This window comes from Streptomyces sp. NPDC043996 (assembly GCF_056435225.1).
Genome location: NZ_JBWKEY010000010.1, coordinates 162,517 through 389,728, shown reverse-complemented (window position 1 = coordinate 389,728; position 227,212 = coordinate 162,517). Strand labels below are relative to the sequence as shown.

Below are 227,212 nucleotides of genomic sequence, written 5' to 3'. Positions count from 1 at the left end.
CTCTCCTCGTGCCTTCCCATCCTGGCGCAGTCTCCGTTCTTCTTCGCGCTGTACCACGTGCTCAACAGCATCGCGTCGAACGACACCATCGGTGTGATCAATGGCCGCCTCCTGGAGAGCGCGCAGAAGGCCCACATCTTCGGCGCCCCCCTGGCCGCGAAGTTCACGGACAGCTCGTCGAAGGTCGAGGGGCTCGGCTCCTCCCTGACCGACGTCCGCGTGGTCACGGCGATCATGATCATCCTGATGTCCGCGTCGCAGTTCTTCACGCAGCGCCAGCTGATGACGAAGAACGTCGACACCACGGTGAAGACCCCGTTCATGCAGCAGCAGAAGCTGCTGATGTACGTCTTCCCGATCATGTTCGCCGTCTTCGGCATCAACTTCCCCGTCGGTGTCCTCGTCTACTGGCTGACCACCAACGTGTGGACCATGGGCCAGCAGATGTACGTGATCCGCCAGAACCCGACCCCGGGCTCCAAGGCCCAGGCCGCGTTCCTGGAGCGTCTGCACAAGCACGTCACGCACGCCCAGAAGGCCCGCAACCGCCGCGAGACCAACGTCATCAAGGCCATCGTCGCCAAGGGCCGCGACCGCAACGAGTACGAGCGCAAGTTCATCAACGGCCTCAACAAGGCCGGTCTCGCCGCGCAGGCCGATGGCTCCGTGATCGTCAGCGAGTCCGTGGCCACCACGACCGAGGACGGGACGCCCGCGAGCGCGCCCAAGCGGCAGCAGCCCAAGCGCCAGAGCAAGGCCAAGCGCCAGTCGGCTCCCACCAGTGGTGCCGCACGCACCGACGGCGGAGCCGCGGAGAAGGCCTCGCTGGAGAAGCCCTCGCTGGAGAAGTCCGAGGACAGCAAGCCCCAGGGCGCCGAGGCCGCCAAGAAGCAGGACGCCACCAAGGGCGGCCAGCCCGGCCAGGGCACCCGCAGCAAAGCCAAGTCCGGACAGCGCAAGGGCCAGCAGCGGCCCAAGCACCCGTCCAAGAAGTAAAAGGAGTCCATCCCGTGACGGACGGCACCACCACCTCCGCCCCGGCCGAGGCCGGCGACGCGCTCACCCGCCTCGAGCAGGAGGGTGAGATCGCGGCGGACTACCTCGAGGGTCTGCTGGACATCGCCGACCTCGACGGCGATATCGACATGGACGTCGAGGCCGACCGTGCCGCGGTCTCCATCATCAGCGACGCAGGCACCCGTGACCTGCAGAAGCTGGTCGGCCGCGACGGTGAGGTCCTTGAGGCCCTCCAGGAGCTGACCCGCCTCGCGGTCCACCGCGAGACCGGCGACCGCAGCCGCCTGATGCTGGACATCGCGGGCTACCGTGCCAAGAAGCGCGAGGAGCTGTCCGAGCTGGGCGCCAAGGCCGCGGCCGACGCCAAGAGCTCCGGCGAGCCGGTGAAGCTCAAGCCGATGACGCCCTTCGAGCGCAAGGTCGTGCACGACGCGGTCAAGGCGGCGGGCCTGCGCAGCGAGTCCGAGGGCGAGGAGCCGCAGCGCTTCGTCGTGGTGCTCCCCGCCTGATCTGTACGTCATGTTCCCGGCCCCGTCTGTTCGCAGACGGGGCCGGTCTTTGTCAGCCTGATAGTCAGCGAACCAGTGCGGTACGGAAGGACGGTCCCCGTGACGGAGGCAGCGGAGCTCCCCCCGGCGCCGGAGCAGGCGCGGACGGTTTTCGGTGAGCGGTTCCCGGACGCGGTCCGGTACGCGGAGCTGCTCGCCGAGGCGGGAGTGCGACGCGGCCTGATCGGCCCGCGCGAGGTTCCCCGGCTGTGGGAACGGCACCTGCTGAACTGCGCCGTGCTGTCCGAGGTGGTTCCCGAGGGCGTGACGGTGTGCGATGTCGGCTCCGGTGCCGGGCTGCCCGGCATCCCGCTCGCCCTCGTCCGTGAGGATCTCAAGATCACGCTTCTTGAGCCCCTGCTGCGGCGCACGAACTTCCTCACCGAGGTCGTCGAAATGCTGGGACTCGACCATGTGACGGTCGTGCGGGGCCGTGCCGAGGAGGTCCTCGGCAAGCTGCCGCCCGTCCACGTCGTGACCGCGCGCGCCGTCGCCCCGCTGGACCGGCTCGCCGGCTGGGGCGTTCCGCTGCTGCGTCCCTATGGCCAGATGCTGGCGCTCAAGGGCGATACGGCCGAGGAAGAGGTCAAGGCCGCGGGCGCGGCCTTGAGCAAGCTGGGCGCCGAGTCCATCTCCGTCGTGCAGGTGGGCGAGGGCGTGGTGGATCCGCTGTCCACCGTGGTCCGGGTCGAGGTCGGGGAGAGCCCGGGTGGTGTGCGCTTCGCTGCCAAGCGTGCCAAGGCCGCGCGGATCGGACGCTCCCGCCGCCGTCGCTGATCCGTCCTGACGACGACCCGTACTCCACAAAAGCTGTCAAACGTACCTAGACCGGGGTGTCGCACCAGCGGCACCCCGGTTGCCATGCATCGTGTTTCACGTGAAACGTCGCTCACTGCTGCATGGCATCATCAGTCGCGGCCGCGCTGCCGAACCTCGCGAGCGTCGGCCTCTTGGTTCCCTCGATACGGGAACGGAGTTGTCCACAGAGACGGATTCATCCACAGAAGACAGGGCCTCGCTGGTTCACGACCCCGAAAGCATGGGAGGCTCTGTTCATTGCGAGCCTGAAGTCGAGGAGAGTGAATCCTTGCGGTCCGACGCCAACATCGCGGGACCGATGACCGATCCGGTCCCCGGCCCCCGTACCGAGTCGGCGGGGGAGGATGTTTCACGTGAAACACCGAGCCCGATGGACGACACCCCCATCGGCCGTGCCGCCCAACTGGCGGTGGAGGCCCTGGGACGCGCGGGTGAGGGCCTGCCACGCCCCGACCAGACCCGAGTCATGGTGGTCGCCAACCAGAAGGGCGGAGTAGGCAAGACGACGACAACCGTCAACCTTGCCGCCTCGCTGGCTCTGCATGGTGCGCGTGTTCTGGTGATCGACCTGGACCCGCAGGGGAACGCCTCCACGGCCCTCGGCATCGATCACCACGCCGAAGTGCCGTCCATCTACGACGTGTTGGTGGAGAGCAAGCCTCTCGCTGAAGTCGTCCAGCCGGTTCCTGACGTCGAGGGTCTCTTCTGCGCCCCCGCCACGATCGATCTCGCCGGTGCGGAGATCGAGCTGGTGTCCCTGGTGGCCAGGGAAAGCCGGCTGCAGCGGGCGATCCAGGCCTATGAGCAGCCGTTGGACTACATCCTCATCGACTGCCCGCCGTCACTGGGCCTGTTGACGGTGAACGCCCTGGTGGCCGGCGCGGAAGTGCTGATCCCCATCCAGTGCGAGTACTACGCGCTGGAAGGCCTCGGTCAGCTCCTGCGCAATGTCGACCTGGTGCGGGGTCACCTCAATCCGCAGCTGCATGTGTCGACCATCCTGCTGACCATGTACGACGGCCGTACCCGGCTGGCCTCCCAGGTGGCGGACGAGGTGCGCAACCACTTCGGCGACGAGGTGCTGCGGACGAGCATCCCGCGCTCGGTGCGCATCTCGGAGGCCCCCAGCTACGGCCAGACCGTGCTGACTTACGATCCAGGCTCAAGCGGTGCCCTGTCGTATTTCGAGGCGGCGCGGGAGATCGCGCTGCGCGGAGTCGGCGTGCGCTACGACGTGCAGCACGCCCACACGGGCATCCAGAACGACCAGCAAAGCATGACGGAGGGGATCCAGTGAGCGAGCGACGGAGAGGGCTGGGCCGAGGCCTCGGCGCTCTGATCCCTGCGGCTCCCACAGAGAAGTCGGCCGCCCAGAGCACGGGTGGAGCCTCCACCTCCCCCACCGCGGTGCCCGTGCTGACCGGAGAGCGTGGCGTGGCGGCGGCCAAGGTGGCCTCACTGCCGCAGAGCTCCGTCGTGCAGGAGCTGGTGGCGAGGGAACCGGACGAGCCCGACAACGGCGTCACGGAGGAGCTGCGGAGCCCGGCCGGAGCGCACTTCGCCGAGCTGCCCCTCGACTCCATCACGCCCAACCCTCGGCAGCCGCGTGAGGTGTTCGATGAGGACGCCCTCGCGGAGCTGGTGACCTCCATCAAGGAAGTCGGGCTTCTCCAGCCGGTGGTCGTCCGGCAGCTGGGTCCCGCGCGCTATGAGCTCATCATGGGCGAGCGGCGCTGGCGTGCTTGCCGCGAGGCGGGCCTGGAGCGCATCCCGGCGATCGTCCGGGCCACGGACGACGACAAGCTCCTCCTGGACGCGCTCCTGGAGAACCTGCACCGTGCCCAGCTGAACCCGCTGGAAGAGGCCGCGGCCTACGACCAGCTCCTGAAGGACTTCAAATGCACGCATGACCAGCTGGCGGACCGGATCGGCCGGTCCCGTCCGCAGGTCTCCAACACGCTGCGGCTGCTGAAGCTGTCGGCGAAGGTGCAGAGCCGGGTCGCCGCCGGTGTGCTGTCCGCCGGGCACGCCCGGGCCCTGCTGTCCGTCGAGGACCCGGAGGAGCAGGACCGGCTCGCGTACCGGATCGTGGCCGAAGGACTCTCGGTGCGGTCGGTGGAGGAGATCGTGACCCTGATGGGGTCGCGGCCGCAGAACACGCCGAAGCCCAAGGGGCCGCGCGCCGGGGCCCGGGTGTCCCCGGCCCTCAGCCAGCTCGCCTCCCGGCTCTCCGACCGCTTCGAGACGCGCGTGCGCGTCGACCTGGGCCAGAAGAAGGGCAAGATCGTCGTCGACTTCGCCTCGCCGGAGGACCTGGAGCGCATCCTCGCCACCCTCGCGCCGGAAGAAGGCCCGGTCTTCAGGCGAGGGCTCGCGGAGGCAGCGGCCGAGGACGCCTCGGAGGAAGAGCAGGACTGAGCCTCTCGACGGTGCCCACGACCCATGTGAGGCACTGAGCGCCTGAAATCCATGAGAGCGGGCCGCGTCCGGAGTACGCCGGAACGCGGCCCGCTCTTTGCTTTCCTCCAGTATCGATGGCATCGCTTCGTGGATACGATGCGTTTGGGTATGGCGCATTCACCTGACGGCACCTCTTAGGGGAGGCGGGGGCCATGCGATCGGTGGGCCGCACCGGACTGGTGACCATGGGGCTTGGGCTGGGCGCGGTCGGTGGGTTCGTCGGCAGCCTGCTCAGGGAACGGAGCGCACTGACAGCTGCTCGTGATGGAGCGGGCGAAGGAAGTGAGGAACCGCCTTCATGGGGCGACGGCTCGTACCGCTCACGCTGGACAACCTTCCGGACCTTCCCCGGCGTTGCCGCGCATGTGTCTTTTGGGAGCTGGACCCGGTCAGCGGCCAGGCCGCGCTGAAGGCCGGTACCCCGGAGCTGGAGAAGGAGGCGTGGATCTCCGCCGTCCTGCTGGAGTGGGGATCATGCGGTCGCGTCGTCTACGTCGATGACGTGCCGGTGGGCTTTGTGCTCTACGCGCCTCCCGCCTATGTACCGCGTTCCACGGCCTTCCCCACGAGCCCGGTTTCCCCTGACGCCGTTCAGCTGATGACCGCGTGGATCATGCCGGGCTACCAAGGGCAGGGGCTTGGCCGCGTCATCGTTCAGACGGTCGCCAAGGATTTGTTGCGGCGGGGGTTCAAGGCCATCGAGGCGTTCGGTGACGCACGCTGGGAGAAGCCCGCCTGTGTGCTGCCAGCGGACCATCTGCTCGCGGTGGGCTTCAAGACGGTCCGCCCTCACCCCGCCTATCCGAGGCTCCGGCTCGAGCTGCGCACGACGCTGTCCTGGAAGGAAGACGTGGAGCTGGCGCTCGACCGGCTTCTGGGAGCGGTGCAGAAGGAGCCGGCACTCCGGCCGCTCTAGCCAGCAGTCAGGGCTGCGGGCCCGCCAGAACGAGCGAATGGGCCAACCCCACGGGGTTGGCCCATTCGTGTTTCACGTGAAACATCGCTCGCCGCCATGCGGCTCGCGGCGTCTTACTCGGCGATGAAGTCCGCCAGGTCCCGCTCGAGGGCGGCCTTCGGCTTGGCGCCGACGATGGTCTTGGCGACCTCACCGTTCTGGTACACGTTCAGCGTCGGGATCGACATGACGCCGTACTTGGCAGCCGTGCCCGGGTTCTCGTCGATGTTGAGCTTGACGATCTCGATCTTGTCGCCGTACTCCGCCGCGATCGCCTCGAGCGACGGGGCGATCTGACGGCACGGACCGCACCAGGCGGCCCAGAAGTCCACCAGTACGGGCTTGTCGCTCTTGAGGACGTCCTCGTCGAAGGAAGCGTCGGTCACGTTCTTCAGGTTGGCCACGACGGGCTCCTCACTTGATGGTGCGGGTGGGGCGAAGGGTTCAGACGGCAGCGGCGGCAGCGGTCTCGCTGTCCGCGAGGGCGGCGAGGAAGCGCTCGGCGTCCAGAGCGGCGGCACAGCCGGTGCCCGCCGCCGTGATCGCCTGGCGGTACGTGTGGTCGACGACGTCACCGGCGGCGAAGACACCCGTGAGGTTCGTCCGGGTCGACGGCGCTTCGACCTTCAGATAGCCCTCGCCGTCCAGCTCCAGCTGGCTCTTGAAGAGCTCGGTGCGCGGGTCGTGGCCGATCGCGATGAACAGGCCGGTCACCGGCAGCTCGGACGTCTCGCCCGTCTTCAGGTTGCGCAGCGTCAGGCCGGAGAGCTTCTGCTCGCCCTTGACCTCGGCGACCTCGCTGTCCCAGATGAACTTGATCTTCGGGTCGGCGAAGGCGCGCTCCTGCATCGCCTTGGAGGCGCGGAGGCTGTCGCGGCGGTGGACGATCGTCACCGACTTGGCGAAGCGGGAGAGGAAGGTGGCCTCCTCCATCGCCGTGTCACCGCCACCGATGACGGCGATGTCCTGGTCCTTGAAGAAGAACCCGTCGCACGTCGCGCACCAGGAGACACCACGGCCGGACAGCGCGTCCTCGTTCGGCAGGCCGAGCTTGCGGTGCTGGGAGCCGGTGGTCACGATGACCGCCTTGGCGCGGTGGACCGTGCCGGCCGTGTCCGTGACGGTCTTGATCTCGCCCGTGAGGTCGACGGAGACCACGTCGTCGGGCACGAGCTCGGCGCCGAAGCGCTCGGCCTGGGCTCGCATGTTGTCCATGAGCTCCGGACCCATGATGCCGTCCTGGAAGCCCGGGAAGTTCTCCACATCGGTGGTGTTCATCAGCGCACCACCCGCGGTGACGGCACCCTCGAACACCAAGGGCTTCAGCGACGCGCGCGCGGTGTAGAGCGCCGCCGTGTAGCCGGCGGGCCCGGAGCCGATGATGATCACGTTACGGACGTCGGTCACGGCTTGATTCCTCGTCTCTGGAGACTGCGTACTGCTGGCGGGTGCCTGTCTCAGGGCTCTCACCCCACCCAACGGATCCTACGGGGCGTGCATTCCCCAACGTGTCCGAGCACACGGAAGCCGCGAGCGCCGACGGTGGAAATCCGGGGCGGCGCTCGCTTCAGTCGCGTTCAGTTCCGTGCGAAGGACTCGGTGAGCAGCACCTTGCCGGTGGCGTTGGGCGACGCGGCCGCGCTCACACAGGCAGCATCGACGATATACGCGGAGACCTTCGTGCCGTCGGAGTCATGCGGGACGACGACGAGGTAGGAGTTCTTGCCGTCGTAGACGCCCTTCTCGGCGGCCAGCGGTGTGCGGCCGCCGAGGCCCCGCTCGACGCAGTCCGGCACCGAGACGAAGTCATCGCGCTTGGTGCCGCCCTGGTGCATGTCTCCGGGGCTGGACTTGGAGCTGATGCTGGGCCTGTCGGCGGGCGTCCTGCCGCCCCCTCCGATCGACTTCTCGCGGCTGAGGAGCTTGGTGACACGGTCCTCGAGCTTGCCCTTGGTGAAGGCGTGCGGGTCCTCCGAGCGGCCTGAGGCGGTCTCGTTCGAACCCGCCGAGTCGCTGTCCCAGGGCTGGACCAGCAGCACGCCGATCCCCAGGGCGGCCGCGGTGAAGACGGCACCGAGGACAGTGGTGCGGCGGCGCCGGTTCCGGGCACGGCCCCCGCGTCCGGGACCGGTGGCACCACGGGCGTGACCGGCGGGCCCCCGCACGTCACCTCCGTGCGGGGCGCCGTCTGAAGCGGCTGCGGCTGAGGGCAGCGGCTTGGCCGAGGAGAGGGGCGTGTCCGAAGCGGCGGTCGATGTTTCACGTGAAACATCGACGGGGGCTTCGGCGCTGGTTTCACGGTGGCCGGTGCTGTCCGACTGCTGACCTGACGGGCGACGCGTCTGCCGGATCGGCTCCTGGCCTGTCTCTCGGCTCTCTCGGTGCTCTCGGCCCGTCTCCCGCGCCTGCCCGTGGTGGAGGCTCCGGTCGTCGGTGGCGACGGTGGTGTCCAGGAGCGCTTCGGCCGCGAGGGCGGCGTCGATGCGCTCCGCGACGTCGGTGGGCATGCGCGACGGGCCGGGCAGCGTCCCGAGCATGCCGCGGATCTCTTCGAGCGAGGCGTAGACGTCGGTACACAAGGCGCAGTCGTCGAGGTGCTGACGCACATCGAGGGCGCGGGACGGGGCGAGCAGGCCTTCGGTGAGGTCGGAGATCTCGGCGACGTCCGGGTGCTCCATCGAGTCTGTCGTCGTGGTCACGCTCGCCCACCTCCGCCCTTCACTGCCGTCGAATCACTGGAGCCCGCGTCCGGAGCTCCCGTCTGCGGGGGGTCCGCTGCCGGTGGGACGGCTGTCCCCTGCGTACGGTTCCGTCCTGGCGGGTTCTTTCTGGTGCCTCCCCCGCCGCCCGGTGAGCCGCCCTCGCCCGGTGGCTCGGTCCGCAGATGCGTGAGGAGCGGCAGGAGGCGGGCTCTGCCCCGTGCGCAACGGCTCTTCACCGTGCCGGTGGGAACGTCGAGCACTTTGGCCGCCTCGGCCACGGGATATCCCTGCATGTCCACCAGAACGAGAGCGGCGCGCTGGTCCGGCGGCAGGGTGCGGAGGGCCTTCAGGAGCTCGCGGTGCAGATCGCCGCGCTCGGCGGGCGCCTCCGCCGACTCGTGGGGCTCCAGGAGCTGCTCCAGGCGCTCGGTGTCCTCGACAGGCGAGGTCTTCCGGGAGGCCGCCTTGCGCGCCCGGTCGAGGCAGGCGTTGACGGTGATGCGGTGCAGCCATGTCGTCACGGCCGCCTGGCCGCGGAAGGTGTGGGCCGCGCGGTAGGCGGAGACCAGGGCGTCCTGGACGGCGTCCGCCGCCTCCTCGCGGTCGCCCAGGGTGCGCAGTGCCACGGCCCACAGCCGGTCGCGATGGCGGCGGACGATCTCACCGAAGGCGTCCCTGTCGCCGTCGACGTGACGGGCGAGGAGATCCTGGTCGCTGAGGTCACCGAACTCGACGTCGTCCACCCTGGATCCCCTCCCCTCAGCCGTGTCCCGGCCGTGCCCGTCAGCCCGAGAACTTCACGTCCGTGATGGCCTGCTTGAATCCGGCACGGTAGTACCCGTCCTGGGCCGAGTGCGGCACGTGGGTCACCCAGAGCAGGACGTACCGCGCCTTGCCGGGCTTCTTCGCCTTGATCTTCAAGCTTTCGCCCGAGGTCGTGCCCGTGGCGAACTTCTTCATGGAGGCGGTGGAGCCACTCGTCGCCATGGAGTCCGCCGCGTACAACTCGATCGTGGTCTTCGCACCGGGGTAGCGCAGCTTTATCGACACCGCGGCGACGTCCTTGGCCGAGCCGAGGTCGTACATGATGCCGACGCCGGGCTTGTACGGGGCGAGCCGCGGGCCCTCGTTGTAGGTCTTGGACCGCCACAACGAGGACGTGTCCTTGTCGTAGGTGTTGTCGACGCTCTCCGGGTCCTGCGGGTTGCCGTCGGCGACGAACTCCTGAGCACCCTGGATGGTGATCGGCTGCAGGGGCTTGGGCCGGTTCTTGTCGCCCCCGTCCGTGGTCTTCGTCGTGCCCGAGTCACCGGACTTGCTGTCCATCAGGGCGTCCGCGAGCTGCCAGCTGCCGAGACCCAGCGCGGCGATGAGAAGCGCGGAGACGGCCCACTTCAGGGCCTTGCCGGTGCGGCTCTGCAGCGGGGGCGGCGGGGTCGGCACGGCCTGCGTGACGCCCGGGGAGGGCGCGGTGCGGCCGTAGTTGCCCTGCTGGTACGTGGTGCGCTGGTACTCGGGCGGCGCGGTGAAGGCGGGCTCCGGCGGGCGGATGCGGGGCATCTCACCGACGGCCTTCGCCAGATCGTCCGGAGTGGTGCAGGCGGGCTCCTGGCGGGAGGCCGTCGCGCCGTCGTTGGCGAGCGCGCGCATGGAGAGCTCGGACAGACCGCGGTGCACCCCGGCGCGGACCTGGTCCGGCGGGATGAGGCCGATGTCCTTGGGGAGTCCGGACAGACCGTGGGCGTCGTTGTCGTACGGCCAGCGCTGGGTCAGCGCCGCGTACAGCAGAGCGCCGATGGCCTCGGTGTCGGTGCGCTGAGGGGTTTCGGAGCTGATGCCGCGCAGCGCGGCGTTCACGGCGAGACCGCGGATGCGGTACTGGCCGGTGGAGGTGCGCAGCACCGCGCCCGGCGTCAGCCGCAGATGGGCGAGGCCTTCGCGGTGGGCCGCCGCCATGGCCTGGGAGACCTGGCTGACCAATTGATAGGCGTCGTGGGCCTCCAGCGGACCGGAGGCGAGCAGCGCGGTGAGCTCCGTGGCGTCCGGAAGCCATTCGTGCACGACGTACACGAGGTCGTTCTCCTCGACCGCGTCCAGGACCTGGACGAACCGAGGGTCGCCGAGCAGCGCCGCGGAGCGCGCGGCGGCGAGCACCGAGCGACCGCGGGGATGGTCCGCGGGCAGCACGTGCACGCCCACGGCTCGGCGCAGCTTCTCGTCCACCGCGCGCCAGCTGCTGAAACCGTCCAGACGGGTGACGCACTCCTCGAGGCGATAGCGTCTGGCGAGTTTGTGGCCGCTGTGCAGTTCTGGGGGCGTGGTCGCCCCGGGCGGACTCGAGGGCCCCTTCGCTTCCGCCGCGCTTTCGTCCGCCGTGTCCCGCTCCCGGCTCTGGGCCACCCCGTCGGCCGTGGACTGCTCCGCCTTCGCGGTCAGCGGCTCGTCACCGCTGTTGTCTGCCACGTCGACGGCAGCCGTGCTCCGTTCCGCCACCGTCGTTCCTGCCTCCCCATCCGTTGCGCTTCGTCAGACGCCAAAGCCAATTGTGCCCACAGTCCGCCGCTATGCACGACACGCGGTAGCCGACGATGGTTGTGCGGACTGCCGCGGTTCAGCGCCCCAGTCGCCCCCGAACGGTGCCGACCAGGGAGTTGAGCTCCTGGATGCGCATGCGCCGCGCGGCGAGGAAGAAGACGCCGAACAGGACGCCGCAGCCGACGACCAGCGCGGCCAGCGAGCCGAAGACGCCCTGCCCCAGAGCCTTGGTGATCGCGTACCCGGTCGCGGCGCCCAGAATCGCACCCGGTACCGAGGCGAGCGCGAGGCGGGCGTACGTACGGATCACGTTCGCGCCGTCCAGGTCGCCCCCCAGCCGCTTACGCAGTCGCTGCCAGGCGACACCCACCCCGATCGCGTAGGCGAGGCCGTAGGAGGCCGCCATGCCCGCGACGGCCCAGCGGGCGGGCAGCACCACGTAGCAGAGCGCGGAGGCCGCGGCGTTGAAGGCGGCCACGATGACCGTGTTGTAGAAGGGGGTGCGGGTGTCCTCGTACGCGTAGAAGGCGCGCAGGACCACGTACTGCACGGAGTACGGAATCAGGCCGAGGCCGAAGGCCATCAGCATGTAGCCCATGCGGGTGGCGCCGTTGACGCCGGACGAGCCGAACATCAGGGTGCACATCGGGATGCCGAGCGCGAGGAAGCTGAAGGCGACCGGGACGATCGCGACGGCGGTGGTGCGCAGCCCCTGGGAGATGTCGTCGCGCACCGCGCCGGTGTCGCCCTCGTGGGCCGAGCGCGACAGGCGCGGCAGCAGGGCCGCCATCAGCGACACGGTGATGATGGCCTGCGGGAGGCCCCAGATGAGCTGGGCGTTGGAGTAGGCGGAGAAGCCGGTGCCGTCCATGCCGGAGTGCTTGACCGCCGCGGTGCCCAGCTGGGTCACGACGATGGCGCCCGCCTGGTTGGCGAGGACGAAGAGCATCGTCCACTTGGCGAGCATGGCGGCCTTGCCGAGGCCCTGACCCTTCCAGTCGAAGCGAAGGCGCAGCTTGAAGCCGGTCTCGCGCAGGTAGGGGAACATCGCGAGCGACTGCACGACGAGTCCGAGCAGAACGCCCACGCCGAGCAGCCGCACGCCGTCGTCGGGGATCGACGTGACCCGCATGCCCGACTTCTCCGAGGTGCCGTACACCCACAGGAACATGCCGAGCGTCGCGATGATCACGATGTTGTTGAGGACCGGGGTCCACATCATCGCGCCGAACTTCCCGCGGGCGTTGAGGATCTGCCCCATCACCACGTGGACGCCCATGAAGAAGATCGAGGGCAGGAAGTAGCGGACGAAGGTGATGGCCACCTCGTTGGCGGCCGGGTCGCTGGCCACCGGCGTGGAGAGCAGGTGCACCAGGAGCGGCGCGGCGAACCAGCCGATCACGGTGAGCGTGCCGAGAGCCACCATGACGAGCGTCAGGAGCCGATTGGCGTACGCCTGGCCGCCGTCCGCGTCGTTCTTCTGGGCGCGCACGAGCTGCGGGACGAAGACGGAGTTGAGGCCGCCGCCGACGGTGAGGATGTAGATCATCGTCGGCAGCTGGTAGGCCACCTGGAAGGTGTCGCCGAGGAGGCCGATGCCGAGGGCCGAGACGATCATCGCGGAGCGCACGAAGCCGGTGAGGCGGGACACCATCGTGCCCGCGGCCATCACCGCGCTGGACTTCAGCAGACCGGACGCGCGGCCGCCGGACTTCGCCGCGGGCGGCGCCGGAGCGGGCTCGGGCTCCTGCGAGGGCGACGGCACGGAGGGGGGCGCGGCGGCCGGGCGCCGGATGTCGTACTGGGGCTCCTGGTGCTGGCCGCTCTGCTGGTTCGGGTCCTGGTAGTAGCCGCCCGCCTGCTGGTTCGCGTACGGCGCGTTCTGGTGGTTCACGTACGGGGTGCCGCTCTGCGGGGGGTACTGGGCCTCGGGCTGGTAGGAGTACGGCGCGCCGGTCTGCTGCGGGTCGACGTACGGCGCCGGGGCCTGCTGGTACGGGTACGCGGCGCCCTGGCCGTAGTAGCCGGCCTGCTGGTTCGGGTCCTGGTACCCGGCGCCGTGCTGCCCTTGGTAGCCGGCGGCCTGCGGGTCCTGGTACTGGCCTCCCTGTTGTCCCTGGTAGCCGCCCTGCTGCGGGGCCTGGGCGGGGTAGGCCCCGCCCTGGTAGGCCTGGCCGCGGGGGTCGCCCTGGTAGCCGTCACCGAGGTGGGGGTCCTGCTGGTGGGCTTCGGCGCGGGGGCCGGGGTAGCCGCTGCCCTGCTGGTCGCGGAAGAGGTGGGCGAAGGCGTCCGGCTGGTGCCGCTCTTCACCGGCCTGGGTGACGAGGTCGTCCACGCCGACGTACTGGGTCGTCCGGGGGTCGTCGCCGTAGGGCAGGTGCAGGGTCGCGCCGTCCGGCTCTGGGGGAGGCGTCTGGGCCCACACGCGGGGGTCGGGGGCGTGCGGGGGCGACGGCGGCTGCGCGTAGAGCTGCTGGGGGTCCTGGTACGTGCCGGGCGGGGGCGGGGGGTGCGCGGCACGGTCGTAGAGCGCCTCGGCGACCGGGTCCTGGGCGGAGAGGTCCTGGGCTCGGTAGGGGTCCTGGGCGTAGGCATCCTGAACGTAGGCGTCCGGTGCCTGCTGCGGCACCTGGCCGTCCTCATGAGGGCCCGGAGGACGGCCCCCGGCAGCGCCGGAGCCGCCAGTGCCCTGGCCGCGCTCACCGTCGTACGGCGCGTTCATGGTCTACCCCACCTCATGGTCCCCGGGCCCACCGGCCACGACATCGCTCAACGGTCCACTCTCTCACCCGTGTGCGACGGCTCGGTGCTTTCCGGAGCGGTGTCCGGCGTCGGGTCACTCGGCTGCTCGGGTTCACCGGCGCCGGGACCGGGCTCCGGGGCGGTGCCGGGCGTGGTGTCGGCGCCTCCGTCGGAGCCGTCGTCCGGGCCCGACTCGGCCTGCTGCCGGGCCGCCCGCTTGCGCTGGGTGTACATGCGGAACCCGGCGAGCACGAGCAGCAGGACGCCACCGGCGATGACCAGCATCACCGTGGGGGTGACCTCCGTGACGTTGACGTCGAACCGCACGGCCTGGCCGTAGGGCTGGTTGTCCTCGGTGAAGAGCTGGGCGTAGACCCGGACGGGGCCGTTGGCGTTCGCCGTGGTGGTGAACTTCACGGACTGGGTGTGACCGCCGCCCGTGATCTTGACCGGCTGCTCCTCGTACAGACCGTCGCCGATCTTCAGACGGGTGGGGTTCGTCGACGTGAGCCGGAGTTCGAGGTTGTCCACGCCCTGGACGAGGTTGTTCTGGACGGTCACGGGAATCGTCGCGCTGCGGCCGGAGAGCTTCGCCTCGGACTTCTGGATCAGCCGCACCTGGCCCATGAGGCTGGTCAGATATCCCTGCACGCCCTTGCGGAAGCCCTGGGCCGCGTCCGCACGGCCGCGCCACGACGTGGACATCTCGCGGTCCATGGCGCGCCCGAAGGGGGTGATCACCCGGTCCGGCTGGGAGAGGATCAGCTTGAAGCGGTCGAGCTTGTCCTGAGTGCCACGGACCTCCTCGAACGCCGACCGCGGCAGCTCCCGCTTGCGCAGTGACGCCGGGTACGCGGCGGCCGACGGCACCCGCGTGGTGGCGCCCGGGTCGGGCTTGGCCTTCGCGGCCGCCGACAGCTTCTGCGGCTGCGTCCAGCGCTCGTCGTCGAGGGCGGACAGGGCCTTGGCCATCGTCTGCGCCTGGCTCGCCGTGGGCATGCGCTGCGGGGCGACGACGACGCTGCGCTGCTTGCCCGGGTCCTGCATCGTGATCATCAGGCTCTGGGCGAGGAACTCCTGGACGGCGAGCGTGGAGCTCTCGGCCCCCGTCATGTCGCCCTGGAAGGCCGTGGAGAGCCGGGCGTCGGCGACCACGGCCGTGGTGCCGCCGCCGATGGGCCGGGCCGCGCTCGGCGTGTACAGCAGCCCGTTGGTCTCGCGGAGGCTGTCGCTGCGGGCGATCACCCGGTGGGCGCCCGCGGACGTGGCCACGTCGACGATGGCCGGGTCGATGGCGCCGTCGGCGGGCCAGGCGAAGTCGGACGTCGACTTGATGTGCAGGACCGAGTCCACCGTGTCGACGCCGACCTCGGTCGCGTCCTTGAGGTGGCCGAGCGAGCCGGAGACGGCCTTGCCGCTGTGGGCGAGGGAGGCGAGGTCGGGGTCGGCGAACGGGAGCGCGACGACCTCCTTGTCCTTCACCGTCTTCTCGAGCTCGTTGAGCCACTGCTTGGCGATCGCCTGGTTCTTGCCCGGCACCGTCGTGTCGTCGGGCCCCTCGACGTCGTAGTCGGACGTCATGGCCACGACCGAGGCCAGCAGGTCCGGGTCGATGACCCAGGTGACGTCGAGGTCGCCGCCGAGCGACACGAGCCGCTCCAGGCGGCCGCCCGGACGGATCTCCTTCGCCAGGTCCTCGTTCTCGAAGACCGGCGTCTGCTCTTCGTCGGAGTCGGTCCTCGCGGTGAGGTGCGTGGTGGAGATGAGCGGCCACAGGTACGTGGTCTTGGTCTTCGTCTCCGCGGCGCCGTCCTGCCACGGCAGGAACGTCCGCTCGATGCCGAGCACCTGCGGATAGGCCTGGGCCGCGGTCTGCCCCGTCAGCGTCACGCCAAGCTGGTAGACCCCGTCCACGCCGAGGTTGAGGGCGCTGACGGGCACGGAGATGCTGAAGTCCTGCGGGACGCCCGGGGTGAGCTTGGTGACCTTCTTGACGTACTTGCCGCCGACCTCGGTGCCGTCGGCCCCCGGCTGGAAGCCGGTGCGCTTGGCGGCGGCGTCGATCAGGCTGCGGCTGTTGAGGGCGGGCCCGATGCGCAGGCCCACCTGGGCCGCGGTCACCGTCTGCCTGCCCTCGTTCGTGACCGTGCCGGAGATCGTGACCGTGTCGCCGTCACGGGGCGCGCTGGGCGTGAGGGCGTCCAGTGAGACGTCGACCGTGCGGGAGCCCGTGGCATCGGCCTTCAGGCCCGTCTGAACGCCCTTGACGCTCTTGGCGCTCGCCCGTGCGGCCGTCCCGGCGGGTTTCCCGTCCGGTGCGGCGGCGTACGCGGCGGAGCCCGCGGGCAGCTGGAGCAGACCGGCCAGCAGGGGCGCCCCGGCCAGCAGTGCCGTTGTGCGCCGGAGCCACCGGCGGGCAGGTGAGGGGCTGGTCCCCGGGAAGTCTGCCGCCTCGGCCACGCGTTGCCCGTCCCTCGTCGTCGTCAGCTGTGTCGGTGGTTGTCGGTTGCTGCGTCCACGCATGGTAACGAGGTGCGCGGGGGCTAAGTGCCGCGGACTGCTCCACAAGATCGCGAGACCTGGCCGACGGGGGCGCAAGGGGCGAGGTGAGGGCCGCGAAGGGCTGTCGGGCGAGCCGTCGAAATCCGGGCGGCCCGTGGGCGCCGGGGCACGTACCCTTTTCTGTTGTGCCGAACGCCAACGAAGACAATCCCCGTGCCCTGAGTCAGGTGCAGCAGCGCGCCGTGAGCGAGCTGCTGCGTGTGTCCCCCGTCGCGGACGATCTCGCCCGCCGCTTCCAGGAGGCCGGGTTCTCGCTCGCCCTGGTCGGCGGGTCGGTCCGGGACGCGCTCCTCGGCAGGCTCGGCAATGACCTCGACTTCACGACGGACGCCCGCCCCGAGGACGTACTGAAGATCGTCCGGCCGTGGGCGGACGCCGTCTGGGAAGTGGGGATCGCCTTCGGCACCGTCGGCTGCCAGAAGGACGCCCGGGTGGACGGCGCCGAGCAGCGCTTCCAGATCGAGGTGACGACATATCGATCGGAGGCGTACGACAGGACCTCGCGCAAGCCCGAGGTGTCGTACGGCGACTCCATCGAGGAAGACCTCGTGCGCCGTGACTTCACCGTCAACGCGATGGCGGTGGCGCTCCCCGAGAAGGAGTTCATCGACCCCCACGGTGGGCTCGACGACCTGTCGGAGCGGGTCCTGCGTACGCCCGGCACCCCCGAGGAGTCCTTCTCGGACGACCCGCTGCGCATGATGCGGGCCGCGCGCTTCGCGGCGCAGCTGGACTTCGATGTGGCGCCGGACGTCGTCGCCGCGATGACGGCCATGGCCGACCGCATCGAGATCGTGTCCGCCGAGCGCGTCCGCGACGAGCTGAACAAGCTGATCGTGTCCGCCCACCCCCGCAAGGGCCTCGCGCTCCTCGTCGAGACCGGCCTCGCCGCCCATGTGCTGCCCGAGCTCCCGGCCCTGCGCCTGGAGCGCGATGAGCACCACCGGCACAAGGACGTCTACGACCACACCCTGATCGTTCTCGAGCAGGCGATGGCCCTGGAGGAGAACGGCCCGGACCTGACGCTGCGGCTCGCCGCACTGCTGCACGACATCGGCAAGCCCAGGACGCGCCGCTTCGAGCAGGACGGCCGGGTCTCCTTCCACCACCACGAGGTGGTGGGCGCCAAGATGACCAAGAAGCGGATGACGGCTCTGAAGTACTCCAACGAGCTCGTCAAGGACGTCTCACGGCTGGTGGAGCTGCACCTCCGGTTCCACGGTTACGGGACGGGCGAGTGGACCGACTCGGCGGTGCGCCGCTATGTGCGCGACGCGGGTCCGCTCCTCGACCGTCTGCACAAGCTGACCCGCTCCGACTGCACCACCCGCAACAAGCGCAAGGCCAACGCGCTCTCCCGGGCGTACGACGGTCTGGAGGAGCGCATCGCACGCCTGCAGGAGCAGGAGGAGCTGGACGCGATCCGTCCCGACCTGGACGGCAACGACATCATGGAGGTCCTGGGCGTGGGCCCCGGGCCGGTGATCGGCAAGGCCTATAAGTTCCTGCTGGAGCTGCGCCTGGAGAACGGCCCCATGGGGCGGGACGCGGCCGCCGCCGCACTCAAGGAGTGGTGGGCCGCGCAGAACGCGGAGAGCTGAGCGAGCGGGTGGGGTGATGTTTCACGTGAAACATCACCCCACCCGGGTAGGCCGAGGGGCCATGTTTCACGTGAAACATGGCCCCTCGGTGTGTGCTGACCTCAGGCGCGCGGAGTGCCGGTCATCAAGCGCGTGGCGCCCGCGTCATCAAGAGCCGGTCGGCACGTAGGGCTTCAGGCAGAGGGTGAAGTCATCGCCGCCGCCCGTCTCCCGGTACTCGGCGTACTTCCGGCGGTCGCAGCTCCCGCTGTCCTTCTTCTGCATGACCTTGTACTTGGCCTTCTTGTCACCGCAGTCCACGATCTTCAGCTCCGGGTTGGTGGAGTTGGTCGGGTTGCCGATGCTCATGCAGTCGCCGACCTCGGCGGCCGAGGCCTCGTCCTGCCCTGCCAGCACGGCACCGCCCGCGATGGCCGCGATCGCGACCACGGCCACGCCGATGAATATGAACTTCTTCTTGCTCTTGCGGGGCGCCACGGCGTCCGGGCCGCCCTGGTAGAAGGGGACGCCCTGCTGCGGAGCACCCGGGTGCTGCGGGTACGGAGGAGGCGTCTGGCCGTACGGGGCGCCCGCACCCTGAGGCTGGCCGTACGGGGCACCGCCCTGCGGCGGACCGGCAGGCGGCTGGCCCTGAGCGAACGGGTTCTGGCCCTGGGGCGGCGGAGTGGACACGGGGATCCCCCTAGAGGAAAGCGTGAGGCGGGAAAGGAGCGCGATGGCGCGAAACGACCCCCGTAAGTTATCGGGCTCCCACGCGCGCCATGCACCTCAGACGAGCTCTGTGGCACTGATGTGACACTTACTGCTTCCCAAACCTGGCCATAGCGATAGCAATTGCTGCATAAATCAGCGCCACTGAGGCAACCAGTGGGACCGATACGCCGTCCGGGGGCAGCATCAGCGCCGTCACGCCCGCCGCTCCGACAAAGGCGACATTGAACAGCACGTCGTACACGGAGAAGATCCGGCCGCGGAAGCCGTCGTCCACCGCTGACTGCACGACCGTGTCCGTGGCGATCTTGGCGCCTTGGGTGGTGAGTCCGAGGACGAAGGCGGCAGCGAGTATCGGACCCGGCGCGAAGGGCAGGCCAAGGGCGGGTTCGAGGACCGCGGCGGCGGCCGCGCAGGCGATCATCCAGCCGCGGGCGCCGAGCCTCCCCACCGCCCATGGCGTCACCACGGCGGCCACGAAGAATCCGGCGCCGGAGAACGCCACGGCGACCCCGAGGAGCGCGAGCCCGTCGTCCTGCGACGATGACCACGCGTACCGGCACAGCATCAGCACCATGACCGTCAGGGCGCCGAAGCAGAAGCGCATCAGCGTCATCGACAGCAGGGCGTACGCGGCCTGACGGCGCGCGGCGAGATGGCGTACGCCCGCGAGGAGACCGCGCGCGGTCCCCGCGAGCGCCACCCGCAGCTGCGGCTGCACCAACTCCTTCTCCGGGCCGAGAAGCTCGCGGGACATGCGCAGCGAGGCCAGTGCCGAGCACAGATAGAGGGCGGCACCGAGGAGGACGACGGCCGCGTCCGAGTCCGCGACGACGATGCGGACGACGAAGGCGAGCCCGCCGCCCGCGGTGGCCGCGAGCGTCCCTGCGGTCGGTGACAGGGCGTTGGCCATGACGAGCCGCTCGGCGTCGACGACGCGCGGCAGGGACGCCGAGAGGCCCGCGAGGACGAAGCGGTTGACGGCCGTGACGCACAGGGCGGAGGCGTAGAAGAGCCAGTCCGGCGCACCGCCGAGCATGAGCGCGGCCGTGACGGACGCGAGGACGGCCCGCAGCACGTTGCCGTACACGAGCACCTGACGGCGCGGCCAGCGGTCGAGCAGGACACCGGCGAACGGGCCGACGAGCGAGTACGGGAGCAGCAGGACCGCCATCGCGGAGGCGATCGCCGCGGGCGAGGTCTGCTTCTCCGGCGAGAAGACCACGTAGGTGGCGAGCGCGACCTGGTAGACGCCGTCCGCGCCCTGGGAGAGCAGCCGCACGGCGAGCAGCCGCCGGAAGTCCCGAAGGCGCAGCAGAACGCGCAGGTCACCGACGACAGCCATGGCGCACAGCCTCACATACGCGGAGGGTCCCCGGGCGGACGACCCGGGGACCCTCGGCAGGTCAGGTGTTCAGCGCGGTCAGCGCTCGACCTCGCCCTTGATGAACTTCTCGACGTTCGCGAAGGCCTCGTCGTCGAAGTACTGCACCGGCGGGGACTTCATGAAGTACGAGGACGCCGACAGGATCGGGCCGCCGATGCCGCGGTCCTTGGCGATCTTCGCGGCGCGCAGGGCGTCGATGATGACACCGGCCGAGTTCGGGGAGTCCCAGACCTCGAGCTTGTACTCCAGGTTCAGCGGGACATCGCCGAAGGCACGGCCCTCGAGGCGGACGTACGCCCACTTGCGGTCGTCGAGCCACGCGACGTAGTCGGACGGGCCGATGTGGACGTTCTTCTCGCCCAGCTCGCGGTCGGGGATCTGCGAGGTGACGGCCTGCGTCTTCGAGATCTTCTTGGACTCGAGGCGGTCGCGCTCCAACATGTTCTTGAAGTCCATGTTGCCGCCGACGTTCAGCTGCATGGTGCGCTCGAGACGGACACCGCGGTCCTCGAACAGCTTCGCCATGACGCGGTGCGTGATGGTGGCGCCGACCTGCGACTTGATGTCGTCACCGACGATCGGGACGCCCGCCTCGGTGAACTTGTCCGCCCACTCCTTGGTGCCGGCGATGAAGACCGGGAGGGCGTTGACGAAGGCGACCTTGGCGTCGATGGCGCACTGCGCGTAGAACTTCGCGGCGTCCTCGGAACCGACCGGCAGGTAGCAGACCAGGACGTCGACCTGCTTGTCCTTGAGGACCTGGACGACGTCGACCGGGGCCTCGGTGGACTCCTCGATGGTCTGGCGGTAGTACTTGCCCAGACCGTCGTGGGTGTGGCCGCGCTGGACCTGGACGCCGCTGTTCGGCACGTCGCAGATCTTGATGGTGTTGTTCTCGCTGGCACCGATGGCGTCCGCGAGGTCGAGGCCGACCTTCTTCGCGTCGACGTCGAAGGCGGCGACGAACTCGACGTCACCGACGTGGTAGTCGCCGAACTGGACGTGCATCAGGCCCGGGACCTTGCTGGCCGGGTCGGCGTCCTTGTAGTACTCGACGCCCTGGACCAGCGAGGCGGCGCAGTTGCCCACGCCGACGATGGCTACGCGAACCGAACCCATTCCGGTTGCTCCCTGTGTGATCTCGGTATTCCGGATGACGCCCCGCGGAGTGCGGGGCCTCACTTGGTGGTGTCGTCGGACGCATCCGGCGGCGGGGTGCTGCCCCGCCGCCGGGGCAGGACGCCCGACTCCCCAGCTGTGCTGTTCTGCTGAGCGGAGCCTTCGGGGGCGGACCGTTGCTGGTCGCGTCCCGCTCGCTCGCTCTCGATGAGCTCGTTCAGCCAGCGCACTTCGCGCTCCACGGACTCCATTCCATGGCGCTGCAGCTCAAGCGTGTAGTCGTCGAGGCGCTCCCGGGTGCGGGCCAGGGAGGCGCGCATCTTCTCGAGACGCTCCTCCAGGCGGCTGCGGCGCCCTTCGAGCACCCGCATCCGGACGTCTCGCGAGGTCTGCCCGAAGAAGGCGAAGCGGGCGGCGAAGTGCTCGTCCTCGTACGCGTCGGGGCCGGTCTGCGAGAGCAGTTCCTCGAAGTGTTCCTTACCTTCCGCCGTCAGCCGGTAGACGATCTTGGCGCGGCGCCCGGCCAGCGGGGCCGCCAGGGCTTCGGTGGTGGTGCCCGACTCCTCGATCAACCACCCGTTGGCCACCAGAGTCTTCAAGCACGGGTACAGCGACCCGTAGCTGAAGGCGCGGAACACGCCCAGTGATGTGTTGAGCCGTTTACGCAGCTCGTAGCCGTGCATCGGGGACTCGCGGAGCAGGCCGAGGACAGCGAACTCGAGGATGCCTGAGCGCCTGCTCATGGTCTCCTCCTGTCTGTCCGGTCTGCCGGTGACGGCCCTTTATGCCGAGCTGATGTATCGGCTCGATACATCACGACGATAGAACGACGTGCCTGCTGCGACAAGAGGGGGAACGGTGAACGGCGTCACATCACCGATTCGTAGGAAGTAACTTGCCTGTTTTGGGGTGAACTTCAGCGCTAAGAGGGTTTTGACGGTGCGTAGTCTGTGCGCCATGCATACCGCCGGGAACCGAGTGACGCGGGATGGCGTCGTCGGCCCCGGTGCCGTGCGGATGGGTGCCGGAACGGACGCATCCGTACATCGGGGGGACCGGAAACCAGCTGCCGTTTCCAGGCGCGGAACACCGCGCCTGCCCGAGGAGTAGTCGTTCGATGAGCGAGCACCGTCGCAAACCGCCGCAGGGCGGCGGACGCGCCGCGGCCAGGCGCGGCGCGTCCGCCGCGCCGTCGGGGCGCCGCGCCGCGCCGCGAGGAGCCAGTGAACCGCCGCCCTCGTCGCACGGGCCCGGGGCCCTTGAAGGCGAGGAGCGATCGTACGGGGGGCGGGCCGAGGCCAGGCGCGCCGCCCGCAACGGCTCCGTGGGCGGTGGGCGCCGCCGTGGCGCAGAGCCCTCGGGCCGAGGCCGCGGGCGGGGCTACGGCCCGGCCAAGAAGCGCTTCATCGACTATCCGCGCGCGGGCAAGAGCGGTCCGCGCCGCTGGATTCCGTCGTGGCGCCTGGTCACCGGATTGATCATCGGCTTCTTCGGCAGCCTGCTGGCGGTCGCGGGCATCGCGTACGCCTTGGTGGAGGTGCCGAAGGTCGCCGACACCGCCATCGCCCAGAACAACGTCTACTACTGGGCCGACGGCTCGCAGATGGTCGCGACCGGCGGTGAGACCAACCGCCAGATCATCAAGTACGAGGACATCCCCGAGGCGATGCGCAACGCCGTCATCTCGGCGGAGAACAAGACCTTCGACCAGGACAAGGGCGTCGACCCGATGGGCATCGCCCGCGCCATGGTCAACATGGCGAAGGGCGGTCAGACCCAGGGCGGCTCGACCATCACGCAGCAGTACGTGAAGAACGCCCGCCTGGACGACCAGTCGCAGACGTTCACCCGTAAGTTCAAAGAGCTCTTCATCTCCATAAAGGTCGGCCGGACCGTCAGCAAGGAAGAGATCATGGCGGGGTATCTCAACACCGCCTACTACGGCCGCAACGCCTACGGCATCCAGGCCGCCGCCCGTGCCTACTTCGGCAAGGACGCGGAGAAGCTGAACCCGAGCGAGTGCGCGCTGCTCGCGACGGTCCTGAAGGGCGCCACGTACTACGACCCCGCGGGCTACCCGGAGATCGACCCTGCGGCCTCCGCGGACGCCAACAGAGAGCGGGCCAAGAAGCGCTGGGCCTGGATCCTCGACGAAGAGGTCAAGGACGGCCGTATGGAGGCCGCCCAGCGCGACAAGTACACCAAGTTCCCGAAGCTGAAGAGCCCGCGCTCGAACGTCAAGCTGAGCGGTCAGATCGGCTATCTCGTCTCGCTCGCCAAGGCGTACGTCGTCAACAACACCGACATCACCAGCCAGCAACTGGAAAAGGGCGGCTTCGAGATCCACACGACCTTCGACAGGAAGAAGGTCAAGGAGCTCGAGAAGGCGGTCCAGAAGGTCCGCAAGGCCAAGATCAAGCCCGATGTGCGCCCGGACAAGGACAAGCACGTCCAGTTCGGCGGTGCCTCGGTGAATCCGAAGACCGGTGAGATCGAGGCCATCTACGGCGGTGAGGACGCGACCAAGCACTTCACCAACAACGCCGACACGACCGGCGCCCAGGTCGGCTCCACGTACAAGCCCTTCGTCCTGGCGGCCGCCTTCAAGAACGGCATCCGCGACAAGAACGGCATCGCGGAACAGGCGGACGGCCAGCGCACCATCATCAACCCGAAGAGCCTGTACAGCGGCAAGAACAAGCTCAAGATCAAGAACTACGACGGCACCGTCTGGCAGGACAAGGACGGCAAGGAATGGCTCCAGACCAACGACGGTGACCGGTCCTACAACGCGCCGTCCTACAAGATCGACCTGCGTGAGGCGATGCGGGAGTCGGTCAACTCCGCCTATGTGCAGCTCGGCATGGACGTCGGGCTCGACAAGGTGAAGGCCGCGGCCATAGACGCGGGCCTGCGGGACGACAGGTCCATGGCGGGCGCCACCTATCCGTCCTTCTCCCTCGGCACCTCCTCACCGAGCGCGATCCGCATGGCCGGCGCGTACGCCACGTTCGCGGCCAGCGGCAAGCAGCGCGAGCCGTACTCGGTGAAGGAGATCAAGCGGGAAGGCGAATCGGTCTACACGCACGACGGCGATACCAAGAGCGCCTTCAGCCCCGAGGTGGCCAACAACGTCACGGACGTCCTGAGGACCGTCGTCGAGAAGGGCACCGGTACCGCGGCGAAGCTGCCCGGTCGCCAGGTGGCGGGCAAGACCGGTACGACCGACGGCAACAAGTCCGCCTGGTTCGTCGGCTACACCCCGCAGCTGTCCACGGCGATCAGCATGTACCGGATGGACGACGACGAGAGCAACAAGAAGCGCGAGTTCCTCGAGATGTTCGGCACGGGTGGAGAGCAGAAGATCCACGGTGCCTCGTTCCCCGCGCAGATCTGGAAGGACTACATGGAGGAGGCGCTCAAGAACGAGCGCTCGATCCCCTTCCCGACGCCTGGGCCGATCGGAGAGATCGTCGGCCAGCCGGTGGCGCCTCCGCCGACGCAGACCGAGGAACCGGAGCCGAGCGAAACCCCGTCGCCCACGCCCACGGAGACCAAGTCCTCCGAACCCCCTCCGTCGGAGACCCCCGACCCCACCGGCTCCTGCAAGCCGGGGAAGCCGGGCTGCGAGGACGACGGAGGGAACGACAACGGCGGTGACGACAACGGCGGCGTGATCGGCGACCCGGGCGGCCAGACACCACCGCCTACGGGCGACGACGGCGGCAATGACAACGGCAGCGGCAATGGCAATGGCAATGGCAATGGGAACGGCCATAACGGCAACGACGGAGGGATCTTCGGCGGGCCGACCGGCGGCGACTGACGCCGGACGCTTCCGCGTGTGTTTCACGTGAAACCGTGTGTTTCACGTGAAACAAGGCCGCCGCACCGAGGAGGTGCGGCGGCCTTGTCGTTTCTCCGAAGGCTTCCCGCTGAGGGCCGCGCATCGCCCCGCCACGCTCCTCTTGGCCGATGGATCCTCTCGGGCGCCACTGACGCGTACGGGGGCCCTTCCGTCACGCCCGCCCGGAGTTCCGAGGCAGGTACGGCAGGATGAGCGGCATGCCCAGCGCAGAGAAGATGCCCCCCACACGCGCACATCCACCCCTGAGCGAGCAGCCGCGGCCCGTGCTTCCCACGGCCCGGGACGAGGTCGCCGCCGCCGGCAGCGAGCTGATCGGCGGGCCCATCGGCCGCCGTGCGCTCCTCACGGCGCACTGGTGGACTCCCGTGCGCGTCATCGCACTGGTCGCCATCGGAATGTTCGCGCTCGGCATGGTGCAGAAGGCACCGTGCTACAACGGCTCCTGGTTCGTCGGCGCGAGCTCGCAGTACACGCACGCGTGCTACTCCGACATCCCCCACCTCTACCAGGGCCGCGGTTTCGCCGATGGGCTCGTGCCCTACTTCGACAAGCTGCCCGGAGACATGGAGTACCTCGAGTACCCCGTGCTCACGGGACTGTTCATGGAGGTGGCCGCCTGGCTGACGCCGGGCAGCGGCAGCCTGCAGCACCAGGAGAAGTTCTACTGGATGGTCAACGCGGGGATGCTGATGGTCTGCACGGCCGTCATCGCCGTCTGCGTGGCGCGCATCCACCGGCGCCGCCCCTGGGACGCCCTGCTGGTCGCCCTGGCGCCCGCCTTCGCGCTGACGGCCACCATCAACTGGGACCTGTTCGCCGTCGCCCTCACCGCCGCCGCGATGCTGATGTGGTCACGGGGGCGCGTGGTCGCCTTCGGGATCCTGCTGGGCCTCGCCACGGCCGCCAAGCTCTATCCCGTCCTGCTGCTGGGGCCGCTGCTCGTGCTGTGCTGGCGGGCGGGCAAGTGGCGGGAGTTCTTGACCGCCGCCATCGGGACGGCGGGCGCCTGGCTGGCGGTGAACCTGCCGGTGATGGTGGGCGCGCCCGACGGCTGGGACAAGTTCTACAGCTTCAGCCGGGAGCGGGGCGTCGACTTCGGGTCGTTCTGGCTGATCCTCGCCCAGCGCATGGACGACCCGATGACCACGGACACCGTGAACAAACTGGCGATCGCGCTGATGCTGCTCGCCTGCCTCGGCATCGCCGCGCTCGGCTTCATGGCGCCCAGGCGCCCCCGCTTCGCGCAGCTGGCCTTCCTGATCGTGGCCGCGTTCATCCTCACCAACAAGGTCTACTCGCCGCAGTACGTGCTGTGGCTGGTTCCGCTCGCCGCGCTGGCCCGTCCGCGCTGGCGGGACTTCCTGATCTGGCAGGCGTGCGAGGTCGCGTACTTCCTCGGCATCTGGATGTACCTCGCGTACACGACGAGCGGAGACGCCCACAAGGGGCTGCCGACCGAGGGCTACCAAGTGGCCATCGCCATTCATCTGCTGGGGACGCTGTACCTGTGCGCCGTGGTCGTACGCGACATCGTCATGCCCGAGCGGGACGTGGTGCGGCGGAGCGGCGACGACGACCCCTCCGGCGGCGTCCTTGACGGGGCGCCGGACGTGTTCGTCCTCGGGCCCGCGGCGCAGCCATCGCGGTATCCCGAGGGGGACGATGGCGGGACGTATGTGAAGTGGGGGTCTACAGAAGACCGTTCGCCCTGAGCGAACAAGCCGAAGGGCCGGGCACGACATCCGTCGCGCCCGGCCCTTCGCCGTTGCGGCTGCGGGTCAGCGATCGACGATCCGGTCGAACTGCGTGGTCGTGTGCCGCAGATGGGCCACGAGCTCCTCGCCCACCGTCGGCTCCGGCGCGTCCGACGGCACGAACAGGAGCGACACCTGCATGTGCGGGGGCTCGGCGAACCAGCGCTGCTTGCTGCCCCAGACGAACGGGGACAGGTTGCGGTTGACGGTCGCGAGGCCCGCGCGGGCCACGCCCTTGGCGCGCGGCACCATGCCGTGCAGCGCCTTCGGCGCCTCCAGGCCGACGCCGTGCGAGGTGCCGCCCGCGACCACGACCAGCCAGCCGTCGGACGCGGCCTTCTGCTGGCGGTAGCCGAAACGGTCCCCCTTGGCGACGCGCGTCACGTCCAGGACCGCGCCCCGGTACTCGGTCGCGTGGTGGTCGCCCAGCCACAGGTGCGTGCCGATGCGCGCACGGAAGTGGGTCTGCGGGAACTGCTGTCGCAGGCGCACGAGTTCATCGGCCTTGAGATGGCTGACGAACATCGTGTGCAGCGGCAGCCCCGCCGTGCGCAGCCGGTCCATCCACCCGATGACCTCGTCGACGGCGTCCGAGCCGTCGGGCCGGTCGAGGGGCAGGTGGATCGCGAAGCCCTCGAGGCGCACGTCCTCGATCGCGGCGTGCAGGTGCGGCAGATCCTGCTCGCTGACGCCGTGGCGCTTCATGGAGGACATGACCTCGATGACGACGCGGGCCCCCACGAGCCCGTGCACGCCATCGAGCGACGACACGGAGCGGATCACGCGGTCGGGCAGCGGAACCGGCTCCTCGCCCCGGCGGAACGGGGTGAGGACGAGCAGGTCGCCGCCGAACCAGTCCTTGATCCGGGCGGCTTCGTAGGTCGTCCCGACGGCAAGGATGTCGGCGCCGAACCGCGTGGCCTCTTCGGCGAGGCGCTCGTGTCCGAAGCCGTAGCCGTTGCCCTTGCAGACCGGGACGATGCCTGGGAACTGGTCAAGCACGTGCTTCTGGTGTGCCCGCCAGCGCGCGGTGTCGACATAGAGCGTGAGCGCCATGGCTGGTCCCGGAACCTTTCTGGGGTCTGCGGTGTATCAGAGATATGAAGGGAATTGAGACAGGAGACTGCGCGGGATCAGCGACGCGACATGTAGATGTCGAGCGCCTTGTGCAGCAGCTTGTTCAGCGGGAAGTCCCACTCACCGACGTATTCGACGGCCTCGCCACCGGTGCCGACCTTGAACTGGATCAGGCCGAAGAGGTGGTCGGTCTCGTCCAGCGAGTCGGAGATTCCGCGCAGGTCGTAGACGGAAGCGCCCAAGGCGTAGGCGTCGCGCAGCATCCGCCACTGCATCGCGTTCGAGGGCCGGACCTCACGCCCGATGTTGTCGGACGCGCCGTAGGAGTACCAGACGTGTCCGCCCACGACGAGCATCGTCGCCGCCGAAAGGTTCACGCCGTTGTGCCGCGCGAAGTACAGCCGCATGCGGTTGGGGTCCTCGGAGTTGAGGGCCCGCCACTGCTGCTGGAAGTAGCTCAGCGGCCGCGGCCGGAACTTGTCGCGGATCGCCGTGATCTCGTACAGGCGCTGCCACTCGGGCAGGTCGTTGTAGCCGCCCTGGACGACCTCGACACCGGCCTTCTCGGCCTTCTTGATGTTGCGGCGCCACAGCTGGTTGAAGTTCTTGAGGACCTCGTCCAGCGAGCGGTTGGCCAGCGGCACCTGGAAGACATAGCGGGGCTGCACGTCGCCGAATCCGGCGCCGCCGTCCTCGCCCTGCTGCCAGCCCATGCGGCGCAGCTTGTCGGAGACCTCGAAGGCGCGCGGCTCGATGTGCGTGGCCTCGATGTCGCGCAGCCGCTTCACGTCGGGGTTCTGGATGCCCGACTTGATCGCGGGAGCGTCCCAGCGGCGGATGACGACGGGCGGGCCCATCTTCACCGAGAAGGCGCCCTGCTTCTTCAGATGCGCGAGCATCGGCTGCAGCCAGTCGTCCAGGTTCGGCGCGTACCAGTTGATGACCGGGCCCTCGGGCAGATACGCGAGATAGCGCTTCACCTTGGGCAGTTGGCGGTAGAGCACCAGGCCCACGCCCACCAATTGGTGGGTCCGCTCGTCGAACCAGCCGAGGCTCTCCGAACGCCATTCACTCTTCACGTCTGCCCATGCGGGGACCTGGCAATGGCTCGCCGACGGCAGGCTCTGGATGTACGCCAGATGTTGCTCTCGGCTGATGGTCCTCAGGGTCAGGCTCATTCGCGGCGCTCCTCGGGCTGGTGTGTCCCCATGGGTACAGGGGCTCCGGCTCTAGCGCCGAAGCCTACTGCGCCCTGCGAGCGCCCCGTCTGGGCGTATGGAACCTTCTCTCTGGTCCGTCTCCGACCAGGGGTGGTCCGGACCGGTCCGAAACCGGTCCGGAAGGTCAAATGGGGCGGCGCTCTGGTCTCCCACGGCCCCCGCCCATCACGGGAGGCCGCTGTCGGTCACCAGAGGCCGCCGGTGGTCACCAGAGGCCTCCGAAGAGGCCGCCGTGCGCCATGCCGAGGAAGAAGCCGACGGCGCACGCGCCGAGGCCGACGATCAGGAAGAAGCGCTCCCGCGTCGTGACCGAGATGAACTGCCCGTACGCGCCGGTGAAGATCCCCACCAGGCCGGTCCAGGAGCTGAGCAGATGGAGGTTGTGGAACATCGCGGACACGAAGGCGATCGCGCCGAGGATCAGCGTCACGCCCAGGAGCGTGTCCTGGAGCGGATGAGGCTTGCCGTCGGTGGCGAAGAGCGAGCCGGCGGTGTCGCGTCGCATTGTCTGTGCCATGGAGGCACCTCCCGCGGAGAGCAGCGCATCGTAGCGCCATACACACCCGATGTGTACAGATTCTGCCCGCCCGCCGTCGGATTTCAACCGGAAGCCTCTGTGCGGGTAGTCTGTACCGTCTGCACCGGTGTCTGCCTTGATCAGTCACTGCCCAGTCACTGACTGGTACAGCCGCATGACACGGCTCCCCTCGGACCTCCGATCGGGGCGCTCAATTGTCAGTGGTGGCCGATACCGTTGCTTACGCATCACGACCCTCCTGCCACGGAACGACCGTGGCCGCTGAGTCCAAAGGAGGTGGGTTCCACATGCGTCACTACGAGGTGATGGTCATCCTCGACCCCGATCTCGAGGAGCGAGCTGTCTCCCCGCTGATCGAGAACTTCCTCTCCGTCGTCCGTGAGGGCAACGGAAAGGTCGAGAAGGTCGACACCTGGGGCCGTCGTCGTCTCTCGTACGAGATCAAGAAGAAGCCCGAGGGCATCTACTCGGTCATCGACCTGCAGGCCGAGCCTGCGGTCGTCAAGGAGCTCGACCGCCAGATGAACCTGAACGAGTCGGTCCTCCGGACCAAGGTCCTCCGTCCCGAGACCCACTGAGCCCTGGCTCAGCTCCGTTGAGCCCTGAGGCTCAGCGGCACTCGGGATCCGAGTAGCAGTACCAGCAGCCAGCAGCAAACCCGCCGAGAGGTACCCCCAATGGCAGGCGAGACCGTCATCACGGTCGTCGGCAATCTTGTCGACGACCCCGAGCTGCGCTTCACCCCGTCCGGTGCGGCGGTCGCGAAGTTCCGCGTCGCGTCCACTCCCCGCACCTTCGACCGGCAGACCAATGAGTGGAAGGACGGCGAGAGCCTGTTCCTGACCTGCTCGGTCTGGCGTCAGGCGGCGGAGAACGTCGCTGAGTCGCTCCAGCGAGGCATGCGCGTCATCGTGCAGGGCCGGCTGAAGCAGCGGTCCTACGAGGACCGTGAGGGCATCAAGCGCACGGTCTACGAGCTGGACGTCGAGGAAGTCGGCGCCAGCCTGAAGAACGCCACGGCCAAGGTCACCAAGACCACCGGTCGCGGCGGCCAGGGTGGATACGGCGGCGGTGGCGGCGGCCAGCAGGGCGGCGGCTGGGGCGGTGGCTCCGGCGGCGGCCAGCAGCAGGGTGGCGGCGGTGCTCCCGCCGACGACCCCTGGGCGACCGGTGCGCCGGCCGCCGGTGGCGGCGGTCAGCAGCAGGGCGGCGGCGGTGGCGGCTGGGGTGGAAACTCCGGCGGCTCCGGCGGCGGCTACTCGGACGAGCCCCCCTTCTAGCCTCGGGCCGTAGGCCTCAGGGCGAGAAGGCGGGTCGTACCCACACTTCTTGATCACACAGGAGAAACACCATGGCGAAGCCGCCTGTGCGCAAGCCGAAGAAAAAGGTCTGCGCTTTCTGCAAGGACAAGGTCCAGTACGTGGACTACAAGGACACGAACATGCTGCGGAAGTTCATTTCCGACCGCGGCAAGATCCGTGCCCGCCGCGTGACCGGCAACTGCACGCAGCACCAGCGTGACGTCGCCACGGCCGTGAAGAACAGCCGTGAGATGGCGCTGCTGCCCTACACGTCCACCGCGCGATAAGGGAAGGGTGACCGAAACATGAAGATCATCCTGACCCACGAGGTCTCCGGCCTCGGTGCCGCTGGCGACGTCGTCGACGTCAAGGACGGCTACGCTCGCAACTACCTGATCCCGCGGAACTTCGCGATTCGCTGGACCAAGGGTGGCGAGAAGGACGTCGCGCAGATCCGTCGTGCGCGCAAGATCCACGAGATCGCGACCATCGAGCAGGCCAACGAGATCAAGGCCCAGCTCGAGGGCGTCAAGGTCCGTCTGGCCGTCCGCTCCGGCGACGCCGGTCGTCTCTTCGGTTCCGTCACCCCGGCCGACGTCGCTTCGGCGATCGAGGCTGCCGGTGGCCCGAAGGTCGACAAGCGCCGCGTCGAGCTGGGCGCGCCGATCAAGACGCTGGGCGCCCACGCGACGTCCGTGCGTCTGCACCCCGAGGTTGCCGCCAAGGTCAACGTCGAGGTCGTCGCTGCCTGAGCATTGCGCTCGCAGGACTGAGTGAAGGGGCCGCACCCATGGGGTGCGGTCCCTTCGCCGTGGAGGCGCGGTGTGGAGTTCGCCGTGGGGTGCGGTGGAGCTGACCGTTTCACGTGAAACGGCCGTTTCACGTGAAACATCGTGTTGGCTCCAGCTGGTGGCTGGTGGCTGGTGGCTGGTGGCTGGTGGCTGGTGGCCGGTGGCCGGTGGCCCGCGCTCGCGTCAGCGCGTCGCCCCTGTGACGATCCAGCGGCCCGACCGGGAGCGCAGCCACAGCGTGAGCATGCGCACGGTCATCATGAGCGTCATCGCGACCCACAGGGTGGTGAGTGCCCCACCGAGGGTGGGCACGAGCAGCGCGACAGGCGTGAACACCGCCAGGGTGATCAGCATCGCCCAGGCCAGATAGGGCCCGTCCCCCGCGCCCATGAGGACGCCGTCGAGGACGTAGACGATGCCGCAGATCGGCTGGGCCAGGGCTATCACCATCAGGGCGGGCAGCGCCGCGTCCTGGACGGCGCTGTCGCTGGTGAACAGCGGGACGAAGACGGGCCGGGCCACGATGACGAGCAGGCCGAGGACGACACCCGAGGCGAAGCCCCACTGCACCATGCGGCGGCAGGCGTCGCGCGCGCCTTCCGCGTCGTTCGCTCCCAGGTAGCGGCCGATGATGGCCTGCCCGGCGATCGCGATGGCGTCCAGGGCGAAGGACAGCAGGCTCCACAGGGACAGGACGATCTGGTGGGCGGCGATGTCGGCGTCGCCGAGGCGGGCGGCCACGGCGGTGGCGATGACGAGGATCGCCTTCAGCGACAGGGTGCGGGCCAGGAGCGGGACGCCGGCCTGTGCGCAGGCCCTGATCCCGGCCGCGTCCGGGCGTAGTGAGGCGCCGTGGCGCCGGGCGCCACGGACGACGACGGTCAGATAGACGGCGGCCATGCCGAACTGGGCGAGCACGGTGCCCCAGGCGGACCCGGCGATGCCGAGGCCCGCGCCGTAGACGAGGAGCACATTGAGCAAGCCGTTCGCGACGAAGCCCCCCACGGCCACGTACAGCGGTGTCTTGGTGTCCTGGAGGCCGCGCAGGACACCGGTGGCGGCGAGCACCACCAGCATCGCGGGGATGCCGAGGATGGAGATCCGCAGATAGGTGATCGCGTACGGTGCCGCCGAGTCGGAGGCGCCGAAGAGGTCCACGACCGCGGGCGCCGTGGGCAGAGCGACGGCGATGACGGCGGCGCCGAGGATCAGGGCGAGCCAGATGCCGTCCATGCCCTGCCGGATGGCGGCCTGGAGGTCTCCGGCGCCGACGCGTCGGGATACGGCGGCGGTGGTGGCGTAGGCGAGGAAGACGAAGACGCTGACGGCCGTGGTCAGGAGGGCCGAGGCGATGCCGAGACCGGCGAGCTGCGCGGTGCCGAGGTGGCCGACGATGGCGCTGTCGGCCATGACGAAGAGAGGCTCCGCCACGAGCGCGCCGAAGGCGGGGACGGCGAGTGCGACGATCTCTCGGTCGTGTCGTCGCCGGGCGGCCTTGGGCGCCGCGGGAGCCTGTGTCATGGGCACCAATCTAATCTTCCACAGGTAAGAGATGCAATTGACTTAGGACCCTTACTCGGGTCCGGGTTGGGCGTCGCGGCCGACCACGCGCGGGGAGATCTTGGGCCGACCGGGGAAGTTTTTCTTCTGCACAGCCGGTGGATGGGAAAGGTGCAGGTCAGAGCGGGTGCGGAAAGTGCCCTGAGGGCTTGTTCACAGGGCTGTCCACCGGGTCGTGCACAGGTTTCCCGGGGTTCTCCACAGCATCGGGCCCGTCATACACAGCGCCTGTGGATAACCAGATTGGCTGACGGTGCCCGCGGGCCTACCGTGGTGCGGCGCCCGCCTCGTGCTGTCCTCGCGGAAACCAGGCAAATCCGACGCGTCAGAACCGGAGCTGGGCCCCCTTATTTGTCAGTGTCGTGCCGTAGGAAAGAAGGGCACGGCGAGGTCCGCGCGGCGGACGGGAGGAGGCGGCCCGGTGAGCATTTCCGAGCCCTTGGACGACCCGTGGGCCGACAGTGGTCCGGAGGACCGTCTGCCCGTGTCCGGCCCGCGCCGCGACGGCGGCCGAGGCCGTGACGAGCAGCACGATCGCGGCTGGGACGGCGGCGGCCCCTCGTTCGAGCGCGTACCGCCTCAGGACCTGGACGCGGAGCAGTCCGTGCTCGGCGGCATGCTGCTGTCGAAGGACGCCATCGCGGACGTCGTCGAGGTGCTCAAGGGGCACGACTTCTACCGCCCGGCCCATGAGACGGTCTTCACCGCGATCCTCGACCTGTACGCCAAGGGCGAGCCCGCCGACCCCATCACGGTCGCCGCCGAGCTCACCAAGCGCGGTGAGATCACCAAGGTCGGCGGCCCCTCGTATCTGCACTCGCTGGTCCAGACGGTCCCGACGGCGGCGAACGCCGAGTACTACGCGGAGATCGTGCACGAGCGCGCGGTCCTGCGCCGCCTGGTCGAGGCGGGCACGCGCATCACGCAGATGGGATACGCGGCGGACGGCGACGTCGACGAGATCGTCAACAGTGCCCAGGCCGAGATCTACGCCGTCACCGAGCAGCGCACCAGCGAGGACTATCTGCCGCTCGCGGACATCATGGAGGGCGCGCTCGACGAGATCGAGGCGATCGGCTCCCGCAGCGGCGAGATGACGGGCGTGCCCACCGGCTTCACCGACTTCGACTCGTTGACGAACGGCCTGCACCCCGGCCAGATGATCGTCATCGCGGCCCGCCCCGCCATGGGTAAGTCCACCCTGGCCCTCGACTTCGCGCGCGCCGCCTCCATCAAGCACAACTTGCCCAGCGTCATCTTCTCCCTGGAAATGGGGCGCAACGAGATCGCGATGCGCCTGCTGTCCGCGGAGGCGCGCGTGGCGCTGCACCACATGCGCTCCGGCACGATGACGGACGAGGACTGGACCCGGCTCGCGCGCCGCATGCCCGAGGTCTCGGCGGCGCCGCTCTACATCGACGATTCCCCGAACCTGTCGATGATGGAGATCCGCGCGAAGTGCCGCCGCCTCAAGCAGCGCGCCGACATCAAGCTCGTGATCATCGACTATCTGCAGCTCATGCAGTCCGGTGGCTCGAAGCGCGCCGAGAGCCGCCAGCAGGAAGTCTCGGACATGTCGCGAAACCTGAAGCTGCTCGCCAAGGAGCTGGAGGTTCCGGTCATCGCGCTCTCGCAGCTGAACCGTGGCCCCGAGCAGCGCACCGACAAGAAGCCCCAGGTCTCCGACCTGCGTGAATCCGGCTCCATCGAGCAGGACGCCGACATGGTGATCCTGTTGCACCGCGAGGACGCCTACGAGAAGGAGTCACCGCGCGCGGGCGAGGCGGACATCATCGTGGGCAAGCACCGTAATGGCCCCACGGCGACGATCACGGTCGCCTTCCAGGGCCACTACTCGCGCTTCGTGGACATGGCGCAGACGTAACGCACAAGGCCGCGGGGTCTTGGATTCCGGGGCCCGTGAAGAAACTGATCATCTCCTGGGGAGTGGGGTCGTGGGCGACCGCGGCGGCGGCCGCGGCGCCGCGGGGGAACAGGTTCCGCTCGTACGCGATGAGGGCTGCCTCGACGTCGTCGGGGTGTGCGGCGAGGGCCTTTCCGAGTTCGGCGCCGTCCTGCATCGCCAGGCCCGCGCCTTCACCGTTGGGCGTCGCGAGGTGGGCGGCGTCGCCGAGCAGGGTCACTCCCGGCACTCGGTCCCAGCGGTGCCCGACCGGCAGCGCGTGGAGGGGGCGCAGGACCGGTGCGGTGTCGCCTTCGGTGATCAGGGCGGTGAGTTCCGGTGCCCAGCCGTCGTACTCCTCCGCGATCCGCGCGGTGGCCGCGGCGGCATCGGTGAAATCGACGGTGGCGAACCAGTCCTGCGGCTTGGCCAGTGTGATGTAGGAGTGGAGGGTTCCGCCCTGCTCCCGGTGCGCCACGAGCCACTTCCCGTTCCCGTCCGGGTCGAGTGCCACGAGTGTCCCGCCACCGACCGCCTTCGCGGTGGCCGGGTGCCGGGTGTCGGCGTCGGGCAGGCGGGTCTCGACGAAGGACCGGCCGACGTATGCGGGTGTGGCGGCGGAGAGCAGCGGGCGGACGCGTGACCACGCGCCGTCCGCGCCGATCAGCAGGCTCGTGACGGCGGTGGCGCCGCCCGCGAAGGTCACCTCGTGGCGGCCCCCGGAGAGGGCGCGGACGCCGGTGGCCTTGTGGCCCCATCGCACGGTGCCGTCAGGGAGTGCGTCGAGCAGGATCCGCCGTAGCTCGCCGCGCTGCACCTCGGGGCTTGTGCCGGTGCCGTCATCGGCCCTTTCGAACAGGACGGTTCCGTTCCGGTCGAGGAGCCGTATCGCTTGGCGGCCCTCCAGGACGAGGGCTTGGAACTCGTCCATCAGGTCGGCCGCCTTGAGGGCGAGTTGGCCGTTGCGCTCGTGGATGTCGAGCATCCCGCCCTGCGAGCGCGCCGCCGGGGAGGACTCCGCCTCGTAGACCGTGGCGGGGATGCCATGGAGGTGCAGGACGCGGGCCAGGACGAGGCCGCCGAGACCGGCGCCGATGATCGTGACAGGGGTGCGCATGGGGCTCCTTTGCGTGTCGTGCACCTGCGGGATGGCTGCGGCTGGGTCACTGGAAGGAAGGCGGCCTGCGGGGCGGTGCCACCGGTGCGGGGCAGCGGCTCAGACGACGATGATCCGGCGTCCTCGGGTGTGACCGGCCTGGCTGTCGATGTGCGCCGCCGCCGCGTCGGCGAGCGGGTACGACTTCTCGACCGGAATGTGGAGCTTGCCCCGCGCGATGAGGTCGGCGGCCTCGGCGAGGGCTCGCGGCACGTTCCCGGTCACGCCGGAGAACCGGGCGCCGAGGTCCGGCGCGCTGAGGTCGGCGATCGAGATCACCTTCCGCGGGTCGCCGGTCAGTTCGGCGAGTTCACGGATCACGCCAGATCCGGCCAGGTCGAGCGCCGCGTCGACAGGGCCGAGCCTTCGCACCCGCTCGACCCAGCCCTCGCCGTACGTCGTGGCCAGGGCGCCCAGGCCACGCAGATAGTCCTGGTTCGCGGCCCCGGCCGTGCCGATCACCGTGATGCCGCGGTCGCGGGCGATCTGGAGCGCCGCCGATCCGACACCCCCGGACGCGCCGCTGACCAGCAGCGTCTGCCCAGGCCGCACCCCGACCTCATGGAGGACGCGCAGCGCGGTCTCCACCACGGAGGGGTATCCGGCGGCCTCTTCGAACGTCAGGCTCTCGGGCTTATGGGCCCAGGCCGCAAGGACGGCGAACTCGGCGTACGTGTTCGAGCCGCGTCCGAATACGTGGTCTCCGGCTTCGACCCCTTCGACGCCCGCACCGACCTCGTCCACCACCCCGGCGGCGTCCTGCCCGACCCCGGCGGGCAGCTCGATCGGGCGGGCCTGCTGGAACTGGCCTTCGCGGATCCTCCAGTCGACGGGGTTCACACCCGCCACCCGCACGGCGATGCGTATCTGGCCGGGGCCCGCGTGGGGCTCCTCGGCGTCTTCGAGGTGGAGAACGTCCGGACCGCCGAACTCGGCGAAGCTCACTCTCTTCATGCCGCCGACCGTAGCACTAGCGGTTAGGGTTTTGAAACGGTTTTTGTTTTGAATCTGGTAGTGTCAGGCCATGACCGTGCCGACGACCGGACGCCGCGAACGCAAGAAGGCCGCGACCCGCCAGAAGATCGCCGACACCGCCCTGCGGCTCTTCCTGGACCGTGGGTACGACGCGGTGGGCATCCGTGACGTGGCCGCCGAGGCCGACGTGGCCGTCACCACGCTCTTCTCCCACTTCGCCTCGAAAGAGGCCCTGGTGTTCGAGCAGGACGACAACTTCGAGCAGCGCCTCACGCAGGCGGTCACCGGGCGCGCGCCGCATGAACCGCTCATCCCCGCACTGCGCCACGAGATCCGGGCCATGGTCCGGCACTGCACGGCCGAGGGCTCCGCCCCGATCTACCGCATGATCGACGAGTCACGCGCCCTGCGGGAGTACGAGGAGTCGATGCGGCTGCGCCACGCGGAGTCGCTGGCCACGGCCCTCGTCGCCGATCCCGACCTGCCGCAGAGCGCGACGGCCTGCCGGACGCTCGCGAGGTTCGTGATCGACGCCTATGCGCTGGCCCGTGAGGCGGCCGAACCGGAGGCCGCGGTGGACGAGATCTTCCAGATGATCGAGGCGGCCTGGGACGCCGCCTGACCTTCCGCGACCCTCACCCGCGAGGCCGGGCCCGCCCTGGCGGCAGGCCCGAGGACGTCAGCCCCTCCACGAAACCCGGCATCTGCTCTGACCAGGAAGGTTCAGGCGCTTGCCTTCGCGCCACGGGGCGCGAGCTTGACCAGGGCCGGGTGGCGCTGGGCGGACAGGGCACTACGGACGACGAACTCCTTGTAGAAGGCCGCGGTGCGCCCGGTGAGCACGCGCTCGACGGGGGTGTCGTCGTCGCGCACGAACTGGATGAGACCATCGCGGCGGCCCAGGCTCAGGCACTGGTTGACGTAGCGGAAGCGCAGCGGGCGCGGGGTGCGGCCCGCGAGACGGTCAGTGATCGCCTGGGCCACGTGCCCGGCGGCCGGCAGCCCGGTGGCGCAGGCCATGCGCAGCTCCTGCCCGTTCTGCCGACGGGCGGCGGCCGCGTCACCGATGGCGTACACATCCGGGTGCGACACCGAGCGCAGTGTCTCGTCGACGACCATGCGGCCCTGGTCGTCCACCGCGAACCCGGCCTCGCGGGCGATCTCCGGCACACGGAAACCCGTCGTCCACACCACCGTGTCCGCGGGGAGGAGCGCGCCATCGGCGAGCAGGACGCCGTCCGCGCGGACCTGCGTGACCCGGGCGCCGTCCCTTACCTCCACGCCCAGCCGGTCGAAGACGCGCCGCAGGTGCTGCCGCCCTCGCTCGGACAGCGCCGCGCCGAGCTCGCCCCCGCAGACCAGGCGTACCTTCACCTCAGGTCGCGTCTCGGCCAGTTCGGCCGCCGCCTCGATGCCGGTGAGTCCGCCGCCGACGACCGTGACGCTGCCGCCTTCGGACAGGCGTGCCCGCAGCCGCGCCGCGTCATCGGCGACCGCGAGCGTGTACGCGTGCTCCGCCACCCCCGGCACGGCGTCGCGGTCGGCGAAGCTGCCCAGGGCGTAGACCAGGGTGTCGTACGCGAGGGGCGCGCCGTCGGCGAGGACGACCTCGCGGCGGGTGGCGTCGACCGCGACGATCCGGTCGACCACCAACTCAACGGGCGCTCCCGCGAGCAGCTGGGCGATGGGCCGCTGCCGCACGACCTGACCCGCCGCGACCTGGTGCACACGGACCCGCTCGACGAACCGGTCACTCGCGTTGACCAGGATCACGCGGGTTCCGGGGCGCTTGGCGATCGACTTGGCCGCGACCACTCCCGCGTAGCCCGCTCCCAGAACCACGATGCGCGCTGCCATCACGCTCTCCTTCCGACGTCCCGACGCCGATGTGGCGTCACAAGGTCGACGGGATGAGGGCGCCGATCCGTGACATCTCCCGGCGAGACGTGGGCCACATGGCCGGGCGCGGGCGTCAGGCCGACTGCGCCGCGGCGAAGGCGAGCTTCGCCGGATTCACCAGGTTGCGCACGGCCGTCACGTTCCCGTCCTCGAACTCCAGATGCATCACGGCGATGAGCGCACCGCCGAGGTGCGCCACGACCGCCGGTTCGCCGTTGACGGTGCGGACGTCGAAGACCGCGCCGGCGACGCGTGGATGGGAGGCGACGCCGATCAGCAGGCGTGCGACCTTGTCCGCTCCGAAGACCGGGCGTCGTGCCGCGGACACCTTGCCACCGCCGTCCGACCAGACGACGACGTCCTTGGCCAGCAGCCGCTCAAGCCCCGCCACATCGCCGTCCGTCGCCGCGGTCAGGAACTGGCGCACCATCTCCGCGCGGTGCTCCGGGTCCGCGGTGAAGCGCTGCCGCGGCTGCCGCACATGGTCACGGGCGCGCCGGTACAACTGCCGCGCATGATCTTCCGAGACCTCCAGCACATCCGCTATGTCCGCGTGCGGATATCCGAAGGCCTCACGCAGGACGAAGGCCGCCCGCTCGGCGGGCGTCAGCCGTTCCAGGAGGACGAGCAGACCGATCGACACGGAGTCACGCTGCTCGACGGTATCCAGCGGACCCAACTGTCCCGTGTCGGTGAACACCGGTTCGGGCAGCCAGGGGCCGACATAGCTCTCGCGGCGGGCGCGCGCCGAGCTCAGCCGGTTGAGGCAGAGGTTGGTCACCACCTTGGAGAGCCAGGCCGACGGCGTGTCCACCGGCCCGCTGCCGGCCCAGCGCATATACGCGTCCTGCACGACGTCTTCGGCTTCGGCGGCTTGGCCCAGCATCCGATACGCCAGGCCGAACATCCGCGGGCGGTTCTTCTCGTACGTGGCCAGCTTGTCCATCGGCGCGGCTTCCCGATCTTGGTCATGGGGCAGAGGGACCACCCTCCCCGCCAGGGCATCCGGTGCGCAACAGGGGGTGTTTCACGTGAAACATCACAGGAGGCGCGGCGTGGTCGGTCAGGATGCCGTCGCGATGCGCCTTCGGGTGACGGGGCACCTCGTAAATGGACTCGACGCGGGGACTATGCCCCCTATGGACTGGCCCCATGACGAACGAAGATCTGCTTCCGGCGACCCGAAGGGCCCTGACCCATCGCATCGCCACCGCCCAGGCACAAGGGCGCGCCCCGTCGCTGACCGCCGCCGTCGTGCGCGGGGGCGAGCTGGTGTGGACCGGTGCGCGTACCTCGGTGGAGGGCCACGGACCGGACGAGAACGTGCAGTACCGCATCGGGTCCATCACCAAGACGTTCACCGCTGTCCTGGTGATGCGTCTGCGCGACGAGGGCCTTCTTGATCTGTCCGACCCGCTGGAGAAGCATCTGCCCGGCACCGGTGTCGGTGAGGTCACCATCGCCGATCTGCTGTCGCATCAGGGTGGCCTCGCGGCTGAGACCCCCGGTGAGTGGTGGGAGCGCAGCTCCGCGACCCTGCGGCCCGAGCTGAGTGACGTTCTGGGCGAGCAGCCCTTCAAGCACCCCGCCGGCCGCCGCTTCCATTACTCCAACCCCGGCTACACGGTGCTCGGTTCGCTGATCGAGGAGCTGCGCGGTGCCCCGTGGGAGGAAGTGCTGCGGCGTGAGGTCCTCGAACCCCTCGGTCTGCACCGGACGAGCGGGCAGCCCCAGGCTCCTCACGCAGGTGGTTGGGCCGTGCACCCGTGGGCCGACGTGATGATGCCCGAGCCGGTGGAGGACCTGGGGCTGATGGCTCCGGCCGGTCAGCTGTGGTCGACGACGGCCGACCTGGGGCGGTTCGCCGTCTTCCTGATGCACGGCGACGACCGTGTGCTGCGCGTGGAATCGGTCCGGGAGATGCGGACGCCCACAGCCATCGCCGGAGAACCCTCCGAGCAGGCGTACGGTCTCGGCGTCGGCATCGTGCGGTACGACGGCCGCACACTCGCCGGGCACGGGGGCTCGCTCCCCGGTTTCGTCGCCGCCCTGTGGACCTGCGAGGAGGACGACGTCGCCGCGGTGGTCCTGGCCAACTGCACGTCGGGGCTGCCCGTGATGGTGACGGCGGCCGAACTCGTAGGGATCGTGGCGGAGGCCGAGCCGCGCATCCCCGAGCCGTGGCGGCCCCTGCCGGAAGTCGACCAGTCCGTCCTGGAGTTGGCCGGGCCCTGGTACTGGGGGACGAGCCTCCAGGTGCTGCGCCTCGCGCCTGAGGGCGCCGTCCAGCTGGGCCCGGCGGCCGGTGGCGGGCGCGATTCGCTGTTCCGGCCGAACGGTGACGGGACGTGGACGGGGCTCGACGGGTACTACGCGGGGGAGCTGCTGCGGGCGGTTCGGCGTCCGGACGGGTCGGTGAGCCATCTCGACGTGGCGTCCTTCGTCTTCACACGTGAGCCGTATGACCCGAAGGCTCCGGTACCGGGTGGGGTGGACCCGGCGGGGTGGCGAGGGCTCGCCTAGGGCTTCAGAGCGACCAAGGGTGGCTGTTTCACGTGAAACAGCCACCCTTGGCGTGATGTGTGAAGGGAGTCATGCCCGCTTCCCGATTCCCCCGCTTCTGCCTTCCGTTCCGCACAGGGGGCTACATCCGCTTCAGAGCTGCAGCTTGAAGCCCACGTGTGAGGCCGTGAACCCCAAGCGCTCATAGAAGCGGTGGGCGTCGGTGCGGCTGACGTCCGAGGTCAGCTGCACCAACTGGCAGCCCTGACGCCGGGATTCGTCGACGGCCCACTCGATGAACCGGGTGCCGAGGCCGCTGCCCCGCTCCTCGGCGTGCACCCGCACTCCCTCGATGATCGACCGGGTGGCGCCCTTCCGGGAGAGGCCCGGGATGATCGTGAGCTGGAGCGTGCCTACGACGCGGCCCTCGCGCACGGCGACGACCAGGTGCTGGTTCGGGTCCTCGGCGAGCCGCTCGTACGCCGTGAGGTACGGGGTGAAGTCGTCCAGCGACTCGCGCTGGGCGCCCAGGGGATCGTCGGCCAGCATGGCCACGATCGCGGGGATGTCGTCGCTGATGGCGGGGCGTATCTCAAGATCTCCCATGGCCGCACCTTATGCGCACGCCGCCCGAGTGGTCAGCCCGGGCGGAGGCCTCCGCCGCCCGGGCCGTTGCCGCCGTCAGGCCGGTGTGCGTACCGTCTCGACCGCCCTGACCAGCGGGGCGAGCTCCGGGTTCTTCGCGGCCTCGTCGAGCGCCTCACGCAGGGCCGTGTCGTTCGTGGGCCGTGCCTCGGCGAGCAGCGTGGTGCCGCTTTCGCTGACGTTGGTGTAGATGCCGCGCCGGTCCGTCGGGCACAGATAGCGCGAGAGCAGGCCGCGTTCCTCGAGCCGGGTGACCAGGCGGGTGGTGGCGCTCTGGCTGAGGACGACGGCGTCGGCGACCTGCTTCATCTGCAGATGGCCACCCTCGCCGTCGTGCTGGCGGCTGAGGACGTCGAGAAGGCTGTACTCCCGCACGCTCAGGTCGTGCTTGGCCTGGAGTGCGCGCTCGACATGAGCCTCGATCTTGCCGTGGAGCAGGGAGAGCGCGCACCAGCCCTGGGCGAGCGCGGTGAGTGCGGGGTCGGTCGCTGTCATGCCTGTTCCTCCGTCTTCTGCGTCCCCGGAGCCGCTGCGTCCGTCTTCTGCGTCTCGGAGTCGCTGCGTCCAGGATAGTCGACTGCCGCAATATCCGGCGCTTGCAATTAACCCGCGTCTGCAACTATTGTGGACGCACGTTAAGCGCTCCTGCAACCGTCTGGAGGGTGGCTCCCATGCCTCTCGCGCTTCTAGCCCTCGCGATCGGGGCTTTCGGAATCGGCACCACAGAATTCGTGATCATGGGGCTTCTTCCCGAGGTCGCGGGTGACTTCGACGTCTCCATCCCCACCGCCGGGTTCCTCGTCACCGGCTATGCCCTGGGCGTCGTGCTCGGCGCCCCGCTGATGACCGCGCTCGGCACGCGCATCTCGCGCAAGCGGATGCTGATGCTGCTGATGGGCCTGTTCATCGCGGGCAATCTGCTCTCGGCCGTGGCCCCGGCCTTCGGCGTGATGCTGGCCGGGCGCGTCGTCGCCTCGCTCGCCCATGGCGCCTTCTTCGGCATCGGCTCGGTCGTCGCGGCCGAACTGGTCGCACCGGAGAAGAAGGCCGGGGCCATCGCCACCATGTTCTCGGGCCTGACCGTGGCCAACGTGGTCGGCGTACCGCTCGGCACCTTCGTCGGCCAGGCCATCGGCTGGCGGATCACCTTCGTCATCGTCGCCGCCCTGGGCGTCGTCGGCCTGATCGGTGTCGCCAAGCTCGTACCTGACCTGCCCAAGCCCGCAGGCGTGAGCCTGCGCCACGAGGTCGGCGCGTTCCGCAATGTGCAGGTGCTGCTCGCCATGGCGATGACCGTCCTCGGCTTCGGCGGCGTGTTCGCGGCCATCACCTACATCACGCCGATGATGACCGAGGTCGCCGGCTACTCGGAATCCGGTGTGACCTGGCTGCTCGTCCTGTTCGGCCTCGGCATGGTCGGCGGCAACCTGATCGGCGGCCGGTTCGCGGACCGCGCGCTGATGCCCATGCTGTACGTCTCGCTCGGCGCCCTGGCCCTGGTGCTCGGCCTCTTCACGCTCACCGCCCACAACAAGATCGCCGCGGCGGTGACCATCGTCCTCATCGGCGCCCTGGGCTTCGCGACCGTGCCGCCGCTGCAGAAGCGGGTCCTCGACCAGGCCTCCGGCGCACCCACGCTCGCCTCCGCCGTCAACATCGGCGCCTTCAACCTGGGCAACGCCCTGGCGGCCTGGCTCGGCGGGGTCGTCATCTCCACGGGGCTCGGCTACACCGCCCCCAACTGGGTCGGCGCCCTGCTCGCCGCCTCCGCTCTCGCCCTCGCGATCCTGTCGGCTGCCCTGGAGCGCTGGTCCGCCGCGCCCAGCAAGGTCGTCACGGGCCACACCCCGGTCGCCGAGAGGGTGACCGCCGCCCACCACTGACCCACCCGCCGCAGAGCATCACCCCGCCCCGCGGACCACCGGAGCCTGACTCCGGCCCTCCACCGATGACCGTTCCACCAAGGAGAACCCCCTCGTGAGCACCACCCCCGCTGCTGTCGCCCCGCTGACCACCGCCGATGCTGAAGCCCTCGTGAACGCGGCCCGCCGCGCCGCCGAAGCGGCCGGTGTCACCGTCAGCGTCACCGTCCTCGACGCCGGTGGCCACCTGCTCGCCTTCCGGCGCGACGACCGGGCCGTGCTGATCTCCGGCGAGACCAGCACCCGCAAGGCGTACACCGCGCTCCAGCTGAACGCCCCGACCGCCGACCTCGTCGATGCGGTGCAGCCCGGCGGCCTCTTCCACACGCTGCCCACGGCGCTCGACCGGCCGCTGCTGTTCATCGCGGGCGGCGTGCCCGTGCACCGCGACGGCCGCCTCATCGGGGCGATCGGCGTCGGCGGTGGCGCGCCGGAGCAGGACCACGGCTTCGCGACGGCGGCGGTGCAGGCGCTGGCCTAGGGCCCGCCAGGCTCCACTGAGCCTCTCCTCTCCGCAGCAGAAAGCCCGTTCGCACGCACCGCTTGGGTGTGTGAGAACGGGCTTTCGCGTGTCCGCGGCCCCGCTGGGCCTCAGCCCGCCGCCACCGTCAACGGAGCGAACCGGCGCGTCCAGTCTCCGGGCAGCTCCGAGACTCCGTACGTCATCACGGAGTTGAAGGCGACGGACTCCATGCCATTGGCCTTCACCCAGGTCAGCAGCGTTTCGTGGCGCACGTCGATGTCCGTGCGCAGCGGGCGGTCCGTGCGGGTCCCGAGCGAGGCGATGAGCGCCTTGGCCGTGTCCGTGTCCCGGGCGATCAACGGGCCGATGACATGGGTGTCCATGTTCGGCCAGGCGCCCGCGTAGCCGATGATCTCGCCGTCCGCCTCCGCCACCCGCAGCTGGTCCGTGAAGGCCGGGAGCCGAGTGATCATGTGGGTGCGGTCGAGGCCGAAGACCTCGGTGTCGAGCCGCACCAAGGTGGGGAGGTCCTCCGCCGTCGCCGCCCGCGTGGTGATGTCCGGCACCGGTGCCGAAGGGCTGAGATTGAAGTGCCCCTTGACCATTTCGGCGCGGCCGGTGTTCTTGAAGCCGAGCTGTTCGTAGAGCGGGCGGCCGTTCGGCGTCGCGTGGAGCGTGAGCGGGGTGGTGCCCGCGGTCTCGACGACATGACGCATCAGATGGCGGCCGATGCCCTTGCGGGCCTGCCGCTCGGCGACCAGCACCATGCCGATCGCCGAGAGCCCGGGGTTCTCGTACGGCCCGTAGTGCGTCACGACGCACGCGGCGATGAGACCGGGGCCGTCGGGGGCGTCGATGCCGTAGCCCTTTCCGGCCGCGAGGAGGAGTCCCCATTTGTGTTCCTCGCGGGGCCAGCCGCGGTCTTCGGACAGATCGGCGCAGGCGGTGAGGTCGCGGGGGGTGAGCCGGCGGATGGGCAGTGCGGAGAGGGAAGGTGTCGACACGCGGTCAGGCTGTCTGACGCACGACCTCGCCGTCCACCACTTTGTGGGGAGAAGCACTCTGCTTTTGGCCAAGCTGCCGGTGATCACGCTGATCTCGCTGGTGAGCGGTGCGCAGTCGTCGGCCGCGACGGGTCATGCCCCAGGGCTTGAGCACGGAGATGGCCGTCATGAAGAGGTAAGCACTCAGCGAGACGATGGGGCCCGCGATGAGGTCGGTCGAGCTTGCCAAGGGCTCTCCCGCCGACACCCTCTCAGCGGCCTCGCTGACCCCCGGACGCAGCGCGAAGGTCGACGCGGCCGTCGTCGCCAGGGTCAGCCAGAACTTCGTGTAGACCCAGCGATGGCGGGCGAGCCCCCAGGACGTCCCGAGGGAGAGCAGAAGGCCGCTCAGCAGCGTGAGGAACGCCAGCGGCAGGACGAGCCAGTCGGTGAAGACCTTCATCGCGCGGACGGAGGCTTCGACGGCCGGATCGGAGTCGGTGGTGATCGCCGCCGTGGCGAGTGCGAGGAGCCCAAGGGTGAGCCCGAGCCAGCCGGCGGAGGCGGCGACATGGACGACGAGGATGGCCCGACGAGCGGGGCGACGTAGTTTCACGTGAAACACCGTGCCGGGCGTGCTGGCCGACGGCGTCTGACAGCGGGAGTAACCGCGCGTACTAGCCTCGGCGTACATGGCACGCCTACACCTCTTCGACCTGGATGGAACGCTGCTGTACGGCACGGCGGCACCCGTGGAGATCTCCCGCCAACTGGGCCTGGACCGGGAAATAGCCGCGATCGAGCGAGATTTCATCGGGGGGCACATCGACTCGGCCGGGTATGGCCTACGGGTGCGTGAGCTGTGGGCAGAGCTCACGGACGCGCAGGTGGCGGCGGCCTTCGACGGGGCGCCCTGGCTATCCGGGATCCAGGACACCTGGGCCGAGATCCGGGCGAACGGTGACTACTGCGCCGTGGTCTCCCTCTCGCCCTCGTTCTTCGTGGAGCGTCTCCTCGGGTGGGGTGCGCACGCCGCGTTCGGCTCGCAGTTTCCCGCTGTTCCGTTCACCGAGCCCGTGAAACCCGAGGGCATCCTCAACGCCGCGGCCAAGGTGGAGATCGCGAACCGGCTCTGTGAAGAGTTGGGGGTGGCTCCGGCCGACTGCGTCGCCTATGGCGACTCGCTGTCCGATCTGGATCTGTTCACCGCGGTGCCCGTTTCGGTCGCGGTCAACGCGGACCCGCGCCTGGTGGAGCTGGCCACGCACACGTATGTCGGGCGAGATTTGCGAAAGGCGTACGAACTGGTGCGCACGCCGGTATAGGAAGCAATTGGCGGGCGCGGATCCGGTAATTCCGAGTGAGCGAAGGGCACTTGTGTGTGCGACGGCTGCCGGTATGGTCGACTCCGGCTGGAGCCGGGCGTGTTCCGGTGCGCGCCGAGTGCGCCGGGAAGTGCGCCCCAGGGGCGCACGCGCAGATCAACAAAGCTTAACGGGGTAAAGAGATCGAAAACCCCTTCTTTTCGCTATGGGCTCCGCACAATGGATATAGATGCGATGCTGCCGGTGAGGTGACTGCGGCCAATGTCACATTTGCTCCCTACTTGTCCGTAAGGCGTGGGGTGCCAGGGTTCAATGTGATCGACATGGGCAGCCGAGGCAGGGCGGGTACAGCGAGCATCTTCCGGTGAGGAAGTGCGCGGACCGACTGAGAGATGTTCGAGGCGAGGCACAGCATGGACGCTCCGACCACCACGTCGGCGGGCAACGGCACTTCCGGGGACAACGGCAGTGGTTGGTTCACGCCACGCAGGGCGCCACAGCGATCGTCCGACGCGGAGCCGTCTCAGCCGGAGGGCGTCGAGAGCACCGAGGGCCACGATGGCCGCGAGGGCCCGGCGGGTGCGAAGCCGGGTGCCGCGCCGGGAGCCGACAGCGGCGACCACCAGGCGCCGCCGGGGCGGCGAGTGTCCTCGATACGGCCCCTTGGTAGACCCTCCGCTGGGGCCATCGGAATGAGTGGGGCTGCGGGGGCTGTTGGGGCTACCGAGGCCCAGGCAGCCGAGGTTTCCCAGGGGGCTGTGGATGCCACTGAGTCCCAGGAGTTCCGGGAGGTTCAGGAACCCCGGACGGTCCAGGACCCCCGGGACGTCCAGGATCCCCAACAATCCCGAACGGTTCAGGACCCCCCGCAGCCCAGGGCCGCTTCCGAGGCAGGCACGGCCCGAATACCGCCCACCTCAAGCTCCTTGCCGAGCCCGAGCCCGGGCGTGAACCCAAGCCCCATCCCGGCCGCGAACCCGCAGGGCCCTCCGAGGCCAATCCCCAGCGCGCACCCGCACACGACCCCAAGGCCGGACCTGAGCCCAGCCGTGACACCCGCCGTCCCCGAGGCGGGCGCCGCAAGGGCCGGAGCCGCACTCTCCTTGAGGTCCAGGACCGAGCCCGCACCCGCAGCACCGGCGGTACCGGCAGCACCGGCGGTACCGGTGGCACCCGCAGCACCGGTGGCACCGGCCGTACTGGCGGCACCGACAGCCCCACCAGAAGACGCGAAACCGTCCCTCCCCAGCGCCCCGAAGCCGTCCCCGGACGCCTCCCCCGACGCTGTCCTTGTCCAGCGCACGATGGCCGAGATCGCTCCCGTAGCCGACAAGGTCACCTCGTACTTCTACGCGCTTCTCTTCACCCGCCACCCCGACCTGCGCGCGCTGTTCCCCGCGGCGATGGACACCCAGCGCGACCGGCTGCTCGCGGCGCTCCTCACGGCCGCGGAGCACATCGACGACACCGACGTCCTCGTCGACTATCTGCGCAACCTCGGCCGCGGGCACCGCAAGTACGGCACTCAGGCCGAGCACTACCCGGCCGTCGGCGAATGCCTGATCGGCGCGCTGAGCCGATACGCGAGCGCCGTCTGGGACGAGGAGACCGAGGCCGCCTGGGTCCGCGCGTACACCACGATCTCCCAGGTCATGATCGACGCGGCCGCCGAGGACGAACTGCGGGCGCCCGCCTGGTGGTACGCCGAAGTCGTCTCGCACGACCTGCGGACGCCCGATATCGCTGTCATCACGGTCCGCCCCGACCAGCCGTACCCGTTCCTCGCGGGGCAGTACACGAGCCTGGAAACGCCCTGGTGGCCGCGTATATGGCGGCACTACTCATTCGCTTCGGCGCCCCGCTCCGACGGGCTGCTCGCCTTCCACGTCAAGGCGATACCGGCCGGCTGGGTCTCCAACGCGCTGGTGCACCATGCCCGGCCCGGTGATGTGATCCGGCTCGGGGCTCCGGCCGGTTCCATGACCGTGGACCACAGCACGAACAGCGGGCTGCTCTGTCTCGGCGGCGGCACCGGCATCGCGCCCATCAAGGCACTGGTCGAAGACGTCGCCGAACACGGCAGGCGACGCCCAGTGGAGGTCTTCTACGGCGCCCGCACCAACCACGACCTGTACGACATCGACACCATGCTGCGGCTCCAGCAGACCCACCCGTGGCTTGAGGTCCGCCCGGTCGTCGACGACCGGGCCCAACTGCCGGACGCGGTCCGCGAGTACGGGCCGTGGAACGAGTACGACGCCTATCTGTCGGGCCCGCCCGGCATGATCCGCAGCGGTGTCGACGCACTGCGGGACGTGGGGATCCCGGCGGGCCGCATCCGGCACGACGCGGTGGAGGAACTGGTCGCGGCCGGCGACTGACCCACCCGCCGAAGGGCGGGCCGCTAGACCTCCGCCCCTCCGCGGAAAGGTTCATGCAGGCTGGAGCTGTCGTCGAGCGACGATGTCAGCCCAGGTCAGGCGCGTGCATCGCGCGTACGCCCTCGATGTTGCCGTCCAGGTAGTGCCGCAGCGACAGCGGTACGAGATGGACCGAGGCGATGCCCACGCGCGTGAAGGGAACGCGGACGATCTCGTACTCGCCGCTGGGTTCCTCCACCTCGGGACCGTGCCGCAGGGCCGTGTCCATGGACTCCAGACGGCAGACGAAGAAGTGCTGCACCTTCACCCCGGTGGCGCCGCCGTCCTCGCCGATGTGCTCGACCGTGTCCACGAAGCACGGCACCACATCGATGATCTTGGCGCCGAGTTCCTCGTGCACCTCACGGTGGAGCGCGTCGACCACCGTCGCGTCCTCCGCTTCCACCCCACCGCCCGGAGTCACCCAGTAGGGATCCACGCCGGGCTTGGTCCGCTTGATGAGGATCAGGTCGTCCCCGTCGAGGAGGACGGCACGTGCGGTGCGCTTGACCACGGGTCGGACGGTCATGGGAGAAATGTGGCCCGGACTGTTCCACGTGAAACATCGCGAACCAGCCGGGGACGGCTTCACGCCCAGTCGACCGCAGCACGCAGCAGCCACTCGTGCGCCCGCGCGATGTGCGGCATGGCGAGTGTGCCGGTGCGTACGACGAGGAAGTACGTGCGCAGCGGAGGGACCGCCGGTTCGAGCAGCGCCGCGATCTCGCCGCGCTCCAGGGCGGGCGCACACAGATAGCGCGGCAGGACGGCGAGCCCGGCGCCGGTGGCCACACAGGCAAGGACGGCCCGGAGGTCCGGCACGATCACGGCGCCCGCCGCGGCCGGGCGGGAGTCGAAGACGGCGGCCCAGTAGCGCGAGACCAGCGGCAGCGTCTCGTGGACCTCCACCACCGGCAGGTTCTCGACCGTGAGGGCGCCCTTGCGGCGCAGCTTGCCGGGGCCGATCCGGGAGGCCAAGGCCGGCGCCGCGACCAGCACGTGCTCCTCGTCGCACAGGGGTGTCGCGGTGAGCAGGGCACCTCGGGGGCGGGCGGTGGTGATGGCCAGATCATGGTGTCCGGCGGCGAGGCCCTCCAGGACCTCCTCGGCGTTGCCGAACGACGCCCGCAAGGCGAGGCTCTGGCCTTCGCCGCCGGTCAGCGCGGTCAGGGCAGGGAGAGCGCGTTCCGCCGTGAACTCCGGCGGCCCGGCAAGATGCAGGGTGCGGACCGACGCGTCCTCGTCGAGCCCGGCCTCGGCGATCTCCACGAGCGCGTCGAGGTGCGGGGCCGCCTTGTGGGCGAGTTCGTCGCCCATGGTCGTGGGCGTCACCCCACGGGCCTGGCGCAGGAAGAGCGGACGGCCCAGCTGGCGCTCCAGCGTGCGGATCTGGGAGGTCACCGCGGGCTGCGACAGGCCGAGCAGAGCGGCGGCGCGTGTGAAGGAGCCGGCCCGGTGCACGGTCACGAATGTGCGCAGCAGGGCCAGATCCATGTCGTCACCCTCTTCTCCGTGTCGGCCCCCGGCGCACCTCAACTATAAATTTGTCGATAGGTTGCTGTCGCTACTGTGATTGGACACTGACACAGAGTCAACTAGCCTTGTTCGCGCGGTTCTTCGCGCGCGGAACCGAGGACGGTCCGAGCCACGAGGGGGGAGGTTCGGACCGTCCGTTGTGCGTAGCCGCCCACGAGGCCGGGGAGGGGCCAGGCGGGCGGGAACCGCCCAGTGCGGCGGCGCGGAGGGGCTCAGTCCGCCGTCTCGTCCAGCGCGCGCAGCACATCCGCCACCAGATCCTCGACGTCCTCGGCCCCGGCCGAGAAGCGGATGAAGCCGTCCGGAACGGCGTCTCCACCCCATCTGCCGCGCCGCTCGGCCGTGGAGCGCACGCCGCCGAAGCTCGTCGCGTCGTCCACCAGCCGCAGCGCCTCGAGAAAGCGGTCCGCACGCGCGCGTGACGGCAGCTCGAACGACACCACGCACCCGAAGCGGCGCATCTGGCGCGCGGCGATCTCGTGCGACGGGTCGCCGGGCAGCCCCGGGTAGCGCAGGCCGGTCACGTCGGGGCGATCGCGCAGCGCCTCGGCGAGCGCCAGGGCGTTGGCGTTCTGCCGGTCGACGCGCAGCTGGAGCGTCGCGAGCGAACGATGGGCGAGCCAGGCTTCCATGGGGCCCGGAATGGCGCCGACGATCTTGCGCCAGCGCCGTACGGCGGCCGTGTGCTCGGCGTCGCGGCAGGCCACGTACCCCAGGAGGAGGTCGCCATGGCCGGTGAGCTGCTTGGTGCCGCTGGCCACGGAGAAGTCGGCGCCGAGGTCCAGGGGGCGCTGGCCGAGGGGGGTGGCCAGGGTGTTGTCGACGGCGACGAGGGCGCCACGCGCGTGTGCCGCGTCGGCGAGCCGGCGCACGTCGCAGACGTCGAGGCCGGGGTTCGACGGGGTCTCCAGCCACAGCAGGCGGGCGCCGTCGAGCACGTCGAACTGCGCGTCGTCGGCGGTGGGAGCGGTGCGCACCTCGATGCCGTACGCGGTGAGCTGGTCGCGGACCAGGGGCAGCGCCTGGTACCCGTCGTCCGGCAGTACGACGGCGTCGCCGGTGCGCAACTGGGAGAAGAGCACGGCCGAGATGGCGGCCATGCCGGAGGCGAAGACCAGCGTCTCCACGTCCGTGCCAGGCGATTCGAGCGCGCCGATGGCGTGCTCCAGATGGGTCCAGGTCGGGTTCTCGTCGCGTCCGTAGGCGTACGGCCCCGTGGGCTCGCCCGGCAGGTGGAAGTGCGCGGCGAAGACCGGGCCCGGAAGCGTCGGTTCGTGCTTCACGGGCTCGGGGAGTCCGGCCCGTACGGCACGGGTGCCGTCGCCGGTGGCCGCGGCCCGGGGAGCCGGGCCGCTCGTGTCGTCGTCTCCGGTGTGCGCCGGTATCCGTTCCGGTCGTGTCATGCCGCCCGCCCTTCCACCGCGTTCCGTACGGCGTCGAGCAGGCCCTCGCTCGCCGTTTCGACCATCTTCAGGCACTCCTCGAAGCCCTCCATGTCCCCGTAGTACGGATCGGGGACGTCCAGGTCGGAGTCAGGGCCCGCCGAGGGGTCGTACGAGCGCAGCAGGCGCACCTTGTCGGCGTCCCGCGGGGTGGGCGCCAGGCGGCGCAGCGTGCGCAGATGACCGCGGTCGAGCGCGATCACCAGGTCAAGGCGGTCGAACCAGTCGGCGTGGAACTGGCGGGCCGCGTGCGCGGTGTCGAAGCCCGCGGACGCGAGGGTGGCGACGGTCCGCGGGTCGGCGCCGTCTCCCTCGTGCCAGCCGTCGGTGCCCGCGCTGTCCACCAGGACGAGACCCTCGAGGCCCGCGTCACGCACCCGCGCGCGGAAGACCGACTCGGCCATGGGCGAACGGCAGATGTTGCCGGTGCACACGAAGCACACGGCGAACGGCGCGGCCGCGGGGCGGGAGGAGGAAACGGAAGACGACATCGGCTCGCATCAATCCTTGGGGCGGGGGTCTCGGGCGGGGCCTCGGGGCGGGAGACCTGGGGCGGTCCCGGGCCGGTCAGTCCTTGTGGTCGGGCAGCGCTACGTTCAGCGCCCAGGACACGACCGAAATGATCAGGCCACCGAGCACGGCGGTCCAGAAGCCCTCGACGTGGAAACTGACGTCCAGCTTGTCGGCGAGCCATGAGGTCAGCATCAGCATCAGGGCGTTGACCACCAGGGTGATCAGGCCGAGCGTCAGGACGAACAGGGGGAAGGTGAGGACCTGGACGATGGGCTTGACCAGGAAGTTCACCAGACCGAAGAGCATCGCGACGACGAGCAGCGTGAGGGTCTTCTTGCCCGTGCTGTCCCCGGTGAGCGTGATCTTGTCGAGCAGCCACACGGCGACGGCCAGGGCCACCGCGTTGGCGAGCGTCTTGACTACGAAATTCTTCATGTGTCTGATCGTGGCAGACAGAGGTCAACAGTGGTCGGTCCATGACCAGGGGCAAGGGGCGTACAGGAGCGATGAAGGCATTCCGACTGGACGAGCTGGAAGCGGAGCGCGCTGCCAACGACGGCGCCTATCTGCAATTTCTGCGAGAGCGGAACATGTCGGTCGGGCTCTACGCGCTGAACGCCGGGGAGACCGATCCACAGCAGCCGCACCGACAGGACGAGGTGTACATGGTCGTCAGTGGACGCGCCTCGATCACGGTCGGCATGGAGACGACGCCGGTCGCGCGCGGCAGCGTCGTGTACGTCCCGGCCGGAGTGCCGCACAAGTTCCACCACATCACCGAGGACCTGCGGGTTCTCGTCGTCTTCTCGCCACCGGAGCGGTGACGTGGGCCGGGCTTCGCGGGGCGGACGCGCGGCGTTTCCCCCGCGAGGTGTGGCCCGCTCGTGAGGCACAGGTCAGGGTGGTGCCCCCCGGGTTCCCTAGGGGTCGAATCAGGGGAGGGCAAGGGATCACGCGGCCCCGAACGGCCACTTTCCGCCCTAGCATCGAATGCATGACGTGAGAATTCTTCACGTGGCGGAGTCCGCGGTGGCGGAGGCCGTAGGAGCGGAGTCCGCAGCGGCGGAGATAGGGAAAGGCGAGGGAAATGAGTGAGATCTTCACGGGCATGCCCTGGTGGGTGAAGTGGGTCGCGGTGCCGGTCATCGCTCTCGTCGTCTTCGGCGGGCTGATAGCGAGCGTCGTCGGCTTCGTGTTCGGCCTGCTCTTCAAGTTGCTGCTCTTCGTGGCGCTGGTCGGCGGACTCATCTACGTCGTACGGAAGTTCATATCCGGCGCCACCGCGTCCCGCAGCGACTGGTGATGTCCTGCGGCGGTTCCCCCCGGAGAGCGCGCGGCGGTTCCCCCCGGAGGGGGAAGTTTCCCCAGGCGGCGCCCTAGAGCGGTGGCCAACGGTTAGAGTCCGAAAACCGACGCGGGCGATCCCCGCTGGTGGGCCCACTGCCCCCACCCGTGTGTCCCCGGCACGGGCGGACCCCCCATGTGCACCGGGAGTGACCCATGGCCACGGTTGACGTCTCACCCGCGGAAGCCCAGCCGACCGCCCCCACGCGGGCGGCGGACCCAGGCCAGAGGGCCTCACATCCGGACTCAGCTTCCGCCGCCACTGGCATCACCACGGGCGACACCGGAGCAACCGGCGTGGGGCCGACCCTGATTGGCTCCGTGCAGCGCGCGATGCGCCTGCTGGAAGCCGCCGCGTCGCACCGGTGCGGGGCACCCGCGAAGCAGCTGGCCCGTGAGTCCGGGCTCGCGCTTCCCACCGCCTATCACTTGCTGCGCACGCTGACCCACGAGGGCTATCTGCGCAGGGAGCACGGGGTGTTCGTGCTTGGCGAGGCGGCCGAGCGGCTGGGCGGCAGCGCGGCACAGCAGCACCGCCGCTCCAAGGTCGGCGAAGCCCTGGCGCAGTGGCGCGACGCCATCGGTGTTCCGGTGTACTTCGCCATCTACCACGAGGGCGAGATCGAGGTCGTGTCGATCGCCGACACCTCGGGCAATCCAGCCGTCGAGGAGTGGGCCGACTTCCGCGAGACGGGTCACGCCCACGCGATCGGGCAGTGCCTGCTGGCCCAACTCGACGACGCGACACGGCGGGAGCACCTCGACCGCCACCCGGTGCGCTCCCTCACTCCGAACACGGTGCGTGACGAACAGGCGTTGCTGCGCAGGCTGGACGCGCTGGGCCGGATGTCCCCGGTCGTGGAGCACCAGGAGTACGCGCTGGGTACGGTCTGCGCCGCGATCCCGATCACGGTGGGCACCACAGCGGCCACGATGGCCATCTCCGTTCCGCTGGACCAGGCGGACCGGCTGCTGCCCGCGGCACGCGTCTTGCAGAGCGAGGCCGGAAAGCTACTAAGGACACTCGCCTTCTCTATCAGCATCTGAAAACTCACTCCTTGTGATCTGGTATGCACGTTGAGCAAGATGACACGAGTGTCAGGGAGCTGGTTCCTGGCGATGGAAGGCTAGTGACGGGGTAGGCGGCGATGCGAGAGTCGGTCCACGCAGAGGTCATGATGAGCTTCCTCGTGTCGGAGGAGCTGTCCTTCCGCATCCCGGTGGAGCTGCGGTACGAGATGTGTGATCCCTACGCCGTGCGCCTGACCTTCCACTTGCCCGGTGACGCGCCAGTGACCTGGGCCTTTGGCCGGGAACTCCTGGTCGATGGGGTGGGCGGGGCCTGTGGCGAGGGAGACGTGCACATCGCGCCGACCGACGGCGGGCAGCTCGACGAGGCGCTCATCAGGCTGCAAGTGGGAGCCGACCAGGCGCTGTTCAGGGTGGGCATTCCACCGCTGCTCGCCTTCCTGGACCGGACGGACAAGCTGGTGCCGCTGGGGCAGGAGCGGGCGCTCGCCGACTTCGACACGCATCTGGACGAGGCCCTGAACCGGATCCTCGCGGAGGAGCAGAGCGCGGGCTGAACGCCCACGCACGCAACGGGAAAAACGACACAGCGGATCGAGACATTCCACGGCGGGGCGATCAGGCGGCGGGGCGATCGGGCGACGGGTGATCGGGCCGACGAGCCGCCGGGTGCCGTGGTGGCGGGCGCGCGCGATGCGGGCCGCGAGGGAGGGGGAAGTCAGGGCTTTCGGCGGCGGCCCGTGCCGCCGCGGCTGAGGCGAGGGCGGGGGGAGGGGGCACCGGGGTGCGGGGGCGTGGCGCCCGGGGAGCCCGGGATCCCGCCCGGACCGGCGGCTGGTCCCTCCGGAGCTGCCGAAGCCCCCGGCCCCACAGGGCCGGACCCCACCGGCCCCGGCCCTCCGGGGCCAGGGACGCCCTGGAGGGCGCCAAGGGCCGTCGCCGGGCCCTTGCGGTCGGCGGAGACGACCAGCGCGGCCAGCGCGGTGGTGACGGGCACGGAGGCGACGAGGCCGATCGAGCCGATCAGGGTGCGGACGATCTCCTCGGCGATCAGCTCGCTGTTGGCGACGGTGCCCACGCTGCTCTGGGCGATGGAGAAGAGCAGCAGAAGGGGGAGAGCGGCACCCGCGTAGGCGAGGACCAGGGTGTTCACGACGGAGGCGATGTGGTCGCGGCCGATGCGGATGCCCGCGCGGTACAGACCGCGCCAGCCCATCGTCGGGTTGGCCTGGTGCAGCTCCCAGACCGCGGAGGTCTGCGTGACGGTGACGTCGTCGAGCACGCCGAGCGAGCCGATGATGACGCCCGCGAGCAACAGACCGCTCATGTCGATGTCGGGATAGAGGCCGTGGATCAGACCGGTGTTGTCGTCCGTGTTGCCGCTCAGGGAGGCCCAGCCGATGAAGAGCGAGCCGAGCAGTCCGATCAGGAGGAGGGAGATCAGGGTGCCTAGTACCGCGACCGAGGTCCGCGCTGTCAGGCCGTGGCACATATAGAGCGCGATCAGCATGATCGCACTCGCCCCGACCACCGCGACGACCAGCGGGTTCGAGCCCTGCAGGATCGCGGGCAGGATGAAGAAGGTCAGGATCAGGAAGCTCACCGCGAGGGCGACCAGGGCCATCACACCGCGCAGCCGTCCCACCACGACGACGGCCAGGGCGAAGACGGCGGCCAGCAGCGCCATCGGGACCTTGCGGTTCACATCGGTGACCGAATACTGCAGGCCCTCGGGGGCCTTGGGCTCATAGGCGACCACCACGCCCTGGCCCTGGCGCAGTTGGCGGGGGGAGTCCGGCTGGACGATCTCGGTGAACGTGTGGCCCTTGTTCGGGCCGCTGGTGACCTTGACCGTCGCCTGCTTGCAGGTGCCCTCGGCACGGGACTGGGCGGACTGGCCCTCGGCGGTGGAGGTGTCGCCGTTGGGCGGGGTCTGGGAGCCGTTCACGTCCTTGCAGGGGAGCTCGCGCACTTTCGTCACGGTCGCCGACTGGGTCTGCCGGTCGAAGCCGACGCCCGTGCGCTCGTGGGCCGGGGTGCCGCCGGGCCACAGCACGATCAGGCCGACGACGACCGCGGTGGCGAAGGGGATCAGGACGGCGGCGATCACCTTGCGCAGGTGCTGGGAGACGGGTGCGGCCGGTCCATGGCTGTGGGAGTGCCCGTGCCCGTGCGGCGGCTCAGGGACGGGCGGGGGTGTGGGGGGCTCTGTGGTGGTCACGGCCCGATCATCGCAAGAACGGAGGGGGGCCTCTGTTCACCGCGCCCGATATGACGCTAGCGTGGAGGCACCTTTGCACACGCGGGAGCTCGGAGCACCGGGCTGAGAGGGCGCTGACCTCCGTACGAACGGGACATCTGACCGTACGGAAGCCGCTGCGTCGACCGCCGAACCTGTTACCGGGTAATGCCGGCGTAGGGAGTAGGTCTCATGACCACATCGGACACACGCACGCCTGCCTCCGACCAGGGCGAGAGCCCGAGCGGAGCCGGGAAGTCCATCGGCTGGCACAAGGCGTACATCGAGGGCACGCGCTCCGATCTGCGCGTGCCGGTCCGTCAGGTGCACCTCACCAACGGCAAGGCCGTGACCCTGTACGACACCTCGGGTCCGTACACGGACCCGGAGATCGACACCGACGTGCGCCGGGGGCTCACCCCGCTGCGGGAGAACTGGATCATCGCCCGCGGCGACACCGAGGAGTACGCGGGCCGACCGGTCCGCCCCGAGGACGACGGCATCAAGCACACCTCGCCGCGCGGCGGCCTGCGCAACCTCGACGCCGTCTTCCCCGGCCGCCCGCGCCAGCCGCGCCGCGCCCGCGCGGGCCAGACGGTCACGCAGCTCGCGTACGCGCGTCGCGGGGAGATCACACCGGAGATGGAGTACGTGGCCATCCGGGAGAGCCTGGCGCCCGAGGTCGTCCGCGACGAGATCGCGGCGGGCCGCGCGGTGCTCCCGGCCAATGTGAACCACCCGGAGATCGAGCCGATGATCATCGGTAAGCGGTTCCTGGTGAAGGTCAACGCCAACATCGGCAACTCCGCGGTGACCTCCTCCATCGAGGAGGAGGTGGACAAGATGACGTGGGCGACGCAGTGGGGTGCCGACACGGTCATGGACCTGTCCACCGGCCGGAACATCCACACGACCCGCGAGTGGGTCCTGCGCAACTCCCCCGTGCCCATCGGCACCGTGCCGCTCTACCAGGCCCTGGAGAAGGTCGACGGCAAGGCCGAGGAGCTGACCTGGGAGATCTACAAGGACACGGTCATCGAGCAGGCCGAGCAGGGCGTGGACTACATGACGGTGCACGCGGGCGTCCGCCTGCCGTACGTCCCGCTCACCGCGAACCGCAAGACCGGCATCGTCTCGCGCGGCGGCTCGATCATGGCAGCGTGGTGCCTCGCGCACCACAAGGAGAGCTTCCTGTACGAGCACTTCGAGGAGCTCTGCGAGATCCTCGCGGCGTACGACGTGACGTACTCCCTCGGTGACGGCCTGCGCCCGGGGTCCATCGCGGACGCCAACGACCGCGCGCAGTTCGCCGAGCTGGAGACCCTCGGCGAGCTGAACAAGATCGCCAAGGCGCACGACGTGCAGACCATGATCGAGGGCCCGGGCCATGTCCCGATGCACAAGATCAAGGAGAACATCGACCTTCAGCAGGAGATCTGCGAGGAGGCGCCGTTCTACACGCTCGGCCCGCTGACCACGGACATCGCGCCCGGGTACGACCACATCACCTCCGGCATCGGCGCCGCGATGATCGGCTGGTGGGGCACGGCGATGCTCTGCTACGTCACGCCCAAGGAGCACCTCGGCCTGCCGAACCGCGACGACGTGAAGACCGGCGTCATCACGTACAAGATCGCGGCCCACGCGGCGGACCTCGCCAAGGGGCACCCGGGCGCGCAGCAGTGGGACGACGCGCTGTCGGACGCGCGCTTCGAGTTCCGCTGGGAGGACCAGTTCAACCTGGCCCTCGACCCGGTCACGGCCCGGGAGTTCCACGACGAGACGCTGCCCGCGGAGCCCGCGAAGACGGCGCACTTCTGCTCGATGTGCGGGCCGAAATTCTGCTCGATGAAGATCTCTCAGGACATCCGCAGGGAGCACGGGGGTACGCAGGCGGAGATTGAGCGGGGCATGGAGGAGAAGTCGCAGGAATTCGCGGCGGCAGGGAATCGGGTGTATCTGCCGATCGCGGATTGATGTGGCGGCGGCCGTCGCCGGCGGGCCTGCCCGCGGTGCCCGAGGTGCCCGCGGGCAGGGCTGCGGTGCCGAGGGGCGGGTCGTGGGGCGGCCGTTGGTGTGGTGCGTGCGGGCAGCGTAGGGCCCTCTCCTCGCGTGGGTCGTGCGCCCGAGGCGGTGTCCGGCTCGCGGTGTGACCGGAGTGGCCCCGTCGCCGGGCGGCGACCGGGCCGCTCCCGTCGCCGGTCGGCGACCGGATGACGTGCTTCGGATCACTCGGGCTTGTGCTCGGGTCCTCCGTAGTCCGGACTGGAGAAGTCCGGGCTGGAGTAGCTCGGCCGGGTGCCGGTGGTGGAGCCGCCCTCGGGGCTGCTGAACCCCGGCTTGTGATAGCCGAGTTGCGGCATGCGCCCGGACGGGCCGGGCGACGGGGACCGGCCCGCGGACGCGGGGCCCGCCTTGGCGAGCGCCTCCCGCAGGAACGGCAGGATGCCGCGTTCCAGGAGTGCCTGGGCCCAGGCCTCCCTGGCTCGTTCCACTTCCGCGTTCCGCTCGTCGTGCGAGCCTGCCTGGAGGGAAGTGGAACCGTTGCGCAGGGCGGTCAGGAGCAGGCCGACCGCGGCGACCAGGATGGCGCCCGCCGTGAGCGCGCCGAACAGCCACCCCGCGGTGAGCAGGGTGTCCGCGAAGGCGGGCTCGGGGCTGAGCATCTTCAGGATGTACCCGACGAGCAGGAAGATCGCGGCGGCCGCGCCGGCGAGCAGCGGCGCGAGCACCGCGATCACGGCGACCGCCCCGGCCCCCGCGGTCTCGGTGACCTCGCCCATCGTGGCGAGTCCGACGCCGCTGGTTCCGGCCTCGGCCGGGGTGGAACTGGAACCGTTCCCTTCATGGATCGATGAGGAAGTGGAGGGTCCGGAGTCACGCAGATCCTCACGGGCCTTCACATACTGGCGGTATTCGGCCGCCGCGGCGGCCGTGATCAGTGCGGTGGCGTTGAGAGCCATCGTGCGCAGCTGCTCGGGGTTGAGTCGCTGGCCCACCGCGGCCAGCTCCGGGCGGTTCGGTGCGGTGCGCAGCGCCTCATCGAGGATCCGCGCGTATTCGGGGCGGTCCTCATTGAGCAGGTGTGGAGCGCTGTTCATGTGCATCCCCCGATGCTCCGTAGGGCTGGGGCTCGCATGGTCACGAGCCGTCGGGCAGAAACGGAGGGGAGCCTGCTACGGATAGAGCGATGGTAGAGCCGTGACGGCACGCGGTGACAGGGGCTTTCCAGAATTGGCCCGCTGGCCAGCGAGATCCTGTACTGACGTGCTTACTCGTGCCTTTGCCCCGAACACGCTCAGTTAGCCAGCGGGAGTTGGCAGACCAGTAGCTTTCCGGCCATGGTCACTCCGCCGTCCATGGCGATGGCGAGGCCGTCGGCGTAGATGTGCGGGCCCTCGATCACCGGGCGGCCGTCGTCGTCCGCGTCGTACTCGGAGCCGACCTCTCCCAGGAGGTACGGAATGGGGCTGTGGCCATGGACGATGCGGCTGCCGCCGTATACGTCGAGGAGTTCGCGCACGGCCTGGGAGCCGTTCTCGTCGCGGAAGGCGAAGCGCTTGGTGAACTTGCGGAAGAGGTCCCAGTATTCGTCCGCGTCGTTGCGCGTGAGGGCCTCGCGGATGGTGTCGTTGACTTCCTCGATGGAGTCGCCGTAGTCGAGGTACGCGGTGGTGTCGGAGTGCACGAGCAGGTGCCCGTCCTCCTCCTCGATGGCGTCCAGGCGGGCCATCCACTGCAGGTGATGGTCCTCCAGGCGCTCCATGTCGGTCTTCTGACCGCCGTTCAGGAGCCAGGCGGCCTGGAACGTGGCGGTGCCCGCGCCGGAGTTGACCGGGGTGTCGCCGAACTTCTTGGCGCCGATGAGCAGCAGTTCGTGGTTGCCCATGAGGGCCTTGCAGTAGCCGCCCGCGGCGGCGGCCTCGGCGGACAGGCGCATCACGAGGTCGATGACGCCGATGCCGTCGGGCCCGCGGTCGGTGAAGTCGCCGAGGAACCACAGCCGGGTGTTGCCCGCGCACCACTGGAGGTCGGCGTCGATGAGCCCTTCCGCCTGGAGGGCCGCGACCAGCTGGTCCAAGTAACCGTGTACGTCGCCGACGACGTACAGCGGACCGAGCTCCTCCGCGCCGGGCGCGGGCGGCGGCTCGGGCATCTCGCGCACCTCGACCTGGACGGTGTCCCCGCGGCGGCTGATGACCGGCAGGTCGCGCTCGGTGGGGGTGTAGCCCTCGGGGTCCGCGCCCGCGGAACCGGGATGCGGCGGCACGGTGCTCGCGGCGGGGGCGGGGTGACTGGAGTGAGCCGTGTGGGTCGATTGAGCCGATTGAGTCGTGTGGGTCGAGTGAGCTGTGTGGGCTGCCTGGACTGTCTGGGCTGCCTGGGCTGAGTGCGTGGCGTGTGGGGCGTGGGGCAGGCCGGGGTCGGCGGGGTGCGCCGGGGCGCTCGTGGGGCGGGCCTCGCCGGGGCCGACGGGCTGTCCCTGAGGGGCGGCGGTCGGGTGGCCCTGACCGAAGGCTCCGGGGTGCCCCTGAGCGGCGGCCTGGGAGGGCGCGGGGGTGCGCGGGTGCGCCAGGCCCCCGGGCAGCTGCTCGACGGAACGCGCCTGCGCGGGCACGGTCGTGGCGAGGCCGCCGCCGGACAGGGGGGCGGAGGCGCCTCCCTGCGCGGGGGCACCGGCGGAGAGGGCTCCCGCACCGCCTGGGGTGGCGTCCGGGCGCCGCGGCGACTCCGGGCGCCCTGTGGCGGACTCAGGGTGCCCCGCGGCGGGTTCCGCGTACCCGGAGGCGGGATCCGGGTACCGCGGGGTGGACTCTGGGCGCCCCGAGAGGGACTCCGAGCGCCCCGGAGCGGACTCGGGGTGGCGTCGGGCGGACTCCGGGTAGTGCGGAACGGATTCCGGGTGTCCGGGAGCGGCCGTGCCTCCAGGCGCGGCCGCGTGCGCCCGCTCCGCGCCCCGCGCGCGGTCGTCCGCCCCCTGCTCGGCGGGATGGTTGCCGGTCTCGCGGACGCCTTCGTAGACGTATGCGGGAACGCGGAAGTCGCGCAGCGTCGCCGTCCGCACCTCGGGTCCCTGACCGGCCCCCTGAGTCATCGACCCCTCCACCACCATTGCGCCGCATCTGCACCGTGATCGGACTGCCTGGTCGCAGCGGCCCGCGGTGTCGTCCGCCCATCATAGGAATGCGGCTGTCGCTGTGTGGTGCACCAGGGGTGGTGAATCGACGGGGAGCCCCAGTTCACCGTGGTTTTCGCCCGAATTGGCCCGAGGTTTCCCCACTGGTCACGCAGGTGGGGGCAGGTGGCGCCGGGCGTCAGCCGTGGCCGGGTGAGCGGGGTGGACTGACGGTCGTGCGCGGCGGACGTCGCTCGGACGAGGTGCGCACGATCAGTTCCGTCGGTATCACCTGCTCGACGGGCCGGCCGGTGTCCAGGCCCTCGATGGCGTCGATGAGCAGTTGGACGACGGCGGTGCCGATGCGGCGCGGCTTCAGGGAGAGCGTGGTGATGGGCGGTTCGGTGGTGGCGTACACGGTCGACTCGCTGCAGCAGACCAGCAGCAGGTCGTCCGGGACGCGCAGGCCGTAGCGGCGGGCCGCGGCCAGCAGGTCGGTGCCGTTCGGGTCGAACAGGCCGTAGACGGCGTCGGGCCGGTCGGGGCGGGCGAGCAGGCGGTCGGCGGCGACCGCGCCCGCGCACGGGTCGTGCGCGGGGTAGGACTCGTACACCGGGTCCTGTCCCACGCGCTCGCACCAGCGCAGATAGGCGGTGGTGGACAGATGGGTGTACGTATCCGTGGTGGTGCCGGTGAGCAGGCCGATGCGGCGGGCCCCGGCGGCGGCGAGGTGCTCCAGGATCTCCAGGACCGCGGCCTCGTGGTCGTTGTCGACCCAGGCCGTGACCGGAAGGGACCCGGCCGGGCGGCCGTCGGAGACCACCGGGAGGCCCTGGCGGACCAGCTCGCTGACCACCGGGTCGTGGTCGGAGGGGTCGACGACGACGGTGCCGTCGAGCGCCACGTTCGACCAGACGTCGACGGGGCTGCGGCGCGAGGTCGCGGGCAGGATGACGAGGGCGTAGCCACGGGCGAGCGCCGCGGAGGTGGCGGCTCTCGCCATCTCCGCGAAGTACGCGAACTCCGTGAAGGTGAAAGGTTCATCCCCGTACGTCGTCACGGTCAGGCCGATGAGTCCCGACTTGCCCGTACGGAGCGTCCGCGCGGCGGCCGACGGGCGGTATCCGAGCCGGTCCGCGACCTCGCGGACATGGCGTCGGGTGGCATCGGGTAGTCGTCCTTTGCCGTTGAGCGCGTCGGAGACGGTCGTGATGGAGACACCGGCTGCGGCGGCGACGTCTCTGATCCCGGCTCGGCTCTGCCGGTTGCCTCGGCGTGCGGTCTCCGCTCGGCTCACCTGGTGCTTCCCTGCTGCTGTCATGGCGAGCCGATAGTAGGGCTCATGGGGGTGGGTAGTGCGGGCGCATATTCACCCGTTGACAGGCACGATTCTGCATGGCGTTTGCCGGTCAATGACCTTCGAAAACAAGGGAGTTGGGCGCTCAGTCCGGCATCGCCCCCTTGTCGTCGCGTGGGGGCCTGCCAAATGAGCGAGGTATCGAAGAGGTCTCAACTCACCTTCACGGGGGACGCGCGCCACGGAGCGAGCCACCGGCGCGTGCGTCTGGGGGGAGCGCTCCCCCCTCGGACGCGCGCGGTGGGCGTGGCCGTGCCGCGGGTTTCGGTCCCGACGGGTCCCCCGCTTCATCGGCGCTTCGCGCCCCGTCCTCAAGCGCCGGACAGGCTGGCTCAGGCGCCGGACAGGCTGGTTCGAGCGCCGGACGGGCCGGTTCAAGCGCCGGACGGGCTGGTTCGTGGCGCCGCGCGTCGCCCTCGGGGCGTGGCGCGTGGGGATTGGGGCCGCCAGGCCATTCGCAGGGACGCCGAATCCTCATAAGGTGAGAATCATTGAAGGCTGCATGATCACGAGGAGGACCGCGGTGAGCGAGACGAGCCCCAGGCTGCGCGCCGAGCTGGAAGGCATTCCCACGTACAAGCCGGGCAAGCCCGCCGCGACCGAGGGCCCGCAGGCGTACAAGCTGTCCTCGAATGAGAACCCGTATCCGCCGCTGCCCGGCGTCCTCGAGACCGCGATGGAGGCCGTGCGGTCCTTCAACCGGTACCCGGACATGGCCTGTACGGGGCTGATGAGCGAGCTGGCGGACCGCTTCTCGGTGCCGGTGTCGCACGTCGCGACGGGCACCGGCTCCGTCGGTGTCGCCCAGCAGCTGCTCCAGGCCACCTCGGGGCCCGGGGACGAGGTGATCTACGCCTGGCGGTCCTTCGAGGCGTACCCGATCATCACGCAGATCAGCGGGGCCACGTCGGTGCGGGTGCCGCTGACCTCCGGGGAGGTGCACGACCTCGACGCCATGGCGGCGGCCATCACGGAGCGCACCCGTCTGATCTTCGTCTGCAACCCCAACAACCCGACGGGGACCGCCGTCCGCAGGGCCGAGCTCGAGCGCTTCCTCGACCGGGTGCCGAAGGACGTCCTGGTGGTGCTCGACGAGGCCTACCGCGAGTTCGTCAGGGACCAGGAGGTTCCCGACGGCATCGAGCTCTACCGCGACCGGCCGAACGTCTGTGTCCTGCGGACCTTCTCCAAGGCCTACGGCCTGGCGGGCCTGCGCGTCGGCTTCGCGATCGCGCACGAGCCGGTGGCGGCCGCGCTGCGCAAGACGGCGGTGCCCTTCGGGGTGAGCCAGCTCGCGCAGGACGCGGCGGTGGCCTCGCTGCGCGCGGAGGACGAGCTGCTCGGCCGCGTCGGCTCCCTGGTGGGCGAGCGCACCCGGGTCCTGGAGGGGCTGCGGGCCCAGGGCTGGACGGTGCCCGACACGCAGGCGAACTTCGTGTGGCTGCGTACGGGCGACCGGACCGCGGACTTCGCCGCCGTCTGCGAGCAGAGCGGGGTCACCGTGCGGCCGTTCCCGGGCGAGGGCGTCCGCGTCACGATCGGTGAGACCGAGGCCAACGACATCTTTCTGAAGACGGCGGAGGCCTTCCACAAGGAGCGCTAGCGCTCCGCAAGGGGCTCTGGCGCTCCACAAGCTCCAGAACCCCGCGCGGCGCTCTAGCGCCGCTGGCCGGAACTTGAGGTTCCGGCCCGTACCGCCTCGATCCACGGCGGCCCGCGTCCCCTCGCCGGGGGCGCGGGCCGCCGCTGTTTGGGGGCCGGGCGCCCGTGCGGTGCTGGGGCCCTACCCCGTTCCCCTGGGTAACGGGACCCCCCTTTCACGCCTCGACAGTGCGTACGACATAATGCTTGTGAATGTGAACGCGTTCACAAGCGTGTCCCACTTGCTCCGCAGTTGTCTATGACATAAGGGGCAAACTGCCGCTATGACGACGGCACGTAAGGAGAAGTCGACGTGGACCTGGCTCTAGCGCCGGAAACCCTGGCGCGATGGCAGTTCGGCATCACCACCGTCTACCACTTCCTCTTCGTCCCCCTGACGATCTCCCTGGCCGCCCTCACGGCGATCCTTGAGACGGCCTGGGTGCGGACGGGCAAGGAGCACTACCTCAGAGCCACCAAGTTCTGGGGCAAGCTGTTCCTGATCAACATCGCGATGGGCGTCGTCACCGGCATCGTGCAGGAGTTCCAGTTCGGCATGAACTGGTCCGACTACTCGCGATTCGTCGGAGACGTCTTCGGTGCGCCACTCGCCTTCGAAGCCCTGATCGCCTTCTTCTTCGAGTCGACCTTCATCGGCCTGTGGATCTTCGGCTGGGACAAGCTGCCGAAGAAGCTGCACTGCGCGACGATCTGGATGGTGTCGATCGGCACGGTCCTGTCGGCGTACTTCATCATCGCCGCGAACGCCTTTATGCAGCACCCGGTCGGCTACAAGATCACCGAGCGGGACGGCAAGAAGCGCGCCGAGCTGACCGACTTCGCCAAGGTGCTGTTCCAGGAGACGACGCTCGTCAACTTCTTCCACGTCATCGCGGCGACCATCCTGGTCGGCGGCGCCTTCATGACCGGCATCGCCATCTTCCACCTGCGCAAGAAGCGGCATGTGCGCACCATGCGCATGTCGCTGCGGCTCGGCCTGGTCACCGCGTTCGTCGGCACCCTGCTCACCGTGATCAGCGCCGACACCCTCGGCAAGGTCATGTACGAGCAGCAGCCGATGAAGATGTCGGCCGCCGAGGCCCTGTGGGAGTCGGAGAAGCCCGCGCCGTTCTCGCTGTTCGCGTACGGCGACGTCGCCAAGGGCCACAACGAGGTCGCCATAGAGATTCCCGGGGTCCTGTCCTTCCTCGCGAAGAACAACTTCAGCGCGGAGATCCCCGGCATCAACGACCTCAACAAGGAAGCCCAGGAGAAGTTCGGTCCCGGTGACTACCGGCCCAACATCCCCACCACGTACTGGTCCTACCGCTGGATGATCGGCTTCGGCGGCGTCTCGATGGCCCTGTGCACGGCCGGTCTCTGGCTCACGCGCCGGAAGGTGTGGCTCGCCCCGGAGCACCACACGGGCGCGGACGAGGTGCCGAAGCTGATGCTCACCAAGAACAGGGAGCTGAACCCGAGGCTCGGCGACTGGTGGTGGCGTCTTTCGCAGTGGACGCTGATCTTCCCCCTCATCGGCACCGCGTGGGGCTGGATCTTCACCGAGACGGGGCGCCAGCCCTGGGTCGTCTACGGAGTCCTGAAGACTGAGGACGCGGTCTCCCCCGGCGTCTCGCAGGGCGAGGTGCTCACCTCGCTGATCGTCTTCACGCTGCTCTACGCGATCCTCGCCGTGATCGAGGTCCGGCTGCTCCTCAAGTACGTCAGGAAGGGTCCGCCCGAGCTGACCGAGGCCGACCTCAACCCGCCCACCAAGATCGGTGGCCCGCCCGGCGGTGCCGGGGCGGACGCCGATGACGACGCCGACCGGCCCATGGCCTTCTCGTACTAAGGAGCTGGGCGCACATGGAACTGCACGACGTCTGGTTCGTCCTGATCGCCGTCCTGTGGATCGGCTACTTCTTCCTCGAAGGCTTCGACTTCGGGATCGGAGTCCTCACCAAGCTGCTCGCCCGTGACCGGGTCGAGAAGCGGGTGCTCATCAACACCATCGGCCCGGTCTGGGACGGCAACGAGGTGTGGCTGCTCTCGGCGGGCGGCGCGACCTTCGCCGCCTTCCCCGAGTGGTACGCGACGCTGTTCTCCGGGTTCTATCTCCCGCTGCTGATCATTCTGATCTGCCTGATCGTGCGCGGTGTCGCCTTCGAGTACCGGGCCAAGCGGCCCGAGGAGCGCTGGCAGACCAACTGGGAACACGCGATCTTCTGGAGCTCGCTGATCCCGGCGTTCCTGTGGGGCGTGGCCTTCGGCAACATCGTGCGCGGGGTCAAGATCGACGCGCAGAAGGAGTACGTGGGCAACTTCTGGGATCTGCTCAACCCGTACGCGCTCCTCGGCGGTCTGGTCACGCTGACCCTGTTCACCTTCCACGGCGCGGTGTTCGCCGCGCTCAAGACGGTCGGTGACATCCGGCTGCGGGCGCGGCGCCTTGCGCTCGTCCTCGGTCTGGTCACGGCGGTGCTCGCGCTCGGCTTCCTGGGCTGGACGCAGGCGGACAACGGCGACGGCGCGAGCCTGATCGCGCTGATCGTGGCCGTGGTGGCCCTCGTCGCCGCCCTCGGGGCGAATCAACTCGGACGCGAGGGATGGGCGTTCGCGCTGTCGGGCGTCACGATCGTCGCCGCCGTCGCGATGCTCTTCCTGACGCTCTTCCCGAACGTCATGCCGTCGTCGCTGAACGAGGACTGGAGCCTCACGGTCACCAACGCCTCGTCGACTCCCTACACCCTGAAGATCATGACTTGGTGCGCGGGCATCGCCACGCCCGTTGTGCTGCTCTACCAGTCGTGGACGTACTGGGTGTTCCGCAAGCGCATCGGTACGCAGCACATCGCGCCGGACGTTCCGTCCGACGCGGCGCACTGAGTCAACTCCCCCTACGCCCACGGTCCCTGGGAGGGTGTGTTTCACGTGAAACCAATCGACCCGCGCCTGCTCCGGTACGCCCGCGCCACGCGCTGGTTCCTGATCGCGGTGGTGGTGCTCGGCCTTGCCGGGGCGGGCCTGGTCGTGGCCCAGGCGATGCTCATCGCCGAGATCGTCGTGGGTTCCTTCCAACACGGGCTCTCGACCGGGGCGCTGAGCACGCCGATCCTGCTGCTCACGGCCGTCGCTGTGGGCCGTGCGACCGTCGCCTGGCTCACCGAGCTGGCCGCGCACCGGGCGAGCGCGGCGGTCAAGTCGGAGCTGCGCGGGCGGCTCGTGGAGCGTGCGGGCGCGCTCGGGCCGGGGTGGCAGATGGGGTCCCCCTCGTCCGAGCGGGGCCAGGAGTTCGCGGAGGGGCAGCGGACGGGTTCGCTGATCAATCTCGCGACCCGGGGCGTGGACGCGCTCGATGACTACTTCTCGCGCTATCTGCCGCAGTTGGGGCTCGCGGTGGTGGTCCCGGTGGCGGTGCTCGCGCGCGTCGTCACCGAGGACTGGGTGTCGGCGGCGATCATCACCGGCACGCTGCCCTTGATCCCGGTGTTCATGGCCCTGATCGGCTGGGCCACCCAGGCCAAGATGGACCGCCAGTGGCGGCTGCTTTCCCGGCTCTCGGGCCACTTCCTGGACGTGGTCGCGGGCCTGCCGACGCTCAAGGTGTTCGGCCGAGCCAAGGCGCAGGCCGAGGCGATCCGCAAGATCACCGATGAGTACCGGCAGGCGACGATGCGGACGCTGCGCATCGCCTTCCTGTCGTCGTTCGCCCTGGAGCTCCTCGCGACGATCTCCGTCGCGCTGGTCGCGGTCACCATCGGCATGCGGCTCGTCCACGGGGACATGGAGCTGTACGACGGTCTGGTCGTCCTGATCCTCGCGCCCGAGGCGTATCTGCCGCTGCGGCAGGTCGGGGCGCGGTACCACGCGGCGGCGGAGGGGCTCGCCGCCGCGGAGGAGATCTTCCGGGTCCTGGAGACACCCGTTCCCGCCGGGGGGAGCGGGGCGGTGCCCGCGGGCCCGCTGCGCGTGGAGAACCTGACCGTCCGCTACCCGGGCCGGGCGGTGGACGCCGTCAGCGGGGCCTCGTTCACGGTCGGGCGCGGGGAGACCGTGGCCCTGGTCGGGCCCAGCGGCTCCGGCAAGTCGACCCTGCTGAGCGCCCTGCTCGGCTTCGTCAAGCCCACCGCGGGGCGGGTGTGCGTCGGCGACGCGGAGCTGGCGGATGTGTCCCTGGAGCGGTGGCGGGAGCAGGTGGCGTGGGTGCCGCAGCGGCCGCACCTGTTCGCGGGGACCATCGCGGACAACGTCCGGCTCGCCCGGCCGGACGCGGACGACGCGGCGGTACGGGGCGCTCTGCGCGCGGCCGGGGCGCTGGAGTTCGTGGACGCTCTGCCGCTGGGGGCCCAGGCCGTGCTCGGGGAGGACGGGGCCGGGCTCTCCGCGGGGCAGCGGCAGCGGGTCGCGCTGGCGCGGGCGTTCCTCGCGGACCGGCCCGTGGTGCTCCTCGACGAGCCGACCGCGGCGCTGGACGGGGAGACCGAGGCGGGCATCGTGGACGCGGTGCGCCGCCTCGCGGTGGGGCGGACCGTGGTGCTCGTGGTGCACCGGCCCGCGCTGTTGGCTGTCGCCGACCGGGTGGTCCGGGTGGACGGCGTGCGGAACGGCGACCTGGGGGCTGAGGGTTGTGCCCGTGTGGTCCGTCCAGTGGGCGGATCGGCGGTTCAGGGTGAGGGGGATGAGAAGGCGGCTGGCGTTCCTGGTGACAGGGCGGCTGTCGTCCGTGCGGAAGGGGCGGCGTCCGGCCGTGATGGGCTGGCGCCGGGCGGCCTTGGCGAGGGCGCGAAGGCCACCGGAGGCGAGGGCCGGGCGGCTGGCCTCGGTGCGGGGGCGACGGCTCTTCACAGCGGGGCGGTGACGGTCGGCCGCCGGGGTGATGCGGCTGGTCGCGGGGGCGAAGCGGTCGTTCTCGGGAGCGAAGCGGTCGTTCTCGGGGGTGGGGCCGCTGTTCTCGGGGGTAGGGCCGCCGTTCTCGGCGATGGTGAGGCGGTCGGCCGTGGCGATGGTGTGGGGGCTGGCCGCGCTGGTGAGGGCGGCGGTGGGCGCGTCCGTGGGGGTGTGGGTGTTGGGGTGCCCCGTGAGGGTGTGGGTGTTGAGGTGCCCTGTGGGGGTGAGGGTGTTGGGGTGCCCCGTAGTGGTGCGGGTGTCGAGGCGTCCCTTGGTGGTGCGGTAGGCGGGGTGTCCCGTGTGGGTGCCGGAGCCGGGGCCCCCCGTGGTGGCGTGCTGGCCCGGGTGCGGGCGGTGGCTCGGGTACGGCGGGGGCGGCTCGCCCTGGCGCTGCTGCTCGGCAGCCTCGCCCTGGGCAGTGCCGTCGGGCTGATGGCCACCTCCGGGTGGCTGATCTCGCGGGCGTCGGAGCAGCCGCCCGTGATGCACCTGATGATCGCCGTCACGGCGACCCGCGCCTTCGGCATCGGGCGGGCCTGCTTCCGCTACACCGAGCGCCTCGTGTCGCACGACGCGGTCCTTCGGATGCTGGCCGACATGCGGGTGACCGTGTTCCGGCGCCTGGAGCGCCTCGCGCCCGCCGGGCTTCGCGGCACGCGCCGCGGCGACCTGCTGTCCCGGCTCGTCGCCGATGTGGACGCGCTCCAGGACTACTGGCTGCGCTGGCTGCTGCCCGTCGGCGCCGCGGCCTTCGTGAGCGCCGGAGCGGTCGGCTTCACCGCCTGGCTGCTCCCGGAAGCGGGCGCCGTCCTCGCCGTCGGCCTGCTGGCCGCCGGGGTCGGGGTGCCCCTGCTGAGCGGCGCCGTGGCCCGCCGCGCGGAGCGGAAGCTGGCCCCCGCGCGCGGAGCGCTGGCCACCCGGGTCGCCGATCTGCTCACGGGCACCGCCGAGCTGACGGTCGCGGGCGCGCTGCGGCGCCGTACCGCGCACGTCCGCGAGGCCGACGCCGAGCTGACCCGGATCGCGTCCCGGACGGCGAGCGCCACGGCCCTCGGCGACGGCCTGAGCGCGCTCGTCATGGGCCTCACCGTGGCTGCGGCGGCGCTCGCCGGGGTGCAGGGCGTGCAGGACGGGCGCCTGAGCGGAGTCGCGCTCGCCGTGGTCGTCCTGACGCCGCTCGCCGCGTTCGAGGCGGTGACGGGGCTGCCGCTGGCCGTGCAGTACCGCCAGCGGGTCAAGAAGAGCGCCGAGCGGGTCCACGAGGTCCTCGACACGCCCGACCCCCTCCCGGACCCCCTCCCCGACCCGGTCCCCGCGGCCTCGGCCTCGCCCGGACCGGAGGGGCCCAAGGCGCCCGCCGCCGCGCCGCACACGCCCTTCCCGCTGCGCCTCGACGGACTGAGCGCCCGCTACGAGGGCCAGGAGCGGAACGCCCTCACCGACGTGTCCCTGACCCTGGAACGCGGCCGCCGTGTCGCCGTCGTCGGCCCCTCGGGCTCCGGCAAGACCACGCTCGCGCACGTGCTGCTGCGGTTCCTGGGCACCTCCGGCGGTACGTACACGCTGGGCGGCACGGACGTCGCCACCGTCGACGCGGACGGCGTACGGCGCCTGGTGGGCCTGTGCGCGCAGGACGCGCACGTCTTCGACAGCTCCGTACGCGAGAACCTGCTGCTCGCCCGCAGGGGCGCGGACGACGACGAGCTGTACGGGGCGCTGGCGCGGGCCCGGCTCGACGGCTGGGCGCGCTCCCTGCCCGAGGGCCTGGACACGCTCGTCGGGGAGCACGGGGCCCGTCTGTCCGGGGGCCAGCGGCAGCGCCTCGCGCTGGCCCGCGCGCTGCTCGCCGACTTCCCCGTCCTCGTCCTCGACGAGCCCGCCGAACACCTCGACCTGCCGACCGCGGACGCCCTCACCGACGATCTGCTCACGGCCACCGAGGGCCGTACGACCCTGCTGATCACGCACCGTCTCGCCGGACTCGACAAAGTTGACGAGGTGGTCGTCCTGGAAGCCGGGCACGTGGTGCAGCGCGGCGCGTACGAGGACCTGGTGGCCGTCGAAGGGCCGCTGCGGCGGATGCGGGAGCGGGAGTCGGCGGCGGACCTGCTGACGAGCGCGGTGGGCTGACGCCGTGGGGCAGGTCCCGGTACCGGCACCCTTCGGGGTGCCGGTACCTCTGGGGCAGCCACTGCCCCCTGGAAGCTCATCGACGTACCCGCCGCCCCCGGTCTCCTCCTCTCGACTTTCCCCGTCAAATCGGACTAACTACGCTCAAGGCATGTCCGCCTCCCCGGCTCCCGCCGCGCCCCCGCCGCCCCCGGAGGCCGCATCGGGCACGGCAGGTACGGCAGGTACGGCAGGCACGGCGGGCACCGAGGGCGCGGGTACGGCGGAGCAGGCCGACGCCGCGCGGGCGGCCCGGAGCCTGCACGGGCTCTCCACCGAGCTGACCGCGCGCGTACCGCAGCTCCTGGAGGCGATGCGGTCCGTCGGCACCGGACTCGAACTGCACACCACGCTGGACCGCATCTGCGAGACGGCGGCCGAGCTGACGGGTGCCCGCTACGCGGCGATCGGCGTCGTCGCCGAGGACGGCGAAGGCCTCTCCGACTTCGTCTACCACGGCATCGACGAGACCACCGCCGAGCGCATCGGCCGCCTTCCGGACGGCCACCGGGGCCTGCTCGGCGCGCTCATCCACGAGCCCGGGACGCTGTGCCTCGCCGACCTGGCCACCGACCCGCGCTCCTGCGGCTTCCCCGCCCACCACCCGCCGATGCGCACCTTCCTGGGGGTGCCGATCCGCGTCCAGGGGGAGATCTTCGGGAACCTGTACCTCACGGAGAAGCGCGACGGGGCGGACGCCGCGGGGGCGGCGGGATTCAACGACTACGACGTGCACATGGTGCGGGTGCTCGCCACGGAGGCGGGCATCGCGATCGGCAACGCCCGCCTGTACGAGGCCGCCAAGCAGCGCGAGCGGTGGATCGACGGCTCCGTGGCGGTCACCACGGCGCTGCTCTCGGGCTCCGACGCCGAGGACGCCCTGGTCGTCGTCGCGGAGCAGGCGCGGCACCTGGCGGACTCGGCGGCGGGAATCGTGCTCCTTCCGGACGACGAGGGCGGCATGGAGATCGTCGCCGTGTCCGCGGCGGAGCCGTCCGGTGCGATGGGCGTCACCATCCCCCCGGAGAGCCGCATCATCGCGGACCTCCTGGACGGGCGGGCGGTGTTCATCGACGACGCGGCCACCGACCCGCGGATCATGACCGATCTCGCGCGCGGCTACGGCCCCGTGATGATGCTGCCCCTGCAGAGCGACGGCCGCGTCCTGGGGACCCTCGTCACGCCCCGCGCGCGGGGCGGGCGGCCGTTCACCGAGACCGAACGGACGCTCGCCACCCAGTTCGCCTCGCAGGCCGCGCTAGCGCTGATGATGGCCGAGGCGCAGCGCGACCGGGAGCGGCTCGCTGTCTACGAGGACCGCGATCGCATCGCCCGCGACCTGCACGACCTCGTCATCCAGCGGCTCTTCGCCACCGGGATGATGCTGGAGAGCGCGCAGCGCAGGTCCGTCGTGCCGGAGGTGCGGCAGGGCGTCGGCAAGGCCGTGGACGAGCTGGACGTGACGATCCAGGAGATCCGTACGGCGATCTTCGCGCTCCAGCAGGGGCCCGCGGAGGCGCCATCGGGGCTGCGGACGCGGGTCCTGCGCGAGATCAACATGGCGGCCGTGCCGCTCGGCTTCAAGCCCTCGCACCGCTTCCTCGGCCCCGTCGACACGGTCGTCGGGGAACTCGCGGGCAAGAACCTCATCGCGGCCCTGCGCGAGGCGCTGTCGAACGCGTTCCGGCACGCGGGCGCCGCCCGCATCGAGGTCGTCGTCGACGCCACGCTCGTCCTGCCCGACGGCCGTCCGGGCGTCCGTCTGACCGTCGCCGACGACGGCGTCGGCATCTCCGAGGGCGGCCGCCGCAGCGGCCTGAAGAACCTCAAGCGGCGGGCCGAGTCCCTCGGCGGCGACAGCTGGTACGGGCCGGGCCTCGGCGAGGACGGCGGCGGCACGACGGTGGTGTGGCAGGCGCCGCACTGAACCGGGGCCCGGAGGGTGTGCTGGACGGGGCCCGGCGTGCGCGGGGCCTGGGGGCCGCGCTGCGGCGTGCGCCCGGACGACCGGCCGCTGTTCGGCGGTACCCACGTGCGCCGTACGGGTCACCCGGTCCCCCGCGTGTACGAGTCCACGGGGCGGCGCGCGCGGGGGCGGGCAACGATCCGATGCATGCGCCCACGTCCACGCCGTCCGCTCGTCGCGCGCCCTTACCTCGTGCCGGTCCTGCTGTGCGCGCTCGTCGCCGCGGGCACCCCGGGGAGCGCGGCCGCCGAGGAGCCCGGAGGGACCGACGGGCCGGGCACCAGTGCCGAGGTGGCACGCCTCTACGAAGAGGCGTCACAGGCGACCGAGGCCTACGAAGCGGAGCGGCGCGCGGCCGGAGTCCAGCGCGCCCGCGTCACGGAACTCAACCGGCTGCTCGCCCAGGAGCGCTACCAGGTGGCCGCCCTGCACAAGGACCTCGGCCGGATGGCGAGCGCCCAGTACCGCGCCGGGGGCGGCCTGCCGCTCACCGCGCGGCTGCTCCTCGCGGACAACCCCGACGAACTGCTGCGCGGCAAGCGCGTCCTGGGGCAGGCGGACCTCGCCGTCACCAACGCCGTCGCCAAGACGCAGCGGGCCGCCGCCCGGCTCACCGCCGCCCAGCGGACAGCGCAGCGGGCGCGGGGCGTCCTGGACCGGCGCACCGCGCGCCTCGCGCGCCTGAAGCGGGACATCGCGGCGAAGCTGGAGTCGGCGCGGTGGACGCTCCAGGGCGAGGCCGACGCGTCCGTCGCGGCGGGCCGGTGCCGGGGCGCCGTCCGGCTCGCGCAGCCGGAACCGCCCGCCACGCGCGCGTGGATGACGCCCGTGGAGACGTACGAGCTGTCCGCGGGCTTCGACAGCGCGGGCGAGCGCTGGGCGCGGCGGCACACGGGCCAGGACTTCGCCGTCGACATCGGCGCGCCCGTGCGGGCGGTGGGCGAGGGGCGCGTGGAGCGGGTGGCGTGCGGCGGCGGCTTCGGCATCGAGGTCGTGGTGCGCCATCCGAACGGCTACTACACGCAGTACGCGCACCTGGCCGCCGTGACCGTCGACCAGGGGGAGCGGGTGCGCGCCGGGCAGTGGCTGGGGCAGGCGGGCACGACCGGCAACTCGACCGGCCCGCACCTGCACTTCGAGGTGCGTCTGACGCCGGACCTGGGCTCGGGCGTGGACCCGGCGAAGTGGCTCGCGGAGCACGGGGTGGCCCTCTGACCGCTCCGGCCCGAGCCCGGCGCCAGCTCCGGGGCGGGGTAGGCGCAGACTCCCGACGGGCTGTTCCGTACGGGCTGTTCCGTACGGCCTGTTCCGTACGGCCTGATCCGTGCGGGCTGATCCGTAAGGGAGTTGACCCTCGTACGCGCTAACTCCCGTACGTGGAAAGACGATTCTCCAAGATGCGTTCGATCACGACCGCGACGCCGTCGTCGTTGTTGGCGACCGTGCGGCCCGACGCGGCGGCGACTACGTCCGGGTGGGCGTTGCCCATCGCGTACGAGACTCCGGCCCAGGTGAGCATCTCCACGTCGTTCGGCATGTCGCCGAAGGCGACGACCTCTTCGGGGGAGATGCCGCGCTCGGCGCAGCACAGCGCGAGGGTGCCCGCCTTGGTGACGCCGGGGCCGCTGATCTCGAGGAGCGCCGTCGGGCTGGAGCGGGTGATCTCGGCGAGGCCGCCCGCGGCCGTGCGGGCGAGGGCCAGGAAGGCGTCCGGCGTCAGCGTCGGGTGGTGGGCCAGGAGCTTCAGGACGGGCCCGTCCTCGGCGGCGGCGTCCGGCGCGAGGAGCTTCTCGGCGGGCGCCACGCTGATCGCGGGGTCGAGGCGCAGGGGCGGGTACGCGGGCTCGTGGTGCACCCCGCCCGTGCGGTCGACGGCGAAGGACGTGCCGGGAGCGGCGGCGCGCAGCAGCCGGACGACGTCGAGGGCGCTCGCCGTGGGCAGCTCGCGCACCTTGGTGAAGCGGTGGTCGCCCGGTCCGCCGTGCAGGTCGACGACCGCCGCGCCGTTGGCGCAGATCGCCAGGCCGTGGCCGTGCACGTGGTCGGCGACCACGTCCATCCAGCGGGCCGGGCGCCCGGTCACGAAGAAGACCTCGATCCCGGCCGCCTCGGCGGCGGCGAGCGCCGCGACCGTGCGCTCGGAGACGGACTTGTCGTCACGCAGCAGCGTGCCGTCCAGGTCGGTGGCGATCAGCCGGGGCGGGAGGGGGGAAGCCGGGGGCCGGGCGGTAGCTGAGGTCACGTACGCGATTGTCCCGCATATGCGCGCACGGGTGTGTGGCGGGGCGCACATGTGAGTGGTCTTCGCCCCCGCACGCCCCGGTTGCACCGTGGGCCCCGGCGCACGAGCCCTCGCCGCGGGGCGGCCGTGGCGCTCCGGCCGCGCCGGGGCCGCCGCTCCGGCCGCGCGGGGCGCCGCTACAGCTGTGCCAAGGCCTCCGTCGCGATCCGTTCGAAGACCTTCTCGTCCGCCGCGAAGTCCGTGTCCGGCAGCGGCCAGTGGAGCACGATCTCGGTCACGCCGAGCGCGGCGTGCCGGCCCGCGAAGTCCACGAAGGCGTCGAAGGAGTCCAGCGGCCGGTCCGGGGTGAAGCCGGTGAGCAGGATCTTGTCCAGCTCGCCGGGGTCGCGGCCGACGTCGGTGCAGGCCTTGCCGAGGCGCTCGACCTGGCCGCGGATGGCGGCGAGGGACTCGTCCGGGGTGCCGGTCGCGGAGATCTTCGGGTCGCCGGTGGTCACCCAGGCCTGGCCGTGGCGGGCGGCGAGCCTGAGGCCGCGCGGCCCCGTCGCGGCCACCGCGAACGGCAGCCGGGGGCGCTGCACGCAGCCAGGGATGTTCCGCGCCTCGTAGGCGGCGTACCGCTCGCCCTCGTACGTCACCGAGTCCTCGGTGAGCAGCCGGTCGAGCAGCGGCAGGAACTCACCGAAGTGGTCCGCGCGTTCACGGGGTGTCCAGGGGGCTTCGTCGGCGCGGCGCAGGGTGGAGGCGTCGAAGCCGTCGCCGCCCGCGCCGATGCCGAGGGTGATCCGTCCGTTCGACACGTCGTCCAGCGTGATCAGCTCCTTGGCGAGCGTGACCGGGTGCCGGAAGTTGGGGGAGGTGACGAGCGTGCCGAGGCGGATCCGCTCGGTGGCCGCGGCGGCGGCGGTCAGCGTGGGCACCGCGCCGAACCAGGGGCCGTCGCGGAAGGTCCGCCACGACAGGTGGTCGTAGGTGTACGCGGTGTGGAAGCCCAGCTCCTCCGCGCGCTGCCAGCGCTCCCTGCCGCCTTCGTGCCAACGGCGGACGGGCAGGATCACGGTGCTCAGACGCAGACTCATGCCGCCGAGCCTACGGCGATCAGCCAGCGCCCGCCGGGCCAGGACCCGGTGCCTCCAAGGGCCCCGGAACACCCGTGGCCAGGCCCTTCGCCGCGCGCCCCGCGCTCAGCGGACCCTTCCGTTGAGCCAGGGCGTGAGCGAGATCATGCGGATGAGTTCCTTGTACGTGGTGTCGCCGGGCAGCGGCACGACGAGCCAGTAGCCCGGCGGGAAGCGCCGCCCCTTGACGTGCGCGAGGCCGTCCAGGAGGGAGCGCACGAACGGGGGCGCGTGGTCGCGCGGCACGTCGTGGAACTCCACGCCCTCGACGGTGATCAGCGCGTCGTCGTCGGGGTAGAGCCGCACGGACACCCGCGGCAGACCGCCGAACTCCACGAACGCCTCGTGCGGCAGCGAGCCGTCGGGGTCGGTGGTCACCTCGACGCCCGCGGCGGTGCGGCGCGAGGTCTGGTCGGCGCCTATGTCGTGGCTGACCTCGAAGGCGCGCGCGTGCTCCCGGGCGATCTCGCGCAGGGCGCCCACGGCGGCCTCGGTACTGGGCAGATGTTCCATACCCCGTGATCCTGCCTGGTCAGTGAGGTGCGGGAAAGCTCAGATAGCGCGGGGGCACGGCGGCGGTGAGCCAGACGCCGTTGGCGCTGACGTGGAAGACGTGGCCGTCGCCGTGCATCGCGCCCGCGTCGACGGACAGCACCACGGGGCGGCCCCTGCGGGCGCCCACCCGGGTGGCGGTCTCGCGGTCCGGCGAGAGGTGCACGGCGTGGCGGCTCATGGGGCGCAGGCCCTCGGCGCGGATCGCGGGGAGATGGCGGGCGACGGTGCCGTGGAAGAGGCGCGCGGGCGGGGCCGCCGGGGGTAGCTGGAGGTCGACGGCGACGGAGTGGCCCTGGCTGGCGCGGATCCGCTCGCCGTCGAGGGAGAAGCGCCGCTTGTCGTTCGTGGCCACCACGTGGTCCAGCTCGGCCCTGGTGAAGGCGAAGCCGTGGGCTGCGGCCGCCGCGATCAGCGTCTCGACGTCCACCCAGCCGCTGTCGTCGAGCGTGATCCCGATGCGCTCGGGCTGGTGGCGCAGGTGCTTGGAGAGGTATTTCGACACCTTTACGGTGCGCTGGCTGTCCGGGGCGGCTCCGGCTCCGGCCCCGGGCCCGGCCCCGGTGTCGGCCCCAGCCCTAGTCCCGGCGCCGGTGCCGGGAGAGACCGTTGCGGCCGCGGCTTCCGTTCCTTTGGGAGGTTGTCCTTTGGGAGGTTGTCGTTCTTTCATTTCTTCAGCGTCGCGGTCCACCGTTCTCCCCGCACTCGGTTTTTCGCCATGGGATTTTCATCGAGGAATACCGAGCCAGAGGTTTGATCCACAACCAAGTCGAGTTATCCACAGGTGACTTGGGAATTCTGTGGACAACTCTCAGGCGATAGGCGGCTTTTGAGTAACTGTGTCAGTTATGCCCTGACTTGCGGCAAGCGCGTCCAATGTTCTGCTGTGGAGCTCACGTTCAGTGGCCGCCGTGATGAACGCCGCCGCGTTCTCCCGGCCAACCAGCGCCTGGACCGCGCTCATTGTGTCGGCGGGAAGCGCCACGTACTGAAGCTCCTCACCCTGCCGGGGGGCCTCCTCGGCCGCGAGGTGACGGCGCAGATAGCGGGTGGCGAACAGCCGCATCGCCCGCGCCAGTTCCGCGTCGACCGACTTCTGCGCGAGTGGCCGCAGTCTGCGGATGAGAGAGGCCGCCTCGGCCGCGTCCGCCTCCGTCGGCGGATGGTGTCCCAGATAGCGCGCGAAGACGTGCTCGTTCGTGAACTCCAGGAAACGTGCGGCGATGTGCTCGACCTGTCCCCGCAACTCCCGCAAATGGCCCGCGATAGCCGACAGCGGAACTCCCGCCGCGTGCAACTCCGCCGCCACCGCCAGTTCCTGGGGACTCGGCACCAGGAACTCGTCGTCCTTTCCGGGCAGTGGCTCCAGCACGCCGAGCGCGACGGCGTCCTCGACCGCCGCGTCGTCCGTGGTGCCGCCGAACGCCGCCTCCAGCTCCGCGCGGGTGATCCGGTCGGCCTTCTCGTCCGTCCAGGGCCCGTCGACCTCGGCGACCAGGCCGAGCACGCCGCCGAGCCCGCGGCCCGCGTCCCAGGCCTCCAGGAGATCCTTGATGGACGCCAGGGTGTACCCCCGGTCGAGCAGGTCGGCGATCTGCCGCAGCCGCGCCAGATGCGCGTCGCCGTACACATTGGACCGCCCGCGCCGCTCGGGCCGGGGGAGCAGCCCGCGGTCCTGATAGGCCCGGATGGTCCGCACCGTGGCTCCGCTGTGGTGGGCGAGGTCCTCGATGCGGTACTCCGCGCGGTACTCGACCTGGGGTGCGCCCGGCGGTGCGGCGTGGGCTTCCGCCGGGCGCCGTCCCCCGGCTCCCTCGCTGTGCTGTGCGTCCAACGCTCCCCCGCTCTGTCCCGGTGGCACCGGCGGTGCTCCCCGCTAGGCGATGGCCGCCCGCCCGGCCGCCGCCACCGCGGCCCGCGCGGCGGGCGAGCGCGCCAGATACGCGACGGCACCGCGCAGCGAACCCTCCTGCGACGGATGGTACGACCGCCGCAGATAACGGGGCACGGCCGCGCCGATCTGACGCCAGGACGGAAGGAGTCCCTTGCGCACGGCCCTGTCGTGCGCGAGCAGCGAGTACCGCAGCCGCCCGGCGAGGCGGGGGTCGTGGCGGAGCAGATAGGCGGCGCCCCAGATCCACAGGTACAGCATCACGGGAGCCGTGACCGCCATGGCCGCGAGCCGCCGCGCGTACCGGGACGCGTTCGCGCCCCCGCAGTGCTCGTACATGTCGAAGGCGACCGCGCGGTGCTCGACCTCCTCCGCGCCGTGCCAGCGCAGCAGGTCCAGCATCACCTCGTCCGCCCCGGCCCGGTCCAGGCCCTCCGCGCCGAGCACCCAGTCGCCGAGCACCGCCGTGAACTGCTCGATGGCCGCGACGATCGCGAGCCGGAAGCGCAGCCACTCCTGCGTCGGCACCGGCGCGCCCAGCGGCGGCCGCTCCCCGAGGAGCCGCTCGAACAGGAAGTCCACGTAGGCCGTGAACCCGGCCGTGTCCAGGCGCTGCGCCGCCAGGTGGTCGAGCACGTGCGCGTGCTGCACGCTGTGCGTGGCCTCCTGCCCCATGAACCCCTTCACGTCCGCCCGCAGCACCGGGTCGGTGATCAGCGGCAGGGCCTCCTTGAAGACCTTCACGAACCACCGCTCACCGGCGGGAAGCAGCAGGTGCAGGACGTTGATGACATGGGTGGCCGTGGGCTCGCCCGGGATCCAGTGCAGCGGGGTGCCGTCCCAGTCGAACGAGACCCGGCGCGGCACGATCGCGTAGTGCGCGCCGGGCTCCCCACCCTGCCCGGGAGGCGGCGTGGCGTCCTTCTCCGTGCTCACAGCGGTGGCTCCCCTCGGGTCGCGGCGGTGGCCGCCGTGCTCACAGCGGTGGCTCCATCCGGGCTATCGCCCGCAGGGCCCTGGGCGTGAAGCGGGACATCAGGTGCGCGCCCCGCGCCTCCGGGGTGACCGGCACCACCGCCTGGTTGCGGACCACGGCGCGCAGCACGGCGTCGGCGACCTTCTCCGGCGGATAGTTGCGCAGTCCGTACAGCCTGGCCGACCTCTTCTGGCGGCGGCTCTCCTCCTCGGCGGAGACTCCGGCGAAGCGGGCGGTCGCTGTGATGTTGGTGTTCACGAAGCCGGGGCAGATCGCGGACACGCCGATCCCCTGGCCCGCGAGCTCCGCGCGCAGGCACTCGCTGAGCATCAGGACGGCGGCCTTCGACGTGCTGTACGCGGGCAGGGCCCGGGAGGGCTGATAGGCCGCCGCCGACGCGGTGTTGACGATGTGGCCGCCCTGGCCGCGCTCGGCCATCTGCTTGCCGAAGAGGCGGCAGCCGTGGATGACGCCCCACAAGTTGACGTCGAGGACCCGCTTCCAGTCCTCGGCGCTGGTGTCGAGGAAGGCGCCGGACAGGCCGATGCCCGCGTTGTTCACCAGGACGTCCACCACGCCGTACTCGGTGGCGACCTTCTCCGCGAGCTTCTCCATCGCCTGCTCGTCGCTGACGTCGACCGTCTCGGGCCAGGCCTCCGGGGCGCCGACGAGGCGGGCCATCTCGGCGGTGCGCGCCGCGCCCTCCGCGTCCCGGTCCACGGCCACCACCCGCGCGCCCGCCTCGGCGAACGCGAACGCCGTGGCCCGCCCGATGCCGCTGCCCGCGCCCGTGATCAGCACCAGCTGCCCCGAGAACCGCTCGGCGTACGCGCCGGGGCCCGCCGTGGCCGCCGCCACCGGCGGCGCGCCCTCCTCGTGGGTGAGGACGAACTGCGTGATCCACCTGGCCAGCTGGTCCGGGCGGGTGCGCGGCACCCAGTGCTTGGCGGGCAGCGTCCTGCGGGTCAGCTGCGGCGCCCACCGCTCCAGATCGTCGTAGAGCCGCTCGGACAGGAACGCGTCGCCCGACGGCGTGATGAGCTGGACCGGCACGTGCGCGTACGCGTCCGGGCGGGGGCGGCGCAGCCGGGGGCGGACGTTGTCGCGGTAGAGCCAGGCGCCGTGCGCGGCGTCCGACGGCAGGGACGCGGTGGGATAGCCGTCCGCGGGCACCTTCTCCAGGCGCTGCAGCAGCCGCGGCCAGCGCTTGCCGAGCGGGCCGCGCCAGGCGAGCTCGGGCAGCACCGGGGTGTGCAGCATGTACACGTACCAGGACTTGGCGCCCTGGCCGACGAGCTGGGCGGCCCGGCGCGGCGTCGGCCGGGTCATCCGCCTCCTGATCCAGTGCCCGAAGTGGTCCAGGGACGGACCCGACATCGACGTGAAGGACGCGATCCGCCCCTGCGTGCGCGGGACCGTCACGAACTCCCAGGCCTGCACCGAGCCCCAGTCGTGCCCCACCAGGTGCACCGGCCGGTCCGGGCTGACCGCGTCGGCGACCGCGAGGAAGTCGTCCGTCAGCTTCTCCAGCGTGAAGCCGCCGCGCAGCGGCCTGGGGGCCGTTGACCTGCCGTGGCCGCGCACGTCGTACAGGACCACGTGGAAGTGCTCCGCCAGGCGCGTGGCCACCTTGGACCACACCTCCTTGGAGTCCGGATAGCCGTGCACGAGCAGCACGGTGGGCCGGCCCTCCTCGCCGAGCTCGGCGACGCACAGCTCCACGCCTCCGGTGCGCACCCAGCGTTCGCGCGCGCCCTTCAGTTCCACGGTCGTCATGCGGCAGCCCTCTCAGAGCCTTCCTCGGATTCTTCGGACCAGCGCCGCACGTGCGGCAGGTCGTCGTCCAGCCAGAACGCGCTCTCCTCGGGGTCCGCGGAGTCGGTGACGACCAGGATCTCCTCGAACTTCGCGCCCGTGCCCCGGAATCCGAGGTGCGGCTCGACCGCCCACAGGCCCGGCTGCGGCGGGTGATCGGAGAACTTGTACGGCGACCACAGCGGTGACCAGCCGTCCCGGTGGCCGCGCAGGGCGTCGCTCGCGAGGCCCTTCAGCGACTGCGTGCCGAACCCGAACAGGTGCGCCGAGAAGGGCCGTTGCCTGACCCGGTCGACCTTGTGGGCGATCACGCCGAAGGGATAGGCGCGATGGCGGTTGGCATACCCCTGGCGGACCATCAGGTGGTCCACGTGCTCATAGATCTCGCGCAGCGGGCGGCGCTCGCGCACCTCGCGCAGGATCAGCTCGCGGTGCGCCTCCAGGTCGGCGAGCAGCTTGTCGTGCACCGGGTTGAGGCCGAGGCAGCCCGAGTAGCCGATGTCGGCCGTGTAGCCCTCGAACACCGGGGCCATGTCGAGAATGAAGGGCATCCCCGGCTCCAGCCTGCGGTGGGTGGGGAAGAACTGCAGCGGTATCCGGAAGTTCACGAACGCCGTGCGGTCGCCGAACCAGGCGAACGGCAGGTGGAACCAGTCCCGCACGCCCCGCTCCCGCAGCCACGTCCGCTGCATCCGCGCCGCCTCGCGCTCCGTGACGCCCGGCTTGAGCTGGGCGGCCACCGCCTCCGCGCACTCGTACGCGAGAGTCTGCACGCGGCGGAACCCCCGCAGCTCCGCGGAGAGTTCACCCTTCACTGCTGAGGTCATGCCACCCGTCCCGTCCGTCCCGTGTGCCGGTGCGCGCCCGCCCGGCGGGCCCCGCCCGCCGTGAGCGCCGCCGCGCCGCCGCCTCCGCGGCCGCCCTCGCGCCGCCGTCCCCGTACGCGCTCGTAACTTGACACTGATGAATGTGACAATGCTCGACGGCTGCGTCAATAGGTCTGCACGAGCCCAAGGGACAGGTCCGGGAGAACCCCGAGGGCTACGCCGGAAGAACCCGCAAGGGTCGACTTTCGGACGACCCTTACGGGCCCGTAATACTCCAGAGTGACGCCGGACAAGCCCCAGGACTGACGCCCCCGTGTGGTCTGCGCCACTAGCGTCGAACACGTGAATGTGATCGCGACCGAAAGCCTGAGCAAGCGGTTCCCGAGGGTGACCGCGCTTGACCGGCTGACCTTGGACATCGGGCCCGGTGTGACCGGACTCGTCGGAGCCAACGGCGCCGGCAAGTCAACGATGATCAAGATCATGCTGGGCCTGTCGCCCGCCACGGAGGGCCGCGCCACGGTGCTCGGTCTCGATGTGGCCACCAGCGGTGGCCAGATCCGTGAGCGCGTCGGCTACATGCCCGAGCACGACTGCCTGCCACCCGACGTCTCGGCCACCGAGTTCGTCGTCCACATGGCGCGCATGTCCGGCCTGCCGCCCGCCGCGGCCCGTGAGCGCACAGCGGACACCCTGCGCCACGTCGGCCTCTACGAGGAGCGCTACCGCCCCATGGGCGGCTACTCGACGGGCATGAAGCAGCGCGTGAAGCTCGCCCAGGCGCTGGTGCACGACCCGCAGCTGGTCTTCCTGGACGAGCCGACCAACGGCCTCGACCCCGTCGGCCGCGACGAGATGCTGGACCTGATCCGGCGCGTCCACACCGACTTCGGGATCTCGGTCCTGGTGACCTCGCACCTCCTGGGCGAACTGGAGCGCACCTGCGACCACGTCGTCGTCATCGACGGCGGCAAGCTCCTTCGCTCCAGCTCCACCACGGACTTCACCCAGACCACCACCACCCTGGCCATCGAGGTCACCGACAGCGACGAGCACCCGGACGGCACCGCCGCGCTGCGCGCCGCCCTGGACGCCCGCGGCGTGCCCACCCACGCCGACGGCGGCGGACTGCCCGGCGCCGGACACACGGTGCTGCTCGACGCCGCGGACGAGTCGGCGTACGACCTGGTCCGCGACACCGTCGCCGACCTCGGCCTCGGCCTGGTCCGGATGGAACAGCGCAGGCACCACATCGCGGAGGTCTTCCGCTCCCAGGACGAGCCGGCGGAGCAGGCCTCCGAGCGCGCCGCCGCCTGGGCGGCGACCGCGGCCGCCGCCCAGCAGGCAGGGAGCGGGCGCCCCCTGGCCGCGCGCAGCGGAGAGCTCAGGGAGGGCCGCCATGACCACTGACTCCACCCAGATCCACAACATCGGCTACCGGAACTACGACGGACCCCGCCTCGGCCGCGCCTACGCGACGCGCTCGCTGTACTCCCAGAGCCTGCGCGGCGCCTACGGCCTCGGCCGCTCGGCCAAGTCCAAGGTCCTGCCGATGATCCTCTTCGGGGTCATGTGCGCCCCCGCGCTGATCCTGGTCGCGGTCGCCGTCACCACCAAGGCCAACGACCTGCCCGTGGACTACACGCGCTACGCCGTGCTCCTCCAGGCCGTCATCGGCCTCTACTTGGCGGCCCAGGCCCCGCAGACCGTCTCCAGGGACCTGCGTTTCAAGACGGTGCCCCTGTACTTCTCCCGCCCCATCGAACGCGTCGACTACGTCCGCGCGAAGTTCGCGGCCATGGCATCGGCCCTGTTCATCCTCACCGCGGCGCCGCTGATCGTGCTCTACGTAGGAGCACTGTTGGCGAAGCTGGACTTCGCGGAGCAGACCAAGGGCTTCGCACAGGGGCTCGTCTCCGTCGCCCTCCTGTCGCTGCTGTTCTCCGGGATCGCCCTCGTCGTCTCCGCCGCCACGCCCCGCAGGGGCTTCGGCATCGCCGCCGTCATCGCCGTCCTGACCATCTCCTACGGAGCGGTGTCCACCGTCCAGGCCATCGCGCACGAACAGGGCGGCAACGAAACCGCCATCCAGTGGCTCGGACTGTTCTCGCCGATCACGCTCATCGACGGACTGCAGACCGCGTTCCTCGGAGCGACGTCCTCCTTCCCCGGCAAGGTCGCCCCCTCGACGGGCGTGGGCGCCGTCTACGTCCTCGTGGTCCTCGCGCTCGTCGCGGGCAGCTACGCCGCCCTCATGCGGCGCTACCGGAAGGCCGGCCTGTAATGAGCAGCATCACCATCGATCACGTCTCGCGCTGGTTCGGCAACGTGGTGGCCGTCAACGACGTCACGATGACCATCAACCCCGGCGTCACCGGCCTGCTCGGCCCCAACGGCGCGGGCAAGTCCACCCTCATCAGCATGATGGGCGGCTTCCTCGCCCCCTCCACCGGCACCGTCACCCTCGACGGCAGCCCCACCTGGCGCAACGAGGACAGCTACAAGCACCTCGGCATCGTGCCCGAGCGCGAGGGCATGTACGACTTCCTCACCGGCCGCGAATTCGTCGTCGCCAACGCCGAACTGCACGGCCTGGGCAAGAAGGCCGCCCAGAAGGCGCTCGCCACGGTCGAGATGGAGTACGCGCAGGACCGCAAGATCTCCACGTACTCCAAGGGCATGCGACAGCGCGTGAAGATGGCGTCCGCGCTCGTCCACGAGCCGTCCGTGCTGCTGCTCGACGAGCCCTTCAACGGCATGGACCCCCGTCAGCGCATGCAGCTCATGGAGCTGCTGCGCACGATGGGCGACGAGGGCCGCACCGTCCTGTTCTCGTCCCACATCCTCGAAGAGGTGGAACAACTCGCCTCGCACATCGAGGTGGTCGTCGCCGGGCGGCACGCCGCGAGCGGTGACTTCCGCAAGATCCGCCGCCTCATGACGGACCGGCCGCACCGCTACCTGGTGCGCTCCAGCGACGACCGCGCGCTCGCGGCCGCCCTGATCGCCGACCCGTCCACCGCGGGCATCGAAGTCGACCTCAAGGAAGGCGCGCTGCGCGTCCAGGCCGTCGACTTCGGCCGGTTCACCACCCTGCTGCCCCGCGTGGCACGCGCACACGACATCAGGCTGCTCACGGTCTCGCCCTCGGACGAGTCCCTCGAGTCGGTCTTCTCCTACCTCGTCGCGGCCTGAAGGGAGTCACCGTGTACGACCCCACTGTCGCCCGGCTCACCTACCGGGCCCTGCTCGGCCGCCGCCGGGCACTGATCCTCTTCGCCCTGCCCCTGCTCCTGATCGTGATCGCCGCCGCGGTCCGCGGCTTCAGCGGCGCGGACGACCAAGTGGCCTCCGACCTGCTCGGCGGCTTCGCCCTCGCGACGATGGTGCCGATCATCGGCGTCATCGCGGGCACCGGCGCCATCGGCCCCGAGATCGACGACGGCTCCGTGATGTACCTGCTGTCCAAGCCGATCAAGCGGCCCACGATCATCGTCACCAAGCTCACCGTCGCCATCGCCGTCACCATGGCGTTCTCCGCGGTGCCGACGTTCATCGCGGGCCTGATCCTCAACGGCAACAGCCAGCAGATCGCCGTCGCCTACACCATCGCCTCGCTGGTCTCCTCGATCGCGTACGCGGCGATCTTCCTGCTCCTGGGCACCGTCACCCGCCACGCCGTGGTGTTCGGGCTTGTCTACGCGCTCGTCTGGGAGGCCCTGTTCGGCTCCCTGGTCTCCGGGGCCCGCACGCTCAGCGTGCAGCAGTGGTCCCTTGCCGTGGCCCACAAGGCCACCGACGGCGGGGACCTGGTCACCTCCGACGTGGGCCTGCCCGTCGCGGTGATCCTGCTGGTCGTGGTCACGGCCGGGGCCACGTGGTACGCGGGCCAGAAGCTGCGGACGCTGACGGTCGCGGGAGACGAGTAACCCGCCAGCGGCCCCCTGAGGGCCCCGCAGGACTCTTGACGGCGCCTTCACCCTCCTGCCGGGACACTGGTGGGAGGGGATGCGGCAGCAGTGACCAGGAGGTGCCTCGATGGCATCGGACGAGGGACGGGACAACGGCCCCGGGAGCGAGCCTTGGGACGAGGTGGTCCTCGACGACGACTTCATACGGTCCGCCGAGGCCGCGGAGCCGTCCGCGCGGGCCCGCATGCTCACCGCCCGCTGGCGGGACCAGGCCCCCGAGCCGCAGCCATGGCGCTCCGACGAGCCGCCCGCGGGGTGGTTCTTCAGCCGGGCCCGCAAGCGTCGGCGCAAGCGGCGCTAGGCCGCGGGTAATTCGGTGGCGGGCGACCGCCCCGGCCCGGCACAGTAGAGGTGTCACCACGCGCCGGAAGCCACTCTTCCGGCGCTCTCCAACCGGGAGTGGAGCCGACGGTCCGTAAGGCCCGTCGCGCTTCCGGCAGGGCGGTCCGCGGCAGGCTCCGGAGTCATCACCCGCTCCGTACGAGCCCCGCCACGGGGGAGACCGCCCGGGGGCGGCCGCTTCGAGCGCGCGTCACCGCGCGGGCCGCCCCTCCCCTCCCGGCGGGGGCTCCGGAGCCGGAGGGCGGGCGTCAGGCCAGCAGGCGTTCCAGGACCACCGCGATGCCGTCGTCCTCGTTGGACGCCGTCACCTCGCTGGCCACCGCCTTGAGCTCCTCATGGGCGTTGGCCATGGCCACGCCGTGGGCGGACCAGGCGAACATCGGGATGTCGTTGGGCATGTCACCGAAGGCGATCGTGTCCGCGGCCTTCGCGCCCAGGCGGCGGGCCGCCAGCGAGAGACCCGTCGCCTTGGTCAGGCCGAGCGGCAGTATCTCCACGATGCCCTCGCCCGCCATGGTGACGCCGACGAGGTCGCCCGCGACGTCCCGCGCCACGGCCGCCAGCGCGTCATCGCCGAGGCCCGGATGCTGGACGTACAGCTTGTTCAGCGGCGCCGACCACAGGTCGGCGGGGTTCGCGAGCGGAATGACCGGGAGCGGCCCTTCCTGGACCGTGTACCCGGGCCCCACGAGGACCTCGCCGTCTATGCCGTCGCGGCTCGCGGCCAGCGCCAGCGGGCCGATCTCGGCCTCTATCTTCGCCAGGGCCAGGCCCGCGAGCTGGCGGTCGAGCGTCACGGACGTCAGCAGCCTGCGCTCGCCCGCGTGGTAGACCTGCGCGCCCTGGCCGCACACCGCGATGCCCTCGTAGCCGAGGTCCTCGAGGACATGGCGCGTCCAGGGCACGGACCGGCCGGTGACGATGATGTGGGCCGCGCCCGCGGCGGTCGCCGCGGTGAGCGCGTCACGGGTGCGCGCCGACACCGAGTCGTCGGGACGCAGCAGCGTGCCGTCGAGGTCGGTGGCGACGAGCTTGTACGGGAAGGCGGGGCCGGAGGGGCTCACTTGGCGGTGGGCTCCAGGATCTCGCGGCCGCCCAGGTACGGGCGCAGGACCTCGGGGACGCGCACGGAGCCGTCCGCCAGCTGGTGGTTCTCCAGGAGCGCCACGATGGTGCGCGGCACCGCGCACAGCGTGCCGTTCAGGGTGGCCAGCGGCTGGACGGTCTTCTTGCCGTCGCGCTCCTCGCGCATGCGCACCGAGAGGCGGCGGGCCTGGAAGCCGTCGCAGTTGGACGCGGAGGTCAGCTCGCGGTACTTGCCCTGGGTGGGGATCCACGCCTCGCAGTCGAACTTGCGCGAGGCCGAGGAGCCCAGGTCGGCGGTGGCCACGTCGATCACCTGGAAGGGCAGCTCGAGGCTGGTCAGCCACTGCTTCTCCCACTCCAGGAGCCGCTGGTGCTCGTTCTCGGCCTCCTCCGGGGCGACGTACGAGAACATCTCGACCTTGTCGAACTGGTGCACCCGGAAGATGCCGCGGGTGTCCTTGCCGTACGTGCCCGCCTCGCGGCGGAAGCAGGGCGAGAAGCCCGCGTACCGCAGGGGGAGCTTGTCGGCGTCGATGATCTCGTCCATGTGGTACGCCGCGAGCGGGACCTCGGAGGTGCCGACCAGGTAGAAGTCGTCCTTCTCCAGGTGGTACACGTTCTCGGCGGCCTGGCCGAGGAAGCCGGTGCCCTCCATGGCGCGCGGGCGGACCAGGGCGGGGGTCAGCATCGGAGTGAACCCGGCGGCCGTGGCCTGGGCGATGGCCGCGTTGACCAGCGCGAGCTCGAGGAGCGCGCCGACGCCCGTCAGGTAGTAGAAGCGCGAGCCGGAGACCTTCGCGGCGCGCTCGACGTCGATGGCGCCGAGCGCCTCGCCGAGCTCCAGGTGGTCCTTGGGCTCGAAGCCCTCGGCCGCGAAGTCGCGGATCGTGCCGTGCGTCTCCAGGACGGCGAAGTCCTCCTCGCCGCCGACCGGGACGTCCGGGTGCACGAGGTTGCCGAGCTGGAGGAGCAGGCGCTTGGCGTCCTCGTCGGCCTCGTCCTGTTCGGCGTTCGCGGCCTTGACCGCACCGGCCAGCTCGCCCGCCTTCTTCAGGAGCGCGGCCTTCTCGTCACCGGAGGCCTTGGGGATGAGCTTGCCGAGCGCCTTCTGCTCGGAGCGCAGCTCGTCGAAGCGGAGGCCGGACGACCTGCGCCGCTCGTCGGCGGAGAGGAGGGCGTCGACGAGGCCGACGTCCTCTCCACGGGCGCGCTGCGAAGCGCGAACACGGTCGGGGTCCTCACGGAGCAGGCGAAGGTCAATCACCCCTCCAGGCTACCGTCGCGCGCTTCCGGCCCACGACTTGATTTTCCCCTCGCTGGTGTTATGACCGATTTGCCGGAATGTTAATTTCCCGCGCCCCGTCCCGGGTTTCGCGGCGGCGTGGCGTGATCCATACGCGTCCGGCGCGGTATCCGCCCGCGTCCCGCGCGGTCCGGCGTGAGTCAATAAAACGGACGCCATTCCCCGAATCGGGGCAAGGGATGCTTGCCCCCTTGACCGGATCGCCTTGTGGGCAACGGGACTTGGGGAGCCGGTTGTCCACAGGAATGGGGGCATCCGGAAAGTTATCCACAGGCTGTGCGAAAGATCTGTGGATGTCGGATGGGGGCCCTCTGAATGCTTCCCCGCGTCGAAGGATTCCCTTCCCAAACCTGGTCAGGGCCAACTTTCGAGTGGAATTGGTTAACTCCAAAGTGTGGCCGCATGGAAAAAGGTGGACGGAGGGGTGACGAGAGTGGCTCTGGGCTGACTTGTGAGCTGGGTACCGATTTGTCGATGATGTCGCGTGACGTTGTCGACTTGTCCCCAGGTCGAGAAGGACACCTGTGGATAACTTCTGTGGACAGAATAAATCTGCAGGTAGGACCGCGGGTTCGGGCCCCTTCAGGGCATGCCGAAGGTCCCGGGAAGCCCCAGGAAGCCCAGGGAAGCTCAGGAAGCGCCCAGGAAGTCAGCGGGAAAACCCCGGTGGGAAGCGTTAAACGCTCAGAACCGGCCGTCCTGGCAGCGCGCCAGCCAGTCCGACGCCGCGATGAATTCCGCGTCGGTCGTGCCGCGCCGCAGCGTCGCCACGTCCTCGGGCGTCACCCCCGCGCGCGGATACGACCCCAGGAAGCGCACCTTCGGGCAGATCCGCTTCAGGCCCATCAGCGCCTCGCCCACGCGGCGGTCCGTGATGTGGCCCTCGGCGTCCACGCAGAAGCAGTAGTTGCCGATGCCCTGGCCCGTCGGCCGCGACTCGATCCGCATCAGGTTGACCCCGCGCACCGCGAACTCCTGGAGCAGTTCGAGCAGCGCGCCCGGGTGGTCATCGCCGAGCCAGATCACCAGCGAGGTCTTGTCCGCGCCCGTCGGCGCCGCGGGCCGGGCCGGGCGGCCCACCAGCACGAACCGCGTCGCGGCGTTCGCCGCGTCGTGGATGTCGGTCACCAGCGGTTCGAGGCCGTAGGTGGCCGCCGCGAACTCGCCCGCGAACGCGGCGTCGTACCGGCCCTCCTGCACCAGGCGCGCGCCGTCCGCGTTCGACGCCGCCGACTCCCACAGCGCCTCCGGCAGCTGCCCGGCGAGCCAGTTGCGCACCTGCGGCTGGGACACCGGGTGGCCCGTCACCGTCTTGATGTCCTTGAGCGCGGTGCCCGGACGCACCAGGAGCGCGAACGCGATCGGCAGGACGACCTCGCGGTAGATCATCAACGGCTCGCCCTTGGCGAGCTCGTCGACGGTGATCGTGACGCCGCCCTCCACCGAGTTCTCGATCGGCACGAGCGCCGCCGCCGCCTCGCCCGCGCGCACGGCGTCCAGGGCCGCGGGGACCGACACCATCGGCACCAGTTCCCTGGTCGCGGCCTCGGGCAGCGTGCGCAGGGCGGCTTCGGTGAAGGTGCCTTCGGGGCCGAGGTAGGTGTAGCGCGTGGCGGACATGAGGTCACCCTAGTGGGCCACGCTCACCCACGGCTCACCCTTCAAGGAGCGCCTGCCCCACATACCCGCCGGACTCCGCGCCGCCCGGCACCGCGTACACCCCGCTCGCCTCGTGCCGGATGAACTCCGACAGGGCGTCGCCCCGGTCGAGCTTGCGCTGCACCGGCACGAAGCCCCGCAGCGGGTCGGCCTGCCAGCAGACGAAGAGCAGCCCCGCGTCCGGGTCGCCCTTGGCGTCGAAGCCGTCGTGGTACGAGAAGGGCCGGCGCAGCATCGCCGCGCCGCCGTTCTGGTCGGGGCGGCTGATGCGGGCGTGGGCGTTGAGCGGGACGACGAGGTCGCCGCCCGCGGTCGTCTTCTCCAGCTTCATCTCGGTGGTCTCCGTGCCGCCCGTCAGGGGCGCACCGTCGGCCTTGCGGCGGCCGATGACGTCCTCCTGGGCCCGCGTGGAGAGCTTCTCCCAGTCGTCCAGGAGCATCCGGATGCGGCGGACGACGGCGTAGGAGCCGCCCGCCATCCAGGCGGGGTCGGCGTCGGCGGCCCGGTCGGGCACGAAGATCCGCTTGTTGAAGTCGTCGTCGGACGGCTTGGGGTTGTTCGTGCCGTCGATCTGCCCCATGAGGTTGCGGGCCGTCATCGGGCGTTCGGTGGCACCGGGCGAGCGGTTGAAGCCGTTCATCTGCCAGCGAAGTCGCGCCGCCGAACCCGTCTCCTTCTGGAGGGCGCGCAGCGCGTGGAAGGCGACGAGCGCGTCGTTGGCGCCGATCTGCACCCACAGGTCGCCGTTGCTGCGGGCCTTGTCGAGGCGGTCGGAGGAGAACTCCGGCAGCGGGTCGAGGGCGGCCGGGCGCTGCTTCTCCAGGCCCGTGCGGCGGAAGAAGCCGTGCCCGAAGCCGAAGGTGACGGTCAGCGAGGACGGGCCCGCGTCGCGCGCGATGTCGGTGTCGCGGTCCGCGCCGCCCACCGGCTCGCCCGCCATCAGCCGCCGTGCCGTCGCCGACCAGCGGCGCAGCAGGGCCGCCGCCTCCTTGCGCCCGGCGCCGGGGGCCAGGTCGAAGGCGACGAGGTGGCCGCTCGACTGCACCGGCGTGGTGATCCCGGGCTGATGTTTCCCGTGAAACATCACCTGGTCGGCGCCGAGCGACGTCAGGGCCGTGCCCGACTCGCCGGAGGAGCCGGAGGAGCCCGAGGGCGCCGCCGCGTATCCGGCGGTGGCGCCCGCCGCGCCGAGCGCGAGGCCGGTGGCACCGGCGGTGCCAAGCAGGCGCCGCCGCGAAATGGTGTGGTCCGCCATGGGGTTCAGCCGATCTGCACGTTCTTGGTGAGGGTGACCTGGTCGATGTCGGAGGTGCGGACGGTCACCGCGATCCTCCAGTCCCCTGCCATGGGGATCTGTACGCCGCTCGCGCTCCAGTGTCCGGTGGTGATGCGGTCCGGGGCGACCGGCAGGGGGCCGACGTCCTTGGCCTTGAGCGTGAAGGAGACCTTGATCTCGGGGAGGTCGAAGGCGCTGCCGTTGGGCCGGTTCGCGTAGACGTGCAGGTCGTTGCCGCCGGTGCGGCCCGGGTCGAGTTCGAGGCGGACGGTGCCCTTGCCGTCCTGGCCGCCGGTGTCGAAGGGCAGCTTGACCTTGAGGGGACCTGCGGCCCGCGGCGCGGACGCGGCGGCGTTCTTGGCCTCTTCCTCCGTGCGGCCCGGTTCGGTGCTGGTCAGGGCCGTGGTCACGGCGAGCAGGACGACGGCGATGCCGACCTCGGCGAGCACCGAGCGGCGAAGGCCTGAGCGCTGGGGGTCGGCGTCGCGGACGCGCTTCTCGCGGGCGGCGTCCACCGCGGCGCGCTGGCGGGCGAGCTGCGCGGCACGCTTGTCGTCGCCGGGCTTGCCGCTGGAGCCCGCCTTGCTACCGGGGTCCGCCTTGTTACCGGGGCCCGCCTTGCTCACGGCGCCCGCCTTGCCGCCGGTGCTCGCTCTGCCGCCGGTGCCCGCGGCGGTCTCGTCCGCGCCCTTCGTGCCCGCGTCCACCGCGGTCGACACCCCGGTCTTGGAGCTGTGCGCGACGGCGACGGGCTTCTTCTTCTTGGTGGAGGGCCGCGCCCGCTGCTCCACGACCGCCGCGGCCGCCGCCTCGGGGGCCATGCCGCCCGCCTCGGCGGCGATCCGCCCGGTCCAGCGCCGGGACACGGAGGCGACGCCGACGAGGACGACGACCAGACCGATCTTCACCAGGAGCAGCTGTCCGTAGCGCGTCTCGACGAGTGCGGTCCAGGAGCCGACCTGCCGCCACGACTGGTAGAGGCCGGTCGCGGCGAGGGCGACGACGCTGGCGAAGGCGACCCGGGAGAAGCGGCGCACGGCGCTCGCCTCGATGAGGGGCGCGCGGTACAGACACAGCAGCAGCGCCGCGACCCCACCGAGCCAGACGGCCACGGCGAGCAGGTGCAGCACGTCGACGGGCATCGCGATCCCGGCCTGGATGCCGGTCGAGGCGTGCTCGGCCAGCGCCCAGGTCGCGGCGATGCCGATGGCGACGACGCCGCCGCCGATGGCCAGGCCGAAGGCGAGGTCCCGCTTCTCCTTGGGGTCCTCGCGCTTGTCGTACGCGCCGAAGAGCACGGCGATGAAGAGCGCGGCGGCCGCGAGGAGCAGCAGCCGGGAGACGAGCGAGGCGCCGGTCTTGGTCTGGAGGACGTCGCCGAGTTTGGCCAGGTCGAAGGCGTCGCCGAGCTTGCCGGAGCCGGTGTAGGGGGCGCGCAGCAGGAGCATGGCGAGGGTGGCGCCGGTCAGGGCGAGCCAGCCGGAGACGACGAGGCGCTGCAGCGGCCGGGCGCCCGCGCCGCGCGGCCAGCAGCCGAGGACGAAGACGGCGCCGCCGACGACGAGGATGAACCCGCCGTAGGAGACGTAGCGCGCGGTGTCGTAGAGGGTGCCGGTGAGGCCGCCGCCGACGTTCTGGTCGGGCAGGGAGACCTTGGTGTCGGAGGGGGCGCCGATGGAGAAGGTGAAGGCTCCGGCGATGGGGTGGCTGTCGGCGGAGACGACCTGGTAGGCGACGGTGAAGGTGCCGTCGGGCAGGCCCGGCTTCAGCTTCACGCCGTAGGTGTTCGCGCCGAGGTCGGTGGTCTTGCCGGTGTCGGCGCGCTTGCCCGCGGGGTCGAGGACCCGTACCGAGCCGTCGGACATGGCGACCTTCTCGGAGAAGGTCAGGGACACCTGGTCGGGTGCCTTGGCGACCACCGCGCCCCGCTTGGGGTCGCTGCCGGTGAGCGCGGCGTGCGCGTCGGCGGGCGCCGCGGTGGCGAGAACGGTGCCGAGGACGGCGCCGCACAGGGCGGCGACGACGAGCAGCAGCCGTCCGAACCGGGCGAGGTCCGGCCCCGGGCGGGGAGCGGTGGTCCGCATCAACTCTTCAGTCCCCTCAGTGCGACGAGTGCGAGGCGTGCTGGCCGGCCTTGGAACCGTCGGCCGTGGCGTGCTGGTCGTGCTCGGCGTGCTTCTCCGGGTCCCCGACGGGGGTCTTCGCGCCGTCGGCGTGCGGCTTGGGGTTGTACGTCGCGGCCTTCACCGGCATCTCGACGGTGATCGGGTCCGACGTCTCGAAGCGGAGCGTGACCTTTACCTTCTCGCCCTGCTTCGGCTTGTGCTTCAGGCCCTCAAGCATGATGTGGTTGCCGCCGCGCGCGAAGACGAGCTCGCCGTTCGCGGGCACGTCGAACGACTTCTGCTCCTTCATCGTGCTGCCCTTGGTGGCGTGCAGCGTGACGCTGCCCGCGAGCGGGCTGGACGCCGAGACGAGCTTGTCGGCCGCGCCCTTGTTGGTGAGCGTGAAGAAGCCGCCCGCCATGTCGTCCATGGCGGGGACCGGGACGTAGGCGCCGCTGACCTTCAGCTCGGGCTTCTTGGCGTCGTCGTCGGAGCCGTTGTCGCCGCAGCCGGTCAGGGCCAGGCCCGCGGTCAGTGCTATGGCGCCGCCGGTGAGCAGACGGTGCCGAGTGGTGCGGTGGTTCACGGGTTCTGTCCCTTGATGAGCTTGGGGAGGTCCTGCGCGTACTCCGAGGAGCGGGTGTCCTGGCCGTTGTAGACGACGTATCCCGCGTCGGTCTTCGGCGAGAACGCGATGACCTGCGTGCCGTGCATCGACTCGATCTTGTTGTTCTTGAGCTTCTTGGACGGCTCGATGCTGATGCCGACGGTGCGGGCGCTGGCCTGGATGGTCGCGAAGTCACCCGTGAGGCCGATGAACTCCGGGTCCTGGGCCTTCAGCCACTTGCCGAGCTCCTTGGGGGTGTCCCGCTCGGGGTCGGTGGTGACGAAGACGACCTGGAGCTGGTCGAGCTCGGCCTTGGTGACCTTCTTCTCGCGCAGGAGGTCCTTCTTGGCGACGGCGATGTTGCTCATCGTCAGCGGGCAGACGTCGGGGCAGTTGGTGTAGCCGAAGTACAGCAGCACCGGCTTGCCCTTGGTCCGCTCGCGCAGGTCGTACTTCTTGCCGTGCGTGTCGGTGAGGACCATGTCCGGCTTCTTGGACGGCTTGTCGAGGACGGTCGCGGCCTTGTCCGAGCCGGCCTCCATGGAGACGTCGGCGACGGGCTTGGACTTCTTGTCGCCGTCACCGCCGCCGCAGGCGGTGAGGGTGAGTCCGGCGGCGGCGAGCAGCGCCGCGGCGGCGAGCGCCCGCGTCTTGGTGGTCGTGCCGGACGTGATGGTCTTGTGGCTCAACTTGCGCATACGAAAATGTCCCAGATGTGAGGGGGCCGGGACGCGCCGGGGCCGGGTTGCCCGTGGCGCGTCCCGAGGGCGGCCGAGGCGGATGCCTCAGCTGTCGGCGCGGCGGCGGCCGGCGATGACCCCGAAGGCCACGCCCGCGACGCCGACGACGATGCCGACGATGCCGAGGACACGGGCGGTGGTGTCGCTGCTGTCGCTGTCGCTGTCGGAGGAGGCGGACTCCTTCTTGGCGTCGGCCTTGCCGTCGTCACCGGCGGCCTTGTCGTCCTTGGCGGGCGAGGCGCCGTGGTGGTCGTCGGACGCGGCGGTCAGCGCGAGGGTGGGCGCCGGGTACTCCGGCTCGTCGCCGCCCTTCTGCTGCGGCTCGATCCAGCGGACGACTTCCTTGTTGTCGTACGTCTGCAGCGCCTTGAAGACGAGCTGGTCGGCGTCCTCGGGGAGCTGGCCGATGGACAGCGGGAACTTCTGGAAGTAGCCCGGCTCGACGCCCTTGCCGTCGGCGGTCCAGGTGACCTTGGAGACGGCCTCGTCGATCTTCTCGCCGTGGATCTCGATCGGCTTCTTGAGCTTGGTCTTGGTGACCTTCGCCTTCCAGCCCGGCACCGGCTGCGGCATCACGGAGGCGAGCGGGTGGTCGGCGGGGAAGGTGACCTCGAGCTTGGTCGTCGAGGCGTCGTCGCGCTCGTTGGGGACCTTGAAGTTGACGGTCGCGTAGCCGCCCTTGGCGGCCTGGCCCTCGGGGCTGACGCTGACGTGCGCGAAGGAGGGCACGGAGAGCAGCAGAACGGCGGAGGCGGCGACGCCACCCACAACGGAGACGCGAGTCAGGGACTTCATGGGGGAATGCTCCATTTTCGGCAGGTGAGTACGGCGGCCGGAGCCCTCGTGACGAGGAGTCCTCATGGTGAGGAGTCCTCGTGCTGAGGAGTCCTCGCGGGAGGGGGGTATGGGTACGGCCGGTGCGTACGGAGTGTTCGGAAAGGGGCACGGTGCGAGGGGCCTACGGCCACGCGCGCGTGCTGACGGGTACGGGCGCGCCGCGCACGGCACCCACCCCTTCCGAAGGCCGTACGGCGATCGCGTGCGGGACGCGGTGCGTACGGCGCCGGGGAGCGGTCCGTGTCAGACGGCGAGCGCGAGCGTGGCGGGCGGGCCGCGCCGGATGACCGTGTGCTGGAGGGCGGCCGCCTGGAGCTTCGGCGGCACCAGGGCGTGGGCGCCGCGCACCCGGCAGGGCTCCGGTCCCGTGGTGCCCGGGAGTCCCGCCCGCAGGGCGCGCACCAGGGTGAGGGCCGCGCGCAGCGAACGCACGAGCGCCCCTTCGGCGACCTCCTGGGCGCCCTGTGCGGAGAGCCGGACCAGCCGGGTGAGCGCCACGTCGCCGCGGCGCAGCAGCCAGCCCGCGGCCAGCGCGGCGAGCACGTGCGCCAGCAGCATGGGCAGCGACGGCAGCACCGACATCGCGGAGGCGGGGGACATCGCGGTGTCCATGGCCGCCCCGCCCGTGGTGTGGGCGTGCGCGGGGTGACCGCCGGACGGGTCGACCCCCGCGGTCTCGAGGATCTGCCGGGCCTGGACGGGGGTGATCGTCGCCCCGCCCGCCCCGCACACGATGCGGGCCGCGCGCTCGACGAGGGAGCCGCCGCCCGTGCCGCCCGCCGCCATCGCCGTGCCGTGCTGGCCGAGCCCGAACAGGGCGTGCAGCCCGAGCTGCCCGGCCGCGAGCGCCCCCGCGATGCCCGGCAGCGACCGCTCCCGTCCGGCGAGGGGCACGGCGAGGACGAACACCCCGAGGAAGCCGGCGCCGAGCGTCCACAGCGGGACGCTGGCGCACGAGGCGAGCACATGACCCCCGGCGGACAGCACGAGGCAGACCGCGGCGAACATCGCGGCCCGCAGCAGCCGCAGATCGGCTCCGGCGCGCGCCTGGCGCTCGTGGGGGGCAGTCATGGCCGGGCCATCATCGCACTGGCCCGCCCCGCTCGGTACGGCAGGTCCGCAAGCTCCCGTGCGTGCCGGAAGCACCTGGAGGAGCCTTAATCATCCGCTATCACCCATATGTGAGGCGAGCAAACAGAAGGAAGCGGTTGATGGGTAAAGGTCCGAAAAGTTCGCTAAGAGGCCGTTAAGTCCATAAAGGTCCTGGTGGGTGGGGATCCCGGTTTCCGAAGCGCGCGCCGGGGCGCCGCCGTTGGCACGTGTCCCGGTACACCGGACACTGTCCGGCCCGCGTCCGCCGTATGGGCGGCATCACGTCAACTGGGCGCTTATCTCCGGGCGCTCGCGGCAATACGTATCGGTATGTCGAGCCGCGGCCAGAGGGCTGGAGCATGCCAGGAGGCTGAAGCATGAGCATCTGGTGGTCCCTCCATTTGCGGCGCGAAGCCGCGAGCGTTCCGCTCGCCCGACGCCTGCTCATCGGCACGATGGAGACGGCCGGGGTCGATCCGGAGGTCTCCTACGACCTGTCGCTCGCGCTCACCGAGGCCTGCGCGAACGCGGTGGAGCACGGCGGTGAGGCGGGCCCCGCCGCGGGCGCCTACCGCGTCACCGCCTATCTGGACGGCGAGAAGTGCCGCATCGAGGTCGCCGACTCGGGCCCCGGTCTGCCGCCGGGCCGGACGTTCACGAGCGGCGCCGGTGCCCCGGGGGCGCGGGGCGCCAAGGGCCGCGGCGGCGCCGGCCGCACCCGCCGCACCCGCCGCCGCGCACAGGCCCAGGCGGCGCGCCGTCAGCCCCAGGCCCGCCCACAGGCCCCGGCCGCGGTGGCACCGCCGCCGGAGTCCGCCGAGAGCGGCCGCGGCCTGTGTCTGATCCGGGAGCTCGCCGACGACGTCCACTTCGGCAACAAGCCGGGCCGGGGCGGCGCGGTGATCAGCTTCGACAAGATCCTCAAGTGGCGCGAGGACGCGCCCCTGATGGTGTCCTGAGGTGAGGGTGTCCTGGGGTGAAGGCGCCCTGAGGGGAGGGTGTTCTGAGGCTGCCGTGTGCCGTCAGGGGGATCAGCCGCGCACCGCGGCCGCGTACACCTCCAGGGCCGGGCGGGGGGCGCGGCCGAGGAGCGCCCGCAGCTGGTTGTCCTCTATGGACGTGCCGTCGACGAAGCCGCCCGCTATCGCGGAGTAGGTGCTGAGCAGCATGGGGACCTGGAAGGGGAGGGCCTCGCCCGCCGATATCAGCGCCGCGCGGGTCGCCTCCAGGGTGTCCGGCTCGTACGAACCGTCTATGGCCTCCGCCAACTCGGCGCCGCCCAGGGCGTCTTCCCCGACGAGTTCATAGACGCGGCCCGCGTGCGCGGACGGGTCGGTGGCCACGCGGGCGGCGACCGCGGCCAGGTCCTCGCGCGCCACCGCGGCGAGGCGGCCGTCGCCGAGCGGCGCGGCTATCGTCCCGTCCGGGCCGGGCGCGGCGATCGCGGCGAGGAACTCCGCGTACAGGCCGTTGCGCAGGACCGTCCAGCGGAGCGAGGAGCGGCGCAGCCTGCGCTCGGTCCAGCGGTGGGCCAGGGCGTACGTCAGGTGGTCGCCGTCGCCGCTGAGGCTCGTATAGACGAGGTGGCCCACGCCCGCCTTCTCGGCGGCGGAGATCACGGCCTCGTGGCGGGTGATCACCACGTCGTCCTCGGCGGCGCCCGCCGAGATCACCAGGAGCGTGTCCACATCGGTGAAGTCCAGCGAGGCCGGATCGTCGAAGTCGACGCGGCGCTGGCCCGGGCCGGGGTCGCGGGTGCCCACGACGGCCTTGCCCGCGGCCGTGAGCTCCGCCAGCTCGGCGGTGATGAGCGTGCCGAGCGCGCCGGTCGCGCCAGTGATGAGCAGCATGGGAACGATCCCCCGTCATGAGCAGTTGGAATGGGTGTCCGATGGCTGTGGTGCCGCGCATCCGGTACGAGAACCATCGTGATCGACACCGGCTGATCAGGTAAGGAGGCACTTTGATGTCAGTGGGGCACACGGCTGTAACCACCCCCGGAACCACCCCCGGAACCACTTCTCGAACCACCCCCGGGCCCTCGTCGGCAGGCGCGCTCGACGGCCCCGTCATCAGCTGCGAGACCCCGCAGGACGAATGCGGCGTCAGGGACGTCCTGGACCGCCTGGGCGACAAGTGGTCGGTCTATGTGGTCGTCGAACTCGCCTCGGGAGTCCTGCGGTTCAAGGAGCTCCAGCGCCGCATCCACGGTGGCATCTCGCAGCGCATGCTCACCTTGACGGTGCGCCGCCTGGAGCGCGACGGGCTGGTCAAGCGCACGGTGTACCCGACGATCCCGCCGCAGGTCGAGTACGAACTGACGGAGATGGGCCACAGCATGACGCACCTCATCAAGGCGCTGGCCGACTGGTCGATAGACCACCGCCCGGCCATAGCGGCGGCGCGGGAGGCGTACGACGCGGAGCGGGACGCGCCTGGCTCGCGCTAGCCGACGCCCTGGGCGGGCGAGGGCGGCCCCAGGAGATGGGGCGCCCCAGCGGATGTGGCTGCCCAACTTGCCGATACGGCAACAACAGTTGTCGCCCCTGCGGGGCCGGTCGCAGTCTGGAGCCAGTCCAGAAGGCGCTCGAAACCGTCAGGAGGCCACACGGTGCCCCAGGAGAACACGTCGCTGAACAACCGCGTCCACCACGTCCGTTCCGGGGAGCTGGACGGCTACGCCGCGCTCAGCGGCGGCACGGTGGGCTCCCGGAACCTGTGGATGGGTCTCGTGGAGCACGAGCCGATGAGCTCGACCGACAACCACCACCACGGCGAGTCCGAGGCGGGCATCTACGTAGTCAGCGGTCACCCGGTGTTCGTCTTCCACGACGGCGAACGGGAAGTCAGAATCGAGGCGGGCCCCGGTGACTTCCTGCTCGTCCCGCCGTTCGTCCCGCACCGGGAGGAGCACCCCGATCCGGACGAGCCGGTGGTCGTCGTGATCGCGCGCACCACACAGGAACCCATCAAGGTCTCCGTGCCCGAGCTGTACCAACTCACCGAGGCGAAGGCGGAGTAGCCCGCCCGGCGGCCGGAGCGAAGGGGACGGCCCGCGCCGCCTCCTCCGCTCCGGCGCTGGCGGCGCACCTAGGCCCGGGCCGCGTCCGCCACCTTCGACAGCCGCGCGTACCGCGCGTCCGACAGCTCCACGTCGAGCGCCCGTACGTTCTCCTCCAGGTGGCCCACCGACGTCGTGCCCGGGATCGGCACGATCACCGGGGAGCGGCGCAGCAGCCAGGCCAGGGCCGTCTGCGCGGTCGTGGCGCCGAGCTCCGCCGCCACCTCGGCGACCTCGCCGCCCGCCCGGGCGTGGGCCCCCATGGCCACGGGGAAGAACGGCAGGAACGCGATGCCGTGCTCGGTGGCGTGGTCGACGACGGCCTCGTGCTGCCGGTCGGCGAGGTTGTACAGGTTCTGCACGCTGGCGATCGGCGTGATCGCGGTCGCCTCGCGCAGCTGCTCGACGCTCACCTCGGACAGACCGATGTGCCGCACCTTGCCCTCGTCACGCAGCTGCTTGAGGGCGCCGATCTGGTCGGCGAGCGGATAGGCGTCGTCGAGCCGGTGCAACTGGAGCAGATCGATCCGCTCGACGCGCAGGCGGCGCAGGCTGAGCTCGGTCTGCTGGCGCAGATAGGCGGGGTGCCCCAGCGGCACCCACTCGGTCGCCGACGGCCGCACCACGCCGACCTTGGTGGCGATCGCCACGTCGTCCGCGTACGGGTGCAGCGCCTCGGCGATCAGCTCCTCACCGCCGCCGAGCAGGTACGAGTCGGCCGTGTCGATCAGGTTCACGCCGAGCTCGACGGCCCTGCGCAGTACGGCGATCGCGGCCGCGCGGTCCGTCGGCGGCTTCCAGATGTGGCCCGCTCCCGGGTCGCCGTCGGCGGGGTCGGGCGCCGCCGCGAGCCGCATCGAGCCGTAGCCGATCCGGCGCACGGACAGATCGCCGCCGATCGCGAACGTGGTCTGTTCCCGCTGTCCCTGCTGTCCCTGCTGTTCCCGCTGTTTCCGCTGTTCCGTGGCGTTGGTCGTCATTCCCGGTTCCCCCTTGAGGCACACACTGTCGTGGTCGCGCTGAGTGGTGTCGGCGCCCCTTCGGGTACGTCGGCACTGATGCCCAACCCCACCGTCAGCGGCCGTATTTCAGCAGCTCAGCGACTCGGGAGGGTTGTCACGCGGCGTTCATGAAACGTCGTGTGCCCCCGGCGGCGCCCGGCACCGGGCCCGCTCACTCCGGCGGCAGCGCCCGGCACAGAGCCTCGACGGCCGCCGCGTACGCGTGCTCCGGAGGCGTCGCGTAGCCGACGACGAGGCCGTCGGGTGCCGTCATCGTCGCCTGGGGGTGCCGGTAGTCGGCCAGGCCCTCCAGGCCGACGCCGTGCCACACGGCGGCCTTCACCGCGGACGCCTCCGTGCCGGGCGGCAGCCGAAGCACCGCGTGCAGTCCGGCGGCGATGCCGGTGACGGTGATGTGCGGGGCGTGTTCGGCGAGCGCGGCGACGAGGTGGTCGCGGCGGCGCCGGTAGCGCTGACGCATCCGGCGGACGTGGCGGTCGTAGTGCCCGGACTCCAGGAGCTCGGCGAGCGTGAGCTGGTCGGGGACGCTCGCCCACGCCTCCCGCTCGCCCTTGGCGGCGACGACGGCGTCCACGAGGTGCTCGGGCAGGACCATCCAGCCGAGCCGCACGGCGGGGGACAGGCTCTTGCTCACCGAGCCTACGTAGATGACGCGTTCGGGATCGAGGTCCTGGAGGGCGCCCACGGGTTCGCGGTCGTAGCGGAACTCCCCGTCGTAGTCGTCCTCCACGATCAGCCCCCCGTGGGTACGGGCCCAGTCGACGACGGCGGCGCGGCGCGCCGGGCGCAGCGGGCCGCCGGTCGGGAACTGGTGCGCGGGCGTGAGCAGCACCGCCCGTACCGGAGTCTGCGCGTCCGTCAACTCCTCGATGCGGGCCCCGTGTTCGTCCAGGGACAGCGGTACCGTCCGCACCTTGGCCGTCTCCAGGAGTGAGCGGTGGAAGCCGAGGCCGTACGCCTCCACTCCTAGGGGCCCGCGCAGCACTCCGCCGCCACCCGTGCCGAACAGCAGCCGCAGCGCGTGCGCGAATCCCGAGCAGACCACGATCCTCTCCGGGTCGGTCCGCACCCCCCGGGAGCGCGCCAGATAGCCGGTGAGCGCGCGCCGCAGCTCGATCCGGCCGCGCGGGTCGCCGGGCCCGAACGCCTCGTTGGGCGCCGCGGTCAGGGCGCGGCGGGCGGCGGCGAGCCAGGCGGTCCGCGGGAAGGAACCGGCGTCCGGCTGGCCCTGGACCAAGTGGTGCGTGGGGGGCGCGGGCGTGCTGGGGGCGCGTTTGGGAACGCGTACACGCGGGGGTGGCGCCGCACGCTCGGCGACCCGCGTCCCCGAGCCCTGGCGCGCGGTCAGCCAGCCCTCGGCGACCAGTTCGGAGTACGCGTCGGCGACGGTGTTGCGGGCGAGCCCGAGGTCGGCGGCCAGCGAGCGGTACGGCGGCAGGCGGGTGCCAGGGGCGAGCCGTCCGGAGCGTACGGCCTCGCGCAGCGCGCGGATCAGGGCGGCACGGCGGCTGCCGCCGCCGGAGAGGTCCAGATGGAGGTCAGCGCCGATGCGCCGCGCCGAATTGACCCATGATTCAGCCATGGAAGTGCACCCTACCCAAGGTCTTTGTGGCTCGTAGATTCATGGTCATGACGAACAACACCGCAGTCGCGGCCGACAACACCGCAGTGACGACGACCGCCGCACTCACCGAGTCCGGCGCCGCAGTCGCCGAGTCCGCCACCGCACTCAGCGAGTCGGCCGTCCCCGCCCAGACCCCCCGTCTGGACTTCGCCCAGGTCGTCCCGAAGGTCTTCAAGGCCGTCATCGGCCTGGACGCCGCCGCCCGCGACGGCCTGGACCCGGCCCTGGTCGAGCTGATCCAGATCCGCGCCTCGCACCTCAACGGCTGCGCGTACTGCCTGCACATGCACACCAACGACGCGCGCAAGGCGGGCGAGAGCGAGGACCGGCTGCACATGGTGGCCGTCTGGCGCGAGGCCAGGAACTTCTTCACCGCCAAGGAGCAGGCGGCGCTCGCCCTGACCGACGCGGTAACCCGCCTCTCCGAGGCGGGGGTTCCCGACGCTGTCTACGTAGAGGCGGCATCCCACTTCGAAGAGGCCGAGCTGGCGCAGGTCCTTTCCCTGATTCTCGCGATCAACACGTGGAACCGGATCGCGCTGAGCACCGCGAAGGTGGCCGGCACCGATGAGCGCCAGGGCTGACCGCCCTGCGCCCCTGGGGCCCTGCGCTTCGGCGCCCTCTTCACCGGCCCTCGGCCTCGGCCTCTTCCTCAGACGCCGGACGGGCTGAGCGTCCGCTCCGCCCGCCGCGCCGCCGGGCCCATCGCGCACGACGCCGCCATGATCACCCCGCCGAGGAGCAGCCACCCCGGAGTCCCCCACTCCACGAGCAGCGCGGTGAGGACCAGCGGGCCGAGCGTGCGGGCCACGGTCACACCGGTGCCGAAGAAGCCCTGGTACTCGCCGATCCGCCCGGCGGGGGCCAAGTCGAAGCCGAGCTGCCAGGACCCGGCGGACTGGAGCATCTCGGCCGCGAGCAGCACCAGGGACCCGGCGACCAGGACCGCGGCGGCCGCCCACGGACCGGCGTCGAGGGCCGACAGGGCGAACACCGCGCACGTGACCAGCATCAGCACCCCGGACCTGCGCACCGCCCGCACCGCCGACGCGACGCCGGACACCGACCGGGCCGTGCGCACCTGGAGGGCCATGACGCCGAGGGTGTTCAGGACGAAGAGCGCCGAGACCAGCCAGGAAGGCGCCTGCGTCCGCTCGGTGAGCCACAGCGGAACGCCGAGGCTGAGCAGCGGCATCCGCAGCAGCAGCACGGCGTTGAGCAGCGTGACCACCGCGTACGGCCGGTCCCTGAGGACGGCGAGCCGCCCGCCCGCGACCGTCGCCGCCGACGCGACGGCGGGCAGCCGCCACAGCACCGCCGCGCACGCCACGAAGGCCACCGCGTCCAGCGCGAACACCGACAGATACGCGGCCCGCCCGCCGTGGTGCAGGGCCACCCCGCCGAGCGCCGCGCCCACGGCGAGCCCGGCGTTCAGCGTGGCCTGGAGGTGCGCGAGCGCCCCGGTCCGCGCCTCGCGCGCGACCAGCCCCGCGAGCAGCGCCTGCCGCGCGGCGGCGAGCCCCGACTGGGCGGTGGCGTACACGAGCGCGGCCAGGACGAACGGCACGAAGCCGCGGACGACGAGGAAGGACGCCACCGCGGCCGCCGTCGCGAGCGCCAGCAGCACGGCCGTCCCGCGCGGCCCGCGCCGGTCCGCGAACCGCCCCAGCGGCACGCCCACCACCGAGCCCACCGCCCAGGCCACCGTGAGCCCGAGCCCGATCCTCGCGGGGGCGAGCCCGACGACGTGCGTGAAGTACAGGGCGGACGTCACGTAGTACGCGCCGTCGCCCACGGAGTTGCTCAGCTGGGCGAGGGCGAGCAGCCGCAGGGGGCCGGGCGCGGGGAGGAGGCGGGGGGTCGTCATGTCCCGAACACTAGGGATGCAGTGGCACCCTCAAGTGGTCCACTTCTGGCCCCTATCCATGGGCCACTTCTGCTGAGGCCGTGCCCGAGGCCGTGCCCGAGGCCGTGCTCCGTGCCCGAGTCCAAGGCCGTGCCCAAGTCCGCGCACGAAAAACGCCGGACGGGCAGAATTCCGCCCGTCCGGCGTCCCGGCGAGAGCGCGCGGCGCGTTGAACGGCGCCTGCGCCTGCGCCCGCGTCTGCGCCCGCGCCCGCCGTCAGCCCTTCAGCTCGGCCATCCAGAGCTCGACCTCACCCGACCGCCGGGGCAGCGCGGCGCTGAGGTTCCGGTTGCCGTCCTCGGTGACGAGGATGTCGTCCTCGATGCGCACGCCGATGCCCCGGTACTCCGCGGGCACCGACAGGTCGTCCGCCTGGAAGTACAGACCCGGCTCGACGGTCAGGCACATGCCCGGCTCCAGGGTGCCGTCCACGTACGTCTCGGTGCGCGCGGCCGCGCAGTCGTGGACGTCCATGCCGAGCATGTGACCGGTGCCGTGCAGCGTCCAGCGACGCTGGAGCCCGAGCTCGAGGACCCGCTCAACGGGGCCCTCGACCAGGCCCCACTCGACCAGCTTCTCGGCGAGCACGCGCTGCGCGGCGTCGTGGAAGTCGCGGAACTTCGCCCCCGGCCGCACGGCCGCGATGCCGGCCTCCTGGGCCTCGTACACCGCGTCGTAGATCTTCTTCTGCAGCTCGGAGAACCGGCCGTTGATGGGCAGCGTGCGGGTGACGTCCGCCGTGTAGTACGTGTGCGTCTCCACGCCCGCGTCCAGCAGGAGCAGCTCGCCGGAGCGGACCGGACCGTCGTTGCGCACCCAGTGCAGGGTGGTGGCGTGCGGGCCCGCGGCGCAGATGGAGCCGTAGCCGATGTCGTTGCCCTCGACGCGGGCGCGCAGGAAGAACGTGCCCTCGATGTAGCGCTCGCTGGTGGCCTCGGCCTTGTCGAGGACCTTCACGACGTCCTCGAAGCCGCGCACGGTGGAGTCCACGGCCTTCTGCAGCTCGCCGACCTCGAACTCGTCCTTGACAAGGCGGGCCTCGGAGAGGAAGACCCGCAGCTCCTCGTCGCGCTCGGCGGTGACCTTGTCGGTCAGGGCCGCCTCGATCCCGGCGTCGTACCCGCGCACGACGCGGACCGGGCCGCTGGCCTCGCGCAGCGCGCCGACGAGCTCGCGCACGTCGGACGCGGGGATTCCGTACAGCTTCTCGGCCTCGGTCAGCGAGTTCCGGCGGCCGACCCACAGCTCGCCCTGGCCGTCGAGCCAGAACTCGCCGTTCTCGCGGTCGGAGCGCGGAAGGAGGTAGATCGTCGCCCGGTGGCCGCCCGCGGCGGGTTCCATGACGAGGACGCCGTCCTCGGTCTGGTTGCCGGTGAGGTACGCGTACTCGACGGACGAGCGGAAGGCGTACTCCGTGTCGTTCGAGCGGGTCTTCAGGTTGCCCGCGGGGATCACCAGGCGCTCGCCCGGGAAGCGCGCGGACAGCGCGGCACGGCGGGCGGCGGTGTGCCCGGCCTGGGCGATCGGCTCCAGGTCACGCAGCTCGGTGTCGGCCCAGCCGGACTTCATGTTCTCGGCGAGCTCGTCGGACACGCCCGGGTACAGGCCGTTCTTCCGCTGCTTGATCGGCTCTTCCGCGGTCTCCTCAGGGCCCGCCGCGGCAGCGGCCCGATCAGACTCAGCCGGGTTGAGAGCGTCCGACACGGCGCGCCTCCTCTGTCTGTGTACGACAACGAACCCTCCTCATCGTACGGCCGCCCCGAAGGGGTTCCAGAGGCAGAAGGCCCCTTACACAGCGCAGCCGGAGGGTCACGTCGCACGGCGCGTCCGCGAGCGCGGCGCCGTGCGGCCACGCGGCGGCTACTCGAACCGCGCCGCCAGCAGCACCACGTCCTCCTCGCTGTCCGCGGTGGCGAGCCCGTCCGGCAGCATCGTGCGCAGCACGTGGTCGGCGAGCGCGTCCGGGTCGTCGCGGGTGGCCTTCGGCACGCCGGCCGCCGCCGCGTGCAGCCGCGCGAACGCCCGGTCCATGGGGTCGCCGGTGCGGTGCAGCAGCCCGTCGGTGTACAGCAGCAGCGTCTCCCCGGGCTCCGGGCGGATCTCCACGCTCGGCGCCTCCCAGCAGGCGAGCATGCCGAGCGGCGCCGACAGGGAGGTCTCCACGAACTCCGTGCGCCGCTCGCCGACGAGCAGCGGCGGGCTGTGCCCCGCCCCCGCGAGGACGATCTTGCGCAGGGCGGGTTCGCAGTACGCGAACAGCGCCGTCGCCGACCGGGCGGGCTCCGTCAGGCGCAGCAGCAGCTCCAGGTCGGACAGGACGGCGACGGGATCCTCGCCCTCCATCACCGCGTACGCCCGCAAGGAGGCCCGCAGCCGCCCCATCGCGGCGACCGCGCTCGGCCCGGACCCGGTGACGGAGCCCACCGCGAGGCCGAGGGCCGCGTCCGGCAGCGGCAGCGCGTCGTGCCAGTCGCCGCCGCCGCGCGCTCCGGCGTGGTGGCGCGCGGCGAGGCGCACGCCCGACACGCGCGGCAGCCGCGGGGGCAGCAGCTCCTCGCGCAGGGTCACCGCGGTGGCGCGGGCGCGCACCAGCTCCACCAGGCGGGCCAGGTGCTCGGCGGCGTAGCGGACGTAGAGGCCGATCAGGTGCCGCTGGCGCGGGGCCGGTTCGGCGGGCTCGTCGTACAGCCAGACCGCCGCGCCGATCCCGCCCGCCGTCTCGGTGGCCAGCGGCAGCGCGTAGCTCGCCGCGTAGCCGAGGCGGACGGCGACCTCGCGGTGGCGCGGGTCGAGGGCGTCGTCGGCGAAGAGGTCCGGCTGCACGATCTCGGTGAGCGGCGGCGGCGCGGCGTCGGGGGCGGGCCCGGGGGGCGCGCTCGCGTCGAGGAGGCGCCCGTGGGCGGTGGCGGCGCGCGGCACCGTCTCCAGGTGGCCGAGGTCGGCGCGGGCGAGGCCGAGGCCGACGGTCGTGTCGGGGCCGAGGCCGTCCGCGGGCTCCACCACGACCAGGCCGCGGCGGGCGCCGACCAGGGCGGCGCCCGCGCGCAGCAGCTCGTCGAGGGCGTCGTCGAGGGTGGCGGTGCGCGCCAGGCGCTCGGTGAGTTCGTGCAGCGTGGTGAGGTCGGAGACCCAGCCCGCGAGGCGGTCCTGGATCAGCGCGGCCGGGGCGTTTGGGGCGGGCGGGACGGCCGCTGTGGGCGGGGCAGTGTGCGCCGGAGGGGGAACAGTGGAATCGATTCCGGCCACTTTCGGCGGGTGCGGGGCGTTCATGGCTGACCGCTTTCCGGCCAGTGCGTATTGCTCAATAGCATCGCAAACCCCCTGTCATTCTGCGCCGCTAGCAATGTCTCCACATCTACACGGAGTGGAGAGGGGATGTCCAGCATTGTCCTGCTGGGATTCCTGGTGTCCAGTGCGCTGCGTGAGAATTCTGTGAACTGTGAGTGATCTTGAAAACTTGTCCGAAAACTGTTGCGGTGAAGGGCATATTGCGGTCGACTGACATTGTTCGAAGGAGCGTCACAGCGGTCGTGATGGGTACGGATCCAGTGGTGGCTCGGATGGCCAGGGGCAGTTGTACGACGCCCGGAACCTGCCGCCGGACCCGGACGTCTTAACCCACGGCGGCCGCGCCCCATCCTCCCGTGGCACCGGGGGCAAGAAATGCGCGGGACGGCAAACGCCAGGCGCCGCCACCCCACGCCACGTTAACGCTCGGCCCATAGGGGATCCCCATGCCGCAGGCTGGGGGTGTGACGCGCCAGCTTGTACGCACCTGTACGCACCTTGTACGCGCACCTCGTACACAGCGATAGAGATCCACACATGGTGTGATGTGGCCCGAAGTGTCCCTCTGCGTGTAACGGAAAGGAACGAGCGCTCATGCGCGAGATCCTCGGAAGGCGACGCAGGCTCCTGTCCTGGCGAATCGGTAGGAAGTCTGACCAGAGCCCCTCTCTGATCGGTGCGGCCCAGACCTTCGCGACGGAATGGCGCTGGCCCGTGCTGCCCGGCGTCGGCATCGACGGACAGAGCAGGCACGCACGCGACGGGCTCGCCGGAGCCGACGGCCGGCAGAGTGACACACGCGATGGCCGTGATGGCCGCGATGGCCGAGACGGCAAGGACAGCGGAAAGCGCGGCAGGCGAGGCGCGGGCAAGAAGCGAGGACCGCGCGCGGCGAATCGTGAAACCGCAGGTGACAGGGGTGGCCGGGGCGATCGGGGCGACCGTCTGGACGAGCCCGGGGTTTCCGCCAGGATCGGCGGCGCCGTGCGCTGCGCCTGCCCCGACCCGGAGTGTGTGGTTCCGGGCGCCCACCCCCTCGACCCGGGCCTGCTCGCCGCCACCACGGACGCGCGCATGGTGCGCTGGTGGTGGACCAACCGGCCCGGCGCACCCGTGCTCCTGGCCACCGGCGGACGCGCCCCGTGCGCCGTGAGCCTCCCCGCGGCCGCCGGCGCGCGCGCCCTCGTCGCGCTCGAATCCGCGGGCATCCGCCTCGGCCCCGTCGTGGCGTCGTCGGCCCGCCTGTTCATCCTCGTAGCGCCCTACTCCATGGAGCAATTGGGCGAACTGCTGTACGCGAAGGACCACGTGCCCGGCTCGCTGCGGTTCCACGGAGAGGGCGGGTATCTCCCCCTGCCGCCCTCCGAGACGGGCCAGGGCCAGGTCCGCTGGGAGCGGGCCCCGCTGCCCGGCTCGGCGGCCCCCTGGGTGCCGGACGTCGAGGCCGTCGTCGACGCGGTGGTCGACGCGCTCACTCATACGGGTGTGAGCGCGCCCGAGTTCTAAGGGAATTGGGCGCGCGGCGCGGGCCGGGGCACGCGGGGTCGTTATCTTCGGCGCATGCACCCGCGCCCGGCCGTGAACCCCCGCCTGCTCGCGCTCCTGGGCGTCGTGGCCGTCGCCGCCCTGCTCCCGCTCGCCGGGGCGGCGGCCGGGCCCGTACTGGACGACGCCAAGGCGCCCTCGCACCCGGAGCCCGCGGCCGCGGAGCACCCGGGGGCGGACCGGGCCGAGGGGGAGCGTCCGGAAGCGGACGGTGCCGCGCCGGGGGCCGGGGCCCGTGGGGCCACGGAGGGTGATGTGACCGCGTCCCGGCCGCGGGACACGGCGGTCGGCACCGGACCCTCGCCGCTCCTTGAGACCACCGCCCGGTGCGGCCCCGAACTCACCTCGTCCGATGGCATCGAGGCCCAGACCTGTGTCCTGGCCCAGGGCGGGGACACCTGGGCGCGCACCTACTACCGCAACGCCACCGGCGAGGCCGTGAAGGCCGTACTGAGCGTCATGGGACCCAAGGGGCGCACGGTGCAGATGCACTGCGAGGTGAGCGCCGGGGACGAGCCGGGGGCGTGCGATACGCCCAAGGGGCGCACGGCGGGACCAGCGGCGCACTACATGGCGGTCGCGGAGTTCGCGAGTGAGAGCGGCGACGCCCTGCTGCTGCGGTCGGGCAGCAACTCCGGTGGACCCCAAGGCAGTTGAGCACGCGACTTTTTCCGGGCATGGAAACGCCCGGTTGCTGGCGACGGGGGATGCACCAGCAACCGGGCTACCTGAACGGTAACAAGAGATCGGCGCTTGGCAAATTCGATCTCAGTTATCCAGACAGGGATTTACCTGTGTCCATGGGGAGTTGTGACGGGAGTCACGCATTCCGATCCGACTGACCGGTGGGTCAGGGAGACAGAGGTGGGGCGCCTGCACACCGTCCGACCGGCGGCTCCGGGCGCTCGCACGGTGAAGAGCGCGTGACATCACGACGGCGAAAGGCCGCCCGCCGCCACCCGGCACCACCAGCCTGTTCGAAATCCGGTCCGGGACGTCAGCTGAATGTCGTCCGTGAGTTCGGAAAAACGGGGGCGTGCGCGGCGGTTTCACGCGCTGGGCGGAGCGCGGGGCGCGTTTCGTGCCCGGCGGCCGTGGCATCCGGCGGGAGGCCTGGTGCCAGGTCCGGCGCGAGATCCGGCGGGAGGTCTGGCGCGAGGTCTGGAGGGGAGGGGTCCGGAAGGGGCCGGAGGGGAGTGGAGGGGGGAGGGGGGAGGGGGGAGGGGGGCGGCGCGCTGGCGGTGGAAACGGCTCCGCGCGGGGCCCGAGGGGGCTCCCGCGCGGAACGGCCACATCGCTGGGCGCTAGCTGAGCGTCACCTGGCGGTTGGTGAGGCCGCCGCGGGCGCGCCGCTCCTCCGGGGTGAGCGGATCCGTCGTCGCGAGGGCCGCGGCGAGCCGCTCGGCGAACTCCGCCGCGGGCTTCTCCACGTCCTCGGCCCCCGTGCCGCTCGGCAGGTCCCACACCGGCACGGTCAGACCGTGCGCCCGGAACGAGCCGACCAGGCGCGTACCCTCACCGAGGCTGGACGCACCAGCGGCGTGCAGCCGGGCGAGCGCGTCGAGCAGCTGCTCTTCGGGGTGCGGCATGACCCAGCGCAGGTGGTTCTTCTCCGGCGTCTCGCACCAGTACGCGGAGTCCACGCCGGACAGCTTCACAGTGGGGATGGCGGCGGCGTTCGCGCGCTCCAGGGAGGCGGCGACCTCCGTCGACGCGTTCTCCGCGTCCGGCACCCAGAACTCGAAGCCCGTGTGCACGACCGGCTCGAAGGGGGCCTCGTCGGCCAGCAGGTCCTGCAGGCGCGGCCCCTCGGCGGGCGTCCGGCGGCCCTCGACGGGCTTGCCCGGCTCGGTGGTGAGGGCGCGGCCCAGCGTGTCGGCGAGGTCGCGGCTGATGTCGCCGGAGGAGGTGTCGTTCTGCAGGCCGAGGAGGACCGAGCCGTCCTCGCGGCGCAGCGCGGGCCAGGCCATCGGCAGGACGGTCGCGAGGGTCACCGAGGGCACGCCCTCGGGCAGCCCGTCCTTCAGGGTGAGCTCGACGGTCGCGGCGGGCACCAGCTCGCGCAGGGCCACCCAGTTGCCTTCGCCCGCCAGGCCCTCGAAGGGGCGGTGCACCAGCTCGGTGACCGCGTGGGCGGCGGCGCGTCCGTGACAGGCCTTGTAGCGGCGGCCCGAACCGCAGGGGCAGGGTTCCCGGGCGCCGACGACCGGGACCTCGTGGTCCTTGAGCTGCGACTGCTTGCCCTTGGTCTGCGGGCGCTTCTTGGCCATCTGGGTGTCTCCCGGTTACGGCTCGCTTGCGTACGGGCGCGAGCCTAGCCGTTCACCGGTGAACCGGGCCTATGCGTCGGCACCGGGGCCTGCGGCGGCGGCCGGAGCGCTCGGACGGGGGCACGGCCGGGGCGGTCTGCCGGAGTGCTCAGCCGGAGTGCACGGCTCGGGTGCTCAGCCGGAGTGCACGGCTCGGGTGCACGGCCGGAGTGCACGGCCGGACTGCACGGCTGAGGTGCTTGCTCGCTGGGCCGGAGCGCTCAGTCCACGTCGTCGAACGGGTCCGTGAAGCCGAGCTCGGCTATCGCGGAGGCCGACGGCGCGGCGACGCGCGTAGCGAAGTCCTCGTGGCGGTGACCCGCGTGCACGAGCGCCCACACGGTGACCTCGCCGCGGGCGTCGTCGCGCACTCCCCAGGAGTCCGCGAGGGCGGTGATGATGTTGAGCCCGCGGCCGCCGTGGGCGGTCACCGAGGGAGTGGCCGGAATCGGGCGGGTCGGGCCGCCACCGTCCGTCACCTCGACCGTGAGGCGCCCCGCCTTGTCGACGCGCCAGGCGGCGCGCACGTCTCCGTCGTCGCCGCCGTCGCCGTCCTTCATGCCCGTGCCCAGGGGTCTGCCGTGCCGGCAGGCATTGCTCAGCAATTCGGACAGGATCAGAACGGCGTCGTCGATGACGGACTCCGACACCCCGTTGACGCGAAGCTGATCGCGCATTCGGTGTCTGGCTTCCCCCACGCCCGCAGGACCATGGGGTACGGCCATGCTCGACGACGTGGGCACCTCCCGTGCCACCACAAACGCCACCCCCGAGACCTCCTTTGCCCCACGCCACGGTGTGAATGCCCCAATGGACTGGACCGGAAACCGGCCAACCCCGGGATGGTGACGCACTCGTCACGATCGAATACGGAGCGAACGCGCCGGTGCACTCCCCGTAACGGAAGTTAGCCGCGGCCCAGTTGGGACAGGACTTGCTTCGGGCGGTTGGTGATGATCGCGTCCACGCCGAGCCGGGCGCACAATTCCACGTCCCTGGGGTCGTTCACCGTCCACACGTGGACCTGGTGACCGGCCCGGTGGAGTTTGGCGACGTACTCCGGGTGGTTGCGTACGATCCGGATGCTCGGTCCCGCGACACGCACTCCCTGGGGCAGCCGTCCGTCGCGGTGGCGCGGCGAGACGAACTGCATCAGATAGACCGTCGGCAGGGTCGGCGATGCCGCCCGCACGCGGTGCAGCGACCGTGCCGAGAAGCTCATCACGCGCACCGGGGAGGGCCCTTCGGGGGGTGGCGCGTCCAGACCGAAGCGCTTCAGGAGGTGCAGCAGCCGCTCCTCCACCTGGCCCGCCCAGCGGGTGGGGTGCTTGGTCTCGATGGCGAGCTGCACCCGCCTACCGGAGGCGTTGTTTTCGGCCACGAGCTCTAGGAGCCGCTCCAGAGTGAGGACCGAGGTGTCCCCGGGGGCCGCGCCCACCTCCCAGTCGGGCCCCTCGGCGTACGGGCCGTCGTCGCCGTTCTTCCAGGAGCCGAAGTCGAGCGCGGCGAGGTCGGCGAGCTCCAGCGTGGAGACGGCGCCCCGGCCGTTGGAGGTGCGGTTGACGCGGCGGTCGTGGACGCAGACGAGGTGCCCGTCCGCGGTGAGCCGTACGTCGCATTCGAGAGCGTCGGCGCCGTCGTCGATGGCCTTCTTGTAGGCGGCCAGCGTGTGCTCCGGAGCGTCCTCGGAGGCTCCGCGGTGGGCGACGACCTGGATGAGGTGCTGTGGTGCGTGGGTCACCGCGTCATGGTGCCACCGTCGGGGGCGCGATGGTCGCGCCGGGCGCTGGGCCGCGGGGCGCGCGGCGGCCGGGCCGCGGGGCGCGCGGCGGTTCTCAGGCGAGGGGCGCGGAGTTTCTCAGCGTCCTCTCATTCTCCCTTCAGCTGTCTCTGTGACTCCTCTGTGAGCCTTCCGGTGAGCTTTCCGAACGCGGCGGTTTCGCCCACCGTGAACGCACAGGGTCGGCTTATGGTGGCCTGACAGCCCATGGGAAAAGCTGACTGGGACAACTGAATGGTTGACAGCGGTGGCGGTGGTCGACGGGGACGCCTTGGCGGCGGCCCCGGGACCGGAGGGACGGGCAGGCCCGGCCCAGCCGCGCGACGGCGGCCGACCTCCGGCCTCCGGCCGAGACCGACCCCGCCTGCGAACGACCTTCGCCTGCGAGCAACTCTCGCCTGCGAATGACCATCGCTTGCGGACGGCCTTCGCTTGCGGACGGCCTTCGCTCGCGAACGGCCTTCGCTCGCGAACGACCTTCGCATGAGACCGCCCCTTTGGCCGTGACCGAGTACGACAGCGTGGACCGAGGAGAAGAAAGCTGTGAGCACCGAGAACGAGGGCACTGCGGTTCCCCCGGCCCCGTCCGCACCTCCTGTGCCGGTGGACACTCCCGCTGCTCCCGCCCCCACCGCGTCGGCGCCGCCGGCACCGGAGGCGTCCGCTGCGCCCGACACCGCTCCTGAGTACGCTCCGCGGGACGCGGCGCCCGCACCGGAGCCCGCCCCGGCCCCGGCGGCCGAGGCCCCGCAGCCCCCCGCGCCGCAGGTCCCGGACCCGTACGCGCACACCACGGGCCAGCACGCGCCGCCCGCGCACGCGACGGCCGCGTACGCCACCGGGGCGCACACCCAGGCGCCCGCCCCCGCCCCCGCCCCCGCGGCGGCGAGTGGCGCCTGGCCGCCGCCTCCGCCGCCCGCCGTGCCGGCGTACTCGCAGAGCGGCGGCTCCGGCCACGGCTGGGGCTCCTCCTGGACTGCCGAGCAGCCGTCCGCGCCGAAGCCGGGCGGCGGCCGCCGCGGCGGCCTGGTCGCGGCCGTGCTCGCGGCGGCGCTCATCGCGGGCGGCGTCGGCGGCGGCCTCGGCTACTGGGCGGCGGACCGCAACGACGACAGCGGTACGGACTCCACCACGGTCGCCGCCTCAGACGCCCCAGCCGACCTCAAGCGGCAGCCCGGATCGGTCGCGGACATCGCGAACAAGGCGCTGCCGAGCGTCGTCACCCTGGAGGCCTCCAGCGGCAGCGGCGAGGGCGGCACGGGCACGGGCTTCGTGTACGACAAGGAAGGCCACATCCTCACCAACAACCACGTGGTGGCGTCGGCCGCCGAGGGCGGCAAGCTGTCGGCGACGTTCTCGAACGGCCAGAAGTACGAGGCCGAGGTGGTCGGCCGCGCCCAGGGGTACGACGTGGCGGTCATCAAGCTCAAGAACAAGCCGTCGAACCTGCGCCCGCTGCAGCTGGCCGACTCCGACAAGGTCGCCGTCGGCGACTCCACCATCGCGATCGGCGCCCCCTTCGGCCTGTCCAACACGGTCACCACGGGCATCGTCAGCGCCAAGAACCGCCCGGTGACGTCGAGCGACGGGGCCAGCAGCAAGAGCTCGTACATGAGCGCCCTGCAGACCGACGCCTCCATCAACCCGGGCAACTCCGGCGGCCCTCTCCTGGACGCGCGCGGCGCGGTCATCGGCATCAACTCCGCGATCAAGCCCGCTGACAGCGGCGGCGGCCTCGGTGGCGGCCAGTCCGGTTCCATCGGCCTGGGCTTCGCGATCCCGGTGAACCAGGCGAAGAACGTCGCGCAGCAGCTGATCAAGACCGGCGAGGCCACCTATCCCGTGATCGGCGCCTCGGTCTCCCTGGCCGACGGCTCGGACGGCGCCACGATCTCCGACCGCGGCGCGGCCGGATCGGGCCCGGCGGTCGAACGGAACGGCCCCGCGGACAAGGCGGGCCTGAAGTCCGGCGACGTGATCACGAAGCTGGACGACAACGTCATCGACAGCGGCCCCACCCTGATCGGCCAGATCTGGACCCACAAGCCGGGCGACACCGTGAAGATCACTTACGAGCGCGACGGCAAGGAGCACACCGTCGACGTGGTCCTGGGCGAACGCAAGGGCGACAGCTGACCCGCTACTCTTGACCCCGCGCCGATCCCACCGGCGCGGGGTGGGTTGCCCGAGCGGCCTAAGGGAACGGTCTTGAAAACCGTCGTGGCGCGAGTCACCGTGGGTTCAAATCCCACACCCACCGCGGCAGGTCGGCGCAGGCGCTGACCGACAGGGGCGCCCCCATTGAGGGGGCGCCCTTCTTCATGGCCCGGCATGGTGGCCCTCTTCTTGTCTCGGCCGCCCGGTGCGGGGCCCGTGCTGGTTCACGCGTGTCCCGTCAGGCGGGCCGCTGAGGCGATCGTGGAGCGGGCCTCGCGCGCGGTGAGGCCGACGCGCAGGGCGGCCTCGGTGAGGGGGCCGGTGAGGGCCTCGCCGAGGCCGTTCTCGTACGCGCGGCAAGCGGCCCAGAACAGGCGGGTGTTGCGCTGGCGCTCGTGGGCGGCGAGGACGAACTGTACGAGTCCTTGGCCCTGTTGGTCCGGTGGGGCTCCCGCGCGTGGGGCGGTGGTCCGGCGGGGGCGCGTAGGGGGCGCGAGCAGGTACAGGAGCGCCGGGGGGCACGCGGCCGGTGGCAGCCGCGCGGTGCCGGGCACCGTGCTGTACACGCCCCGGTCGGTGCGGGAGCCGGGGCCGACCAGATAGCCGCCCGCGCCCCGGATGTCGATGCCGGGGGCGAGGCGGCCCGCCGAGTTGGGCACGACCACATCCGGAGGGCCGGACAGCCAGATGTGGCGGCCGCCGCTGGGGGTGGTCACGACGACGGTCTCCGGGATGGTGAACAGGTGCCGCAGCGCCAGTTCGCGCAGCGCGGCGGGCGCGTCGGTGCCGGACTTGGTGTCCAGGTCGATGCCGATCAGGCGGTACGGCGGCAGCCCGCAGGCGATGCCGTACCCCGAGGCCCAGGGTGCGGCGGCGAACAGCTCGCGCACGCGCACGGGGTCGGTGGACGCGTCGTACACGCCGTGCCCCATGCGCCCGCACTCGCCGTGGCACGGCGTCGGACGGGGGTCGTCGTGGTGCGGCGAGCGCAGCGCCGGGAGCTTGGCGCGGGACAGCGGGATGACGGCCAGGCCCCGCTCGGCGGCGGACAGGGCGTGGGCCAGGGCGAGGGTGGCGGTGTGGCGGTCAGCCGCGTGACGTGCCCGCGCGCGGGGATGCGGGGCGTCGCCCGGGTGCCGGGGAACGCGGGGGTGGTCGCGGTTGTCGGGGTTCGTGTCGCGGTCTGCTCCATGGCGGTCGATGGGGGCCATGACTTCATTTTCGTACTGACGTTCGATGAAGGGAAGGGGGAGGGGACCTGGTGGTGGCCGAATGCGGGTAGTGCGGCCTTTTGCCGGGGTTTTGGCGGAACGCTTCAGCCCGTGCGGCATCTGGGATCGGCTGGGGCGTTGGTGCTGAGCTGGGGCTTCAGTGGCGTGAAGCAGGTTTATCGACTTGTCCTCACGCTTGCGGGGGAATCGAGCCTTCCGGGGTGGTTCGGAGGGGATTCGGTGGGCAACTCTGGTCTCGCGACGTCGTGCAGATACCAGGGCGGTCGGCCAACTGCCCCGGATAAAGCCGTACTTGAGATGCTCCGGCTGCCGCCGGTGAGCGTCTCCCGTTTCTGGAGGAAATAGACATGGCAAGCATCCGTACCGCCCGCGTTCTCGCCGCCGTCGCCGCCGTTCCGCTGGCCGCCGCCCTGTTCTCGGGTGTCGCGACCGCTGACAACGGCTCGTTCGCGGACAACGGATCCAACGCGGGCGTTGCGGTCGTCGACGGCAGTGGCGTCGGCGATGACAACAACGGCAACTCGTCGACCACGCAGCAGCAGGCGGTCGGCAACGGCGCCTCCAACCAGAGCAACACCGCCCAGGTGAACGGCTCCGCGTTCACGGAGATCGACCAGTCCAACGCCAACGTGGCGGTCAACTTCAGCGAACTGTGGTGAGCTCCGGCCTCGCCGGGGAGTGATCCTCGGAGGGCTGCTCAGTGGGGTGATGTGACGGCTGCGCGGCGGTACCTCGGGTACCGCCGCGCAGCTGTGTTCCGGGGGCGGGCGATGGCCAGGGTGTTCGGGGGTCGGCTGCTCTGGGGAGGGGGTGCCGCCCGGCTCCGCTGCCCTTGGCGCGAGCCGGGATCCGGGTCCTGTGCGTGGCTGGGCGGTCGGGATCCGCGTCCTGCATGCGGTCGGGCGGCTGGGATCCGCGTCCTGCGCGTGGCCGGGCGGTGGGGGGCTTGACACTCTCATTGAATCTGACGGACAGTCAGAAAATGTTCGGACGGCGGCGGCTGACGAGTGGAACCTGATCGGCGGCCGCGGTGTACCAAAAGTGTCAGGAGATCGCGGGACGGACGACAAGCGGCGGGCGGGGCTGGGGCGGATGAGCGGTCGAGCGCGAAGGGCGCAGGAAAGCACGGCGGCGACGGACGGAGAGGCACGGGGCGAAGCGGCGGCCACCGGCGGAGAGCGGGGCGCGAGCGGACCCGAGCGGGGGGCCTTAGGGCGGGCGGGGCCCGGCGATGATGGGAGAAGTGGGGGGTCCGGCGGGGAGCCCGATCGGTTGTACGCGCGCTTGAAGGCGTACGAGGGCCGGTCCGCGGCCGAGTCCGCCCACGGCAAGGACGCCGTCAACGAGCCGATGATCCGGCACTGGTGCGAGGCGATGGGCGACACCCATCCGGCGTACGAGGGACCGGACGCGATCGCCCCGCCGACGATGCTCCAGGCCTGGACCATGGGCGGCCTCACAGGCCACACGGGACGCTCAGGGGCGTACGACGACCTGCTCGCGCTTCTCGACGACGCGGGATGCACCTCGGTCGTCGCCACCGACTGCGAGCAGGAGTACGCCCGCCCACTGCGGCCGGGAGACACCGTCACCTTCGACGCGGTGATCGAATCGGTGTCGCCGCGCAAAACGACGAAACTCGGCACCGGGTACTTCGTGACGACCCGCATGGACATCCGCACGGCGGGCGAACTCGCGGGCACCCACCGCTTCCGGATCCTCAAATACCGCCCCGCGACACGGAAGCCCACGGCACAAGGCGAAGCGCCGCGACCCGACGGCACGCCCGGTCAGCAGAGCGGTCCGCCCAGGCGCCCACGGCCGGTCGTCAACAGGGACAACGCCGGATTCTGGGACGGCGTGGCGCGGCACCGGCTCCTCATCCAGCGCTGCGTCACCTGCACCACCCTCCGCTTCCCCTGGCTGCCGGGCTGCAACGCCTGCGGCTCCCCCGAGTGGGACACCATCGAGGCGAGCGGCGACGGCACGGTCTACTCGTACGTCGTCATGCACCACCCCCCGTTTCCCGCGTTCACCTCCCCGGCCGACGCCTCCGGAACGCCGGGGCCGTACGCGGTGGTGCTCGTCGAACTGACGGAAGGCGTCCGCGTCATCAGCAACGTCATCGGGGTGCCGCACCACGCGGTGCGGATCGGGATGCCGGTGCGGCTGGAGTTCCAGAGAGTGGACGAGGAACTGGAGCTGCCGCTGTTCCGGGTGACAGAGACGCCACCGGCCGGCCCGCCGCAAGCGGCCGCGGTACTGTCCGGCCGGGGGAGACAACGGGCGGCGGAACCGGTCAGCGGGCCCCCGGACGCGGTGTCCGTGCCGGAAGGAGTCGTGCGCTGATGGACCGCACCCCGATGAAGCCCGGCGCCGCCCTGCCGCCGCTCGAGATCCCGATCACCCGCACCCTGATCGTCGCGGGCGCCATCGCCTCGCGCGACTACCAGGACGTGCACCACGACGCGGAACTCGCCCGGCAGAAGGGCTCCCCCGACATCTTCATGAACATCCTCACCACCAACGGCCTGGTGGGGCGCTACATCACCGACCACTTCGGCCCCACCGCCCTCCTGCGCAAAGTGACCATCCGCCTCGGAGCGCCCAACTACCCGGGAGACACCATGGTGGTGACGGGCACGATCGAGCAGGTCGACCACGGCAGCGACAGCGAGACGGCGACGGTCAAGGTCACCGGGGCGAACAGCATCGGCACACACGTCACCGGCACCGTGACGGTCACCGTCCCGGCCGCCGAAGCGAGCAGCAGGGCGCCAGCGGGCCGACGCGCGCACGGCGATCCGGCGAACGCGGGAGGCGCGGCATGAGCGTACGGACGAGGGACCACCTCGGCGGGACAGCCGCGATCGCCGGAATCGGCGCCACGGAATTCTCCAAGGACTCCGGCCGCAGCGAACTGGCCCTGGCCGCGGAAGCCGTGCGCGCCGCCCTCGACGACGCGGGCCTCGCCCCCGCCGACGTCGACGGCCTGGTCACCTTCACCATGGACACCAGCCCGGAGATCACCGTCGCGCAGGCGGTCGGCCTCGGCGAGCTGTCCTTCTTCTCCCGCGTCCACTACGGCGGCGGCGCCGCCTGCGCCACCATCCAGCAGGCCGCACTCGCCGTCGCGAGCGGAATCGCCGAAGTCGTCGTCTGCTACCGCGCGTTCAACGAACGATCCGGCCGCCGCTTCGGCACCGGAGTGCGCCACCGCGAGCCGACCGCCGAAGGAGTCGCCCTCGGCTGGGGGCTGCCCTTCGGGCTGCTCACCCCCGCGTCCTGGGTGGCGATGGCCGCGCAACGCTATCTCCACACCCACGGCCTGACCCCGGAGGCCTTCGGCCACGTCGCGGTCACCGACCGGAAGTACGCCGCGACCAACCCAGCGGCCCACTTCCACGGAAAACCCATCACCCTGGAAGACCACGCCGCCTCACGATGGATCGTGGAACCTCTTCGGCTGCTCGACTGCTGCCAGGAAACCGACGGCGGCCAGGCCATCGTCGTGACCACCACCGAGCGCGCCCGCGACCTGGCGAAACCACCCGCCGTCATCACCGCGGCCGCACAAGGCGCGGGCCGGGCACAAGAACAAATGACCAGCTACTACCGCGACGACTTCACCGGACTCCCCGAAATGGGCGTTGTCGCCCGACAGTTGTGGCGCACCTCAGGGCTCACACCCCACGACATCGACGTCGGCATCCTCTACGACCACTTCACGCCGTTCGTCCTGATGCAACTGGAAGAGTTCGGCTTCTGCGCGCCGGGCGAAGCCTCCGAGTTCGTCGCCAAGGAGCGGCTGCCGCTGAACACCCACGGCGGTCAGCTCGGCGAGGCCTATCTGCACGGGATGAACGGCATAGCCGAAGCCGTCCGCCAGCTGCGGGGCACCGCCGTGAACCAGATACCAGGCGCCGCGCACGCCCTGGTCACCGCGGGCACCGGGGTCCCCACTTCGGGGCTGATCCTGACGGCGGACGGCTGAACGCGGCGCGTGTCCCTGGCCCCGCACACCACCGGGCCCCTTCACTCGCCGTATGCGCCACCAAAGGAAGATCATCGGCACCGCCCTCGCCCTGACCCTGGCCCTGTCGACACCAGCCCTGGATACCCCGGCAGCAAGCGAACCCCGGCACACGGACCGCGCCGCGGAGCCCACCGTCTTCCGTGGCCAGGGCTTCGACACCTGCCTCACACCGTCGTCCGACACCATGCGGCGCTGGCTCGACTCCCCCTACCGCGCGGTGGGCGTCTACTTCGGAGGCCGCGGCCGGGCCTGCGCCAGCCAGCCGAACCTGACCCGCGACTGGCTCCGCGAAGCCGACACCATGGGCTGGCGCGCCCTGCCGCTGTACGTCGGCTCACAAGCACCCTGCGTACGAGCGGCGAACAAACAACACGTCCGCATCGGAAGCGAACCCGGACCCCAAGGCACCCGCGAAGGACACGACGCGGTGCGCGCGGCGGCCGCCCTGGGCATCCAACCCGACAGCCCGCTCTACCTGGACATGGAGGCCTACCCCCACCAGAACGCACCCTGCGCCCGCGCCACGCTCACCTTCGTACAGGCATGGAACCGCGAAGTGCGCAGCCACGGCTACGTACCGGGCTTCTACAGCAGTGCCGACTCCGGCGTACAACACATGGAAGAAGCACGCCGCACAGGAGAGGAGGACCTGCCGTCCGTGATGTGGTTCGCACGCTGGAATTCCCGCCCTGACCTGGACGGCGAGCCATCGCTGGCATGGGACGCCTGGCAGCCGCAACGACGCATCCACCAGTACGCGGGCAACGTGAAAGAGCGATACGGCGGACGCACCCTGCAGATCGACCGCAACCTCGTACACGCACCCGTGGCACAACTGGGATGAGCGCCCACAGAGGGCGCACGGCAAGCGGTTTCGCACCCCTCAGGGTCCAACCCTCAGGAGGAGGCTCCCCCTCCTCCACCTTCAGGAGGTGGGGCTACCTCCCCTCGTACAACCTGAGGCGGACACCGCTTCGGGACCTGCGGCCGATCCGCTGATGTAGGGGTCGCTTCTAGCGTGGAGCCATGACCGCATCCATGGTGTCCGTGTGCACCAGCGCATCGAAGGCCGCGACGCGGAGCGCGGGACCTTCCGCCTACCCGTCGTTCGCCTCCTACGTCCGGGCCCGCCAGCCCGTGCTGCTGCGCACCGCGCGCTCGCTCACGGCGAACCCGAGCGATGCCGAGGACCTGCTGCAGACGGCGCTCACCAAGACGTATGTGGCCTGGGACCGAATCGAGGACCACCGGGCGCTCGACGGCTATGTGCGCCGGGCCCTGCTGAACACGCGCACCTCGCAGTGGCGCAAGCGCAAGGTCGACGAGTTCGCCTGCGACGAACTGCCCGAGCCCGAGACCGTACCGGCCGGCGACCCGGCCGAACAGCAAGCGCTCCACGACGCCATGTGGCGCGCCATCATGAAGCTGCCCGCACGGCAGCGCGCGATGGTCGTCCTGCGGTACTACGAAGACCTGAGCGAGGCCCAGACAGCTGAAGTGCTCGGTGTGTCCATCGGCACCGTCAAGAGCGCGGTCTCCCGCGCGCTCGGCAAACTCCGCGAGGACCCGGAGCTCACCCCGGTCCGCTGAACACCGGCCCCGACCGGGCCACGACACCGGGCAGCGCCCCTTACGCGCGCCCCGCTGACGGTCGCGGCACGGACGACAGCCGCCCACTTTTACCCTCCTGTGCTCCCGCGGGTAGTGACATACCGCCTGGTATGCGGCAAGAATCTGAGGCTACTGCCAGGTAGAGCGCCGGGAACGCCCGGACGCCTGCCGCCCGCCCACCGGGAGGACGCCGTGCTGAGCACGATGCAGGACGTACCGCTGACCGTGACCCGCATCCTGAACCACGGGACAACCGTGCACGGAAACTCACAGGTCACCACCTGGACCGGCGACGGCGCCCCGCAGCGCCGCACCTTCCGGGAAATCGGCGCCCGCACCGCCCAGCTCGCCCACGCCCTGCGCGACGACCTCGGCGTCCGCGACGACGACCGCGTCGCCACCTTCATGTGGAACAACAGCGACCACGTCGAGGCCTACTTCGCCGCCCCCAGCATGGGCGCCGTCCTCCACACCCTCAACCTGCGACTCCCCGCCGACCAGCTCACCTGGATCGTGGGCCACGCCGCGGACCGCGTCATCATCGTCAACGGCTCCCTGCTCGGCCTGCTCGCACCGCTCCTCGACCGCATGCCGACCGTCGAACACCTCGTCGTCTCCGGACCCGGCGACCACTCCCTCCTCGACGGCACCCGCGCCCGCGTCCACGACTACGAAGAGCTGATCGCGGGCAAACCCACCACCTACGACTGGCCCGAGCTCGACGAACGGCGCGCCGCCGCCATGTGCTACACCTCCGGCACCACCGGCGACCCCAAAGGCGTCGTCTACTCCCACCGCTCCATCTACCTGCACTCCATGCAGGTCAACATGAGCCAGTCCATGGGCCTCACCGACGCCGACACCAGCCTCGTCGTCGTGCCGCAGTTCCACGTCAACGCCTGGGGCCTGCCCCACGCCACCTTTATGACCGGCGTGAACATGCTGATGCCGGACCGCTTCCTGCAGCCCGCCCCGCTCGCCGAGATGATCGAGGCCGAGCGCCCCACCCACGCCGCGGCCGTCCCCACCATCTGGCAGGGCCTGCTCGCCGAACTCACCGCGAAGCCCCGCGACGTCAGCTGCCTCGGCCAGGTCACCATCGGCGGCTCGGCCTGCCCGCCCGCCCTGATGGAAGCCTTCGACCGCCTCGGCATGCGCGTCTGCCACGCCTGGGGCATGACGGAGACCTCCCCGCTCGGCACCGTCGCCCGGCCGCCCGCCCACGCGCTCGGCACCGACAAGGAGTTCGCCTACCGCATCACCCAGGGCCGCTTCCCGGCCGGAGTCGAGGGCCGCCTGGTCGGACCCGACGGCAGCCACCTCCCCTGGGACGGCAAGTCCACCGGCGAACTCGAAGTCCGCGGCCCCTGGATCGCGGGGTCCTACTACGGCGGCGTGGGCGGCGAAGACCTCAAGCCCGAGGACAAATTCAGCGCCGACGGCTGGCTGAAGACCGGCGACGTCGGCGTCATCACCGCCGACGGATTCCTGACCCTCACCGACCGCGCGAAAGACGTCATCAAGTCCGGCGGCGAATGGATCTCCTCCGTCGAGCTGGAGAACGCCCTCATGTCCCACCCGGCCGTCGCCGAGGCCGCGGTCGTCGCCGTACCCGACGACAAGTGGGGCGAACGCCCCCTGGCCACCGTCGTCCTCAAAGAGGACACCACCGCGGACTACACGGACCTCCGCGACTTCCTCGCCACCCGCGTCGCCAAATGGCAACTCCCCGAACGCTGGGCCTTCGTGGCCGCCGTGCCCAAGACGAGCGTCGGCAAGTTCGACAAGAAGGTGCTGCGGAGGCAGTACGCGGAGGGGGAGTTGGATGTGACGCGGGTCTGAGGTCTTGGTGGGCGGGGTGGGGGTGGGGCCCCTCCCCCCCTCCCCCACCCCCCCCACCCCACCCCTCCCTCCACCCCTCACCCCTCCCGCACAGCCACAGCAGCCCCCCACCCCAGTACCAGCCACGCCCCGGCCACCGCGCAGACGCCGGTCCAGCCCCAGTGGGTGAAGGCCGTGCCCGCGAGGGCCGAGGCCAGGGCGCCGCCGGTGAAGCCCGCCACTACGTAGGCCGTGTTGGCGACGGCCGGGGTGCGTGTCGTGGTCAGGGCCAGGGTCTGGTTGGCGACGTGGCTCGCCACCAGGGCCGCGTGGACGGCGACCGCGGCCGCGCACAGGGCCCAGAGCCGCTGACCGCCCAGCCAGAACAGGGGCACGGACACCGCTGCCAGGGCGTAGGCGGCCGAGACCACCTTGGCTGCGCCGAAGCGGTCGACGAGGCTGCCCGCGAGCGGTGCCACCACGCTCGCGGCGAGCCCGAAGAGCCCGAAGAGGCCGGCGGCCCCTGTGGTCATGCCGTACCCGTCGCCGCCGCCGTTGGTGAGCAGCAGCGCGAGGGACGTCCACAGGGCGCTCCACGCGCCGTACATCCCGGCCTGGCGTATGCAGGCGCGGCGTAGTTCCGCGGAGTTCCTGACGACGCGGGGTATCTGGGCGAGGCCCGCGAACAGTGGTCCGGTGCCGCGGCGGCCCTCCTTGGGCAGTACGGCCGCCGAGGTCAGGCCGAGTAGCGCCGTGAGCGCGGCGGCGCCGAGGAAGACCGCGCGCCAGCCGAAGGCCTGGCCCGCGAGGCCACCCAGGACCCGGGCGGCGACGACGCCCGCGAACAGCCCGGCTATGACGGCGGCGACGTGGCTGGCCCGCCGGTGCGCGGGTGCCCGTTCGGCGACGAGGGGCACGAGCAGTTGTGGGACGACGGTCGCCGCGGAGGCGATCAGGACGGCGGCGGCGAGCGCGGTGGTGCCGGTGGCCGCCGCGCCGAGCGCCAGTGCGGCGGTGGTCAGCAGGGAGAGCGCCGCGACGAGCCCCCGGCGGTTCACGCGGTCGCCGAGCGGGGCGAAGAACAGCAGCCCGGCGGCGTATCCGAACTGTGCGACTGAGGCGATCCAGGCGACGGCCGACGGTGTGGAGCCGAAGTCGCGGGCGATGAGGGGGAGCAGTGGTGCCGCGACGTAGATGTTCGCGGCCGTGACCGCTGTGCAGACGGCTATGAGGGTGAGGAACAGCCCTGGTGGGAGGCGGTCCGGTCTGGTGGTCGGAGCGGTGGTCGCCGTGGGGTTCGGGGTGGGGTTCGGGGTGGGGTTCGGGGTGGGCTCGGTCGTTGTGCGCGGCGCGGGGGAGGGGGAGCGGCCTGTCGTCGTACGCAGGTCTCGCGCGTTCGCCGTGGGCGGCGGTGGTGCTGAAGACATGGGGTGACAGGACTCCTTTGCAGGGCTCGCGGTGCTGGACGTACTCGAGGTGCTGGACATGTCGGATGTACTGGATGTGCCGGATATGCCAGATGTACTGGATGTATCGGATGTATCGGATGTGTCGGACGTGCTGGTCATGCGGGCCGTGGTCGTCGTGCTGCGCCGCGCCAGGCGGTAAGAGCCGCCCGGCGCGACAACCAACTGGTTGGTTGGAAAAAGTCTGCGCCCACATGCCGATCTCTGTCAAGCAACCAAATGGTTGGTTACCCGATCGGGGTCGCCTACCCTGTTTCCATGGCAGTGAGAGACCCCGAGGCGACCAGGGCCCGGATCTTCGACGCGGCTGTGGCGGAGTTCGCCCGCTTCGGCATCGCGGGCGCCCGCATCGACCGCATCGCGAGCGAGGCGAAGGCCAACAAGCAGCTCATCTACGCCTATTTCGGCAACAAGGCGGAGCTGTTCGCGCAGGTCCTCGAGAAGCGGATGCTGGATCTGGCGGTGAGTATTCCGGTCGACGCCGACGACATCGACGGCTGGATGGACCGGCTGATGGAGTACCACGCCACGCATCCCGAACTGCTGCGCCTGCTGTTCTGGGAGGGCATCGAGTACGGCGACGCGGAGGAGCTGCCGCACGAGTACGAGCGGCAGGCGCACTACGAGCGCAAGGTCGCCGCCTTCAAGGACGCGCAGGCCAGGGGCGTCATCACGGACGAGATCCCGGCCACCGACCTGCTGTTCATGCTCGTGGCGCTCGCCGGGTGGGCCACCGTGGTGCCGCAGATGCGGCGCGTGCTCGTCGGCGCCGGAGACGCGGACACCGAGCGGCTGCGCGCCTCGATCCGCGCGGCGGCCTGCCGTCTGACCAAGCCGAGCTGAGCGTCCGCCACCGGGCGGAGCCGCGGGGCGAGGCTGCGGCGGGGGCCGCGGGCGCGGACCCTCAGTTCGTGCCGATCTTCGCCAGCAGGTCCACGATCCGCGACTGCACCTCACCGCTCGTGGACCGCTCGGCCAGGAACAGCACGGTCTCGCCCGCGGCCAGCTTCGGCAGGTCGGTCTCGTCGACGGCGGCCGTGTAGACCACGAGCGGCGTGCGGTTCAACTGTCCGTTGGCCCGCAGCCAGTCGATGATCCCGGCGCGCCGACGGCGTACCTGGTGCAGGTCCATCACGACCAGGTTCGGCCGCGTCTGCGCCGCGAGCGTCACCGCGTCCGCGTCGCTCTCGGCCCGCGCGACCTGCATGCCGCGCCGCTCCAGCGTGGCGGTCAGGGCGAGCGCGATCTCCTCGTGCTCCTCGATGAGCAGGACACGGGGCGGGTGCTGCTCGCTGTCGCGCGGGGCGAGGGCCTTCAGGAGTACGGCCGGGTCGGCGCCGTACGCTGCCTCGCGCGAGGCCTGGCCAAGGCCCGCCGTGACGAGCACGGGCACCTCGGCGGCGACGGCGGCCTGGCGCAGCGACTGCAGTGCGGTACGCGTGATGGGGCCGGTCAGCGGGTCCACGAACAGGGCGGCCGGGAACGCGGCGATCTGCGCGTCGACCTCTTCGCGGGAGTGCACGATGACGGGCCGGTAGCCGCGGTCGCTCAGTGCCTGCTGCGTGGTGACGTCGGGCGCGGGCCAGACGAGCAGCCGACGCGGGTTGTCCAGCGGCTCGGGCGGCAGCTCGTCGTCCATGGGCTGCGGCTGGGGCCGGTTGGTCACCTCGACGGCGCCACCGGGGCCGTCCAGCGGCTCAGGGCCCTCGGCGGCGTTCTCGTCCGGGGCGCCGATCGCGTACGCGCGGCCGGTGCCTTCGGTGCCCGGCGACAGCCTGGGCTGCGGCTGGGGTTGGGCCTGCGGCTTGGTCTGGGGCGCCTGCGGGTGCGGCCGGGCCGTGCTCTCCTCGGCGCCGGGCTCGGGCGGCGTGCCCAGCTTGCGGCGGCGGCCGGAACCCCCGGGGGCGGCCTGCGCGGGCGCCTGCGAGGGCTGCGCCCCGGCCGGTGCGGACGGCTGGGGCTGGCGCCCGAACGGCACGCCCTGCCCCAGCGCTCGTACGCTGATCGCGCGCCCCTGCGTCGAGTTCGGGTCGATGGGCGCGGCCTCGGCGGGCAGCGGCTGCGCGGCACGCACGCGTGGATCACGTTCGGGCGGCAGGGCGGTCCCTGGGGCGGGCGCCTGGACACCCTGGGCGGGCGTCGCGCCTGCCTGCGGGGGTACGGCCTGCGGGGGCACGGCGGTGCCCGGTGTTCCACCGGAGGGAGTGCCCCCAGGAGGCGTGGTTCCCGCCGGGACGGTGCCTTCGGGCGGGGTGGTGCTGCCGGAGCCGATCGGTACGCCGCCCGCCGGGGTGCCCGGAACGGGCATGCCCTGCGGGGGAGTCGCGCCGGGCGCGGCCTCGGTCACCGGCGGAGCCTGCCGCGCGCGGCGGCGTCCCGTGGGTGCCTGACGCTGTGCGGGGGCGGGCAGCGCCCCGGGCTGCGCGGGGTGCGGCTGCGGTGGCGTGTGGTCCGCCGTGGGGTCCTGCGGGGCCACGGCGTGCTGCCCGGAGTCGTGCCCCAGGGGGAGCCCGCCCGGAACGGCCCCTGGTGCGGCGCCCGGCACGGCACTGGGCACACGGCCCTGCGGCGCGACGGGCCCGCCGCCGGGCCCACTGCTCTGTGCCTGACCCGGCACACCGGCCTGCCCCTGACCGGGCGCCCCGGGGTGCGCGATCGCGGCCGGAGCACCCGGCGCACCACCCCGCGCGGGCACACCGCCGCGCGCGGCTGCCTGGAGCCCGGCCTGCACCCCTGCGGGAACGCTCACCGAGGCACCGACCTGTGCGGGTGCACCCTGCTGCGGAACAGCGCCCTGCGGGGCTCCGGGGGGAACAGCGCCCTGAGCGGCTCCGGAGCGCATCACACCCACTGCCTGGGGCGCTTCCCCGGCGACCGGGCCCTGCGGCTGCTGAGGCTGCCCCGCGCGCGGGGCGACGGCCTGCCGGGCGTCCACCCGCGCGGTACCGGACGGGGCGCCGACGGGCTGCGTGCCCGCCTGCCGCGTCTCCGCCTGCTGCTCGCCGAGCTGCTCGGCGCCTTCTTGCGCCCCGCTGCCCGCGTCACGGTCCGCCTCGGCCGGAGGCAGCGCGAACACGCGCCCATTGGACGCCTCTTCCGCCGCGGCCCGCTCCCGGGCGGCGGCCAGCGCGCGCCGGGCCCGACGGCCGCCGGCACGCGGTGCGTCCGCGCCTTCGCCCGCACCGGCCCCGGAGCCATCAGGCGTCTCCGTAGAGCCGGTGGAGCCGGTAGCACCGGTCCCGGAAGGCAGCGCCAGCGCCTGGGACGCACCACGCCGGGCCCGGCGCCCCGTAGGCGCCAATTCGCCCTGCGGCGGCACTCCCTGCGTTCCCTGTGCTCCCTGCAATCCCTGTGACGGCACTCCCTGGGGAGGCACGGTCTGGCCGAGCGCGGCCGACCCGGCGGCGTGCTCGGCCGCCGTCACGACGGCACCCTCGGCCGGGCTCGGACGCCCACGGCGCCGCCCCGTGCCGGTCGTCCCCGTCGTCCCGGTCGACGTATCACCGGGTACGCCACCGGACATACCGGCTGCCGCGTCTCCAGGAGCGACCGGAGCGACCGGAGCGACCGGGGCAACCGGAGCGACCGGGGCAACCGGAGCGACCGGGGCAACCGGAGCGACCGGGGCAAGCGGAGAGGCTGAAGGGGCCGGAGCGGACGAAGGGGCTGAAGCGACCGGGGTGGCCTCCGGGGCGCCCTCGCCCGCGGCACGCCGCCTGCGGCGCCCGGTGCCGCCGTTGGTGTCCGTGTCGGCGGAACCGGCGCTACCGGTGTCCCCGACGGACGCGTCACCGGAAACACCGCTGTCCAGGAAGGAGTCCACCGAAGAGCGCCGCGCGCGCCGCCGCCCGCCTCCGGAGGATGCCGACGCCTGCTCGGGCACGACGGCACCAGCACCGCTACCAGCACCGCTACCAACACCACTGCCTGTACGGGAACGAGCGCCAGCTCCGGCACCGCGACCAGGCCCAGCACCTGTACCTGCGCCCGCACCCATACTCGTACCCGCAGCCCCCGAAGAACCCCCGGCACCCGGCCCGCCGACCGCGGCTGTCGCAGCCGCCCCGGGACCGTCCCCGGCCCCGTCGCCGATCGGCACCTCAAGTACGTACGCACTGCCGTTCATGCCCGGCACCTCGTGCGTCTGGAGCACGCCGCCGTGTGCCCGCACGATGCCGCGGACCACGGGCTCGTGGACCGGGTCTCCCCCGGCGTACGGCCCGCGCACCTCGATGCGGACGACCTCGCCGCGCTGGGCCGCCGCGACGACGATCGTCGAGTCGACGTACCCGCCCGCGGCCTCCGGGCCGCCCAGGGCCGTCGCTCCCGCGCGCGTGTTGCCGGTGGCGTCGATTCCGGCCACGTCGGCGATCAGGTGCGCGAGGGCCGTCCCGAGCCGACGGGCGTCTACGTAGACCTCGATCGGCGGCGCGTGCACGGCGAACTGGGCGCGGCCGGGCCCGATCAGCTCGACGGCGCCGTCGACGCCCGCCGCGACGACGGCGTCGAGCGGGACGGTCGCGCGGGACAACGCGTCGGCGCCCGCCTCCAGGCGCTGGAAGCCCAGGACGTTGTCGACGAGGGTCGTCATGCGCGCGTACCCGGCGGACAGGTGGTGCAGCACCTGGTTGGCCTCGGGCCACAGCTGGCCCGCGTCGTCGGAGGCGAGCGCGGCGAGTTCGGCGCGGAGCTCGTCGAGGGGGCCGCGCAGGGACCGGTCGAGGACGGCGATGAGCTGTTCGTGCCGGGCGGCGAGGGCGTTGTAGCGCTCCTGCTCGTGCTCGGCGAACGCCTCGTAGCGGTCCTTCTCGCGCTCCGCGAGCGCCGCGTACCGCTCCTGTTCGGCCGCGAGTTCCTCCTCGCGGCGCTCGGCGGCGGCCCGCAGCTCCTCGGCGTGCTGGGCGAGCGCCGCCTCGTGCTTCTCGGTGAGCGCGTCGTAGGGCCGCCGGTCGGTGAAGGTCATGACGGCGCCGACGAGCTGGTCGCCGTCGCGCACGGGGGCCGTGGTCAGGTCGACCGCGACCTTCTCGCCGCTCTTGGTCCACAGGACCTGGCCGCGCACGCGGTGCTTGCGGCCGGAGCGCAGCGTGTCCGCGAGCGGTGACTCGTCGTACGGGAACGGCTCGCCGTCGGCGCGCGAGTGGAGGACCAGCGGGTGCAGTTCCTGCCCGCCGAGGTCGCTCGCGCGGAAGCCGAGTATCTGGGCCGCGGCCGGGTTGACCAGCACGACGCGGCCGTCGGTGTCCGTGCCGACGACGCCCTCCGCGGCGGCCCGCAGGATCATCTCGGTCTGGCGCTGCGAACGCGCCAGTTCGGCCTCGGTGTTCAGCGTCCCCGACAGATCGCGGACGACGATCATCAGCATTTCGTCGCCGCTGTAGCCGTAGCTGCCGTGGGAGGGGCCGCCGTGGCCGTCGTAGGCGTGCCGGCCCTCCAGGTTGGAGCTGGTGACCTCGACGGGGAACTCGAAGCCGTCGGTGCGCCGGGCGATCATCCGCTTCGGCTTGGTACGTCCGCGTTCGTCCGTTGTTTCGGGGCGGCGCATCGAGCCGGGGATGAGCCGGGAGTCGAACTCCGGCAGCAGGTCGAGCAGTCCGCGCCCGACGAGCGCGGTGCCGGGCGCCTCGAAGGCCTCCAGCGCGATGGCGTTCGCGTTCACGACGGTGCCGTTGGTGTTGACCAGCACCAGCGCGTCCGGGAGCGCGTCGAGTATGGCTGCGAGGCGAGCAGCGCCTCGGGATGGCCTGCTGCTCACGACGACGCTTCCTCCCTGATTACCGCACCTTGCTGACCGCGCAGGCCATCTTGCCCCGCGGCCCGCGGCATGTCACGGGAGGGAGTCTACGGGGAGCGGTTGCGGGCGCGACGCCGGATGAGAGGGAGGTCGCACGCGGAACCTGTGAGTGCCACGGTCATCCCTGGTCACGGGACGGGCGCGTGGTGAGGTTCACCAGGGCCCTTCACAAGAAGGGCACCCGCGTGCGACACAACGGGCCTCTACGCGCGCGTGGATGACGTTACGCGCCGGGGGACGGGAGTACAGGAACCAGGGCGTTCCACCGCGAAACCTCACATCCGTTGGTGCGCTTGAAGGAGGCGTCAACGCGGTGCCCCTGCCACGTGCCCGTCACATGGGCGGTCTGCGGGCCGCCGTACACCTGGGTGCACATGGCGTCGCGCGCCACCGGGCGGAACGGGTCGGCTCCTTCGGCCTTGAGCTGGTCAAGGCGTTCGCACGCGTCACTGGGCGAAGGATGGCTGCCGCCCGCGGGACCACAGTCCAGTTCGTACGTGGTGTGCGTGCCGCCGCCTTCCTCGGTGACGGTGATGGACAGCTGGTCTCCGGTGGCCCGGTCCGCGGGGGCGGCCGCGTGCGCGGTGACGGGCATGGAGGCCAGGGCCGCGAGGGACGCGGCGGCGGTGAGGAAGAGGCGGCGCTCGGTGAGGGCTTTCACGGGATCTCCCCTAGGGGTGCGCGGTGGTGGCTCGCGCCCGCTCACAGGCAGGCGCCTACCGCCTTTAACGCCCCCGGCCGCGCTACGTTGCGGGCCCCTAAGCGCTTTGCCCTGGGGGGCGCGGGCCTAGTACCGTGGAAGCCGCGATTGGTGGCGTAGCCCCTGGCTGTGTCATCATCTGCACGCACACCCGCGCTCGCGTGGGTCGCGGTTGGAGGCGTCGCCTAGTCCGGTCTATGGCGCCGCACTGCTAATGCGGTTTGGGCCTTAAAGCCCATCGAGGGTTCAAATCCCTCCGCCTCCGCTCTCGCACCCGAAGCCCCGGTCACCACGACCGGGGCTTCGGCCGTTCTCTCCCCCGGCCCCCGGGGACTCTTCCCTCACCTCTTCCCTCGCCTCTTCCACTCCGTCGTCGGCTCTGTCCGCTTCCCCTGCCACAGGGGTTCGCACCGGCGGGTGACTTGTCGGAGGCTGCCCCCGGCCACCCCCAGCTCACCCGTATCGGCGTTTTCGCAGGTCAGGCAGGGTGAGGGGAATGGATTTCGCGCTACGGCGCAGGTCATGTAATGTTGTTCTCGCAACGCCGACCGGGGCGAAAAGCCCGGAAGGAAGAGCAACACAACAGAAGAAACAAGCACTCGTAGCTTAACGGATAGAGCATCTGACTACGGATCAGAAGGTTGCAGGTTCGAATCCTGCCGAGTGCACACAGTCGAAAGGCCCCGGGAGATCATCCCGGGGCCTTTCGCGTGGCCGGGGCGGCTTGTGGGCCGCCCCGGGTGCTCACACGGTCTTCACGATGCCGCCGTCGATGAGGTGGTCCGCGCCGGTGATGTTGCCCGCGGCGTCGGACAGCAGGAACGTGATCAGGGCCGCGACCTCGTCGGGTTCCGTGATGCGGCCCGAGGTGATGTTGAAGGTCTGCGGGAGCTGTTCCAGGAACGCGGCGTGCTCGGCGCCGTGTGCCGCGGCGACCTGCCCGCCGAAGCCGTTCGGGTCCTCCCAGATCGCCGTCCGCACGGGGCCCGGCGAGACGGTGTTCACGCGAACGCCCTGCGGGCCGAACTCCTCGGCGAGGACCTTGCCGAACGCGGTGAGCGCGGCCTTCGCGACGGCGTAGGCGACCGGGCCGAGGCCGGGCTGGCGGGCGCCGATCGAGGAGACGTTCACGATCGCGCCCCGCCGCTCCACCAGGCCCGGCAAGGCGGCGCGGCTGGCGCGGACCGCGCTGAACAGGTTGATGTCCAACGTGGTCTGCCAGTGCGCGTCGTCGGTGCTGAGGAAGCCGCCGACGTGGACGTCGTCACCCGCGCCGACGTTGTTGACGAGGAAGTCGACGCCGCCGAGTTCGGCGGTCGCGTACGCGATGAGCTCGGCCGGGCCCTGAGGGGTGCCGAGGTCCACGGAGTAGGGCAGCGCGCCGGAGTCCTTCAGCTCGGGGGAGACCGTGCGGGCGGCGCCGACCACGCGGACGCCCTCGGCGACGAGGGTGCGCACGGTGGCGAGGCCTATGCCGCGGCTGGCGCCCGTGACGACGGCGGTCTTTCCGGTGAGGCGGAGGTCCATGGGTGTTGTGTCCTTGTGTGGAGTGTGTGCGTTGGTTATGGGCTGTTGTGCGTGGCTTGTGTGGTGTTGTTTTTGACCTGGGGGTACAAAATTTGGGTAGGGGGAGGCCTGAGGGTGGGTGGAGTTTTTCGGGGTGGTGCGTGGGGTTAGAGGGAGTCCAGGAGCGCGCGGATCGTGCGGTGCATGGCGTCCGGGCCGTCGGCTACCCGTGCGGTCAGGCGTAGGCCGATCGCGGTGTTCATCAGGAGGCTGCCGAGGTCGGTGGCGTCTCGGTGCGGGGCGATCTCGCCCGCTCGCTTGCCCTCCTCGATCAGCGCCTGGAACGCGGCCTCGGTACGGGCGAACATGCCCCGGACCAGCTCGGTCGCCACGCGGTCCGCGGTCGCCAGCTCCGCCGCCGCGTTCACGGCCATGCAGCCGCGCCGGTCCGGGTCGGCGAGGTCCATGGCGACCAGGAGTTCCAGGGCGGAGCGCAGCCGCTCCTTGACCGGGCCCCCGCTCTCCAGTAGTTCGATCAAGGCGTGCGCCTGGGTGTCGCGGTAGCGGCGCAGGGCCCGCTCGAAGAGGGCGTGCTTGCTGCCGAAGGCGTTGTAGAGGCTGCCCTTGCCGATGCCGAGGGCGTCGACGAGGTCCTGCGGCGTCGTGCCCGCGTACCCCTTGCGCCAGAAGACCTCCATCGCCTGGTCCACGGCGGTCTCCGGATCGAACTGTCTCGGCCGTCCCATGCGGAGCAGCCTAGCAAGGTTTTGTACTTTGAGGTCAACAATCGCGTTGTCAGTGGCGTGGGTCATGCTCTTTCCATGACGTGGTGGTGCACGGGGGTGCGGTGGCACATCGAGCGGGGACCCGCCCTGGGCTGGTACGCGGACGGGCGCGGGGAGCGGGAGAGCGCGCTGGTCCGGGGTGCCGCGCTCGCCTTCCGGGCGCGGGGGGAGCGGCGGTGCGCCGGGGTGTGGCGCGGTGGGCGGCGGACACCGTGCCCGGTGGGCGCGGGCGTGCCGGGGCGGGCCACGCGCGCGCAGTGCGAGGAGTGCGCGCGGGTGGACCGGGCGCACTCGGTCGCGGCGGACACGTTCGCCGACGATCCGCGGCCGTATCACGTGTACGTGGCGTGGTTCGGCCCCGGCCTGCTGAAGGTGGGCATCACCGGGGTCGCGCGCGGCGGCACGCGGCTCCTCGAACAGGGGGCGGTGGCGTTCAGCTGGTTGGGGCGCGGCCCGCTGATGGCGGCGCGGCGGACCGAGGAGCTGCTGCGCACCGCGCTCGGAGTGCCGGACCGCATTCCGTACGCGCGCAAGCGGGCCCTGCGGGCGCGGCTGCCGGACGCGGCGGCGCGGGCGCGGGAGCTGGCGGAGCTGCACCGCAGGGCGGTCGGGCTCGGCGGCTGGCCCGAGTCGCTGGAGCGGCTGCCGTGCGCGGTCGTGGACCACGCGGAGGTGTTCGGCCTCGACGGGATGGCGGCGGCCGGGGGCGTGGTGAGCGAGCTCGTGGACGGCGGCGTGGTGGCGGGCACGTTGGTTGGGGTCGCCGGGGCTGATGTGTATCTGGCGGTGCGGGAGCGGGAGCGGGACAAGGAGGGGTGGGAGAGGTGTGAGGGGGCTGGTAGCGGGGGGCTGTTGGTGCTCGACGGTCGGTTGATGGGTGGGTGGCGGTTGGAGGCTGCCGGGGAGTTGGAGGCGGGTGGGGAATGGGGGGCGGGCGGGGCGTTGGGGGTGACGGTTCCGGTGGTGCCGGTGCGGGAGATACCTGCGGTGCAGGGCGGGTTGTTCTGACGCGGGCGTGCGGGCGTACGGGGCGGGCGCGGTGTGAGGCGGAGTGGGCCGGGCGTGCGGCGCGGGGGCGTGCCCGTTCGCTGACCGGAAGGTCAAAACTGGCTGCCCGTTCGGCAAGGAAGGGCGTTCGAGGTGGACGTGGAGTTGTGTCGCCGGTGACGGTGGGTGCCATGACTGATCACGAGACGCGTGGACCCGTCGGTCCTTTCGAACCGCCCTACTACTCCGTGGTGTTCACCTCTCGGCGCACGGACGGCGACGATGGCTCCGGCGCCGACGGCTATGAAGAGACCGCGCGGCGCATGGATGAACGGGTGGCGAAGGTTCCCGGGTTCCTCGGGGCGGACTCGGCGCGGACGCCGGGCGGACTCGGCATCACCGTCGCCTACTTCCGGGACCTGGAGGCGGTCCGGGCCTGGCGCGAGGACCCGGAGCACCGGGAGGCCAGGGCGCGGGGGCGCGCGGAGTGGTACGAGGACTATGTGGTGCATGTGGCCCAGGTTGAGCGGAGTTATGGCGGTGGTGGCGGCGGCCGTGGCGGTGGCGGTGGCCGTGGCCATGGCGTTGGAGGCGGGTGACGTGGTGGGTGAGGGGGCAGGGAGCACGGGGAGGAGGAGTCGGTGATGGTGGGTGGGGTTGGGAGTGAGGGGGCGTGTGTGGGAGGTGCGGAGGGGGTGAGTTGTGGGGTGGACGCTGCTGTGGGGGGTGCTGTGAAGATCGGGGCTGAGAGGGTTGCGGGGGGCGGTACCGAGGGTGCCGCCGAGGCCGCGGCTGAGGGTGCCGTGCAGGCATCCGCCGGGGGTGTCACTGAGGCCGCTGCCGAGGCTGGTGCCGGGGGCGTTGCGCAGGGTGCTGCCGGGCCTGCGGCTGAGGGTGCTGCGCAGGCCTCCGCCGGGGGTGCCGCCCAGGCCGCTTCCGGGCCCGCCGTCGGGGGCGTTGCGCAGGGCGCTGCCGGGCCCGCCGCCGAGGCTGCCGCCAAGACCACCGCCGAAGCCGCCGCCGTCGTCGCGTTCTGGCGGCGGCTCGGGCTGCCGGGGCTCATCGATGTGCACACGCACTTCATGCCGGAGCGCGTCCTGGCGAAAGTATGGGCGTACTTCGACTCGGCCGGGCCCCTGACGGGCATGGCGTGGCCCATCACGTACCGGCACGACGAGGAGCGGAGGCTCGCCGTGCTCCGGGAGTTCGGGGTGCGGGCCTTCACCTCGATGCTGTACCCGCACAAGGCGGGCATGGCCCGGTGGCTGAACGGATGGGCGGCGGACTTCGCCGCCCGCACGCCCGACTGTCTGCACACGGCGACGCTGTTCCCGGAGCCCGGGGTCGACCGCTATGTGCGGGAGGCGGTCGAGGCCGGGGCGCGGGTGTTCAAGGCGCATGTGCAGGTCGGCGCGTACGACCCGAACGACCCGCTGCTCGACCCCGCGTGGGGGCTGCTCGCCGAGGCCGGGATACCCGTGGTGACGCACTGCGGTTCGGGGCCCGCGCCCGGCAAGTACACCGGGCCCGAGCCGGTGGGGCGGCTGCTCGCGCGGCATCCGCGGCTGCGGCTCGTCGTCGCGCACATGGGGATGCCGGAGTACGTGGACTTCCTGGAACTGGCGGAGCGGTACGGGGAGGTGCGGCTGGACACGACGATGGCGTTCACGGACTTCAGTGAGCGGGGGGCGCCGTTTCCCCGGGGGGAGTTGGGGCGGGTGGTGGCGTTGGGGGATCGGGTGTTGCTCGGGACGGACTTTCCCAACATTCCGTATGGGTACGGGCATCAGTTGGAGGCGTTGGAGGGGTTGGGGCTGGGGGACGGGTGGTTGGCGGGGGTGTGTTACGGGAACGCCGCGCGGTTGTTCGGGCTGCCGTGAGGTGGGGCGGGGGTGGGGGTGGGGTGGGGGTGCGGATGAGGGGGCGGGGGCTCTCGCGAGGCGCCCCAGGCCCGCCCCTTCCCGAAACCGGGGCTGCCGCCCCGGGCCCCGCTCAACCGCATTGGCGCTTCGCGCCTCGTCCTCAAGCGCCGGACGGGCTGGAACTCCTCAAGCGCCGGACCGGCTGGATACTTTGGAGCGCCTTTCTCAGGGAATTCACAGGTGAGGGCAAGCCGCCTCTCACGCCCCGTGGTGACCCTTGGGGCATGACCACGACCTCGCCCCAGGGGCGTACCGAACTGCTCAGGGCGGACGGGAGTCCCGTTCGCGTGCTCGTCGTGGACGACGAGGTGTCGCTCACCGAGCTGCTGTCCATGGCGCTGCGCTACGAGGGCTGGGAGATCCGCAGCGCCGGGGACGGTGCCGGGGCCGTGCGGGCCGCGCGGAGTTTCAAGCCCGACGTCGTCGTGCTCGACATGATGCTGCCGGACATGGACGGGCTCTTCCTGCTGGGGCGGCTGCGGCGGGAGCTGCCGGACGTGCCGGTGCTGTTCCTGACGGCCAAGGACGCCGTCGAGGACCGGATCGCGGGGCTCACCGCGGGCGGAGACGACTACGTCACCAAGCCGTTCAGCCTGGAGGACGTCGTCGCCCGGCTGCGCGGCCTCATCCGGCGGACCGGGGCCGCCGGGCGCGGCGGCGAGTCCGTGCTCGCCGTCGGCGACCTGACCCTCGACGAGGACAGCCACGAGGTGACGCGCGGAGGGGAATCCATCCATCTGACCGCCACCGAGTTCGAGCTGCTGCGGTATCTGATGCGCAATCCGCGGCGCGTGCTCAGCAAGGCGCAGATCCTCGACCGCGTGTGGAGCTATGACTTCGGGGGGCAGGCCAACGTCGTCGAGCTCTACATCTCGTATCTGCGGCGGAAGATCGACGCCGGGCGGGAGCCGATGATCCACACCCGGCGCGGTGCGGGCTACCTCATCAAGCCCGCCGCCCTCGCGGCGTGAGGGGAGCGGCCGGTGAGATCGGCCCGGGGTTCCCCCGGTTCCGGCTCCGGCCCCGTTCCCTTCGTACACGCGGCCCGTTCTTTCCGCCGTCACGCTGATCGCCGTCACGCTGATCGCCGATCGCCGTCACCAAGCGGGCGGCCAGGCCGCGGCCCCCGCCGGCGCGCGAAACGCGGCGAGCCGCCAACTCGCCACCAGCGCGCCCGTGCTGGCCATCGGCGGCTTCAACGGCAGCGGCCCCCGTCGCGCGGATCACCACCTGGGCCGAGGCCACCTTCACGGAGGTGGCCGTCGACGGTGCCACGTTCTACGACCTCACTCAGCCACGGCGCTAAATGCTCTTGTACGCCGTATGGGGAATGTTCTACGGTGTACGGCGCACCAGCCTCGTACACCGTAGAACGAGGCCGTAGAGGCCGTAGAGGCCGTAGAGGCCGTAGGGACCGTAGAGGCCGTAGAGGTCATGGCGACCGCAGCGATCTCGGATCGCGGCCGCGGCACGGCGGTCCCGGAGAAGAGAGAGGGGCCCGCATGACGGCGACCACCGCCGAGAACCCCGAGGCGGCCGCCGCGCCCAGCGACCGCCACCCCCAGCGCTGGCTGATCCTCGGCGTCATCTGCCTCGCCCAGCTCACCGTCCTGCTCGACAACACCGTCCTGAGCGTCGCGATCCCGTCGCTCACCCGTGAACTCGACGCGTCGTCGTCCGACATCCAGTGGATGATCAACGCGTACTCGCTCGTCCAGTCAGGGCTGCTGCTCACCGCGGGCAGCTCGGCGGACCGCTACGGCCGCAAGAAGATGCTGACCGCGGGCCTCGTCCTGTTCGGCGCCGGCTCGCTCGTCGCGGGTCTGGCGCAGACGTCGACGCAGCTCATCGCGGCCCGCGCCGGGATGGGCGTGGGCGGCGCGCTCCTGATGACCACCACCCTCGCCGTCGTCGTGCAGATCTTCGACGACGCCGAGCGCGTGAAGGCGATCGGCCTGTGGGCGACCGTGAACTCGCTGGGATTCGCGGCCGGTCCGCTGCTCGGCGGCTTCATGCTGAACCACTTCTGGTGGGGCTCGATCTTCCTGATCAACATCCCGGTGGCGCTGCTCGGCGTCATCGCGGTGGTCCGGCTCGTCCCCGAGTCCAAGAACCCGCAGGGCGACCGCCCCGACCTGGTCGGCGCGGTGCTCTCCACGATCGGCATGGCCTCGGTCGTGTTCGCGATCATCTCCGGGCCCGAGCACGGCTGGACCTCGGCGCGGGTCCTGGTGGCGGCGGCGGTCGGCGCGGTCGTCCTCAGCGGCTTCGCGCTGTGGGAGCTGCGCATCCCGTACCCGATGCTGGACATGCACTTCTTCCGGAACAAGAGGTTCGTGGGCGCGGTGACCGGCTCGGTGCTCGTGGCCTTCGGCCTCGGCGGCTCGCTGTATCTGCTGACCCAGCACCTCCAGTTCGTCCTCGGCTACGAGCCGCTCGACGCGGGCCTGCGCACGGCGCCGCTCGCGGCGACCGTGGTCGTCCTGAACCTGGCGGGCGTCGGCGCGCGCGTGTACGCCAAGCTGGGCACGCCCGGCACGATCCTGACCGGCATGACCATGCTGGCGGGCGGGCTCGTCGTGATCGCCGTGTTCGGCGGCGAGGACTACACGGGCATGTGCGCCGGACTCGTGATCATGGGTGCGGGCATCTCGTTCGCCATGCCCGCGATGGCCAACGCGATCATGAGCGCCATACCGCCGGAGAAGGCGGGCGTGGGCGCGGGCGTCAACGGCACCCTCGCGGAGTTCGGCAACGGCCTCGGCGTCGCGGTCCTCGGCGCGGTCCTCAGCTCCCGGTTCTCCGCCCTGGTCGCGGTCTCCGCCGTCTCCTTCCCGGCGGCGATGGCGGCCGCGGACTCGGCGGGCGAGCGGGAGCGCATCGCGGACGCGTTCGCCTCCGGCCTGGAGACGAGCCAGCTGGTGGGCGCGGCGGCCGTGTTCGTCGGCGGCGCCCTGGCGGCGGCGCTGCTGTGGCGCGCCGAGCGGGCGGACCCGCCCGCGTCGGCGGCGCCCGCGGAGCAGCCCGTGGACAAGGCGTCCGCATAGCATCGAGGGCGGGCGGCACCAGCGCTCCAGCCGCCCGCCCGGACCGGACCGGACCGGACGAGATCAGTACCAGGAAGGTGCGCCATGGCGAAGGCAGCCGACCGCGCGGGGCGAGGGGCGCGCACGAGCGTCTGGCTCGAGGACACGGCGCCGCGCGGCACGGGCCGCAAGGGCGCCCAGCCCTCCGGCCTCGACCGCGACCGCATCACCGAGGCCACGGTCCGGCTCCTGGACGCGGAGGGGCTCGCCAGGTTCTCCATGCGCCGCCTCGCCGCGGAGCTCGACGTCACCGCGATGTCCGTGTACTGGTACGTGGACACCAAGGACGACCTCCTGGAGTTCGCCCTGGACGCGGTGTGCGCCGAGGTCGGCCTGCCCGACACCACCGACCCGTCCGCCTGGCGCGCCCAGCTGCGCGACCTCGCCACCGCCTACCGGGGGCTCCTGGTCCGCCACCCCTGGGTGTCCCCGCTGGTCGGCCGGTTCCTGAACATCGGCCCGAACTGGCTGGCGTACTCCCTCGCGGTGCAGCGGGCCGTGCGCAACAGCGGGCTCCCGCCGCACCGGTGCAACGGCGCGATCGCCGCCGTGTTCCAGTTCGTGTACGGCTACGGCACCATCGAGGGCCACTTCATGGCGCGGTGCGCGGAGGCGGGCATGACGATGGAGGAGTACTTCCAGCACGCGCTCGGCACCGTCCAGCAGGAGCTCCTCCACAGCAACGAGGCGGTCCGCGGCGCGAAGGACCTGATGGAGTCCCGCAGCGAGGACACGGTCGTGGAGATGTGGGAGCGGGACTTCGCGACCGCCCTGGACATCCAGATCGCGGGCATCGAGGCGCTGCTGTCCCGCCCCTGACCCGGGGCCGACGCACCGGGTCAGGGGCAGCGCGCTAGCTCTCCCCGGCGGCGTCGGCCGTGGCGGCGGGCTGCGGGGCGGCCGCGGTCCGCAGCGGGACCTCCTTGATGAACAGGGTGATCAGGAAGGCGAGGAACGCGATCGGCGCGGCGATCAGGAACACGTCGGCGATGCCGTGCCCGTAGGCGCTCTCCATGACCGTGCGGAACGGCTCGGGCAGCTTGTCCAGGTCGGGGATGCCGCCACCGGCGGTCCCGCCGTGGCCGAACGCGGCGCCCTGAGGACCGAGACCGGCGATCCCGTCCTTCACGTAGTCGGTGATGCGCGTGGACATCACGGCGCCGAGCGCGGAGACGCCCATGGCGCCGCCGAGGGACCGGAAGAAGGTGACGACGGAGCTCGCGGCGCCGATGTCCTCCGGGGCGACCTGGTTCTGCGTGCAGAGCACCAGGTTCTGCATCATCATGCCGATGCCGAGCCCCATGAGGGCCATGTAGACCGCGATGTGCCAGTACGGGGTGTCGTACCGCATGGTGCCGAGGAGCCCGAGCCCGGCGGTCAGGAGCACCCCGCCGCTGACGAGCCAGGCCTTCCACTTCCCGGTCTTGGTGATCAGCTGCCCCGAGACGGTGGACGAGACGAACAGGCCGCCGATCATCGGAATGGTCAGGACGCCGGACATGGTCGGCGACTCGCCGCGCGCCAGCTGGAAGTACTGGCTGAAGAACACGGTGCCCGCGAACATCGCGACACCCACGAACAGCGAGGCCAGCGAGGCCAGCGTGATGGTGCGGTTGCGGAAGAGCCGCAGCGGGATGATCGGCTCGCTGGCCCTGGACTCCACGAGCAGGAAGAGCAGCGCGAGGACGACGGCACCGCCGACCATCGTGTACGTCTGCCACGACAGCCACTCGTACTTCTTGCCGGAGCCGCTGCCCGCGAAGGTGATCCAGATCAGGAGCAGCGAGACGGCGGCCGAGATGAGCAGCGCGCCGCTCCAGTCGACCTTCACCTCGCGCTTGACGACCGGCAGCTTCAGGGTCTTCTGCAGCACGATCAGGGCGATCACGGCGAACGGCACGCCCACGTAGAAGCACCAGCGCCAGCCCAGCCAGGAGGTGTCGGTGATGACGCCGCCGAGCAGCGGGCCGCCGACGGTGGCGACGGCGAAGGTGGCGCCGAGGTAGCCGGAGTAGCGGCCGCGCTCGCGCGGGGCGATCATCGCGGCCATGACGATCTGCGCGAGCGCGGACAGACCGCCGACGCCGATGCCCTGCACGACACGGCAGGCGATCAGCATGCCCGCGTTCTGCGAGAGCCCGGCGACCACGGACCCCAGGACGTAGATGACGAGGGCGATCTGGACGAGGGCCTTCTTGCTGAACAGGTCGGACAGCTTGCCCCACAGGGGGGTGCTGGCCGTCATGGACAGCAGCGCGGCGGTGACGACCCACGTATAGGCGGACTGGCCGCCGCCGAGGTCACCGATGATCTCGGGCAGGGCGTTGGAGACGATCGTCGACGACAGGATCGCGACGAACATGCCGAGCAGGAGGCCGGAAAGGGCCTCCATGATCTGGCGGTGGGTCATCGGCGCACCGTCGTGCGGATGCCCCCCGCGCTCGGCGTGGCTGCCCCGCACACCGGACGGTGTGGATGTTGCCATGGGTTTCCTTTTCCTGTTCCTTACGCGGGTGTACGGGTGGGTGCCGCGCGCGGCGCGGCGGCCCTGCAGTCCCCGAAGCTGGCGCGGAGCCGGGCCATCAGTGCCGTCAGCTGTCCGACTTCGGCGTCGGACCAGTCGTCGAGCCGCTCGGCGAGCAGCTCGGTGGTGCGCTGCGAGAGCACCTCGAGCTGGCGCTCGCCGGCGGCGGTCAGACGCAGGACGCGCGTGCGCTTGTCGGCGGGGTCGGGGGACCGGTCGATCCAGCCGCGCTCCGCGACGTGCGCCACGTGGCGGCTGGTCACCGACATGTCGACGGCGAGGAGCTCGGCGAGCCTGCCCATCCGCATCTCGCCGTGACGGCTCAGCACGGTCAGGACGGCGGCCGAGCCCGCCGGGCAGTCGCTCGGCAGGATGCGGGCGAGGTCGCGCTTGACGGCGCCGATGGCGCTGAGCTGGCGGGCCAGCTCCTCGTACGGACGCTGCGCGGCCACGGCACCCTCTTTCTTTGCCGCTGAGGCTTTCGTTGCTTAGGGCAACGATAAAAGCAGTTGGTTGCCACAGGCAAACTAAATCGGGTCCTGCCCGCTAAAACCCTGGCAAAGCTCCGTACCCACCTGTGTAAAGCCGCCGGTCAGAAGGGGGTTGGGCGGACAGCCGGGGATTCGCTAGGGTCCTGCCCCATGGCACACAACCCCCAAGCTCCGCAGGGCCCCGGTCAGCACGACCCGGCGGGCTCCACGCAGATGTTCCGCGCGTTCGTCGACGAGACCCCGCAGGGCGGCGGCCGCGCCCGCCAGCAGGCGGCGCCCGCGGGCCCGCGCGTGGGCCTGATTCTCGGTGTGGTGGCGGCGATCGCGATCGTCGTCGCCGTGGCCTGGCTGGCCCTGAAGTAGCGACGCGCCCCCGGAGATTCCAGGGAAGTCCTCTCTCTAGGCCCCCTTCGCGGGGCCTATTCCCACTCCACGTCCACGTCGCGCGTCTCGATGTGCATCCCCCAGGGAACGCGCCACGCGTCGACGCAAATCGGCCAAGTCTTCTTGACGGTCTGCCCGCCCCTGACGGGTGCGGGCAGTTTCCTCGTCGACTCCACCGTCCCCCAGTCGACGCCGAGCGCCCCGATCACATGCGAGCCGAAGGCGATGGTCCCCGATCGCGCCGGGGCTCCGCCGGTGTTCCGCAGGGTCAGGGTGACGTCCTCGCACCAGCGGTGCGGGCCCGGGTCCCGGTCGACGCCGGTCACCTTCAGGGCGGCGGGCTTCGCCGGGGGTGACGGCGGGCCGGAGGGCTTGGGCGGGCGCGGCGGGCTTGGGGACGCGGGCGGTTCGGGGGAGCCGGGCGTCGCCCGAGGCGCCCCGGAAGAACCAGAAGAACCAGCTCCGGGTGAACTCTCCGCGCCGGAAGGCGACTTCGCGCCGCCGCCGTCAGGAGATCCGGGCGTGCCCGTGCGGCCGCGCTGGCGGGGCCCGCCCGACGGACCGCCCGCGGTCCCGTCCAGCGGGGCGAACTCCACCTCCCCGCTGGGAGCGACGGCCTTGCCGGGCCGCTCGCGCCCCGCGTCGGTGGCGACGTACCCCTCCCGCTCCCCAGGGCCCCCACAGGCCACGAGGAGCCCCAAGCCGCACACCGCTACCGAAACGCGCACCAGGCTCCGACGCATCGCGCAAGTGTGACTGACGTTCCGTCAATAAGGAACCCGCAGGCCGCCAATAAGGAACCCGCGCGCCGCCAATGAGAAACCCGCGGGCGCCGTGAGCAGCGACCCGCGGGCGGCGGCGTCCTAGTCGGAGATCAGGCCCTCGCGGAGCTGGGCCAGCGTGCGGGTCAGCAGCCGGGACACATGCATCTGGGAGATCCCGACCTCCTCGCCGATCTGCGACTGCGTCATGTTGGCGAAGAAGCGGAGCATGATGATCCGGCGCTCTCGGGGCGGCAGCTTCGCGAGCAGCGGCTTCAGCGACTCGCGGTACTCCACGCCCTCCAGGGCCGTGTCCTCGTAGCCGAGGCGGTCCGCGAGGGAGCCCTCGCCGCCGTCGTCCTCGGGGGCGGGGGAGTCGAGGGAGGATGCGGTGTACGCGTTGCCGACGGCGAGGCCGTCGACCACGTCCTCCTCGGAGACGCCGAGGGCGACCGCGAGCTCCGGCACCGTCGGCGAGCGGTCCAGGCGCTGGGCGAGGTCGTCGCTCGCCTTGGTGAGCGCGAGGCGCAGCTCCTGCAGCCGCCGGGGCACCCGCACCGACCAACTCGTGTCCCGGAAGAACCGCTTGATCTCGCCCACGACCGTCGGCATGGCGAACGTCGGGAACTCCACGCCCCGTTCGCAGTCGAAGCGGTCGATCGCCTTGATCAGGCCGATGGTGCCGACCTGGACGATGTCCTCCATCGGCTCGTTGCGGCTGCGGAAGCGGGCCGCCGCGTACCGCACGAGCGGGAGGTTCAGCTCGATCAGGGTGTCTCTGACGTAGGCGCGCTCGGGACTGTCCTGCGCGAGTGCGGCGAGCCGCAGGAAGAGGGAGCGGGACAGGGTCCGGGTGTCGATAACCTCCGGTGCCGCCGCCGTGGCGGCGTCGGAGCCGTGAAGCGCGTCGGGCGCGGACGCGCTCTCGCTGTCTTCGAGCGTGAGCGTGAGCACCTTCGAGCTGCCCTGGTCTGCGGACATGCCACCCCCTTGAGGTCGCGGACGGTCGCGGCCCGCGCTCCCCTCGAAGGAACGCAGCCTCCACCTGAATACCGGAGCCGGAGCTGCGGCAAACGCTGTTCCCGCAGAATGTCACATGTCGGCAACACGCTGTAGTGACTTGTCGACAACTGAGGGTGACGTCCGTGCAGGAAAGAGAGGGTCTCGGCCGACTTCACCCAACTGCCCGTCGGCAACGGCCAAAAGACCGCTCCACCCGATACGGTTACGCCTCGATCCGATTTGCGGATCGCAGTCGCGCGAAGCTCCGGGCCAGCAGTCTTGACACATGCATCTGGGAAACGCCCAATTCCGCACTGATCTGCGACTGCGTCAGATTGCTGTAGTACCGGAGCAGCAGGATCCGCTGCTCCCGCTCGGGCAGCTGCACCAGCAGATGCCGTACGAGGTCGCGGTGCTCGACGCCGTCCAGGGCGGGGTCCTCGTACCCGAGCCGGTCGAGCAGCCCCGGCAGGCCGTCGCCCTCCTGCGCGGCCTCCAGGGACGTCGCGTGGTACGAGCGCCCGGCCTCGATGCAGGCCAGGACCTCGTCCTCGCTGATCCGCAGCCGCTCGGCGATCTCGGCGGTGGTGGGGGAGCGCCCGAAGGACGTCGTCAGGTCCTCGGTGGCCCCGGTGACCTGCACCCACAGCTCGTGCAGCCGCCGGGGCACGTGCACGGTGCGCACGTTGTCGCGGAAGTACCGCTTGATCTCGCCCACGACGGTCGGCATGGCGAACGTCGGGAACTGCACCCCTCGGTCGGGGTCGAAGCGGTCGATGGCGTTGATGAGGCCGATGGTGCCGACCTGGACGACGTCCTCCATCGGCTCGCTGCGGCTGCGGAAGCGGGCCGCCGCGTAGCGCACGAGCGGGAGGTTCGCCTCGATGAGCGCCGCGCGCACGCGGGTGTGCTCCGGGGTGCCGGGGAGGCACTCCTTCAGCTGGGCGAACAGGACCTGCGTGAGCGCCCGCGTATCGGCGCCCCGGGTGCTCGTGGGCCCCTTCGCGGGCGGCGCTTCAGGCGCAGAACTGGCCGGCACGGTCAACGCCACCCCTTCTTCGACCCTCGACGAGCCCGGAACGGAACGGGCCCGGTCAGGTTCGGTCGACTCGGTCAACTCATCCGTCAAAAGCGGTCATAGCATCACAAGACATGTGCACTGTGTGCAAGCACCTGATCACTCCGTGTTGAGGGGGAAGTTGGGCGCGGGCAACGCGAAGCGGCCCCGCACCGTCGTGGTGCGGGGCCGCTCGGGGCGCCCGTGGCGGGCGTGGGGCTCAGAACTCGTAGTCGGCGATCACCCACGTGGCGAACTCGCGCCACAGGGCGACGCCCGCCTGGTGGGCGGGGTGCTCCAGGTACCGCTTCAGGGCGTCGCTGTCGGCGACGGCGGAGTTGATGGCGTAGTCGTACGCGATGGGCCGCTCGGAGATGTTCCAGGCGCACTCCCAGAAGCTCACGTCCGGGATGAGGCCGCCGAGCTCCTCGAAGGCCTTGACGCCCGCGACGACGCGCGGGTCGTCGCGCTGGACGCCGTCGTTCAGCTTGAACAGGACCAGATGGCGGATCACGCGTACTCCTAGTCGTCCTTGCCGCCGTTGGCGACCCACGTCATGAAGTCGCCGACGGCCTTGGCGGCGTTCGAGATGCCCTCGAAGCCCACTTGCACGTAGTCGGCGGCCTTGGCGGGGTCAGTGATGATCACGTACAGGACGAACACCACAAGGACGAAGAGTATGAGCTTCTTTGGGTCCTTCACGTTGCGCCCTCCCCGTACCCGCTCATCCCACGCCCCCGTCGCCCTCGTCCTCGCCGCTTTCGCCTGTTGCCGGGCGAGTCTAACGCGGTGCTAACTCACCTGGTTTTTAAGGACCAATGACCCCCGCCTGAGGGCCCTTCGCCCGAGGTCGCGCGGGCGGGCGCGGCGCAGGATGGACGTGAGCCCGCGGGATCTGGCAGGAATCCACGGGCCGGGACTGGCCTCCACTGCGGGGTCCGCGGCGCATGCTTCCCCCGGTGGCGGCGCGGACTTGAGAGCGCCGGTCCTCGTCGGGGGAGGCGGCTTGTCCCCCCGATGCCGCCTCCCCCGTCCCTTTCGGGACAAGCCCCGGCGCGCAGGGCGGCGCCGGGGCTTCTCCGTGTGTCCGGATACGAGGAACGCGCCCAGATACGAGGAACGCGCCCGGATACGACGAAGGGCCCCGTCCAGTGGACGGGGCCCTTCGTATCGAGAGCGGTAGCGGAGGGATTTGAACCCTCGGTGAGTTTCCCCACACTCGCTTTCGAGGCGAGCTCCTTCGGCCGCTCGGACACGCTACCGAGAGAGATCCTAGCCCAAGGTGGGCCGTGCGCTGAAATCCGTTGTCCGGACGGATCGCCTTCCGGTCCCGGAGAAGGCCTACCGGTCCCGGAAGAAGTCCGTGAGCAGCCGCGCGCAGGCGTCGGCGAGGACGCCCTCGACGACTTCGGGGCGGTGGTTGAGCCGCCGGTCGCGCACGAGGTCCCACTGCGATCCGGCGGCGCCCGCCTTCTCGTCGCGGACGCCGTACACGACCCGGTCCACGCGGGACTGCACCAGCGCGCCCGCGCACATCACGCACGGCTCCAGGGTGACGACGAGGGTGCAGCCGGGCAGCCGCCAGGAGCCGAGCGCGGCGGCGGCCCGGCGCAGGGCGAGGACCTCCGCGTGCGCGGTGGGGTCATCGGCCGCCTCGCGCTCGTTGTGGCCGCGGGCGAGCACGGTCTCGCCGTCCGGCGACAGGACAACGGCGCCGACGGGCACGTCGCCGCCCCGGACGGCCCGTTCGGCCTCGTCCAGGGCGAGCCGCATCGGCGCCCGCCAGCGGTCCCGTACCGGATCTGGGAGGTGTGTCACACGGCGAACCTAACCGACCGGAGCGGTGTGGTGCGGCGTGGTGATCACCGCACCGCTTCGAGGACCTCCGCGGCGCCCAGGACGTCGGCGATCTCGTTCAGGGCGTCGCCGCTCTCCAGGGCGAGCAGTTCCTTCTCCGATACGCCGAGGTCGCTCAGGATCTCCCGGTCTCCCAGCGGCCCGGCGGGCACGGCGTCGGTGCCGCCGTCCGCCGGGTCGCCGTCGTCGTCATCGTCGGCGGCGGCCTCGCCGTCCTCCGTGCCGTCGAGGTCGAGCGCGTCCAGGTCGTCCGCGCCGTCGTCCGGGTCGCGCCCCAGCATCTCGTCGGTCAGCAGGATCTCGCCGTAGGCGCTGCGGGCGGCGGCGGCCGCGTCCGAGACGAAGATGCGCGGGTCGTCCTCGCCGTCCACGCGGACGACGCCGAACCACGCGTCCTCCTGCTCGATGAAGACGAGCACTGTTTCGTCGTCGGCGCCGCCCGCGTCGGCGGCGGCCTCACGGGCCAGGTCGGTCAGATCCGACAGGGTCTCCACATCGTCGAGCTCCGTGTCGCTCGCTTCCCACCCGTCTTCGGTGCGCGCGAGCAGTGCGGCGAAGTACACCGTGACTCTCCCACTGTTCATAGGCGCCGGTTGGGGGTCCCCCCGGCGGACGTCGGGGGCGGGAGTGCTCTGGCTTGCCCCGCCCACTCGGAATCGTGGCAGAAACAACGGCTTCAGGAGAGGTCTTCCGGCCGCTGTGTCCGCGTCGCGTTGCGAATCACACGCCGCGCCGGTGCCCGCGGGCGCCCCGGCGGCTACCAGCGGAACGTGCGCATACGCATCGCCTGTCGCATTCTGGCCGCCCGTGCGCGGCGTGGTGTCACCCGGTCCCGCAGCTCGCGGGCCTCGGTCAGCTCGTGCAGGAACTGGGCGCGGCGCCGTCGGCGCTCGGCGTCGCTCTCGCGAGGTTCCCGGTCGGGCATCGGCCTCACCACCTCAGTTCGTACGACCACCTTCCCGCGCGAGGCCCGGTTGATGCCAGCCGACGCAGACAGCGCTTACCGGGCGGACGCCGCCCGGGGCACACGGGCGCGCGCACGGAGGGACCGAAGGGGCGCTTGGCCCGGTTACTGTTGAGCAATGCGGATCCACGTCGTCGACCACCCGCTGGTGGCGCACAAACTCACCACGCTGCGCGACAAGCGCACCGACTCCCCGACCTTCCGGCGCCTGGCCGACGAGCTGGTCACCCTGCTCGCCTACGAGGCCACCCGGGACGTGCGCACCGAGCAGGTCGACATCGACACCCCGGTGGTCCGGACGACCGGCGTGAAGCTGTCGTACCCGCGGCCCCTCGTGGTGCCGATCCTGCGGGCCGGTCTCGGCATGCTCGACGGCATGGTGCGCCTCCTTCCCACGGCCGAGGTCGGCTTCCTCGGCATGATCCGCAACGAGGAGACGCTGGAGGCGTCCACGTACGCGACGCGGATGCCGGAGGACCTCTCCGGCCGCCAGGTGTACGTCCTCGACCCGATGCTCGCCACCGGCGGCACGCTGGTCGCGGCGATCCAGGAGCTGATCAAGCGCGGCGCGGACGACGTGACGGCCGTGGTCCTTCTCGCGGCCCCCGAGGGCGTCGAGGTCATGGAGCGGGAGCTGGCGGGCACGCCGGTGACGGTCGTGACGGCGGCGGTGGACGAGCGGCTGAACGAATCCGGTTACATCGTGCCGGGCCTGGGCGACGCGGGCGACCGCATGTACGGGGCGGCGGAGTAGCGCCTTCGCAGCCGTGAGGCCGGGGCGTGCGCCCGGCTCAGCGGTCCCAGTAGTCCCAGCAGTCCCAGAGTGCTCAGCAGTTGTCGCCGTCGTTCGCCGACGGCTTGGAGGGCGCCGCGGACGTCCTGGCCAGAGCGGCCAGGGCGCTGTCGGCGTCCTTCTTCTTGGCCAGGTCCTTGAAGGCGGCGCCGAGGATCAGGTCGACCGCCCGGCCCGCGCGGCCGTCGGTGCGCTTCTCGGCGCCCGTGAGCTGGGTGGCGAGCACCGGCAGCGCGGTGTCGGCGGCGGACTTGGGGCCGAGCACTATCCCGGGGCCCTTGACCTTCTTGTCGTACGTCTTCGTGGCGTTGTCGACGTCGCCGACCTTGAAGCCGCGCCTCTTCAGCTCGGCCGCGGTGTCCTTGGCGAGGCCGTCGCGGGGCGTGGCGTTGAAGACGTTCACGGTGATCTGGCCGGGCTTCGGCAGCGGTGTGGCGCGGGGCGCGGCCTGTGGCCGCGGCGTCTTCTCGCAGCCCTTGTCACCGGCCGCGGCGGACGCCTCGTCCCCGCCGGTGAAGACGTCGACGAGCTGCAGGGTGCCCCAGCCGGCCAGGCCGAGCGCGGCGACGGCCGCGACGGCCGCGAGCACGATCCTGCGGCGGCCGCTCGGGCGGCGCATACGCGGATACTTGTCCCCCGTGATGCGGTACTTGCCGCCCATGCCGGGGGGAGTGAGCATGCTCATGGGCGCAGCGTAGTGCGGCCAGGGCGCGATGCCTACTAGATGATCATTGCCGGGTCCGCAGTCCAACCCGAAAGGGCCAATGCGGACTTGGGCCCGTCCGTGGGACCTCGCGCGCGCGTGGCCGGGGCCCGGCGCGTCAGCCCAGTTCGAGGACGCGGGCGTGCAGGACCTGGCGCTGCTGGAGCGCGGCGCGGACCGCGCGGTGCAGGCCGTCCTCCAGATACAGGTCGCCCTGCCACTTCACCACGTGCGCGAAGAGGTCGCCGTAGAACGTGGAGTCCTCGGCGAGGAGCGTCTCCAGGTCCAGTTGGCCCTTGGTCGTCACGAGCTGATCGAGGCGGACCGGGCGCGGCGCGACGTCCGCCCACTGCCGGGTGCTTTCCCGGCCGTGGTCGGGGTACGGCCGGCCGTTTCCGATGCGCTTGAAGATCACACGGAAAGCCTACCGGTCAAGGCTCTCCGGGCGCAGCCATGGAGACCGAGTGCGAGCCTGGGAAATGCCACCGCAAACCGTGGCGAAACGGGTACAGCCAAGCCGGGAGCAGGGGCCGAAGTGAGCGACAGCCAGCCGATGCCGTCCACGCCCGACGGCGGAAACCGCCCGAACGAGTCCTTGGGCGGGGTGTCTGTGGGGGCGGCGGAGGCCGCTGGGGCTCCTGTGACCGCTGGGGCGGCGGGGTCCGGGGGAGCTGTCCCGGCGTCCGGTGCTCCGCTGCCGGCTGAGGCCGCCGCCATCGCCGCCGGGTACGTCTTCGAGGGGCCCGCCCTGGAGCTGGGTGCCCTGCTCTGGGAGGGGCAGTGCCGTGCGGACGCGCCGGTGCGCGTTCCGCTGGCGGTGCTCAACCGGCACGGCCTCGTCGCCGGTGCCACCGGTACCGGCAAGACCAAGACGCTCCAGCTCGTCGCCGAGCAGCTGGCCGCCCAGGGCGTGCCCGTCTTCCTCGCCGACGTCAAGGGCGACGTCTCCGGCGTCTCCGCGCCCGGCGAGCCGGGCGACAAGGTCAGCGCGCGCGCCCGCGAGGTCGGCCAGGACTGGACGCCCCGGGGCTTTCCCTGCGAGTTCTACGCCCTCGGCGGCATCGGCACGGGCATCCCCGTCCGCGCGACGGTCACCAGCTTCGGCCCGCTGCTGCTCTCCAAGGTCCTCGAGCTCAACCAGACCCAGGAGCAGTCCCTCGGCCTGATCTTCCACTACGCCGACCAGAAGGGCCTCGAACTCGTCGACCTCAAGGACCTGCGGGCGGTGGTCACCTTCCTCACCTCCGACACGGGCAAGCCGGAGCTGAAGGCCATCGGCGGCCTGTCGACCGCCACCGCCGGGGTCATCCTGCGGGCGCTCACCGCGTTCGAGGCGCAGGGGATGGCGGACTTCTTCGGGGAGCCGGAGTTCGACACGAGCGAGTTCCTGCGCCTCGCGGGGCCCGGCCCCGAGGGCGGCGCCCAGGGCCTGGTGTCCGTCCTGGAGCTGCCCGGCGTCCAGGACAAGCCCGCGCTCTTCTCGACCTTCCTGATGTGGCTGCTCGCCGACCTCTACCACGACCTCCCCGAGGTCGGTGACCTGGACAGACCCAAGCTGGTCTTCTTCTTCGACGAGGCGCACCTGCTGTTCAACGGGGCGTCCAAGGCGTTCCTCGCGTCGATCACCCAGACCGTGCGGCTCATCCGCTCCAAGGGCATCGGCGTCTTCTTCGTCACCCAGACCCCGAAGGACGTGCCCGCCGACGTCCTCGCCCAGCTCGGCAACCGCGTCCAGCACGCGCTGCGCGCCTTCACTCCCGAGGACGAGAAGGCCCTGAAGGCCACGGTGCGGACGTTTCCCCGCTCGGCGTACGACCTGGCGGAGACCCTCACCGGCATGGGCACTGGCGAGGCCGTGGTCACCGTCCTCAGCGAGAAGGGCGCGCCGACCCCCGTGGCGGCCACGCGGCTGCGGGCGCCGCGGTCCCTGATGGGTCCTGTGGCGGCGGCCGACCTGGAGGGGGCGGTGCGACGGTCACCGCTGTACGCGCGGTACGCGGAGGCGGTGGACCGGGAGTCCGCCTATGAACGCCTGACGGCGGGTGCCGGGTCCGGGTCCGGGGCCGGTTCCGGTTCCGGTTCCGGTTCCGGTTCCGGGGAGGCTGCTTCCGCTCCGGCTCCGGTGCCCAAGGCTCCGGACAAGGCGTCGGAGAAGGAGTCAGTGGTCGAGCAGGTGATGGGGAGCGGGATGTTCAAGTCGCTGATGAGGTCGGTGGGGACGCAGTTGGGCCGGGAGATCTCGCGGTCGGTGTTCGGGACGTCTCGGAGGCGGAGGTAGGCGCCGCGGAGCGGCGCAGCGGGCTGGGGGTGCGGGTAGCTGCTGGGAGGTGGGCGGGTGGGTGGGAAAAAGTCGCCGCGGAGCGGCGCAGAGGGCGGGGTGCGGGCGGCTGCCGGGAAGTGGGCGGGTGGGTGGGAGAAAGTCGCCGCGGAGCGGCGCGGAGGCCGGGCTAGGGACGGCCGCGCTTCAGGGCCTTCTGCTCCTGCTTGTACGCCCGCACCCGCCGCAAGGCATCCGGCCCCGTGATATCCGCCACCGACCGGTACACCTTCGCCTCCCCGTACCCCCCGGCGGCCTCCCGCCACCCCGTGGGCCGCACCCCGAGCTGCTTGCCGAGGAGGGCGAGGAAGATCTGGGCCTTCTGCTGGCCGAAGCCGGGCAGATCGGTGAGGCGGCCGAGCAGTTCCTGCCCGCTGGCGGCGTCCCGCCAGACCCCGGAGGCGTCCCCGTCGTACTGCTCGACGAGGTACTGGCACAGCTTCTGGACGCGTCCGGCCATGGACCCGGGGTAGCGGTGCACGGCCGGTTTCGTGGACAGCAGCGTCGCGAACGCCTCGGGGTCGTACGAGGCGATGTCGTGCGCGTCGAGGTCGTCCGCGCCCATCCGCCGGGCGATCGTGTACGGGCCCGTGAACGCCCACTCCATGGGGACCTGCTGGTCGAGGAGCATCCCGACGAGCGCGGCCAGCGGACTGCGGCTCAGCAGCGCGTCGGCGTCGGCCTCCTGGGCGAGGTGCAGGGTGACGTCCTTGTCCATGGCGTTCATGGGCCGATCATCCCCCGGCCGCCCCCGGCGCGCAGTGCGGGACGGGCCGTGGCGCGGCGGCTGGGAAAACCGCGTGCGCCGCCGCGCGCGGCCGCCGTACCCTCGCCCCATGTCGACGCCCCGCATCTCCTAGCCAGGACACACGCCTTCACGTCACCCGTGTGTCCTCTCGCTAGTGCGGAGCGTATTCCCATGATTTCTGTACGTGATCTCGATCTGCGCGCAGGTGCCCGGACCCTGCTGTCCGGGGTCTCCTTCCACATCGGCCCCGGCGACCGCGTCGGGCTCGTCGGGCGCAACGGCGCCGGCAAGACCACCCTGCTCAAGACCCTCGCCGGACAGGCGGCCCCGGCTGCGGGCGCGGTGACGCGTACCGGCTCCCTCGGCTATCTGGCCCAGGACCCGGCCGCCGCCGACCCCGCGGCCACCGTCACCGACCGGATCCTGTCCGCCCGCGGCCTGGACGAGGCGGTGCGCGCGCTGCGGGCCGCCGAGGCCGCCCTCGCCACGGCCTCCGGCGCCCGCGACGAGCGGGCGGCCCTCGCCGCGTACGCCCGTACCGACGACGCCTTCCAGGCCCGCGGCGGCTACGCGGCCGAGGCCGAGGCGGCCCGGGTCGCGGCGGGCCTCGGCCTGCCCGAGCGGGTCCTCGGGCGGCCGGTGGGGGAGCTGTCCGGCGGCCAGCGGCGCCGCGTCGAACTCGCCCGCGTCCTGTTCTCGCGCCCTGACGTGCTGCTGCTCGACGAGCCGACGAACCACCTCGACCGCGACTCCGTGGACTGGCTGCGCGCGTACCTCGCCGCCCACCCCGGCGGATTCGTGCTCATCAGCCATGACACCGGGCTCCTCGCCGACGTCGTCAACCGCGTCTTCCACCTGGACCCGGCCCGTGCCGCCCTCGACGCGCACCACACCACCTGGGGCGCCTACCTCGCACAGCGCGCCGCCGACGACCGGCGGCGCGCCCGCGAGCGCGCCAACGCCGAGCGCAAGGCCACCGCCCTGCGCACCCAGGCCGACAAGATGCGGGCCCGTGTCGCCACCGCGACCGCCGCCAGGAACATGGCCCGGCGCGCGGACCGCATGCTCGCCCACACGGAGCCGGTGCGCCGCGGCGAGAAGGTCGCCCGCATCCGGCTGCCCGAACCCGCCCCCTGCGGCAGGACCCCGCTCGGCGCGGTCAGCCTCGCGAAGTCGTACGGGGACCTGCGCGTCCTGCGCGGCGTGGACCTGGCCGTCGACCGGGGCAGCCGCCTGGTCGTCCTCGGCTTCAACGGCGCGGGGAAGACCACCCTGCTGCGGCTGCTCGCCGGGCGCGAGCGCCCCGACGGCGGCCGGGTGGTGCGCGGGCACGGCCTGCGGCTCGGCTACTTCGCGCAGGAACACGACACGCTGGACGGCCGGTTGAGCGTACGGGGCAACCTCGCGGCGGCCGCGCCCCACCTGACCGACGGCGAGGCACGGCGGGTGCTCGGCTCGTTCCTGTTCACCGGCGACGACGCCGACAAGTCCACCGCGGTGCTCTCCGGCGGCGAGAAGACCCGCCTCGCGCTCGCCGGACTCGTGCACTCCGGCGCCAACGTGCTGCTCCTGGACGAGCCCACGAACAACCTCGACCCGGCCTCGCGCGACGAGGTCCTGGCCGCCGTGGGCACGTACCCGGGAGCGATCGTCATGGTCACCCACGACGCGGGCGCGATCGAGGCGCTGCGGCCGGACCGGGTGCTGCTCCTGCCGGACGGCACCGAGGACCTGTGGAGCGCGGAGTACCAGGAGCTGGTCGCGCTTGCCTGAGGCGGCGCGGTCGTGTCAGCCGGACCCGGTGTGCGCGGCGTCGCCCACCGGGCGCCGCGCGTCGGCCGCCGTCGCCCGCAGGGCCGCGAGGAAGCCGCGCAGCACCGGTCCGTCCGGTGCCGTCGCCCGGGTCGCCGCCCAGATCGAGCGGGTCGGCTCGGGGCGGGTGACCGCGCGCGTGACGACGTCCGCGCCGTCGTCACGCGCGCCCGCCGCCAGGCCGAGCTCCGGCACCAGCGTCACGCCCACGCCCGCCGCCGCGAAGCCCCGGGCCGTGGCGTAGTCGCCGCTGTCCACGACGAAGTCGGGGGTGAAGCCCGCCGCGCCGCACGCGTCGAGGACCGCGTCCAGACAGGGCCCCGGCAGTTCGCTGCCCACCCAGGGCTCGTCGGCGAGGTCGGCCAGGTCGAGCACGGCCCGGTCGGCCAGGCGGTGGCCGCGGGGGAGCACCGCCCGGTAGCGGTCGTCCATGAGGTGGACGAAGCGGACGCCGTCCACGGGCGGCGCGTCGTGCCGCCGCACCACGAGCCCCAGGTCGGCGCGGCCCGCCTTCACATCGGGCAGCGGGTCTTCGGCGAGCCGCAACTCCGTGTGGACGCCCGGGTGTTCGTGCCGCAGCCGGGCCAGGGCGGGCGCGACGAGCCGGGCGCCCGCCGTGGCGAAGTACCGTACCGAGATCCGGCCCGTGCGCCCGGCCCGCAGGTCGGCGAGCGCGGTCTCCGCCTCGGCGACGCGGCGGCCGACCGCCGCCGCGCACTCCGCGAGGAGCCTGCCCGCGTCCGTGGGGCGCACGCCGCGCCCCGTGCGCTCCAGGAGGGCGACGCCCGCCTCCTTCTCCAGGGCGGCCATCTGCTGGCTGACCGCCGACGGCGTGTATCCGAGGTTGCGGGCCGCCGCCGTCACCGAGCCGCTGGTGACGACCGCCCGCAGGAGCTGCATGCGTCGCGTGTCGAGCATGCCGCCAGCCTAGCCGCGAATGTAGCTGGACTTAAGGCTGGATGCGTTTCTTTTCGCTTGTCTTACGAATGTCCAGGGGGCACCGTCGACACCAGCGCCTTCGCGCCGCGCTCGCACTCATCCCCATCCCCGGGAGCCCCCGTGCCCATCGCCGTCCTCGCCCTCCTGTGGGGCTCCAGCTTCCTGTGGATCAAGCTCTCTCTCGAGGGCGGGATCGCGCCGCTGCACCTCACCGTCGGCCGCTGCGCCCTCGGCGCCGCCGTGCTTCTCGTGCTCGCCCGCACCGCCCGCCAGCGACTGCCGCGCGACCGCCGCACCTGGGCCCACCTGGTCGTGGCGGCCCTGTTCTGCAACGCCCTGCCGTTCCTGTTCGTCAGCGTCGGCCAGCAGACCGTCGACTCCGGCGTCGCGGGCGTCATGAACGCCACCACCCCGCTGTGGTCCCTCGCCCTGGCCCTGCTGCTTCGCACCGAGCGCGGCCTCACCGCGCACCGCCTGGCCGGACTGCTCCTCGGCTTCGCCGGTACGGCCCTGATCTTCGCCCCCTGGCAGGCGTCGGGGCTCACCGGCGGCGGTGTCCTCGCGCTGCTCGCCGCCGCCGTCAGCTATGCCGTCGCCTTCGCGTACATGGCCCGCCACCTCATCGGCCGCGGCACCGAACCGCTCGCCCTGTCCGCGGCCCAGCTCCTCGTCGCCACCGGCCTGACCGCGCTCGGCCTGCCGCTGGCCCCGCACCCGGCCGCCGCCCCCGCCCTCACCGGCGTCCTCGCCCTGATCGCCCTCGGCGTCCTCGGCACCGGCCTCACCTTCCACCTCAACTCCCGCCTCATCGCGAGCGAGGGCCCGACCGCGGCCGCGACCGTCGGCTATCTGCTGCCGGTGGTCTCGATCGCGCTCGGCGCCCTCGTCCTGGGGGAGCGGCTGAGCGTGCGGGTGGTGGCGGGGATGGCGGTGGTCCTGGCCGGGGTCGCCTTGACGCGCAGGCGCACCGCGCCCGCGCCCGCCGCCGCGCCGGTCAGCGCCCGAGCAGCGACCGCACCGCCGACCGGTCCACGCTGTTCAGCGCGCGGATGACCAGCGGCGTAAGCAGCACGAGCGCGATCCCGACCGCACCGACGCCCGCGACCTGCAGGGGCGACTCGATGTAGTACGCGTGGTGCTCGCCGCTCGACGACGTGAAGTCGTACACGCGGTAGCCCGGCCAGTCCAGGTAGCGCGCGAACACCCAGGAGTACGTGGGGAACAGGGCGACCGCCCAGCTCGTCACCCACAGCGTCACGGCAAGCACGAACGCCGTCACCCGCCACGGGAACATCACGACCTGGAACGCCACCGCCTTCCACCCGGCGGGGTCCTTGAGCCGCGCCCCCAGCCCGCGCGCGCCGCCCGCCTCGGGCGCCCGCACGGAGCCGGGCTCCGCGACCTCCAGGCCGAGCACCTCCCGCGCCCGCCGCCGCTCCACCGCGCCGAGGCCGCGCGCCCCGGCAAGGAGCACCGCGAACACCGGAAGCCCGAGCAGCGTCACCGCGAGCCCCGCGCCCAGCGCGAACAGCGTGACCGCGAAGACGAACCCGGCGATCGCGAAGGGCAGCGAGGTGAGCCGGTACCCGAACGCGCGCAGCGCCGCCGCCGAGACGGGCGCACGCCAGAAGCCGGGCCGGTCCGCCGCGGCGGACGGCCGCGCCGGGGCGGCGGGCACGGCGGGCAGGAGCGATTCGGTGGTCATGGCGGCCTCTGCTTCGTCGAGGTGGGGACGTACCTGCTGACGTCTCCAAGCCTGTCGCGGACGCCGCCGCGCCGACATGGGGCGAGGCGCCGTCCGGGGGTGTACCTAGCCCCCCTCTTTCCGCGGCGGCCCGCGCCCTTGGGTGTAATGCCCCCATGCTCCCCACGCCCCCCATGGACGTCAGCGCCCGCACTCCCGCCCCGCAGGCCGCCCGAGCCTTCCGCGGCACCGAGATGAAGGAGTTCCTCAGGTCACGCCGGGCGCGGCTGCGGCCCGCCGACGTCGGCATGCCGTCCAGCGGGAGCCGCCGCACCCCGGGCCTGCGCCGCGAGGAGGTCGCGGTCCTCGCCGGAGTGGGGGTCTCCTGGTACACGTGGCTGGAGCAGGGCCGCGACATCAACGTGTCCGCCGAGGTCCTCGACGCCATCGCCCGGGTGCTGCGCCTGGACCCCGCCGAACGCGAGCACCTGCACCTGCTTGCCGGGCTCAACCCGCCGCGCGCGGGCGAGGGCGCCGACGACCGCGAGGTCCCCGCCGCGCTGCGCCGCGTCCTCGACAACTGGCTGCCCCGACCGGCGTACGTGATCGACCGCCACTGGAGCATGGTCGCGCTCAACGACGCCGCCCGCGCCGTCTTCGGCTACACCGACCTCGACCACAGCTGCCTGGTCAGCTTCTTCACCAACGCCCGCTACCGCGCGGCCACCCACGGCTGGGAGACGGCCGCGCGCGCCGTCGTCGGCCAGTTCCGCGCGGACGCCGCGCGCTACCCCGACGACCCCGAGTTCGCCCGCCTCGCCGCCGATCTGTGCGCGGTCAGCCCCGACTTCGCCCGGATCTGGGCGGAGCACCCGGTGGGCGCCTCGGCCCACGGCACGAAGACGCTGACGCTGCCCGGCGTGGGCGAGCTCACCTTCGAGTACACGACCCTGCCGCTGCCGGACCTGCCAGGCCACCGCCTCCTGCTGCACACCCCCGCCCCCGGCACCCCCACGGAGCGGCGCCTGGCGGACCTGCTCGCGGCGCGCCCCTGAACCTGGTGGTGCCAGGCCCAGGCTCAGCCGACACTGCCGCGCCCGCCACGACCGCCTGACGATTCCCGTATGAACCGCTTCCAGAACAAGACCGTCCTGATCACCGGCGGCACCAGCGGCATGGGCCTGGCCACGGCCCGCCGCCTCCTGGACGAGGGCGCGTACGTCGCCGTCACCGGCCGCGACGAGCGGCGCCTGCGCGAGGCCGCCGCGAGCCTGGCCGCCCCGCAGCGCGTCCTCACCGTCCGCGCGGACGCCGCCGACCTCGGGGACCTGGACCGCCTGACGCGCGAGATCACCGCCTGGCGCGGCGGCCTGGACGCCGTCTTCGCCAACGCGGGCGTGGGCGTCTTCAAGCCGAGCGCCGAGATCACCGAGGCGGACTTCGACCTCGCGGTGGACGTCAACTTCAAGGGCGTCTACTTCACGGTCCACAAGGCCCTGCCGCTGCTCCGGGACGGCGGCGCGATCGTCCTCAACGCGTCCTGGACCCTCCACCGGGGCCTCGCCGTGGCCTCCGTCTACTCCGCGACCAAGGCCGCGGTCCACAACCTGGCCCGCACCCTGGCCGCCGACCTCGCCCCGCGCGCCATCCGCGTCAACTCCGTGAGCCCCGGCTACATCGACACCCCCATGTACCGCGCCGCGAACCCCGACCCGGCCGCCGATGCCGACACCACCGCCCAGATCCCCCTGGCCACCCTCGGCCACCCCGACGAGGTGGCGGCCGCGGTCGCCTTCCTCGCCTCGGACGACGCCTCGTACATCACGGGCCAGGACCTGATCATCGACGGCGGCCTGCTCGGAGCGGTCCCCCAGACCTCCTGAACGTCGAAGGACCCCGCACAACCGGAAGGACCCCGCACAACGTCGAAGGGCCCCGCTGCAAGCAGCGGGGCCCTTCGACGTTAGTGCCCGGTGAGGCACTGGCGGAGGATACGAGATTCGAACTCGTGAGGGGTTGCCCCCAACACGCTTTCCAACTGTCCGCCCGAAGGTACGGGGCAGTGCACTGGGGTCCGCACGGCAGGCCAGACAAGGGGCGCGTACGACTGTGAACACCAGTGGCCGTCAGTGCACTGGACAAAGACCCGGACAACGGGGGAGTCGGAGGTGCTGAGCTAAGCGGCTTGGGTGAGTTCGTTGCTGATCCGCTGACATGCGTCAGTCGGGGGTGTCTGGGTCACCCTTGCACCGCCAGGCGTGTGGAGTTTAAAGTCGGCAGTGGCCACCACGTGTTGGTCTGACTCTGAGCCGCTCTTGCCCACGCCGGGACGGTGACCGAGGACAAGGGGCTCAGCCTCACACGTACATGCGTCGTCCCAGTCATCGCCAGTGGATTCCATGCCCGGCGGGGGATGCGTGGGGTTGCCCGTCGGCAGAGGCACGGTCATGACTGTCGATAAGTCCCGCAAGCGCTTCATTCGCGCACTTGCTGCCCACCTGGGTATTTCCTACACCGCTGCGCGTCGTCGCCTCGTCGCCTCTGATGAGGCAGTAAAGATCGTCACGATCCGTTACTGCGGTGCACCAGAGGCTCTGTACATGCGCTATAGGGGGCAGTTCACTCCCCAGCCTGTCTACGTCGAGCTGGATATGGTCGAGCGTACGCTGCGAGCCGACTACTCCCCTGACGAGACCGTTCCAATGTCCACCTACACCGGTCACCGGCGCCGCTACTCGATCCCACCTCTGACGGCAGTCGCTGCCAATGGGTTGTTGGAGCAGCTTCTCCCGCTGGCGGAGCGGGTCGTCACCGACTGGCGGGAGGATCTCAGCGGCCGCACCCCGTCTGTAGTGCTTGGCAGGCGCGGTGACAAGGCCGAGAGGAAGATCGAAGAGTACGCGACGGCGAAGGGCGAAGAGCCCGGCGTCCTCGTTGAGGAGTGGGATCTCGATGCTGTGGCCAGCGGCTACGAGATCGACGAGTTCGGCATCACGGCGGCCACGACCGACGAGCGCCTTGAGGAAATCGCCGTCGACATCCGGTCGAGGCTCGCGGACAGCGGTGTGGCGGTTTGCCTTGACCTGCTGGAATATCTTCGCGATCTCCGTGATGAATTCACAGACTGACGGGGACGGCGCTCGTGTTCCTCCATGGTTTGTGTCTCTTCCCTGATGTGGGTACCAGGGGTCTCTGTGTCAAGCTTGTAGCTGGAACCACCCTAGGGAAGTGAGGAGCTTGATGGCGGAGAGCGCCAGGGTGAGCGCCAGGGAGATCGCCGACGGATTGCGGGAGCGCATTCGGTCGGGCGAGCTGCGTCCCGGTGCCCGGCTCCCAGGCGAGCCCAGACTCGTCAAGGACCACAGGGTGGCCAAAGAGACTGCCAGGCGGGCTCTGACCCTGCTGGTGACCGAGGGCCTGGCCGTCCGGCGCAAGGGCAGCGGTACATACGTCCGGGAGTTCCAGCCGATTCGGCGGGTCGCCAACGAGAGGCTCTCCCAGGAGCGATGGGGTGGTGGGCGCTCCATCTGGAGCGCCGACATCGGGCAGCGCCCCATGCGCGTGACTGAGCTGCGAGTCTTCGAAACCCCGGCGCCGGACCATGTGGCCCAGATGCTCGACCTGGAGGATGGCGCGGCGGTAATCGTCCGCGACCGCCTGTTCGCCGTGGAGGGCGAACCGGTCCAGGCCGCCGTCTCGTACCTTCCGGCTGACCTGGTGCGGGAGTCTGCGATTGCCCAGGAGGACACGGGGCCAGGGGGTACGTACGCCCGGCTCGCGGAGCTGGGGGTCAAGCCCGTCCGGTTCGTGGAAGAGCTGCGGGCGCGGATGCCGAGCCAGGATGAGTCCGAGCGGCTGCACCTGGCGGAGGGGACGCCGGTCGTGGAGATCTACCGCACTGCCCTCACGGAGGACGGCAAGCCGGTCGAGGTGAACCGGATGCTGCTGGACGCCGGCGTGTACGTCATGGAGTACCGGATCACGGGCTGACCGCAGCCCCCTGTTGCCCCGAAGGGGCCCGCCACTGGCGGGCCCCTTTTTTCGCGCCCCATTGACCTCCCTAGGGAGCTATGCCTAAATATCCCTAGGGAGGTTCGCCGCCCGGGGCTCCGAAAGGGGCTCTGTTCGGCGTGCCCCTGACGCCTGGAGGGCCCGCGGCGCGGGCTCGAAGGAAGCGCGTGTTCCTTGAGAACTCAACAGCGTGTCAAGTCGACCGGGGTGTGATTCCCCGTCCCCGCACGGCCCGGGTGACGGCCGTCGGCAGCCACTTCGTGGCAGGGCGAACTGCCCTGCCCGCGCGCCAGCTCTGGAGATCGCTTCGGGGGATCAAGCCGTCAGCACTGGCGGACAGCCCCTTGGGTGCTACCTGGTGCGCGCTGCCCTGCTGGCGTCAGAGCAGTGACGATGACGCGCCCGATCTTCCCGGCTCGGGGCCGGTAAGCCGTGGCAACGGCGTACCGGCGAAGCCGTGTTCCTTCTCGATGAGGGAGTCGGTGTGTACCGACGACATAGCCAGGCGCCGCCGTGAGGACCGGTCGGTGGCGCCGGTAGGGCTTCCGGTCCGCTTCTTCCTGGTTGCGCAGCGGCAGCGCTGCGGCCGGTTGCCTCCTCCGTCCGTCCGCCTGTCGCGCATAGCGCGGTGGGCGTACGGACGGGGCGCGGGGAGCTGGATCTGCCGGTTCCAACGGCGTGCGCCCCCGGAGCGGCTACTCCGAGGGCGCTGTTCGGGCCGTTCCACCGACTAAGGAGCTACGACCCATGAAGTGCATCGTTGCTGGTCATGAAGCTGTTACCGCGAGGGAGTTCGCGGAACTGGCATTCGGCATCGACCCGGAGCTGTTCGCTGGCCCGGGCGTCGAGTCCGTGAAGGAGCGTCGGGCGCGTCTGGATGTCGCGCGGGAGGTGCTGGCGGAGCTGCGCGAGGTGGACCCGCGGGCGGCGGCGTACGCGGAGTTGCTGCTGAGTCCCAGCCCGCTGAAGGGCGTCCGTCCCGCTGGCCGTCGGCCGCGCCGAGCACAGGGGCGTCGGCCGGTGCAGGGCCGCGCGGCGCGTGAGGCGGTGGCGGCGTGATCGGAACCCTGGCATTGGATGATCTGGCGGTGCCGCTGCGGGCGCTGCGCCTGCTGGCAGCGGACTTCGGGCACCTGGCGGCGCCGCACGTGCATGTGTCGCCCATCTACCCGGAGCGGCTGGACCTGACGTTCCACGACGACCTGCCCGGGTTCGAAGCGTGGCGGGAAGCGCTCGGGGCCGCCCCGGACGCCGTGACCTATGGCGAGCAGAGCGGTGGCCGTACGCGTGTCCTGACGGCGGTCGTCGACCACGCAGGCGCCAAAGTCCATCTGACGGGCTTCGCGGACGTCGTCGCCGCTGAGCTGGTCGGGGGTGCGGCATGATCCGTCTGGTTACCGCCGCTCGCCTGCGCCGACTGTGTGAGGGTACGGCTCGCGCTCAGGGCCGTGCTCGGGACGTGCAGGGGCAGGCCGACCTGGAGTTCTCGGAGCACGTGCGGTTCGTGTTCGCGCTGACGGCGCGGGCCGAGCGCGCGGAGCGTAAGACCGCGGACGCTCAGGCTGTGGAGTTGAAGCTGCGGCTCGCGCTGGAGGATGCCACGGCCCAGCTCGCCGACGCGAAAGACGAACTGGCTGCGCGTGCCGAGCGCTTGCGGACGCTGGAGGCGGAGACGGAGCGGCCGAAGGGCTGGGCGCTGTTCGTGCTGCTCCACTACGGCGAGCCGCACACCGTCTACCGCTCGCGCCAGGATGCGTACGCCGACACCGCCACGCACGGCATCCCGGACACCCCGTGGGTGCCTGCTCGTGAACGCCCGGCGAGCGCGTGTGAGTGGCGGCTTGTGCCGTTCATCTGCGCCGACGCACAGGGCGGGTTTCGCCGGGCGTCCGCGCCTGTGCCGGAGACGGTGGGGGACGGGTCGTGAACGTTGTTCAGATCCGTTCAGCCGAGCGCGCGCTGACGACCGGCACGTGGCTGATCGTGTGCGGGGCGATGCTCTACTCCGTCCTCACGGTCACGCCGCTGATGGCCGCCCACACCCCCGCGCGGTGGCAGTGGACGGCGCCCATCCTGCCGCTGGTCGTCGACGCCGCAGTGGTGATCGTGGTCCGCCTGGACTCTGTGCTGGCCCGTCTGGGTGGGCAGGGGGGAAGGTGGCCGGTCACGCTGCGATGGATGACCGGCGGCATGACGCTCGCGTTGAACACTGCCGACTCCGCCCTGGGAAAAGACCTGGTCGGGGTGGCGGTGCATGCGGTGGCGCCGTTGCTGCTGATCGTTACTGCCGAGACCGCGCTGGCCTATCGCCGCGCCCTGGCTGCCGCTGTTGCGGCGCTGGAGGAGCGCCAGCAGGCCGAGCGCGACCAGGCCGAGCAAGTGGCCCGCGAGCGCGAGGAAGCAGCGCGGCAGCAGGCGCGTGAAGAGCGTGACCATGCCGCCCGCTTGGCGCGTGAACAGCGTGAGCACGAAGCCCACCTGGCGCGCGAGGCGGCTGAACGCGAGGAGCGGCGCCGCCGCGAGGAACGCGAAGCCCAAGCCACCCGTGAGGCCGCGGAGCGGGAGGCGCGTGAACGCCGTGAACGCGAGCGTGAACAGCACCAGTGGGAACGTGATCGCCTCGCCCACGAGGCCGCCGAGCGGGCCGCGCAAGAACGCCGTGAGAGGCAGGAAGCTGCCGCTCGTGAACAGCGTGGGCGGACGGCACGGGCGGAGCGTGAACGCGCCGCGCTGCTGGAGCGTGGCCCGGCGCAGGGCAAGCTCGCCGAGGCGGAGGCGCGTCGGATCGTGAACGCGGCGTTCGCCGCGGGGCTGCCGGTGCGGGCCGCAGCGGAGCTGTGCGGGTGGTCGGTGGGCTGGGTGTCGGCGCGCTACGCCGAGCAGCGCCAGCCGGACACAGGCGTCCGGGCAGACCTGGCCATCGCCAGCCACTAGGGGCCGGTCGTGTCAGCCCGGTTCTGGGATCCCGACGGCGGAACGTACGGGATCCCCACCTTCCCGCTGCGCTGTGCGCCACCCGGCCTGGCGACCCGTCGTCAGCTCCGGGCTCTTGGGCTGCGGCCGGGCGGCCAAGAGGTGGTTGCTCAGCTCATGTGGCGCCATCGGCGCGGCATCGCCGTCGCCTGCCTGTACCGCATCGACCTGGCCAAGCCCGTGCGGCCGATGACGCCAGCACGGTGGCGGGCGCACGAAGCGATGATGCGCCCCCGCCGCTGGTGCCCGCAGTGCCGCGCGGATGTCGGCTACGTCCTGCGCACCTCGATCGGCACCTGCGAGAGGTGCGAGATCCGCAGCCAACGCACCGGCACGCCGCCGGGCGCACAGGTCCGCGCGGCCTGACTCCCCTTCGACTTCGACGTACGAGGAGACCTTCCGTGTCTAGCCGTACCCGCCCCCGCACCGTGAAGGTGTCGTCCGGGGCCACCACTGTCCGTATCCCGCGCCAGCGCGGACGCCGCCAGGACTCCTTCCTGCTGGTCGTGCCCGAACGACCTTCTTGGACCGTCCGCACCCTGCACACCGCAGGACTGCTGTTATGGCGCTATCGCCTGGCACTGCTGCCGACCGGCCTGGCCATGCTGCTGCTCGCGCTCGCCGCCGTCTTGCACGTCCTGGCCCCGTGGACGGGCGCCCTGTTCGCTGTCGCCGGGCTGCTGCCCCTCCTCGTCCTGCTCACCCCGCCGCTCGCCCGCCGTCTCAAGGGCGGGGACCGGCGCTGGCAGTGGGCCGCGGCCATCCTCGCGGCTGTCGTGGGTCTGTGGGCCACCCTCGCGATCCTCCTGGGCCCGCTGGCCGGGCCGCTCGGGGTCTTGTGGTTCCTGGGCCTGCTGGCCGCGCAAGGCGCCTGGTTCGTACTGCGTAGCTCGATCTCCAAGGAGACGGACTGATGGCCACCCCGACCCGCAACGGCGCCGCTGGCGCCAACAAGGGCAACAAGTTCGCCAGCGCCGGGGCCGCCGCTGGCGGCTTCGTCGGTGCGATGGGCGGCTCCTTCATGCCGTCCATCAACATCAACGTCAGCCGGGCCTCTCACCACGGTGCGGGCGGAGGCGGGCAGCAGAGCCTGTTGCCGCCGCCGGAGTTCCACAGCCCCGCCCAGGTGCGCAACTACTGCAACACCCTGCGCGCGGCGGGCGTGATGCTGTCCATGGAGGTCGCCATGGCAGCCGAGATCATGCACAGCGTCCTGGCCGCGGTGCCCGACCCCGAAGGCCGGGCATTGGGCTCGCGCATCCGCGCCGCGAAGGTCTCCCGGAAGATGAAGCGGTCCGCGAACGCGCTGCGCGACGCGGCGAAGAACGCCGCCGCCTGCTACTCCGTGTTCCAGCAGGAGTACCAGGAGGAGATCAACCGCGTCCGGCACCGGGCCCGTAAGCCGAAGGCCCCGACGATGAACTGGGCACAGCAGTGAGGCGCCGCGCGATGACGACGGACCAGAACATGCAGGCGCAGCTCGCGCAGATGGTGAACACCCGCGAAGGTGGCTCGGGCGCGAGCGGGGTCGGCAACTACCTCGTGAACCGCGCCAAGCCGCACCTACCGCCGTGGCTGGGGGTGGCCGGGGTCGGCCTGGCCGGAGTCCTTGGCCATGAGCGGTGGGCGGCCTCCCCGGCTGCCGCCGTCGGCCTGACCCTGACCTCCGTGGCCGTGTCCGGTGGCGCCTGGGTGATCGGCAAGAGTGCGAGCAGGCAGCGGCGCCTGCACTCGGCGATCACCACAGCGCTCGGCTCGGCGTGGCTCACGGCCGCCTGCCTGGCGGGCCCGGCGGCCGGGCCCGTCGACGACGTGTTCCTGATGGGCGGTCCGGCGCTGGCTCTGTCGTGGAACGTACGGATCTTCATGCGCACCTCCGACACCAGCGACGGCTCGAGCGGGGCGGACGGGGGGCTCATGGAGAAGGTCGGGCTCGCCCGTGCGCAGATCCGTGCGGCGCGGGCGGAGCCGAACCGGGTCACGGCTCGGGTCGGCCTGGTGCCGGGCGAGCAGACCAACGACGACGTCCCCCGGACGTTGCCACGGATCGCCTCTGCCCTGAACCTGCCGGTGTCGGCCGTGCGCTACGCCCCGGACCCCGACTCTGCCCGCGAGGGTGACCTGGTCATCGTCCCCGAGGACATGCTCGCCGAGTCCGTGGAGTGGGAGGGGCCGTCGAACCTCGGCGGGTCGATCGCCGATCCGCTGGTCATCGGCCGCTACGACGACGGCTCCCCGTTGCTGCTGTGGCTGCCGGGCGACCCGGAATCGGGCCGGAACTCCACGCACGTGCTGGTCGCGGGTGGAACCGGGTCCGGCAAGGGCGATGCCGCCCTGAACCTCCAGACCGAGATCCTCTCGCGCCGCGACGTGATCATGGTCTTCTCCGACCCGAAGTCCTTCCAGGACTTCCGCCCCCTGCTGCCTGGCTACGACTGGGCGGTAGAGGGCGGCGCCCCGACCGAGGTCATGGTCGCGGCGGTCCAGGCCGCGATCCCGGCGCGTACCCGCTGGCTCGGTCGGCACCAGTACCGCCAGTGGGTGCCCGAGGCCGCGAGCGAGCAGCGCGACCCCGCGCACTCGTGCCGCCCGGACGGCACGGCGTGCGGCTGCCCCGGCATGCCGTTCATGGTCGCCTGGTTCGAGGAGGCCGCGAACACCCTGCGGTTCATCGGGGATGACGCGTTCACCGGCATCGCGCAGGAAGCCCGGTCGGCGGGCGTGGCCCTGGTCGTCTCCCTTCAGCGCCCGTCCTACGACCAGATGTCGACATCCACGCGGGCCTCGCTGCCGTCGGTGGTCGCGCTCGGCTGCGCCCCCGACGACGAAGGGTTCTGCCTGCCCGACGAGGTCCTGGCCGCGGGCGCCCACCCGGGCGCGTGGCGCAACCGTAAACCGGGCTACTGCTACGTCGTCTCGCCTGGCATCGACGAAGCCCGCTACGCCTCCCCGGGCCGCACCTGGCGCTTCACGCCGCGCTCCGTGGACGCCATGCAGCTGCTCGCCCTGTGGGCACAACGCCACGGCGCTACCGCCGACCCGGTCACCGCGCGCGCCCTCAAGTCCGTCGCCGGAACCGCGTACACCGGCCGCGCTGCCCCCGACGCGGGCAGCGCGTCAGCGCCGCCGCAGGCCCGCGCGGAGGAGGACCAGGACGTGACCGACGAGGGTCTGCTGGTCGACCCCGAGGACGCGGACATCGACGCGGACGCCGAGCTGCCCGAGGCGCAGCAGGGTGACGACGCCCCACTGTTCGGGCGGGAGACGGGCCGAAAGCCTGCCCCGGCCGAGGCCCGAGAGCTGTTCGCCCGAGCGCTGAACGAGTTCGAGGTCGCGGGGCAGATGGTCGTTGGTCCGCGCGACTTCATGGACTGGTGCGACCGCCACGAGCTTTCGCGTTCGTGGGTGTCGCTGAGGCTGAAGGACGCCGCGATGGAGGGCCGCCTGGAGGCGACCAACACCACCGGCCGGTGGCGCATCGTCCCTGCCCTCACGGCGGCCTGACACCCGTAACGCGTTACGCCTGCCTAACACCCAAACCCCTAGGCAGACACGCGCGTTACGCGCCCTAACGGTGCCTGCTTGCGCGGCCTAACACCTGCTCGTAACACCCCGCCCGCGGGCCCGCGCACGCACTCAGGCGCGCAGGCCCGCGGCCGTCCCGAAGGGAGCCTTCGTGACCCACCTCGAACGGCCCGCGACCGTCGAAGTCCACCACCCTGAGCCCGTCACCGTGCACCCGCCCGCCGCGCCCCTGGTGCCGGTGCAGCCTGGCCCGCCGCCCGCCGTGCAGAGCATCGTCCTGCCCGACGGCCGCATCGTCACCGGCTACACCCTCACCCCTTCCCCCACCTCCGCCCCGACGCTCGTTGAGCAGCGTCCGGCCGTCTCCCGGACGGCGGTGAACATCGCCCTGGGAGGCATCGGGTTCGGCGCGGTGTGCGGCGGACTGGTCCTGCTCACCTCGTTCATCGCCGCCCTTGCCGCGCTGATCACCCAGCTCATCATCCTGGCCGCGGTCATCTTCGGCGGCTTCATCGCCGTCCAGCTCTTCGGCGCCACCGGCCATCGCGACGGCGGGACCACGGTCAACATCCGCAAGGCCGTCTTCAAACGCAGCCATTTCCACGGCTGATCAACCTGTGAGGAGAGCCGTGTTCGAGATCCGCGTCATCTGCGACCCGGGCGACGCCAACCGCGTCGGCCAGGCCCTGGCCACCACGTTCGACGCCGGTCCGGCCCGCCAGTACCCCACCCGCGACGGCAGGCGCATCCGCCTGTACTTCACCGCCGACCACCGACCCGACACGTCCGAAAGCGAGTGACCCCATGTCGTTCGGAGAGACCCCAGTCACGATCATCGGCAACCTGACCGCCGACCCGGAGGTGAAGGTCACCGACACCGGATCCGCACTGGCGAAGTTCACCGTTGCCTCCACCCCGCGCGTCTTCGACCGCGAGGCGAACCAGTGGAAGGACGGCACGTCCACGTTCTTCCGCTGCGCCGCCTGGCGCTCGCTGGCCGAACACGTCGCCGACTCCCTCACCAAGGGCTCCCGCGTCGTGCTGTCCGGGCGGATCCGTCAGCATAACTGGCAGACGCCGGAGGGCGAGAACCGCTCCATGCTCGCTGTCGAGGTCGACGACATCGGCGCCAGCCTGCGCTTCACCAACGTCACGATCAACGGCAAGCGCGCCAGCGGCGGTGCTCCGTCGGACGACCCGTGGGCTAGCGACGGCCGCCCGGCTGACGACAAGCCGCCGTTCTAGCGCTGCCCAGGGGCGACAGCACGCCTCGCGGCCTGCGGCTCCTGAAGCCTCCCCGCCCTCGGGGAGGCCCGGCGAAAGCTACGCTTCCGCCCCAACTTGCTCGCGCCCGCGCGCCCGCCGAAGTGCTACTTCGGCCCCAACTTGCTGGCCGCGAGGTCGGCTCGGCTCGGACACTCCGAGCCTCCATCTTGCTCGCTCGCTGCTCCGCTTGAAGGCCCTGCTCAGCGCGCCTCGCGGACGCCCTCTCGCTCCCTGACGCAGCCCTCAGGGGCGTGGAGCGGGGCGAAACATAGCAGCGAAGTCCCGGTTAGCGAAACCGGGGATTCTCCGGACCCTCAGAGGTGGATCGCGACGGCCCGCAGCTACATGGCTGTCGGTCGCCGTGGTCTGCCCTGCCCGCACACAACCCGCTGCGCCCGGGGCGGACGCTCTCTCGCCAAAGAACCGCGTCCGCCCCGGCTCTCCCCGGCCCTGTGACAGAACAGGAGAACCTCCAAAATGCCACACCCCGGCACCGCCGCGCTGCTGTCCGCAGCGCATACGGCCGCCGCCCGCGGCTGGCCCGTCCACCCGTTGCGGCCTGGCGCAAAGAACCCAGCCCTGCACGGCGAACGCACCTGTCCCCGCACCGGCGACTGCAGGACCAGCCACCGGAAGTGGGAGCAGCGCGCCACCTGCGACCCCCAGCGCATCCAACGCGCCTGGTCTGCGAGCCCGTTCAACATCGGCATCGCCACCGGACCCGCCGCCCTGGTCGTCGTCGACCTGGACGTTGCGAAGGGCAAGGGCAGTTCGGACGCGCCTTGCGGCGCGACAAACTTCTTGGCGCTCTGCGAGCGCGCCGGACAGCCCTACCCAGCCACCTACACGGTGCGGACTCCCTCCGGCGGCCACCACCTGTACTTCACCGCCCCGCCCGGCACTCGCCTGACCAACACCGCCAGCCGTCTGGCCGACCTGGTCGACACCCGTGCGTGGGGCGGCTACGTCGTAGCCCCTGCCAGCATCGTCGACGGTCTCGTCTACGAGGTCACCGACGCCGCACCGGTCGCGGAACTGCCCGCCTGGCTCCTCCAGGCGCTCCGGCCCGCTCCCGTATCCAGCGCCCCGCCCACTGTCGTCCCCACTAGGGACACCACCCGCCTGGCGCGCGTGGTGCTGGAACGCGAGCAGGCCGCCATCCAGGCCGCACCCCAAGGGGCAAGGGAGGCAACGCTGTTCGCCTCCGCCCGCGCCATGGGACGCTTCGTGGCCTGGGGAGACATCGACCGCCACGAGGTCGAAGAGGCTTTTCAGATGGCGGGGGAGGCGGCCGGGCTCAAGGCGTACGAATGCCGCTCCACCCTGCGCTCCGCCCTGAACTGGTCGATCCGCACCGCCCGCCCCCGGCAGACGGCATGAGCGACCAGCCGCCCCGCCCTGAAAAGCCCCTCACCCTCGTTGCCCGGAGCCGTACGCGCCCGCATCCGGCAGGCCCCGACGAAGGCCGTGGCACGAAGGACGACGGCCGCCAGGCCGTCCTTTCAGCCCTTCCCGCCGACCAGCCCCCGAGCGCCCCGCCGCACGGTGACGGCCGCTTCCCCGTGGCCTGGCTGCACATCAGCGCGCCCCGCGACGCCATCCCCACCGCCACCTCACGGTGCCTGTGCGGCCGTGACCGCAGCGCCGTGGGCCGCACGAAGGTGCTGGCCCTGATCGACGACCACACCGCCCACCGCGCCCTCTGCCCCCTGCGCACCACCTCAGAAGGGAGGAACGCCGCATGACCAGCACCACTCCGCCCGCGCCGCCCATCGACGGCGCGGCCCTGCTCGACGAGGTCGAAGCGTTCCACCGCCGCTTCAACATCTTTCCCCGCGAGGCCGCCTACGTCGCGGTCGCCCTGTGGGACGCCCACGCGCACCTGCTCGACTGCTTCGACTCCACCCCGCGCATCGCCTTCCTGTCCCCCGAGCCCGGCTCCGGGAAGTCCCGCGCACTCGAAGTCGTCGAAACCCTCACGCCCCGCCCCATGCTCGCGGTCAACGCCCGCGCCGCCGCGCTCTTCCGCTCCGTCTCCGACGAGGCAGGACGCCCCACGATCCTCTTCGACGAGATCGACACCGTCTTCGGCCCCAAGGCTGGCGACAACGAGGAACTCCGCGGCTTTCTCAACGCAGGCCACCGCCGCTCCGGAGTCACCTACCGATGCGTCGGCGACGGCGGCAACCAGACCGTCCAGGAGTTCCCCTCCTACTGCGCCGTCGCGGTCGCCGGACTCGGCTCCCTGCCAGACACGATCCTGAGCCGCTCGGTCATCATCCGCATGCGCCGACGGGCCCGCAACGAACGCATCGAGCCCTACCGCCAGCGCGTCCACGAGCAGCAGGGCAACGCCCTGCGTGATCGGCTCGCCGAATGGGCTGCCACCGTTCAAGAGCAGCTCACCGGGGCCTTCCCCGCGATGCCGCCGGAGGTCACCGACCGCCCCGCCGACGTGTGGGAGCCCCTGCTCGCCATCGCCGACGCGGTCGGCGGCCACTGGCCCGAGCGCGCCCGCGCCGCCTGTGTCGAACTGGTCGACGCCGCCAAGCTCGACGACAAGGGCTCCCTCGGCATCCGACTGCTCACCGACCTGCGGGACTACGTCCTCAACGGCATCGACCGCCTGCCCACCGTCGCCATCCTCGAACGCCTCTGCGCCCTCGACGAAGCTCCCTGGGGCGACATGAACGGCAAGCCCCTCACCCCCCGGGGCCTGGCGAAGATGCTCGGGGAGTACATGACCGAGGACAATGTTCCGATCTCCCCGCGCAACATCAAGTCCGGGGCCGGGGTCCTCAAGGGCTACTACGCCGCCGACCTGGGCGACGCCTGGCAGCGCTACTGCCCTCCACCCCCCTCAGAGTCCGCTACCTCCGCTACTGCCGCTACCTCGCAGGTCAGAGCCCTAAAGCCGGTAGCGGGAACGTCGATACCAGCCGCTACCTCGCTCGCCCAATCCGCTACCGCCCGACCGCCCCGCCTCGGCCGCTAGCCCACGCCCTATCCGCTACCGCTACCCGATCCGCTACCGGGAACAGGCCCCTGACCTGCCCGGTAGCGGAGGTAGCGGCAGTAGCGGCACCCACAGGACGGGGGCACGAGACCCCGTCCCTCGACTTGATGAGGGATTCCCAGTTGAGTTCCGCACACCGCATAGGTGACGACCCCACGTTGGTCCTGCTCACCGTCGAAGAGGCCGCGAGGCGCCTCAGCATCGGCCGTACGTACTGCTTCCGGCTGCTCGCCATGGGGGAGTTGGATTCCGTCACGCTCGGCCGCGCGCGGCGCGTGCCAGCGGATGCTGTGGTCGAGTTCGCCCGCAACCTGAGGGCTCGGCAGCGCCACGGGGCTTCGGACCAGAAGGGCGCCGCCGCGTGAGCGAGGGGAAGAAGCGCACCCGCCGGGCCAACGGTGAGTCGGCTATCTACTTGGGTGCGGACGGTCGTTGGCACGCGCGGGTCCCCATGGGCTACAAGGACAACGGAGATCCGTACCGCCGACATGTCACGCGCAAGACCCGCACGCTGCTGGTCGAAGAAGTGAAGCGGTTGGAGAAGCAGCGCGACGGGGGAACGGCACCGCAGCCCGGCAAGCCGTGGACGGTCGAGAAGTGGCTCTTGCACTGGGTCGAGAACATCGCCAAACCGGTCGTCAGCGAGAACACGTACGACGGCTACGAAGTCGCGGTTCGCGTGCACCTTGTGCCCGGCGTGGGCGGGCATCGGATCGATCGCTTGGAGCCCGAGCACCTGGAGAGCCTCTACCGCCGGATGCAGGCGAACGGCAGCAAGGCCGGAACAGCTCACCAGGTCCACCGGACAGCTCGCACGGCACTGGGGGAGGCGGTGAAGCGTGGCTACACCGGCAAGAACGCCGGAGCTCTGGCGAAGGCGCCCCGGATGGAGGAACCGGAGGAGGAAGAAGAGCCCTACTCGATGGAAGAGGTGCAGCGCCTGCTCGTCGAGGCGAAGAAACGCCGGAACACTGCCCGCTGGATGCTGGCCCTGGCGCTCGGCATGCGCCAGGGCGAGACGCTCGGACTGCGGTGGGTCGATGTCGACTTCGACAACGAGTATCTGAAGCTGCGGCGGAACCGGCTACGCCCCAGGTACGCGCACGGCTGTGACGAGGCGGTGTCCTGCGGCCGGAAGGCGGGATATTGCCCGAAACGGGTGCAGACACGGCGGGAAACGAAGAACACGAAGTCACGGGCGGGGCGGCGCGCGGTGCCGCTGCCGCGCCCCCTGGTGAAGATGCTGCGCCAGCACAAGGAGGTGCAGGAGGCCGAGCGCGAGGCGGCCGGGGACCTGTGGGCTGACTCGGAGTACGTGTTCACCAAACCGCTCGGCGGCCCGTTGAGCCCGAACACGGACTACCACGACTGGAAGCGACTTCTTCAGGATGCTGGAGTCCGGGAAGAGCGCCTGCACCTCGCTCGGGGCACGGCTGCCACAGTGCTCTTCCTGCTCGGTGTCCCAGATCACGTCATCGACATGATCATGGGGTGGGAACCGGGCACCTCTGTTCGTATGCGGGCCCGGTACATCCACGTGCCGCCCTCCATGCTCAAGGAGGCGGCGCGGATGGTCGGCACCGCGATCTGGGGGACCCCGGAGACGCCCGCTGTGGACAAAGACCAGGACAACGAGGGCTGAGGAACGTCGAAGGGCCCCGCTGCAAGCAGCGGGGCCCTTCGACGTTAGTGCCCGGTGAGGCACTGGCGGAGGATACGAGATTCGAACTCGTGAGGGGTTGCCCCCAACACGCTTTCCAAGCGTGCGCCCTAGGCCACTAGGCGAATCCTCCGCCGCAAACAATACAAGACGCGGAGGGGTGCTCGCGAACGTGTTCCGGTCGCGGGGACCTGGTGCGTTCCTGTCGGGGGAGCGGGCTCGTTCGCACCCCCTGGGATCGGCTACTGTGGGGGCCAGCCCCTCACGCGGCGCTATCTGACTGAACTCCCCCAGGGCCGGAAGGCAGCAAGGGTAGGTCGGCTCTGGCGGGTGCGTGGGGGGCGCTTTGCTGTGTGCGGTCCGTGATGTCAGTGGGCGCCTATAACCTCGTAGGCGTGTCGTCTCTCGCGCTGTACCGCCGCTATCGCCCGGAGTCGTTCGCCGAGGTCATCGGGCAGGAGCATGTAACCGACCCGCTGCAGCAGGCGCTGCGGAACAACCGGGTCAATCACGCGTACCTGTTCAGCGGCCCGCGCGGCTGTGGCAAGACGACGAGCGCGCGCATCCTCGCCCGCTGCCTGAACTGTGAGCAAGGTCCCACGCCGACGCCGTGCGGCGCGTGCCAGTCCTGCCTCGACCTGGCGCGCAACGGCCCGGGGTCGATCGACGTCATCGAGATCGACGCCGCTTCGCACGGTGGTGTGGACGACGCCCGTGACCTGCGCGAGAAGGCCTTCTTCGGCCCCGCCTCCAGCCGGTACAAGATCTACATCATCGACGAGGCCCACATGGTCACGCCGGCCGGCTTCAACGCGCTCCTGAAGGTTGTCGAGGAGCCGCCGGAGCACCTGAAGTTCATCTTCGCCACGACCGAGCCCGAGAAGGTCATCGGCACCATCCGGTCGCGCACGCACCACTATCCGTTCCGCCTCGTGCCCCCGGGCACCCTGCGCGACTATCTCGGCGAGGTGTGCGGACGCGAGGGCATCCCCGTCGCGGACGGCGTGCTTCCGCTCGTCGTGCGCGCGGGCGCCGGGTCCGTGCGTGACTCCATGTCTGTCATGGACCAGCTCCTCGCGGGCGCCCGCGAGGACGGTGTGACGTACGCCATGGCGACCGGCCTGCTCGGGTACACGGACGGCTCGCTCCTGGACTCCGTGGTCGAGGCCTTCGCCTCGGGCGACGGCGGCGCCGCCTTCGAGGTCGTCGACCGGGTCATCGAGGGCGGCAACGACCCCCGGCGGTTCGTCGCCGACCTGCTTGAGCGGCTGCGGGACCTCGTGATCCTCGCCGCCGTCCCGGACGCGGCGGAGAAGGGGCTCATCGACGCCCCCGCCGACGTGGTCGAGCGGATGCAGGCGCAGGCCGGTGTGTTCGGCGCCGCCGAGCTCAGCCGCGCCGCCGACCTCGTCAACGAGGGCCTCACGGAGATGCGCGGCGCCACCTCGCCCCGCCTCCAGCTCGAGCTCATCTGCGCCCGCGTGCTGCTCCCCGCCGCGTACGACGACGAGCGGGCCGTGATGGCCCGCCTCGACCGCCTCGAGCGCGGCGGTCACTACATGGCGCAGGGGCCCGCCACCACGCCTCCGATGGGGTACGTGCCCGGGCCGGAGGCCCATGCCGGGGTGCGGCAGCCCGGCGTCGCCGTGCCGCCCGGCCCTTCGGGCCCGCCCGCGCCTCCCGCGCCGCCCGTTCCGCCGGGTGGCGGTGCCGCGGCCGCGCGTGCCGCCGTGCGGGGCACCGGCGATGACGGGGGCGCGATGGCGCCGCCACCGGCCGCGCCGGGGCCCGTCGCACCGCCGCAGCCCGCGCCGCCCGCCCCCGTGCAGCCCGCGCCGCCCGTCCAGGCCCCGGCGCCCGCCGCCGAGCCCGCCGCCCAGCGGCCCGGCAGCTGGCCCACGGCCTCCGCGCCCGGCAGCGGTGCGGCCCCCGCCGCGAGCCGTCCCGGCGGCTGGCCCACGGCGGCGGCCGCGGGCGGTGCGTCGGCGGGCGGTGCCCCCGCGCCCGCCGCGCCCCCCGCGCCCCCCGCGCCCCCCGCCTCGGCTCCGGCCCCGCAGGCCGCCCCCGCCCCCGCCCCCACTCCGGCGCCCGCGCCCGCCGCCCCGGCGCCCGTCGGCGGTCCCGACCCCCGCTCCCTCTGGCCCAACATCCTGGAGGCCGTCAAGAACCGCCGCCGCTTCACCTGGATCCTGCTCAGCCAGAACGCGCAGGTCGCGGGCTTTGACGGCACGACGCTCCAGATCGGCTTCGTGAACGCCGGGGCCCGGGACAACTTCGCGAGCAGCGGCAGCGAGGACGTGCTGCGGCAGGCGCTCGCGGAGCAGTTCGGGGTGCAGTGGAAGGTCGAGGCGATCGTCGACCCGTCGGGCGGTTCGGCACCGCCGCCCGCGGCGAGCGGCTTCGGCGGCGGGTACGCCGGTGGCGGTGGCGGTGGTTACGGCGGCCAGGCCCCCGCCCGGCCCGCCCCGCAGGCCCCCGCGGCCCCCGCCCCGCAGCCGTCGCCCGCGCGGCCCGCTCCGCAGGCGGCCGCTCCGGCGGCGCCCGCGCCCGTGGCTCCCGCTCCCCAGACGCGTGCTCCGGAGCACGTGGCTCCCGAGGACGACATTCCCGAGGACGACGACCCGGATCTCGTCGACTCCGCGCTGTCCGGCCACGAGCTGATCGTCCGCGAGCTGGGGGCGACGGTGGTGGACGAGTACCCGAACGACTAGGGGCCCTGCCCGGGGGGGGGGCTCCCCCACCCCGCCCCTTCCCGAAACTGGGGGCTCCGCCCCCAGCCCCCCGAAAATCGCCGCTCCGCGCCTCGTCCTCAAACGCCGGACGGGCTGAAACCGGCTAGTTCTAGCCCGTCCGGCGTTTGAGGACGAGGCGCGAAGCGCCAACATCTGTGAGCGGGGGAACGGGGGCAGCCGCCCCCGGTTCGGGAAGGGGCGGGCCTGGGGCGCCCCGCGAGGGCAAGGCTGTAGGAAGCTACGAGCCACCCCCACCCCCCACCTAGGACACCCAGCCAAACCCACCCGCCCCGCCGGGCTAGGCTGACCCCGTGAAGGTCCTCGTCATCGGCAGCGGTGCCCGCGAACACGCCCTGTGCCGCTCCCTGTCCCTCGACCCGGCGGTCACCGCCCTGCACTGCGCGCCCGGCAACGCCGGCATCGCGGAGGTGGCCCAGCCGCACCAGGTGGACGCCCTCGACGGCGCCGCCGTGGCGGGCCTCGCCCGTGAGCTGGGGGCGGACCTCGTGATCGTGGGGCCGGAGGCGCCCCTCGTCGCCGGTGTCGCCGACGCCGTACGGGAAGCGGGCATCCCGTGCTTCGGGCCGTCCAAGGAAGCCGCCCTCCTGGAGGGCTCCAAGGCCTTCGCCAAGGACGTGATGGCGGGCGCCGGAGTGCCCACGGCACGTTCGTACGTCTGCACGACGGCGGATGAGGTCGACGAGGCGCTCGACGCCTTCGGCGCCCCCTACGTGGTCAAGGACGACGGCCTCGCGGCGGGCAAGGGCGTCGTCGTCACCGACGACATCGAGCAGGCCAGGGAGCACGCCCGCGCCTGCGAGCGCGTGGTGATCGAGGAGTTCCTCGACGGCCCGGAGGTGTCGCTGTTCGCCGTCACCGACGGCGAGAGCGTCGTCCCGCTGCGCCCCGCCCAGGACTTCAAGCGCGCCCTCGACGGCGACGAGGGCCCCAACACCGGCGGCATGGGCGCGTACTCGCCGCTGCCGTGGGCCGACCCCAAGCTCGTGGACGAGGTCCTGCGGACGGTGCTCCAGCCGACCGTCGACGAGCTGCGCCGCCGTGGCACCCCCTTCGCCGGGCTGCTCTACGCGGGGCTCGCGATCACCAGCAGGGGCGTGCGCGTCATCGAGTTCAACGCCCGCTTCGGCGACCCCGAGACGCAGGTCGTCCTCGCCCGCCTGCGGACCCCCCTCGCGGGCGTCCTGCTCGCCGCCGCGAACGGCACGCTGGCCGACCTGCCGCCGCTGCGCTGGAGCGACGACGCGGCCGTCACCGTGGTCATCGCCTCGCACAACTATCCGGACACCCCCCGCACCGGCGACCCCATCGAGGGCCTCGACGCGGTCGTGGCCCAGGACGCCCCGGACGCGTACGTCCTGCACGCGGGCACCCGCCGCGAGGGCGACGCGGTCGTCAGCGCGGGCGGCCGCGTGCTGTCCGTGACGGCGATCGGCACCGACCTCAACGAGGCCCGCGAGCGGGCGTACGCGGCGGTGTCCCGCATCCGGCTCGACGGCTCCCAGTACCGCACCGACATCGCGGAGAAGGCCTCCCGGCAGGGATAGGGCCCTCGGGCCCCCGCTCGCGGCCGGGGCGCGGCACCCCGTAGCCAGGGGCGATGGCGTCGTGACGTAACGTCATGCCATGGCCCCCACTCGTGCGCGCCCTCGTCTGCTCTACGTCACCGACCTCGCCTACGAGGCCCGGGGGCGGCGCTACTGCGACGAGGACATCGACCTCTCCGCGCGGCTGCGCGCGGACTTCGACCTCGCGCTGTGCCACCCGCTGGACGCGGCCGCGCTGATGGACGGCTTCGACCTGGTCGTCGTCCGCAACAGCGGCCCCGTCATCCACTACCAGGACGTGTACGACAGCTTCCGCGCCCGCGCCCTCAAGGACGGCGTACGCGTCTACAACCCGCTGACGGGCCGCGCCGACATGGCGGGCAAGCAGTACCTCGTCGACCTGACGGCCGAGGGGCTCCCGGTCATCCCGACGGTCGACCGCCGCGAGGACCTCGGCCGACTGCCCGCCGCCGCGTCCTACGTGGTCAAACCGAAGCTCGGCGCCGACTCCATCGGCCTGCGGACCGTCGGCCGCGAGGAGCTCGCCCGCCTGGACTTCGGCGCGGGCGGCGGACTCCTCGCCCAGCCGATGATCGACTTCCGCTACGAGGTGTCGTTCTACTTCATCGACGACACCTTCCAGTACGCGCTCCACGCACCACGGCCCGACCAGCGCTGGAAGCTCGAACCGTACGCTCCGACGGACGCCGACCTGGCCTTCGCCCGGCGGTTCACCGACTGGAACGCCCTCCCGTACGGCATCCAGCGCGTCGACGCCTGCCGGGCGCCCGGCGGCGAGCTGCTCCTGGTCGAGCTGGAGGACCTCAACCCGTACCTCTCCCTCGACGTCATCGACGAGGACGGGCGGCGGGCCTTCGCCGCCCGGATGGCGGCGTCAATGACCCTCTCCCTGGAGGCCGAAATCTGACGCCAGCCTTGCCCAAAGCCATTCCATCGAGTGACCGCTGGCCCATCCGGCTGACGCTGACCAGCGTCCCAACTAGGGTGCGGCGCAGGCGTTCCGGCACCGAGAGCCAAACAGCCCACCGGCATTGCGATGTCAGTGGCGGGTGCCACAGTGGGGGAGTGAGCAACGCCATCGACAAGCGCCGTCGGCTCCAGCCGCCGGCCGAGCCGTAGAGGCAGCAGGGGGTGACTTCGGTCGTGTCAGGGATGGGTGTGGAGGCGGGCGCGCAGGCCGCGCGCTCCCGGGCCCTCGCCGTGCTGCGGATCCGCGGCAGGGCGCTGGCCATCGCCCTGCTGCCCGCGGCCGTCGCCGTCGTGCTGCTGGCCGCCACCGCCATGGGGCACGTCTCGGGCGGGAGCTGGGCCGCGGCCCGCTGGGCCGTCACGGTGTTCGCCGTGCTCGTCCTCGCCGCGGCCGCGGTCGTCGCCCTGGTCGTCGCCCGCGCCAGACCGGCCCTGAGCCCCACGGTCCCGATCACGGAAGCCGCGGCCCCGGACCTGTACCGCCTGGTGCGCGACCTCGCCGACCGCCTGGAGGTCCCCGCCCCCTCCGCGATAGCGCTCACCCCGGACTGCGACAGCTGGCTGGAGGACCGCACCCACCCCGCCCACGGCGGCCGCGCCCCCCGCGGGAGCGCCGAGGCCGCCCCGCACGGCGCGCAGCCGGACGGCCCGGACGCCCCCGAGCCGATAGGCGGCGGGCGCCCGCCCAAGGGCCGCGCGCCCGCCGCCCCGGTCCTCGTCATCGGCTCGCCCTTCCTGTGGTGGATGCGGGTCGGCGAGCTGCGGGCCGTCCTCGCCCCCGTCGTCGCCGGTACGGGCCCCTCCGCCCACCCGGACATAGCCGCGGCCCGCCGCTTCGTCCGCGGCCTGGACGCCGCCGTGGCCGTGGCCGCGACGCCCGGGCGCGGGCCCCTCGCCCGCACCGTCCTCGGCGGCGTGGGCTGGGTGGCGCGGCTGCTCCTTCGCGGCTGCCGCCTGCACGCCGCGGAGATGGAGCGGGGCGTCGCCGCCGCCGCGGCCGAGCGCGCCCAGTCCGTGGACTACGGCGTGCGGATCGTCGCCCAGGAACAGGTCGGCCTGGCGTACGCGGGCTGGGACCGGCTCCTGACCCGGGTCGCGCTGCCCGCCTGGCGCATGGGCCGCTGGCCCTCGCGCCTGGACGCGGGCGTGGTCTCCGCGCTCACCGAGCTCTCCCGCAGAGACCGCCTCGCCGAGGGCTTCGCCTCGCGCCTCGGCGAGCGCCCCGCCTGCGACCTCCTGGAGGAGCCCGGCGCGGTGGACGAGGCGGCCTCGCTGCTCGCCGCCCGCCTCTTCCACGGGGGCCCCGCCGAGTCCGGGCCCGGCTGGGCGCCGGTGGCCTGGCAGGAGTATCCGGACGAGGTCGTCGACCGCAAGTGGCGCATGGACGCCGCCCGGCTGCACCGCGTCCTCGACGCGCTCGGCGTCAGCCGCACCTTCGACCCCCAGGCCCCCGACCCCAAGGGCCCCACCCTGAGCCGGGTCCTCGACCACCTGACGGACCCGGAGGCCGCGCCCCGCCGCGCGCCGGCGCCTCTCGCCGCCGGCCACGACGGTCCCGTCGGCCCGGCCGACGGCCCCGAGCGCGATGACCTTGACGACCCCGCAGACCCCGAAGACCCCGAAGACCCCGAAGACCCCGAAGACGACGAGGGCCGTGGTGGTCCGCTCGCCGCCGGGCTCAGTGCTGAGCTGGCCCGTGAGGAGGCCGCCGCCCCCGCCCGCCCCGCCGCCCAGGCCGGGCAGTCGCCGGACGACGCGCTCTGGGACGACCGGGCGCTGCCCCTGTTCCCGCTGCAACCGCCCCGCTCCGGGCGCGAACTGCTCGCCGACCACGTCACGGCGATCGTGTGCTGCGCCGCCATCGACACCGCCGGTGCCGCGCCGGGGCTCGACTGGCTGGACGGGCCCTCCCTGCTCATCGCTGGCGAGCGCGCGGCCGATCTGACGCCGCACGTGCGCACGCTGGTCGAGGACGGCGACGCCGAGCCGCTGCGGGCCTGGCTCACGGCGCAGGGCATCCGCCCGGAGAAGCCGCTACGACTCGTCTGACGACCCCTCGCGGGGCGACCCCCACCGGGGCTGGCCGCCCCGTCCGCCCCCGCTCAAAGCATTGGCGCTCCGCGCCTCGTCCTCAAACGCCGGACGGGCTGGATCTCCGCGCTTCGCGCTTGTCCTCAAACGCCGGACGGGCTTGAAATTCCACGCGGGCTGGCTTTCCCACCCACTCACCCGCGAGCCGCTAGGTCGGGGAGTGCGGGGGCAGCCGGGGATGTAAGGGCGGGCGGGCGGGAGACATAGCCCGCCCGGCGTTTGAGGGCGAGGCGCGGAGCGTCGATGGACCCGCGCCACCCCGGCAGGGATTCCGCTCACGTCAATTCACGACGAACGGTGACGGGCCGCGTGCGTAATGTGATGTGCTGGGACCGGAAAGCCGACACCGGCATGTCAGCCGGCACCGCACCGGGGGGCCGGCCGGGTGCCGCAGCGCAAGGCCGTCGCCCGTACGCGGCGGCACCGCCCCCGCACCGGCGCGGAGCCGATGACCAGGCGGAGGCGGATTTCAGGCTCGGGGGAGTGAGGGAGGGGACTACGCATGGGACCGGAGCCGATCCGCCGCTGGGAGTCGGGCGCCCTCGCCCACGCCGTGACCGACCCCTTCGGCCAGGGCCCGCTGCCCTGGCTCCGAGGGACGGAGCACTACTTCGACGACACGGGCCAGGTCGTTCCCTGGTACGTCGACCACGCCCCGGCGCCCGGCGCCACCGGGCCCGCCCGCGTCCCGGCCGCCCGCAACCGCGGCGGCCCCCGCACCGCCGACGACGTGCGCCGCCAGATCAAGGGCTTCACCAGCACCGGCGCCGCCGCCCCGGGCGAGGCCCTCGACTTCCACATCACGGTGGACCCGCCGCAGCAGTTCAGCGTGGACATCTACCGCATCGGCCACTACGGCGGCGACGGCGCCGCCCAGATCACCACCAGTCCCCGCCTCGCGGGCATCGTGCAGCCCCCGCCGCTCACCGCCGACCGCACGGTCTCGTGCCACCACTGGTGGCTGTCCTGGCGGCTGCAGATCCCGTCGTACTGGAACATCGGCGCGTACGTCGCCGTGCTCACCACCGCCGACGGCTACCGCTCGCACGTCCCCTTCACCGTCCGCGACAGCCTCGTCCAGGGCGAGCTCGGCGACGCGCCCTCCGCCGACCTGCTCGTGGTGCTTCCGGACATCACCTGGCAGGCGTACAACCTCTATCCGGAGGACGGAAGGACCGGTGCCAGCCTCTATCACGCCTGGGACGACGAGGGCCGGCTCCTCGGCGAGGGCGAGGCCGCGATCACGGTGTCCTTCGACCGTCCCTACGCGGGCGCGGGCCTGCCCCTGCACGTGGGCCACGCCTACGACTTCATCCGCTGGGCCGAGCGGTACGGCTACGACCTCGCCTACGCCGACGCCCGCGACCTGCACGCGGGCCGCATCGACCCCACCCGCTACCGCGGCCTGGTCTTCCCCGGCCACGACGAGTACTGGTCCGCGTCGATGCGCCGCACCGCCGAGCTGGCCCGCGACGGCGGCACCTCCCTCGTCTTCCTCTCCGCCAACACCATGTACTGGCAGGTGGACCTCGGCCCCTCGCCCTCCGGCGTCCCCGACCGGCTGCTGACCTGCCGCAAGCGCAGGGGCCCCGGCAAGGCCGCCCTGTGGCGCGAGGTCGACGTCCCCGAACAGCAGCTGATGGGCATTCAGTACGCGGGCCGCGTGCCCGAGCCGCACCCCCTGGTCGTCCGCAACGCCGACCACTGGCTGTGGGAGGCGACCGGCGCGCACGAGGGCGACGAGGCCGAGGGCCTGGTCGCGGGCGAGGCCGACCGCTACTTCCCGCGCACGGCGCTGCCCGAGCACCAGGACCGCATCCTGCTCGCCCACTCCCCGTACGCGGACGGCGAGGGCACGGTCCGCCACCAGGAGACCTCGCTGTACCGCGCCCCGTCCGGCGCGCTCGTCTTCGCCTCCGGGACCTTCGCCTGGTCCCCGGCGCTCGACCGGCCCGGCCATGTCGACGCCCGGGTGCAGCGCGCCACCGCCAACCTCCTCGACCGGATCTGCAAGCGCGACTGACGCGCGACTGACGCCGTCCGGCCCTTCTCGGCCAACCCTTGGCCAAGACCACTCCTCGCATACGGGAGAATCGGAGTACTTAGACAGAACCACGGGGAGGAACCGTGTCCGGATTCGTTGAAAAGCCCGAGCCGATCCAGGTTCCGGGTCTGGTGCATCTGCACACCGGCAAGGTGCGCGAGCTGTACCAGAACGAGGCGGGCGACCTCGTGATGGTCGCCAGCGACCGCATGTCCGCCTATGACTGGGTGCTGCCGACGGAGATCCCCGACAAGGGCCGCGTCCTCACGCAGCTCTCGCTGTGGTGGTTCGACCAGCTCGCCGACCTGGTCCCGAACCATGTGATCTCCACGGAGCTGCCGCCCGGCGCCCCGGCCGACTGGCGGGGCCGCACCCTGATCTGCCGCTCCCTTTCGATGGTGCCGGTGGAGTGTGTCGCCCGCGGCTATCTGACGGGCTCGGGCCTCGTCGAGTACCGGCAGAGCCGCACGGTCTGCGGTCTCGCGCTGCCCGAGGGCCTGGTCGACGGCTCCGAGCTGCCCGCGCCGATCTTCACGCCCGCCACCAAGGCCGAGGTCGGCGAGCACGACGAGAACGTGAGCTACGAGGAAGTGGCCCGCCAGGTCGGCGCCGAGACCGCCGCGCAGCTGCGCCAGGCCACCCTCGCGGTGTACGGCAGGGCCCGCGACGTCGCGCGCGACCGGGGCGTGATCCTCGCGGACACCAAGTTCGAGTTCGGCTTCGAGGGGGACCGTCTGATCCTCGCCGACGAGGTCCTCACCCCGGACTCGTCCCGCTTCTGGCCCGCCGACACCTGGGAGCCGGGGCGCGCGCAGCCGTCCTTCGACAAGCAGTTCGTGCGCGACTGGCTGACGTCGTCGGCGTCCGGCTGGGACCGCGCGAGCGAGCAGCCGCCCCCGCCGCTGCCCGAGGACGTGGTGGCGGCGACGCGCGCCAAGTACGTCGAGGCGTATGAGCGTCTGACCGGCACGTCCTGGTCGTAGCCGCACGACGAAGCCCCCCGGTTCTCAGAACCGGGGGGCTTCTTGTGGAGCGGACGACCAGGTTCGAACTGGCGACCTCAACCTTGGCAAGGTTGCGCTCTACCAACTGAGCTACGTCCGCGCTGCGCCGAAGCGCGATAGCTACTATACCCAACCTCGCTCGCGTGCGAGACGCACTGCCGCGTGCCGGTTCCCGGCGCCGGTCTTGGTGACCGCCGCGGAGAGGTAGTTCCGGACGGTTCCCTGCGACAGCGAGGCCCGCCCGGCGATCTCCGCGATCGACGCTCCGTCGGCGGCGAGTTCGAGCACCTCGGCCTCGCGCGCGGTCAGCGGGGAGTCCCCGGCGGAGATCGCGTCGGCCGCCAACTCCTGGTCCACGTAGCGCCGTCCGTCGTGGACGGTCCGGATGATCTCGGCGAGCCGCTGGGCGCTCACCGTCTTCGGGACGAACCCGCGCACACCGACCGCGAGGGCCCGCTTGAGGTGTCCGGGCCTGCCGTGGCTGGTCACGATCATGACCTTGCAGCCGGGGAGTTGTTCGCGCAGCGATGTGGCCACGCTCACACCGTCCGCCCCCGGCATCTGGAGGTCGAGCACGGCGACGTCCGGCCGGTGGGCCAGCGCCATGGCGAGCGCCTCGGGCCCCGACGCGGCCTCCGCGACGACGGCGAGGTCGTCCTCGAGGCGAAGGAGCGCGGCGAGGGCGCCCCGGATCAGATGCTCGTCGTCCGCGAGCAGCACCCGTACGCTCACGAGGCCTTCACCTCCGCGATCCCGGCGCCGCGCGGCGCCGCCACGGCCACCGCCTCCGCTCCGTCCGGGCCCGCCCGGTCGGGCGCGGTCGCCGGGACGCGTGCCGTGAGGCGGAACCGGCCCTCGGCCGCGGTGTGCTCCAGGGTGCCCCCGAGGGCCGCCAGGCGCTCGCGCAGCCCGGCGAGGCCGGTGCCGCCGGTGGGGTCGACGGCCTCCGGCACCCCGTCGTTGTCGATGGTCAGCGTCGTCTCTCCGTCCCCGGTCGTCACGGTGATGGCGCAGTGCCGCGCGTCCCCGTGCCGCAGCACGTTGGTGGTGCCTTCCCGTACGACCCAGCCGAGCGCCGACTGCACCGGTGCGGGCAGCCCGGCGGGCTCCCCGGCCACCCGGCAGCCGATCCCGGCGGCCTCCAGGACGCCCCGCGCGCCGATCAGCTCCACGCCGAGGTCGACGTCGCGGTAGCCGCGTACGACTTCGCGGATCTCGCGCTGGGACTGCCTCGCGATCCGCTGCACCTCGACCATCTGGTCCACGGCCTCGGTGCTTCCGCGCCGGGCGAGCTGCGCGGCGAGCTCGCTCTTGAGCGCGATGACGGCGAGGTTGCGGCCGATCACGTCGTGCAGGTCGCGTCCGAAGCGCAGCCGCTCCTCGGCGACGGCGAGCCGGGACTCGACCTCGCGGGCGCGGTCGGCCTCCCACATCACGGCCAGGGACCAGGCCCCGGTGCGGGTGCTGAAGAGGGCGACCCCGGCGCCGAAGGCGAGCAGGCCCGCGACCGCGGCCAGCCGCTCGTCGTGCACCCCGACGAGCGCGTATCCGCCCACGATCACCGCTTCCAGGGCGAGGAACCACAGCGCGAAGTCCCGCAGCGGCCGGGAGAAGGCGATCGCCTCCAGGTGCGGTACGGCGATGAAAGCGGTGGTGAAGGCGAGCAGGCCGGACTCGACGCCGTCCACGGCCTGGAGCGCGAAGGCGAGCAGGAGCATGGCCACCAGGAGCGCGCGGGACACGGCGAGGTCGCGGGCGGGGTAGGGGCCGCGCTTCAGATAGTGGTCGAGCGACCGCCGCAGGCTCCGGTTCGTGTGGACGCAGGCGGCGGCGGCCGTCACGAGCAGCGCCGAGCCGAGGGCCAGCGCGGCGGGTCCTGGCGCCAGGTTCAGGCCGAGCGGCAGCGAGACCCAGCTCAGGTGCAGCATCCAGGGCATGGCGTGCCAGGCCGCGAGCGACTGGAGCTCGACCCGTTCGATCTTGCTGCGCTCATGCCAGCCCCGGTGCAGGGCCCGTATCCGCCCGACGATGTCCATCGCTGTCGCTCGCCTCCTCAGCGGCGCGGTTCCCAGCGGAACCACCGTCGTACAGCAAACACGCCGCCGCCGGTCCAGGCCACCGCGATGACCAGGGCGCGCAGCGCCTCGGCCGCGGACAGCTGCCCGGTCCAGCCGCCGCGGACCAGCTCGATCACGGGGGTCAGCGGCAGGAGTTCGCAAGCGCGGGCGACGCGGTCGGGCAGGACTTCCAGGGGCAGCATCGTGCCGGAGCCGATGAAGGAGACGAGCACCAGCGGCATCGCCGCGACCTGGGCGCTCTCCACGCTCCGGCTGAAGCTGGCCGTCACCGCCGCGAGCAGCGGGAACAGGACGAGCCCGAGGAGCAGCCCGAGGACGGCGTAGTGCGGTGCTTCGGGCGCGCCCACGTCGAGCACGACCGCGCAGCCGGTGGCGAGCAGCAGGCACTGGGCGAGGCCGATGGCCACGGAGGGCAGTGCGGCGCCCGCGAGGATCTCCGCGTCCCGCACCTCGCCGGTGCGCAGCCGCTTCAGGACGAGTTCCTCGCGCCGGGCCGCGTACACGCCCACCAGCGCCGAATACACGGCGAAGAGCAGCGAGAAGCCGATCGAGGCGGGCAGGATGACCGAGCCGACGTTCAGCCCTGTGCCCTTCAGGTCGATCTCGTCGACGGCCGAGCGGACGCTGAACGGCATGACGAGCGGCACGAGGAGCCCCGCGACCAGCGTGCCCTTGCTGCGGCCGAGCAGGGTCAGCTCCGCGCGTGCGAGCGCCCCCATGCGCCCGGCGGGGGTGGTCCGCGCGGGCGCGGGGCGCCCGGTTCCGGTGGGGGTGGTGGTCACCGTGCTCATGCCGCGTCCTCCTGGGGCCCGGTCGTGGTCTCGGCGTTCCGTGCGATCCGCAGGAAGGCCTCTTCCAGGGAGGCGGCGCGGATGTCGAGTCCGTCGAGGCGGACTCCGGTGCGCTCGGCCCAGGTGAGGAGCGCGGTCGCGGAGCGCTGGAGGGTGGTGGTGCGCAGCCGCACCCGGCGGCCGTCCAGTTCGTGTCCGGTGACGCCGAGGTCGGGCAGGGGCGGCAGGTCGCCGAGGTGGTAGCCGTCGGGCAGGGTGAAGGCCATCCGGGCGGGCTGCGTGGCGACGATGTCGGCGACGCGTCCGGTGGCGGCGATGCGCCCTTCGTGCAGGATGGCGAGCCGGTCGGCCAGCTGTTCGGCCTCTTCCAGGTAGTGCGTGGTGAGCAGCACGGTGGTTCCCTTGTCCCGCAGGGCGCGCACCAACTCCCAGGTCTCGCGGCGGCCTTCGGCGTCGAGTCCGGTGGTGGGCTCGTCGAGGAACAGCACCTCGGGTTCGCCGATGAGCGCCATCGCGAGGTCTAGCCGCCGCTTCTCGCCGCCGGAGAGCTGTTTGACGCGGGTGCCGCCGCGCTTGCCGAGCCCGACGGTGTCGAGGGCTTCGGCGACGGTCCTGGCGCCGCTGGTGCACCCGGCCCACATGCGGGCGGTCTCGGTGACGGTCAGCTCGGAGGGGAAGCCGCCTTCCTGGAGCATGACGCCGATGCGCGGCCGCACCTGGGCGCGTTCGCGGTACGGGTCGTGGCCGAGGACGCGGACGCTGCCTCCGGCGGGTGCGGTCAGGCCCTCGAGGAGTTCGACGGTGGAGGTCTTGCCCGCTCCGTTCGTGCCGAGCAGGGCGAACAGTTCGCCCTGGCCGACGGTGAACGAGATCCCCCGGACCGCCTCGAAGCCGCCCGCGTAGCCGCGCCGCAGGTCGGTCGCGTCGATCACGTGCTGAGTCATGCTTCAAGGGTTCTGCGCGGGCGGGCGGTCGTGCAGTGCGCCCTGTCATCGGGACTCATGACAAATGTCAGCCCGAAGGTGCCCGCGAACGCGAAGAAACCCGGTGCCTGTGGCACCGGGCTTCTTACTCTGAGCGAACGACGAGGTTCGAACTCGCGACCTCAACCTTGGCAAGGTTGCGCTCTACCAACTGAGCTACGTTCGCACTGCTCCCGACCGGCTCTCACTGGTCGGTGCGAGCACCAGCTTACCGCACCCAGATGGGTGGTCGGTCCGCGGTGCGGAGCGGGTGACAGGGATCGCACACTGCGCCTTCCCCCTGGAAGGGGGATGTTCTACTACTGAACTACACCCGCACGCTGCTGTGGGGCCCGGCCTTTCGGCCTCGCCCCTCGGCGTGCTCCAGACTCTAGCTGATCAACAGGGGTGCTGCGCAAGTTCGGCCGCACAGCACCCCCGCGACACCGTCATCGGCGGCCGCTCCCGGGCGAGTTGGCGCTCCGGGGCGCGGCCGGGCCCGCCGGGGGCCGGGGCCTCGCCGCCGGCGGTCGCCTGGTTCAGTTCGCCTCCTGGAACGCCTCGTACACCTTCTTCGGGATGCGCCCCCGCGGCGGTACTTCCAGCTTGTTGGAGCGGGCCCAGGCGCGGACGGCCGCCGGGTCGGGGGTCACCGCCGTGTGCCGGAAGACCTTGCCGGACTTCGACTTCTTGCGGGCCGCGTCCAGGTAGGGGGTCAGCACCTTGCGGAGTTTCTCGGCATTGGTTTCGTTGAGGTCGATCTCGTACGACTTCCCGTCGAGACCGAAGACGACCGTTTCCGCCGCTTCTGAGCCGTCGATGTCGTCATAGAGAGTGACCACGACACGCTGCGCCACGAATATCGGTCCTTTCGTGCGACGCCACCGCAATGACGTGCGGTGATGCCGACTGTCCGGCAGTTTTGGGACAAAGTATCGGCTATTGCCAATTCCTTTGTACAGTGCCCGGCATTGAATGGGGAAGCCGACGAAAACCCACCGCGTGTTCCGGTGGCGGCCCGCGGGTAATGCGCCCCCGGGGCCGCTTGGCAGCAGAGTGGCCGCGGTGGGGCGTCCGGCGCAATGGTGAACTGTGATCTTTTCCAGGATTTTTCGCGTACGTGTCCCCGTCGACGCCTCGGTGACCAGCGGTTCCGGGAGCCTGGGTGATCGGCGTCACGTATGTTGCTACGAATCTACGCGGGTAGAAATTTTGTGCGGGTAGTCTGAAGGAACCTGCTCGAGCGGCTCGCGAGTCGCACTTGCCAGCAGCACACGCAAGCACCACACACCGGGAGTGCCAGTGGCACGCGTCGTAGTCGACGTCATGCTCAAGCCGGAGATCCTCGACCCCCAGGGACAGGCGGTGCAGCGTGCGCTGCCGCGCCTCGGATTCCAGGGCATCTCCGATGTACGTCAGGGAAAGCGCTTCGAACTCGAAGTGGAGGGGCCGGTCGACGACGCCGCGCTCGCCCGTATCCACGAGATGGCGGAAACCTTCCTCGCCAACACCGTGATCGAGGACTTCGTCGTAAAGGTGGAAGCCTCCGACGGATCCGAGGGAGCCGACAAGTGACTGCCCGAATCGGAGTCGTCACTTTTCCGGGCACCCTCGACGACCGTGACACCCAGCGCGCCGTGCGCGTCGCGGGCGCGGAGGCCGTGCCGCTGTGGCACCGGGACAAGGACCTCAAGCAGGTCGACGCCGTGGTCCTGCCCGGCGGCTTCTCCTACGGCGACTATCTGCGGGCCGGTGCCATCTCCCGTTTCTCGCCCGTCATGGAGTCGGTCATCGACCAGGCCAAGGCGGGAATGCCGGTCCTCGGCATCTGCAACGGCTTCCAGGTCCTGACCGAGACGCACCTGCTGCCCGGCGCGATGCTGCGCAACAACCACCTGCACTTCATCTGCCGCGACCAGAAGCTGCGGGTCGAGACGGACGAGACCGCCTGGACGGCCGACTACGCGCCGGGCCAGGAGATCTCCATCCCGCTGAAGAACATCGACGGACGCTACGTCGCCGACGAGCGCACCCTCGACATGCTGGAGGCCGAGGGCCGCGTCGCCTTCCGCTATCTGGACATGAACCCGAACGGCTCGCTGCGCGACATCGCGGGCATCACGAACGAGGCCGGGAACGTCGTCGGCCTCATGCCGCACCCCGAGCACGCGGTCGAGCCGCTGATCGGGACCGGCCGCACGGACGGCCTGGGATTCTTCACCTCGATCCTGAAGAAACTGGTGGACGCCCGATGACCCTCGACACCGTCAAGCACGCGGCGGAGAGCCCCGAGGCCGCGCAGCCCTGGAAGGAACTCGGCCTCAAGGAGGACGAGTACGCGCGGATCAAGGAGATCCTCGGCCGCCGCCCGACCGGCGCCGAGCTCGCCATGTACTCCGTCATGTGGTCCGAGCACTGCTCGTACAAGAGCAGCAAGGTCCATCTGAAGCAGTTCGGCGAGAAGGTCCCCGCCAACGACGCCATGCTCGTCGGCATCGGCGAGAACGCGGGCGTCGTCGACGTCGGCCAGGGCTACGCGGTCACCTTCAAGGTCGAGTCGCACAACCACCCGTCGTACATCGAGCCCTACCAGGGCGCCGCGACCGGCGTCGGCGGCATCGTGCGCGACATCCTCGCGATGGGCGCGCGCCCGGTCGCCGTCGTGGACCCGCTGCGCTTCGGCGCCGCCGACCACCCCGACACCAAGCGCGTCCTGCCGGGTGTCGTCGCGGGCATCGGCGGCTACGGCAACTGCCTGGGCCTGCCCAACATCGGCGGCGAGGTCGTCTTCGACCCCTGCTACCAGGGCAACCCGCTGGTCAACGCCGGGTGCATCGGCGTGATGAAGCACGAGGACATCCACCTCGCGAAGGCCTCGGGCGCGGGCAACAAGGTCATCCTGTACGGCGCCCGCACGGGCGGCGACGGCATCGGCGGAGTCTCCGTGCTCGCGTCCGAGACCTTCGAGTCGACGGGCCCGGCCAAGCGCCCGGCCGTGCAGGTCGGCGACCCCTTCCAGGAGAAGCTCCTCATCGAGTGCACCCTGGAGATCTTCAAGGAGAAGCTGGTCGACGGCATCCAGGACCTCGGCGGCGCCGGGCTCTCCTGTGCGACCAGCGAGCTGGCATCGGCCGGTTCCGGCGGCATGCGCGTCGAGCTCGACACCGTGCCGCTGCGCGACGCGACGCTCTCTCCTGAGGAGATCCTCATGAGCGAGTCGCAGGAACGCATGTGCGCGATCGTCGAGCCCGGCAAGGTCGAGCGCTTCCTGGAGATCTGCGAGAAGTGGGACGTCATCGCGACCGTCATCGGTGAGGTGACGGACGGCGAGCGCCTGGAGATCTTCTGGCACGGCGAGCAGATCGTGGACGTGCCGCCGCGCACGGTCGCGCACGAGGGCCCGGTCTACCACCGCCCCTACGCGCGCCCCAGCTGGCAGGACGCCCTCCAGGCCGACGACGCGGCGAAGCTGCCGCGCCCGGCGACCGCCGAGGAGCTCAAGGACCAGGTCCTGAAGGTCGTGGCGTCCCCGAACCAGGCCTCCAAGGCGTGGATCACCGACCAGTACGACCGCTTCGTGCAGGGCAACACGATCCTCGCGCAGCCCGAGGACGCGGGCATGGTCCGCGTCGACGAGGACACCAACCTCGGCGTCGCGATGGCCACGGACGGCAACGGCCGGTACGCGAAGCTCGACCCGTACGCGGGCGCGCAGCTCGCGCTCGCCGAGTCGTACCGCAACGTCGCGGCCTCCGGCGCCAAGCCGCTCGCCATCTCCAACTGCCTGAACTTCGGCTCGCCCGAGGACCCGGACGTGATGTGGCAGTTCGCGGAGGCCACCCGCGGCCTCGCGGACGGCTGCCTGGCGCTCGGCACCCCGGTCACCGGCGGCAACGTCTCGCTGTACAACCAGACCGGTGAGACGGCGATCCACCCGACCCCGGTCGTGGCCGTGCTCGGCGTCATCGACGACGTCACGCGCCGCACGCCGATCGCGTTCAAGGAGGAGGGCCAGCTCCTCTACCTGCTCGGCGACACCACCGAGGAGTTCGGCGGCTCGGCCTGGTCCCAGGTCGTGCACGACCACCTCGGCGGCCTGCCGCCCAAGGTCGACCTGGAGCGGGAGCGGCTGCTCGCCGACATCCTGATCTCCGCCTCGCGCGACGGCATGATCGACGCCGCGCACGACCTGTCCGACGGCGGCCTGGCGCAGGCGGTCGTGGAGTCCTGCCTGCGCGGCGGGGCGGGTGCGCGCCTCGTGGTGCCCGACGGTCTTGACGCGTTCACGTTCCTGCTCAGCGAGTCCGCGGGGCGTGCCGTCGTCTCCGTGCCGCGGAGCGAGGAGCTGCGGTTCACCGACATGTGCGGGGCGCGGGGTCTGCCCGCCACGCGGATCGGTGTCGTCGACGGCGACGCGGTCGAGGTGCAGGGCCAGTTCGCCCTCGGCCTCGACGAGCTGCGGGCCGCGCACACGGAGACGATTCCGGCGCTGTTCGCCTGAGCGCCTCCGTCACGTCCGTCATCGGGCCCCGTCCTCTCCTGGGCGGGGCCCTTCGGGCTGCCAGGGCCCTAGGGTCCTAGTGGGCGTAACCCCTCAGTTCCGCGGTGTGGAGGGTGACCCCGATCAGCTCGGGGAGCCTGACCTTCGCGCCGAAGCGCGCGGTCTGGGTGACGGCGTACTCGCCCGCTTCGGGGTCGGGGTCGCTGTGCACGACGACCGTGCGGGTGTGCCGGTCGATGAGCAGATAGACCGGGATGCCGGCGCCCGCGTAGGCGGCGGGCTTGTCCTCGCGGTCGCGGCGGTGGGTGTCGGAGTCGTACGAGGTGACCTCGACGGTCATGAACACGCCGCTGGCATCGGCCCAGTCGGGCTTGCCGAGGAAGTAGCCCTCCGGCGCGAGCGAGCAGTCCGGGCGGGCGCGGCCGGTGGGGCACTGCCACTCCTCGACCGTCAGGCCGTGCCGGGCGCTGTAGAGCTTGAGGTCGCGGCGCTGTCGCTGGCACTGCCGCCGCAGCCAGGCGATGATCTCGCCGTGTTCGCTGTCCGGTAAGCCCTTCACGCCGATGCGGCCGTCGATGAACTCGAGCCGGACGGACTCCGACGTGGCGGCGACGGTCCTCTCGATCTCCTCGAACTCCTCGACCGGCAGCTGCGGCGGCTCGGCTATGAGCGTCATGGTGGGCCCCTTCCCCGTGGGATCAGTGGTGCTCTCGGTGTTGATCTAGGTGGGGCCAGTGTTGATCAGGGGTCGCGGGCCGGGCGCGGCGGTTCCCGGGAAGCTCACCCGGATGAGGGGAGTTCGCGCCCCGATGCTCACGCCCGGGCCGCCACTGCGCGGGATACGACTCCTTGTGCGGAGTTACGTAATTACGTAAGATCAGTACGTGGATCTTGAACAGCGCGTCGCCGACCTGGAACGGCGCATCGCGGCACTCGAAGGCGCCGACCGCACGGCTCCCGTGGCCGGGGAGGGCGACTTCTGGGCGCTCGACGGACTGAAGGAGCAGCTGGCCGGGCTCGGCGCGGCCGACGGCGGGGTGCTGTTCACCGGCGCGGTCCGGCTGCCGACAGGGCAGCGGTACGACTGGCAGTACGGGCAGGTCACCGCGGAGGTGCTCGGGGATGACCTGGCGGCGGCCGCGGAGTCGTTCGCCGCGCTTGGGCATCCGGTGCGGCTGCGGCTGCTCCGCGAGATCCTCGGCGGCCGCCGCACCGCGGCCGAGCTCGCCGCGCTCGACGACATCGGCACGACCGGGCAGATCTACCACCACCTGCGCCAACTGACCGCCGCGGGCTGGCTCCAGGCCACCGGGCGCGGGCGCCACGAGGTGCCCGCGGGGCGGGTGGTGCCCCTGCTCGTGGCGCTCTCGGCGGCGACGCCGTGAGCGGTCGCGTGCCCTGATCGGCCGACGCGTGACGGATCGCGCGGCTGATCGCATCACTGATCGCATGACTGACCGCGTGACTGACCGCGTGACTGACCGCATGACCGCTGGGGGAACCGCCATGTTCATACGCAAGCTGTGCGCGCTGCTGCAGCGCCTGTTGATGCTCGTCTTCTTCGGGGCCGTCGTCGGCAGCTTCTTCGTCGACTACCCCTTCGCCTGGTGGCTGGTGTTCACGCCGCTGGCCCTGTCCTGGGCGGCGGGCGTCGCCGCCGGCCGTTCCGCGAGCCATGACCTCAAGATCGAACCGCGCGACCCCGTCGAGGTGCTCGCCCCGGTGACCGGCCGCTGGTCCGCGCTCAACAGCCCCGCGGACAACACCCCGAGCCACGGCGTCCACGCCCTCGGGCAGACGTACGCGATCGACGTCGTCGCCGAGGACGAGGAGCGCCCCCGCCCCGGCTTCGCCTGGCTGTGGCCGCTGGCCCGGCGCGCCGACCGCTTCCCGGCCTTCGGCGCGGACCTGCTCGCCGTGGCCGAGGCCACCGTCGTGCACGCCGAGGACGGCCAGCGCGACCACCTCAGCCGCAACTCCCTGCTCGGCGTGGCCTATCTGCTGCTCGTCGAGGGCGAACTGCGCGGTCTCGCCGGGGCCCACCGGATCTTCGGCAACCACGTGATCCTGGACCTCGGCGACGGTACGTACGCGGCGTACGCGCACCTGAAGCGCGGCTCCCTCGCCGTGCGCGCCGGGGACCGGGTGCGCGCGGGCCAGGTCATCGGGCGGTGCGGCAACTCCGGCAACTCCTCCGAGCCGCATCTGCACTTCCAGCTCATGGACGCCCCCGACCTGGACGCGGCGCGCGGGATTCCGTTCCGCTGGCGGGGGATCGGGGTGCCCGCCGGGAAGGAGGTGTTCGAGGCGGCCCCGCCCGAGCACGCGGCCCCGCCCGAGCACGCGGCGTCGCTCGGTACATCTTTCGACCAGGTCTAATATTCATCCTGGCATAATGCGGCGCATGGCAGCACAGATTGACGCGCATGGCCGCCGCTGAGGCGCCCCAGGCCCGCGAGCCGGGGCTGCGCGAGCGCAAGAAAAGGCAGACGGCCCAGCGGATATGGCGGGCCGCGGTGGACCTCTTCGCCGAGCGCGGCTTCGACAAGGTGTCCGTCGCCGAGATCGCCGCGGCCGCCGACGTATCGAAGATGACGGTCTTCAACTACTTCGGCACCAAGGAAGACCTGGTCCTGCGGCCGATGGAGGAGCACATCGGCGACGCGGCCGCCGCCGTGCGCGGCCGCGCCCCCGGCGAGTCCGCCGTCGACGCCCTGCGCCGCCAGCTGCTCGGCCTGATCGCGGAGCGGTCACCGGCGGTCGGCCTCAGCGACGACCAGCGCGCGCTCCAGACCCTGCGCCTGGTCCTGGAGACCCCCGTACTCCTCCAGCGCGCGCACGACTTCCACCTGCGCGGCCAGACCCTGCTGGCCGAGCAGCTCGCTGCGGAGACCGGCGAGCCGCTGCTCGCCCAGGTCGCCGCCGCCCAGCTCATCGGCGCCCGCCACGTGGTGTGCACGGACATCATGCGCCGCCGCATGGCGGGCGCCCCCCTCGACCAGCTCGCCGCCGACGCCGACCGGCTCGCCCGCGCCGCCTTCGGCCTGCTGGAAAAAGGACTCAGCGCGTACGCGGTCAAGGCTTAGGCTCCCGCTATGCCACCGGCCAAGAAGCGCGCCCGCGCCTACGACCCGAGCAAGATCCGCACCGCTGTCCTCACCCAGTTCACGACCGTGCGGGAAGCGGTCGCGGGCCTGACCGAGGAGCAACTGGCGCGGCCCACCCGGCTCGGCGACTGGAGCGTGCGCGAACTGGCCGCGCACCTGACGATGTCGCTCGGCGCGGTGGCCCGCGCCCTGGACGCGCCCGAGCCGGACAAGGCCGAGGTCACGCTGCAGAACTGGGCGTTCCAGACCTCGGCGGCCGCGGGCCGGGTCGACGAGGACGTCCGCGGCATCGTGGCCGGGGGCACGGACCTCGACGCCCTGTTCGGACAGGCCGCCGACCGGCTCACGGCGGCGCTGCCCGGCGTCCCCGCGACCCGCCTCGTCCCGATGCGCTTCGGCGGCATGTCCCTCGCCGACTTCATGGTCACGCGCACCGTCGAACTGATCGTCCACACCGACGACTTGAACGACGCCGTGCCCGGCCTCGACGTCCCCTACGACCGCCAGGCGCTCGCCGCCTGCACCCGGCTGCTCGCCGACACGCTCGCCCTGAAGGCGCCCGGCGGCGCGGTGGAGGTGCGCGTGCCGCCGTACGCCGTCGTCCAGTGCGTCGAGGGCCCCCGGCACACCCGCGGCACCCCGCCGAACGTCGTCGAGACCGACCCGCTGACCTGGATCCGGCTCGCCACGGGGCGGACCCAGTGGGCCGCCGCCCTCGACGACGCACGGGTCAGCGCGAGCGGTGAACGGGCCGATCTGGGCGGGCTTCTGCCGCTCATGGGCTGAGGCGGCGGGACGGAACCGGACCGGGGTGCGGCCCGTCACAGTGACATGTACAAGCAGCGCATGACCCAGACCCTCACCGTCCTCGCCGCCGCCGGACTGCTCGCCGCCTGCGGCTCGGAGTCCGGCTCCGGTGACGACGGCAAGCACGACAAGTCCGGCAAGCCGGGTTCCGGTTCCCAGGCGCCCCTGACCGGCGTGCGCTGGAACGTGGAGAGCCTCACCGTCGACGGCGAGAAACAGCGGGCCCCGAGCGGCACCTATGTGCGACTCGGCGGCAAGGGCGGCGCGGGCGGCCACTTCGGCTGCAACGGCTACGGCGCCGATGTCTCCGTGAAGGGCGACACCGTCCGCTTCGAGCCGGGCGTGCACACCGAGATCGCCTGTGACGCCCTCGACTTCGAGAACAGCCTGGCCCGCGCCCTCGACGGCGAGCTCAAGGCGGACAAGGCCAAGCTGGCCAACGGCCGCCTCACGCTCACCAACGCCGACGGCGACCGGATCGCCCTGACCAGCGGGCCCACCGACCCCGGGGCCCCGCTCGAGGGCACCACCTGGGCCGTGGACTCCGTGGGCAAGGGCGACTCGACGCGGCCCCTGCCCAAGCAGGTCGCGGGCAAGGCCCGGCTGACCTTCGGCAAGGACGGCACCCTGCGCGGCAACCTCGGCTGCAACGACGTCACCGCCACGGCCGAACCGCGCGACGGCGCCCTCGCCCTCGGCACGCCCAAGCTGACCCGCATGATGTGCGCGGGCGCCAAGGCGAAGACCGAACGCGACCTGCTCAAGCTGTTCAAGGGCACGGCCCGGTACGAGATCAAGGACGACGGCCTCACGCTCACGGCGGCCGACGGCACGGTGGTGAGCGCCAGCGCGACCGCCGACGCGAGCAAGGCGAAGTAACACCGCGGGCCGGGTGGCGCGACCCCGCCTACGCCGCCGGATAAGGCAGCAGCCCCGCGTCCGTCCGCTCCCAGGACGCCCGCAGCTCCCGCAGCAGCTCCGGCTCGCGGCGCGCGAGGTCCGCCTGTTCGCGCTGGTCGCGGCCCAGGTGGAAGAGCTGGTCCGCGCCGCCCTTGCCGCGGTAGTACTTCCAGTGGCCGCGCCGCAGCGCCCGCTCGCCGCGCACCCGCCAGAACAGGTCGCGCTCGCGCGGCTCCTCGCCGCGCAGCAGGTGCCCGGCGAGGCTCGTGCCGTCGAGCGGGTAGGCCGCCGCGGGCCTGGCGCCGCCGAGCTCCAGGAGCGTCGCCGTCCAGTCCGGCGTGTACACCGGCTCGTCGCTGACCTGCCCGCCGTCGATCCGGGCGGGCCAGCGCAGGATCGTCGGCACCCGGATGCCGCCCTCCCGCAGCGAGCCCTTGTTGCCGGACAGCGGCCAGTTGTAGGAGAAGCGCTCGCCGCCGTTGTCGGAGGCGAAGAAGACGAGGGTGTCCCGCTCCTGCCCGGACTTCTTCAGGGCGTGCAGCACATGGCCGATCGAGCGGTCCAGGTCCTGCACCATCTCCGTGTACTTGGCGATCGACCCGCCGTCCCGGTGCTGGAGGGCGCCGCGGTCCCCGGCCTTGATCCGCCGCACGACCTCCGCGCTGGCCTCGGTGTCGCCGTCGGCGATCCACGGCCAGTGCGGCGTCGTGAAGTTGAGGTTGAGCAGCCACGGCCGGTCGTGCTCGCGCCGCACGTACTCGCTGGCCCGCTCGGTCAGGATGCGGGTGTAGTAGCGCAGGTCCTTATAGGCCGCGTCGCCCTCGTACAGGTCGTACTCGCCGCCCAGGCCTAGCTTCGAGTAGTACTCCAGGGCCCCGCCGAAGTTCCCGAAGAACTCGTCCCAGCCCGATCGGGTGGGCGAGTAGTCCGGCAGATAGCCGCAGTGCCACTTGCCGATCAGGGCGGTGGCGTACCCGGCGTCGCGCAGCAGCGAGGCGAGCGTGGGGTGGGTGGGCTCCAGGCCCGCCGACCTGTCCGCGATGGGCTCGGCGAGCCCGCCCTCGGTGCGGCCGGGGAAGCGCCCGGTGTACAGGCTGAAGCGGGTCGGCGAGCAGGTCGCGGAGCCGGAGTAGGCCTGCGTGAAGCGCACGCCCTGGCGGGCGAGCCGGTCCAGGTGCGGGGTCTTGATGTGCGGCGAGCCGTACGACGACAGGTCGGCCCAGCCGAGGTCGTCGCCGAGGACGAAGAGGATGTTGGGCCGCCGCGCGGGGCGCCCCGGGCGGCCCGCGCGGGCGGCGAAGGGCCGCTCGGCGGGCGCGGCGACGGCCTCGCCGCCGCTGATGCCGACGGCAGCGGCGGCACCCGCCACACCCCCGGTGAAGGCACGCCGGGACAACGGGGACTCGTACGAAGACACAAAGGGCTCCAGGGCGGAGAGGGCGCCCCCGCGCGGGGGCGTGCGGACGCCCCGCACGGCAGCGGCGGATGCCGCGCGCGGGAGGCGGGGGGAACGCCCCGGGCTGGGGTGTAAAGGCGCGTGCGAAGGCGGGGGGAAGCCCCGTCGGCCGAGGCGGAGGAGACCCTCCGCGGCCTGAACAGGAACGTTTCAGCGTGACAAACGTCCCATGGGCGAAGCCGTCAAAACGCCCTGAACCGGGGCGAAATGAAAGTGGGGCTCACACGGCTCGCTGACAGATCGCGCTCGCGACGCGGGCCAGATCGACGTGGCGGCGCCGCACCAGCGGGACCGCCGCGATGGCTCCGAAGGGCTGCATGAACCAGGAGCCTCACGGACCCCGCGGGCGGCTGTCAACGCACTGTCGTGCCTGTTCACACGCCCTTCGCACGCCCGAAGCAACCCGGCCGAACCAAGATCGGCGAGGGGAAGGTCGCGCGGTCCGCGCACCGGCGGCTTGGTGGAACGTACAGATCCAGCCGCGCCCCGTCGAGCGCCCGTAAAGCCCGCGCCTACGCTCCGTACAGGTCGCGTATCCCCAATTCGGACCAGTGGTCGATCTCGCCTACACTCGGTGCCGTGCCACGTGGTGACGGTCGACTCAATCACGATCTGCTCCCCGGCGAGAAAGGCCCCCAGGACGCTTGTGGCGTCTTCGGTGTCTGGGCTCCGGGCGAAGAGGTCGCAAAGCTCACGTACTTCGGGCTCTACGCCCTCCAGCATCGGGGTCAGGAATCCGCGGGAATCGCGGTCAGCAACGGCTCCCAGATCCTCGTCTTCAAGGACATGGGCCTCGTGTCCCAGGTCTTCGACGAGACCTCGCTCGGTTCTCTCCAGGGACACATCGCGGTCGGACACGCCCGCTACTCCACCACCGGAGCCTCCGTCTGGGAGAACGCCCAGCCGACGTTCCGTGCCACGGCCCGGGGCTCCATCGCCCTCGGCCACAACGGCAACCTGGTCAACACCGCCCGCCTCGCCGAGCTGGTCGCCGACCTGCCGAAGGAGAACGGCCGCGCCACCCAGGTCGCCGCGACCAACGACACGGACCTGGTCACCGCGCTCCTCGCGGGCCAGACCGACGCCGACGGCAAGCCGCTGACCATAGAAGACGCGGCCGCCGCGGTCCTTCCGCAGGTGCAGGGCGCCTTCAGCCTCGTCTTCATGGACGAGAACACGCTGTACGCGGCCAGGGACCCGCAGGGCATCCGCCCCCTCGTCCTCGGCCGCCTGGAGCGCGGCTGGGTCGTCGCGTCGGAGAGCGCCGCCCTCGACATCTGCGGCGCCAGCTTCGTCCGCGAGGTCGAGCCCGGCGAGTTCGTCGCCATCGACGAGAACGGCCTCCGCACCTCCCGCTTCGCGGAAGCGAAGCCCAAGGGCTGTGTCTTCGAGTATGTCTACCTGGCCCGGCCCGACACCGACATCGCGGGCAGGAACGTCTACCTCTCGCGCGTCGAGATGGGTCGGAAACTGGCCAAGGAAGCCCCGGCCGACGCCGACCTGGTGATAGCGACGCCGGAGTCCGGCACCCCCGCCGCGATCGGCTACGCGGAGGCCTCCGGCATCCCCTTCGGCGCGGGCCTGGTCAAGAACGCCTACGTCGGCCGGACCTTCATCCAGCCCTCGCAGACCATCCGCCAGCTCGGCATCCGGCTGAAGCTGAACCCGCTCAAGGAAGTCATCAGGGGCAAGCGCCTGGTGGTCGTCGACGACTCGATCGTCCGCGGCAACACCCAGCGCGCCCTGGTCAAGATGCTCCGCGAGGCCGGCGCCGCCGAGGTCCACATCCGGATCTCCTCGCCGCCCGTGAAGTGGCCCTGCTTCTTCGGCATCGACTTCGCCACCCGGGCCGAGCTCATCGCCAACGGCATGAGCATCGAAGAGATCGGCACCTCGCTCGGCGCCGACTCCCTGGCGTACATCTCCATCGACGGCATGATCGAGGCCACGGCCATCGACAAGCCGAACCTCTGCCGCGCCTGCTTCGACGGCGAGTACCCGATGGAGCTCCCGGACCCCGAACTGCTCGGCAAGCAGCTCCTGGAGACCGAGCTGGCCGCGGGTCCCGCGGCCACGGCCGCGGCCGACGCGATCCGTCGCCCCTGAGCCCATCGTCAAACCCGAAAGATCCCAGGCAATGTCTGAGACAACTGTTGGTACTGGTGCCTCCTACGCGGCGGCCGGCGTCGACATCGAGGCGGGCGACCGCGCCGTCGAGCTGATGAAGGAGTGGGTCAAGAAGACCCAGCGCCCGGAGGTCGCGGGCCTCGGCGGCCTCGGCGGCTTCGCCGGGCTCTTCGACGCCTCCGCCCTCAAGCGCTTCGAGCGGCCGCTGCTCGCCTCCGCCACGGACGGCGTCGGCACCAAGGTCGACCTCGCCCGTCAGCTCGGCGTCTACGACACGATCGGCCACGACCTGGTCGCCATGGTCATGGACGACATCGTCGTGTGCGGCGCGGAGCCGCTGTTCATGACCGACTACATCTGCGTCGGCAAGGTCCACCCGGAGCGCGTCGCCGCCATCGTCAAGGGCATCGCCGAGGGCTGCGTCCTCGCGGGCTGCGCGCTCGTGGGCGGCGAGACGGCGGAGCACCCGGGCCTGCTCGGCCCCGACGACTTCGACGTCGCGGGCGCGGGCACGGGCGTCGTGGAGGCCGACCGCGTGCTCGGCCCCGATCGCATCCGTAAGGGTGACGCGGTCATCGCCATGGCGTCCTCCGGTCTTCACTCCAACGGGTACTCGCTGGTGCGGCACGTGGTCTTCGACCGCGCGAAGATGACCCTCGACCAGCGGGTCGAGGAATTCGGCCGCACCCTCGGCGAGGAGCTCCTGGAGCCCACCAAGATCTACTCCCTGGACTGCCTGGCGCTCACCCGCACCACCGACGTGCACGCCTTCAGCCACGTCACCGGCGGCGGCCTCGCGGCCAACCTCGCCCGGGTGATCCCGGACGGCCTGCACGCCACCGTGGACCGCTCCACATGGGCGCCCGGCGCGGTCTTCGACCTCGTCGGCACCGCGGGCCGGGTCGAGCGCCTGGAGCTGGAGAAGACGCTCAACATGGGCGTGGGCATGATCGCCGTCGTCCCCGAGGAGTCGGTGGACGTGGCCCTGACGACCCTCGCCGACCGCGGCGTGGACTCCTGGGTCGCCGGTGAGATCACCGACCGCGGCGACCACACGACCGGAGCCGAGCTCACCGGCGACTACGCCAAGTAGTCCGCCCCGGACAGCACGAAACCCGGTCCGGCGTGAACCCCGGACCGGGTGAAGTGCGATGTGCCGCTGTCTGTGCCGCTTCCGCGGGACGTACGCGACGTTATTCCGACGTGTTCGACGTATTCGAGTACTCGATCCACCGGTGACCGGTGAGACCTACCGAAGTACGAGCTCAGGCGCCGCGGCGCTGTGCCGACGGGCCGGACTCGTCCGCGTCCTCGTCGTCATCGTCGTTGTTGTACAAATCCGCGTACTGCGCGTACGGGTCGTCTTCCTCGTCATCGTCCTCGAACGGCTCGCCATTCGGCGGCTGCTGCGAAGTCGAAGCGCCCAGCTCGTTGGCCAGACGCGACAGGTCAGTCCCGCCGCTGTTGTACTTCAGCTGGCGGGCGACCTTTGTCTGCTTGGCCTTGGCCCGGCCGCGCCCCATGGCTCGACCCCCTCGGTATCGGGGCTTCATGGCCCCAGAGTCTTGACACGCGTTCATGATCCGGAACGGACTCTCCGTGGAGAGACCGGTCCGTAGGGCTTCCACGGTACCTGCTCCTGCGGCCATACGGTACGTCGCCCGCAGGACGCGCCTTCGCGCATGACCGGCGAGGAGCCCCTTCCTCGCTGGTCAGCTGCGATTTTAACCTCTTCTTGGCGGACGACCCGCCGACGGGCGTGAGTCTCGTCTCGTGACGCGGGATTTTCCGCCGCGATGATCGTCTTCAGGCCGCCGCGCACCCCCGGAACCCCGGCCGGACCACCGAGGGGGCCGGGGAACCAGGGGGCGCTTTTCGGTCATTCTCCGCAGGTGCGCTTCCGCGCCCGCGCGGAGGCGGATCAGCGCGGGCCGCGGGCCTCCGCGATGCGCTGCTCGGCGATCCTGTCGGCGGCGGCCGCGGGCGGGATCCCGTCCTGCTTCGCCCGGGCGAATATGGCGAGCGTGGTGTCGTAGATCTCCGCCGCCTTGGCCATGCACCGGTCGAAGTCGAAGCCGTGCAGCTCGTCGGCGACCGCGATCACGCCGCCCGCGTTCACCACGTAGTCCGGGGCGTAGAGGATGCCGCGGTCGGCGAGGTCCTTCTCGACGCCGGGGTGCTCCAGCTGGTTGTTGGCCGCGCCGCAGACGATCCGCGCGGTGAGGACCGGCACGGTGTCGTCGTTCAGGGCGCCGCCGAGCGCGCTGGGCGCGTACACGTCCAGGCCCTCGACGCGGATCAGGGCCTCGGTGTCGGCGACCGCGGTGACCTGGGGGTGCTTGGCGATGATCCGGCGCACGGACTCCTCGCGCACGTCCGTGATCACAACCTCCGCGCCGTCGTCGATGAGGTGGTCGACGAGGATGCCGCCGACCTTGCCGACGCCCGCGACGCCGACCTTGCGGCCGCGCAGGGAGGACTCGCCCCACAGGTGCTTGGCGGAGGCCCGCATGCCCTGGAAGACGCCGAAGGCGGTGAACACCGAGGAGTCGCCCGCGCCGCCGTTCTCGGCGGAGCGGCCGGTGGTCCAGCGGCACTCGCGCGCGATCACGTCCATGTCCGCCACATAGGTGCCGACGTCACAGGCCGTCACGTAACGGCCACCGAGAGAGGCGAGGAACCGGCCGTAGGCGAGGAGCAGCTCCTCGCTCTTGATCTGGTCGGGGTCGCCGATGATGACGGCCTTGCCCCCGCCATGGTCGAGACCGGCCATGGCGTTCTTGTACGACATCCCGCGCGAGAGGTTCAGCGCGTCGGTGACCGCCGCTTCCTCGGTCGCGTAGGGGTAGAAGCGCGTGCCGCCGAGGGCGGGGCCCAGGGCGCTGGAGTGGATGGCGATGACGGCCTTGAGTCCGCTGGCGCGGTCCTGGCAGAGCACGACCTGTTCGTGCCCTCCCTGATCCGATTGGAAGAGGGTGTGCAGGACGCCGTCGGTTACATCGGTCACGGTGGTGACTCCCGGTTACGTAGCGGCGGTTGTGCGGGTACCCGTGCGGGTGGCGGGTCCCGTTGTCGCATGAGAGTAGAGCCTCATGGGACCCCTCCGCCGCACGGCGGTCGACATCACTCTGTCCCCTGTTCGGGGGGGTCCACTAGAGCGGACCTGGCAACGCCTGCGCGACGGAGTTCGGCACGGTTCGGCCATGGCGCGATTTCCCGTGTTTTCCCGTGGGTGGGCGGGGGAGGGGGGAGCCGTGCCCAAGGTGTCCTCGGTCGTCGTCCCGTACGCGTCGTACCTGCGCGTGTACGAGCCTCTCGCGGCCTTCCCCGAGCCCGAGCGCGGCTTCTGGGCGCGCTATGCGCGCCGGGGCGAGCGCCCCTCCTGCCAGGACGAACTGAGGGCCTCCCTGGCGGATTTGGCGCCCACGCCGCCCGTCCCCGTGCCGGTGCACGAGAGCCGTGAGGCGTTCGTCGTGGAGGCCGACGGGGTGGTGTGCGTCTGCCCCTGGCGCACCCGCCTGCGCGGCTGGCAGGCCCTCGGCGAGCTGTCCGGGCAGCTGCCCCCGCCGGTCCTGGACGCGGTCCTGCCGCCGGTGGTGCGCCGCCAGGCCGCCGCGGACTACGAGGCGTGGCTGGCGCGCAACCCCGACGCGCGCCCCTGGATCAGGACGGCCACCTGGCACGTCCCGCTGAACTGGTTCGTCCTCGTCACGGACGAGGAGCGGTTCTACGACACGGGCGCCGGGGGCGGCGGCTACGGGGACGAGGGCGCTGGGGACGCGGGGACCGGGGGCGAGGGCGAGCGCGAGGAGCCTTCCGGGTCCGGCTGCGGGGTGCCGACGCTGCGGTACCGCACGCCGATGGTGCAGGCGCGGCGCCGGGTGGCGCGGGGCCTGAAGGCGCTGCGCGGCGCCATGGACGAGGGGCCGCTGATCGACGGCCTGGTGGACGTGGGGCGGTGGCTGGAGGAGTTCCACCCCCGCTCGCTGGTCGAGCTGGACTACGGCGGCCTGGTGCACGCGCTGCCGGAGGAGATGCTGGCCGGGGACCACTCGGCGGCGGACGTGGCCGCGGGCATCGAGGCGCTGCGGGACGGCGACGGGGTGGGCGCGGGTGAGGCCTACGCGCGGCTGGTGGAGCGCTGGCGCGCGGTGCGCGAGCGGCAGTTCTCGAACTGACGTCGTGGACTTGACCCGCGCGTAACTTGACGCATCCGTAACACGAGGGCGGCGGATTCCCGCCGTTATGTAGTGCATCCTGGGCTTTCCTTGTCCCGCCGACGGGACGTAGGTCCCGATCCGGGCCTTTGCCTCAAGCGTGATGGACCGCACTTAACTGACCCTTGCGCCGATCGGCCTTCCTCATGCCAAAATAGGACAAGGAGTCCGGACAAGACTCCTTCCGTCCAACTAAGGGCGGAATGCTTGGCATTGCGCGCTATGGGGGGTCTGTTGACTCCTGATCGCTCTGTGACTGATCGTCACTGTGGCGTGACTGTCCGCTATGGCATGGTCCATCGGCTTCCGTCGCTGATGGACACCTGGGAGGGCAATTCCATCGGTTTGGCCGACGCGGCTGGACGGATGGTGTAGTTGTAGTGCCGAGGACAAGCCGTTCGTCCTATAACCGACTCGACTCGCGTCCGCCATTTCGGGCAACGCGGGTCAAGGTGCAGAATTTAGAGGAATGAACCGAGAAGGTTCGGTTCTCCCGAGGAGGCCGCTCATGACCGCTCGCACCCCTGATGCCGAGCCGCTGCTGACCCCGGCTGAGGTCGCCACGATGTTCCGCGTCGACCCCAAGACGGTCACGCGCTGGGCCAAGGCTGGCAAGCTCACGTCGATTCGCACGCTCGGCGGGCACCGCCGTTACCGCGAGGCGGAGGTCCGTGCTCTGCTCGCGGGCATCCCGCAGCAGCGCAGCGAGGCCTGACGCAGGGCGTTTACGCAGCAAGCAGTACACATCGGACGAAGAGCACCACTGCTGCCGGGTCCCCCAACCTGGCCGTACCGTCCGACATATAGCTCCATACGACGCGGGTCCCGCCCCAACGGGGCCCTTGCCCGAGGCACTTGGGTGCGTCGTCGATCGCGCTGGACTCCGCCGGGTCCAGCGCGATTTTTTTTGTGCGCCGGGAGCCGCCGGGGGTGTGGCGAGGGCCCGGGGGCGCCCGGTGGCGGCTCGTGGGGTGCCCGGTGCGCGCAGTTGGGCGGGCCTGTGAGCCGCTGTGTTGAAGTCTGAGGAGGCCTGTCGGCGGGTGTTCGCCAGGTGGTGCAATTGCACATATTAGATTGACCTGTTGTAGGACGGGTGTAAGTTCACCGGTTTTGGAAACCCGTCCGGTGACTACCGTCACACGTTCCGTGGCTTGTTGCCCTCAGTGTCCGTGCGCTAATGGGGCGTAGTGCGCCGACCGGGAGAAGCCGCCCGCGCGAACGCGCCGGTCCCGTGCTCAGCTTCCCACCGTGGGAGTACCGTGCGCTTCGCCTTTGGTCATGCCTTGGGGGGACTTTCGTCCTCCCGTTGCTCGGGGACCCGCTCGGGCGCCTCGGCGGCCTCGTGGGCCTCGTCGGTGGCGGGCTCCATGGCGAGCCGCAGCAGCCGGTGGCAGATGGGGCAGTGCCGGGTCAGGTGCCGGTAGCCCGACGCCGCCGAGAGGTGTGCGCGCAGCAGGGCGCGGGTCTCGTGCCGTGCGGATGCGGGGACTGGCGTCACGCGTCACCTCCTGGGGGCCCCGGAGGCGTGCCCGCCTCCTGGTCCCTGGTCCCTGTGCCCTCTGTCTGAGGTACCGGCGGAATGTGACGGCGTCAAGAAGGAGGGCGGGGAACGGGCCGTCGGCCCTCGGTCGAAGGACCGTCGGCCAGCAACACGAAAGCGGGGCCGCATCCGTGAGGGATGCGGCCCCGCTCTGCACTGCGGTCCTGACGGGATTTGAACCCGCGGCCTCCACCTTGACAGGGTGGCGAGCACTCCAAACTGCTCCACAGGACCAGGTTTCGCGGCGCTTGTACTGCGTTGCGCTGCGAGAAGGACTGTACAGGAGTGCAGGCCAGCGGTCGAACTCACTCTGAGTGCCCGCTCGATTACGGTGCTGCCCGCCCGGTTACGGCACCGCCGCGTCGATCGCCTTCACGATGCGCTTGTCCGAGACGGGGTAGGCCGTGCCGAGGGCGTGGGCGAAGTAGCTGACCCGCAGCTCCTCGATCATCCAGCGGATGTCCAGGACCTCCTGCGGGACCGGGCGCCCTCGCGGCAGCTGCTCCAGGAGCCAGGCGTACTCGTCGCGCATCTCGCGGACCTTCTCCATGCGCGTGGTGTCCCGCTGGGCGTTCGCGGGCATCTGCTGCAGGCGGCGGTCCGCGGCGACCATGTAGCGCATCAGGTCCGGCAGTCTGCGGATGCCCGTCGCGGTGACGAAGCCGGGCTTGATGAGGGCGTCCAGCTGCTCCCGCACGTCCTGGAGGTTGGCGAGCAGCGCGGGGCTCCGCGTGGACTTCAGGCGCCGCTCACAGGCCTGCCAGGCGGCGAGGACCTGCTGCACCTGGGCGACCGTGCGGACCGTCGCGTCGACGATCTCGGCGCGCACCTTCTCGTAGAGCTTGCGGTAGGACTCCTCGTCCCACACCGGGCCGCCGAAGTCCGCGATCAGCTTGTCCGCGGCGGCCGTGGCGCAGTCGGCGAACAGGGCGGGCATGGAGCCGTGCGGATTCGCGGACAGGGCGAGCTTCTGCTGGTTGGACAGCTTGTCCTGGGCGAACTTGGCCGGATTCACCGGGATGTTGCGCAGGATCAGGCGGCGCGTGCCCTTCCACATGGCCTCGGCCTGCTCCGCCTCGGTGTCGAAGAGGCGCACGGAGACCGTGTCGCCGTCGTCGACGAGGGCCGGGTAGGCCTTCACCGGCTGGCCCGCCCTGCGGGTCTCGAAGACGCGGCTGAGCGCGTCGATGCTCCAGTCCGTGAGGCCCGACTTCTCCAGCGCGGCGCCGCCCGTGCGCTCCGCCGTGGCGGCCGCGGCCTGGGACAGGGCCTTGCGGGCCTTCGGCTTGAGCTGGAGCTTCAGGACCTCCAGGTCCTTGTCCTCGGCGAGCTTGCGGCGCCGCTCGTCGGTGATCCGGAAGGTGATCTTCAGGTGTTCGGGCACGCGCGTCAGGTCGAAGTCGTCCGGTGAGACGGGCACCCCGACCATCCGCTGCAGCTCGCGCGCGAGCGTGACGTGCAGCGGCTCCTGGAGTGGCACCGCGCGCTCCAGGAACGCCTTCGCGAAGTTGGGCGCCGGGACGTAGTTCCGGCGGATGGGCTTGGGCAGGGAGCGGATCAGCTCGACCACGACCTCCTCGCGCAGGCCCGGGATCTGCCAGTCGAAGCCCTCGTCGGTGACCTGGTTCAGGACCTGTAGCGGGACGTGGACGGTCACGCCGTCCGCGTCCGCGCCCGGTTCGAACTGGTACGTCACCCGGAACGTGAGCTGCCCCTGACGCCAGGAGTCGGGGTAGTCGTCCTTGGAGACGTCCCCCGCCTTCTCGTTGATCAGCATCGACCGCTCGAAGTCGAGGAGCTCGGGCTCCTCGCGCTGCTTCTTCTTCCACCAGGAGTCGAAGTGCGCGCCCGACACGACGTCCTCGGGCACGCGCTGGTCGTAGAAGTCGAAGAGCGTCTCGTCGTCGACGAGGATGTCCCGGCGGCGCGCCCGGTGCTCCAGCTCCTCGACCTCGGTGAGCAGCTTGCGGTTGGCGGCGAAGAACTTGTGGTGCGTGCGCCAGTCGCCCTCGACGAGCGCGTTGCGGATGAACAGGTCGCGGGAGACCTCGGGGTCGATGCGGCCGTAGTTCACCTTGCGGTCGGTGACGAGCGGGACGCCGTACAGCGTCACCTTCTCGTACGCCATCACGGCCGCCTGGTCCTTCTCCCAGTGCGGTTCGCTGTACGTGCGCTTGAGCAGGTGCTGGGCGAGCGGCTCGACCCACTCCGGCTCGACGCGCGCGTTCACCCGCGCCCACAGGCGTGACGTTTCGACCAGCTCGGCGGACATCACGAAGCGCGGCGGCTTCTTGAAAAGGGCCGAGCCCGGGAAGATCGCGAACTTGGCGCTCCGCGCCCCCAGGTACTCGTTCTTGGCGCCGTCCTTCACGTCCTTCATGCCGACGTGGCTCAGCAGCCCGGCGAGCAGCGAGATGTGCACCTGCTTCTCGGCGGCGTCGCTGTCGTTGAGGTGGATGCCCATCTGCTTGGCGACCGTGCGCAGTTGGGAGTAGATGTCCTGCCACTCGCGGATGCGCAGGAAGTTCAGGTACTCCCGCTTGCACATGCGGCGGAACGCGGAGGAGCCGAGCTCCTTCTGCTGTTCGCGCACGTACCGCCACAGGTTCAGATACGCCAGGAAGTCCGACGTCTCGTCCTTGAACCGGGCGTGCTGCTGGTCGGCCTGCGTCTGCTTGTCGGCGGGGCGCTCGCGCGGGTCCTGGATGGACAGGGCGGCGGCGATCACCATGACCTCGCGGACGCAGCCGTTCCGGTCGGCCTCCAGGACCATGCGGGCCAGGCGCGGGTCCACGGGCAGCTGGGCGAGCTTGCGGCCCTGCGGGGTGAGGCGCTTGCGCGGGTCCTTCTGCGCCGGGTCGAGGGCGCCGAGCTCCTGGAGGAGCTGCACGCCGTCGCGGATGTTGCGGTGGTCCGGCGGGTCGATGAAGGGGAACTTCTCGATGTCGCCGAGCCCGGCCGCGGTCATCTGGAGGATGACGGACGCCAGGTTCGTACGGAGGATCTCCGCGTCCGTGAACTCGGGGCGGGCGAGGAAGTCGTCCTCGGAGTACAGCCGGATACAGATGCCGTCCGACGTACGCCCGCAGCGGCCCTTGCGCTGGTTGGCGCTGGCCTGGCTGATCGCCTCGATGGGCAGCCGCTGCACCTTCGTGCGGTGGCTGTAGCGCGAGATGCGGGCGGTGCCCGGGTCGATCACGTACTTGATGCCCGGGACGGTCAGGGAGGTCTCGGCGACGTTGGTCGCCAGGACGATTCTTCGGCCGGTGTGCTGCTGGAAGACGCGGTGCTGCTCGGCGTGCGAAAGCCGCGCGTACAGCGGAAGCACCTCGGTGAACTTGTACTTCTTCTTCTCCAGCGCGTCCGCCGTGTCGCGGATCTCGCGTTCGCCGGAGAGGAAGACGAGGATGTCGCCCTTGCCCTCGGCCTGGAGCTCCTCGACGGCGTCCGTGATCGCGGTGATCTGGTCGCGGTCCGGGTCGTCGCCCTCCTCCTCCAGGAGCGGGCGGTAGCGCACCTCCACCGGATAGGTGCGGCCGCTGACCTCGATGATCGGGGCGTCGCCGAAGTGGCGCGAGAACCGCTCCGGGTCGATGGTCGCGGAGGTGATCACGACCTTCAGGTCCGGGCGCTTGGGCAGGAGCCGGGCCAGATAGCCGAGCAGGAAGTCGATGTTGAGGCTGCGCTCGTGGGCCTCGTCGATGATGATCGTGTCGTACGCGCGCAGCTCGCGGTCCGTCTGGATCTCGGCCAGCAGGATGCCGTCCGTCATCAGCTTCACGTACGTGCCGTCGCCGACCTGGTCGGTGAAGCGGACCTTCCAGCCGACGGCCTCGCCGAGCGGGGTGTTCAGCTCGTCGGCGACGCGCTCGGCGACCGTGCGGGCGGCGATGCGGCGCGGCTGCGTGTGGCCGATCAGGCCGCGCACGCCCCGGCCGAGCTCCAGGCAGATCTTGGGGATCTGCGTGGTCTTGCCGGAGCCCGTCTCACCGGCGACGATCACGACCTGGTGGTCGCGGATCGCCTCCAGGATGGCGTCCTTCTTCTGGCTGACCGGTAGCTGTTCGGGGTAGGTGATCGCGGGCACGCCGTCGGCGCGGCCCGCCATCGTGGACTCGGCCCGCTCGATGTCCGTCGCGATCTCGGCGAGGACGGTGGCCCGGGCCTCGGGCTTGCGGATCCGGCGCGCACCTTCGAGCCGCCGGCCGATGCGGTGCTGGTCGCGCAGCGACAGCTCCGACAGGCGGGGGGCGAGGGCGTCGAGGGTGAGGGCGGGCTGCGTAGACATACGCGGTCCAGGATCTCACCCGGCGCTCGCGGGTGGCCAACCGATTTACTCCGGCGCGGCCGGTGACACGTACCATTCCGGGCATGTTGTCCCGTGCGCGTTCGCCGTGGTGCCCCTTGGTGGCGGCGCTGCTCGTGGTGCTCGGGGCGTTCTGCGGGCCCGCCTTCGCGCAGCGGCCCGCGCCGCCGGTAGAGCGGGCCGCGCACGTCTTCGCCCAGGACGCCGACGGCCGCGGGGTGCCGGGCTGCGGCCCGAGCGACGCCTCTGACCTGGGGCAGCGGCCCGCGGTGCCGCCGCGGCCCGGTCAGGCCTTCGAGCTCCCGCACGCCGCGTGCGGTGTCCGGGGCCTCGGTGACGCCTGGGCCGCCGGCCTCGCCGTGCCGGGCGTGCTGCCGTCGCGCGCCCCGCCGCCGCTCGCGCCGCCCTCACCGGTGGACCTCTCCGTACTGCGCGTGTAGGAGGCCCCTGTCTCAGGGGCCCCTTCAGCTACGCACGCGATACACACGCAACAGGAGAAGCGCATCACCATGTCCACCACCGCACGCAAGAAGAAGACCATCGCCCTCGTCGCCGCGGTGGTCGTCGCCGCCGGGGCGCTCGGCCTCGCCTCGTACACGGCCACCAAGCCGGAGGACTCCTCCTCCGCCCGGTCCTCGGCGTCCGCCGGGAAGGGCGCGGACTCCGCCGCGCCGGAGGCGGGCGTCTTCCCCGAGCTGGAGGCCCTCGCGCGGCGCGACGCCAAGGACCCGCTGGCCCAGGGCAAGGCCGACGCCCCCGTCGTCATGATCGAGTTCGCGGACTTCAAGTGCGGCTTCTGCGGGAAGTTCGCCCGCGACACCGAGCCCGAGCTGGTCAAGAAGTACGTCGACAACGGCACCCTGCGCATCGAGTGGCGCAACTTCCCGATCTTCGGCGAGGACTCCGAGCGGGCGGCGCGCGGCGCCTGGGCCGCGGGCGAGCAGGGCCGGTTCTGGCAGTTCCACGCGGCCGCGTACGCGGACGGCGCCAAGGAGAAGGGCTTCGGCGAGGGGCGGCTCAAGGAGCTCGCGCGCGAGGCCGGCGTCAAGGACGTCGCCCGCTTCCTGCGGGACGTCGAGAGCGACGCGGCCAGGTCGGCGGTGAAGAAGGACCAGGACGAGGGCTACAAGCTCGGCGCCACGTCCACGCCGTCGTTCCTGGTCAACGGGCGGCCCCTCGCGGGCGCGCAGCCGCAGTCCGTCTTCGAGGAGGCGATCGAGAAGGCGGCGGCGGGCCGGGCCAAGGGCGGCGCGGGCGCCAAGGGGGGTGCTGGCAAGTGACGGCCGACGTCGGATACTTCGCCGCCTTCCTCGCCGGTCTCCTCGCCCTGGTCAGCCCGTGCAGCGCGCTGCTGCTCCCGGCGTTCTTCGCGTACTCGATCGACTCCACGTCGCGGCTGCTCGCCCGCACGGGGATCTTCTACGCGGGGCTCGCCACGACCCTGGTGCCGCTCGGGGCCGCCGGGTCCACGGCGGGGCGGTTCTTCTTCGGGCACCGGGAGGAGCTCGTCTTCTGGGCGGGCTGGACGATCATCGCGCTGGGCGTCGCGCAGGTGGTGGGGATCGGGTTCGCCTCCCGTCGTCTGGCTGAGCTTTCGGGGCGCATCCGGCCCACCACGGCGGTGTCGGTGTACGCGCTCGGCGCCGTCTACGGCCTCGCCGGGTTCTGCGCGGGCCCGATCCTCGGCAGCGTCCTGACCGTCGCGGCGGTGAGCGGCAGCCCGGTGTACGGGGGCGCGCTGCTCGCCGTGTACGCGCTGGGGATGGCGGTGCCGCTGTTCGTGCTCGCCGCGCTGTGGGAGCGGTTCGACCTGGGGCGGCGGCGCTGGCTGCGGGGCCGCGCCCTGCGCGTCGGCCGTCTGGAGCTGCACACCACGTCGCTGCTCTCCGGCCTGTTCTTCGTGCTGCTCGGCGCCCTGTTCCTGGCGTACGACGGCGCCGCCGCGCTGCCTGGTCTCCTTGACGTGGACGACTCGTTCGCGGTCCAGGAGCGGGCGAGCCGCATTGGTGACGCGGTGCCGGACTGGGCGGTTCTGGTGGGCCTGGTCGTGGTGGCGGCGGTGGTGGCGCTCGCGGCGGCGCTGCGGGGCCGCCGGGAGCCGGAAGCGGCACCGGAAGCGGAGTAACGGCCCCCGGGTTTGGTGGGCGAGCCTCCCGGGCTCGCCTGCCGAACCCGGACCCGCTCACCCTCCTGTTCGCCCGCTCACGGCGAAACGACGAAGCCCCCGTCCGGAGGACGGGGGCTTCGTGACAGTGGCTGGGGCCGGGATCGAACCGGCGACCTATCGCTTTTCAGGCGATCGCTCGTACCAACTGAGCTACCCAGCCACACAGTTCACCGAAGTGATCTGTAAGCGGTCCTGACGGGATTTGAACCCGCGGCCTCCACCTTGACAGGGTGGCGAGCACTCCAAACTGCTCCACAGGACCAAGCGTTTGTGCGGGAACCAGTCTCGCACAGATTTTTGCGTGCCCCCAACGGAGTTCCGCTCACTGGAGGCCGCCGTCGCCGTGGGGGTGATTCCCGGTGGTGTGGGTGGCGCTCGTCAGTGCTGGTGACGTCGCTGGATCAGCGTATCAGAGAGGAAGGGGTGCGCTGAAAACGATCAGTGGGGAGCGGGTTCGGCAGGGAGCGGGGCCTCGTCCTAAGCGGCCTGCTGCCAGCTGGTGGGGCTGGGGTAGGCGGGGCGGCGCCAGGGGGCGAGGGGGGTGGGCGCGGGTGCGGGGGACTCGTCGGCGGTGGTGAGGGTGAGGAGGACCGCGGTCAGGGCGGCGAGTTCGGCCGCGGAGGGGGTGCCGCGCACCACGCGGAACAGCGGCTCGTCGGATGCGTGCATGGGGGCTCCTTGAGGGGGCGAGGGCGTCACTGGGGCGGGTTGCCGTGTTTGCGGGACGGCAGGTCGGCGTGTTTGGCGTGGAGCATGGCCAGGGCGGAGGCCAGCGCGGAGCGGGTTTCGGCGGGGTCGATGACGTCGTCGACGAGTCCGCGCTCGGCGGCGTAGTAGGGGTGCATGAGCTCGGCCTTGTACTCCTTGACCATGCGGGCGCGCATGGCCTCGGGGTCCTCGGCGGTGGCGATCTGGCGGCGGAAGATGACGTTGGCGGCGCCCTCGGCGCCCATGACGGCGATCTCGTTGGTGGGCCAGGCGAGCGTCAGGTCGGCGCCGATGGACTGGGAGTCCATGACGATGTACGCGCCGCCGTAGGCCTTGCGCAGGATCAGGGAGATGCGCGGCACGGTCGCGTTGCAGTACGCGTACAGGAGCTTGGCGCCGTGGCGGATGATGCCGCCGTGCTCCTGGTCGACGCCGGGCAGGAAGCCGGGCACGTCCACCAGGGTGACGAGGGGGATGTTGAAGGCGTCGCAGAACTGGACGAAGCGTGCCGCCTTTTCGCTCGCTCCGATGTCGAGGACACCGGCGAGGGCCAGGGGCTGGTTGGCGACCAGGCCGGTCACCCGGCCGTCGATCCTGGCGAGGGCGCAGATGACGTTCGTCGCCCAGTGCTCGTGGACCTCCAGGAAGTCGCCGTCGTCGACGAGCTCCCCGATGACCTGACGCATGTCGTAGGGGCGGCTGCCGTCCGCCGGGACGAGGTCGACCAGGCCTTCGGTGCGGCGGTCGACGGGGTCGTCGCTGGGGGTGACGGGCGGGTTCTCGCGGTTGTTCGGCGGGAGCAGCGTGAGCAGGTAGCGGACCTCGGCGAGGCAGGTCTCCTCGTCGTCGTACGCGAAGTGGCAGACGCCGGAGGTCTCGGCGTGCACGTCGGCGCCGCCGAGTCCGTTCTGCGAGATCTCCTCACCGGTCACCGCGCGGACCACGTCGGGCCCGGTGATGAACATCTGGGAGGTGTCGCGGACCATGAAGACGAAGTCGGTGAGGGCGGGGCTGTAGGCGGCGCCGCCCGCGCACGGGCCGAGCATCACGGAGATCTGCGGGATGACGCCGGAGGCCCTGGTGTTGCGCTGGAAGATGCCGCCGTATCCGGCGAGGGCGGAGACGCCCTCCTGGATGCGGGCGCCCGCGCCGTCGTTCAGGGAGACCAGCGGTGCGCCCGCGGCGATGGCCATGTCCATGATCTTGTGGATCTTGGTGGCGTGCGCCTCGCCGAGGGCGCCTCCGAAGATCCGGAAGTCGTGGGCGTACACGAAGACCGTACGGCCCTCGACCGTGCCCCAGCCGGTGATGACACCGTCCGTGTAAGGCTTCTTCGCCTCCAGGCCGAAGCCGGTGGCGCGGTGCCGCCGCAGCTGCTCGACCTCCTGGAACGAGTCGGGGTCGAGAAGCAGCTCGATGCGTTCGCGCGCGGTCAGCTTGCCCTTGGCGTGCTGTGCCTCCGTCGCCTTCTCGCTGGGCCCGCGCCGGGCCCGCTCGCGCAGCGCGTGCAGCTCGGCCACGCGTCCGGACGTGGTCTCGGTCATGCCGGTACTCCTCCCAAGCCGTGCGCGGCGGCGCCCGCCCGGGCCCGTACCGCGTCCAGGAGCGTGGCCTGGGCCAGGCACTCCGCGGCGGCCGCCGGGTCGGTGGCGCCCGAGCGGACCGCGTGCGTGAACGCCCGCACGGTGGCGGCCACTTGGTCGTGCGGCGCGAGGGTCAGCTCGCGCGGGCCGCGCGCGTCGGTGATCCACACCGCTGGCTTGTGGTCGGCGGGCGGGGTGAACGCGGGCTCGACCCTGATCCGGCCCGTGCTGCCCCACAGCTCGTACGCCGAGCGGTAGGCGTGCTCCATGCCGAAGGCCAGCTGTCCGAGGACCCCGCCCCGGGACCGCACGAGCACCGCGCCCGCCGTCTCCACCGGCGAGCCGCCCGTGTGCTCCAGGGCGGCGGCCAGGACCTCCACGTCCGCGCCGAGGAAGTGCAGCGCGGCCCGCACCGGGTAGTAGCCGACGTCGAGCAGGGCGCCGCCGCCCAGGTCGGGGCGGTGGCGGATGTTGCCGGGCGGCAGGGCGGGGATGGCGAAGGCCGCGCTGAAGCCGCGCAGTTCGCCGATCGCGCCGCCCGCCACCAGCTCCCGCACCACCGCGTGCTGCGGGTGGTGGACGAACATCACGTTCTCCCTCAGGACCAGGCCCGAGGCGCGGGCCAGGCCGAGGAGCGCGGCCGTGGTGCGGGCGTCGGCCGTCAGCGGCTTCTCCGCGAGGACGTGTTTTCCGGCCCGCAGCGCCCGCTCGGCCCACTCGGCGTGCAGCGAGACGGGCAGCGGTACGTACACGGCGTCCACGTCGTCGCGTGCGAGCACGGCGTCGTACGAGTCGACGGCCGCGCAGCCGTACGCGGCGGCCACATCGCGTGCCCGCTCGCCGCTCCTGCTGGCCACCGCGGTCAGCTCGACCTCGGGGTCCGCGGCCATGGCGGGCAGCACCCGGCGGCGGGCGATGTCCGCGGTGCCGAGGACGGCGACGCGCAGCGGGCGTTCAGTCATTCTTCCGGTGTCCCATGGCGTTGAGGCAGGCGAGCAGCGTCCTGGCCTGCACGTTGACGTAGTGGCCGTGTTTGATCAGTGCGGTGAGCTGGGCGACCGTCACCCACTGGAAGCCCGCCGGGGGCTCGACGGGTGCCTGCTCCTCGTCCGCCTCGACGACCAGGTAGCGGTTCTCGGCGTGCAGGAAGCGGCCGCCCTCCTCGGAGTGGGTGACGTCGTAGCGGACGCGGTCGGCGGGGGCGGACAGGACCAGGTCGAGGAAGGGCGGGCGGGCGGCGGGCCCGGCGAAGTTGTCCGGCGCCGCCTGCACGGTCGGGGCGAGTTCCACCGTGTCCAGGAAGCCGCCCTCGACCTTGGCGTTGGCCAGGACGTGCAGGACCCCGTCGAAGGTGCGGGTGAGGAAGGCGGCGACGCCCCGGCTGCACGGCTCGATCAGCGGCTGGGTCCAGCTGCTCACCTCGCGGTTGCCCGCCCGGACCTCGACGGCGACCACCCGGAACCAGCGGCCGTCGGCCTTCCCGATGCGGGTCTCGTCGCGGGTCCAGTCGGGCACGTCGGCGAGCGGGATCCGCTCGGCCCTGACGTCGTACCGGGAGCGCTCGGCGGTGAACCAGGAGAGCAGCTCCACGTCGGTCAGGAGCGCGCCCGACCGCGGGTCGCGGGAGCGGGCCAGGGCGCGCGGGAAGCCGTCGTCGGTGGGGTCCGCCGCGGGGCCTTCGGCCGCCGGGGAGCGGGGGCTGAACGCGGGCAGGCAGGCGAGGACCGTGCGCGAGTCCATGTTGACGAGGTTGTCCTGGTGCAGGAGCTCGCCCAGCTGTCCGAGGGTGAGCCAGCAGAAGTCCTCGTCGAGCGGGACGTCGCCGTCCACCTCGACGATCATGTTGCGGTTGCTCTTGCGGAAGAACCACGAGCCGTGCTCGGACTGCAGCACGTCGGCGAGCACCCGGCCGCGGCCGGGCCCGGTGAAGTACTGGATGTACTTGACGTCCGTGCCCTTGTGGACCTTGGTGTAGTTGCTGCGAGTCGCCTGCACGGTCGGGGACAGCTGGAGCAGGTTGCGGTTGCCCGGCTCCATCTTGGCCTGCATCAGGAAGTGGAGTACGCCGTCGAACTCCTTGGCCAGGATGCCGAGGATGCCGACCTCGGGCTGCTTGATGATCGGCTGGTACCACTCCTTGTGCGGTCCCTCGTCGACGGTGACGTGCAGGCCCTCCACGCTGAAGAAGCGGCCGCTGGCGTGCACCAGGTTCCCGGTGTCCGGCTCGAACGACCAGCCGCGCAGCCGCGCGAAGGGGATCTTCTCGACGTGGAAGGCGCCCGCCCTGCCGCGCCCGTCGAACCAGTCGCGGAACGCTTCGGTGGTCAGTAGTCCGGTCGTGGCGGACGCGGAGCGGGCGATCCGTTCGGCCACCGCGACCGGCTCGCGGGCCTTGACCACGGGCCGGGGCTCCGCCAGTACCGCAAGACTCGACGACATGTACGGTCTCTCCTCATCAAGGGGGGCATCAAGGGGGGCGTTGTGCACGGGAGTTCGGCGGCAGGTGGCTGCCGGCTGCCGGCTACCGGCTCCGGGACGCGACGAACTCGCGGATCGACGTGACCATGTAGTCGGTCATCTCGTCGGTGAGGCCCGGGTAGACGCCGATCCAGAAGGTGTGCTCGGTGATGATGTCCGAGTTGGTGAGATCGCCGACGATCCGGTGCGGTACGTCCTGGTAGGCGGGCTGCCGGGTCAGGTTGCCCGCGAACAGGTTGCGGGTGCCGATCTTCCGTTCCTCCAGGAAGTTGACGAGCTCCTTGCGGGAGAACGGGGCGTCGTCGGCGACGGTGATCACGAACCCGAACCAGCTCGGCTCGCTGCGGAGGGTGGCCTCCGGCAGGATCAGGTGCCGGACGCCGTCCAGGCCCTCCCGCAGGCGCCGCCAGTTGTGGCGGCGGGCCGCGGTGAAGTCGTCGACCTTGGCCAGCTGGGTCAGGCCGAGCGCGGCCTGGAGGTCGGTGGCCTTCAGGTTGTAACCGACGTGCGAGTAGATGTACTTGTGGTCGTAGCCCGCGGGCAGGGTGCCCAGCTGGTAGTCGAACCGCTTGAAGCAGCGGTTGTTCTCGCCCGGCTCGCACCAGCAGTCCCGGCCCCAGTCGCGCATCGACTCGACGATCCGGGCGAGCGCCAGGTTCGACGTCAGGACGCAGCCGCCCTCGCCCATCGTCAGGTGGTGCGCCGGGTAGAAGCTGACCGTGGTCAGGTCGCCGAAGGTGCCGGTGAGCTCGCCGTCGTACAGGGAGCCGACCGCGTCGCAGTTGTCCTCGATGAGGAAGAGGTCGTTCTCCTCGGCGAGCTGGGCGACTTCAGCGACCTCGAAGGGGTTGCCGAGCGCGTGCGCGACCATGATGGCGCGCGTCTTGGGGCCGATCGCGGCCTTGATGCGCTCCGCGGTGGTGTTGTACGTCCTCAGCTCGACGTCGACGAAGACCGGCACCAGGCCGTTCTGCAGGATCGGGTTGACCGTGGTGGGGAAGCCCGCGGCGACCGTGATGACCTCGTCGCCGGGCTTGAGGCGGCGGTCCTCCAGGTGCGGCGAGGTGAGCGCCGACAGGGCGAGCAGGTTCGCCGAGGAGCCGGAGTTCACCAGGTGGGCCTTGCGCCGCCGCATATAGCGGGCGAAGCGGGACTCGAACCTGCGGGAGCTGGTCCCGGCGGCGATCCGCATGTCGAGGGCCGCCTCGACGAGCGCGACCCGGTCCCCGGGGTCGAGCACCGCACCCGACGGCCAGATCTCGTCGACGCCGGGAACGAACGCGCGGGCCGGCTCCTTCTCCAGGTGGTAGTCCCGCACCTGCTCCAGGATCCGTGCCTTGGTGTCACTCATCTTGTCCTGCCTCCATGGTGAGTTCGGCACGCGGCCGTCAGCGGTGACCCGATGCGGACATCGTCGGCGCCGGTGCTCGAACGGCACTGGACAACGAGTCGTGGTGCGCCCGGCGCGCCTCGGCGAGCAGATCGCTCAGCGAGGTGTCGAGGGTGCGCCGCGGCCGCCAGCCGAGCAGCTCGCGGGCGAGGGAGATGTCCATCCGCTGCCACTCGGCCTCCGGCGGCCGCCCGCCTTCGAGGGGCGCCTCGACGATCTCCGCGCCGCACCCCGCGAGCGCCACGAGCCGCGCCACCAGCTGGCGCACCGACGTGGCCCGCCCGGCGCCGATGTTGATGACCCGGCCGGTCACCCGTGACCCGGCGGCGGCGACGGCCGCGTCCGCCACGTCGCGTACGTCGACGAAGTCGCGGTGGGCGAGCAGCGGCGCGAGCCGCAGCGGTTCGGCGGCCCCGGCGGCCAGGTGCCGGGCGACCAGGCCGAGCAGGCTGACGGGGGATGTGCCGGGCCCCGACACGTTGGAGACGCGCAGCACGACGCCGTCCGTGCCGGAGTCGAGCAGGGCCCGGGCCCCGGCGAGCTTGGACCGGCCGTACGGGGTGAGGGGGGCCGTAGGCGTGGACTCGGTGATGCCGGTGCGCGGCACCGGGCCGTACTCGTGCACCGAGCCCAGATGGATGAGGCGGGGCGGCCGTGCCGCGACCACGCGGCGCACCAGGTCCGCGTTGCAGCGCTCCATGTCGTCCTCGGTGGCGCCCCAGACGGCGCCCGCCGCGTTCACCACCGCGTCGGCGCGCAGGTGCCGGAGCAGGTGCGCGATGTGGGCGGGCTCGGCTCGTACCAGGTCGAGTTCGTGGATCTCGTACGCGGTTGGGGCGGTCGGCGCGGTTGGGGCGGTCGGGGTGGTGCGGGCCACGCCCGCCACCCGCCAGCCCGCCGCCGCGAAGGCCCGGCACACGTGCCCGCCCACGAACCCCGAAGCGCCAAGGACCAGTACCGAACGCCCGCCGTCTGGTTTCCGGTTGCTCGCCGACACCGTTCCCGCCTCCCAAGTCGTCTGTGGTGGAGGCACACTGTGACCGCTCCCGCTAGGGCGTGGGTGGACCGGGCGCCGCCGCGGTGGCGCTACCAGGAATCGAGTCCCGGCCCCTAGCGTCCCGGGGCATGAGGATCGAAGAGACCGCCGTACCGGACGCGTACCGGATCATGCCGAGGCTGCTGCCGGACGCGCGCGGCAGCTTCCACGAGTCGTTCAGGTACGACCTTCTCGCCGCCGAGACCGGGCACTCCTTCCTGCCCCGCCAGGTCAATTACTCGGCGTCCGCCCGCAACACCGTGCGCGGCCTGCACGGGGTGACGATCCCGCCGGGGCAGGCGAAGCTGGTCAGCTGCGTGCGGGGGGCGCTGCTCGACGTCGTGGTCGACGTGCGGGTCGGGTCACCGACGTTCGGGGCGCACGACTGCACGGTCCTCGACGCCCGCAGCGGCCGGGCGGTGTTCGTCGCGGAGGGGCTCGCGCACGGGTTCGTCGCCCTCACGGACGACACGTGCATCAGCTATCTGTGCTCCACGGAGTACGTGCCCGGCACGCAGCTCGACCTGCGGGCGTTCGACCCCGAGTTGGGGCTGCCGTGGGCGAAGTGGCTCACCGGCGAACCTCTGCTTTCGGAGAAGGACGCCCAGGCCCCGACCGTGAGCGAGGCTCGCTCGCTCGGCATGCTGCCTTCGTACGAGGACTGCCTGGAGCTGTACCGGAAGGTTGCGCCTCACGCGGCCTGAGGGGCCCGCAGGATGTGCCGCGTTGTGCCGTCGCGGGGCTGCGGGCGCGCTGTGGCTGGTCGCGCCCACGCGGCGGAGCCGCACATGACACAGCCCCGCGCCCCTTCGGGGCGCTGCCCCTTGCGACGCACGGCGGCCCGTTCCCAGCACCCGGGAACGGGCCGCCGCGCGCCGCCGCCGCTAGGCGGGCTGTGCCGACCTCGTGAGGTCAAACCCCAGCTCCGCCAGCGCCCCCGACGGGGACGTCGTCGCGTCGCCGCGGGCCGCCACGTAGCCGTCCGGGCGGACCAGGAGCCAGTCGGTGGCGGTGGTGCCCAGGGCGCCGGTCACGGCCGGGTCGGGGAGGTCCAGGGTGCGGACGGACGGTCCTGTGCCGGGCTCCCGGGGGGTGCCGAAGGTGAGCAGGAGCCACTCGGGGCGGCGGAGTTCGTCGATCACCCGCTGCCAGGCGGGGGCGGCCGCCAGGCCGTCGGCGTCGACCCGGGACAGCCGCTCGCCGGGGCGGATGCCCGTGGCGGGCGCCGTCCCGAAGGCCAGGGGTCCTTCGCCGTAGCCGAGGCCGAGCGCCGACATGCCGCCCATGATCTTGCGCTGGATGCGGCCCTTGAGGGGCTTGACGTTGCGCGGCACCGCGAAGGCGGCGCGCAGGAACGCCGCCGCCGCGCGGCTGCGCAGCTGGACGAGGAGGGTGGCCATCCGGGTGGTGCGAAGGAGCTCGGCGCCGACCGGGACGCGCTCGGCGCCGTAGGTGTCGAGCAGGGTGTCAGGGGCCTCCTCGCGCAGGACCGCCGCCAGCTTCCAGGAGAGGTTCACGGCGTCCTGGACGCCGGTGTTCATGCCCTGTCCCGAGGCCGGGCTGTGGACGTGGGCGGCGTCGCCCGCGAGCAGCACCCGGCCCTGGCGCATCCGCTCGATCATGCGTTGCTGGATGGTGAAGACCGAGACCCAGGTGGGGAGATGGACGTGGGCCGGTTTCCCCGTACCCGTGGCGATCTTCGCGGCGAAGCGCTCGGCGATCATCCGGTCGTCGCCGCCGTAGGAGGTCTCCGCCGTGTCGAGCAGGCGCCACTTGCCGGGCTCGGGGAACGGGACCATCATCACCGTGCCGCGCGGGGTGCGCATCCAGTGGATGCTGTCCTTCGGCAGGTCGCAGTCGACGACGGCGTCCGCGATCAGCCAGGTCTCGTGGGAGTCGCCCGCGAGCTTCAGGCCGAGCTGCTTGCGGATGGCGCTGTGGCCGCCGTCGGCGCCGACCAGCCAGTCGGCGGTGACCGTCTCGGCCTGGCCGCCGGGCCCGGTGAGGTGGGCGCGCACGCCGTCCTCGCCGAGGTCCTCGAAGCGCTCCAGGCGCACGCCCCACTCGACCGTGACGCCGAGGCGGGCCGCCGCGTCGCGCAGGACCTCCTCGGTGATCACCTGGTCGATCATGAGGGTGAACGGGAAGCGGGTGGGCAGCCTGCTGTAGTCCGTGTCGAAGCGGATCAGACGGCGGCCGTTCTGGTGCAGCGTGAAGTGCTCGACGCGCTGGCCGCGCGGCAGCATCGCGTCCAGGACGCCCATCTGGTCGTACGTTTCGAGGGTGCGGGCGTGCGTGGCGAGCGCCCTGCTGGTGGTGGCCGGTCCCGCGGCCGCGTCCACCAGGCGGACCCGGACGCCGTGCCGGGCCAGCTCGTGGGCGGCGGTGAGCCCGACCGGACCGGCGCCCACGACCAGGACCTGCGGGGCGGATGCCGTCATTTCTGCCTCTCCTCGGTGCCGTGCTTGGCCGCCTTCCACCAGCCTGGGTTGTCCCGGTACCAGGCGGCCGTGGCCGCGAGGCCCTCCTCGAAGGAGACGCGCGGCGCGTAGCCGAGCTCCTCGCGGATCTTGGTCTCGTCGAGGGCGTAGCGCAGGTCGTGGCCCTTGCGGTCGGGCACCCGCACCACGCTCGACCAGTCGTGTCCGGTCAGCTCCAGGAGCCGCTCGGTGAGCTGGCGGTTGGTCTGTTCGTTGCCGCCGCCCACGTTGTAGACCTCGCCCGCCCGGCCCCGGGTGAGGACCAGCTGGATGGCGCGGCAGTGGTCGTCGACGTGCAGCCACTCGCGGATGTTGGCGCCGTCGCCGTACAGCGGGACCCGCTCGCCTTCGAGGAGGTTGGTGACGAAGCGCGGGATCAGCTTCTCCGGGTGCTGGTAAGGACCGTAGTTGTTGGAGCAGCGGGTGATGGAGACGTTCAGGCCGTGGGTGCGCCAGTAGGAGCGGGCGATCAGGTCGGAGCCCGCCTTGGATGCCGCGTAGGGGGAGTTGGGGAGGAGCGGCCACTCCTCGGTCCAGGCGCCCTCGTCGATGGTGCCGTACACCTCGTCGGTGGAGACGTGCACCACGCGCGGCACGCCGGTGCGCAGGGCGGCCTCCAGGACGTTCTGGGTGCCGCCGACGTTGGTCGTGACGAACTCCGCCGCCGACTCCAGGGAGCGGTCCACGTGCGACTCGGCCGCGAAGTGGACCACCGCGTCGTGGCCGGGGAACAGGTCGAGCAGCGCGGGCAGGTCGCAGATGTCGCCCTCGACGAAGGTGAGCCGGGGGTGCGCGGCGGGCAGGTTGTCCCGGTTGCCCGCGTAGGTGAGCTTGTCGAGGACCGTCACCTCCGCGTCCTCGTAGCCCTCGTATCCGCCCTCCAGGAGTG

General features: G+C 71.5%; 203 protein-coding genes, 11 tRNA genes, 1 other RNA gene and 3 pseudogenes (2 of these 218 running past the window's edge). 111 read left to right on the top strand and 107 right to left on the bottom strand.

Annotation, left to right across the window (positions count from 1 at the left end; genetic code table 11):
- The 6 genes from yidC to AC07A4_RS27155 all read left to right on the top strand — a co-directional run.
- Positions 1-996 carry the 3' portion of a membrane protein insertase YidC gene (gene yidC, locus AC07A4_RS27180; protein WP_478603136.1) on the top strand. 309 nt of this gene lie to the left of the window's left edge, so the window shows 996 of its 1,305 coding nt (coding positions 310-1,305); its start codon lies beyond the left edge, outside the window; the stop codon is at positions 994-996.
- Positions 997-1,010: 14 nt separating this feature from the next.
- Positions 1,011-1,526, top strand: coding sequence for a Jag family protein (locus AC07A4_RS27175; protein WP_478603134.1), 516 nt, complete (start codon positions 1,011-1,013; stop codon positions 1,524-1,526).
- Positions 1,527-1,625: 99 nt separating this feature from the next.
- Positions 1,626-2,342 carry a 16S rRNA (guanine(527)-N(7))-methyltransferase RsmG gene (rsmG, locus tag AC07A4_RS27170; protein WP_478603132.1) on the top strand — a complete coding sequence of 239 codons (717 nt, stop codon included), beginning with the start codon at positions 1,626-1,628 and terminating at the stop codon, positions 2,340-2,342.
- 262 nt (positions 2,343-2,604) lie between these two features.
- Positions 2,605-3,681, top strand: a complete 1,077-nt coding sequence (locus AC07A4_RS27165) for a ParA family protein (RefSeq protein ID WP_478603178.1) — start codon at positions 2,605-2,607, stop codon at positions 3,679-3,681.
- Entirely contained in the window at positions 3,678-4,802 is a 1,125-nt protein-coding gene (locus tag AC07A4_RS27160; RefSeq protein WP_478603130.1) for a ParB/RepB/Spo0J family partition protein, read from the top strand. Before AC07A4_RS27165 ends, AC07A4_RS27160 begins: the two co-directional genes overlap by 4 nt.
- A gap of 340 nt (positions 4,803-5,142) precedes the next feature.
- The gene (locus tag AC07A4_RS27155; RefSeq protein ID WP_478603128.1) at positions 5,143-5,760 is read left to right on the top strand and encodes a GNAT family N-acetyltransferase; all 618 of its coding nucleotides are present in this window, start codon (positions 5,143-5,145) and stop codon (positions 5,758-5,760) included.
- A 113-nt stretch (positions 5,761-5,873) separates the two neighbouring features.
- Here the strand turns inward: AC07A4_RS27155 and trxA are convergent, their stop codons facing one another.
- The 7 genes from trxA to AC07A4_RS27120 form a co-directional block, all read right to left on the bottom strand.
- On the bottom strand, positions 5,874-6,203 hold the full coding sequence (gene trxA / locus AC07A4_RS27150; protein WP_478603127.1) for a thioredoxin: 330 nt from the start codon (positions 6,201-6,203) through the stop codon (positions 5,874-5,876).
- 40 nt (positions 6,204-6,243) lie between these two features.
- Positions 6,244-7,206 carry a thioredoxin-disulfide reductase gene (trxB, locus tag AC07A4_RS27145; RefSeq protein WP_478603125.1) on the bottom strand — a complete coding sequence of 321 codons (963 nt, stop codon included), beginning with the start codon at positions 7,204-7,206 and terminating at the stop codon, positions 6,244-6,246.
- A 170-nt stretch (positions 7,207-7,376) separates the two neighbouring features.
- The gene (locus AC07A4_RS27140) at positions 7,377-8,498 is read right to left on the bottom strand and encodes an anti-sigma factor (RefSeq protein ID WP_478603123.1); all 1,122 of its coding nucleotides are present in this window, start codon (positions 8,496-8,498) and stop codon (positions 7,377-7,379) included.
- Positions 8,495-9,244, bottom strand: coding sequence for an RNA polymerase sigma factor SigM (sigM, locus tag AC07A4_RS27135; RefSeq protein ID WP_478603122.1), 750 nt, complete (start codon positions 9,242-9,244; stop codon positions 8,495-8,497). Before sigM ends, AC07A4_RS27140 begins: the two co-directional genes overlap by 4 nt.
- Positions 9,245-9,284: 40 nt before the next feature.
- A complete protein-coding gene (locus AC07A4_RS27130; protein WP_478603120.1) occupies positions 9,285-10,994 on the bottom strand; it encodes a protein kinase family protein in 1,710 nt (569 codons plus the stop codon).
- Between the two features lie 118 nt (positions 10,995-11,112).
- Positions 11,113-13,758, bottom strand: coding sequence for a murein biosynthesis integral membrane protein MurJ (gene murJ, locus AC07A4_RS27125; RefSeq protein WP_478603118.1), 2,646 nt, complete (start codon positions 13,756-13,758; stop codon positions 11,113-11,115).
- A 47-nt stretch (positions 13,759-13,805) separates the two neighbouring features.
- A complete protein-coding gene (locus AC07A4_RS27120) occupies positions 13,806-16,238 on the bottom strand; it encodes a DUF6049 family protein (RefSeq protein ID WP_478603117.1) in 2,433 nt (810 codons plus the stop codon).
- 227 nt (positions 16,239-16,465) lie between these two features.
- Between AC07A4_RS27120 and AC07A4_RS27115 the strand changes: the two genes are divergently transcribed.
- Positions 16,466-17,941, top strand: a complete 1,476-nt coding sequence (locus AC07A4_RS27115; protein WP_478603115.1) for a CCA tRNA nucleotidyltransferase — start codon at positions 16,466-16,468, stop codon at positions 17,939-17,941.
- 147 nt (positions 17,942-18,088) lie between these two features.
- On the opposite strand, the gene AC07A4_RS27110 is transcribed toward AC07A4_RS27115, so the two are convergent.
- The 4 genes from AC07A4_RS27110 to AC07A4_RS27095 form a co-directional block, all read right to left on the bottom strand.
- On the bottom strand, positions 18,089-18,613 hold the full coding sequence (locus AC07A4_RS27110; RefSeq protein ID WP_478603113.1) for an LppU/SCO3897 family protein: 525 nt from the start codon (positions 18,611-18,613) through the stop codon (positions 18,089-18,091).
- Between the two features lie 127 nt (positions 18,614-18,740).
- A complete protein-coding gene (locus AC07A4_RS27105) occupies positions 18,741-19,997 on the bottom strand; it encodes an MFS transporter (RefSeq protein ID WP_478603111.1) in 1,257 nt (418 codons plus the stop codon).
- A 78-nt stretch (positions 19,998-20,075) separates the two neighbouring features.
- Positions 20,076-21,158: an inositol-3-phosphate synthase gene (locus tag AC07A4_RS27100; protein WP_478603109.1), complete on the bottom strand. Its 1,083-nt coding sequence runs from the start codon at positions 21,156-21,158 to the stop codon at positions 20,076-20,078.
- Between the two features lie 59 nt (positions 21,159-21,217).
- On the bottom strand, positions 21,218-21,901 hold the full coding sequence (locus AC07A4_RS27095) for a PadR family transcriptional regulator (RefSeq protein WP_478603107.1): 684 nt from the start codon (positions 21,899-21,901) through the stop codon (positions 21,218-21,220).
- 374 nt (positions 21,902-22,275) lie between these two features.
- Here AC07A4_RS27095 and AC07A4_RS27090 point away from each other — a divergent pair, with 374 nt between their 5' ends.
- A complete protein-coding gene (locus AC07A4_RS27090) occupies positions 22,276-24,984 on the top strand; it encodes a transglycosylase domain-containing protein (RefSeq protein ID WP_478603105.1) in 2,709 nt (902 codons plus the stop codon).
- 230 nt (positions 24,985-25,214) lie between these two features.
- Positions 25,215-26,738 (top strand): glycosyltransferase family 87 protein, encoded by a 1,524-nt coding sequence (locus AC07A4_RS27085; RefSeq protein ID WP_478603103.1) that lies wholly within the window; start codon positions 25,215-25,217, stop codon positions 26,736-26,738.
- Positions 26,739-26,804: 66 nt separating this feature from the next.
- On the opposite strand, the gene AC07A4_RS27080 is transcribed toward AC07A4_RS27085, so the two are convergent.
- The 3 genes from AC07A4_RS27080 to AC07A4_RS27070 form a co-directional block, all read right to left on the bottom strand.
- Positions 26,805-27,836: an alanine racemase gene (locus AC07A4_RS27080; protein ID WP_478603101.1), complete on the bottom strand. Its 1,032-nt coding sequence runs from the start codon at positions 27,834-27,836 to the stop codon at positions 26,805-26,807.
- Positions 27,837-27,913: 77 nt separating this feature from the next.
- Positions 27,914-29,035, bottom strand: a complete 1,122-nt coding sequence (locus AC07A4_RS27075) for a lipid II:glycine glycyltransferase FemX (RefSeq protein WP_478603100.1) — start codon at positions 29,033-29,035, stop codon at positions 27,914-27,916.
- Positions 29,036-29,282: 247 nt separating this feature from the next.
- Positions 29,283-29,594 carry a hypothetical protein gene (locus tag AC07A4_RS27070; RefSeq protein WP_478603098.1) on the bottom strand — a complete coding sequence of 104 codons (312 nt, stop codon included), beginning with the start codon at positions 29,592-29,594 and terminating at the stop codon, positions 29,283-29,285.
- Positions 29,595-29,902: 308 nt separating this feature from the next.
- Between AC07A4_RS27070 and rpsF the strand changes: the two genes are divergently transcribed.
- From rpsF to rplI, 4 genes are all read left to right on the top strand, one after another.
- The gene (gene rpsF / locus AC07A4_RS27065; protein WP_006604399.1) at positions 29,903-30,193 is read left to right on the top strand and encodes a 30S ribosomal protein S6; all 291 of its coding nucleotides are present in this window, start codon (positions 29,903-29,905) and stop codon (positions 30,191-30,193) included.
- Between the two features lie 99 nt (positions 30,194-30,292).
- Positions 30,293-30,895 carry a single-stranded DNA-binding protein gene (locus tag AC07A4_RS27060; protein ID WP_478603094.1) on the top strand — a complete coding sequence of 201 codons (603 nt, stop codon included), beginning with the start codon at positions 30,293-30,295 and terminating at the stop codon, positions 30,893-30,895.
- Between the two features lie 71 nt (positions 30,896-30,966).
- The gene (gene rpsR / locus AC07A4_RS27055; RefSeq protein ID WP_006381652.1) at positions 30,967-31,203 is read left to right on the top strand and encodes a 30S ribosomal protein S18; all 237 of its coding nucleotides are present in this window, start codon (positions 30,967-30,969) and stop codon (positions 31,201-31,203) included.
- Between the two features lie 18 nt (positions 31,204-31,221).
- Complete coding sequence (gene rplI, locus AC07A4_RS27050; protein ID WP_478603092.1) at positions 31,222-31,668, top strand: 50S ribosomal protein L9; 447 nt, start codon at positions 31,222-31,224, stop codon at positions 31,666-31,668.
- 222 nt (positions 31,669-31,890) lie between these two features.
- Here rplI and AC07A4_RS27045 read toward each other — a convergent pair whose 3' ends face one another.
- Positions 31,891-33,228 (bottom strand): MATE family efflux transporter, encoded by a 1,338-nt coding sequence (locus AC07A4_RS27045; RefSeq protein WP_478603090.1) that lies wholly within the window; start codon positions 33,226-33,228, stop codon positions 31,891-31,893.
- A 460-nt stretch (positions 33,229-33,688) separates the two neighbouring features.
- On the opposite strand from AC07A4_RS27045, the gene dnaB reads away from it, so the two are divergent.
- Positions 33,689-35,152, top strand: coding sequence for a replicative DNA helicase (dnaB, locus tag AC07A4_RS27040; protein ID WP_478603089.1), 1,464 nt, complete (start codon positions 33,689-33,691; stop codon positions 35,150-35,152).
- Here dnaB and AC07A4_RS27035 read toward each other — a convergent pair.
- Both AC07A4_RS27035 and AC07A4_RS27030 read right to left on the bottom strand, forming a co-directional pair.
- On the bottom strand, positions 35,097-36,287 hold the full coding sequence (locus tag AC07A4_RS27035) for an FAD-dependent oxidoreductase (protein WP_478603087.1): 1,191 nt from the start codon (positions 36,285-36,287) through the stop codon (positions 35,097-35,099). The two genes, dnaB and AC07A4_RS27035, sit on opposite strands and share 56 nt — an antisense overlap.
- Positions 36,288-36,386: 99 nt before the next feature.
- Positions 36,387-37,280, bottom strand: coding sequence for an NADP-dependent oxidoreductase (locus tag AC07A4_RS27030; protein WP_478603085.1), 894 nt, complete (start codon positions 37,278-37,280; stop codon positions 36,387-36,389).
- Positions 37,281-37,350: 70 nt separating this feature from the next.
- Between AC07A4_RS27030 and AC07A4_RS27025 the strand changes: the two genes are divergently transcribed.
- Positions 37,351-37,923 carry a TetR/AcrR family transcriptional regulator gene (locus tag AC07A4_RS27025; RefSeq protein WP_478603083.1) on the top strand — a complete coding sequence of 191 codons (573 nt, stop codon included), beginning with the start codon at positions 37,351-37,353 and terminating at the stop codon, positions 37,921-37,923.
- 101 nt (positions 37,924-38,024) lie between these two features.
- Here the strand turns inward: AC07A4_RS27025 and AC07A4_RS27020 are convergent, their stop codons facing one another.
- Positions 38,025-39,158, bottom strand: coding sequence for an NAD(P)/FAD-dependent oxidoreductase (locus AC07A4_RS27020; protein ID WP_478603081.1), 1,134 nt, complete (start codon positions 39,156-39,158; stop codon positions 38,025-38,027).
- A gap of 115 nt (positions 39,159-39,273) precedes the next feature.
- Complete coding sequence (locus AC07A4_RS27015; protein WP_478603080.1) at positions 39,274-40,146, bottom strand: RNA polymerase sigma-70 factor; 873 nt, start codon at positions 40,144-40,146, stop codon at positions 39,274-39,276.
- Between the two features lie 206 nt (positions 40,147-40,352).
- Between AC07A4_RS27015 and AC07A4_RS27010 the strand changes: the two genes are divergently transcribed.
- Positions 40,353-41,723, top strand: coding sequence for a serine hydrolase domain-containing protein (locus tag AC07A4_RS27010; protein ID WP_478603078.1), 1,371 nt, complete (start codon positions 40,353-40,355; stop codon positions 41,721-41,723).
- Between the two features lie 132 nt (positions 41,724-41,855).
- On the opposite strand, the gene AC07A4_RS27005 is transcribed toward AC07A4_RS27010, so the two are convergent.
- Complete coding sequence (locus AC07A4_RS27005; protein ID WP_478603076.1) at positions 41,856-42,308, bottom strand: N-acetyltransferase family protein; 453 nt, start codon at positions 42,306-42,308, stop codon at positions 41,856-41,858.
- A 75-nt stretch (positions 42,309-42,383) separates the two neighbouring features.
- Positions 42,384-42,842: a MarR family winged helix-turn-helix transcriptional regulator gene (locus AC07A4_RS27000; protein ID WP_478603075.1), complete on the bottom strand. Its 459-nt coding sequence runs from the start codon at positions 42,840-42,842 to the stop codon at positions 42,384-42,386.
- Positions 42,843-43,018: 176 nt separating this feature from the next.
- On the opposite strand from AC07A4_RS27000, the gene AC07A4_RS26995 reads away from it, so the two are divergent.
- A complete protein-coding gene (locus tag AC07A4_RS26995; protein WP_478603073.1) occupies positions 43,019-44,230 on the top strand; it encodes an MFS transporter in 1,212 nt (403 codons plus the stop codon).
- Positions 44,231-44,324: 94 nt separating this feature from the next.
- Positions 44,325-44,750: a GlcG/HbpS family heme-binding protein gene (locus AC07A4_RS26990; RefSeq protein WP_478603071.1), complete on the top strand. Its 426-nt coding sequence runs from the start codon at positions 44,325-44,327 to the stop codon at positions 44,748-44,750.
- A 110-nt stretch (positions 44,751-44,860) separates the two neighbouring features.
- Here AC07A4_RS26990 and AC07A4_RS26985 read toward each other — a convergent pair whose 3' ends face one another.
- Together AC07A4_RS26985 and AC07A4_RS26980 are read right to left on the bottom strand one after the other, a co-directional pair.
- Positions 44,861-45,736, bottom strand: coding sequence for a GNAT family N-acetyltransferase (locus AC07A4_RS26985; protein ID WP_478603070.1), 876 nt, complete (start codon positions 45,734-45,736; stop codon positions 44,861-44,863).
- Between the two features lie 4 nt (positions 45,737-45,740).
- Positions 45,741-46,331: a DUF2269 domain-containing protein gene (locus tag AC07A4_RS26980; RefSeq protein WP_478603177.1), complete on the bottom strand. Its 591-nt coding sequence runs from the start codon at positions 46,329-46,331 to the stop codon at positions 45,741-45,743.
- A 76-nt stretch (positions 46,332-46,407) separates the two neighbouring features.
- Here AC07A4_RS26980 and AC07A4_RS26975 point away from each other — a divergent pair, with 76 nt between their 5' ends.
- A complete protein-coding gene (locus AC07A4_RS26975; protein ID WP_478603068.1) occupies positions 46,408-47,040 on the top strand; it encodes an HAD family hydrolase in 633 nt (210 codons plus the stop codon).
- 392 nt (positions 47,041-47,432) lie between these two features.
- Positions 47,433-49,421 carry a globin domain-containing protein gene (locus AC07A4_RS26970; protein ID WP_478603066.1) on the top strand — a complete coding sequence of 663 codons (1,989 nt, stop codon included), beginning with the start codon at positions 47,433-47,435 and terminating at the stop codon, positions 49,419-49,421.
- An 85-nt stretch (positions 49,422-49,506) separates the two neighbouring features.
- On the opposite strand, the gene AC07A4_RS26965 is transcribed toward AC07A4_RS26970, so the two are convergent.
- The 5 genes from AC07A4_RS26965 to AC07A4_RS26945 form a co-directional block, all read right to left on the bottom strand.
- Positions 49,507-49,989, bottom strand: a complete 483-nt coding sequence (locus tag AC07A4_RS26965; protein ID WP_478603064.1) for an NUDIX domain-containing protein — start codon at positions 49,987-49,989, stop codon at positions 49,507-49,509.
- A 59-nt stretch (positions 49,990-50,048) separates the two neighbouring features.
- On the bottom strand, positions 50,049-50,954 hold the full coding sequence (locus AC07A4_RS26960) for a LysR family transcriptional regulator (RefSeq protein ID WP_478603062.1): 906 nt from the start codon (positions 50,952-50,954) through the stop codon (positions 50,049-50,051).
- Between the two features lie 254 nt (positions 50,955-51,208).
- Positions 51,209-52,399: a cystathionine gamma-lyase gene (locus AC07A4_RS26955; protein ID WP_478603060.1), complete on the bottom strand. Its 1,191-nt coding sequence runs from the start codon at positions 52,397-52,399 to the stop codon at positions 51,209-51,211.
- Entirely contained in the window at positions 52,396-52,929 is a 534-nt protein-coding gene (locus AC07A4_RS26950) for a low molecular weight protein-tyrosine-phosphatase (RefSeq protein ID WP_478603058.1), read from the bottom strand. The genes AC07A4_RS26955 and AC07A4_RS26950 overlap by 4 nt, the downstream gene beginning before the upstream one ends.
- A 76-nt stretch (positions 52,930-53,005) precedes the next feature.
- A complete protein-coding gene (locus AC07A4_RS26945; protein WP_478603056.1) occupies positions 53,006-53,386 on the bottom strand; it encodes a phage holin family protein in 381 nt (126 codons plus the stop codon).
- 71 nt (positions 53,387-53,457) lie between these two features.
- On the opposite strand from AC07A4_RS26945, the gene AC07A4_RS26940 reads away from it, so the two are divergent.
- From AC07A4_RS26940 to AC07A4_RS26925, 4 genes are all read left to right on the top strand, one after another.
- Entirely contained in the window at positions 53,458-53,775 is a 318-nt protein-coding gene (locus AC07A4_RS26940) for a cupin domain-containing protein (RefSeq protein WP_478603054.1), read from the top strand.
- A gap of 263 nt (positions 53,776-54,038) precedes the next feature.
- Positions 54,039-54,254 (top strand): DUF5326 family protein, encoded by a 216-nt coding sequence (locus tag AC07A4_RS26935; protein WP_478603053.1) that lies wholly within the window; start codon positions 54,039-54,041, stop codon positions 54,252-54,254.
- Positions 54,255-54,616: 362 nt separating this feature from the next.
- Entirely contained in the window at positions 54,617-55,342 is a 726-nt protein-coding gene (locus AC07A4_RS26930; RefSeq protein WP_478603175.1) for an IclR family transcriptional regulator, read from the top strand.
- A 101-nt stretch (positions 55,343-55,443) separates the two neighbouring features.
- Positions 55,444-55,881, top strand: coding sequence for an SsgA family sporulation/cell division regulator (locus AC07A4_RS26925; RefSeq protein ID WP_478603051.1), 438 nt, complete (start codon positions 55,444-55,446; stop codon positions 55,879-55,881).
- Positions 55,882-56,042: 161 nt separating this feature from the next.
- Here the strand turns inward: AC07A4_RS26925 and AC07A4_RS26920 are convergent, their stop codons facing one another.
- Positions 56,043-57,545, bottom strand: a complete 1,503-nt coding sequence (locus AC07A4_RS26920; RefSeq protein ID WP_478603050.1) for a YibE/F family protein — start codon at positions 57,543-57,545, stop codon at positions 56,043-56,045.
- Positions 57,546-57,755: 210 nt separating this feature from the next.
- Between AC07A4_RS26920 and thiC the strand changes: the two genes are divergently transcribed.
- On the top strand, positions 57,756-59,540 hold the full coding sequence (thiC, locus tag AC07A4_RS26915; RefSeq protein WP_478603048.1) for a phosphomethylpyrimidine synthase ThiC: 1,785 nt from the start codon (positions 57,756-57,758) through the stop codon (positions 59,538-59,540).
- Positions 59,541-59,791: 251 nt separating this feature from the next.
- Here the strand turns inward: thiC and AC07A4_RS26910 are convergent, their stop codons facing one another.
- The 3 genes from AC07A4_RS26910 to AC07A4_RS26900 all read right to left on the bottom strand — a co-directional run bounded on the left by AC07A4_RS26910 (position 59,792) and on the right by AC07A4_RS26900 (position 64,000).
- Positions 59,792-60,670, bottom strand: a complete 879-nt coding sequence (locus AC07A4_RS26910; protein WP_478603046.1) for a hypothetical protein — start codon at positions 60,668-60,670, stop codon at positions 59,792-59,794.
- Positions 60,671-60,861: 191 nt separating this feature from the next.
- Positions 60,862-62,151 (bottom strand): metallophosphoesterase, encoded by a 1,290-nt coding sequence (locus AC07A4_RS26905; RefSeq protein WP_478603173.1) that lies wholly within the window; start codon positions 62,149-62,151, stop codon positions 60,862-60,864.
- A gap of 727 nt (positions 62,152-62,878) precedes the next feature.
- On the bottom strand, positions 62,879-64,000 hold the full coding sequence (locus AC07A4_RS26900) for a LacI family DNA-binding transcriptional regulator (protein ID WP_478603044.1): 1,122 nt from the start codon (positions 63,998-64,000) through the stop codon (positions 62,879-62,881).
- A gap of 559 nt (positions 64,001-64,559) precedes the next feature.
- Here AC07A4_RS26900 and hisC point away from each other — a divergent pair.
- The 6 genes from hisC (at position 64,560) to AC07A4_RS26870 (ending at position 75,914) form a co-directional block, all read left to right on the top strand.
- Positions 64,560-65,639, top strand: a complete 1,080-nt coding sequence (gene hisC / locus AC07A4_RS26895; protein WP_478603042.1) for a histidinol-phosphate transaminase — start codon at positions 64,560-64,562, stop codon at positions 65,637-65,639.
- A gap of 351 nt (positions 65,640-65,990) precedes the next feature.
- Complete coding sequence (locus tag AC07A4_RS26890) at positions 65,991-67,529, top strand: cytochrome ubiquinol oxidase subunit I (RefSeq protein ID WP_478603040.1); 1,539 nt, start codon at positions 65,991-65,993, stop codon at positions 67,527-67,529.
- A gap of 14 nt (positions 67,530-67,543) precedes the next feature.
- On the top strand, positions 67,544-68,563 hold the full coding sequence (gene cydB / locus AC07A4_RS26885; protein ID WP_478603038.1) for a cytochrome d ubiquinol oxidase subunit II: 1,020 nt from the start codon (positions 67,544-67,546) through the stop codon (positions 68,561-68,563).
- A gap of 45 nt (positions 68,564-68,608) precedes the next feature.
- Entirely contained in the window at positions 68,609-72,694 is a 4,086-nt protein-coding gene (gene cydD, locus AC07A4_RS26880; protein ID WP_478603036.1) for a thiol reductant ABC exporter subunit CydD, read from the top strand.
- A gap of 151 nt (positions 72,695-72,845) precedes the next feature.
- On the top strand, positions 72,846-74,660 hold the full coding sequence (locus tag AC07A4_RS26875; RefSeq protein ID WP_478603034.1) for a GAF domain-containing sensor histidine kinase: 1,815 nt from the start codon (positions 72,846-72,848) through the stop codon (positions 74,658-74,660).
- Between the two features lie 186 nt (positions 74,661-74,846).
- Positions 74,847-75,914: a M23 family metallopeptidase gene (locus AC07A4_RS26870; RefSeq protein WP_478603032.1), complete on the top strand. Its 1,068-nt coding sequence runs from the start codon at positions 74,847-74,849 to the stop codon at positions 75,912-75,914.
- Positions 75,915-76,062: 148 nt separating this feature from the next.
- On the opposite strand, the gene AC07A4_RS26865 is transcribed toward AC07A4_RS26870, so the two are convergent.
- The 8 genes and pseudogenes from AC07A4_RS26865 to AC07A4_RS26830 all read right to left on the bottom strand — a co-directional run bounded on the left by AC07A4_RS26865 (position 76,063) and on the right by AC07A4_RS26830 (position 84,120).
- The gene (locus tag AC07A4_RS26865; RefSeq protein ID WP_478603030.1) at positions 76,063-76,941 is read right to left on the bottom strand and encodes an HAD hydrolase family protein; all 879 of its coding nucleotides are present in this window, start codon (positions 76,939-76,941) and stop codon (positions 76,063-76,065) included.
- A gap of 176 nt (positions 76,942-77,117) precedes the next feature.
- On the bottom strand, positions 77,118-78,020 hold the full coding sequence (locus AC07A4_RS26860) for an LLM class flavin-dependent oxidoreductase (protein WP_478603028.1): 903 nt from the start codon (positions 78,018-78,020) through the stop codon (positions 77,118-77,120).
- Positions 78,021-78,125: 105 nt separating this feature from the next.
- A complete protein-coding gene (locus AC07A4_RS26855; RefSeq protein ID WP_478603026.1) occupies positions 78,126-78,572 on the bottom strand; it encodes a hypothetical protein in 447 nt (148 codons plus the stop codon).
- A gap of 19 nt (positions 78,573-78,591) precedes the next feature.
- Positions 78,592-79,131, bottom strand: a pseudogene (locus AC07A4_RS26850) (RNA 2'-phosphotransferase); the annotation flags it as partial.
- A gap of 291 nt (positions 79,132-79,422) precedes the next feature.
- Complete coding sequence (locus AC07A4_RS26845) at positions 79,423-80,343, bottom strand: MerR family transcriptional regulator (RefSeq protein WP_478603171.1); 921 nt, start codon at positions 80,341-80,343, stop codon at positions 79,423-79,425.
- A 144-nt stretch (positions 80,344-80,487) separates the two neighbouring features.
- Complete coding sequence (locus tag AC07A4_RS26840) at positions 80,488-81,438, bottom strand: metal-dependent hydrolase (protein WP_478603024.1); 951 nt, start codon at positions 81,436-81,438, stop codon at positions 80,488-80,490.
- A 40-nt stretch (positions 81,439-81,478) separates the two neighbouring features.
- The gene (locus AC07A4_RS26835) at positions 81,479-83,254 is read right to left on the bottom strand and encodes an SDR family oxidoreductase (protein ID WP_478603022.1); all 1,776 of its coding nucleotides are present in this window, start codon (positions 83,252-83,254) and stop codon (positions 81,479-81,481) included.
- Positions 83,251-84,120: a M24 family metallopeptidase gene (locus AC07A4_RS26830; protein ID WP_478603021.1), complete on the bottom strand. Its 870-nt coding sequence runs from the start codon at positions 84,118-84,120 to the stop codon at positions 83,251-83,253. Before AC07A4_RS26830 ends, AC07A4_RS26835 begins: the two co-directional genes overlap by 4 nt.
- Positions 84,121-84,468: 348 nt before the next feature.
- On the opposite strand from AC07A4_RS26830, the gene AC07A4_RS26825 reads away from it, so the two are divergent.
- The 5 genes from AC07A4_RS26825 (at position 84,469) to AC07A4_RS26805 (ending at position 88,392) form a co-directional block, all read left to right on the top strand.
- Positions 84,469-85,530, top strand: a complete 1,062-nt coding sequence (locus tag AC07A4_RS26825; protein WP_478603170.1) for an ABC transporter ATP-binding protein — start codon at positions 84,469-84,471, stop codon at positions 85,528-85,530.
- Positions 85,520-86,404, top strand: coding sequence for an ABC transporter permease subunit (locus AC07A4_RS26820; RefSeq protein WP_478603019.1), 885 nt, complete (start codon positions 85,520-85,522; stop codon positions 86,402-86,404). Before AC07A4_RS26825 ends, AC07A4_RS26820 begins: the two co-directional genes overlap by 11 nt.
- Positions 86,404-87,315: an ABC transporter ATP-binding protein gene (locus AC07A4_RS26815; protein ID WP_478603017.1), complete on the top strand. Its 912-nt coding sequence runs from the start codon at positions 86,404-86,406 to the stop codon at positions 87,313-87,315. Before AC07A4_RS26820 ends, AC07A4_RS26815 begins: the two co-directional genes overlap by 1 nt.
- A gap of 11 nt (positions 87,316-87,326) precedes the next feature.
- Entirely contained in the window at positions 87,327-88,049 is a 723-nt protein-coding gene (locus tag AC07A4_RS26810) for an ABC transporter permease (protein ID WP_478603015.1), read from the top strand.
- Between the two features lie 109 nt (positions 88,050-88,158).
- The gene (locus AC07A4_RS26805; protein ID WP_478603013.1) at positions 88,159-88,392 is read left to right on the top strand and encodes an SGM_3592 family protein; all 234 of its coding nucleotides are present in this window, start codon (positions 88,159-88,161) and stop codon (positions 88,390-88,392) included.
- Positions 88,393-88,681: 289 nt separating this feature from the next.
- On the opposite strand, the gene AC07A4_RS26800 is transcribed toward AC07A4_RS26805, so the two are convergent.
- The 9 genes from AC07A4_RS26800 to AC07A4_RS26760 all read right to left on the bottom strand — a co-directional run bounded on the left by AC07A4_RS26800 (position 88,682) and on the right by AC07A4_RS26760 (position 99,117).
- Positions 88,682-89,497, bottom strand: coding sequence for an HAD family hydrolase (locus tag AC07A4_RS26800; protein ID WP_478603011.1), 816 nt, complete (start codon positions 89,495-89,497; stop codon positions 88,682-88,684).
- Entirely contained in the window at positions 89,494-90,783 is a 1,290-nt protein-coding gene (serS, locus tag AC07A4_RS26795; protein ID WP_478603009.1) for a serine--tRNA ligase, read from the bottom strand. Before serS ends, AC07A4_RS26800 begins: the two co-directional genes overlap by 4 nt.
- Positions 90,784-91,506: 723 nt before the next feature.
- Complete coding sequence (gene pheA, locus AC07A4_RS26790) at positions 91,507-92,442, bottom strand: prephenate dehydratase (RefSeq protein ID WP_478603007.1); 936 nt, start codon at positions 92,440-92,442, stop codon at positions 91,507-91,509.
- 34 nt (positions 92,443-92,476) lie between these two features.
- On the bottom strand, positions 92,477-93,736 hold the full coding sequence (gene efeB / locus AC07A4_RS26785; RefSeq protein WP_478603006.1) for an iron uptake transporter deferrochelatase/peroxidase subunit: 1,260 nt from the start codon (positions 93,734-93,736) through the stop codon (positions 92,477-92,479).
- 5 nt (positions 93,737-93,741) lie between these two features.
- Positions 93,742-95,841 (bottom strand): copper resistance CopC/CopD family protein, encoded by a 2,100-nt coding sequence (locus AC07A4_RS26780; protein ID WP_478603004.1) that lies wholly within the window; start codon positions 95,839-95,841, stop codon positions 93,742-93,744.
- Between the two features lie 16 nt (positions 95,842-95,857).
- Complete coding sequence (locus tag AC07A4_RS26775) at positions 95,858-96,448, bottom strand: copper chaperone PCu(A)C (RefSeq protein WP_478603002.1); 591 nt, start codon at positions 96,446-96,448, stop codon at positions 95,858-95,860.
- A complete protein-coding gene (locus tag AC07A4_RS26770) occupies positions 96,445-97,167 on the bottom strand; it encodes an SCO family protein (RefSeq protein ID WP_478603000.1) in 723 nt (240 codons plus the stop codon). Before AC07A4_RS26770 ends, AC07A4_RS26775 begins: the two co-directional genes overlap by 4 nt.
- Before the next feature lie 87 nt (positions 97,168-97,254).
- On the bottom strand, positions 97,255-98,004 hold the full coding sequence (locus tag AC07A4_RS26765) for a YcnI family copper-binding membrane protein (RefSeq protein WP_478602998.1): 750 nt from the start codon (positions 98,002-98,004) through the stop codon (positions 97,255-97,257).
- Positions 98,005-98,289: 285 nt separating this feature from the next.
- Positions 98,290-99,117 carry a hypothetical protein gene (locus AC07A4_RS26760; RefSeq protein ID WP_478602996.1) on the bottom strand — a complete coding sequence of 276 codons (828 nt, stop codon included), beginning with the start codon at positions 99,115-99,117 and terminating at the stop codon, positions 98,290-98,292.
- Between the two features lie 398 nt (positions 99,118-99,515).
- Here AC07A4_RS26760 and AC07A4_RS26755 point away from each other — a divergent pair, with 398 nt between their 5' ends.
- Positions 99,516-100,097, top strand: coding sequence for an ATP-binding protein (locus AC07A4_RS26755; protein WP_478602994.1), 582 nt, complete (start codon positions 99,516-99,518; stop codon positions 100,095-100,097).
- 72 nt (positions 100,098-100,169) lie between these two features.
- Here the strand turns inward: AC07A4_RS26755 and AC07A4_RS26750 are convergent, their stop codons facing one another.
- On the bottom strand, positions 100,170-100,988 hold the full coding sequence (locus tag AC07A4_RS26750; protein WP_478602992.1) for an NAD(P)H-binding protein: 819 nt from the start codon (positions 100,986-100,988) through the stop codon (positions 100,170-100,172).
- A gap of 116 nt (positions 100,989-101,104) precedes the next feature.
- On the opposite strand from AC07A4_RS26750, the gene AC07A4_RS26745 reads away from it, so the two are divergent.
- Both AC07A4_RS26745 and AC07A4_RS26740 read left to right on the top strand, forming a co-directional pair.
- Positions 101,105-101,587: a winged helix-turn-helix transcriptional regulator gene (locus AC07A4_RS26745; RefSeq protein ID WP_478602990.1), complete on the top strand. Its 483-nt coding sequence runs from the start codon at positions 101,105-101,107 to the stop codon at positions 101,585-101,587.
- Between the two features lie 162 nt (positions 101,588-101,749).
- Entirely contained in the window at positions 101,750-102,160 is a 411-nt protein-coding gene (locus tag AC07A4_RS26740; protein ID WP_478602989.1) for a cupin domain-containing protein, read from the top strand.
- 68 nt (positions 102,161-102,228) lie between these two features.
- On the opposite strand, the gene AC07A4_RS26735 is transcribed toward AC07A4_RS26740, so the two are convergent.
- Positions 102,229-103,179, bottom strand: a complete 951-nt coding sequence (locus AC07A4_RS26735; protein ID WP_478602987.1) for an aldo/keto reductase — start codon at positions 103,177-103,179, stop codon at positions 102,229-102,231.
- Between the two features lie 193 nt (positions 103,180-103,372).
- Positions 103,373-104,803 (bottom strand): MocR-like pyridoxine biosynthesis transcription factor PdxR, encoded by a 1,431-nt coding sequence (gene pdxR, locus AC07A4_RS26730; RefSeq protein ID WP_478602985.1) that lies wholly within the window; start codon positions 104,801-104,803, stop codon positions 103,373-103,375.
- Between the two features lie 41 nt (positions 104,804-104,844).
- On the opposite strand from pdxR, the gene AC07A4_RS26725 reads away from it, so the two are divergent.
- Positions 104,845-105,429, top strand: a complete 585-nt coding sequence (locus AC07A4_RS26725; RefSeq protein WP_478603168.1) for a carboxymuconolactone decarboxylase family protein — start codon at positions 104,845-104,847, stop codon at positions 105,427-105,429.
- 68 nt (positions 105,430-105,497) lie between these two features.
- Here AC07A4_RS26725 and AC07A4_RS26720 read toward each other — a convergent pair whose 3' ends face one another.
- From AC07A4_RS26720 to AC07A4_RS26710, 3 genes are all read right to left on the bottom strand, one after another.
- Entirely contained in the window at positions 105,498-106,712 is a 1,215-nt protein-coding gene (locus AC07A4_RS26720) for an MFS transporter (protein ID WP_478602983.1), read from the bottom strand.
- Positions 106,713-106,967: 255 nt separating this feature from the next.
- Entirely contained in the window at positions 106,968-108,455 is a 1,488-nt protein-coding gene (locus tag AC07A4_RS26715; RefSeq protein ID WP_478602981.1) for an aminopeptidase P family protein, read from the bottom strand.
- 156 nt (positions 108,456-108,611) lie between these two features.
- Positions 108,612-109,997: a PP2C family protein-serine/threonine phosphatase gene (locus AC07A4_RS26710; protein ID WP_478602980.1), complete on the bottom strand. Its 1,386-nt coding sequence runs from the start codon at positions 109,995-109,997 to the stop codon at positions 108,612-108,614.
- Between the two features lie 636 nt (positions 109,998-110,633).
- Between AC07A4_RS26710 and AC07A4_RS26705 the strand changes: the two are divergent.
- From AC07A4_RS26705 to AC07A4_RS26695, 3 genes and pseudogenes are all read left to right on the top strand, one after another.
- A pseudogene (locus AC07A4_RS26705) lies at positions 110,634-110,783 on the top strand (bifunctional DNA primase/polymerase); the annotation flags it as partial.
- A 201-nt stretch (positions 110,784-110,984) separates the two neighbouring features.
- The gene (locus AC07A4_RS26700; protein ID WP_478603165.1) at positions 110,985-111,545 is read left to right on the top strand and encodes a bifunctional DNA primase/polymerase; all 561 of its coding nucleotides are present in this window, start codon (positions 110,985-110,987) and stop codon (positions 111,543-111,545) included.
- 54 nt (positions 111,546-111,599) lie between these two features.
- Positions 111,600-112,241, top strand: a complete 642-nt coding sequence (locus AC07A4_RS26695) for a hypothetical protein (protein ID WP_478602978.1) — start codon at positions 111,600-111,602, stop codon at positions 112,239-112,241.
- 647 nt (positions 112,242-112,888) lie between these two features.
- Here the strand turns inward: AC07A4_RS26695 and AC07A4_RS26690 are convergent.
- The 3 genes from AC07A4_RS26690 to AC07A4_RS26680 form a co-directional block, all read right to left on the bottom strand.
- Positions 112,889-113,854: a DUF5926 family protein gene (locus tag AC07A4_RS26690; RefSeq protein ID WP_478602976.1), complete on the bottom strand. Its 966-nt coding sequence runs from the start codon at positions 113,852-113,854 to the stop codon at positions 112,889-112,891.
- Between the two features lie 260 nt (positions 113,855-114,114).
- Entirely contained in the window at positions 114,115-114,747 is a 633-nt protein-coding gene (locus AC07A4_RS26685; protein ID WP_478602974.1) for an ATP-binding protein, read from the bottom strand.
- A gap of 53 nt (positions 114,748-114,800) precedes the next feature.
- The gene (locus tag AC07A4_RS26680; RefSeq protein ID WP_478602972.1) at positions 114,801-115,634 is read right to left on the bottom strand and encodes a glycerophosphodiester phosphodiesterase; all 834 of its coding nucleotides are present in this window, start codon (positions 115,632-115,634) and stop codon (positions 114,801-114,803) included.
- A 582-nt stretch (positions 115,635-116,216) separates the two neighbouring features.
- Here AC07A4_RS26680 and AC07A4_RS26675 point away from each other — a divergent pair.
- Together AC07A4_RS26675 and AC07A4_RS26670 are read left to right on the top strand one after the other, a co-directional pair.
- The gene (locus tag AC07A4_RS26675; RefSeq protein ID WP_478602970.1) at positions 116,217-117,809 is read left to right on the top strand and encodes a S1C family serine protease; all 1,593 of its coding nucleotides are present in this window, start codon (positions 116,217-116,219) and stop codon (positions 117,807-117,809) included.
- A gap of 39 nt (positions 117,810-117,848) precedes the next feature.
- Positions 117,849-117,933, top strand: a tRNA-Ser gene (locus tag AC07A4_RS26670).
- 121 nt (positions 117,934-118,054) lie between these two features.
- Here the strand turns inward: AC07A4_RS26670 and AC07A4_RS26665 are convergent.
- On the bottom strand, positions 118,055-119,041 hold the full coding sequence (locus AC07A4_RS26665; RefSeq protein ID WP_478602968.1) for a bifunctional DNA primase/polymerase: 987 nt from the start codon (positions 119,039-119,041) through the stop codon (positions 118,055-118,057).
- A gap of 368 nt (positions 119,042-119,409) precedes the next feature.
- On the opposite strand from AC07A4_RS26665, the gene AC07A4_RS26660 reads away from it, so the two are divergent.
- The 7 genes from AC07A4_RS26660 (at position 119,410) to AC07A4_RS26630 (ending at position 126,551) form a co-directional block, all read left to right on the top strand.
- On the top strand, positions 119,410-119,721 hold the full coding sequence (locus AC07A4_RS26660; protein WP_478602966.1) for a hypothetical protein: 312 nt from the start codon (positions 119,410-119,412) through the stop codon (positions 119,719-119,721).
- Between the two features lie 613 nt (positions 119,722-120,334).
- A complete protein-coding gene (locus tag AC07A4_RS26655; protein WP_478602964.1) occupies positions 120,335-121,411 on the top strand; it encodes a bifunctional MaoC family dehydratase N-terminal/OB-fold nucleic acid binding domain-containing protein in 1,077 nt (358 codons plus the stop codon).
- A gap of 14 nt (positions 121,412-121,425) precedes the next feature.
- The gene (locus AC07A4_RS26650; protein WP_478603164.1) at positions 121,426-121,893 is read left to right on the top strand and encodes a MaoC/PaaZ C-terminal domain-containing protein; all 468 of its coding nucleotides are present in this window, start codon (positions 121,426-121,428) and stop codon (positions 121,891-121,893) included.
- Positions 121,890-123,056, top strand: a complete 1,167-nt coding sequence (locus AC07A4_RS26645) for a lipid-transfer protein (RefSeq protein ID WP_478602962.1) — start codon at positions 121,890-121,892, stop codon at positions 123,054-123,056. The genes AC07A4_RS26650 and AC07A4_RS26645 overlap by 4 nt, the downstream gene beginning before the upstream one ends.
- Positions 123,057-123,108: 52 nt before the next feature.
- Complete coding sequence (locus AC07A4_RS26640) at positions 123,109-123,942, top strand: DUF1906 domain-containing protein (protein ID WP_478602960.1); 834 nt, start codon at positions 123,109-123,111, stop codon at positions 123,940-123,942.
- A gap of 182 nt (positions 123,943-124,124) precedes the next feature.
- Positions 124,125-124,688, top strand: a complete 564-nt coding sequence (locus AC07A4_RS26635) for a SigE family RNA polymerase sigma factor (protein ID WP_423628669.1) — start codon at positions 124,125-124,127, stop codon at positions 124,686-124,688.
- A 213-nt stretch (positions 124,689-124,901) separates the two neighbouring features.
- Positions 124,902-126,551, top strand: coding sequence for a long-chain fatty acid--CoA ligase (locus AC07A4_RS26630; RefSeq protein ID WP_478602958.1), 1,650 nt, complete (start codon positions 124,902-124,904; stop codon positions 126,549-126,551).
- Positions 126,552-126,628: 77 nt separating this feature from the next.
- Here AC07A4_RS26630 and AC07A4_RS26625 read toward each other — a convergent pair whose 3' ends face one another.
- Positions 126,629-127,957, bottom strand: a complete 1,329-nt coding sequence (locus tag AC07A4_RS26625; protein ID WP_478602956.1) for an MFS transporter — start codon at positions 127,955-127,957, stop codon at positions 126,629-126,631.
- Between the two features lie 58 nt (positions 127,958-128,015).
- Here AC07A4_RS26625 and AC07A4_RS26620 point away from each other — a divergent pair, with 58 nt between their 5' ends.
- Both AC07A4_RS26620 and AC07A4_RS26615 read left to right on the top strand, forming a co-directional pair.
- Positions 128,016-128,138 (top strand): hypothetical protein, encoded by a 123-nt coding sequence (locus AC07A4_RS26620; protein WP_478602954.1) that lies wholly within the window; start codon positions 128,016-128,018, stop codon positions 128,136-128,138.
- A 116-nt stretch (positions 128,139-128,254) separates the two neighbouring features.
- The gene (locus tag AC07A4_RS26615) at positions 128,255-128,839 is read left to right on the top strand and encodes a TetR/AcrR family transcriptional regulator (RefSeq protein ID WP_478602952.1); all 585 of its coding nucleotides are present in this window, start codon (positions 128,255-128,257) and stop codon (positions 128,837-128,839) included.
- Positions 128,840-128,900: 61 nt separating this feature from the next.
- On the opposite strand, the gene AC07A4_RS26610 is transcribed toward AC07A4_RS26615, so the two are convergent.
- Together AC07A4_RS26610 and AC07A4_RS26605 are read right to left on the bottom strand one after the other, a co-directional pair.
- A complete protein-coding gene (locus AC07A4_RS26610; RefSeq protein WP_478602950.1) occupies positions 128,901-133,751 on the bottom strand; it encodes a PAS domain-containing protein in 4,851 nt (1,616 codons plus the stop codon).
- 262 nt (positions 133,752-134,013) lie between these two features.
- On the bottom strand, positions 134,014-134,451 hold the full coding sequence (locus tag AC07A4_RS26605) for an SSI family serine proteinase inhibitor (protein ID WP_478602948.1): 438 nt from the start codon (positions 134,449-134,451) through the stop codon (positions 134,014-134,016).
- Between the two features lie 213 nt (positions 134,452-134,664).
- On the opposite strand from AC07A4_RS26605, the gene AC07A4_RS26600 reads away from it, so the two are divergent.
- Positions 134,665-134,755 (top strand) — tRNA-Ser (locus tag AC07A4_RS26600).
- A 330-nt stretch (positions 134,756-135,085) separates the two neighbouring features.
- Positions 135,086-135,158, top strand: a tRNA-Arg gene (locus AC07A4_RS26595).
- Positions 135,159-135,234: 76 nt separating this feature from the next.
- Here AC07A4_RS26595 and AC07A4_RS26590 read toward each other — a convergent pair.
- Together AC07A4_RS26590 and AC07A4_RS26585 are read right to left on the bottom strand one after the other, a co-directional pair.
- Positions 135,235-136,017, bottom strand: a complete 783-nt coding sequence (locus AC07A4_RS26590) for an SDR family oxidoreductase (RefSeq protein WP_478602946.1) — start codon at positions 136,015-136,017, stop codon at positions 135,235-135,237.
- A 146-nt stretch (positions 136,018-136,163) separates the two neighbouring features.
- The gene (locus tag AC07A4_RS26585; protein ID WP_478602944.1) at positions 136,164-136,742 is read right to left on the bottom strand and encodes a TetR/AcrR family transcriptional regulator; all 579 of its coding nucleotides are present in this window, start codon (positions 136,740-136,742) and stop codon (positions 136,164-136,166) included.
- A gap of 75 nt (positions 136,743-136,817) precedes the next feature.
- On the opposite strand from AC07A4_RS26585, the gene AC07A4_RS26580 reads away from it, so the two are divergent.
- From AC07A4_RS26580 to AC07A4_RS26550, 7 genes and pseudogenes are all read left to right on the top strand, one after another.
- Positions 136,818-137,789, top strand: a complete 972-nt coding sequence (locus AC07A4_RS26580; protein WP_478602942.1) for a DUF2797 domain-containing protein — start codon at positions 136,818-136,820, stop codon at positions 137,787-137,789.
- A 170-nt stretch (positions 137,790-137,959) separates the two neighbouring features.
- A complete protein-coding gene (locus AC07A4_RS26575) occupies positions 137,960-138,367 on the top strand; it encodes an antibiotic biosynthesis monooxygenase family protein (protein WP_478602940.1) in 408 nt (135 codons plus the stop codon).
- 450 nt (positions 138,368-138,817) lie between these two features.
- The gene (locus tag AC07A4_RS26570) at positions 138,818-139,648 is read left to right on the top strand and encodes an amidohydrolase family protein (protein ID WP_478603163.1); all 831 of its coding nucleotides are present in this window, start codon (positions 138,818-138,820) and stop codon (positions 139,646-139,648) included.
- 266 nt (positions 139,649-139,914) lie between these two features.
- Entirely contained in the window at positions 139,915-140,661 is a 747-nt protein-coding gene (locus AC07A4_RS26565) for a response regulator transcription factor (RefSeq protein ID WP_478602938.1), read from the top strand.
- Positions 140,662-140,806: 145 nt separating this feature from the next.
- A pseudogene (locus tag AC07A4_RS26560) lies at positions 140,807-140,996 on the top strand (mannosyltransferase YkcB-related protein); the annotation flags it as partial.
- A 196-nt stretch (positions 140,997-141,192) separates the two neighbouring features.
- A complete protein-coding gene (locus AC07A4_RS26555; RefSeq protein WP_478602936.1) occupies positions 141,193-142,737 on the top strand; it encodes an MFS transporter in 1,545 nt (514 codons plus the stop codon).
- A gap of 84 nt (positions 142,738-142,821) precedes the next feature.
- Positions 142,822-143,595, top strand: a complete 774-nt coding sequence (locus AC07A4_RS26550; protein WP_478602934.1) for a TetR/AcrR family transcriptional regulator — start codon at positions 142,822-142,824, stop codon at positions 143,593-143,595.
- Between the two features lie 34 nt (positions 143,596-143,629).
- Here the strand turns inward: AC07A4_RS26550 and AC07A4_RS26545 are convergent, their stop codons facing one another.
- Entirely contained in the window at positions 143,630-145,186 is a 1,557-nt protein-coding gene (locus tag AC07A4_RS26545) for an MDR family MFS transporter (protein WP_478603161.1), read from the bottom strand.
- A gap of 95 nt (positions 145,187-145,281) precedes the next feature.
- On the bottom strand, positions 145,282-145,752 hold the full coding sequence (locus AC07A4_RS26540; protein WP_478602932.1) for a MarR family winged helix-turn-helix transcriptional regulator: 471 nt from the start codon (positions 145,750-145,752) through the stop codon (positions 145,282-145,284).
- 189 nt (positions 145,753-145,941) lie between these two features.
- On the opposite strand from AC07A4_RS26540, the gene AC07A4_RS26535 reads away from it, so the two are divergent.
- Positions 145,942-146,154 carry a hypothetical protein gene (locus AC07A4_RS26535; protein WP_478602930.1) on the top strand — a complete coding sequence of 71 codons (213 nt, stop codon included), beginning with the start codon at positions 145,942-145,944 and terminating at the stop codon, positions 146,152-146,154.
- A gap of 56 nt (positions 146,155-146,210) precedes the next feature.
- On the opposite strand, the gene AC07A4_RS26530 is transcribed toward AC07A4_RS26535, so the two are convergent.
- The 9 genes from AC07A4_RS26530 to AC07A4_RS26490 all read right to left on the bottom strand — a co-directional run bounded on the left by AC07A4_RS26530 (position 146,211) and on the right by AC07A4_RS26490 (position 151,777).
- Positions 146,211-146,918, bottom strand: a complete 708-nt coding sequence (locus tag AC07A4_RS26530; protein WP_478602928.1) for a hypothetical protein — start codon at positions 146,916-146,918, stop codon at positions 146,211-146,213.
- 120 nt (positions 146,919-147,038) lie between these two features.
- The gene (locus AC07A4_RS26525) at positions 147,039-147,917 is read right to left on the bottom strand and encodes an RNA polymerase sigma factor SigF (protein WP_478602926.1); all 879 of its coding nucleotides are present in this window, start codon (positions 147,915-147,917) and stop codon (positions 147,039-147,041) included.
- A 244-nt stretch (positions 147,918-148,161) separates the two neighbouring features.
- Positions 148,162-148,989, bottom strand: a complete 828-nt coding sequence (locus tag AC07A4_RS26520) for an RNA polymerase sigma factor SigF (RefSeq protein WP_478602924.1) — start codon at positions 148,987-148,989, stop codon at positions 148,162-148,164.
- A gap of 226 nt (positions 148,990-149,215) precedes the next feature.
- Entirely contained in the window at positions 149,216-149,509 is a 294-nt protein-coding gene (locus AC07A4_RS26515) for a Dabb family protein (RefSeq protein WP_478602922.1), read from the bottom strand.
- 8 nt (positions 149,510-149,517) lie between these two features.
- Positions 149,518-149,697 (bottom strand): hypothetical protein, encoded by a 180-nt coding sequence (locus tag AC07A4_RS26510; RefSeq protein WP_478602920.1) that lies wholly within the window; start codon positions 149,695-149,697, stop codon positions 149,518-149,520.
- A gap of 475 nt (positions 149,698-150,172) precedes the next feature.
- A tRNA-Ser gene (locus tag AC07A4_RS26505) sits at positions 150,173-150,257 on the bottom strand.
- A 79-nt stretch (positions 150,258-150,336) separates the two neighbouring features.
- Positions 150,337-150,768: a tRNA adenosine(34) deaminase TadA gene (tadA, locus tag AC07A4_RS26500; RefSeq protein WP_478603159.1), complete on the bottom strand. Its 432-nt coding sequence runs from the start codon at positions 150,766-150,768 to the stop codon at positions 150,337-150,339.
- A gap of 89 nt (positions 150,769-150,857) precedes the next feature.
- Positions 150,858-151,415 carry a tRNA adenosine deaminase-associated protein gene (locus AC07A4_RS26495; protein WP_478602918.1) on the bottom strand — a complete coding sequence of 186 codons (558 nt, stop codon included), beginning with the start codon at positions 151,413-151,415 and terminating at the stop codon, positions 150,858-150,860.
- A gap of 194 nt (positions 151,416-151,609) precedes the next feature.
- Entirely contained in the window at positions 151,610-151,777 is a 168-nt protein-coding gene (locus AC07A4_RS26490; RefSeq protein ID WP_478602916.1) for a hypothetical protein, read from the bottom strand.
- Between the two features lie 157 nt (positions 151,778-151,934).
- Between AC07A4_RS26490 and upp the strand changes: the two genes are divergently transcribed.
- Positions 151,935-152,570, top strand: a complete 636-nt coding sequence (gene upp, locus AC07A4_RS26485; protein WP_478602915.1) for a uracil phosphoribosyltransferase — start codon at positions 151,935-151,937, stop codon at positions 152,568-152,570.
- A 73-nt stretch (positions 152,571-152,643) separates the two neighbouring features.
- Here the strand turns inward: upp and AC07A4_RS26480 are convergent, their stop codons facing one another.
- A complete protein-coding gene (locus AC07A4_RS26480; protein WP_478602913.1) occupies positions 152,644-153,294 on the bottom strand; it encodes a LytR C-terminal domain-containing protein in 651 nt (216 codons plus the stop codon).
- Positions 153,295-153,430: 136 nt separating this feature from the next.
- Positions 153,431-153,727: a type II toxin-antitoxin system VapB family antitoxin gene (locus AC07A4_RS26475; RefSeq protein WP_003955420.1), complete on the bottom strand. Its 297-nt coding sequence runs from the start codon at positions 153,725-153,727 to the stop codon at positions 153,431-153,433.
- Positions 153,728-153,865: 138 nt separating this feature from the next.
- Between AC07A4_RS26475 and AC07A4_RS26470 the strand changes: the two genes are divergently transcribed.
- The gene (locus AC07A4_RS26470) at positions 153,866-155,590 is read left to right on the top strand and encodes a helicase HerA-like domain-containing protein (protein WP_478603157.1); all 1,725 of its coding nucleotides are present in this window, start codon (positions 153,866-153,868) and stop codon (positions 155,588-155,590) included.
- Between the two features lie 169 nt (positions 155,591-155,759).
- Here AC07A4_RS26470 and AC07A4_RS26465 read toward each other — a convergent pair whose 3' ends face one another.
- A complete protein-coding gene (locus AC07A4_RS26465) occupies positions 155,760-156,347 on the bottom strand; it encodes an HhH-GPD-type base excision DNA repair protein (RefSeq protein WP_478603155.1) in 588 nt (195 codons plus the stop codon).
- Between the two features lie 201 nt (positions 156,348-156,548).
- On the opposite strand from AC07A4_RS26465, the gene AC07A4_RS26460 reads away from it, so the two are divergent.
- Entirely contained in the window at positions 156,549-158,150 is a 1,602-nt protein-coding gene (locus tag AC07A4_RS26460; protein WP_478602911.1) for an ABC-F family ATP-binding cassette domain-containing protein, read from the top strand.
- A 15-nt stretch (positions 158,151-158,165) separates the two neighbouring features.
- On the opposite strand, the gene AC07A4_RS26455 is transcribed toward AC07A4_RS26460, so the two are convergent.
- The gene (locus AC07A4_RS26455) at positions 158,166-159,107 is read right to left on the bottom strand and encodes a LysR family transcriptional regulator (protein ID WP_478602909.1); all 942 of its coding nucleotides are present in this window, start codon (positions 159,105-159,107) and stop codon (positions 158,166-158,168) included.
- A gap of 141 nt (positions 159,108-159,248) precedes the next feature.
- Between AC07A4_RS26455 and AC07A4_RS26450 the strand changes: the two genes are divergently transcribed.
- The gene (locus AC07A4_RS26450; RefSeq protein ID WP_478602907.1) at positions 159,249-160,181 is read left to right on the top strand and encodes a DMT family transporter; all 933 of its coding nucleotides are present in this window, start codon (positions 159,249-159,251) and stop codon (positions 160,179-160,181) included.
- On the opposite strand, the gene AC07A4_RS26445 is transcribed toward AC07A4_RS26450, so the two are convergent.
- Positions 160,123-160,833, bottom strand: coding sequence for a sensor domain-containing protein (locus AC07A4_RS26445; protein ID WP_478602905.1), 711 nt, complete (start codon positions 160,831-160,833; stop codon positions 160,123-160,125). The two genes, AC07A4_RS26450 and AC07A4_RS26445, sit on opposite strands and share 59 nt — an antisense overlap.
- 155 nt (positions 160,834-160,988) lie before the next feature.
- Between AC07A4_RS26445 and AC07A4_RS26440 the strand changes: the two genes are divergently transcribed.
- The 20 genes from AC07A4_RS26440 to AC07A4_RS26345 all read left to right on the top strand — a co-directional run bounded on the left by AC07A4_RS26440 (position 160,989) and on the right by AC07A4_RS26345 (position 177,245).
- The gene (locus tag AC07A4_RS26440; RefSeq protein WP_478602903.1) at positions 160,989-161,867 is read left to right on the top strand and encodes a helix-turn-helix transcriptional regulator; all 879 of its coding nucleotides are present in this window, start codon (positions 160,989-160,991) and stop codon (positions 161,865-161,867) included.
- Between the two features lie 69 nt (positions 161,868-161,936).
- Entirely contained in the window at positions 161,937-162,695 is a 759-nt protein-coding gene (locus tag AC07A4_RS26435; protein ID WP_478602901.1) for an SDR family oxidoreductase, read from the top strand.
- Between the two features lie 564 nt (positions 162,696-163,259).
- The gene (locus tag AC07A4_RS26430; protein WP_478602899.1) at positions 163,260-163,940 is read left to right on the top strand and encodes a hypothetical protein; all 681 of its coding nucleotides are present in this window, start codon (positions 163,260-163,262) and stop codon (positions 163,938-163,940) included.
- Positions 163,941-164,052: 112 nt separating this feature from the next.
- Entirely contained in the window at positions 164,053-164,802 is a 750-nt protein-coding gene (locus tag AC07A4_RS26425) for a GntR family transcriptional regulator (RefSeq protein WP_478602897.1), read from the top strand.
- Positions 164,803-165,570: 768 nt separating this feature from the next.
- Positions 165,571-165,882, top strand: coding sequence for a hypothetical protein (locus tag AC07A4_RS26420; RefSeq protein ID WP_478602895.1), 312 nt, complete (start codon positions 165,571-165,573; stop codon positions 165,880-165,882).
- Complete coding sequence (locus tag AC07A4_RS26415; RefSeq protein ID WP_478602893.1) at positions 165,879-166,208, top strand: hypothetical protein; 330 nt, start codon at positions 165,879-165,881, stop codon at positions 166,206-166,208. The genes AC07A4_RS26420 and AC07A4_RS26415 overlap by 4 nt, the downstream gene beginning before the upstream one ends.
- A 74-nt stretch (positions 166,209-166,282) precedes the next feature.
- Complete coding sequence (locus tag AC07A4_RS26410; protein ID WP_478602891.1) at positions 166,283-166,750, top strand: hypothetical protein; 468 nt, start codon at positions 166,283-166,285, stop codon at positions 166,748-166,750.
- Positions 166,747-167,757 (top strand): DUF2637 domain-containing protein, encoded by a 1,011-nt coding sequence (locus tag AC07A4_RS26405; RefSeq protein WP_478602890.1) that lies wholly within the window; start codon positions 166,747-166,749, stop codon positions 167,755-167,757. The genes AC07A4_RS26410 and AC07A4_RS26405 overlap by 4 nt, the downstream gene beginning before the upstream one ends.
- Before the next feature lie 9 nt (positions 167,758-167,766).
- Positions 167,767-168,162: an RRQRL motif-containing zinc-binding protein gene (locus tag AC07A4_RS26400; protein ID WP_478602888.1), complete on the top strand. Its 396-nt coding sequence runs from the start codon at positions 167,767-167,769 to the stop codon at positions 168,160-168,162.
- A 35-nt stretch (positions 168,163-168,197) separates the two neighbouring features.
- A complete protein-coding gene (locus tag AC07A4_RS26395) occupies positions 168,198-168,710 on the top strand; it encodes a hypothetical protein (RefSeq protein WP_478602886.1) in 513 nt (170 codons plus the stop codon).
- A complete protein-coding gene (gene traA / locus AC07A4_RS26390) occupies positions 168,710-169,234 on the top strand; it encodes a plasmid transfer protein TraA (RefSeq protein WP_478602884.1) in 525 nt (174 codons plus the stop codon). Before AC07A4_RS26395 ends, traA begins: the two co-directional genes overlap by 1 nt.
- 29 nt (positions 169,235-169,263) lie before the next feature.
- A complete protein-coding gene (gene traB, locus AC07A4_RS26385; protein WP_478603154.1) occupies positions 169,264-171,300 on the top strand; it encodes a plasmid transfer protein TraB in 2,037 nt (678 codons plus the stop codon).
- Between the two features lie 172 nt (positions 171,301-171,472).
- Entirely contained in the window at positions 171,473-171,931 is a 459-nt protein-coding gene (locus AC07A4_RS26380; protein WP_478602883.1) for a hypothetical protein, read from the top strand.
- A gap of 19 nt (positions 171,932-171,950) precedes the next feature.
- On the top strand, positions 171,951-172,121 hold the full coding sequence (locus AC07A4_RS26375) for a hypothetical protein (protein WP_478602881.1): 171 nt from the start codon (positions 171,951-171,953) through the stop codon (positions 172,119-172,121).
- A gap of 4 nt (positions 172,122-172,125) precedes the next feature.
- Positions 172,126-172,566, top strand: a complete 441-nt coding sequence (gene ssb, locus AC07A4_RS26370) for a single-stranded DNA-binding protein (RefSeq protein ID WP_478602880.1) — start codon at positions 172,126-172,128, stop codon at positions 172,564-172,566.
- A gap of 498 nt (positions 172,567-173,064) precedes the next feature.
- Positions 173,065-173,967 carry a bifunctional DNA primase/polymerase gene (locus AC07A4_RS26365; RefSeq protein ID WP_478602878.1) on the top strand — a complete coding sequence of 301 codons (903 nt, stop codon included), beginning with the start codon at positions 173,065-173,067 and terminating at the stop codon, positions 173,965-173,967.
- Complete coding sequence (locus tag AC07A4_RS26360; protein ID WP_478602876.1) at positions 173,964-174,332, top strand: hypothetical protein; 369 nt, start codon at positions 173,964-173,966, stop codon at positions 174,330-174,332. Before AC07A4_RS26365 ends, AC07A4_RS26360 begins: the two co-directional genes overlap by 4 nt.
- The gene (locus AC07A4_RS26355) at positions 174,329-175,582 is read left to right on the top strand and encodes a DUF3631 domain-containing protein (RefSeq protein WP_478602874.1); all 1,254 of its coding nucleotides are present in this window, start codon (positions 174,329-174,331) and stop codon (positions 175,580-175,582) included. The genes AC07A4_RS26360 and AC07A4_RS26355 overlap by 4 nt, the downstream gene beginning before the upstream one ends.
- Before the next feature lie 128 nt (positions 175,583-175,710).
- Positions 175,711-175,968 (top strand): excisionase family DNA-binding protein, encoded by a 258-nt coding sequence (locus tag AC07A4_RS26350; RefSeq protein ID WP_478602873.1) that lies wholly within the window; start codon positions 175,711-175,713, stop codon positions 175,966-175,968.
- Positions 175,965-177,245 (top strand): tyrosine-type recombinase/integrase, encoded by a 1,281-nt coding sequence (locus tag AC07A4_RS26345; protein ID WP_478602871.1) that lies wholly within the window; start codon positions 175,965-175,967, stop codon positions 177,243-177,245. The genes AC07A4_RS26350 and AC07A4_RS26345 overlap by 4 nt, the downstream gene beginning before the upstream one ends.
- Before the next feature lie 63 nt (positions 177,246-177,308).
- Here the strand turns inward: AC07A4_RS26345 and AC07A4_RS26340 are convergent.
- A tRNA-Ser gene (locus AC07A4_RS26340) sits at positions 177,309-177,396 on the bottom strand.
- Between the two features lie 120 nt (positions 177,397-177,516).
- Here AC07A4_RS26340 and ffs point away from each other — a divergent pair.
- From ffs to AC07A4_RS26305, 7 genes are all read left to right on the top strand, one after another.
- An RNA gene (gene ffs, locus AC07A4_RS26335) (signal recognition particle sRNA small type) lies at positions 177,517-177,615 on the top strand.
- A gap of 43 nt (positions 177,616-177,658) precedes the next feature.
- Positions 177,659-179,974 (top strand): DNA polymerase III subunit gamma and tau, encoded by a 2,316-nt coding sequence (locus tag AC07A4_RS26330; protein WP_478602869.1) that lies wholly within the window; start codon positions 177,659-177,661, stop codon positions 179,972-179,974.
- A 332-nt stretch (positions 179,975-180,306) separates the two neighbouring features.
- Positions 180,307-181,560, top strand: coding sequence for a phosphoribosylamine--glycine ligase (gene purD, locus AC07A4_RS26325; protein WP_478602867.1), 1,254 nt, complete (start codon positions 180,307-180,309; stop codon positions 181,558-181,560).
- Between the two features lie 79 nt (positions 181,561-181,639).
- Positions 181,640-182,488 (top strand): ATP-grasp domain-containing protein, encoded by an 849-nt coding sequence (locus tag AC07A4_RS26320; protein ID WP_478602865.1) that lies wholly within the window; start codon positions 181,640-181,642, stop codon positions 182,486-182,488.
- A 245-nt stretch (positions 182,489-182,733) separates the two neighbouring features.
- Entirely contained in the window at positions 182,734-184,599 is a 1,866-nt protein-coding gene (locus AC07A4_RS26315; protein ID WP_478603152.1) for a hypothetical protein, read from the top strand.
- A gap of 544 nt (positions 184,600-185,143) precedes the next feature.
- Positions 185,144-186,664 (top strand): N,N-dimethylformamidase beta subunit family domain-containing protein, encoded by a 1,521-nt coding sequence (locus AC07A4_RS26310; RefSeq protein WP_478602863.1) that lies wholly within the window; start codon positions 185,144-185,146, stop codon positions 186,662-186,664.
- A gap of 104 nt (positions 186,665-186,768) precedes the next feature.
- Positions 186,769-187,668: a phosphoribosylaminoimidazolesuccinocarboxamide synthase gene (locus AC07A4_RS26305; RefSeq protein WP_478602861.1), complete on the top strand. Its 900-nt coding sequence runs from the start codon at positions 186,769-186,771 to the stop codon at positions 187,666-187,668.
- A 45-nt stretch (positions 187,669-187,713) separates the two neighbouring features.
- Here AC07A4_RS26305 and AC07A4_RS26300 read toward each other — a convergent pair.
- The 8 genes from AC07A4_RS26300 to AC07A4_RS26265 form a co-directional block, all read right to left on the bottom strand.
- A tRNA-Gly gene (locus AC07A4_RS26300) sits at positions 187,714-187,789 on the bottom strand.
- Positions 187,790-187,812: 23 nt separating this feature from the next.
- A complete protein-coding gene (locus tag AC07A4_RS26295; protein ID WP_478602859.1) occupies positions 187,813-188,421 on the bottom strand; it encodes a response regulator in 609 nt (202 codons plus the stop codon).
- Positions 188,418-189,725 carry a sensor histidine kinase gene (locus AC07A4_RS26290; RefSeq protein ID WP_478602858.1) on the bottom strand — a complete coding sequence of 436 codons (1,308 nt, stop codon included), beginning with the start codon at positions 189,723-189,725 and terminating at the stop codon, positions 188,418-188,420. The genes AC07A4_RS26295 and AC07A4_RS26290 overlap by 4 nt, the downstream gene beginning before the upstream one ends.
- Positions 189,726-189,742: 17 nt before the next feature.
- The gene (locus AC07A4_RS26285) at positions 189,743-190,558 is read right to left on the bottom strand and encodes an ABC transporter permease (RefSeq protein WP_478602856.1); all 816 of its coding nucleotides are present in this window, start codon (positions 190,556-190,558) and stop codon (positions 189,743-189,745) included.
- Positions 190,555-191,502, bottom strand: a complete 948-nt coding sequence (locus AC07A4_RS26280; RefSeq protein ID WP_478602854.1) for an ATP-binding cassette domain-containing protein — start codon at positions 191,500-191,502, stop codon at positions 190,555-190,557. Before AC07A4_RS26280 ends, AC07A4_RS26285 begins: the two co-directional genes overlap by 4 nt.
- A 132-nt stretch (positions 191,503-191,634) precedes the next feature.
- Positions 191,635-191,707: transfer RNA gene (locus AC07A4_RS26275), tRNA-Gly, on the bottom strand.
- A gap of 79 nt (positions 191,708-191,786) precedes the next feature.
- Positions 191,787-191,858 (bottom strand) — tRNA-Gly (locus tag AC07A4_RS26270).
- A 201-nt stretch (positions 191,859-192,059) separates the two neighbouring features.
- Positions 192,060-192,377 (bottom strand): histone-like nucleoid-structuring protein Lsr2, encoded by a 318-nt coding sequence (locus AC07A4_RS26265; protein ID WP_478602852.1) that lies wholly within the window; start codon positions 192,375-192,377, stop codon positions 192,060-192,062.
- Between the two features lie 445 nt (positions 192,378-192,822).
- On the opposite strand from AC07A4_RS26265, the gene purS reads away from it, so the two are divergent.
- From purS to purL, 3 genes are read left to right on the top strand one after another with little or no spacing between them, the layout of a single operon-like run.
- A complete protein-coding gene (gene purS, locus AC07A4_RS26260; protein WP_478602850.1) occupies positions 192,823-193,095 on the top strand; it encodes a phosphoribosylformylglycinamidine synthase subunit PurS in 273 nt (90 codons plus the stop codon).
- Entirely contained in the window at positions 193,092-193,775 is a 684-nt protein-coding gene (gene purQ, locus AC07A4_RS26255; RefSeq protein WP_478602848.1) for a phosphoribosylformylglycinamidine synthase subunit PurQ, read from the top strand. The genes purS and purQ overlap by 4 nt, the downstream gene beginning before the upstream one ends.
- Complete coding sequence (purL, locus tag AC07A4_RS26250) at positions 193,772-196,021, top strand: phosphoribosylformylglycinamidine synthase subunit PurL (RefSeq protein WP_478602846.1); 2,250 nt, start codon at positions 193,772-193,774, stop codon at positions 196,019-196,021. The genes purQ and purL overlap by 4 nt, the downstream gene beginning before the upstream one ends.
- Before the next feature lie 76 nt (positions 196,022-196,097).
- Here purL and AC07A4_RS26245 read toward each other — a convergent pair whose 3' ends face one another.
- Complete coding sequence (locus tag AC07A4_RS26245) at positions 196,098-196,697, bottom strand: Uma2 family endonuclease (RefSeq protein WP_478602845.1); 600 nt, start codon at positions 196,695-196,697, stop codon at positions 196,098-196,100.
- A gap of 208 nt (positions 196,698-196,905) precedes the next feature.
- Between AC07A4_RS26245 and AC07A4_RS26240 the strand changes: the two genes are divergently transcribed.
- From AC07A4_RS26240 to AC07A4_RS26220, 5 genes are all read left to right on the top strand, one after another.
- Entirely contained in the window at positions 196,906-197,406 is a 501-nt protein-coding gene (locus AC07A4_RS26240) for an ArsR/SmtB family transcription factor (protein WP_478602843.1), read from the top strand.
- A gap of 121 nt (positions 197,407-197,527) precedes the next feature.
- Positions 197,528-198,400 (top strand): peptidoglycan DD-metalloendopeptidase family protein, encoded by an 873-nt coding sequence (locus AC07A4_RS26235; RefSeq protein WP_478602841.1) that lies wholly within the window; start codon positions 197,528-197,530, stop codon positions 198,398-198,400.
- A gap of 47 nt (positions 198,401-198,447) precedes the next feature.
- On the top strand, positions 198,448-199,107 hold the full coding sequence (locus AC07A4_RS26230) for a TetR/AcrR family transcriptional regulator (RefSeq protein WP_478602839.1): 660 nt from the start codon (positions 198,448-198,450) through the stop codon (positions 199,105-199,107).
- A gap of 9 nt (positions 199,108-199,116) precedes the next feature.
- Entirely contained in the window at positions 199,117-199,914 is a 798-nt protein-coding gene (locus AC07A4_RS26225) for a maleylpyruvate isomerase family mycothiol-dependent enzyme (protein ID WP_478602837.1), read from the top strand.
- A gap of 60 nt (positions 199,915-199,974) precedes the next feature.
- On the top strand, positions 199,975-200,814 hold the full coding sequence (locus AC07A4_RS26220; RefSeq protein WP_478602835.1) for an META domain-containing protein: 840 nt from the start codon (positions 199,975-199,977) through the stop codon (positions 200,812-200,814).
- A gap of 28 nt (positions 200,815-200,842) precedes the next feature.
- Here the strand turns inward: AC07A4_RS26220 and AC07A4_RS26215 are convergent, their stop codons facing one another.
- Positions 200,843-202,252: a sulfatase-like hydrolase/transferase gene (locus AC07A4_RS26215; protein ID WP_478602833.1), complete on the bottom strand. Its 1,410-nt coding sequence runs from the start codon at positions 202,250-202,252 to the stop codon at positions 200,843-200,845.
- 259 nt (positions 202,253-202,511) lie between these two features.
- The gene (locus tag AC07A4_RS26210) at positions 202,512-202,610 is read right to left on the bottom strand and encodes a putative leader peptide (protein ID WP_478602831.1); all 99 of its coding nucleotides are present in this window, start codon (positions 202,608-202,610) and stop codon (positions 202,512-202,514) included.
- Between the two features lie 260 nt (positions 202,611-202,870).
- Between AC07A4_RS26210 and purF the strand changes: the two genes are divergently transcribed.
- Complete coding sequence (gene purF / locus AC07A4_RS26205) at positions 202,871-204,397, top strand: amidophosphoribosyltransferase (protein ID WP_478602829.1); 1,527 nt, start codon at positions 202,871-202,873, stop codon at positions 204,395-204,397.
- Positions 204,398-204,428: 31 nt separating this feature from the next.
- Positions 204,429-205,511 carry a phosphoribosylformylglycinamidine cyclo-ligase gene (gene purM, locus AC07A4_RS26200; RefSeq protein WP_478602828.1) on the top strand — a complete coding sequence of 361 codons (1,083 nt, stop codon included), beginning with the start codon at positions 204,429-204,431 and terminating at the stop codon, positions 205,509-205,511.
- A 172-nt stretch (positions 205,512-205,683) separates the two neighbouring features.
- On the opposite strand, the gene AC07A4_RS26195 is transcribed toward purM, so the two are convergent.
- Positions 205,684-205,941, bottom strand: coding sequence for a DUF3073 domain-containing protein (locus tag AC07A4_RS26195; RefSeq protein WP_478602827.1), 258 nt, complete (start codon positions 205,939-205,941; stop codon positions 205,684-205,686).
- A 398-nt stretch (positions 205,942-206,339) separates the two neighbouring features.
- Positions 206,340-207,425 carry a Leu/Phe/Val dehydrogenase gene (locus AC07A4_RS26190; protein WP_478602826.1) on the bottom strand — a complete coding sequence of 362 codons (1,086 nt, stop codon included), beginning with the start codon at positions 207,423-207,425 and terminating at the stop codon, positions 206,340-206,342.
- Positions 207,426-207,672: 247 nt separating this feature from the next.
- On the opposite strand from AC07A4_RS26190, the gene AC07A4_RS26185 reads away from it, so the two are divergent.
- On the top strand, positions 207,673-208,596 hold the full coding sequence (locus AC07A4_RS26185; protein ID WP_478602825.1) for a DUF8083 family protein: 924 nt from the start codon (positions 207,673-207,675) through the stop codon (positions 208,594-208,596).
- A gap of 547 nt (positions 208,597-209,143) precedes the next feature.
- Positions 209,144-209,350: a developmental transcriptional regulator BldC gene (bldC, locus tag AC07A4_RS26180; protein WP_003949541.1), complete on the top strand. Its 207-nt coding sequence runs from the start codon at positions 209,144-209,146 to the stop codon at positions 209,348-209,350.
- Between the two features lie 561 nt (positions 209,351-209,911).
- On the opposite strand, the gene AC07A4_RS26175 is transcribed toward bldC, so the two are convergent.
- From AC07A4_RS26175 to hrpA, 3 genes are all read right to left on the bottom strand, one after another.
- Positions 209,912-210,133 carry a DUF6274 family protein gene (locus AC07A4_RS26175; protein ID WP_478602823.1) on the bottom strand — a complete coding sequence of 74 codons (222 nt, stop codon included), beginning with the start codon at positions 210,131-210,133 and terminating at the stop codon, positions 209,912-209,914.
- Positions 210,134-210,334: 201 nt separating this feature from the next.
- Positions 210,335-210,409, bottom strand: a tRNA-Asp gene (locus AC07A4_RS26170).
- A gap of 112 nt (positions 210,410-210,521) precedes the next feature.
- Positions 210,522-214,463, bottom strand: a complete 3,942-nt coding sequence (gene hrpA, locus AC07A4_RS26165; RefSeq protein ID WP_478602821.1) for an ATP-dependent RNA helicase HrpA — start codon at positions 214,461-214,463, stop codon at positions 210,522-210,524.
- Positions 214,464-214,546: 83 nt separating this feature from the next.
- On the opposite strand from hrpA, the gene AC07A4_RS26160 reads away from it, so the two are divergent.
- The 3 genes from AC07A4_RS26160 to AC07A4_RS26150 all read left to right on the top strand — a co-directional run bounded on the left by AC07A4_RS26160 (position 214,547) and on the right by AC07A4_RS26150 (position 216,606).
- Positions 214,547-214,921 carry a hypothetical protein gene (locus tag AC07A4_RS26160; RefSeq protein ID WP_478602819.1) on the top strand — a complete coding sequence of 125 codons (375 nt, stop codon included), beginning with the start codon at positions 214,547-214,549 and terminating at the stop codon, positions 214,919-214,921.
- A 69-nt stretch (positions 214,922-214,990) separates the two neighbouring features.
- Complete coding sequence (locus AC07A4_RS26155) at positions 214,991-215,761, top strand: DsbA family protein (protein WP_478602817.1); 771 nt, start codon at positions 214,991-214,993, stop codon at positions 215,759-215,761.
- Positions 215,758-216,606, top strand: a complete 849-nt coding sequence (locus AC07A4_RS26150; RefSeq protein ID WP_478602815.1) for a cytochrome c biogenesis CcdA family protein — start codon at positions 215,758-215,760, stop codon at positions 216,604-216,606. Before AC07A4_RS26155 ends, AC07A4_RS26150 begins: the two co-directional genes overlap by 4 nt.
- Positions 216,607-216,734: 128 nt before the next feature.
- On the opposite strand, the gene AC07A4_RS26145 is transcribed toward AC07A4_RS26150, so the two are convergent.
- The 8 genes from AC07A4_RS26145 to AC07A4_RS26110 all read right to left on the bottom strand — a co-directional run bounded on the left by AC07A4_RS26145 (position 216,735) and on the right by AC07A4_RS26110 (position 223,804).
- Positions 216,735-216,808, bottom strand: a tRNA-Phe gene (locus AC07A4_RS26145).
- 27 nt (positions 216,809-216,835) lie between these two features.
- Positions 216,836-216,910 (bottom strand) — tRNA-Asp (locus tag AC07A4_RS26140).
- A gap of 215 nt (positions 216,911-217,125) precedes the next feature.
- The gene (locus AC07A4_RS26135) at positions 217,126-217,317 is read right to left on the bottom strand and encodes an acyl-CoA carboxylase epsilon subunit (protein WP_478602813.1); all 192 of its coding nucleotides are present in this window, start codon (positions 217,315-217,317) and stop codon (positions 217,126-217,128) included.
- Between the two features lie 26 nt (positions 217,318-217,343).
- Positions 217,344-218,900, bottom strand: a complete 1,557-nt coding sequence (locus AC07A4_RS26130; protein ID WP_478602811.1) for an acyl-CoA carboxylase subunit beta — start codon at positions 218,898-218,900, stop codon at positions 217,344-217,346.
- A complete protein-coding gene (locus AC07A4_RS26125; RefSeq protein WP_478602810.1) occupies positions 218,897-219,901 on the bottom strand; it encodes a Gfo/Idh/MocA family protein in 1,005 nt (334 codons plus the stop codon). The genes AC07A4_RS26130 and AC07A4_RS26125 overlap by 4 nt, the downstream gene beginning before the upstream one ends.
- The gene (locus AC07A4_RS26120; protein WP_478602808.1) at positions 219,894-221,378 is read right to left on the bottom strand and encodes an NDP-hexose 2,3-dehydratase family protein; all 1,485 of its coding nucleotides are present in this window, start codon (positions 221,376-221,378) and stop codon (positions 219,894-219,896) included. Before AC07A4_RS26120 ends, AC07A4_RS26125 begins: the two co-directional genes overlap by 8 nt.
- A gap of 82 nt (positions 221,379-221,460) precedes the next feature.
- Positions 221,461-222,768 (bottom strand): lipopolysaccharide biosynthesis protein RfbH, encoded by a 1,308-nt coding sequence (rfbH, locus tag AC07A4_RS26115; RefSeq protein ID WP_478602806.1) that lies wholly within the window; start codon positions 222,766-222,768, stop codon positions 221,461-221,463.
- Positions 222,769-222,805: 37 nt separating this feature from the next.
- Entirely contained in the window at positions 222,806-223,804 is a 999-nt protein-coding gene (locus tag AC07A4_RS26110; RefSeq protein WP_478602804.1) for an NAD-dependent epimerase/dehydratase family protein, read from the bottom strand.
- 128 nt (positions 223,805-223,932) lie between these two features.
- Between AC07A4_RS26110 and AC07A4_RS26105 the strand changes: the two genes are divergently transcribed.
- Positions 223,933-224,547: a dTDP-4-dehydrorhamnose 3,5-epimerase family protein gene (locus AC07A4_RS26105; protein WP_478602802.1), complete on the top strand. Its 615-nt coding sequence runs from the start codon at positions 223,933-223,935 to the stop codon at positions 224,545-224,547.
- Between the two features lie 180 nt (positions 224,548-224,727).
- Here AC07A4_RS26105 and AC07A4_RS26100 read toward each other — a convergent pair whose 3' ends face one another.
- Positions 224,728-226,284, bottom strand: a complete 1,557-nt coding sequence (locus AC07A4_RS26100) for an FAD-dependent oxidoreductase (RefSeq protein WP_478602800.1) — start codon at positions 226,282-226,284, stop codon at positions 224,728-224,730.
- On the bottom strand, positions 226,281-227,212 hold the 3' portion of the coding sequence (rfbB, locus tag AC07A4_RS26095) for a dTDP-glucose 4,6-dehydratase (RefSeq protein ID WP_478602798.1). 58 nt of this gene lie beyond the right edge of the window; the window shows 932 of its 990 coding nt (coding positions 59-990); the start codon falls outside the window, past its right edge — the gene reads right to left on this strand; it ends in the stop codon at positions 226,281-226,283. The genes AC07A4_RS26100 and rfbB overlap by 4 nt, the downstream gene beginning before the upstream one ends.

Coding starts and splice junctions, on each gene's coding strand:
- AC07A4_RS27090 (WP_478603105.1), top strand. CDS start 22,276: ATGAGCGAGCACCGTCGCAAACCGCCGCAGGGCGGCGGACGCGCCGCG.
- AC07A4_RS27105 (WP_478603111.1), bottom strand. CDS start 19,997: ATGGCTGTCGTCGGTGACCTGCGCGTTCTGCTGCGCCTTCGGGACTTC.
- AC07A4_RS26620 (WP_478602954.1), top strand. CDS start 128,016: ATGTCGGATGTACTGGATGTGCCGGATATGCCAGATGTACTGGATGTA.
- AC07A4_RS26975 (WP_478603068.1), top strand. CDS start 46,408: ATGGCACGCCTACACCTCTTCGACCTGGATGGAACGCTGCTGTACGGC.
- cydB (WP_478603038.1), top strand. CDS start 67,544: ATGGAACTGCACGACGTCTGGTTCGTCCTGATCGCCGTCCTGTGGATC.
- murJ (WP_478603118.1), bottom strand. CDS start 13,758: ATGAACGCGCCGTACGACGGTGAGCGCGGCCAGGGCACTGGCGGCTCC.
- AC07A4_RS26245 (WP_478602845.1), bottom strand. CDS start 196,697: ATGACGCTCATAGCCGAGCCGCCGCAGCTGCCGGTCGAGGAGTTCGAG.
- AC07A4_RS26935 (WP_478603053.1), top strand. CDS start 54,039: ATGAGTGAGATCTTCACGGGCATGCCCTGGTGGGTGAAGTGGGTCGCG.
- AC07A4_RS26635 (WP_423628669.1), top strand. CDS start 124,125: ATGACCGCATCCATGGTGTCCGTGTGCACCAGCGCATCGAAGGCCGCG.
- efeB (WP_478603006.1), bottom strand. CDS start 93,736: ATGGCGGACCACACCATTTCGCGGCGGCGCCTGCTTGGCACCGCCGGT.
- AC07A4_RS26565 (WP_478602938.1), top strand. CDS start 139,915: ATGACCACGACCTCGCCCCAGGGGCGTACCGAACTGCTCAGGGCGGAC.
- AC07A4_RS26645 (WP_478602962.1), top strand. CDS start 121,890: ATGAGCGTACGGACGAGGGACCACCTCGGCGGGACAGCCGCGATCGCC.
- AC07A4_RS26950 (WP_478603058.1), bottom strand. CDS start 52,929: ATGTCGTCTTCCGTTTCCTCCTCCCGCCCCGCGGCCGCGCCGTTCGCC.
- AC07A4_RS26815 (WP_478603017.1), top strand. CDS start 86,404: ATGAGCAGCATCACCATCGATCACGTCTCGCGCTGGTTCGGCAACGTG.
- AC07A4_RS26855 (WP_478603026.1), bottom strand. CDS start 78,572: ATGGAACATCTGCCCAGTACCGAGGCCGCCGTGGGCGCCCTGCGCGAG.
- upp (WP_478602915.1), top strand. CDS start 151,935: ATGCGGATCCACGTCGTCGACCACCCGCTGGTGGCGCACAAACTCACC.
- AC07A4_RS26910 (WP_478603046.1), bottom strand. CDS start 60,670: ATGCACATGAACAGCGCTCCACACCTGCTCAATGAGGACCGCCCCGAA.
- AC07A4_RS26770 (WP_478603000.1), bottom strand. CDS start 97,167: ATGCGCAAGTTGAGCCACAAGACCATCACGTCCGGCACGACCACCAAG.
- pheA (WP_478603007.1), bottom strand. CDS start 92,442: ATGTCCGCCACGCGCTACACCTACCTCGGCCCCGAAGGCACCTTCACC.
- AC07A4_RS26725 (WP_478603168.1), top strand. CDS start 104,845: ATGGTCATGACGAACAACACCGCAGTCGCGGCCGACAACACCGCAGTG.
- AC07A4_RS26470 (WP_478603157.1), top strand. CDS start 153,866: ATGCCGTCCACGCCCGACGGCGGAAACCGCCCGAACGAGTCCTTGGGC.
- AC07A4_RS26480 (WP_478602913.1), bottom strand. CDS start 153,294: ATGAGCATGCTCACTCCCCCCGGCATGGGCGGCAAGTACCGCATCACG.
- AC07A4_RS26640 (WP_478602960.1), top strand. CDS start 123,109: ATGCGCCACCAAAGGAAGATCATCGGCACCGCCCTCGCCCTGACCCTG.
- AC07A4_RS26490 (WP_478602916.1), bottom strand. CDS start 151,777: ATGCCCGACCGGGAACCTCGCGAGAGCGACGCCGAGCGCCGACGGCGC.
- hrpA (WP_478602821.1), bottom strand. CDS start 214,463: ATGTCTACGCAGCCCGCCCTCACCCTCGACGCCCTCGCCCCCCGCCTG.
- AC07A4_RS27095 (WP_478603107.1), bottom strand. CDS start 21,901: ATGAGCAGGCGCTCAGGCATCCTCGAGTTCGCTGTCCTCGGCCTGCTC.
- AC07A4_RS26615 (WP_478602952.1), top strand. CDS start 128,255: ATGGCAGTGAGAGACCCCGAGGCGACCAGGGCCCGGATCTTCGACGCG.
- AC07A4_RS26425 (WP_478602897.1), top strand. CDS start 164,053: ATGGCGGAGAGCGCCAGGGTGAGCGCCAGGGAGATCGCCGACGGATTG.
- AC07A4_RS27085 (WP_478603103.1), top strand. CDS start 25,215: ATGAGCGGCATGCCCAGCGCAGAGAAGATGCCCCCCACACGCGCACAT.
- AC07A4_RS26735 (WP_478602987.1), bottom strand. CDS start 103,179: ATGACGACCAACGCCACGGAACAGCGGAAACAGCGGGAACAGCAGGGA.
- AC07A4_RS26900 (WP_478603044.1), bottom strand. CDS start 64,000: ATGACAGCAGCAGGGAAGCACCAGGTGAGCCGAGCGGAGACCGCACGC.
- AC07A4_RS27035 (WP_478603087.1), bottom strand. CDS start 36,287: ATGCGCACCCCTGTCACGATCATCGGCGCCGGTCTCGGCGGCCTCGTC.
- AC07A4_RS26315 (WP_478603152.1), top strand. CDS start 182,734: ATGGGTGTGGAGGCGGGCGCGCAGGCCGCGCGCTCCCGGGCCCTCGCC.
- bldC (WP_003949541.1), top strand. CDS start 209,144: ATGACCGCTCGCACCCCTGATGCCGAGCCGCTGCTGACCCCGGCTGAG.
- AC07A4_RS26535 (WP_478602930.1), top strand. CDS start 145,942: ATGGCACACAACCCCCAAGCTCCGCAGGGCCCCGGTCAGCACGACCCG.
- AC07A4_RS26320 (WP_478602865.1), top strand. CDS start 181,640: ATGGCCCCCACTCGTGCGCGCCCTCGTCTGCTCTACGTCACCGACCTC.
- AC07A4_RS26760 (WP_478602996.1), bottom strand. CDS start 99,117: ATGACTGCCCCCCACGAGCGCCAGGCGCGCGCCGGAGCCGATCTGCGG.
- AC07A4_RS27020 (WP_478603081.1), bottom strand. CDS start 39,158: ATGGCAGCGCGCATCGTGGTTCTGGGAGCGGGCTACGCGGGAGTGGTC.
- AC07A4_RS26445 (WP_478602905.1), bottom strand. CDS start 160,833: ATGACCACCGAATCGCTCCTGCCCGCCGTGCCCGCCGCCCCGGCGCGG.
- AC07A4_RS27045 (WP_478603090.1), bottom strand. CDS start 33,228: ATGACACAGGCTCCCGCGGCGCCCAAGGCCGCCCGGCGACGACACGAC.
- AC07A4_RS26720 (WP_478602983.1), bottom strand. CDS start 106,712: ATGACGACCCCCCGCCTCCTCCCCGCGCCCGGCCCCCTGCGGCTGCTC.
- AC07A4_RS26860 (WP_478603028.1), bottom strand. CDS start 78,020: ATGAGTCTGCGTCTGAGCACCGTGATCCTGCCCGTCCGCCGTTGGCAC.
- AC07A4_RS26195 (WP_478602827.1), bottom strand. CDS start 205,941: ATGGGGCGCGGCCGGGCCAAGGCCAAGCAGACAAAGGTCGCCCGCCAG.
- AC07A4_RS26100 (WP_478602800.1), bottom strand. CDS start 226,284: ATGACGGCATCCGCCCCGCAGGTCCTGGTCGTGGGCGCCGGTCCGGTC.
- AC07A4_RS26290 (WP_478602858.1), bottom strand. CDS start 189,725: ATGGACATCGTCGGGCGGATACGGGCCCTGCACCGGGGCTGGCATGAG.
- AC07A4_RS26125 (WP_478602810.1), bottom strand. CDS start 219,901: ATGACTGAACGCCCGCTGCGCGTCGCCGTCCTCGGCACCGCGGACATC.
- AC07A4_RS26545 (WP_478603161.1), bottom strand. CDS start 145,186: ATGACCCACCGCCAGATCATGGAGGCCCTTTCCGGCCTCCTGCTCGGC.
- AC07A4_RS26945 (WP_478603056.1), bottom strand. CDS start 53,386: ATGAAGAATTTCGTAGTCAAGACGCTCGCCAACGCGGTGGCCCTGGCC.
- AC07A4_RS26940 (WP_478603054.1), top strand. CDS start 53,458: ATGAAGGCATTCCGACTGGACGAGCTGGAAGCGGAGCGCGCTGCCAAC.
- rpsF (WP_006604399.1), top strand. CDS start 29,903: ATGCGTCACTACGAGGTGATGGTCATCCTCGACCCCGATCTCGAGGAG.
- AC07A4_RS26365 (WP_478602878.1), top strand. CDS start 173,065: ATGCCACACCCCGGCACCGCCGCGCTGCTGTCCGCAGCGCATACGGCC.
- AC07A4_RS26925 (WP_478603051.1), top strand. CDS start 55,444: ATGCGAGAGTCGGTCCACGCAGAGGTCATGATGAGCTTCCTCGTGTCG.
- purL (WP_478602846.1), top strand. CDS start 193,772: ATGACCCTCGACACCGTCAAGCACGCGGCGGAGAGCCCCGAGGCCGCG.
- AC07A4_RS26465 (WP_478603155.1), bottom strand. CDS start 156,347: ATGGACAAGGACGTCACCCTGCACCTCGCCCAGGAGGCCGACGCCGAC.
- AC07A4_RS26750 (WP_478602992.1), bottom strand. CDS start 100,988: ATGCTGCTCATCACTGGCGCGACCGGCGCGCTCGGCACGCTCATCACC.
- traA (WP_478602884.1), top strand. CDS start 168,710: ATGGCCACCCCGACCCGCAACGGCGCCGCTGGCGCCAACAAGGGCAAC.
- AC07A4_RS27070 (WP_478603098.1), bottom strand. CDS start 29,594: ATGGCACAGACAATGCGACGCGACACCGCCGGCTCGCTCTTCGCCACC.
- AC07A4_RS27165 (WP_478603178.1), top strand. CDS start 2,605: ATGGGAGGCTCTGTTCATTGCGAGCCTGAAGTCGAGGAGAGTGAATCC.
- AC07A4_RS27155 (WP_478603128.1), top strand. CDS start 5,143: ATGGGGCGACGGCTCGTACCGCTCACGCTGGACAACCTTCCGGACCTT.
- AC07A4_RS26530 (WP_478602928.1), bottom strand. CDS start 146,918: ATGCGTCGGAGCCTGGTGCGCGTTTCGGTAGCGGTGTGCGGCTTGGGG.
- AC07A4_RS26765 (WP_478602998.1), bottom strand. CDS start 98,004: ATGAAGTCCCTGACTCGCGTCTCCGTTGTGGGTGGCGTCGCCGCCTCC.
- AC07A4_RS26965 (WP_478603064.1), bottom strand. CDS start 49,989: ATGACCGTCCGACCCGTGGTCAAGCGCACCGCACGTGCCGTCCTCCTC.
- traB (WP_478603154.1), top strand. CDS start 169,264: ATGCAGGCGCAGCTCGCGCAGATGGTGAACACCCGCGAAGGTGGCTCG.
- AC07A4_RS26820 (WP_478603019.1), top strand. CDS start 85,520: ATGACCACTGACTCCACCCAGATCCACAACATCGGCTACCGGAACTAC.
- AC07A4_RS26280 (WP_478602854.1), bottom strand. CDS start 191,502: ATGACTCAGCACGTGATCGACGCGACCGACCTGCGGCGCGGCTACGCG.
- AC07A4_RS26650 (WP_478603164.1), top strand. CDS start 121,426: ATGAAGCCCGGCGCCGCCCTGCCGCCGCTCGAGATCCCGATCACCCGC.
- AC07A4_RS26805 (WP_478603013.1), top strand. CDS start 88,159: ATGGCATCGGACGAGGGACGGGACAACGGCCCCGGGAGCGAGCCTTGG.
- AC07A4_RS26155 (WP_478602817.1), top strand. CDS start 214,991: ATGTCCACCACCGCACGCAAGAAGAAGACCATCGCCCTCGTCGCCGCG.
- AC07A4_RS26660 (WP_478602966.1), top strand. CDS start 119,410: ATGGCAAGCATCCGTACCGCCCGCGTTCTCGCCGCCGTCGCCGCCGTT.
- AC07A4_RS26665 (WP_478602968.1), bottom strand. CDS start 119,041: ATGGCCCCCATCGACCGCCATGGAGCAGACCGCGACACGAACCCCGAC.
- AC07A4_RS26435 (WP_478602901.1), top strand. CDS start 161,937: ATGAACCGCTTCCAGAACAAGACCGTCCTGATCACCGGCGGCACCAGC.
- AC07A4_RS26745 (WP_478602990.1), top strand. CDS start 101,105: ATGTCAGTGGGGCACACGGCTGTAACCACCCCCGGAACCACCCCCGGA.
- AC07A4_RS26580 (WP_478602942.1), top strand. CDS start 136,818: ATGACGTGGTGGTGCACGGGGGTGCGGTGGCACATCGAGCGGGGACCC.
- AC07A4_RS26285 (WP_478602856.1), bottom strand. CDS start 190,558: ATGAGCACGGTGACCACCACCCCCACCGGAACCGGGCGCCCCGCGCCC.
- AC07A4_RS26690 (WP_478602976.1), bottom strand. CDS start 113,854: ATGGCCAAGAAGCGCCCGCAGACCAAGGGCAAGCAGTCGCAGCTCAAG.
- purM (WP_478602828.1), top strand. CDS start 204,429: ATGTCTGAGACAACTGTTGGTACTGGTGCCTCCTACGCGGCGGCCGGC.
- AC07A4_RS27075 (WP_478603100.1), bottom strand. CDS start 29,035: ATGAGCCTGACCCTGAGGACCATCAGCCGAGAGCAACATCTGGCGTAC.
- AC07A4_RS26420 (WP_478602895.1), top strand. CDS start 165,571: ATGAAGTGCATCGTTGCTGGTCATGAAGCTGTTACCGCGAGGGAGTTC.
- rfbH (WP_478602806.1), bottom strand. CDS start 222,768: ATGAGTGACACCAAGGCACGGATCCTGGAGCAGGTGCGGGACTACCAC.
- AC07A4_RS26585 (WP_478602944.1), bottom strand. CDS start 136,742: ATGGGACGGCCGAGACAGTTCGATCCGGAGACCGCCGTGGACCAGGCG.
- AC07A4_RS26355 (WP_478602874.1), top strand. CDS start 174,329: ATGACCAGCACCACTCCGCCCGCGCCGCCCATCGACGGCGCGGCCCTG.
- AC07A4_RS26105 (WP_478602802.1), top strand. CDS start 223,933: ATGAGGATCGAAGAGACCGCCGTACCGGACGCGTACCGGATCATGCCG.
- rpsR (WP_006381652.1), top strand. CDS start 30,967: ATGGCGAAGCCGCCTGTGCGCAAGCCGAAGAAAAAGGTCTGCGCTTTC.
- AC07A4_RS26230 (WP_478602839.1), top strand. CDS start 198,448: ATGGCCGCCGCTGAGGCGCCCCAGGCCCGCGAGCCGGGGCTGCGCGAG.
- AC07A4_RS27010 (WP_478603078.1), top strand. CDS start 40,353: ATGACGAACGAAGATCTGCTTCCGGCGACCCGAAGGGCCCTGACCCAT.
- AC07A4_RS26555 (WP_478602936.1), top strand. CDS start 141,193: ATGACGGCGACCACCGCCGAGAACCCCGAGGCGGCCGCCGCGCCCAGC.
- AC07A4_RS26625 (WP_478602956.1), bottom strand. CDS start 127,957: ATGTCTTCAGCACCACCGCCGCCCACGGCGAACGCGCGAGACCTGCGT.
- AC07A4_RS26870 (WP_478603032.1), top strand. CDS start 74,847: ATGCGCCCACGTCCACGCCGTCCGCTCGTCGCGCGCCCTTACCTCGTG.
- thiC (WP_478603048.1), top strand. CDS start 57,756: ATGACCACATCGGACACACGCACGCCTGCCTCCGACCAGGGCGAGAGC.
- AC07A4_RS26210 (WP_478602831.1), bottom strand. CDS start 202,610: ATGCAGCCCTTCGGAGCCATCGCGGCGGTCCCGCTGGTGCGGCGCCGC.
- AC07A4_RS27015 (WP_478603080.1), bottom strand. CDS start 40,146: ATGGACAAGCTGGCCACGTACGAGAAGAACCGCCCGCGGATGTTCGGC.
- AC07A4_RS26590 (WP_478602946.1), bottom strand. CDS start 136,017: ATGGACCTCCGCCTCACCGGAAAGACCGCCGTCGTCACGGGCGCCAGC.
- tadA (WP_478603159.1), bottom strand. CDS start 150,768: ATGCGGCTCGCCCTGGACGAGGCCGAACGGGCCGTCCGGGGCGGCGAC.
- AC07A4_RS26130 (WP_478602811.1), bottom strand. CDS start 218,900: ATGACCGAGACCACGTCCGGACGCGTGGCCGAGCTGCACGCGCTGCGC.
- AC07A4_RS26220 (WP_478602835.1), top strand. CDS start 199,975: ATGACCCAGACCCTCACCGTCCTCGCCGCCGCCGGACTGCTCGCCGCC.
- AC07A4_RS26160 (WP_478602819.1), top strand. CDS start 214,547: ATGTTGTCCCGTGCGCGTTCGCCGTGGTGCCCCTTGGTGGCGGCGCTG.
- AC07A4_RS26310 (WP_478602863.1), top strand. CDS start 185,144: ATGGGACCGGAGCCGATCCGCCGCTGGGAGTCGGGCGCCCTCGCCCAC.
- rplI (WP_478603092.1), top strand. CDS start 31,222: ATGAAGATCATCCTGACCCACGAGGTCTCCGGCCTCGGTGCCGCTGGC.
- AC07A4_RS26830 (WP_478603021.1), bottom strand. CDS start 84,120: ATGACCTCAGCAGTGAAGGGTGAACTCTCCGCGGAGCTGCGGGGGTTC.
- AC07A4_RS26835 (WP_478603022.1), bottom strand. CDS start 83,254: ATGACGACCGTGGAACTGAAGGGCGCGCGCGAACGCTGGGTGCGCACC.
- AC07A4_RS26360 (WP_478602876.1), top strand. CDS start 173,964: ATGAGCGACCAGCCGCCCCGCCCTGAAAAGCCCCTCACCCTCGTTGCC.
- AC07A4_RS26875 (WP_478603034.1), top strand. CDS start 72,846: ATGTCCGCCTCCCCGGCTCCCGCCGCGCCCCCGCCGCCCCCGGAGGCC.
- pdxR (WP_478602985.1), bottom strand. CDS start 104,803: ATGGCTGAATCATGGGTCAATTCGGCGCGGCGCATCGGCGCTGACCTC.
- AC07A4_RS26455 (WP_478602909.1), bottom strand. CDS start 159,107: ATGCTCGACACGCGACGCATGCAGCTCCTGCGGGCGGTCGTCACCAGC.
- AC07A4_RS27025 (WP_478603083.1), top strand. CDS start 37,351: ATGACCGTGCCGACGACCGGACGCCGCGAACGCAAGAAGGCCGCGACC.
- AC07A4_RS26955 (WP_478603060.1), bottom strand. CDS start 52,399: ATGACACGACCGGAACGGATACCGGCGCACACCGGAGACGACGACACG.
- AC07A4_RS27005 (WP_478603076.1), bottom strand. CDS start 42,308: ATGGGAGATCTTGAGATACGCCCCGCCATCAGCGACGACATCCCCGCG.
- AC07A4_RS26135 (WP_478602813.1), bottom strand. CDS start 217,317: ATGCACGCATCCGACGAGCCGCTGTTCCGCGTGGTGCGCGGCACCCCC.
- AC07A4_RS26430 (WP_478602899.1), top strand. CDS start 163,260: ATGACTGTCGATAAGTCCCGCAAGCGCTTCATTCGCGCACTTGCTGCC.
- AC07A4_RS26995 (WP_478603073.1), top strand. CDS start 43,019: ATGCCTCTCGCGCTTCTAGCCCTCGCGATCGGGGCTTTCGGAATCGGC.
- AC07A4_RS26550 (WP_478602934.1), top strand. CDS start 142,822: ATGGCGAAGGCAGCCGACCGCGCGGGGCGAGGGGCGCGCACGAGCGTC.
- AC07A4_RS26460 (WP_478602911.1), top strand. CDS start 156,549: ATGATTTCTGTACGTGATCTCGATCTGCGCGCAGGTGCCCGGACCCTG.
- AC07A4_RS26440 (WP_478602903.1), top strand. CDS start 160,989: ATGCTCCCCACGCCCCCCATGGACGTCAGCGCCCGCACTCCCGCCCCG.
- AC07A4_RS26695 (WP_478602978.1), top strand. CDS start 111,600: ATGCACCCGCGCCCGGCCGTGAACCCCCGCCTGCTCGCGCTCCTGGGC.
- AC07A4_RS27030 (WP_478603085.1), bottom strand. CDS start 37,280: ATGAAGAGAGTGAGCTTCGCCGAGTTCGGCGGTCCGGACGTTCTCCAC.
- AC07A4_RS27060 (WP_478603094.1), top strand. CDS start 30,293: ATGGCAGGCGAGACCGTCATCACGGTCGTCGGCAATCTTGTCGACGAC.
- AC07A4_RS27100 (WP_478603109.1), bottom strand. CDS start 21,158: ATGGGTTCGGTTCGCGTAGCCATCGTCGGCGTGGGCAACTGCGCCGCC.
- AC07A4_RS26960 (WP_478603062.1), bottom strand. CDS start 50,954: ATGGATCTGGCCCTGCTGCGCACATTCGTGACCGTGCACCGGGCCGGC.
- AC07A4_RS26120 (WP_478602808.1), bottom strand. CDS start 221,378: ATGTCGTCGAGTCTTGCGGTACTGGCGGAGCCCCGGCCCGTGGTCAAG.
- AC07A4_RS26235 (WP_478602841.1), top strand. CDS start 197,528: ATGTTCATACGCAAGCTGTGCGCGCTGCTGCAGCGCCTGTTGATGCTC.
- AC07A4_RS26755 (WP_478602994.1), top strand. CDS start 99,516: ATGAGCATCTGGTGGTCCCTCCATTTGCGGCGCGAAGCCGCGAGCGTT.
- AC07A4_RS26225 (WP_478602837.1), top strand. CDS start 199,117: ATGCCACCGGCCAAGAAGCGCGCCCGCGCCTACGACCCGAGCAAGATC.
- AC07A4_RS26350 (WP_478602873.1), top strand. CDS start 175,711: ATGAGGGATTCCCAGTTGAGTTCCGCACACCGCATAGGTGACGACCCC.
- AC07A4_RS27000 (WP_478603075.1), bottom strand. CDS start 42,842: ATGACAGCGACCGACCCCGCACTCACCGCGCTCGCCCAGGGCTGGTGC.
- ssb (WP_478602880.1), top strand. CDS start 172,126: ATGTCGTTCGGAGAGACCCCAGTCACGATCATCGGCAACCTGACCGCC.
- AC07A4_RS27080 (WP_478603101.1), bottom strand. CDS start 27,836: ATGGCGCTCACGCTCTATGTCGACACCGCGCGCTGGCGGGCACACCAG.
- AC07A4_RS26575 (WP_478602940.1), top strand. CDS start 137,960: ATGACTGATCACGAGACGCGTGGACCCGTCGGTCCTTTCGAACCGCCC.
- AC07A4_RS26780 (WP_478603004.1), bottom strand. CDS start 95,841: ATGCGGACCACCGCTCCCCGCCCGGGGCCGGACCTCGCCCGGTTCGGA.
- AC07A4_RS26525 (WP_478602926.1), bottom strand. CDS start 147,917: ATGTCCGCAGACCAGGGCAGCTCGAAGGTGCTCACGCTCACGCTCGAA.
- AC07A4_RS26970 (WP_478603066.1), top strand. CDS start 47,433: ATGTTCGAGGCGAGGCACAGCATGGACGCTCCGACCACCACGTCGGCG.